Below are 227,533 nucleotides of genomic sequence, written 5' to 3' on the forward strand. Positions count from 1 at the left end.
GGAAGGTCACTGCTACAGCCGCCTGCGTAGCTCCAAGGACTTCAAGGAAGGCGTGGAAGCGTTTCACAGCAAGCGTGCGGCAGTGTTCACCGGCGAGTAAATGCGTACCGGCGAGCAGGCCCGGGAGTATGTTGGTAACAGCGTACGCCTTACGGAGCAGGGCCTGCCGCCCCTTCAATGCAACTGAAAGGGCACATCAAGGTATCACCGCTGACCTGCTGATTACCTGCAACCCGCGTACCGGGGTGCAGAACGTTTCGATTCACCGTTTGTATGAGGCAACCATGACGACGACAACAACAATAACTGCATCACCCACCAGCGACGCTATCGATACACCGCAGATTCCACCGGGCAAGGCCTTGCTCGCGGCATTTGCCTCGACATTCGGCTGGGCGCTGGATCTGTTCGACCTGTTCATTCTGCTCTACGTGGCGCCGATCATCGGTCGCATGTTCTTCCCCTCGGACACCCCGACACTGTCGCTGGCCGCGGTGTATGCCTCATTCGCCGTGGCCTTGCTGGTGCGTCCGCTGGGTTCGGCAATCTTCGGCGCGTATGCAGACAAACACGGCCGCAAGCGTGCGTTGATGGTGTCGATGGTCGGCGTCGGTATTTCCACGGCATTGTTTGGCGTGTTGCCGACCATTCACCAGGTCGGGGTGTTGGCCCCGATACTGTTTTTGGTCTTGCGGGTCATTCAGGGCATTTTCGTTGGCGGTATCGTTGCCTCCACTCACACCATCGGCACCGAATCCATCTCGCCGCGCTATCGCGGCTTGATGTCCGGGTTGATCGGTGGCGCCGGTGCCGGCATGGGCGCGCTGTTGGCGTCAGCCACTTATCGGGTGTTGTCGCAGATCTTTCCCGGGGATGAATTTGACGTCTGGGGCTGGCGCTGCATGTTCTTCTGCGGCCTGCTCAGCACGTTTTTCGGTCTGGTGATGTTCCGTTACCTGGAAGAAACCCCGGTCTGGCAGCAACTGCAACAAGCGCGCAAAACCAAGGGTCCGGCGGTAGTGGTCGTGTCGCCACTCAAGCGTCTGTTCGGTCGCGAGTACCGCGGCGTGATGCTGGTCAATCTGCTGATTACCTTCGGCGGCGGTGCCACGTATTACCTGGCCTGCGGTTATCTGCCGACCTTGCTCAACGTGGTCGCCAAAGTGCCCCATACGCAGACTTCGCAGCTGCTCATGTACGGGTCGGTGGCAACCATTGTCGGCGCACTGGCCTTCGGTTACCTGAGTGACCTGATCGGTCGCAAGAAGACTTTCTTGCTGCTGGGTGTGATCAACCTGGTGAGCCTGCCGATGATGTTCCTGGGTGTCGCCGAGCCGGGTTCGCTGACCCGCACTGCGCTGTATTGCGTGGGCATTGCCTTCATGGGCGGGGCGATCATCGCGCCGATTCTGATCTTCCTCAACGAACGCTTTGCCACCGAACTGCGAGCCAGCGGCACCGGGTTGTCCTGGAATATCGGTTTCGCTCTCGGCGGAACCATGCCGACCTTTGTGTCCCTGGTCAGCAGTAGCCCGGCGCAGATCCCCATGGTGCTGGCGATGTTCGCCGTCGGTCTGTCGGTGATCTACCTGATCGGCAGCGTGGTGATTCCAGAAACCCAAGGCAACTTCAAATAAAGGCGGGAAGGTGCTCCAGGAATTCGCAGATCAGCTGCAAGGTCTGCTCGGGAGCTTCGGTTTGGGGAAAGTGCCGACAGTCATCCAGCAACACACAGCGGCACGGTCCAGGTACCTGTCGCTGGATGACGACCAGTTGCTCGGGCGTGGCGTAGTGGTCTTCGCGACCCTGAATGACCAGCAGCGGCTTTTCGATATTCGCCAACTGCGCTTCGAGATCGTCCAGGGAAAAGTCCGGGTGCAACCAACTGTCGCTCCAGCCGTGAAAAGCGCCGTCGACATTGGTCCCATGGTGGCGTGCCAGGCGCTCGCGCAATTCGCCCTGATGCCACACCTCGGTGGTATGGCGAATGCCATCGAGGCTCTCGGTCTCGACAATCACGTGAGGCGCCAGTGCAATGCTGCCCAACACGCGTGGATCGTTGGCGGCGGCATAGGCAAGGACGATGGACGCGCCGTCACTGTGACCGAGCAAGACCACTTGCGGCAGTTGCAAGGCATCGAGCAATTGCCGCAGTTCACGAGGGCCGTCGCTGCTCAGGTAATCCAGCGGACGCGGCAGGGGTACCGGGCTCGATTGCCCATAACCCTGACGGCTGTAAGTGACCACACCGCAGCCGCTGGCCTGGGCCAGGCGCAGGGGGAAGTCTTTCCATTGGTCGGCGCTGCCGAGGCCTTCGTGCAACAGCACCAGTGTCGGTCGCGACGGGTCAGCCGCAGGCAGTTGGCGATATTCCAGGCGCAGCGGCCCAAGTTGCAAAAATTGTTGTGGCGACATGTTGAATCAACGATTGAACAGGATTGCTCGAAGGTTACCGTAAACGTAACCCTGCATGCAGCACCACGCTTTGCTTGAGGTATAAAAACATGCGTCATCTCGATGTTCAGGTGATCGACCAGGCACTGCAATGGGCTCGCGCCGGGCAGGCCCAGTGGCTGTGCACAGTGCTCTCCACCTATGGCTCGGCGCCGCGTGCGCCGGGTGCGATGCTGGTGACCAATGGCACGGGCGAACACGTCGGCTCGCTGTCGGGTGGCTGCGTCGAGGAGGAGTTTCTCGAAAGTCTGGCGCGCGGTGAATTACGCGAACCGGCACAGATCGTCAGTTATGGCGACAGCGTCGAGCAACGCCACCGTCTACGATTGCCCTGTGGCGGCGTGCTGATCGTACTGGTCGAGCACCGCGCTGCCAGTCTCGAATGGATCGAGCATCTGGAGGTTCTGCAAGCGGCGTTACTCGGCCAGCGCCGTCTGCTGCGTTACATCGAGCTGAGCAGCGGTGCCTTGCGCCTGGACCCGGACACCGGACATGGCAGCGAGCGGGTGCAAGTCGTCGACGAAAGGGTGCGCATCAGCGTTGGCCCGGCGTTGCGCCTGATTCTGGCAGGGCTCTCTCCGGTCGCTGAAGTCTGCGCCAGTTTCGCCCGCGCCATCGGCTGCGAAGTCATCGCCTGCGACCCCCGGGAAGAGATGCTGCATGTCCAGCTCGAAGGCGTGGAGATGCAGCGCGTGCTGCCCTCGATGTTCATTGCCGCCGGAGGTTGCCACGCGGCGACCGCGGTGGTGGCGCTGACTCACGATCCGCGAATCGATGATCTGGCGCTGATGGAAGCGGTGCACACCCCGGCGTTTTACATCGGCGCCATGGGTTCTCAGGCGACCTCGGCCAAGCGCGCCGAGCGGCTCAAACGCATCGGTGGACTGACGGATGAACAGATTGCCCGTTTGCACATGCCCATCGGCCTCGATCTGGGCAGCAAGGCCCCGGCGGAAATCGCTCTGGCGGTGGTGGCCGATATCCTGCGCGTTTATCACGGCAAAGAACGCCATGCCTTGTAAAGCGGTTTTTCCGACGAACGTGGGGGCTGCGAAAGTCGAGGTAGACGCTCGGTCATTCGCGCGCGATAGTGGCCAGCGAAGTGTTGCTGAACCATAGCGCGATCGCCGGGGTTGAGAAATAGATAGACGCCCCGATGATATGCATTGTGGTCGGTAACAATATCGCTTTTAGCGAGCGGAGGAATCTGATGTCGATTGCCCAACGGGTTTTCCACGGCAAGTTTGGCCGGGTCGCCTTGCTGAATATGGATCGTTCGCTGGTCACCCACACCCATTCTGAATGCCATGTGCTGGTCAAAGTGTCCGGCGAAGACACTTACTTCAACGTCAACGGTCGGCGGGTTCCGCTCAGCGATCGCACGGCGGTGCTGGTCAACGCCTGGCAGCCGCATTTCTACGATCCGCAGCCGGGTGCCGGTGCCACCCTTATCCTCGCTCTCTACATAGAGCCCGCCTGGCTGGCCACTGCCCAGCAGTCGCTGGCGCTGAGTGGTCGGCCGGACTTTTTTGCCCAGTCATGCATCGAGCTGTCGAGTCGTAATCGCACCTTGGCTGACATCCTGGTCGCCGAAGCGCATGGCTGCGGGCTCGTGCCGAAAGAGCGCATGGAATTCATGCTGTTTGATTTCCTGATCGAACTGATCGAGGACTTTTCCAGCTGGCGGCATTTGTCACTACTGGGTGCGCCGAACTCAGGCGAGTTCCGGGACGCGCGCGTGCGCCGTGGCACCGCCTGGTTGCTTGAGCACCTCGATGATCCGAACCCGATCGACAACGCCGCACGGGCGTGTGGTCTGTCCCGGGCGCACTTCTTTGCGCTGTTCAAGAAAGATACCGGCATGACGCCGACCCTGTTGCTTAACGACGCGCGCATGCGCCGGGCTTTTGCCTGGCTGGAGCGTGAGCGCAGTGGAACGTTGGGCCTGTTGTCGGAGAACCTCGGGTTCTCCGAGCAAGGTCATTTCACGCGGTTTTTCCAGCAACACATCGGCGCCTCTCCCAGCCAGTACCGAAGGGTAGTGGATAGCTATGCGGGGGTTTGAATATCGCCTCAGCTGAATCCTGGCCTGCTCAGGTTCTTTCCTGAAATTCAGACTCCAAGGCAAACTTGCAGACGGCCGCGCAAAACTCCATCGCTCAAGGCAAGGCTTTCCCCGTGCCTTTCTCCCACACTCGGCTCTAATGCTAGCGGCTGGGTGTGGTTGGCAGAAGCGTTGGCTATGTCTATAGCCGCTTAACCTTCCCCAGTCACAATACTGAAAATGGCTGGATTCGAGAAAATAAAGACTTTTTACGTATAAATGGTTCCTTAAAATAATATTGGACCAGTATTAGTCGACGACTTAGATTCACCTTACAAGAAAAGCAAGAACGTGAGTTGAAAATAATATGGCTAATGATGCGATTCTGGAAACTGTTGGTTTGACCAAAGAGTTCAAAGGATTTACCGCTGTTGAAAATGTCAACTTGCGTGTAAAGCGTGGCTCAATCCATGCCCTGATCGGTCCAAACGGTGCCGGCAAGACGACATGTTTTAACTTGCTCACCAAGTTTCTCGATCCTACCCAAGGGAGTATTCGCTTCAACGGCCAGGACATCACTTGTGAGCACCCAGCTGCAGTAGCGCGGAGAGGGATGATTCGCTCTTTCCAGATATCGGCAGTATTTCCTCGGCTTACCGTGCGAGAAAACATCTATATTCCGCTACAGCGAAGCCTGGGGACTTCCTTCCATTTCTGGAAGTCGCGCGCTGCGCTTGCCGCTCTTGACGATAGAGCGATGGAGTTGCTCGCCCAAGTGGGGTTGGAGTCATTCGCCGATCTAGTAGCAATGGAACTTTCCTATGGCCGCAAGCGAGCGCTGGAGATAGCCACCACTTTAGCGCTGGACCCTGAGTTGATGTTGCTCGATGAACCCACCCAAGGCATGGGGCATGAAGATGTCGATTGGGTCATGGAGCTGATCAAGAATGTCGCCGCCAACCGCACTGTCCTGATGGTCGAGCACAACATGAAGGTTGTGGAGGGGATTTGCGACACTATCACGGTACTTGCCCGCGGCAGTGTGCTCGCCGAGGGTAGTTATTCTGAAGTTTCAGTCAATCCACTCGTGGTCGAAGCCTATATGGGGAGTGCCGACAGTGAGCTGCGCTCTCCAGGGGGGCATTGATATGACCAATGCTACCGAATACATGCGAGTTGCCAACTTGCAAGCCTTCTACGGTGAGTCTCACGTTCTCCACGGCATTGACTTCACTGTGAAACAGGGTGAATGCGTTACCTTGTTAGGTCGCAATGGCGCAGGCCGCACCACCACCTTGCGAGCCATTATGGGGCTTACGGGGAAGCGCCAAGGTTCGATCATAATAGACGGTACTGAGACCATTGATCTATCGCCCCACAAGATTGCGCGTCTGGGTGTGGGTTATTGCCCAGAGGAAAGAGGCATCTATGCCAGTCTTTCGTGTGAGGAAAATCTGCTGTTGCTGCCGCGTTTAGGAAACAATGGAATGTGCCTGGAGGAAATCTATGAGATGTTCCCCAACCTCTACGAGCGTCGTCACAGCCAAGGTACCCGCATGTCGGGTGGTGAACAGCAAATGCTGGCCCTGGCCCGAGTCCTGCGCACTGGTGCGCGCCTTCTACTGCTTGACGAGATATCCGAGGGACTTGCACCGGTCATCGTCCAGCGGCTCGCCGAAATCATCCGCCAGCTCAAGAGCAAGGGCTTCACAATTCTTCTGGTCGAACAGAATTCACGTTTTGCCGCCCCCCTCGCGGATCGCATGTACATCGTCGAGCACGGCAAGATTATCGCTGAGATTCACCAGCACGAAGTTGGGCAAAAAAGCGATCTGCTTCAAGAATATTTAGGGATCTAATATCGGCTAAAGCACTTGTCTGGTTTAGACGGTTCCAACGGCGAGCCAAGGGATTTAAAGCCTGCAACCCCTACAACGCACCTTCTGGGTACAAGGCTGAAGCGTGTGGCTCTATAAGTATTCCAGGCTCTTCGGCGAATATCCTACTAATAACAAATCGTCAGGATAAACAATATGGCAACACTCTTCGATGTTCCATTGTCGGCCTTGACAGGCCAACTTATGCTAGGGCTGGTTAACGGCTCGTTTTACGCGATCCTCAGCCTGGGCTTGGCAGTTATATTTGGCATGCTTCGCATCATCAATTTCGCGCACGGTGCGTTTTTCATGATGGGAGCGTTTTTTTCATGGATGTGTCTCAATTATTTTGGCGTCAACTATTGGTGGTCATTGTTGCTTGTACCACTCACGGTGGGGATTGTCGGCGTTGTGATCGAACGCGCTCTGCTGCAGTGGTTGTATAAGCTCGATCATCTATACGGTTTATTGCTGACATTTGGGATGGCGCTCATCATCGAGGGCGTTTTCCGTAATGAATTTGGTGTTTCAGGTCAACCCTACGCAGTCCCTGAGGCACTGAAAGGGGCAATGAATCTGGGTTTCATGTTTCTACCCGTCTACCGAGTCTGGGTGATTGTTGCCTCGCTTGCCGTATGCGCCCTGACGTGGTTCATGATCGAAAGGACACGCTTGGGGTCATACTTGCGTGCTGCCACGGAAAACCCGGCACTGACCCAGGCCTTCGGCATTAATGTACCTGTCATGGTGATGCTGACTTATGGTTTCGGCGTCGCGCTGGCCAGTTTTGCCGGGGTGCTGGCTGCGCCAGTATTACAAGTCAGTCCCATGATGGGCTCGCAGTTGATTATTGTGGTATTTGCGGTAGTGGTGATTGGCGGGATGGGCTCAATTTTTGGCGCCATTATTACCGGTCTTTCACTCGGCGTGATTGAGGGTTTGGCCAAACTGTTCTATCCGGAAGTTTCCGCAACCATTGTTTTTATTATCATGGCGATCGTCCTGTTATTTCGGCCGGCCGGTCTATTTGGGAGGGCTGAGTAACATGTCATCGAGAACGCGACTATTAGGCTGTATCCTTCTGCTCATCTGCGGCGCTATTGTCCCCTTCGCCATATACCCGATACTGGCCATGAAGGTGCTTTGTTTTGCGCTGTTTGCCTGTGCATTCAATCTTTTGCTTGGCTATACCGGCTTGCTTTCGTTCGGTCATGCCGTCTTTTTCGGCGCAGCCGCTTATGTGAGCGCCTACAGCATCAAGGTGTGGGGCTTCCCGCCCGAGCTGGGGATCCTCGCAGCGGTTGTGGCTGCCGCCGTGCTGGGGTTGGGATTCGGCCTGTTGGCGATACGGTGCTCAGGCATCTACTTTGCGATGATCACATTGGCGTTGGCGCAGATGATGTATTTCGTCTTCCTGCAATCTCCGTTCACCGGAGGGGAGGACGGTTTACAAGGTGTGCAGCGCGGGCTGTTATTTGGGTTTATCGACCTCAGCAACGACGTAAATCTGTACTACCTGGTGTTTGCCATCTTTGTTTTTGGCTTCTGGTTGATTCATCGCGTTATCCAGTCTCCTTTTGGCCAGATTCTCAAAGCCATTCGAGAAAACGAGTCGAGGGTGATTTCCCTGGGCTATCAGGCAGCCCGATACAAATTGTTGGCCTTCGTTCTTTCGGCTGCTCTGGCGGGGCTCGCTGGCGGTACAAAAGCCGTGGTGTTTCAGTTCGCGACCTTGAGCGACGCCCATTGGCAGACCTCGGGCGAAGTAGTGCTGATGACCCTGCTCGGAGGCCTGGGCACCGTCTTCGGCCCACTGATAGGGGCCGCCATCGTTGTGACTCTGCAGAACGCATTGGCCGATAAGGTGGGCGCGCTCTTGCCAGTCATCATGGGCGTCATTTTCATCGTTTGCGTGCTGCTCTTTCGCCGCGGTATTGCCGGGGAGTTTGCGGCTTTCTACCAAAGCAGGCTGGCGGCAAGGCGCGCTGATGCAAACCGCCGAAAGTCTCTTGGGGCCTCTCGCAAAGGGGGCGGTGCAAGGGGAGCGGATGGTTCGGCGAGGGAGGCGAACCCGTGATGCGGATGTCGAGCATTCAACTTCGAAAAATATAAAAAAACCCGTACTAAACACCCGAATGAACGAGTAGGAGAAAATAATAATGATCAAACAACTGAATACTCATCTGCGCAAGATCTGCTTCGGGCTGTTGGTAGCCGCTCCGGCCGTGCAAGCCCAGGTTTCAGATGGTGTAGTGCGTATCGGCGTATTGAATGATTTGTCAGGTACCTATGCCGGGCTTTCCGGTCCGGGCTCGGTGTGGGCGGCAAAGCAGGCGGTGGCCGACTTCGAGCCTGAAAAACATGGCCTGAAGGTCGAGGTCGTGGCGGCTGATCACCAGAACAAGCCAGATGTAGGGGCCAGTGTGGCCCGTCGTTGGTTCGATGTGGATAAGGTGGATGTGATCGTCGACGTGCCGACTTCGTCGGTCATCCTGGCCGTCAATGAAGTGGTGAGGGAAAAAAACAAGGTGCTCCTGGTATCCGGTGGCGGCAGTTCCGATCTGACCGGTAAGGCGTGCAGCCCGAACACCATTCATTGGACCTACGACACATGGGCGCTTGCCAACGGTACCGGTAAAGCGGTGGTGGGGAGTGGCGGCAAAAGCTGGTTTTTCATGACCGCGGATTACGCTTTTGGTCACGCATTGGAACGTGATACGGCGTCGGTCGTTGAAAAAAGTGGCGGAACAGTGATGGGCAAGGTTCGCCATCCGTTCCCGGGCACCGATTTTTCGTCTTACTTGTTGCAGGCCCAGGCTTCCGGGGCGCAGATAATCGGGTTGGCAAATGCCGGTGGGGACACCATTGTCGCCGTCAAGCAAGCGTCTGAATTTGGCATCACCGCCGGTGGCCAGAAGCTAGCCGGTTTGTTGGTGTTCATTAGCGACGTGCAAGCGTTGGGCCTGGAGGCGGCACAAGGGTTGATGCTGACTGCTGCCTGGTACTGGGACATGAATGACGCGAGCCGTGAATTCGGCAGAGCATTCGCTGCTGCCAACGGCGGGAAATTTCCGACAATGGCGCAGGCTGGTGTTTACTCCGCCGTCACGAACTATCTGCGAACAGTTGCCGTCAACAATGACGATGGTAATGGCGCAGAAGTCGTCGCCCGGATGAAGGCGGTCAAAACCGAGGATAAGCTCTTCGGCGAGGGAAGTATTCGTGCCGATGGTCGCAAGATCCACCCACTCTATCTCTTCGAAGTGAAAAAGCCCTCCGAGTCCAAGTACCCTGGCGACTATTATAAGTTGCTGTCCACAATACCTGCCGATGAAGCATTTCGGCCGATGTCCGCAGGCGGTTGCTCGCTTGTTACTTTGAAATAAGCACTGGGGTTTCAAACCGGTCGAGCATTGGCTTGGCCGGTTTAGAACAAAGGGAGAGCTATAGTGCTATTCGCGGTAGCGATATTGGGTGGCTGGATATAAGAGTTAAAACATTTTCCTTGCAAGTTATGGCGCCACAGAGGGCGCCTTGTCAATTATTAAAGTCGCTCGTGCTCGAAGGCCGTCATCACTTCTTTTGCGGTATCAATAAACGACTGCAATAGCGGCGAAGTGTTACTGCTGCGCCATCCAAGCATCACTTTTACCAAGGGCATCTGCCCTTGAATAGGCCGGTATGTAAGGTGCTCAAGGTGAATGCGCTGAACAGAACTCGGTACCAGGGCCAGGCCTACGCCTGAGCTGACGAGGCCCAGGCAGGCATAAATCTGGCCGACCTCCAGTGCCGCGTTGGGTGTGAAACCTGCTTCCGCGCAAAGGCGATAAATCATGGTATGAAAATCGGGAGCCAGTTTGGGCGCGTACAGGACAAAGCGCTCGGTGGCGCACTGACTCAGCGCCACGCTGTCCTGGGACGCCAGCGGGTGGTGCTCCGGGATCGCAAGTACGAAGGGTTCTGTCAGCAGCGTCTCGGTGCTGATTCCGTCGAATTGCGATGTGGGGCGCATGAAGGCGATATCGACATCGCCTCGCAGGAGCGCATCGGCCTGGTCCACCACAGGGAACCAGCGCAGGACCACTTCCACATCCGGGAAGCGTTCGCAAAAGGCGCGGTAAATCGGCGGCAGCAGGGTATAGGACATATGTTCGAAGAAGCCCACGGACAGCCGGCCAATCTCTCCGCGTTCGGCGCGTTGAGCCTCCAGTGCCGCGACATCCGTGGCCCGTAGAATCTGCTTGGCATGAATATAAAATACCTGGCCGGCATCTGTAAGTTGCACATGACGCTTGGTCCGTTGAAATAGCGTTACGCCGAGCTCCTCTTCTAATTGACGAATCTGTTGACTCAGAGGCGGTTGGGCAATGTGCAGTCGTAACGCGGCCTGAGTGAAACTCAGCTCCTCCGCAACTGCAATAAAATAGCGCATGTGCCGCAGGTTCATATTAATACCTTTTTAATATTATTCTTGATCAAATTATATATTGGAAGTCTCGGAAGTCAACTCGTAACATGTCTTCCGTGGCCTCAAGACAGTGGCTCAATACATTGATTCGGCTCTTATCGGAAGACATTTTCTGCCATTTGAAAACGGCGCAACTATAGGAGAGATAAGTTGGATAACAAGATTCTCAAGCGCGCAATCGATAGAGTGTTGACACGCATTGACGCGACCCTCGATCAGCCCGGCCAAGGGTTTCCCCATTACGCCGACCAAACCACTGGTGAATGGACTCGTAGTCCGGCAGGCGACTGGACGGGGGGTTTTTGGGTGGGCATGCTTTGGCTTGCCGCCTGGCATACAAAAGAGCCGCGTTACCATGATCAAGCGCGGATCTGGGCCGAGCGCCTTGGGCCACGCGCTTCGTCCCAATCGGCGTTCAAGGGCTTTCTCTTCTGGTATGGCACCGAGCTGGGCGCTGAGCTTCTGAACGACGAAACGGCGCGCAATTTGTCGTTGGCAGGCACTCGCGGATTGCTCGACATGTACAACCCCCAAGCGCAATTGATTCCCTTGGGCAAAGAGGCCGAGGAGGCCTCGGATGTCGGCAGCAACGAGGCAAACATCGATGCGCTGCCAGGGCCGGTTCCTTTATTGATCAAGCATGCGGCAGCGCTTGACTCCCTCGAGATTGCTCGCAATCACCTTCGCCAACATATCGCACTCTGCGTGCGCGATGACGGATCTGTCTGTCAGTCCGCCAGTTTCGATCCGCAAACCGGGGCATTGCTGCGCCGTTACACCCACAAGGGCATTCACGGCGAAAGCACGTGGACTCGTGCGCAGGCTTGGGCGATGGTTTCTCTCGCTCAGGCGCTCAATCGCGGAGAAATGGAATTCCGAGACGTCGCCATTCAGGTTGCTGACTGGTGGTTGGAACATCAGCCCAAGGACCATGTGGCGTACTGGGACTTCGATGATCCGGCAATTCCCGATACCAGTCGCGACACCTCGGGTGCTGCCATCGCCGCCGCCGCATTGTTAAAGCTTGCTGTCTGCCTGCCGGAAAGACGTGAGCGTTATCGGCAGTCCGCAGAGGCGATCGTCGAGGCATTGGTGCTGCGCTATCAGACCCCGGTCGATGCCAGCGACTCCCGTCCCGTCGGCATCCTCACCCATGGTTGTTTCAATCGAAAGCTCGGTGTCGCGATGGAAAACGAGCTGATCTGGGGTGACTACTTTCTTTTCGAAGCACTGTTGGTGCTCGACGGTCGCCTGGCTTCCGAGCGGGTATGAGCACACAAATCAGTCACAAGGAGTCAACCATGCGTGAGTTCAATAGCCCTCATCGCGGAGAGGTTTCGTCCCTCATCGGCACGCAGACCAGCTACACCCGCACAGTCAGTGAATACGATATCTACGCGTTTGCCGGGATCAGCGGTGACAACCATCCCAATCATGTCGACGAGGAGTATTGCAAGCGCGTCGGCTTGGGCGCTCGGGTGGCCCAGGGGGCAATGTTGGTGGGTTACATCGCTGGCGCCGTCACCAAGTACCTGGGGCTGATCGACCGCCCGGCCGTTTCCTACGGATACGACCGGGTACGTTTCACCCAGTCCGTATTCATTGGTGACACCTTGACCGTGAGCTACCGCATCGCCCGTGCCGATGATGAGAAGAAGCGGCTTTGGGCAGAGGCGGTACTGACCAACCAGCACGGCGACACCGTGTGCGTCGGCACCCACATCATTCACTTCCAAGAGTAACGCCCTCGGCACTCATAAAAACAAGAGGAGAGTGTAATGACCAAAATATGCTCGGCTGCCGAGGCCGTGGCCGATATTCAGTCTGGCCAGACGGTTGGCTGTGTCGGTGTTATCGGATGGCTCACGCCGGATACCTTGCTGCAGGCGCTGGCGCAGCGTTTCGAGGAGAGTGCCTCGCCCCGGGATCTGACTTTTTTCTTTCCGGTCAGCGTTGGCGACGCGATGGACATCCGCGGGATGGATCATGTCGCGATAGAAGGCTTGATGAAGCGCGTCATCTCGGGCAACTACATCAATACGCTGGATCCGAAGACCGGAAAACGTCCGCAAATGATGCGCTTGATCCGCGAGAACAAGGTCGAAGCCTATTGCTGGCCCATCGGCGCGACCATGCATTGGCTCCGGGAAGTGGCGCGCCGCGGTCCGGGTTACCTCACGCGCATCGGCCTGGGTAGTTACATCGACCCGCGCCAGCAAGGGGGTAAATATACGGCGTGCGCTGAGGAAGATCTGGTCAAGCTGGTGGAGTTCGAAGGCCAGGAATATCTGTTTTATCCTGCTCGACCAGTGGACGTAGCCTTGCTGCGCGCAAGCAGTGCCGATGAGTACGGCAACCTCAGCTTCGAAGACGAGCCGATCACTTCCAGCGCCTTGGCCATGGCGCTCGCGGTAAAGGCCTGTGGCGGCACAGTGATCGCGCAGGTCCGCAAGATCGTCCCCCGCCAGGCGCGGCCGGTGCACGCTGTGCGTGTTCCCGGCGAACTGGTGGATCGTGTTGTCGTTGCCCCTCAAGCCATGATGACCACCGAGGTCGTGTATGACGACAGCTACCTGGGGGGGCAGCTCTTTCCTGGTGACTGCTCGGCAGTACTGCCGGCCGGTGCCGACAAGATTATCGCCCGGCGGGCGGCTTGCGAGATTCGTCCGGGCGTGCCGAGCATCTTTGGCTTCGGCGCATCTTCCGATATCCCGGGCGTGATGATGGAAGATGGCGCCTTCGATGGCGACGGACTCCTGCGTCACCGCTTTACGACGGAGCACGGTCCGTTCGGTGGCATCGTCATGAGCGGCTGGCAGTTCTCCGCCAATAAGTATCCGGAGGCGCTGCTCGATGGCCCGGCCCAGTTCGACTTCATCAATGGCGGCAACTGCAAGGTCGCAGCGCTGGCGTTCGCCCAGTTCGATGAAAACGGCAACGTCAACGTCAGCCGATTCGGCGCTGCGAACCCGGGGCCTGGCGGGTTCATCGATATCGCCTACAACGCTGAAACCTTGATTTTCACCGGCACCTTCACGACCGGTGGGCTGGAGGTGGCGTACGAGGGTGGCGAGTTGCGCATCGTGCGTGAAGGATCGGTACGCAAGTTCGCCCGCCACGTGCAGGAAATTACCTATCCGGTGCGCCTCAACGTCGCCACCCGTGGCCAGCGCGCCATGCTCATCACCGAGCGGGCGGTGTTTGCCATCGAGCCCGATGGGCTGGTGCTGACGGAAATCGCTCCCGGGATCGACCTGCAAAGCCAGGTACTCGATCTGATGGACTATGCCCCGATGCGCATAGCCGACCCCTTGCCCCTGATGAATGCGGCCGTGTTCAAGTCCTGAGCACGCCATCGTCGCGCCAATAAACGAGGAGATTCCACGCTATGGCTGTTATCAACTATTTGACCACCATCCAATTCGAACAGGGCGCAATCGAGCTATTGCCGTCCGAGCTTGATCGCCTGGGCATACGGCGGCCCTTGATCGTCACCGACCAGGGCGTGCGCGCTGCCGGGCTGCTTGATCGCGTACTCGGGACCCTGGCCTCGCCTCCCGCCGCGATCTTCGACCAGACGCCAGCCAATCCCACCGAGGAGGCGGTCGTCGCCGCTACTGCGATGTTCAAGGACAATGACTGCGATGGCATCGTTGCCCTGGGTGGCGGATCGCCGATCGATCTGGGCAAAGCGACGGCGCTTCTGGCCACCCATCCTGCGCCGCTGCAGCAGTATTCCGTGGTGGATGGCGGTGTCGGGCGAATCACCGATAAAGTCGCGCCACTGGTGGCGATTCCCACGACGGCAGGGACCGGCAGCGAAGTAGGGCGGGCCGGCGTTATCGTGATGAAGTCCGGGCGCAAGCTTGGCCTGTTGAGCCCTTATCTGATGCCTAAAGTGGCCATTTGCGACCCGGATCTGACGTTGGGCCTGCCGCCGATGTTGACAGCGGCTACCGGCATGGATGCGATCGCCCACTGCATCGAGACCTTCCTGGCGCCTGCCATCAACCCGCCGGCCGAGGCCATTGCCCTGGATGGTTTGCGTCGGGGCATGGCCAATATCGAGCGCGCGACGATCGATGGCAGTGACCGGGAGGCGCGCTGGAACATGATGATGGCGGCGACTGAAGGCGCGATGGCGTTTCAGAAAGGACTGGGAGCGGTGCATGCCCTGTCCCATCCCCTGGGGGCCGTGCCCGGCATTTCCTTGCACCATGGCACCCTCAATGCGGTGCTGCTGCCGGCAGTCATGCGTTTCAACCGGCCAGCCGTCGGTGCCAAGTACGAGGCGTTGGCCCAAGCCATGGGACTGAGTGCAGGCGTCGCCCCGGATGAAGCCATTGCCCGGTTGACCGCCCGCCTGGGTCTGCCCGTGAGCCTTGGCGCGATGGGCCTGAACCGGGCTGCGCTGCCAGAGATTGCCCAGGCCGCCCTCAAAGACCACTGCCACGCCACCAACCCCCGTCCTGCCACCGCAGAGGACTACCTGCGGATGCTCGAGGAGTCTTACTGATGAATGAGCAACATGTAATGATTCGCGATGCCGTCAGGCGGTTCGCCGAGCAGGAGATTGCACCGGTCTCCGAACGCCTTTGGGAGGAGCAGGAGTTTGCCTATCAGGTCTGGAAGCAGGCCGGAGAGTTGGGCTTCCTCGGCCTTCCCTACCCGGAGGAGCACGGTGGCGGTGGCGGGGACTGGCTTGGCTTTACCATTGTGCTGGAGGAAATCGCCCGGGTAGACGCGGCTGTGGCATCGTCCATGATGGCCAATTCCACGCCCGCCAGCCTGATCAACAACTATGGCACTCCTGCGCAGAAGGAGCGTTACTTGCGCCCCATCATCGACGGGACGCAGGTCGGCTGCATTGGGCTGACCGAGCCGAATGCAGGCTCGGACGCCGCCAATATCCAGACCCGTGCCGTTCTGCGAGACGGTCAGTGGATCATCAATGGTTCCAAGACCTTCATTACCAATTCGGGTACCGACATCACCGGTCCGATCGTGATCGCAGCCGTTACCGGCACGCGGGACGACGGGCGCAAGGAAATCTCCAACTTTATCCTGCCGTCCGATACCGCCGGTTTCAGTCTGGGGCGCAAGCTGCAGAAGATCGGTTGGCGCGGATCGACCACTTATGAGCTGTTCTTCGAAGATTGCGTGCTGCCGGCCGACCATCTACTCGGCGAACAAGGCGCGGGGCTCAAGCAGACCCTGGGCAACATAAGCACCGGGCGCATCCTGATCGGTGCGCTGGGGCTGGGTATTCTGCAAGGCTCCATGGAACGCTCGGTCGCCTACTTGAAGGATCGCAGCGCCTTCGGCAAGCGGCTCGAACATTTTCAGGCGCTGCAGTTCAAGGTCGCCGACATGGCCACCCATGCCCACGCCGCCCGCCTGATGCTCTACGACGCGGCCTCGCGCAAGGACGCCGGTTTGTCATGTGATGTCGAGGCGTCCATGGCCAAGCTCTTCGCTACCGAGAGGGCGATGGAGGCGGCTCACCAGGCGATCCAGATCCATGGCGGCAACGGCATCATGACTGAATACCCGGTCGCACGCGCTTTCGGCGACGCCAAGGTATTGGAGATCGTCGAAGGCACTTCCGAAATCCAACGCATGATCATTTCCAGGCAAGTGCTGAGCTAAACGCGTCCTGCAGCCTGTGCCGGTTCCGTTGGGGAGCCGGTCGTTCAGCTTTCTTCGGGGAAAATCAGCATGCCAGGCTCCAATCCTTATGACCTCGGCCTTGAGCAAAGTCCGGTCAACTACCGGCCTCTCACGCCGCTGGGCTTCATAGCCCGCACCGCCCAGGTATATCCGCAGCGGCTGGCGGTTATCCATGGTGCGCGTCGATACAACTGGTCCGAGACCTACGACCGGGTCTGCCGCCTGTCATCTGCGCTCAAGGCCGCGGGCATTGGCCGTGGCGATACGGTGGTATTGATCGCCGCCAACACCCCGGAGATGATCGAGGCGCATTTCGGCGTACCGATGTGTGGCGCGGTCTTGTGCACGGTCAACACCCGGCTCGATCCTGCGGCAATCGCCTACATCCTGATGCATTGCGAAGCCCGGCTCGTGATCAGCGACACCGAATACGCGAGCGCCGTCGGCCAGGCGCTGGCACTTTTGGAGCACCGGCCAAGGGTGATCGACATCGATGACAGCGAGGGGCCGGGCGGCGAGCGTCTGGGTGAGCTCGACTACGAGGCGTTCATCGGCGCGGCTTCTACAGACGAGCATTGGCAGGAACCTGTGGACGAGTGGCAGCCGATTGCCCTGAACTACACCTCGGGCACCACAGGGCGTCCCAAGGGGGTGGTTTATCACCATCGGGGGGCTTATCTGGCGGCGCTTTCAAATATGCTCGACTGGCAAATGCCGCGGCACTCCATCTTCTTGTGGACCCTGCCCATGTTCCATTGCAATGGCTGGGGCTTCGTCTGGACCATGGCGGTCAACGCCGGCACTCACGTGTGTCTTCGCCGCTGTGAACCGCAACGCGTGCTGTCGATGATTCGACAACACGGTGTTACCCATTACTGCGGCGCGCCAGTGGTGCACGCCATGCTGGCCCATGCGCCAAAGGAGTGGAAAGTCGGGATCAGCCACCGTGTTCATGGCCTGATCGGTGGCGCCCCGCCCCAACTGCCGGTGATTGCGGCGTTGCATCGAATGGGCATCGATCTTTTGCAGATATACGGTCTGACGGAGGTCTACGGTCCCGCTGTGGTATGTGCCGAGCACCAGGAATGGAGCGAGCTTTCCACCGACTTGCTGACCGAACGCAAAGGTCGACAAGGCGTGCGTTATACGGCTCAGGAAGATATGGCGGTCCTGGACCCCGAGGACTTCACGCCGGTGCCGCGCGATGGCCGCAGCATTGGCGAAGTGATGTTCCGCGGCAACATGACGATGATGGGCTACCTGAAGGATCCGCAGGCCACCGCCGAGGCCTTTTTGGGTGGCTGGTTTCATTCCGGCGATCTTGCCGTTGTGCATGAGGACGGCTACATCCAGATCAGAGACAGGGCTAAGGACATCATCATTTCAGGTGGTGAGAACATCAGTTCGGTCGAGGTCGAGGAAGTGCTTTACCGCCATCCGGCTGTCCGTACCGCGGCGGTGGTTGCCATGCCCCATGCCAAGTGGGGCGAGACCCCCTGTGCCTTTGTCGAGACGAGCCCTGACGCGAGCATCGGCGAAGCGGAACTCATCGCCCATTGCCGTTCCTGCCTGGCCCATTACAAGGTGCCGACGCGGGTCATCGTGGGGGACTTGAGCAAGACGGCAACTGGCAAGGTGCGCAAAGTCGAACTGCGTGAACATGCCTTGCGGCTGGCTACCAGAGATGCGGCCATCCCGATCGATTGAAGGACGTTCGAGACTGAAATTCCGGTTTCCGTAGGCCTGTTCGGGCTTGCGCGATGTTGTGCAAAAAAATTCAACTGGATGCCTCATCCAGGTCGAGTGACGTTGCAGACGCGGACAGTGTCGGCGGCGATCACGACGGCCCGGTGGTTTCGGTATCCCTGCCTTTTGAGCGAGGAGACACCCATGAAAATTCTCGGCCATAACTACACTGGCGGTACACGTCGCGGTGAAAGCGGCGTCTATCTGCACAGCTACGATGCGACCTCTGGCGAGCGGTTACCCTATGACTTCGTCCAAGCGAGCCCCGCCGAAGTCGATGCGGCTGCCCTGGCCGCCGCTTCGGCTTATCCCACCTTTCGTGCACTGCCGGCTGTCAAGCGTGCGGCGTTTCTCGACGCTATTGCCGACGAACTGGATGCACTGGGTGATGACTTCGTTTCCCTGGTAACCCGCGAAACCGCGCTGCCTGCCGGCCGTATCCAGGGTGAGCGTGGCCGTACCAGCGGCCAGATGCGGCTGTTTGCAAACGTGTTGCGCCGTGGCGATTTCTACGGTGCCCGTATCGACCTGGCGCAACCCGATCGCAAGCCGCTGCCGCGTGTCGATCTGCGTCAGTGCAAGATGGGCGTCGGCCCGGTGGCTGTATTCGGTGCCAGCAACTTCCCGCTGGCATTCTCCACGGCAGGTGGTGATACCGCCGCCGCCCTGGCTGCCGGTTGTCCGGTGGTGTTCAAGGCGCACAGTGGCCATATGGCGACCGCCGAGTGCGTGGCCGATGCCATCATCCGTGCCGCGGAACAGACCGGCATGCCCAAAGGCGTGTTCAACATGATCTACGGCGCAGGCGTTGGCGAGGCACTGGTTAAACACCCGGCGATCCAGGCCGTTGGTTTCACCGGCTCGCTCAAAGGCGGTCGCGCGCTGTGCGACATGGCCGCGGCGAGGCCGCAGCCGATTCCGGTGTTCGCCGAGATGTCCAGCATTAACCCGGTTCTGGTGCTACCCGAAGCGCTCAAGCAGCGTGGTGCCAGCGTGGCCAACGAGCTGGCCGCTTCGGTGGTCATGGGCTGTGGCCAGTTCTGCACCAACCCCGGTCTGGTGATCGGCATTCGCTCGCCAGAGTTCTCCAGCTTTATTGAAAAACTTGCCGGCTTGATGGGCGATCAGCCAGCGCAAACCATGCTCAATGCCGGCACCCTGCACAGCTACGAGAAGGGGCTGGCGGCACTTCATTCGCACAAGGCCATCAAGCATCTGGGGGGCCAGGCGCAGGACGGTGAGCAAGCCAGGCCGCAGTTGTTCCAGGCTGATGTCAGCCTGTTGCTGGATGACGACGAGTTGCTCCAGGAAGAGGTTTTCGGACCGACTACCGTACTGGTCGAAGTGGCTGACAAGGCCGAGTTGATCAAGGCGCTGCATGGCCTGCACGGTCAGCTCACCGCGACCCTGATTGCCGAGCCAGTCGACTTGGCTGCATTCGCCGAACTGGTGCCGGTGCTGGAGCAGAAGGCCGGCCGGTTACTGCTCAACGGCTACCCGACCGGCGTCGAGGTGTGCGACGCCATGGTGCACGGCGGGCCTTATCCCGCCACCTCGGATGCGCGCGGCACCTCCGTCGGTACGCTGGCCATCGACCGCTTCCTGCGCCCGGTGTGCTACCAGAACTACCCGGACGCGCTACTGCCGCAGGCGTTGAGGAATGCCAACCCGCTGGGCATCCAGCGTCTGCTGAACGGTTGCAGTACCACCCAGGCGATTTAAGGCCTCATCCGCAGATGCTGATGCCTGTCGGTTCGCCGGGTATCTCGACGTAGTGCCGTTTGGGATCGCCGATTTACCACCTAACAAGAAGAGAGAGCTATGCACGTACTTCGTCCCACCCAAGCTTTTCTGCTGTCCGGCCTTACTGGGGCTTTCGGCGTTTGTTCATCCGCTTCGGCTGAGTTCCTTGCGGACAGCAAGGCCAGTCTGGACATGCGCAATTTCTATATGAACCGAGACTTCCGCCAGCCAGCGGCCCCACAAAACAAGGGCGAGGAGTGGGCGCAAGGCTTCCTGTTGCGCTACGAATCCGGCTACACCGAAGGACCGGTGGGCGTGGGGGTCGATGCGCTTGGTCTGCTCGGCATCAAGCTGGATTCGAGCCCGGATCGCGCGGGCGCCACCGGTCTGCTACCGCGCGGCGCCGAGTCGAGGAGGGCACCCGATGACAACAGCGAGCTTGGCCTGACTGCCAAGCTCCGGGTCTCCAAGTCCACCCTCAAGGTGGGGACCCTGATTCCCAAGCTGCCGGTATTGCAGCCCAACGATACACGGCTGCTGCCGCAGACCTTCCAGGGTGGCTGGCTGAACTCGACGGACCTCGCGGGTCTGACCTTCGACGCCGGTCGCCTCACCCAGGTGAGCCAGCGCGACTCGACCAACCGCGAAGACATGACAGTCATGAAAGGCCCCAGGCGCAACATCGTAACCGGGGCGAGGGCCACCACCGACCAGTTCGACTTTCTCGGTGGCAATTTCATGTGGAGCAAGACGCTCAGTACTGGCTACCACTACGCGCAGTTGGACGACCTGTACAAGCAGCATTATCTGACGGTGATGCATGTGTTGCCTATTGCCGAGGGGCAGGCGCTGAAATCCGATCTGCGTTGGGCCCGTTCGGCCGATGACGGCAGCAGCAATGTCGACAACCAAATGCTCGGCGCCATGTTCACCTATTCAATGGGTGCGCACGCCTTCGGTCTCAGCTACCAGAAAATGAGCGGCGATACCGGTTTCGCCAACGTTCAGGGCACCGATCCGTACCTGGTCAACCTGCTGCAAATCAACGACTTCGGCAATCAGGACGAGCGCTCCCTGCAAGCCCGTTACGACTTCAACTTCGCCGGCCTCGGCATTCCTGGCCTGACCTTTATGACCCGCTATGTAAAAGGCGACCAGGTCGACCTGGGAGTCGCTTCGGGAACCGGCAAGGAGTGGGAACGTAATACCGACATCGGCTATGTGATCCAGAGTGGCGCGCTGAAAAATGTCGGCATCAAATGGCGCAACGCGACTTATCGCTCGAGCTTTGCCAGTGAAATTGACGAGAATCGCCTGATCGTCAGCTACAGCCTCCCGCTCTGGTAAGGCTGTTGCGTCGATGTCCATGCCGGGCGCCGTTCTGGCAAAAGGGTAGATTCACGAGTCAGGAACTCCCGAGCAGATCTTCGACCGTCCGAAAAAAAGCTGAACGGCAGACTTTTTACGCTCGGTGCTCTGAAGATCAGGCTCTTGCAATGAGAGCGGCGAATCCGCGGTTATCGGCTGATGCCGTAACCGCGGTCGTGGCGTGCCGGATGTGTTTGATGCCTAAAAGCAAAACGTGGAGCGCAGCACCAGTATTTGCGAGTTGTTGCCGCCGGCGCTTTTGATCGCCGAGTCGATGTCGTAGAACAAATAATCGAGGTCAACGGAAACGTTAGCGGTCGGGGTCCAATTGGCGTTGGCCTGATACAGGGTGCCCAAGCGTTTTCCGCGCCTGTTGGTTGTTCCGGGGGCTGTGGTCATGCCTGGCAAATAGACGCCGTCCTCGTTGCTTTCTCGCCAGCCAGCAAAGATGCCCGGTTCGAAACGGAACTTGTTGAAGTGAGGCGGCTTTTCCGACGAGCGTGGGGGCTGCGAAAGTCGAGGTAGACGCTCGGTCATTCGCGCGCGATAGTGGCCAACCAAGTGCTGCTGAACCCTTTCGCGACCGCCGGGGTCCGGAAACACATGGACGCCGCGATAATCCTTCATGGTGGCCGATAACAATATCGCTTCAAGCGAGCGGAGTAATCTGATGTCGATTGCCCAACGGGTTTTCCACGGCAGGTTTGGCCGGGTCGCCTTGCTGGACATGGATCGTTCGCTGGTTACCCACACCCATTCCGAATGCCATGTGCTGGTCAAAGTGTCCGGCGAGGACACTTATTTCAACGTCAACGGTCGGCGGGTGCCGCTCAGTGATCGCACGGCGGTGCTGGTCAACGCCTGGGAGCCGCATTTCTACGATCCGCAGCCGGGTGCCGGTGCCACTGTCATCCTGGCGCTCTACATCGAGCCCGCCTGGCTGGCCACTGCCCAGCAGTCGCTGGCGCTCAGCGGTCGGCCGGACTTTTTTGCCCAGTCATGCATCGAGCTGTCGAGCCGTAATCGCACCTTGGCCGACATCCTGGTCGCCGAAGCGCATGGCTGCGGGATCGTGCCGAAAGAGCGCATGGAATTCATGCTGTTCGACTTCCTGATCGAACTGATCGAGGACTTTTCCAGCTGGCGGCATTTGTCGCTCCTGGGTGCGCCGAACTCAGGCGAGTTCCGGGACGCGCGCGTGCGCCGTGGCACCGCCTGGTTGCTTGAGCACCTCGATGATCCGAACCCGATCGACAACGCCGCGCGGGCTTGTGGTCTGTCGCGGGCGCACTTCTTTGCGCTGTTCAGGAAAGATACCGGCATGACGCCGACCCTGTTGCTTAACGACGCGCGCATGCGCCGGGCTTTTGCCTGGCTGGAGCGCGAGCGCAGTGGGACGTTGGGCCTGTTGTCGGAGAACCTCGGGTTCTCCGAGCAAGGCCATTTCACACGGTTTTTCCGTCAACACATCGGAGCTTCTCCCAGCCAATATCGGCGTGTAGTGGATTGTTATGCGGCGGTTTGAACCGAGAGGAGGGCGGGGGGGGGGGGTATTGGGCGACCCTCCCGCCTAGGAAGTTAGTCTTTTCATCTTGAAACTGGCGGCTTGTATAGGCTACGAAAGTTGTAGGGTCTACTAATCGTCCAGAAAGTCATAAATCTCTTTCATGCGTTCTTCACGCATCAACTCCAGCTCTTCCTTAGTGTCGGCCACCCACTGCAGAATGAAGTCCCAGCAATCGCAGTCGTGAGCGTCTGCTTCTGCTTCAAATGCTTCTTGCAGAAATTTCAGGCGATATTCTTCTGGCGAAAGCCCGCAGTTTTCAGCGAGGCTGTAGTTCAGCTCGCTGAGTTTAAGTTGGACCCATAAGTTGGCGGCCAGGAATTTCTTCAGGGCGAGTTCGGCTCTAAGCTCTTTTGCAATCATGAATGCTCTCTTGTGTCATAAAATAAGTAACCGTTTGGTTGAGGTTGGAGCAGCGCTAAATCGGGCTATGTCAATTTCCCGCCATCATCCATCCTCTAACGCCATGACTTTCACTCAGCTCTTTCACGATTCGGGCCGCGTCCTGCTTCTGTTTATACGGGCCGATGACGACAAAGTTGTTTTCTTTACGCGCTACCGGTAACTCCAGCTGCTGAATGGCTTTTGTGGCGCGATGACGGTTGGGTGTGTTCAACGCTATTTCGATCACCCACACGCCGGATGAAGGCGTGGCTGAAGCGGGTTTTGCAGTGTGGGAAATGAAGCCGCCGCACGTCAAACATGGGCGCTCCAGCGTGATTAGCGAGCCTGGCACGGTGCGAAAGACGTGCCATTGCGGATCAATGGTTTTTTTGCGGGCGAATACGGCCAGGAGCAGGCCGGTAACAGTGATCAGAGCGCTGAGAATAATCGTCCATTGGTGTGCCCGTGCGGGCAATGAAGGCGGCGTAAGTGCTGGTGTTTCGTCTGGCTTTTCGACCAAAAACTGTACGGCGTCAGCCTCCGTTGGGTCGGGTATGTGAGATCCGTTTTTCGCAAGGGGGGCGAGCCCGTCGGAATGTTTTGTACTGAGCTCTGTCGCAACTTTATTAGCGGTGTCATCGAGTAGTTGTTCGAACTTTGTCACTTTTTGCTGGAGGTATGAATTGCCGACGTTATTTTGACAAATTGGTCCTGTGGACGTGTAGGTCCATAGTAGTGCTGATAGTTGCCCCAAAACGCCAGTTACTAGGAAGCCCAAGCTAAGCTTTTGCACGGCGGCCATCTCCAAATCAAGTGAATAGTTATTTGTCCCATTTGTTTCTGATAAAACAGGGTTCTATTGTTGATCCTGGGGTGGTCAAAATTCTTGAGCGCGTCAGTGTGCCCAAGAGCCAAAACTAGTTGGCTGCTTTTTGTTGTTTGAAAGAACATCGGGCATGCACTTTATAGACTGTAGGTTGACGAAAAAGGCTCAGGTGATCGAAAAAAAACCGTATCAGATGGATTTTAGGGTGATGCATTAAAACACTTGTATTCAAGGTGAATATCGAGGCCAAAGCACCTTACTGCCGGAAAGCCTCGACGATTCACCGATATCAATCTGGTGAAGTCAATGTCTTTGTCGACGTCAAATTTAATGAATTGCCGAGCAGCGTTCGTGCCGGATGTTCTTGACGCCTAAAAGCGAAACGTAGAGCGCAGCACCAGTATTTGCGAGTTGTTGCCGCCGGCGCTTTCGATCGCCGAACCGATGTCGTAGAACAAATAGTCGAGATCAACGGAAACGTTAGCGGTCGGCGTCCAATTGGCGTTGGCCTGATACAGGGTGCCCAAGCGTTTTCCACTGCTGGTGGTTGTTCCGGGGGCTGTGGTCATGCCTGGCAAATAGACGCCGTCATCGTTGCTTTCTCGCCAGGCAGCAAATATGCCCGGTTCGAAACGGAACTTGTTGAAGGGAGAGAACCTGAGTGTCGGGCCTACCAGAATGATGTTCGACAACGTTGTCAGGCTGGCCTGACCGTAGAAGGCGTTCTTGGGAAACAATGGATCGAAAGTTCCGGCCCGATGATCGCCATCCTTATCACCGCTCGCGGCATCGACACGCAAACCCAGACGCGCTTTCCAGGGACCCGCAAAGGTATATCCGCTGTCGCTGGAAACCGCCCAGGCGTCGATGTCGGCGCTGGCCATATGGCCCACCTGCTTCATCAGATCCCAGCTCCAGTCGAATTTATTCCATGTGCCGAACAACCGCGTGCCGAAGGTGTAGCGATTGTCCTCTCCGGTAAAACCGTCGAGCTTGCGCTGCTCTGTTTCCAGGCCAAAGGCGTACAGATCGGCTTTCAACACGCTGGACAGGGGCAGGGTGCCATAGAGCCCGTAGAACTTTTGCTGATGATTACTTGGGTCGTTGAACGAGCCGTTGTCTCTGCTAACCACGGGTCTGGTGGCGAACGCATCCAGCTTGTAACCATCCTTTGCAATCCAGCTCAGGCGCACACCATCAAACACCTGCCGTATATTGGGGATTTCGCGATAGGTCACCAGTACCTGATTACCGTAAGCCATCTCCTGCCGACCGACCCGCGTTGTCAATGTGCCGCTCTGGTAATGAAGATTGCCGTCGATAAAGGCCTGTTGTATTTCATTACGGCTTTGATCGGAAGGGCTGGGCAAGTCCTTACCCCATGTCCGAGTATTTTGTAATTGGATAAAGGTGCGCAGGCTGTCGTCGAATAAGTGCAGGTCGACATGTACTTGCGCACGTTGCATTAAATAAGAGTCGTCCTTTACTCCGCGCAGGCCGAACACCGGTTGGTCCGCCGCATCGGCGCGATAACGCAGTTCCGCTCCGGTCTGCAGCCAGGCAGAGTCTGACAGGCGCTGAAAACGCAATGCATCGAACGGGTCCGTGCGTTTTGCCGGGTTATCGAGAAAGCGATAATCCTCCACCCAGCGCGCCGGTCCCGGACGCAAAGGGCGGGATACCTCAAGGGGCGAGGGAGGCGTGGACTGAATCTCTTGGGCCTGAGCGGTCGACAGGACCGTTTGGCCGAGGGCCATAATGATCGGCAGGTGGAACGAGTAACGCTTCAGTGTTGTGCTGGACATCAGATGACTCCTGTTTTTATTGTTCGTAGGGCAGGTAGACACGCGCGGGGATGCCTCAACATGAAGTTGAATTCGCGTCGATGTTGTTCCGGTTTAAACGTTTCGCTGCTTTGGAAAGAAGCGCTCTGCGTTTGCGTTGAATAAAGAGTGGGTTCATTTCAAGGGACGTAAATCCTTATTCATCCCTTGGTGAGCTTTCATTGAAGTTGTCGAGTAGTACCGTTCGTGTTTTAAAGCGTGCTGCTGCCGTATCGTCGACCGAGAAACAGGACGAGTAACCCGGCGATCAACATCGGCACGGCCATGGCATAGAAAACTGACGAGGGTGACCAGCCCATACCCAAGGCTGCGCCGACCACGATGGGGCCAGTAATCCCGCCGATCCGCCCGATGCCCAATGCCCAACCGACTCCGGTCGAACGTATCGGTGCCGGGTAGAAAACCGCCGCCAGGGCGATGAGGCTTTTTTGCCCGCCGCTGATGCAGCAGCCTGCGAGGAAGTTGGCGGTCAAGAGCATCCACAGCGGGCTTTTGAACGCCAGGCCGGTCAATGCAACGCACACGAATCCGACGAGATAAAGAATGCCCAATGTTTTGTAGGCGCCCAACCGGTCCATGGAGGGTCCGGTAATGAACGCAGCCGCGATACCGCCCACGGTGGTCAGGGTGGTAGCCATCACCACGGTGCTCATTGGGTAGTTGAGCCCCGTCATGATTGATGGCAACCAGCTTTGCAAGGCGTAGAACTCACCCAGGTTAATCGCGAACACCAGCCATAACAATACGGTGCCCAATACCCGATCAGGGGTGAACAGGCTGGCGAGTGCTCCGCGTTGCCCTTGCCCTTGCTCGAGGGCGTCGACGATGAATGTCGGCTTCTCCTGTCGTGCAACGGCTCGGTCTATTTTTCGGAAAATTTTCAGGATTCGCTCGGCTGCCACCTTGCGATGGATCATGAACACCATGGATTCCGGCAGGAAACGAATCAATACGGGTACCAGCATCAAGGGCGCCAGGGCTCCGATCCAGAACATCGAGCGCCAGCCGTAGTGGGGGATGAACCAGTTCGCCGCCAGGCCCGCCGCGATAAATCCGAGGGAGAAACCGCAGTAAATAGCCAGAACAAAGGTTGCACGAAAGCGTTTGGGGCTGTATTCGCCGGTCATGGCGATCGCACTTGGGGCTGCGGCGCCCAGACCGACCCCGGTGATAAAGCGCAGGATCATCAGCTCGGTCACGTTGTCGGCCCATACCGATGCCAAGGTGCAAAGGCTGAAGACAATTGTGCTGACTATGATTGCTTTCTTATGTCCAAAGCGTTCGGACAGTGGGGTAAGCACCAGATAGCCAATCATCAAACCAGCGAGCGACGAAGAAAATATCGGTCCCAGCATCTGCCTGGGCAGGTTCCATTCACTGGCTATATAAGGCGCCATGTAACTAATGGCCTGGGTATCGAACCCATCGAGGAACATGACTAGACCGCACAGAATGATGACCACGTACTGAAACGGACTTACGGGTCGTTCATCCACGAACTGCGGAAGCTGCAAGGGCTTTAATTCGGGCAACATGGTTTTTCCTCATGGCCATTTTGGCCTTTTTTGTTTTTATTGCGTGCACGCAGGTGGAGAAATAACCGCCTATGAAGGCGGCAGGATCTCTCCAGAGGGCACGAAGGCGTCGCAGAAGAACGCGTCGGGCGACAACTGGCCTTCGGCAGTCAGGTCATTGAGCGCCGCGGTTGTCATGACCGGATTACCGCAGGCATACACTTGATAGGCGCCCAGGTCGGGGTAATCCTCGAGAACCGCGCGGTGCACCCAACCGGTACGGCCGGACCAGCCGGGCTCGGGCTCGGAAAGCACCGGGGTGAAGCTGAACCCCGGCAGGCGCTTGGACCATTGTGCCGGCAGGTCGCCGAGATACAGGTCGTCGCTGCTGCGTGCTCCCCAGAACAGGTGCATGGGTCTTGAGCCACCGCGTTTGATCTGGTCTTCGATGATGGATTTGAGCGGCGCCATGCCCGTACCGGTGCCCAGCAGGATGACCGGATGGTCGACCTCTTCGTTCAGTGAAAATTCGCCATAGGGCAGCTCGACGTTGAGCGTGTCTCCTTTTTCCAATCCTGCCAGCACGCCCTCGGAAAAGCGCCCTCCGGGAACATGGCGAATATGCAGTTGCACGCCATCGCTCTCATGGGGCGCATTGGCCATGGAGTAGTTACGGCTGTCGCCATCCTCCATCAACACTTTCAGGTATTGACCGGCCTGGAATTTGGCGCGCACACCCGAAGGGAAGCGTAGGTGCAGAACCACGACATCGGCGTTGGGGCGGGTGAGGCGATGGACCTTGGTGGTAATGACCTTGCGCACCGGCGCCGCGCGTTGAACGATGCGTTTGGGGGCGATTTCCACCGACGAGCACGGACGCGCCTGACACAGCAGCACCCCCGTGGCAGGCCCGCGTGCGAGCCCTTGTCCGCGCACTTGCAATTCCCCGGCGACCAAGCCGCCTTCGCAGGTTGAGCACACGCCTTTGCGGCAGGAGTAGGGGATCGAAAACCCCGCCCGCTCGGCCGCATCCAGTACTGTCTCGTCGGGCTCGCAGGGAAAGACGATGTCCGATCCAGAGACTGTTACGTCGTACGTCATGCCAGAACCTCCTGGTTGGAATGAACTGCGCCACCTACCAGGCGCAACGCGCGGATCACCGCTTCGGGATCAGCGAGGTTTTTACCGGCGATATCGAATGCCGAGCCGTGGCCCACGCTGGAAAAGATCAGGCCGGCACCGATGGACAGCGCAGAAGCGGTACGCCCGGCCAGCAGTTTGATCGGGATGTGACCCTGGTCGTGATACATGGCAATAAAGGCGTCATAGCCATTTTGGCCGAGCATCAGATCGGCGCCGACCGGCCCATGGGCATCGATACCCGCCTGCCGCAGGCGCTCGACGGCCGGGGCAGTAATCTGCTGATCGTCCTGACCGAACAGGCCGTTTTCACCCGCATGGGGATTGATGCCGAAGACGCCAATGCGCGGAGCATTGATGCCCAGCGCGTGGAGTGCAGAAACTGCTGCATGACCTGCGGCCACCACCAGCTCGGGTGTCAGCCTGGCCAGTGAATCGGCCAGGCGCTCGTGCAAGGTGACATGGACGATCCGCATCCCCGCACCGATCAGCATCAGAAACACACGGTCGGACTCGACGCCTACCAGTTTGGCCAGCAGGTTTGGGTAACCGGAAAAATCGATGCCGGCGGCATTGATCGCCGTCTCGGAATGCGGGCACGCAACAATGCCGCGTGCCCGGCCCAGGCTCAGACCCACCACTGCGGCAGACAAATAATCCACCGTAGCAGCACCTGCCGAGGCATTCACTTGCCCAGGCACGAAAGCCTCGGATGCCAGGCTATGTACGGGCAGCAGGTGGATCACTCCCGCTTCTGCCGGTGCGGTGCCATCAGTCTCTTTGACTCGCAGGCCAATGTCCTGCGCATAGGCTTCGACGACAAACCGATCGCCGACAATGACCGGATTCAACTCGGGTTCGTTCTGCAGAGCCGCGACGGCTTTGACAGCGACTTCCGGGCCGATGCCGTTGGGGTCGCCGATGCTCAAGAGGATTCGCGATGCCGGCAGTTTCATAGCGGAAGCGCCAGCAACGTGTCGATGCGTGAGCTGTCGCACACCACGGTTCGTTCAGCCAACATGGCTGTTTCGCCGTCGACCCGGTAGCAGTCGATATAGCGGCCGGAGACGAAGTTCTCGGTCGTGCCGTCGCGCATGATGCGCAGCACCAGGAATGCAGTTTCGCTGCGCACCAGGTTGCCGTTGCATTCCAGGATCACTGGCTGATTGAGCATATGGCGGTAGCTGTGCCGCTCGTAGATATTGGCGTCGCGCAAGGCGGATACCCGGTCAATCAACATTCCGCGGTTGTCGGCCCAAATCATGCCGGCAGGCAATCCTTGTCGGTAGTTATCGGCAGTGGTAACGGTATACAGGCACTTCTCCATGAAAAACTCCGGCCATGCTTCAAGCGGGCCTTCATCGATGCAGCGTGCATATAGGGCTTGTGTCTGGCTGATCAGTGCAAAAATATTATGTGTCACGAATGATTCCCTCTTCATAGATCCATGGCTGCGCGATAGGCCTTCCAGAAACCGCGGATAGACGCTTCGGTAATCCGGCTATCACTCGATTCGGCGTCAATCCCGCCCATTTCCAGCACCGCGCTGTGATTGGACGCGCCAGCGATGCCACGCTGGACAAAGCCGCCTACGCAACCATCTTCCATGGAGATATAGCCAGCGGGACCGACAAGGTTGGCCTGCTTCAGACGCGTCAGTCGCTGTTCGGGCGTGTCGTCTTCAAAGCCCAGGTAGGTCCAGTTGAGCTGAGTCGTTTCCACGCCCCGTGGCAGCACTTGGCGGACTGCAACCGAATTCTGGATCTGTTGCAGTACGAAGCAGGGGAAGATCGACAGGATTTGCAGCGTGACGTCATCACCGACTTCACTGAAGCCTTCGAGCAACGAGGGGTCCTGCAGCTGATAGGCGCTGTCGGAGCGGATGCTTTGTTCTGCATAGGAGGCATCGCGCTCGACCTGACGTTCGGCTTCACGGTCGATGGCCGAGTAGCTGACGTGATGTCCGCCGCTCTCATCAACGATGATCGCACCGCGCTGGGACAGGCGGTTGATCTCGAAGGTGGTGAAGAACAGATGCAGGATACTGGCGTGGTACGAGTCTTTGACGTTCTCGATGTACAGCTTCCAGTTGTTGGGCAACATCTGGGTGAAACGGCCCAGAACCACTGGCTTGCGTCCGTCGAGAACGCGTTCAATACGGCTGAGTATTTCCTCGCCCAGGTACTCTTCGATATCGGGCACGTCATCGCTGAAGCTGCCGAACACCAGGCCGTGAACAGTCGCTATGCGCAGCTTGCGCGGGCCGTGTTGTTCCATGCAGAACGAAGGCGCCATGCCGCCATTGCCCTTGATGCCATCCTTGAAAGCGATACCGGTCAGATCGCCTTGCAGGTTGTAACTCCAGGCGTGATACACGCAGGTGAAGTCTTTGGCTTTACCACTGTCCTCCAGGGCAAGGAGGGCGCCACGATGCGCGCAGCGATTCTCGAAGGCGTAGAGTTCGCCGTCGCTGTCGCGGGTCACGACAATCGAGGTCTCGCCAATGAAACTGGTCTTAAAGTCGCCGGGCTCGGGAATCTCAGCCTCGAGGCACAGATAATTCCAGTGAGGCCCCTGGAACAACCGCGTCTGTTCATCCTTGTACACAGCAGCGCTCTGAAAAGCCCAGTAGGGCACACGGGTCAATCCATCGGGCCACAGCGGATTTTCAGGTACTCGATCAGTAATGATGTTCATTTTTTCTCCCGGATCAGGTCCTCATGGCTGCAGAAAAATGTTCTTTCCGACAAGCACATGGTTGACATGAGGTTTTATTTTTGTTCGAATAGCGAACATTGTTTCATTTCTCGAACAATTAGAGCGTTGGACAATTATGGTTGTCAAGAAAAATACGTCCGCTGATGGCGTAGCTGTGCGCGCGCCAGAAGGTATGTCGGGTCTGGCAAAGGGCCTGGCAATCATCGAAGTGTTTGGTTTGGAGCACTCGCAATTGACGGTATCGGACGCGGCGGCACTGACCGACACCACCCGTGCCGCTGCCCGCCGATGCCTGCTTACCCTGGTGGATCTGGGCTATCTGACCCATGACGGCAAGCACTTCAGACCTACGCCTCGGTTCTTGCGACTCGGTGCGGCGTATCTTGATGCAGCGCCGCTACCGCAACTGGCCCAGCCATATTTGGCGTCGGCCCGTGAAGCGCTCGGGGAATCGATTTCCTTGGCAGTATTCGAAGATGGCTGGTCGGTATTCGTTGCCCGTGCCGAGACGGCAAAAGTCGTGACTACCGGCGTACGTCTTGGCGCACGTCTACCGGCCTATGGCTCGGCAACGGGGCAGGTCTTGTTGGCGGGGTTGAGCGACGAAGAAGTCCGCCGCTACCTGACTAATCCTCCGTCACCGACCACGGCTCACATGATCGTCGACCCGAAAGTGATCATGGACAGGATCGAGCAGGCACGGATCGAAGGGTTTGCTTTTACCGATGAAGAGCTCGAGCTGGGGATGCGTTCAATGGCGGTGCCGGTGAGAAATGCCCAAGGTAAAGTGGTCGCCGCCATGAGTGTCAGCACATTTACCGCACGTTTGACCCTTCAGGAATTACGTGATCAATGCCTGCCGGTGCTCCAGCAGAACGCCGCCTTGCTTGGGTGTATGCTTTGAGTGCGCCAGTTACCCTGTAGTCAGAGTGCGAGAAGAGAGCATGGGACACTCGCCGTGCGCTTGTGTGAGCGCAGGATGAGGCTAGGACGAGTATGCACTTGGCCTCGTTTGTGGTTGCCATAGACCAAAATTGGTTGTTCGACTATGCAGTCCTGACAACTGCTACACGGGGTATGACCGTTCTTGGCCGGTTTCTGCAGATCACGACGAGCCGGAGTCGACCTGAAACAAGCGCTTGGCGAGAGCTACAAAACTAAAAGGAATTCAGCGCTATAAGAATTCGACTTATGACGACGGCAGGGTTCCTGCGGTTGCGTAGTCTGGAAAAAACATCATCGACTCGGTCGGTGGGTGCTCGTAGGTTGAGGACAGCACGGCACTGAGTCGATCGCCCAACAGGTTCCAGGCGTGTTTCTTTTCCTCGGCATAGTCGTGATGCAGGTAGTGGCGTCTCACCCGCGAGCCGGCCAGCACATGGTTTTGGCAGCGATCGATGACGTCCAGGCTGACACCCAAGGCCTGCATCATGGTCGCGCCGGTGCGGCGCAGGTCATGCGGCGTCCAGTCACCGTTCTGACCGTCGGCAAGCACCAGGGTATCGTCATGACGCCGTCGTGAGAGGGCCTTACGGTTTTTGAACCGGGCTTGGCGGTCACCGACCTGTTTGCTCACCACTTTCACGTTCACATGCCCATCGTCCTGCTTGTTGGGAAAGCACCACTGGGAATGTCCCGTCAGGGTCTTGAGTTCTTGAAAGAAATGCAGGGCGAAGGGCGAGAGGAAAACATGATGGTCCTGTTTCTTGCCCCGAGTGCCTTTGACGTTTTCGCTGGGGAGGAACCAGGTCTGCTGGTCCAGGTCGACATTTTTCCATTCGGCCTGCAGCAATTCGCCAATCCGGCACAGCGTGCCCGCGCTGATCCAGAGCGCGAGTTGGGTTTCCTTCTTTAACGGTCGAATGCCGTCGTATTTTTGCCCGGCGGGGAGGGCGTTGTAATCGGCAGTCATTTGCTGGAAGCGGTTGTGCAATTCCAACAGCTCAGCCGGTGAAAGGAGGCGGCTTCGTTCGGCCTCGTAGTCGGCAGGGATCAGAGGGGAGATGTCGACCAGTTCCGTCGGATCACCCTCGATCAATAAGGCCCGCCAGGGCTGACGCTTTCTGGCCCAGCTGAACATCTGAGTGAGGTCGGCGAAGAAACTGATGGCTTGCCGGTGAGCGCCGCGGTTAACCACGGAGCGGATCAGTGCCCGAACATCGTGTTCGGAGACGCTGCTCACCGCTGTCTTACCAAGTGCCGGGAATAGGTCCTTGTTAAAACGGCGTTGTAGTTCGGCATTGCCGTCTTTTCGCGCCACGCCATCCAACAGCCAGGCCTTGGCCAGATCTTGGACGGTCAGTGTTTGCACCTTTGACGTCTTTACTTGTTCGGCCTCTACGTTAGCAGCGGCGTATGCCTGTGCCTTGGCGGTTTTCTTTTGCTCGTTGGGATTGATCTGCTCATCAATAAGCGCTCGAGCCTGGCTGCGGGCCTTGCGGATGTCCGTCAGGGATTTGCGCGGCCAGGAGCCGCAGGAGTACTCTTTGTTCTGGTCACCCCACCGATACCGATAGAAAAAGCTGACCGTCACGCCGTCCTTGCGGACTGAGACTCGACCGGCCAGATTGCCATCCTCCCTGAGGATTCGGCCGGCATCTTCAGCGGTCAGCGATTCGAGTTCTTTGATGGTGATTTTAGCCATAAAATAGGTTCCCCCTACTTTTCCCCCCACAAAAACGTCGGCTCTTGATGGACATTACTGGACTCTCGTAGAGCAGAACACCGCTGGAGCTCAAGTAAATACTAGATTCGAATAATCCAGGGTGAAATTCTGGAGTCTTTCAATAAGTATGAAAAAGGAGATGGGGTGCTAGGGGTCGAGTGTTCGAATCACTCCGTCCCGACCATTATTCCTGAGTAAAATCAGACAGTTAAGCCATCATTTAGATCGGCTTAACTGTCTGCGACTCCCCCACACCCCGTGTGGCAGTTTGCCACCTCCCTGGCTTCCTTAAGCGCTCGCTTCAAATACCGTTCCTCAACCTTCGTCCAAGGGGCCGTGGTCTGCGTCTGCTTCAGTCGCCTGTGGGCATTGTGGGGTTCCATTTCCGCTCCAGCGCCTGCGCTTAAACCGACTGATCTTGATGATTTCTTTTTTCATTGAATGCCCCATGTCGCGCACGGCGGTCGGCAGTGGGTTGAGGGGGGAGCTAACCGTTCGTCAGTGCTTACGCACGATCAGCCAATTGGCAAGTCGATGAAGTAGCCCAAAAAAAGAAAGGTTCCTTATGCGACCGCTAATCCTCGATTTGCCGAATGGGCGTGAGCTCGCAAATGAACTTGATCTTGCTATTGAGCAGATGATGGCCATCTCGGTCGAGCTAATCGGTGGCGCAGAGTGGCTCGCGGCCTCCACCAGGCAGCAGGAAGCCTTCCAAAAATGGCGAGAGTATCTTCAGCTCATGGCTTATGGGCGAGTGCATGTCGACTCATTAAAGGTTGCCTGAATTTACGGCTCCTTGTAGCTGAGCCAGAGCAAGTTGAGCGGCATTGCTATTTGAAGTACTCCGTAGTCTTCTTTGAGGCTTTCATCTGCGCCTCGATCTTGCGATGCACATAGCGAGCGATTGTTTTGCCTGCGAACGCTATTCGTAGGTGTATACAGAGAGTAGGGCAGGATGTTTTTCGTGGATGTTTGTCTTTCTCGCCCTGGTGAGACCATGACTCAGGCAGGTACTCCACCCTTTAAGGGCGTTCGCATCAGCATCCGATAGTGCGTGACGCTCGAGGAAATAAGTTATGACATTCAACGACGAGTTCAGACTTGCTACGTACAAGCTGCTGCTTGAGTTGGATGCTTCAACTACAAGCATGATGCTGCTGGTCTCATCACGAGACACGGCGGGAGTCGATTGGGATCTGGCCGTTCAGAGGCATCGCGATGTTTGTGAGGCCTGGAACTCATTCCTCCATCAGCCAGTCCCCAAGGCGAACATTTGAACGCAAGTCATAGCCTAAAATGAACGACAGACGCCGTGAGGATCAGGTGTTGAGTTCAGCTACATTTGAGCAATCAGCCAAACAGGTGAAGCTCATGACTTGCTTGATTTGCAACGGGCCTGCAACGGCAATTGATGCTGATGAAGATTATCTGGAGAGGGCCTGTCCGAAGTGCGGGCATTATCGAATCACCGGTGCGGCGCTTGTGCTGATAAAAGCCCACGGCTGGCACTTTGACGTGGAGCTGGCCAGGAAGTGGATCGCGGACAATCAGGCATCTGGCATGATTCCAATCATCGATTCGCACCAGGCACCTCGCTTGATCGACGTTTAGATTCACTTCATGTTGCTTTTTCGACAGTCCGGCGAAAGACGGGAAGGGCAACTGCCTGTTCACGCCCAGTCGTCCTGCCCGCTTTGTCGTAACCCCAGAGGTTGCTGCCGTCGAACCGCTCAGGGCCGAGGTAACCGAGATGCAGTGGTTCGACGGTACAGCGGTAATTGCGCTGTTCTTATTGGCCGGGCTTGGCTGGCGGCTGCCCCTGCATGTAGTTTTGATGCCACATCATGTGATCCATCATCATCTGTTGCATCCCGGTGTACCTTTCCATCATGTACTGGCGTTGACTCTTTTGCTCCGGGGTCAGGTTTGAGTAGTCGTGCCAGCCCATCGTGTGGCCAGCACCCATCATGTGGTCGCCACCCATCATGTGTTTTTTGCCCATCATTCCCGGCCCCCACATGCCATTCATCATGCTCATCCCATGTTGCATCGTTTCCCAATGCTCCTGAAGGAGCTTTTGCCGTTGCTGGGGATCCTGGGTTTGCTGGATTTTCTCCATCTGTGCCTGCATCTTCTTGAAGGTGTCTTGCGCCTGAGCCATCTGTTTATCGAACTCGGCAACATTTGGCGTTTGTTGCTGCGTCTGGGTCGGTTGAGATGGCTCGGCTGCGAGGGCCCATGCGGGGGTTAGGGATGTGACGAAGAAAAGCACGGCCAGTTTGCTATTTTTCATGTTTAGCTGCCTTGGGTGGGGGTGAGCTGAACCCAATTCTGAGTTAACCGATTGCGGAATTTGCGTTAGCCCGCATTCGCCAACATGACGGATTTCAGCATGACGATCGCCTGTGACCCTTCGCTAGTTAACAGGGCTGTCAAAAACAACCTTGATATTTATCAGATACCGAAGGGGTTCTATGGCGAACGCATCTTCCCGCCGGCCAACGCTGCAGCAGTGGTCGCGCCACCGCCCGTTCATGGCAGCCAACCGATCAATGGCTGCGCCGGGATTCCAGCGCAGTGAACAACAGCATGCCAGCCAGCATGGCTAACATGAATACGATGGCTTGCCAGTGCCCGGTCAGCAGTATGACTACAGCAGGACCTGGACAGATCCCGGCGATTCCCCAACCAATGCCGAATAACAGGCTGCCGCCAATCAGGCGTGGGTCCAGTTCACGCTTGACCGGTAGCTGCATTGGCCGTCCCAGCAGCGAGCTGGATTGTCGGCGTGCCCAGGTCAGGGGGGCAACGGCGACGCCAATCGCGCCAACCATGACCAGCGCCAGGGAAGGATCCCAGGCACCGGTCAGATCCAGGAAAGCCAATACTTTTCCCGGGTTGGCCATGCCTGCCAACAGAAGGCCGAAGCCGAACAGCAAGCCGGCAATGAATGCGCTCAGTTTGATCATGTTCAGCCCCCCAGCAGATGACGCAAGACATACACCGTGGCGAAACCACTGAACATGAAGCACGCAGTGGCAACCATCGATCGCCGCGACAGGCGCGATATGCCGCACACTCCATGGCCACTGGTGCAACCGGAACCGTACCGTGTGCCGATGCCCACCAATGCACCGGCAACAATCAGTCCGAACCAGCCGCTGTGAAACTCAATTCGCGGCAGCGTGGCGAACAAGCCCCATAGCAGCGGCGCGATGAGCAGGCCCAGGAGAAACAGTGCTTTCTCACTCACCCCCTCGCATCTACGCTGTAAAAGACTGCCGATCAGACCGCTGATGCCTGCAATACGCCCGTTGGCGACCACGAACAGACTGGCCGCCAAGCCGATCAAAGCGCCGCCCGCGAGGGATGACCAGGGGGTGAAGTTGAGCCAGTCGATAGTCATGAAGTTTCTCCGGCGCAAAACGTAGGCAGAAGCGAAGGGTGCTAAGTGTTAATGTTTGGAACGGTCACGCATTTTCGTACTGATCAATAAACGAACTCAACTCGGTCGGTCGGAACAGGGCTGATCAGCGCAATCTAGTTGACGACTTATCGCGTTACCCAAGGCTTTATGCAAGGAGGCATGATAATGACATCCATAAATTTCCATTTCATCGACGCGCGCGGCGCGCTTATCGATCACCGTGATTGGCTTCACACCCGCCTGTTAGCAACCTACGCAAAGGCAAGTGCGTTGATGCCGTTGCGCCCACTTGATGTGATCGTGAAAGCTGGCACTCATGTCATTCCAGAAAAGGGGCATCTGGGATATGCGCCGGAACCAGGCCTTATCTTTTTGACCGTAGATCCTGCAAGTGACATTTTCAGAGCCAACCAGGAAGCGTCGTTCGAACGAATGTTTGCACATGAGCTTCACCATGCCGCCCGATGGGATGGGCCAGGTTATGGATCGTCTTTAGGTGAAGCGCTTGTTTCGGAGGGACTGGCGGGCGCCTTTGCACAGGAAGTCTGTGGTGGTTTACCTGAACCATGGGAGCGCCTCGATGTGTCTGACATTCGACGCCATGTCGCAATGGCGGCAAGCGACTGGAGTCGCAAGGATTATGGCCACGACGCGTGGTTCTTCGGTGCATCTGACCTCCCAAGATGGTTGGGCTATTCCCTTGGATTTCAACTCGTCAAACGATTCCTGCTGGAGCATGAGGGCAGTACATCTTCCAGTCTCGTGGAGATGGAGGCCGAAGCGTTTCGTGGGGTGCTCGCGGTTATCTAAAACGTTCGGGCTCAGGTCATCAATCGATCTTCGAACTGTGGACACGCCTCGTATTGTGCATCTAACCAGGCGTTCAAGCCGACGCCCTGGCTCTGCGCACCTGGCTTCATGGCATTACGCACAGACGTTGAATCGTCATGCAGGGCGATCGGGATATTTCGTCTGATTATCGGGTAGACCATCGTGCGCCTCTTGGCCATTGCGAGCGCTGGTGTGCTGATGTCCACAGCAATTGGCATGTTCATTACTCTCACCGTGTTTATGTCCGCCATGCCCACGATGCATGAAAAAATGCATCAGTGGACAGGCCAGTAACAGTAGGAATGGCAGATAGGGAAGGACGTGAGCCCTGTGCTCGGCAAACAGGAAATAGCCGGCGATGGCCAGGAAGCCTAAAAAGTACCAGTGGGTGCCCCTTGCGCGGTGCTGGGGCAAGTTATGTTGATTCATGATGGCACTCCTTGCAGGGAACGGGAGAGAGGGTCATGACGCAAGGCCACTTCCAATTTTGCTGAAGCGCTATCGTAGGTGTGAGCATAGCGAGCCAGAGCATCGGTTTACGTGTCCAATGCGTCGGAAATTCAGGGTGGTGAGTCGCATAAAGTATCAAGGCAGATTCTTCCTTTTCAGTTGCCGATTGACCCCGGCCATGTCCTTGTCGAATTGGCGGACACCTCGGAAAAGTTGCACCCCGACCACGACCGGGCACAGCAGGAAAATCGCTGCTATGACAAACGATTTTCCGGTCAACCCCAGCAGGTAAAGCACGGTGGCGATGCCCACAACACTCACCAGGAGGCAGATAATCAGAACTTCGCGATTCATTATGTAACCTCCTGACTCAAGCCAATACGGGCACGTTTCAGCAGCGCGGAGTTGGCGATTACCGACAAGGAACTGAGCGCCATAGCGGCGGCAGCGATGATGGGATTAAGCAGGCCAAAGGCCGCAATTGGAATGCCGATACTGTTGTAGATGAATGCCCAGAACAGGTTCTGTTTAATCTTGACCATGGTTGCGCGCGACAGCTTGATCGCGGTGACCACGTCGCGTACATCGTTCTTGAGCAGGATGATGCCGCCAGTTTCCTTGGCGACATCGGAACCCGAGCCGATGGCGATGCCGATGTCAGCGGTGGCCAGGGCAGGTGCATCGTTGACACCGTCGCCAACCATGGCCACGACCTGCCCTTCGCTTTGCAATTGACGGATCATTGCGGCCTTGTCGTCGGGCAAGACCTCGGCAATCACTCGCTCGATGCCGACCTGCCGCGCGACCGCTTCGGCAGTCCGGTGGTTGTCGCCGCTCAGTAGCACGACCTTGATGGCGCTGGCCTGCAATGCCGCAACGGCTTCAGCCGCTTCAGGTTTTATGGTATCGGCCACAGCAATTACCCCGAGCAAGCGGTCGTCGACCCCGACCAGCATCGCGGTCTTGCCATCGGCTTCCAGGCCGATGAGGTGCTCCTCGGCAGCCTCGGTCGAAATGCCTTGGCGGGCGAACAAACGTCGGTTGCCCAGCCAGATTTTGCGACTGTCGATACTGCCTTCGATGCCGTGACCGGCGATCCCACTGATGCCGGTCGCCTTCGGCAGGCTGATGCCGCGATGCCGTGCGGCGCGCACTATCGCTGCGCCGAGCGGATGTTCTGAACCGGACTCCACGGCAGCGGCGAGCATCAAGACCTCGTTTTCCATCGCGGTCCCAAGCGAGATCACATCGGTTACGTTGGGTTCTCCTCGGGTAATGGTGCCGGTTTTGTCGAACACTACCGTACTCAGTTTTTCAGCCCGCTCTAATACTTCACCGCCACGGATAAGGATGCCGTTATCGGCGCCCTTGCCAACACCGACCATTAACGCGGCGGGCGTCGCCACGCCCAATGCGCAGGGGCAGGAAATGATCAGGACCGCGATAAAGGCCAATAACCCCTGTGGGAAATTCCCCACAAGAGACCAGCCGACAAGGGCCAACAACGCGACCGCCACCACTGCCGGCACAAAGTAGCCGGTAACCTGGTCAGCCAACCGCTGGATCTGTGCCGTACTGGTCTGCGCCTCCTCGACCATCTTGATAATCTGCGCCAGTGCGGTGTCGGCACCGATCCTGCTCGCCTTGAAAGTGAGCACGCCACTGCCATTGAGCGTACCTCCGATTACCGGGCTGCCCGGGTGTTTGTCGACCGGCATCGACTCGCCGGTCAGCATGGACTCATCGACCGTTGACTGACCCTCACTGACATCGCCATCGGTGGGGATCTTCTCGCCAGGCTTGACCACCAAAAACTCGCCGACCATGACGTTTTCAGCGGGCAAGTCGACCTCCTGTCCATCACGAATCACGTGCGCAATCGCAGGCTTGAGATCAAGTAGGCGTCGTACTGCGGCTGAGGATTTTGTCTTGATGATCTCCTCCATGTACCTGCCCAGCAGCACGAAGGCGATGATGACCGCCGACACCTCGAAATAGACGTCACGTTCGGACACCTTGACCGGCAGGACGTCCGGGAAGAACAACACCGCGACGCTATAGAAATAGGCGACGGACGTGCCGAGGGCGATCAGAAAATCCATGTTGATGTTTAGGGTGCGAATGGCGTTCCACGCCCCCTTATAGAAACCCCAGCCACCGATGAACTGCACCGGTGTTACCAGCAGGAATAGCCATATACCCCATGTGAACCAGGGGAGTGCCGGGATCGGCGCCCAAGTCAGCAGTGTGGCACCAGCGGCGAGTGCAATGAAGGCGCCTGCACGCAGCAGTGCCAAGGCCAGTACCCCGGTCAGGGCGATAGTCACGCGGGTTTTCATCGCCTTCAGTTCATTTTCCGGCGACTCGAAGGTGCGCAGGCAGGTATCGCTGCAAAAGTAATAGCTGCGCCCGCCACGTTCTCGTGACAACGCGGTGGTCTTGTCCACCATCATCCCGCAGATCGGATCTTTTGCCATTTTTCCTGATGCCAGCGCCTGTTGGTGCTGCATGTGTGATTGGTTCATCACGGCCTCCTGATTCGAAGCGCCTATCAAGGCCTGCCATGGAGCTTGGCGGACAACCACGCAAACAAGGTGCCGACCATCGCTCCCCATACACTCAAGACCAGCAGCGGCCCGACGAAAGTCGCCACACCGTAGTCTTGCGGAGCTTGCAGGCGACCGAAGTCGAGTCCATGGAACAAGGCGTTGAGAAAGGCGATTCCCTGCACCGGCCATAGCGCATAGAGCAGCGCACAGATGCTGTAGGAAATGGCCATGGTCAGGGCCAAGGAAATGCCGGTTTTCCAGGGGGCGTTCATGGCTGTTTTCCTGAGTTCGGAGGGGCGCCAGTAGGGGAGGGACTGCGGCGGGCTGACCAAGGCAGGAATGCCTGTGTCCGTTCACGGTAAGTGCGGTAGGCATCGCCGAATCGTGCAAGCATCTCCTGTTCTTCCCGCTTCGCCAGCTTGATGTAGACCAGTAGGAGAATTGGGAACATTACCAAGGTGATCAACGTGGGCCATTGCAACAAAAAGCCAAACATGATCAGCACGAAACCGACGTACTGCGGGTGACGGATCCGCGCATAGGGCCCGTCGACCGCTAGCTGCCCAGTACCTTGGGCCTCGTAGAGCACACGCCAAGCGGCTGCCAATAACCAGAAGCCGCCAGCGATCAGCAGGTTGCTGAAAATGTGGAATGGCCCCCAATGCGGATTGACCTTCCAGCCCATCAGTGTTTCGAGCAGATGCCCAGCGTCGTGCGAGAGGAAGTCGATGCCAGGGAAGTTACGAGCGAGCCAGGACATCAACAGGTAGATAGTCAGCGGGAAACCGTACATTTCGGTAAACAGTGCCACCAGGAACGCCGAGAACATGCCAAAGGAGCGCCAATCGCGGCGCGTCTTGGGCCGGGTGAAGCTGAAGGCGAACAAGATAAACACTAATGAGTTGATAATGACCAGCGACCAGAGACCGTAGGCCGATTCAGTATGGCTCATGGTTGGTACTCCTCACTTGCCTGGTGTGTTTACCGTTCGTGCCTTTGCTGATGATCACCTTGGTCGTGGGGCATAAACAGTTGCACAAGTGGGCAGGCTGCTAGTTACAAGCAGGGTAAGGCGCTCTGTACCTGAGTTGTTAGCTCAATTGGCTGCAAGGAACTGTAAAGCGCCCATGGCCCAGAACATTCCGCGGCTCTACCGCACATTTACTTTTTCATTGGCATTTCCATCATGGACGACTGTTGGTCCATCATCTGCATCATCATGTCCATCATCCCTTTGCCTGCGCCGTCCTTCGCACCAGACATGCCCATGCAACCCATTGCACTGTGTTCCTTGCTCATCATGGACATGCTGTCCTTCATCGCTTTCATGCCTTCTTGCAAGGCGGCCTGGCGCTCAGCTGGCGTTTCAGCCGCTGCCGCTTTGTCATGTGCAGCCTGCATTTTTTGCATTTGCTCGGTCATGGCATTGTTCACGGCCGTCGATGCCGGAGCAGTGCTCACGGTTGAGTCGGCCGGGTGATGGGCATCCTCGGCAGAGACCATGAATGCACTGCTAGCCAGGACGGCAGCCAGAACCCATTTAGAATGCACTTGCATGATGAACTCCTGAGATTGTGAGGGATAAGCAGAATGGCCTGGTCGCGAAAAAGCGCTGCAGCAGGGCAGAGCAACCTGTGCTCTGCCACTCTGAGACAGGGGGGGGCTAATCGTTGAAACGGACGAATGTCAGCCGTACCGGGCTTTTTGGTGGCGCGGGACGTTTTAGTACAAGGGTGGCCAGAGAGGATTTTTGCTCAGGATCAAGCACCAATATCAGGACTGCCGCTGTTAGCAGTAACAGGGCGGCCAAGTGGACAGGATCCGCTGCTGGCGTCTGCAATGAAGGTTTTATCGCCGTGGCAGTGTCTTCACAGTTTTGAAGGCAACCATTGGCGTGGAGCGCATGACCATCCACCACATACTGCTCGATAGTGTGTGGGGCGGCCAAATTGTGAATCGGCTGTACCAGACACCCCTGGATTGCCATCACGGCCACAGCCAGCACCCATACCGCGAGGGTAAGGTGCAATAGGCTGCGGCGGTGACGATGGAACCAGTACATGAAGTACAACCTCGACTTATTACGTCGTGTTGATTTTCAGTCTAGCTGGCAAAGCAATGGAGAGTTTGATCAAAATCAAACTCAGGTCACTTGTGAAGGCTCCCCAACAACGCCAACACGGGGATGGGCGCAATGCCCAGATGTATGACCCGACGCTTGATTTACTCACCTCAAACTCTTCAAATAAGCAATAAGATCCTGACGACTCTGCCTGTCGGCCTGCCCCGCAAACATCATCACATTGCCCGGCACCAGGCTGGCAGGACTGGTCAGCCACTTGTCCAGATTGGCGTCGTCCCACTTCAGGCTGGCGCCTTGCAGGGCGGCGGAATAGGTAAAGGCTGGGGCCTGGGCGCTGGTGCGATCGAATACGCCGTGCAGGCTCGGCCCCATCAGGTTCTTGCCCGCTTCGGGGCTGTGGCAGAAGCCGCACTGAGTCTTGAACAGGGCTTGGCCCTGAGCGACGTCGCCTTGGGCCAGTGTCAGAGGGGCGGCCAGCACCAGCGCGGCGGCCACCAGAAATTGTGTGTAGGTCATTGTGTTCCCTGTCGATAAAAAGCCCCGCCAGGACAGTCCTGGCGGAGCCGCAAGCGCAATCAGAATGGGTTGGCGAGGTCGATGCCCGACTTGCCCGGCGCCAGGATGTTGTTCGGGTCCAGTGCACGCTTGATGGCATGTTCAAGCTTGCGTTTGACCGGGCCGTAGCTCTGCGCGACTCGATCCTGGAAGGCGGTATTGACGCGGTAGACGGCGTAGCCTTCCTTCTCGAACACATCCAGCAACTCGGCGAAGCAGGCGTTCGCGCGCTGTGTCTCTTCAGGGTTGGTGCGGTCATATAAAACGTCGATGACGTGGTGCATGTCGCGCCAGCCGACGATGAACTCGCCGACGTAGTCCAGGCCGTGTTTGTTGAGGGTCTTCTTGGCCAGGGCCTGTTGTTTGTCGCACTCGCTGCCCCGGGCCTGGCTCACCGGTGCGAACCACATCGAGCCGCCGCCGCCACGCCAGTTGTACAGGCCGAATTCCTGCAGGTTAGGCACGCCGGACATCAATTGGGCGCGGTACTTGAACGGCTGGGTATCACCCGCTTCTTCCTGGGTGACGATCCGGCCTTTGCCCAGTTGCTTGAGGGCGCCGGTGACGATGTTCCAGTTGACGTCGACCTGCTCCTTGGTGCCATACAGCGCGGCGTAGACGTTCCAGGCGCCGAGGTTCTTGTCTTTCTGGATTTGCTTGAGGATCGCGTCGGGGGTCGCGCCCGGCTCGCTGGTGTAGTCGGAACGGCGGGTGTTGCAGGTGGAGGCTTCCCAGAGTACGCCAGCGATCACTACCGAATTGGGAATGACCTGGGCGATGCGCAACGGGCGGATGAATTCGACGATCTCGGCGATGTCCGATTCGTTCTCGAACTTGATCTCGAACGGTTTGAATACCGGAGGTTTTGGCATCAGCCAGAAGCCCATCTTCGTGCAGATGCCGTAGTTGGCCTGGGTGAACATGCCGTCCAGGGTCGGGCCATAGCCCCACTTGAATACCTGCCAGGCGTTGTCGCCTTTTACGCCGCCCATGCCGGTGCGGTACACATCGCCGTTGGCCAGCACAACCTCCATGCCGCACTGCATCAGGAAGTGTTCGCCGTAGGGTGTGTAACCCACGCCGCGATCCATGGTGTTGCCCAAGGGGCCGGCGATGGCCGACGGCGCGGAGAACGACAGCATCAAAGGCAGGTTGTGTTCCTGGATGTAGTCGTAGAGCTGCTGATAGGTCACGCCCGGCTCGACCAGGGCGGTACACAGTTCAGGGTCGACGTGGAGGATTTTGTTCATCTTCTTCAGGTCGAGAATGATCTGTCCGCGCTGGCCTGGTGCTGCCGAGCCGTAACCGAAGTTGCGACCGGTGGAGATGGTCCACACCGGGATCTTGTGTTCGTTGCAGATCTTCACCACGCCCTGCACCTGTTCGACGGTGGTGGCGGTGACGGCGGCAGATGGCGTGTGCTCGGCATTGTCCACGGCCATCATGATCTTGGCGTAGGGGATCAGTTGATCGTCTTTGACCAGGACGTTGTCATCGCCCAGCAGTTTGCGGAACTTGGCGATGGCTTGCTCGAAGTTTGCGCTGTCGACGCCGCGCGGGAGCAGGGTCTTGTTGTTTTGCTCAGTCATTTGATTAGCTCCTTCAAGCCTCGATCGAAAACGAAACGAAATTGCCGGTAAGCGGCACGGGTCGGCGGGCAATCAGTGGTGCCTGCCGGTCGCTGGTGGTGCCAAGGGCTGCAAGGGTGTAGCCCAGCGTGGCGGCCCATTGGTCTGAGCTGTCTCTGTTGCGGGCGGTGGCAGACGCTTGCAACGGCGCTTGCAGGCTGTGCATACGCTGTTCGGTCAGGCTGAAGCCGCTGCCACAGGCGTTCAGGCTCAGGCCCAGTTGGGGGGCGCAGCCGCTGGCGGCTTCGGCGCTGAGCAGACGGTGCTGTGAAGCGTGGGGCGTGGCGCGGTGCTGGCCGAGCCACTGCACGCGCGCGCCAGCGCTGCGTGCCAAGTCGACGATCAATGCGGCGCTGGCATCGTCGACCAGGCCGATGATGCGTTGCGGCTGGCCGCTGCGCAGGCGTTTTTCAAAACCCAGGATGAAGTCCAGGCTGAGGTCGGTACGCTGTACCTTGACCTGCTTGCCCCCCCGGCTGGCGTTGACGCCCTGGAGGAAGACCGACTCGGCCACCTCATTGTTGACCAGGACCAGGGTCGGCAAGACAGGCTGGGCTTGAGCGCCCAGAACACTACCGGCCATGCTCAGGCAGGAGCTGGTCACGGCTATGCCGGCCAGGCTGCTCAATGCCAAGCCCTTCAGTACCGTGCGACGTTCGACGTTCATGGCAGGCTCCTCAAGGCTTGGCCGCCGGGGCAGGCGTTTTGGAAATGTACTCGGCGACCTGTTGCAGCGAGTTATCGTCGATGAACGAGGCAGGGAAGGCCGGCATGGCACGAAATCCATTGCGCACAATTGCAGTGATGTACTGCGCTGGCAGCTGGCGGCCGGTGATTTGCGGGCCGACCTGTTTTTCGTGGCAGTGGCCGCACACCTTGGCATAGACGTTTTCCCCGCCTTTCCAGACGCCGTCGCCATCGGCGGCGGCGTTCCCAGCCAGCACGATCAAGGGCAGGGCAAGGCAGGCAGACAGGGTCCGTTTCACAGCTGAGCTGTTGAGGAGTGAAGACATTTCGTACTCCATTTTCTTATTGGCAGGTGGGTTCATGGGAGGCGTCATGCAGCTCAGAACGGATACGCCCTTGGCGCATGTTGCAAGGTGATCCAGTGGTCAGTGGTGAACTCGTCGATCGCCCAATCGCCGTTGAAGCGACCGAGCCCGGAGTTCTTCTCACCGCCGAACGGCGCGTTGGGTTCGTCATTGACCGGGATGTCGTTGACGTGGGTCATACCGGCGTGGATGCGTCGGGCGAACTGCACGCCGCGCTCCAGGCTGGAGGTGAATACGGCGCTGGAGAGTCCGTATTCGCTGCTGTTGGCCAGTTCCAGGGCATGCTCGGCGTCACGGGCAGACTGAATGCCGACCAGAGGGCCAAAGATTTCTTCATGGGCGATGTCCATGTCGGCGGTGACGTTGCCGAACACGTGCGGTGGCAGGACGTTGCCGTGGGCTTCACCGCCAACCAGCAGCGTGGCGCCTTCGGCTTGGGCCGTGGCGATCTTCTCTTGCAGGCCCGCCAGTTGCTTGCTGTTGATCACCGGGCCTATCACCGTTTCAGCTTTGTTCGGGTCGCCGTAGGGCAGCGCCTTGACTCGCTCGACGAATCGCCGGGTGAAGGTTTCCAGCAGCGGCTGTTCGACGATGATGCGGTTGATCGCCATGCAGATTTGCCCCTGGTGGAGGAATTTGCCCACCACGGCGGCACTGACGGCCTGTTCGACGTCGGCATCGGCCAGGACCACGAACGGACTGTTTCCACCCAGTTCCAGGGCAACGTGCTTCAGATGCTCACCGCCGCTGGCGATGCGGCCGATGTTGCGGCCGACCTGGGTCGATCCGGTGAAGGAGATGAACGCCGGGACCGGGTGCTCGACGAAGGCATCGCCGATTTCCGCGCCGGAACCGACGACGACACTGAGCACGCCAGATGGCAAGCCGGCTTCCTCGAAGATGCGCGCCAGCAACAGGCCGCCGGTGACGGGGGTGTCACTGGCCGGCTTGACCACTACGGCGTTGCCCAGCGCCAGGGCCGGTGCGAGGGAGCGTGCGGTCAGGTGCAAGGGGAAATTCCACGGGCTGATCACACCGATCACGCCCAGGGGGGTGCGGTAGACGCGGCTTTCCTTGCCAGGGATGTTGGAGGCAAGAATGCGCCCATGCACGCGGCTGGGCAGGCTGGCTGACTCCAGGGTGATAGCGCGCGCGGCGCCCCATTCGATCTGCGCCTTGATGCGCGTACTGCCGGACTCGCGGATGATCCAATCGATGATTTCTTCACGACGCTCGTCGAAGATTTTCACCGCGTTGAGCAGCACCTGGCCCCGTTCGGCCGGCCCTTTGGTGGCCCAATCGAGCTGGGTGACGCGCGCCTTGCGGTAGGCGGCATCGAGGTCTTCGCGATTGGCCTGGGTGATCTGCAGCAAGCGTGTCTGAGTGAAAGGGTCGAACACGTCCAACGTTCGACCGGCGCTGCCGGCGCGCCATTGTCCGGCGAGTGGCTGCAATTCAAGGTTCTGGTAGGCAGGGCGAACGAAAGGGGTAGTGGTCATGACGAGGTCACCTCTTTTTTTATTTATGTGCAGAGGTGCCTGTTAACATTTATCGTGCCATGTCTGTTTAATAGGTATATTTCCTTAATAAACAATAAGTTAAGTTGTACTGTGGTCACGCTGAATCCTGCCTGTGGCGCGGACTGGAAGGCAGTTGTGCGCAAATTTATGCAGAGAAAATCGCACGCTGTTGAAAGCTCGACGCCAGGTGAGCGTCATCAGAAACTGTGCGGTTATCGAGCAGGCGGACGACAAGGAGCAGTGGAGTCGATCGCAAGCGGATTGACCCCGCTGGAGGGCCGGGCATACTCACAGGTTACCTACCTGCCTCTTGTTGACTGCCCATGACTCGTACTACGCACACCAAGACTGGTCGCTCTGCCGGTGAGGATTTTCTCAAGCAGATGCTTGGCCGGCAGAAGCGCCTGATCGTCGACCGCGCCAGCCAGTTTGGCAGCAGCGGCTTTCCCACTGCTGAGCAGTTGGCGGAAACGGTGGCCTTCGCTCCTCAAGATGGCAGCGTGTGGTTGTGTGGCCAGCGCATGATGCTGCTGCAAGGTTCTGCGTTCGGGGCCATCCGCCGCGAGCTGATCGAGGCGCTGGGGTTCGACAAGGCACGTGGCCTGCTTACGCGGATCGGCTGGCAAGCCGGCGCGCGTGACGCTGCCCAGGTCAGCGAGCAATGGCCGGAGGGTGATGACACCAGCCTGTACAGCGCCGGACCACGGCTGCACATGCTCGAAGGCATGGTCAATGTCGAGGTGGTGCGTTTCGAAATCGACTCTGGCATTGGACACTTCTATTCCGAGTTCCTTTGGCACAACTCACTCGAAGACGACGAGCACATTGCAGCCTATGGCCTGGGCGGCGAACCGGCCTGCTGGATGGAGATCGGTTATGCCAGCGGGTACGCCTCGTCGTTGCTCGGCCGGCTGGTCGTCTTTCGCGAGCAGGAGTGCCGCTCGATGGGTCACCCGGCCTGCCGTATCGTTGGCAAACCGGCCGATCAGTGGGACGACATCGATGCCGACCTGGCCTATCTGGACCCGAGCGACTTCCTCAGTCGCAGCACCTACGCCTCGGGGACCGAGACCACCATTGCCGAGCTGGAGGAGCCGGCCGATGGCAAACCGCTGGTGGGCATTTCGGCGGCGTTCGTGGTTGCCACTCAATTGCTGCAAAGGGTCGCACCGACTCAGGCGACGGTGTTGTTGACCGGGGAATCAGGGGTCGGCAAAGAGTTGTTCGCCCGCTCGCTGTACCAATCCAGTTCGAGGCAGCACAAGCCGCTGGTGGCGCTCAACTGCGCGACCTTGCCGGAAAACCTGGTGGAGGCCGAACTGTTCGGGGTCGAGCGTGGTGCCTTTACCGGTGCTGAGCGTTCGCGTCCCGGTCGTTTCGAACGGGCCCATGGCGGGACGCTGTTCCTCGACGAAATAGCGACGTTGAGCTTCAGTGCGCAGAGCAAGATTTTGCGTGCCTTGCAGGAAGGTGAAATCGAGCGCGTCGGTGGCACGGCGCCGATCCGGGTGGATGTACGGGTCATCGCCGCGACTAACCTGGATCTGCGTCGCGAGGTTGAGGCGGGACGTTTTCGTGAAGACTTGTTTTACCGACTGAATGTGTTCCCTATTCATCTGCCACCGTTGCGCGAGCGCCGCGAAGATATCCCGCTGCTGATGAGCTACTTCCTGCGTCATTTCAGCCAGCGTCACGGACGTCGGCTGGCGGGCTTCAGCACCAGACTGGTCAACGCACTGCTGACTTATCGGTTTCCCGGCAATATTCGTGAACTGCAGAACCTGATCGAGCGTGGCGTGATATCCGCCGGTGATGGCGAGGTCATTGATATCGTGCATCTGGCCGAGATTGGCGCGCCGTTGATGGCAATGGCCATCGGCCTGACGCCAGAGGGGCGCTTGTCGGCTGGCGAGCGCCGTGATGAGGGGGCCGGCAAGGCAGGGTCACCCATCGAAGAGGGCGGTACCACAGACGCACTTCGCGAGCCGGTATTGGAAGGCCTGCAGGCCTTCGTTTCCGGGAGCCAACGGGTGCTCAATACACCCCTGGCAGAAATCGAATTGCACCTGGTGCGCCTGGCCATGGAACGCTCCGGTGGCAACATCACGGCGGCGGCGCAGATGCTTGGCATGAGTCGCGCCCAGGTCAGCTATCGCCTCAAGGGAAGCTAGCGCCGGGTTGAACCCAATGCCCCGAGGCTCGATGCTCACGGGGCATTTTTGTTGGCGACAGGGCTCAGAGCGGGACAGTGAACTTCAGCCAATAGGCCTGGCCATCGGTACGGTTGCGAACACCGGATTCATCTTGCCATTTGGCGCTGAGGAACCAGCCGTCCCGGCTGGCGTATTGCACCGCCGGGCCGATGGAGAAGGAGCTGCCACGGTTGCCATCGGCGGCATCGACCTGGGCTGCGGCGGCGCAGTTGGAAGCGCTGCACTGGTCATCGCTCACCTGCTTGTAAGCGTGGCCACCGACGCCGAGGACCCAGCCATTGCCCAAACCCCAGCCAAGGGTATAGTCGGCGTGCAGTTCGCGGCCGGACTGATAGTGGGTGTCCTGATTTTCGAAGTTGTAATCGTACATCAGGCGTACATCGGCGTTGAAACCCTTGGGGTCCATGTAGGTCATGGCATACACCGCTTGTGCGGTGTAATAGTTGGTGCCGAGGTTAATCAGGTCGTTCTTGTCATATTCGCTGGCGGTGGGCAGAACGAAGTCGATACCCACTGCGGTGTGGAACTTGTCACTGTGGTGGAACCCGACCACCGGGCCGAGGTGAGCGTCGCCGATGCCGCGCTTGTGGTCGTGCGGGCCGTTCTTGATGTTCAGCCGCATGTCATTGAGCGGTAGCAAAGCGTGGAAACCCAGGCTGCCACCCAAGACCTGCTGTTCGGTGACCCAGATGAACCGAGGCACAATGGTGGTGACGCGCAGGTCGATGTCGGCCACCTTGTCGCCCGCGTTGTCACGAAGGGTATCGGCCAGGTAGTCGCCGACGAAAACCTGACCGTAGGTGCCAGGCGGCGGCAGGATACCCATGCCGTAGATTTCAATGCCCAATGGCCAGGACGACACACCGCCTTCGGTAGCCTGGGCCAGTGAGGCGCTGCCGGCCAACAACAGGGCTGCGCTGAGCGAAAGGGGCGTGCAGCGGGGGAGTCTGTGATGCATGGGAGGACAACCTTATTGTTATGAGTGGTGGACCGCAGTTGTTGCCTGCGCAAGGTTGTCCTACTCAACTATTGTGCCAGCTTGGATTTTATTATTATTCCTTTTAAATCAATAAGATGGATTATCCCTGCTAATGGTTGCAGCGACCTGTGACGCTTCTTGTTAAGAAAATTCGACTGAGTGCGCAAAGTTCGTGACGGTTCACGCGCCGCTTTGCTCGACGCCGTGGCGGAAGGCATTCGGTGTCTGGCCAGCGAGACGGCGAAAGAAGCGTGAAAAATAGGTCGGGTCACTGAAGCCCAGGCTGTCGGACAACTGGTTGATGCTCATGTTGGTGTAAGTCAGATTACGCTTGGCTTCCAGCAGCAGGCGCTGGTGAATGATCTGCAGCGCGGTTTGCCCGGCCAGTTCGCGGCACAGGGTGTTCAGGTGCACGCTGGAGAGACCGATGCGCTGGGCGAACACCTCCACCGACAGATGCTCGCGGTAGTGCTGCTCTACCAACTTGATGAAGCGGCTGAGCAAGTGCTGGTCGCGTTCGCCACGATTGCTTGGCGGCGTGCTGAGTTGACTGTGGCGGCTGGTCCAGACCATCAGCACACTGACCAATGAGTGCATCAGCACGTCGCGCGCCGGTGCGCTGCTTTCGTATTCCTCCAGCAGGGCGGCAAACAGAGTGTTGATATAGCGACGATCGCGCCCAACCGGGTAGCACCCGCAAGACGCCAGGACGGTCAACGGCGCGCCCAATTGCGACTCCAGTTTGGCCACCAGTGGCGCGCCGAGGGTGAGCACATAACCCTCGATTTTTTCCGAGAACTGAAAACCATGCACGGTCAGCGGCGGAATGACCTGGATGGCCGCTTCCAACACGTCACTACGCTTGCCCTCGATCTCGACCACTGCCTGGCCGCGTTGCACATAGAGCAACTGGAACAGGTCGGCATGACGGTGCGGCTTGATCTCCCAATGGTGCAGGCTGCTGCGTTTGGGTATGGATTCACAGTGCAGCAAGTCCGGGGTGGACCACGCCTTGTTTTCACCATACAGCTTGAACACCGGGATGTTATTGACACTTTTTTTCATCGTGTTCGGCACCCTTGAGGACGGAAACGTACAGTGTGTGTGGTCGTTCGATAATCGAACCAAATTTGTAAAAGTGCAATTTTACCCTGAAAAATCACCTTTTATTGCAAGTTTCATCAGTAAAAATGCAGGAGGTAAATAAAACAAAATAATCCGGCCGCCATCTGCAAACGGTTGGAAATCGCATATCAGAGATTAAAATAATGAAAACTCAGGTTGCTATTATCGGCGCTGGTCCTTCCGGACTCCTGCTCGGCCAATTACTGCATAACGCCGGCATCGACAACGTCATCGTCGAACGCCAGACACCGGACTACGTCCTCAGCCGAATTCGTGCCGGGGTGCTGGAGCAAGGCACCGTCGACCTGCTGCGCGAAGCAGGTGTATCCGAACGCATGGATGCCGAAGGCCTGGTCCACGAGGGCGTCGAGTTGCTGGTGGCCGGCAAGCGTATTCATGTCGATCTCAAGACACTGACCGGTGGCAAGACTGTCATGGTCTATGGGCAGACCGAAGTCACGCGCGATCTGATGGAGGCCCGCAGCGCCCTGGGTGCCCCGATCATCTATTCGGTCGAAAACGTGCAGCCCCACGACATGAAGGGCGACAGCCCCTACGTCACCTACGAGAAAGATGGCCAAACCCACCGAATCGACTGCGATTACATCGCCGGGTGCGACGGCTTCCACGGGGTCGCCCGCAAGAGCATTCCTGACGAAGTGCTTACCCACTACGAGCGCGTATATCCTTTCGGCTGGCTGGGACTGCTATCCGACACGCCACCGGTCAACCACGAGTTGATCTACGCCCACCACGACCGGGGTTTCGTGTTGTGCAGTCAACGCTCGCTGACCCGCAGCCGTTACTACCTGCAAGTGCCGCTAACCGACAAGGTCGAAGAATGGTCCGATGAGCGTTTCTGGGGTGAACTCAAGGCACGTCTGCCACACGAGGTGGCGGACAAGCTGGTGACCGGCCCTTCGCTGGAGAAGAGCATCGCGCCGCTGCGCAGCTACGTGGTCGAGCCGATGCAGTACGGCAAGTTGTTCCTGCTCGGCGACGCTGCCCACATCGTGCCGCCAACCGGTGCCAAGGGCTTGAACCTGGCCGCCTCGGACGTGTGCTACCTGTATCGCATCCTGGTCAAGGTGTATCGGGAGGGGCGTACCGACCTGCTGGAAAAATACTCCGAAGTGGCACTGCGCCGTGTCTGGAAGGGCGAGCGTTTCAGCTGGTTCATGACCAACCTGTTGCACGACTTCGGCGAGCACAAGGACGCGTGGGACCAGAAGATGCAGCAGGCCGACCGCGAGTATTTCTTCAACTCCCACGCAGGGTTGGTCAACATTGCCGAAAACTACGTGGGGCTGCCCTACGAAGCTATCGAGTAGAACGCCTGCAATACCTGCGCTGCGCAGCTAGTCGTCACGCGCAGACGATAACGGCCTGTGGGCTGACTGCGGATACTGAACCTCTACAACAACAATAAAAATGTGTAGAGGTGTCCATGAATCCTATGCACGCGGCTGTGCCGCGGTCCGCTTACTCTGCTGCAAAAAACCTGAAGGCCATGGGGCTGATCGGCGTGATGATGCCGTTGGCTGCGCAAGCTGACTTTGTCGAAGACAGCCAGATGAACCTGGGATTGCGCAACTTTTATGTCGACCGCGACTTCAAGGGCGACAACCCGAGAACCTCGCGCGATGGCAGTTGGAGCCAGGGCTTTGACCTGCGCTTTACCTCCGGTTACACCCAGGGGCCGCTGGCGTTCGGTCTCGATGCGGCCGCGCAATACGCCTATCGCCTTGACGGTGGCGGCGGTCGTGGCCCGGACAGTGTCTTGCCCTATAGCCAAAGCAGCCGGGAGCAGGCCAAGGATTACGGCCGGGCGGCACTGACCGGCAAAGTTCGCTTTTCGAAGACCGAGCTGAAAGTCGGTGAACATCGGCCGACGTTGCCGGTGGCCTTCCAGGACGACTCACGGCAGTTGGTGACGACCTTCCATGGCGTACTGGTCAAGTCCAACGAGATAGACAACCTGACCCTGACTGGCGGGCGATTCACCGAGATCAGCAGCCGTGAATCCTCCAACAGGGAAAAGATGTACCTGTTCACCAAACCTGGCGGGCCGCGCTACACCAGCGACGGACTGGACTTTGCCGGTGCCACCTACGCCTTCGGTCCCAACCTTTCGGCCAGCTACTTTTACGGGCAGTTGGAGGACATTTACCGGCAGCATTACCTGGGCCTGACGCTCAACTCGGACCTGGGTGGCGGCTATCGCCTGAAGACCGATTTGCGCTACTTCAACAACAAGGAAGCGGGTCAGGCCCTGTACGGCGAAATCGACAACCACTCCTATGGCGCCATGATTACCTTGAGGAAGGGTGGGCACGGTGTTGGCGTGGGTTATCAACGCATGTTGGGTGACAGCACGTTCCCGACCCTGAATGGCTTCGCGCCGCAACCTTATCTGGTGAACTGGTCGGCCGTGGCCTTCATCAAACCCAACGAGAGTTCCTGGCAGGCGCGATACGACTATGATTTCGCGGCCATGGGCGTGCCCGGCTTGACCTTGACCACCCGTTACCTGCGCGGCACGGGCATCGATCGCGGTGGTGACCTCAGCGACAGCGCTGAAAGCGAGCGGGATCTGTTTCTGGCGTATGTGATCCAGGGTGGGCCCTTGAAGAATGTGGGCATGGAATGGCGGAACATCAACGCCCAGTTCAAGCATGGCAATGACTATGATGAAAACCGAGTGATGACCACCTATACCTGGAAATTCTGGTAGGTCATGGTGACGGTCGCTCTGCCTGGAGCGACCTGGCCGCCATGACTACGTATGGACGCAGTCGACGTAAAACCTCAAGCCGGCCTGGCCAGTGTTTGCGATGGCAACTCACCAAAGGCCTGCTTGTAGGCCGCGGTGAAGTGGCTGGGTTGCGCAAAACCCCAGTGAAACGCCAGCGCCGATAACTGCAGGTCTCCAGGTTGGTGCCTCAGCAGTATTTTGCGTATCGCCTGTAGCCGGCAACTCTGGATATAGCGTTGCGGGCTGGTGCCCAGGCCATTGCGAAACGCCTGTTCCAGGCTGCGTCGGCTGGTACCGCTGATGGCTACCAGCTGCGTGATGTCCAGCGGCTGGTCGAGATGGGCATGAATAAAATCGACCACCCGTTTCACGGTGCCCGGCAACAGGCGACGTTGTGGCTCCGTATGCAAGCTGGGGATCAGTTGCAGCAGGTTCTCGCAAAACAGGTGCTGCACATGAGACTGGCTGGTTGGGTTGGCCAGCAACCCCGAGGTGTTGCCGGTTTCGCTGTCCACCAGGCGCAGCAAGCTGCCAAGGCTCTGCAGGGCACGATGGTTGCTATCGAACAACAGTGTCCGGGTCGGGAGCCGCAGCTCGTGGGTCTGATGGTGGCGCTCCAGGTGATCGAGCAGTAATGCAGCATCCAGGGCAATGACGATCGCCTTGGCCCCCTCATGCCAGATGACATCCACCTCATGCCCAGGGCTGAATACCAGAAGCTCTCCGCCATTGGCTTGCAGGCCGTCGGGACGACTGCTGATGGTACCTTGCAAGGGTAAAATCCCGTGCCAGCTGTTCAAGGGGCTAGAGCTCACGCGGACTTCACCGCCCCATTGCGCCCCGAACAACTTCATCTGCGGCAAGGACTGCAAGGTGAAAGCAATGTCCAGGGTTCCTCGTCTTCCGAGGCTGATCCGACGTTCTTCAAGATGGTTGTTGAGCAGCGCCTCGGCATCTTCGATATTGCGCGAGCGCAGTATCGGCTCCGCTGCAAACGGAATATTCCTGGCAGGGCAGGCCTCGCTCCTTGAAGGAGGCGGGCCGCTGATAGAGGGCGTATTCATCAGCGTAACCTTTATTCTTGTTTGTCCGGGTTGCCCCGTCTGGTTAATGAGTGCTGTATCAACGGTGCCGTTGTTGCGGTACATGGACAACAGGCTCGACAGCGGGTGTCCCGTGCCCCCGCCAATGCAGGGATGATGAACGACGGCTGACCGGTTCCCCAGCTGTCGGGGCAAATAACGACGCGGCTGGATAAGCGCTTGCGCAACCGCGTTAGCGGCCCGCGTCGGGCCCTCTGCATACTGCTGGCTCAGCCAATAATAACAACTGAGGAACCGCGCGTATGAGCTGGATGACCCATCTGATGCTTGTCCTGATGGTTGCCGTTTGCAGCCCCGCAGCCATGGCCGCAGACGAGCGCCCGAACTTCCTGATAATTGTCGCCGATGACCTGGGTTACAGCGACCTGGGCAGTTTCGGCGGTGAAATCAGCACCCCGAGCCTCGACTCGCTTGCCCGGGACGGTGTGCGCCTGGGCAACTTCCATACGGCCCCCACCTGTTCGCCGACTCGGGCGATGATGCTCTCCGGTGCCGACAGCCACGTGGCTGGCCTGGGCAACATGGGCGAGCTGCTTCAGCCGTTCCAGCAAGGCAGGCCTGGTTACGAAGGTTACTTGAACGAACGCATGGTCACGGTCGGACAAGTGCTTCAGGACGCGGGCTACAACACTTATACCACCGGTAAGTGGCACCTGGGTCGCACCGAAGAAACCAGCCCGAAGGCACGTGGTTTTGACCGCTCCTTCATACTGGTACAAGGCGGCGCCAGTCATTTCGATGACCAGCACGCCATCATCGCGAAAGACCCGAAAGCGATTTATCGCGAAGACGGCAAACAGGTGGAAGTGCCCAAGGGGTTCTATTCCAGTGAGTTCTACACCAATCGGCTGATTGACTACATCGAAGCCGACAAAGCCAGCAACAAGCCGTTCATGGCCGTCTTGTCGTATACCGCCCCGCATTGGCCGCTGCATGCTCCGGATGACTGGCTGGATAAATACAAGGGCCGATACGACGCAGGCTATGAACCGATCCGCCAGGCACGCCTGGAGCGCCAGAAACAGCTGGGCATCGTCGCGGCGGATACGACGCCCAACACACCCATGGCCAAGGGTCTTCCAAACTGGAGCCAGTTGAGCGATGAGCAGCGAAAGCGTGAGGCGCGCAACATGGAGATCTATGCGGCGATGGTGTCCAACATGGACTATCACATCGGTCGACTGCTCCAGTACCTGGAGAAAACCGGCAAGCTGGATAACACCTTCATTGTGTTTATCTCCGACAACGGTGCCGACGGCAACAGCCCGCTTGACCTGCCAGGCAACAAGGAGTGGTTCGCCAGCGAGTTCGATAACAGCCTGAAGAATCTCGGTCACAAAGGCTCGTATGCCGACTATGGTGCTCAGTGGGCCCAGGTCAGTTCCACTCCGTACCCACTGTTCAAGGGCTTCACCAACGAGGGCGGAATTCGTGCGCCGGCGATCATCAGCGCGAAAATGCTGAAAAAGGCCCACCTGCAAGGCACCGTCAATAAAGACATGGTCCATGTGATGGACCTGATGCCGACCTTGCTGGACCTCGCCGGCGTACCGGCACTGGGCAAAACATTCCACGGCCGTCCGGTGCAAACCATCAGTGGCAAGAGCATGCGCCCGTTGCTGGAAGGGCAAGCGATGGCCGAACGTCAGATTGGCTGGGAATTGTTCGGCCGCAAGGCGCTGCGCAAGGGCGATTGGAAAATCACCCTGGTCAACCCACCCTACGGCACCGCCAACTGGCAGCTGTACAACCTCAAGGCCGACCCTACCGAAAGCCGCGACCTGTCCCAGGCCGAGCCGGCAAAAATGAAGGAAATGTTGGTCGCGTGGGACCAGTACGCGAAGGAAAACAACGTGCTCGATGGCAAGTTCGACCTCAAGTATGGGTTCGAGACGTGCCTCTATGAATATTGTTTCAAGTAAGCGGGTGCCCTGAAACCCGCTATGTGAGCGGCGACAACGTGAAACTGAACAATGGCAATACCGGCAAGTAGTGGGAGCGCAATGGCGAAATCAAATAGGAGAAAATCAAAAGCCAGAGCGAGGCGGCCTGACAGTCGACCTGATTGCAGGTCTGTCCGGGATCTGATCGTTCCCACGCTCGGCGTGGGAATGCCGCCGGGGACGATCCGCGTTCCGCTGACGACGCATGACATGAGCCATGCGCAACGGTGACGCGGAGCGTCACAGGATGCGTTCCCACGCAAAGCGTGGGAACGATCATCTCACCGCAGAAGAAAAAGCTCGACACTGGGTCGGGCTTTCCAATCACGTGGCCAAATCCCTTTGGCTGACTGCAGTGTGCTTGCCAAGTGTTACGAAGGCGTGACGGGAGTGTGCCCATCACGTGAAGCCCGGCATTCTCTCAATGGAGCGTCTTTCGACTCTCTCCAATCCTGATCCGGTCAAGCGCCCGGTTTAAGGCGTCCAGGGCATCGAGAAGGGCTTTGGCCTCAGCTTCCCGGCCATCTCCCCATAGTCGTTCAGCCATTTTGTTCAGGGCCTGGATAGATCGTTCAATGTCCGCAGCGGTTGCTGGAGGGGTGTTTGTCTGCTGCTTCTTTGACATGCTCAACATTTCTGAAGTGATGGAGTAACAGTGCGCAATCAACCTGACAAATACAAGTGAGCAATGGTTGGCGATCATCGAACGCGCCGTTACAAGCGCCGCTGCAGTTACAGTACCCTATGCGCAGTTCAGCCAATGCAGGAAATGTAGATGAGCGATGAGATTGATATTCCAGAACCCGAGCACGACCATCTGCTCGATCATGAATTCCACGATGAAGAAGCATGGGTTGAACAAGACGCTCAAGGCATTCTTGACGATGAAGAAGATGAAGACGAAGAGGATGATGACCTTGATTATCTAGATCAGATAGATCAAGAAGACGACTGATCATGGCAGGTAAATACGAGAAAAAAGAAAGCCCGCACTGAGCGGGCAACTGGAATGAACCTGACAGATTCAGGCACCTGATTCAGGGTCACTCGCGGGTAAGCCGCGAGCCTCCTGGTCATTTTCGTCCTGAGCGCTTGTGCCTGCTTGCGGATGCTCGCTCGACACCGAGTTATTGGCCGCCACATCTGTCATATCGTCATCGACAGGCGCTTCATCGTTCGGCGGCAGCGGCACCTGCGGCTGATCTTTGCGGGGATCGTGGCCGGTTTCGTTGTCCGTTGTTCGCGTTACGTCCTGCTGTGACATGTTGCCAACTGCATTTTCGTCAATGTCCATGCTGGCTCTCCGTTCTGAGGCGCGGGATGTCCGTGCTTTTACATGAGAGACAGCGGCGCATCGTGAGTGCCGGGCTTTGGACGAACGGCGCGTCAGGCCTGGTCGAAACCGGGTTCCGGATCGATTGGCGGGATGCACTGCAAGGTGGTGAGATCCAGCAGTGTGAAATAACCGTCCAGCCAGCCCGCGGTGTCTACGTGGTACACATTGCCCAGCACCGCAGGCTGCCTGAGTGGCGTATGGCCAACCACCAGGGCGCGAAGTCCATGGACGCCGCGGGTATCGCCCGCCTGAATCCGGGTTCGTGACCACATGCAGCGCAGCAGTACGGCTCGCAGTTGCTTGTCACTTTCAGGCGATTGCAGTTCGGCGCGAAGTTGGTCCCATGAGGACACTGGGCAATCGGCGTGAATAATCCCGACCAATCCGCCAGGCGTCTCTATCTCGATAGCAATCGGTAGTTCGGCGAACTGCAGCGCGAACGCTTGCTGCTCAGGTGGCGATAAACCGGTGAACCATGAGCCGCCATTGCAGATCCAGCTAAAGACGTCACACGTATCGAAGTGAACCACGAAGTCGTCATGGTTGCCGCGCACGGGGTGAAACCATGGCTTGGCCAGCCAGTCCAGTGCGTCCCGGCATTCAGGTCCACGATCAATCAGGTCTCCGACGCTGAACAGGCGGTCGACAACAGGATCGAAACCAGCCGCTTCCAGCGCGGCTTGCAATCGGCTGAAGTGCCCGTGAATGTCACCTGCCGCGAAATCCCGACCCGCAGTGTTTGCAGCAAAGCGCTGGATGCGCGGCACCTCGATGGTTGTGGTCATGGGGTACTCCGGTACGGCAGGACGTGTTGCTTTGTTGCTGGTCGATCACCGCTTAAGCATGCGCCAGGGTTGTGGGCCGTGTCACAACCGTTTGTTTAAAATTTGGCATGGCTTCGCCGCGAAGCGTATACATTCCAGGGGTACTTCCTTTCTGAGAGAACGGATATGTTCAGATATCGCTCGTTTGTTGCCGCTATTGCCTGTGTTGCATTGGTTTGTGCCTCGACGCTGGCATTGGCCGATCCTGGGAATGGCAAGGGGCAAGGAAACGCAAAGGGCAATTCGCAAGACAGCCAGGAGCATGGCAACCAGGGCAACCAGGGCAACAAGGGAAAGCATTCAGGCGGCGGTGATTGGGATAATGGCCCAAGCATCAATCGGGGAAGCGTTCTTGGCATTGTGGACGGGTATCGGGACTACTGGGCCCCTGGACCTGCGTTACCACCCGGCATTCAAAAGAACCTCGCCCGCGGTAAACCGCTTCCGCCGGGGATTGCCAAGAAGCTCGATGGCCGGCTGATCGGCAGGCTGCCGCATTATGACGGGTATGAATGGCAGCAGGCGGGCACCGACTTGATACTGGTGGCGATCGCTACCGGTCTGATCTATGAAGTGCTTAACGGCGCTTTCGATTGATTCTTGCTGGCGCCTCCGTCCGTCGCGGGACTTGAACTGTCAGGGGGTTTACGCGTCATAAAATACGCGTAATCAACCCTCACGGAAGCAATCATGCTTTTAAAAAACAAGAGTCTCGTTGCTGTAATGTCATGCGCCCTGATGCTTGCAGCCGCCCCGTTACTCCCTGCTGACCTGTCCATCATGAACGCCGCCTATGCGAAAGAAGGTGGTGGTGGTGGTGGTGGTGGTGGTGGTGGTGGTGGTGGTGGTGGCCACGGCGGCGGAAATGGTGGCGGAAACGGCGGTGGCCATGGCGGTGGTAATGGCGGCGGTAACGGTGCCGGCCACAGTGGTTCGGGTCATTCCGGCAGTAACGGCCACGGCAAGGGGTTGAGCAGTGATCATGCGGGCAAGGCCGTTCGCGACCACGGCATCAGTGGCAATCATTACGGCAGTGATCGTAATAGTGACAAGGGTCACGGCACCACGACTTCAGGCATCGCACACTCCAAAGATACGCGCGGCTTGGACAAGGCCAGGGCCATTTCGGAATCGACGCCGGGCGATCACAACTCGAAGGGACTGAGTAAAGCCGGCGCGCCAAAAAAATCCCACTGAGCAGAAACTGCCAGGCAAGCGACTTTCTAGCGGCCAGGCTTCTACATAAAAATCCCGGAGACGTCTGTTTCCGGGATTTTTTTTGTACTGCAGGTCGGTAAGCGTTTTACCCAGCGCTCTCGAGGATCAGCAATAACAATAATCAGCTAGTCTTCAACATGGTGTTGCAGGCGCTTTCCGTGTGGAGAGGAGACTGCTTTCCATCGCAGGAGCACAGCGTATGTCCAGAATTTTCTTTTTGATGTTCGCCGGCATGGTCATGTGCGTCAGCCAGGCTATGGCGGACCCCCTGAAGATCGGCGTCATCGGTTCCGGTAACGTTGGCGGTACGCTGGGTACGCTCTGGGTAAAGGCCGGGCACTCGGTCATGTTTTCCTCGCGCCACCCCGAGGAGCTGACGGATCTGGTCAATAGCGCTGGCCCAAACGCTCAGGCGGGCTCGGTGAGCGATGCCGCCACATGGGGCGATGTGATCGTGTTGAGTGTTCCCTATGGCGCGATGCCAGAGCTGTCCGAAAAGGTCCAGGGCAAGCTGGACGGCAAGGTAGTGTTGAGCACCAGCAACCCGTTCGGCGGCCGTGACGCAGAGGTCGGGCGCAAGGCGCTGGAGATGGGTGTCGCCTCGGCGGACCAGCAATATCTGCCCGGAATACACCTGGTGCGTGCGTTCAACGCCATAGGCTATGCATCGATGAAAGACCAGTCGGGCAAAGACAAGGCGATTGCAGTATTCGCCGACGACGCCCAGGCCCGGGACATGGGTGCCCGGTTGGTGCGCGACGCCGGTTTTTTACCGGTTATTTTCCCGCTGGCGCGAGCCAATGAAGGGTTGCCGGGCGGCCCGCTCAGCGGCCTTTGGAACGAAGCCGAACTCAAGCGCAAAGTCGGTCTTTAGGAGAAATCCACCATGGCTTCCGCAAATCTGTTGGCCATTGCCTGGAGTGTGTTGTCTTGCACGGCAGCGTTCGGTCAAGGGGCGGCCGACACCGATCACCCACCGGCAATATTGCCATTGGAATCCGAGACGACGCCAAGGCTCATTGCCTATCCGCCGCTCGCCGAGCCGCTCGCCCGCGGGGTCGTCATCATCCAGTATCGAACAGAGCACGCCAGGATCATGCCAGTATTCGGTAAGGCGGCCGCCGATGTATCCCCACGACTGGGCCACCTTCACGTGACTGTCGACGACTGGAAAGGTACATGGGCGCACACCAGTGAAGATCCGATCATCCTGGTCGGACTGACCCCCGGCGCCCACAAGGTTCTGCTTGAAGTAGCCGACCCGACGCACAGGATCCTCACCCATACGACAGTGAGTTTCACTGTTCCGCCGAAGGGGCCATCCGTCGCCCCTCACACTGGCGCAGGTCCCGCGGTAAAACCGTAACTGTTGAGTGGTTAGTCGCGTACGTTCTGGTACAGCATCAACCGTGAGGTTTCGTGCATGGCGCGGGTCAACCGTGACAGTCGCTTGAACTCCTCGGGGTTTTGCTCGGCCACGTTGTCCAGCGGCGTCGGTGAGGCCAGGTCATGCAGGGTTGGCGAGCTGCCGTCGTGTTCCATCTGCACCATGTAGTGTTGCGTCACGCCGGCAATCAGCGGGAAGGTGCCTTCACGCAACACCAATGGCACCACACGTTCGCCTTCGGGCGCGGGCTGCTGGATATCGCGGCCCATGCCGCTGTTGCGAAACTCCAGGCCGGCCATGCCTGCCACGGTTGGCAGCAGGTCCACCAGGCCGACAGCTTCCTCGACCTTGCGTGTTCCGATCAGGCCTGGCGCGTGGATGATCATCGGCACCGCGTTGCTCTCCAGGCCCAGTTGCTCGTAGGCCGGGGCCAGGAAGGGGATCTGGGCGATACGGGTGTTGTGATCGCCAAACAGCACGAAAATGGTGTTTTCGTACCAGCCGCCGGCCTTGGCGATTTCCATCAGGCGTCCGATGTTGAAGTCCAGCAGGCGTACGGCGTTGTATTGCTCGACGCTGCGCGAGCCGGCGGCCTGGACTTGCTCCAGGGTAGGGTGCTTGACCTCGAAGCCGTCATTGCTCTTTGGAATGGTGAATGGGCGGTGGTTGCCCGCCGTTTGCACATAGGCGAAGAACGGTTTGTCCTTGGGCAACGCTTGCAGGATCTGGTCGGTTTCCTTGAACAGGTCCAGGTCCGAAATGCCCCACACATCCACCACCGGGGATTTCCAGTCGCGCTCGTCGAACAGGCGAACGCCGTCGATGCTTTGCCGGATCAGGGCATTCATGTTGGCCCAGCCGGAGTTGCCGCCAATGGTGTAGATCTTGTCGTAGCCGGTGAAGGCATTGACCAGCGTGTTTTGCCGGGTGATAAGTGGATTACGCGTCGCGGTTTCCTGTCGAGTGACGTCAGGTACCCCGGTAATGCTGGCCCAGACAGTTTTGGCCGTTCCCGTGACCGGCACATAGAAGTGCTTGAAGAACCAGCTCTGCGTGGCCAGGCGATCGATGTTGGGCGTTGGATTGATCGGGTTGCCATAGGCTCCGACGGCACTGGTGCCCAGCGACTCGAGCATGACGAACATCACGTTAGGTGGTCGCGAGCCATTGATTTTGTAAGGTTGTGGCGTCTGGTGGCGGACGAAGTCGAGGGCCTGCGGATCAGGTTTGTCGACGCCCAGATAGTGAGCCATGACCGCGTAATGTTCGCGCACCTGTGCCTCGTCATAGCGTGACTGGCCGACCTTGACGGTGTCGTAGAAAAAAATCACCGGGTTCAGGCCCAGTGCGGCGACCTGGTTGTTGCCCGAGAAGAACGCATCGCTCCAGCGCAGCGGCACGGGGTTCTCGATGTTCAGGTGTTCGACACGGCCCAGGATACCCAGCAGCACCAGCACCACCATCACTGCACCGCCCCATGTCGCGCAGAGCGGGTGAATGGTTTTGCGTGGACGGTCCAGCGTGACGCGCTCCAGACGCACCAGGGCCAGTGTCGCGATTGCGACGGTTGCCAACCAACCCAGTGAGATCCAGATGACCGGGTAGGTTTGCCAGACCATGTCACGGGATATTTGCGCATCCTCGATGAAGCGCAGCACTGTGGCGTTGATCCTCACGCCGAGGTAGGCGTAGTGGCCAAAATCGATGATGTAGATCAGCAGCGCGACGCTGAGGGCGGCTACCAGGTACAGGCGGGCGATGCCGCGCAGGAGGCGGCTGCCGACAAGGTTCCAGCGCGGGATCCAGGCCAGCAATACCAGCGGCAGCATGATCAGGATGGCCAGGCGCAAGTCGAAACGAAAGCCGATGCCCAGAGTTGTCAGCACATGTTCGTCGCCCAGGGCTTTGGCGTCGAAACCGGAAAAGCCGAAAAAGAACACCACCCGCAGTAGTGCGAACAGCACGAAGGCGATCGCTGTTGCACCCAGCCAGTAATGCAGACGTCTCGATTTCAGCCAGCCCATGCCCGTTTCCTTATTGAGATTTCATTGAAGTTCAAGCGCCGCGCAGGGTGATGAGCCGGCGATACGGCCGACGCGCCGCCAGCATCAGCAGTGCCACGCAGCAATACAGGCCCAGCAACGGATCGACCAGGTAATCCCAATAGTTGTGGGAGGGTTTGATCCCGACGAGGAAGGCCAGGGTCGCACAGGTCAACATCACCACGGCCAGGTAATGGCGCAGGTAGAACAGGCCGAGCGTCATCAGTGCGACGAACAACAACAGGGGGCGCGGGCTGTAGCCCCGCCGGTAAGGGTCCAGGTCACTCAGGCCCAGGGTTGCGGGGTACAGCACCAGGGCCAGCGCGGCGAAGAGGATCAATACGCTGGTTTGACCCTGCCGCTCAGGCGGCAGCAGACCTAGCCTGCGCAAACATCCCCAGGCCATGAACACCATTGAGGTGATCGCAAGGTCGTCGATATGGCTGCGCAGGTAAGCGGCCAGCGACAACCCGCCCAGCGGTATGAAGCTGGCGGCCAGCAAGGCAAGCAGCAGCGCGATGCGCCAGGTCCTGCCCAGGCCAAAAGACGGCAGTAACAGGAAGAGGATCATCGCGAAACTGGCATGGGCCTGCCACAGATTAATCATTGGAGACGCTCGGCCAGCCAGGCATCGTTGAAGGTGACGTGCTTGATGAAGGTGTTGTTCCAGGAATAGACCAGGTGATACATCCCGTCGGGACTGCGGAGGAAGTAGGGGTATTCATATTCAAACTCACATTCCTGGCGTTTACACACACGTTTGTCGAGGTTGGCGAGGAATTGCGCCTCCAGCGTCTGGCGCAGCTTGCCACTGGAGCCACGGAATTGTTTGCCGATGATTTCCTTGTAGACCAGAGGGGTATACGGATCGCCCTCTGGATCCGGTGATTTGTCCAGGTCGTGCAACAGGCGCCAATCGTCCATTTTCGCATCGGTGCCATACAGGCTCAGCTTGAAGCGTCCATCCTGCAGGTCATTGAGCGCTACCAGCAACCCGCGGTCCGGCGTCGCAACAGCTGCCAACGAGGAGTTGGGGTTCGAAGGAACCAGCGGATAAGGTTCGCTCCAGCTTTGTCCGGCGTCTTCCGTGCGGCTCGCCAGGACCCGGTGGTGGGTGTCACCGGCATAACGCAACAAGGCGATGCCGCGTTGGCCATCCAGCGGAACGATCGCCGGTTGCAATGAATTATTGCCATGGCTGATGCGGAATTTATCGATCACATCACCGTCTGCGCTCAAGTACAGGTACTCGGCAAACTTGCCGAGGAACTCATGGTAGACCGGCAGGCCGATGGAACCGTCGGCATGGAACACCGGTGCCGACCGGACCAGGGTGCTGATGTTCAGGAACGGTGAAGTGATCAATTGGCGTGGTGCCGACCAATGCCCGCCAAAATCGTCTGAAACCATCACATTGACCGCGCTACCGGCCCATCCGCCCATGGACACGGAAACGTAGAACAGCCACAGGCGGTTGTCCGGCGCGAGGGCAATGACCGGGTTACCCAGTTTGCGGATGTACTTTCGCGTGCTTTGCTGGGTCGAGTCCCGGGTCGCCATGACCTGTTCCTCCCCCCACTCGCCGGTACTCAGGTTGAAACGGGCGGAGCGCACCTGAACATCGGCTGCGCCTTCGCGGGTGCCGGCGAACCAGACCGCCATCAGGCTACCGTCAGGCAAGGCAGTGACCGCCGCCGAATGCACGAAGTCCACCAGCCCGGAGGAGGCGAAACGGCTGGTATAGATGGGTTTAGCGTCCTTATCCGCCACCGCCGAGGCCGGATTGATCAGGGCAAAGGGCGAGTGCTCGGGGGACGGGTGGGTGATCCATGCAGCCGCGAACAGGCAAACAAGGGCAATGTAGATGCCGAATGCAGGAATGCCGGAAAATTTGATGCGCATGATTGGGCCTTTGGCATTTCAAGACCCATTAAAACACTCAACCCCTTACTTTAGTACATAATTGGATTGTAAGAATTTTTGTTTTGCGGGATGTTGATTGAAAATTTGGCTGAGCGCTCCAAGGGCGACTTTTTCAGGGCGTGGAGCGGGTGGGTTCATGACCGTTTCCAGCCGACCCGTTTTCTGCTCGTCGGCACGTTGAAAACAGGCTCAAGATCGGTTCGTTCGAGCCGATGGGGTGGGAGCTGACGGCTTCAAGCAGTTCATTAGCCCGCAATGAAGAAGCCTGAGGCCGCCAGCGTGCCCATCCGGTTTATGATCTGTGGGCGGTGGCGGCACTTGCGCCGATCACCGAGCAGGATGTGGTGGTGATTGGCAACCAGCATTTCCCAGGCTAAACCACGCCGAGCCGGGGCTCGCGCCACGGGCGTGCCGGCCAGTTTTTTTGCCAGCGGAATCATTGAGTTACTGAATGGTCAAAGTCAGGGTTTCAACACCGTGCGGATTTTCCAGCGGCTGAAACCCTCTCACCCCCCACCTTCAGGATGCTCAAATGAATCGCGCAGTAATGATGACCCTGGCCATTTCCAGCCTGCTCTTGCTGGGAGGCTGCGGACCTCACTGGGAAGACGGAGAAAGGTACGGTCGATATCACGATCATGATCATCGCCGTGGCTATGACCGGGGTGATGACCGAGGGTATGACCATCGATACGATCGTCGTGACGATGATCGCGACAACCGTCGTTATCGCGATCGTGACGACCGGGACGACTGATACATCCGGGGCTTTTGAAAAAGGGGTAGAGGTTGGTCAACTGCCAGACTTGCTACCCCTTTGATTCTCCCCGTCGTCCTCCGATGCTGCGTCTTTTTTTATGGAGTGCGCGTCGGCACCGGCGTTTGAACCCGCTGCTTCCTCGCCCTTTTTATCTGCCTTTTCTTCGTTGGATTCCGGCTGGTTGAGCCCGGGAAGTGCCGAAGGTGGAATCGTTGCATCCTCGGTGGTTTTCTCGGCGGCCTGCACGTAAAGCGGCGAAGCCGACAACAAGCCCGTGAGCATGAGAGTGACAATGGTGATGTTCATCGTTTGAGTCTTCCGTGCAAGGGTATGTACGGCATTTGAAGCACGGCTCACAGGAAGGTGCGCAGTGGCAGACGGGCGGCAGATCCGAAGTGTTGCAACGGGCGCCCGGGAACCATCACTTTTTCGGCGATTTGTTGCTTGTGGGGATGTGCAGGTAAGACATCACGCTTTCGGTCAGTTCGGTGGCCAGCTTCACGGCTTCCTTGTTGCGAGCCATCACGCCTGCCACCAGTCCTTCGATCAGGGCAAGCACGGCAATGTTGGAACTGGTCAACACCGGATGGTCAGCCGGGGCAAACAGCACGTGTTCGGCAATGGCGGTGAGCGGGGAGGCGGGTGAGTCGGTGATCGCCAATACCGAGGCGCCGCGCGCGTTGGCAAAACGTGCAAGTTGCAGCGTATCGAGGGAGTAGCGCGGCAGGGAGATCGCGAGCAGTACGTCCTCATCAGTGATGGCAGCCAACCGGTAAGCGGCGTTTTCGTTGCCGCCCTCCATGCTGATGGCGGTTGCGTCCGCGCAGAAGGGCATCAGGGTAGAGGCGGCGAGACCGGCGAAGTAGACGCTGTTGCCAAACCCGAGGATGTAGATTTTCCGCGCCTCGATCAGGCGAGTGACAAAGGCCTCGAAGGTCTCGGCATGGTTGTTGGTCGCCGCCGTGGCGAGATTGCTGCTGGCGCTGTGGATTTGCTCATGCAGGCCAAATGCACCACCCGGTCGATGCGCCAGTTCGTTGCGCAACTTATCGACCGGCGACACCATCTGCTGCAACGTCGCGACCAGCTCGGCTTTCATGCCGGTGTAACCACCCAGGTTCAGCGCCTTGGCCAGTCGATTGACCGCTGCTGGCGAGGTGGATGTCTCTTGAGCCATTTCTTCGATGGTCAGCGTCGCGGCCCTGAGCGGGTGACGCAGGACAAAGTCCGCCACTTTGCGCAGTGACGGCGGCAGGTCGGAAACGATTTCCGCCAGTTTGCGCATCACTGGCGCGGCATAGACCGTGGTGTCTTTCGAAGGGGTTGGCATATCCGGCTCAACATGTCCTGAGGGTTGGAGGTGGGGTGGGGCGAATGACCCGTAGGAGCATGCTCGCTCCTACAGAGGTCTTGCTCGCGAGTGTATCCGAAGCCGACCCTCGCTGTGCGCAGATGACTTATTTCAAGCTACTCGCGCCTGAAGTTGCTGCAGTACTCAGGCTTCACTACGACCATGCAACAAAGTCAGCGAAAACTCCTACAAAATATAAAGAAAGATCTCTCGAGTCATCCACATACAAAAATTAATCGAAGCCTGGCACGGTGGCTTGGTTTATCGAATCCGCAATCACCCTGAGAAAAAATTAACTTACTAAGTTAGTGAAGTTATCGGTGTGTTGGAGCGGCGTTGAAATAGTAAAAAAACCAACATTCGCTCTGGAAGACAAATGACAGAATACTTACTCGTTTTGTTTATCGGGGTCATTTCAGGCGTCGTCAGTGGTGTAATCGGTACGGGGGCATCGATCATGCTTCTGCCTGCGCTCGCCCTTTGTTTCGGCCCCAAGCAGGCGGTGCCGATCATGGCGGTGGCAGCAATCATCGGCAATATTTCAAGAGTTATTCTTTGGCGAAAGGATATTCACTGGAAGGCGTTTTTAGCCTATTCGGTGACAGGGGTACCCGCAGCGGCTCTTGGTGCACACACACTCTGGAGCCTGAAAGCAACCTGGATTGATATAGCCCTCGGGACGTTCTTTCTGCTCATGATTCCCTATCGCCACTGGGCAAAATCAAGAAATTTCACTCTTTCGCTTTGGCAGCTCTTAATCACAGGGGCTTTTGTCGGCTACCTCAGGGGTATTGTTCTTTCTACCGGGCCGCTGACCATTCCAATTTTTTCTGCATACGGGTTATTGAAAGGCCCATTGCTCTCAACCGAAGCAGCCGCCTCGTTTGTTATTTACTTGAGCAAGACAATCACTTTCAAAGCGATTGGAGGCCTTCCCCTGACCGTCGTATTGAAAGGCCTGCTGATCGGAATCTCGCTCGCTGCAGGCATGTCGATTGGCAAATTCATCACGCTGAAAATCTCCATGACGACATTTCAAAGGCTCCTGGATGTTTTAATGCTGCTTTCGGGGTTTTCTTTGATAGCAGGAGGATTGAACTGAGGGAGATGAGCTCGTTGTTTCAGGCGGTTCCGTGAAGAACTTTTTGGGTGGGCAACATCCCGGCCGGAGCGTTCCGAAGCCGACCCTCGGTGTGCAGCGACGGGCCAAGAGTCGGTGTGCGCGGAAGGCTTATTTCAAGCTGCCAGCCAGGAACTGCTGGAGGCGTTCGGACTGCGGGTTGACCAGCACCTCGCGCGGGTCGCCACGTTCCTCGACCTGGCCCTTGTGCAGGAATACCAAGTGGTTCGACACCTCGCGGGCAAAGCCCATTTCGTGGGTCACGACCACCATGGTCCGGCCTTCCAGCGCCAGGTCCTGCATGACCTTCAACACTTCGCCGACCAGTTCGGGGTCGAGTGCCGACGTGGGCTCGTCGAACAGCATTACTTCAGGTTCCATGGCCAGTGCCCGGGCAATCGCCACCCGCTGTTGCTCACCTCCGGACATATGCGCCGGCCAGGCGTCCATGCGGTGTGCCACGCCGACCTTGTTCAGGTAGTGCTCGGCCTTTTCCCGCGCCTGTTTCTTGTCGATGCCCAGTACATGTACCGGTGCTTCCATGACGTTTTCGAGGGCACTCATGTGCGACCAGAGATTGAAGTGCTGAAACACCATCGATAACCGCGAACGCATGCGTTGCAGCTGCCTGGGTTCGGCAGCCTTGAGCCCGCCGAGTTTGTTGCTCACCAGCTTGAGCTGTTCGCCATTGAGCGCGATGTTGCCGGCGTTGGGTTGTTCCAGCAGGTTGATGCAACGCAGGAAGGTGCTTTTGCCCGAGCCGCTGGAGCCGATGATGCTGATGACGTCACCGGCTTTCGCCTCCAGGGACACGCCCTTGAGTACTTCATGGGTGCCGTAGCTTTTTTGCAGGTCCTTTATTTCCAGCTTGTACATGGTTCTGACTCTCTGTTATCAGTCGCTGAGCAAGCGGCCTTGGCGAATGGGGGTACTGCCGGCAATTTTCGCCAGCCACAGGCCGGGCTGGGCAAAGCGCAGGCGTTCGCGGGCGTAAAGAATGCCGTCGGTACTGGCACGCACCACGCTGTGCTGGTCGGTGAGCGGATCAATCACTTCGAACAGCGGATCGCCGACCTTGACCCGGGCCCCCAGCGGTTGCAGATAACTCACCACCCCCGGGTGTGGCGCGTAGGCGTACTGCGCACCGGCGAACGGTGTCGCTTCACACCTGCTTGGTGGCGACGCAGGCCAGTCACCGCTGATCAGGCCTTGATCGGCGAGATAGCCGAGAATGGCTTGCGCGCTGTCGACGCACGTCTCGCGTTCGGTGTCAGCCATGCCGCGCAATTCAATAGTGGTGGCTACACATGCCAGCGCAATATTGGCTTCAGGGAAGCGCTTGGCCAGTTGCAGCCAGGGGAGTGCGCAGGCTTCATCGAAAGCGCTGCCGCCCGCAGCCTCGGCCAACAGGGCAACGCCGGCGTCCAGGCGGGCGGCCAACGAGCGCAGGCGTGGCCAGTTTTGCGGCATGGTATACAACAGCATGATCGACTCGAAGTCGCAGTGCAGGTCCAGCACCACATCGGCGTCGCAGGCATGCTGCAGCAACAGGCGACGCAAACCGTCGAGCTCCGAGGTCGCTGCCGGCAAGTTGGCGAGGGCATCGCCCATGGCGCGGCGGATCAGGGCGACGTTGGCATCGGCATCGTCGCCCAATTGACCTTCCAGTCGCTGCGCGACGTCCTTGCCGAGTTCCGGGAAGTCGCGATTGAAATTCTTCCCGCTGGAGAACTCGAAGCGACCTTGGTGCGTGGCCTGGAACATCTGGGCGATACCGATCGGATTGGCCATTGGCACCAATTCGATCACCCCGTTCAGGCGACCTTGCTCTTCCAGCGCCTGCAGGCGGCGCTTGAGTTCGACGGCGACGCGCATTCCCGGCAATTCATCGGCGTGCAGGGAAGCCTGGATGTAGGCCTTGCGCGCGCCGCTGCCAAAACGGAACAGCGAGAGCTTTCGTTCTGTGCCCGAGGCACTCCACGGCAACAGGTATTGAATGTGTTGCATGAGACTCCTTAGTGCTTGCGCGGTGCCAGGTAGGCCAGCCAGCGGCGCTCGGCCAACTTGAACAGACGAACCAGGATGAAGGTCAGGGCCAGATAGATCAGGCCCGCGGTAATGAACGCCTCGAACGGCAGATAGAACCGTGAACTGACCGTTCGCGCGGCTCCCGTGATATCGACCAGCGTGACGATCGACGCCAGGCTGGTGGTTTGCAGCATCATCAGCACTTCGTTGCTGTACTGCGGCAACGCCCGGCGCAGGGCCGACGGCAGGAGAATCCGCCGGTACAGGGTCAAGCGCGACATGCCCATGGCTTTGGCGGCTTCGATCTCGCCGTAGGCGGTGGCCTTCAGGCTGCCGGCCAACAGTTCGGCGCTGTAGGCACTGGTATTGATCGCAAAGGCCAGGCAAGCGCAGAAAGTTGCACTGGACAGGTACGGCCAGAGCGCGCTTTGGCGTACCGCTTCGAACTGCGCCAACCCGTAATAGATCAGGAACAATTGCACCAGCATCGGCGTGCCGCGAATCACGTAGGTGTAGAGCCAGGCCGGGAAGTTGAGCAGCGGCGAACGGGATACGCGCAGCAACGCGATGGGAATCGCCAGCACCAGGCCAATGGCCAGGGAAATCAGCAGGACTTTGAGGGTCACCAGCGCGCCATTGAAATACAGCGGCAGGTTTTCCCAGATCAGGTTGTAGTCGAGAATCATGCCTGTGCTCCCCGTTACAGTTCGGCGGCTTTGACGCCGACCGAGTAGTGTTTTTCCAGATAGCGCAGCACCAGCAACGACACGCTGGTCAGCATCAGGTAGAGCGCGGCAGCGGTGAGGAAAAACGTGAACGGCTCATGGGTGGCGTCCGCCGCGTTCTTGGCCTTGAACATCATGTCCTGCAAGCCGATCACCGAGATCAGCGCAGTGGATTTGGTCAGCACCAGCCAGTTGTTGGTGAAGCCGGGAATGGCGAAGCGAATCATCTGCGGCACCAGGATCCGCCAGAACACCTGCAGGCCGCTCATGCCATAGGCCGCGCCGGCCTCGCCCTGGCCCTTGGGGATCGCCATGAAGGCGCCACGAAAGGTTTCCGAGAGGTAGGCACCAAAGATGAAGCCCATGGTGCAGACGCCCGCGATAAACGGATTGATGTCGATGTAGCGGGTGTAGCCCAGCGCGAGGGCAAGGCGGTTCACCAGATCCTGGCCGCCATAGAAGATCAGCAGGATCAACACCAGGTCGGGAATCCCGCGGATCAGGGTGGTATAGCCTTCGCCCAGTACCGCCAGCCATTTGAACGGCGACAACCGGAAGGCGGCGCCGATCAGGCCCAGGGCAATGGCCAGGGTCATGGAGGTCAGGGCAAGGTTGATGGTCAGCCAGGCGCCATCGAGAATGCTCGATCCGTAGCCGTGGAGCATGTTGAAGTTCCTCAAGCGAGCGCCGCAAGGCGCACGAGACAAGCCACAAGTGGCGCCTGCACAGGCCTGCGCCAGGGTCTGGGGTAAAGGCTTATTCGCCGTAGATATCGAACGCGAAGTACTTGGCCATCACTTGCTGGTACTTGCCATTGCTGCGGATGGCGTCAATCGCCGCACTCAGGCGCGCAACGTTCGCGCTGTCGCCTTTACGCACTGCAATCCCGGCGCCTTTGCCGAAGTATTTGGGGTCGTTGATGTCGGGTCCGACCAGGGCAAAACCATTACCCAATGGCGTCTTGATGAAGCTCTCGTTGGTGTTGACGACGTCGGCGAGGGTGGCGTCCAGGCGACCCGCTGCCAGGTCGAGGAAGGCTTCATTCTGTGAGGAGTAGCGAACAATCGAGGCGCCGGCTTTCTGAAGCTGCTCGGTGGCGAAACGGTCATAGGTCGAGGAACGTTGGACGCCGACTTTCTTGCCCTTGAGGTCGACCAGCGGGTCGTTGATTACGTTGCCGGCCTTCATCGCGAACTTGCCCGGCGTGTGGTAGTACTTTTTGCTGAAGTCGACGGATTTCATGCGGTCCTCAGTGATCGACATCGACGACAACACGGCATCGATCTTGCGCACTTTCAGTGAGGGGATCATGCCGTCGAATTCCTGGATGACCCATTCGCACCTGACCTTCATTTCTTCGCACAGCGCGTTGCCGATGTCGTAATCGAAACCACTGACATTGCCCTCCGGCGTCTTGAAGGAGAAGGGCGGGTAGGCGGCTTCGATACCGATGCGCAGGCTGTCTTCGTCGGCATGTGCCAGCAAGCTTGCGGCGCACAGTGCCAGAGTACCTAGAAGTTCTGTCTTGTTCATATTGTTGACTCCCTGGATGAGGTGTTTGGGTGTTGCGCGCAGCGATCGTCCGATCTGTCGAAGGGGACCGCTCCGTGGATTTTCGAGGCTATAAATGGCACATAAAATTTCATAAATCAAACAAATGAAAAAAAACATATCAGTGTCGGGCGAAAAATACCGGAGCGTCACTGTCACTATTGGCAGGTCAGGCCCGGGCAAGTCCCACGTGCAACCACGCAGGCGGGCCTGATTGTCGATAGCCGGTTTTTTCTAGATCCGGGGGAGGGGACAGGGGTGGTAAGCGGACACGAATGCGACCGCTGACTCGCGGGGAAACTGCGCCCCGCGTTGTCAATTTCAGCGAAAAAACCTGCTGTTCACTTGTACTTGATCACGATCCCTTTGAGTTTGCGGCCATTGACGGTCTGTACGTCGCGAGCCCATAGCGGCCCGTTGAGATAGGCACCTACCGGCTGGATATGGTCATAGACCACCACCACGGCATCGCCACCGAGCTTGGCGGCTTCTTCGCGCAGTTTCTGCTCGACCTCGGTAATGGGCGGGGCCGGGTCAACACTGGCGTCGATCAATATTTCGCCCAGCCGAACGTGCGGGCGCAGGGGCTCGGAGCGCAATACGACGACTTCACTGGGCAGTGTCGGTGCGGGATGTTCCACGCCAACGTAGGCGGTGGTCTGGGCATCGACTGTCGCGCAACCGCTGAGTGCCAGCAGGGCGGCGGCGAGCCCTCCTGCCAGCAGCGACAGTTTTAGACGGGTGGACCATGACGGGTCATGGGTGTGCATGGTGGTTTCCTCCGAAGGGCCGCTGTCACACGGGTGGCTTGTTGACGGTAGCAGACGGCCCGGGAGTTGCCAGAGTGCCCGACCGTTCCCGGCCGGAGCTGCTCGAAGACTTGAACAGCGGCGCTGTGCGCGATCCTGTTACTGGTCCTTTTCGCAGTTGATCATCCACGACACGCCAAAGCGATCGACCAACATGCCAAAACGCGCGGCCCAGAAGGTGGCCTCGAGCGGCATTTGCACCTTGCCACCTTCGGACAGGGCTGAAAACACCTGTTCAGCCTCCTGGATGCTGTCGACATTCAGCGAAATCGAACAACCGCTCATCTCATCGGTGGGGCGATCGGGAGTGGTGTCCGAGCCCATGATCGCCTGGTCCCCCACGGCCAGCCGGGTGTGGATGATCAGGTTGTGCAGATCCTTGGGGACGTGCTCGGCGGCAGGTGTTTCGCCGAAGGTCAGCATGGCTTCGAGCTGGCCCTTGAGACTTTCGGCATAGAAGGTGAATGCGGCTTTGCAGTCGCCGTTGAAGATCAGGTAGGGATTGATTTTCATGATTGCGCTCCCGGTCAGTGGAAGGTACACATCGAATTGGACGCTGGGTGCAAGCGCGAATTCCGATGGCATCGACTGGGCAAGCAAAGCGCTAAAACGCGGAGGCAGCCTGGGTATTTTTAGATATTTTCTCGATAGGGCGCGCCAGGCTTATAGCCTCGCTCGTGCGCCTCGGCGCGAGCACGCGCTCGATGGCACCGCCGACCAGGTTCTCCAGCAGTTCATCGTGCTCGCTTTCGTCCAGCGAATGGCCGGTCAGCCAGCTGGGTGCGCTGTTAAGCAGGGCGGCGATGGCATGGCCGGCCGCCAGGAGACCTGATTCACTGAACCTCGAACGAGCGCCGAGCAGGACCATCAACTGGCGCTCGTATTGCTCGCGCAATTTTTGCACCCGAGCCTGCTGCTCTTCGTTCAGGCAACTGCTGTCGCGCTCCACCAGGCGATAATGCCAGGGCAAGTCGCGATGTAAATTCAGGTGCGCGCGAATCAGGCTGTTGAGTCGGTCGCGCTTGGCCGGCGCCTGTTGCTTGATGCGCCCCAGCGTGGCCAGCAGCTCTTCGTAGAACTCTTCGATCAAATCCAGCAACAGGTGCTGTTTGCTCGGGTAATGGTGATACAGCGAGCCCGGGGAAAGCCCCAGGCACGTCGCGAGCTCGCGCATGCCCACCTGACCGAAACCCTTGCTGGCGAACAGCTCCAGCACCTTGTCCCGGTATTCGGCGAAACGCGAGCAACGCTCAGGCATAGGCATGGAAGCCGCGCCCCGTCTTGCGTCCCAGGTAACCGGCGGCGACCATTTCCTTGAGCAATGGCGCCGGGCGGTATTTGCTGTCGTTGAAGCCCTCGTAGAAGGCTTGCATGATCGCCAGCAGCGTATCCAGGCCGATCAGGTCCGCCAGGGCCAGCGGGCCGATAGGCTGGTTGCAACCCAGGCGCATGCCGGCGTCGATGTCCTCGGCGCTGGCCAGGCCTTCCTGCAGTACCAGGATCGCTTCGTTGATCATCGGCACCAGGATCCGGTTGACCACGAACCCCGGGCGGTTGCCGGCGGTGATTGCGGTTTTGCCCAGGCGGGTCGCCATGTCCAGCGCCAGGGTGTGGGTTGCATCGCTGGTTTGCAGGCCGCGAATGACTTCGATCAGGCCCATCACCGGCACCGGGTTGAAGAAGTGCAAGCCGATGAAGCGTTCAGGCTGGCTGACACTGCCCGCCAGCTGGGTGATCGACAGCGACGAAGTGTTGGAGGCGATCACGCACTCGGCGCTGACCTGCGCGGCAATCTGTTGCAGCACCCGCAGTTTCAGGTCGAGGTTCTCGGTGGCGGCTTCGATCACCAGTTGCGCATCGTGCAGGCTGCTGTAGTCGGTGCTGGTGCGGATCTTGTCGAGGGCGGCGTTTTTTTGCTCGACGCTCAGGGTTTCCTTGGCGACTTGCCGGTCAAGGTTCTTGCCGACGGTGGCGAGGGCTTTTTGCAAGGCAACCTCGCTGATGTCCAGCAGGGTCACGTTGAAACCGGCCAGGGCGCAGACCTGAGCGATACCATTGCCCATGGTGCCGGCGCCGATCACCCCAATGTTTTGCAGATTCATGTTGCCGTCCTTTCGATAAACCTTGCGATACCTTGGCCGTCGTGATGGCCGAAAGCGTACTATTGCCGCGAGTCTAGAGCCGGCGCAGTGGTTGGCCTATGCCGAAACTGTTCAACGGCACTGATGTTTTTTGCCATTTCGGGTGATGGGGAGCGAAGCGTTCGCATGCGGGAAAAGGACTCGGTAGCCGCCTACTTCGTGCAGGCGATGATCCACGGGCTGGGGGACGATCCACAGCGAGTGCGGGCTGTGCTGGAACAGGCCGGTATCGATCCGGCGCTGATGCAGGACCCCACCTCGCGGGTGTCGGCCAATGCCTTTGCGGCGTTGTGGCTGATTCAGATCCGCGAGCTGAATGACGAGTTCTTCGGGCTCGATTCCCATGGCATGCCGCCGGGCGCATTCGCCCTGATTTGTCGCGCCTTGATCCAGGAGCCGGACCTGCACAAGGCCATGCGCCAGTGCCTGGCCAACTTCGCCCTGTTCCTCCGGGATTTTCGCGGCACGCTGACCGTGCGCGGCAAGCGGGCGGTCATCAGTCTGGACAGCCAGGCGGCCAACGAAGACGTCAGCCGATTCGGCGAAGAGACGTTCCTGGTGTTGATGATCAGCCTGCTCTGCTGGCTGGGTGGGAGGCGCATCCCGATCGACCGCGCGGACTTTCGCCATGCGCGCCTGTCACTCAGCGATGACCGTTTGCTCTGGGGGCCGAACCTGACCTTTGGTGCCGAGCGCACCGAAATCGAGTTCGCCAGTCATTACCTGCGCCTGCCGGTGGTCCAGGACCTGGCGTCGCTCAAAGTGTTCTTGCGCACCGCGCCACAATGGCTGGTGATCCGCTTTCGCAACCAGCACGGCCTGGCGTCGCAGGTACACCAGCGCTTGCGCAACAGCCATTACAGCCAATGGCCGACCCTGCAGGCCTTTGCCCTCGAACAACACCTGAGCCCCAGCACCTTTCGCCGAAAACTCGAACGCGAAGGCTGTTCCTATCAGGAGATCAAGGACGAAGTGCGACGCGCGGTGGCGTTCGAACAGTTGCGCGGGAGCCAGGCCAGTATCGGCGATATCGCCGAACAACTGGGTTTCCAGGAGCCGAGTGCATTTCATCGGGCCTTCAAGAAGTGGACGGGAGAGAGCCCGGGGCGGTATCGGGCGCGGTTTCAGGAGGGACGGCTCGAAACCTCGGCGGAGTCTGACAGGTGAGCCCGATGTTTGACCGTGTCACCTCGCTCCTCGACCAGGCACGCCGTGCCTTGCTCCTTGTCTGGGGTACATCCCGGGGGCTGTTTCTGGGGCTGGTGCTGGCAACGCTGGTCGCCGGTGTACTTCCGGCGCTGGCGGCATGGCTGGGCCAGCGCATTGTCGACGCCGTGGTCTTCGCCATGCAATTGCACGCGCAGCAGGGCAGTGCGCCGTTGTGGCCGGTGCTGCGCTACGTGCTGTTGGAAGCGGGTGTGCTGGCCTTGCTGTCCGCCACCCAGCGGGCGCTGTCGGTACAGCAGTCGCTGTTGCGGGTGCAGCTGGGGCAGAAGGTCAACACGATGATTCTGGAAAAGGCCCAGACGTTATCGCTGGTGCAATTCGAGAATTCGGAGTTCTACGACAAGCTGGTGCGGGTTCGGCGCGAAGCCTCGACCCGGCCGTTGGCGTTGGTGATGAAGTCGCTGGGGCTGATCCAGAACCTGATCGTGCTGATCAGCTTCGGTGTGTTGCTGGTGCATTTTTCACCTTGGGCCCTGGTGTTGCTGGTGGTCGGTGCGTTGCCGGTATTTTTTGCCGAGGCGCACTTTTCCGGCGATGCCTTTCGCCTGTTTACCCGCCGCGCACCGGAGAGCCGGCAGCAGAACTACATCGAGACGTTGCTTTCCCATGAGGGCTACATCAAGGAGGTCAAGCTGTTCGGTTTCGCGCCGCTGCTGTTGCAGCGTTACCGCGACACCTTTGCCAGGCTTTACGCCGAGGACCGGCGGCTGACCCTGCGTCGCGATGGCTGGGGATTTGCTCTCGGCCTGCTGGGCACCGCGGCGTTCTACCTGGCCTATGCCTGGGTGGTGGTCGACGCGGTCCACGGCAGTATCAGCCTCGGCCAGATGACCATGTACCTGGTGTTGTTCAAGCAAGGACAGGCGGCGGTGAGCAGCAGCCTGAGCGCCATCAGTGGTTTGTACGAGGATGGCCTCTACCTGTCGAGCCTCTACGAATACCTGGCCGAACCCGTGGTTGCCGACACCGGTCATCTGACCGTGGGCGCGGTGCCTGGCGACGGCCTGCGCTTCGAGAACGTCGGCTTTCGTTACCCGGGGGCCAGTCGCGCCGCGCTGACAGGCATCGACCTGCATCTGGTGCCGGGGCACAGTGTGGCGCTGGTGGGGGAGAACGGTTCGGGCAAGACCACGCTGATCAAACTGTTGACCCGGCTGTATCGGCCCGATCAAGGACGCATCCTGCTGGATGGCAGCGATCTGCAAGCCTGGGAGGAAGACGCGCTACGCCGGCGGATTGGGGTGATCTTCCAGGACTACATCCGCTACCAGTTTTCCGTCGGCGAGAACATCGGCGTGGGCGACACGTTGGCGTTCAAGGATGAGCAGCGCTGGCAGCAAGCCGCCGCCGAAGGCATGGCTGCGCCGTTCATCGAGCGCCTCGATCGCGGCTATGCCACGCAACTGGGGCGCTGGTTTGCCGGAGGGCTGGAGCTGTCTGGTGGGCAATGGCAGAAAATCGCCCTGTCGCGCGCCTACATGCGCCGCGATGCCGATATCCTGATCCTCGACGAGCCGACCTCGGCACTCGATCCGGCGGCGGAAGCGGCGGTGTTCGAGCATTTCAGCCAGCACACCCAAGGTCGCATGACCCTGCTGATTTCCCACCGTTTTTCCAGCGTGCGCAACGCCGATCACATCATCGTGCTGGATCAGGGCAGCATCCTTGAACGTGGCGATCATGCCACGCTGGTCACGGCCGGGGGGCGTTATGCGCAGCTGTTCGACCTGCAGGCCCGGGGTTATCGATAACACTCAGGAATCCTGGGCACCCCGTGACACCATGCCCCGTGAACCCTTAGCCCCGGCTATCTGCGGTTTTGCCCGCATCAGGCCTTCGAGCGCCTGGCGATACTGGCTGCCGCCCAGGCTCATGCTGTTGTTGTGCGTGCCGCCGGGTATCAGCAACAAGCGCTTGGGTTCATTGGCCGCATTGAACAACTGCTGACTGAACCGCGACGGCATGAACTGATCGGCCAGGCCATGGACCACCAGCAACGGCATGTCGATGTCGACGATCTTGTCGATGGAGTCGAACTTCTGCGACAGCAACCAGCGCACCGGCAACCAGTTCACCGGCAGGTTGTTGCCCGCGACTTCAGTGACGGCATCGCCCAGGGAGGTGAAGGTGGACTCGATCACCAGGCCGCGCACCGGGACCGGGCGTTTTGCCTTTTTCGCCTGGGCGGTCAGGTCTGCCGCCAGGTCGATGGCCACCGCGCCACCCAGGGAGTGGCCGTAGATCAAGCGCTTGCTGGCATCCGGTTGCATCGCGGTGAAACGATCCCAGGCGGCCCGGGCATCTTCGTAAACGCTGGCTTCCGACGGCAGGTCGCCCTGGCTCTGTCCGAATCCGCGATAATCGATCGCCAGCACCGAGTAGCCCATGGCTCGCAACTGCTCGATGCGAAAGGCCTGGCCGGTCAGGTTCCAGCGTACGCCGTGCAGGTAGAGAATCGATGGCGCGTCACGGCGCGCGGCCGGCCACCACCAGGCATGCAGGTTTTGCCCGGCCTTGAACTCGACGGGCTTGATGTCGAATTCCTGCACGTCCCCAGGCAAACCGCGATACCAGCGGGCCGTGCCCGGTTCAATGCGAAACAGCAACTCGCGCTCTTTGTACTTGAGTGCGCCGCAACCCACGGGCAGGCCGACGACCAGCGCGGCCATGCACAGCAGCGGCAGCCAGCGCAGGCGCAGGCGAGTGAGGAGGGCAGTGGCCATCGGGTGGTTCACCGGTATGGACATGAAGTGCGCGTTTTAACAGATGCGCGCGCGGGGTGGGGAAAAATGCGACTTGTGGGAGCGGGGTTGCTCCAGGCGGCGCTGCGACGAAGGCGATGGCACAGTCGACATTGATGCTGTCTGACACACCGCCATCGCCAGCAAGCCGGCTCCTACAGGTCCACGCGCAGCACGATTTTGCCGATGTGGTCGCCGGCTTCCATCCGCGTATGGGCTTGTGCCGCCTCGGTGAGCGCGTAAACCTGGTCGATCATCGGCAGGCAACGCCCGGCCGCAAGTACCGGCCAAACATATTCGCGCAGCTGTTCGGCGATCGAGGCTTTTTCTTCCCGGGTGCGCGAACGCAACAGCGAACCGGTGACCACGGCGCGCTTGGCCATGATCGCCAGCAAATCGACATCCTTGCCGAAGGCACCGCCGAGGAAGCCCAGCATCACCAGTCGACCTTCCATGCCCAATGCCGCGATATTCTGGTTCAGGTACGAGCCGCCCATGATGTCGAGGATGACATTGACACCTTTGCCGGCGGTTTTTTCCGCAATGACCTGGACGAAGTCCTGATCGCGATAGTTGATCGCTTCGGCGCCCAATTGGCGGATTACCGCACACTTTTCCTCACTGCCCGCCGTGGCGAATGCCTTGATGCCGAACTCGCGGCACAACATCAGCGCGGTGGTGCCGATGCCGCTGGTGCCGCCGTGGATCAACGCGCGCTGGCCTTTGCTGGCGCCGCCCATGTCGAACAGATTGGCCCACACCGTAAAGAAGGTCTCCGGGACCGCCGCCGCGTGCACCCAGTCCATGCCTTCGGGTATCGGCAGGGCCTGGCTGGCCGGGACCACGCAGTACTGCGCATAGCCGCCGCCATTGGTCAGCGCACAGACCTTGTCGCCGACGATAAAATCACTGACTTGCGCGCCAACGGCGACCACTTCACCGGCCACTTCCAGTCCCGGGATCGGGTTCATGCCGGGTTTCATCGGGTACTTGCCGGCGCGCTGGATCACGTCGGGGCGATTGACCCCGGCGGCGTGCACGCGGATCAGCACTTCACCGACGCCCGCCGTGGGCAAGGGTACCTGGCGCGGTTGCAGGACTTCAGGAGCGCCGGGTTGGGTGATTTCAATCAAGGTCATGTCTTTAGGCAAATTCATTGCATATACCTACCTGTGTGGAAAATCAAAAGATCGCAGCCTGCGGCAGCTCCTACATGGGAATGCAGACACCTGTAGGAGCTGCCGCAGGCTGCGATCTTTTGACCTTCATGGGCAACTGGCCTGAACAACAGGGTCAGGTCGATTCATCAAACGCACCGCCAACTCCAGCAACAACGCCACCACAATGGCTCCGGCCGCAATCTCGAACATCAGCCCATGATGGCCGCCGCTGGCATTGAACAGGGCCGAATACGCGAAACCGGAAATGGCCTGGAAGGTGGCGAAGGACACAGTGGCGCGACTCCAGACCACCTGTTGCTGATGATGCCCTGGGACCAGTTCGTGAACCCGTGCCAGTGCCAGCGGCACGATGCCTGGGGGGAATGATCCGAGGATCAGCGCCAGCACGGCCAATGAGGCGAAGGCGCTGGATACCGACAGCGCAGCCACGGCAATCGCCTGCACCAGCAACACCATGCGGATACTGCGCTTGGCGCCCAACTGATCCGCAAGAAAACCATAGCTCACCGGCCCGACAATCGCGCCGAGGCCGTACATCACCCAGATCAGTGCGCCGACATGTTGCCCGGCGCCGAGGCCGCGAGCCACGTAATCCACCAGGAACACCATGGCCGGCACCAGCCCCGCCGCCATGAGTGCGTATTGGGCAAACAGCAGGTAGACACCCGGGTGGGTGCGGGTCGGCGCGGCATGGTGCGTCTCTGTCGTCATTGCCTGGTGTGCGACCGCCGGCCAGCCAAACCAGCTGATGGCGGTCAGGATCAGTGCCAGCAAACCGAGGCCGAGCCAGGTTTGCTGCAGGCCCAGGCTCAGCAACGGCGGAACGATCGTTCCCGAACCGGCAATGCCCAGCCCTATGCCGAGAAAGATCGCGCCACTGGCCAGGCCTCTGCGCGAGGCGGGCACATGCGGCAACACCGTCGACGCCACCAGCACCATGATCGCGCCGCCGGCGACACCCGAGAGTAAACGCCAGCCGAAAAACCAGCTCACCGACAAGGGGAACGCACAGGCGAAGAACGACAGTGTGACCGCCAGCATCATCAGCCGCAGTGCGCTTTTGTTGGACGTGCGACGTGCCAGCGGCTGGCCGATCAGTGCACCGATCAGGTAGCCCACCAGGTTGGCGGCACCGAGGTACACCACGTCGCTGGCGGAAAACCAATGGGCCTGGATCAGCGAGGGAATCAACGGCGTATAGGCAAAACGTGCCAGGCCAATGCTGACCAGGCTGGCGCACAGGCCGGCAAGGATCGGTAGCCAGAATGCATTGCGTGGGGTGTTCGAGGGAGTGAGCATAAACGCTCTCCTGCAGATTTTTACTGGTGATCAGCTTAACCAACTTCTGTGATGCACTAATGCAGCGATTTCGCGTTATGGTGATGCATAAATGCATCTTATGGAGGACCCAATGAATTGGGATGACGCACGGGTGTTTCTCGCGGTCTGCCGCGAATCAACACTGCGCGGTGCCGCGCGGGTATTGGGTGTCGATCAGGCCACGGTGGGGCGGCGCATCACTGCGCTGGAAAAATCATTGAACGCCACGTTGTTCCTGCGCACCAGCGATGGGTATGCGCTGACAGCCGTGGGCGAAGCGGCGATGCGCGCGGTTGAGAAAATGGAGCATTCGGCTCTGGAACTGCAGCGGCGCATCCAGGGCCTCGACGACCGGCTGACGGGCATTGTGAGGGTGACCACCACCGACTCCCTGGCCATCGACTTCCTGATTCCGGCCGTCGCCCGCCTGCATCAACGTCACCCCGACGTGCGGGTGCAACTGGACGCCTCGACACAAATCCTCAGCCTGGCCAAACGCGAAGCCGATATCGCCGTGCGCAATACCCGGCCGGACAACCCGGACCTCATAGCCCGGCGAATCGCCCGTTGGCCGGTGGGCCTGTTCGCCTCGCAAGCCTACGTGGATGCCCACGGTATTCCCTCGCCAGGATCGGCATTCGAAGGGCATGACCTGGTGGTTTACCAGCCGTATTTGCAAGGTGGAAAGGACATGACACTGGTCAACGAACCCGTAGTGCGCGGGCGGATTGCCGCGAGCCTGAGTTCCAGCCTGCTGGTGCGGCGTTCGATTGCCGCAGGCATCGGGATCGGGGAGATTCCCGTGTATGTGGGGGAGAAAGATGGGCTGGTCCGACTGTGGCCGGAGCGCACGCGGCCGTTGCCGTATGACGTGTGGCTGGTGACCCACGCGGACCTTCGGCATACCGCGAGGGTCCGTGCGGTGATTGATGAGATTGTCGAAGGTTTTTCCGGGAACCTGTAGGAGCATGCTCGCTCCTACAGGGGCTGGTGTAGGCCTGTTATGGCATTTCTGGCAGTTCTTGCGGGCGCAAGTCGAACACCAGCACCTCGGCATCCACCCCATTGCTCAAGGTCAGCAACTGTTCCTCGCGAACCCGCACACCGTCGCCTGCCTGCATCGGCACGCCGTTGAGTTCGACGCGACCGCGAGCCACATGCACGTAGGCGTAGCGATTGGCGGCCAGTTCCAGAGTCGCAGTTTCCTTGCCATCGATCAGGCCGGCATACACTCGCGCATCCTGGCGCACTTTCAGCGAGCGCTGGGCGCCATCGGGGGAGATAATCAATTGCAGGCGACCGCGTTTCTTCTGCGTGCTGAAGTGTTCTTGCTGATAGCGCGGTTTGGCTCCGCTGACGTCAGGGACGATCCAGATTTGCAGGAAGTGCACGGGCCGCGAGTCCGAGTGGTTGTACTCGCTGTGCGCCACGCCGCTGCCGGCACTCATCAACTGTACGTCGCCGGGACGGATCACCGAGCCAGTGCCCAAGGTATCCTTATGTTCCAGCGCACCCTCGAGCACGTAGGAGAAAATCTCCATGTCGCGGTGCGGATGCTGGCCGAAACCCTTGCCGGCTGCCACGCGGTCATCGTTGATCACCAGCAGGTCGGAAAAACCCTGTTCTTTCGGGTTGCGATAGCTGGCGAAGGAAAAGGTATGGAACGACTTCAGCCAACCGTGATTAGCCAGGCCACGATCCGATGCTTTGCGAAGGGTCAGCATGATGAAATCTCCTGTGGGGACGTCAATTCGTCCGAGTGAGGAGAAGGTTAATGTTTATCGATTGATGCAATAAGTAGCTGAAAATTGAAATACTGTCTCTTTCAGATTGACAATAATGCGCCTGAGGGCGCGGTACCCTGTGGGAGCGGGCTTGCTCGCGAATGCGGTGTTACATTCAACAATTTTGGTGACTGACAAACCGCATTCGTCGGAACGCTGCCCGGAGCAAGCCCGCTTCGACAAGTGCTTGTGCGCAGTACATATCCTTTTTTCCAGTGATGTTGAACCCATGAAAACCGTAGCAATGGTGCTGTTTCCCGACTTTCTCCTGCTCGACATGGCCGGGCCCATGGAGGTGTTTTCCATTGCCAATCGTTATCTGAAACCCGATGACCACTATGTACTGACGACCCTTGGCACCGAGCCCGGCGCCTTGAGGGCGTCCAATGGCGTGAAGGTGCAGGCAGACTTGCCTGTCGATCAGGCCTGTGATGGCTTCGATTTGCTGCTGGTGCCCGGTGGGCCTGGTGCCTACAACCAAAAATATCCGCCCTTGCTCGAGTGGCTCAAGCACAACGTCAGTCGATCGAAAACCTATGGTTCGATCTGTACCGGGGCGTTTGTGCTGGGACACGCCTGTTTGCTCGACGGCTATCGCGTGACCACCCACTGGCATTACACCGACCGGTTGATCAAGGCATTCCCCAAGGCGACGGTCGAGACCGACCAGATTTATGTCCAGGACCGCAACCTCATCACTTCCGGCGGCGTCACCGCCGGCATTGACCTGGCGCTGGCGGTGGTCGCCCAAGACCATGGCAAGAAGGTCGCCCAGGATGTGGCCAAGGTGTTGTTGGTGGTCATGAAGCGCCAGGGTGGCCAGGCGCAGTTCAGCCCGTTGATGGCGGCAGTGGCTCCGCACGAAACGGCGATTACCCGGGTGCAGAACCATGTGCTCGAACATCTGGACGAAACTTTCAGCATTGAGCGCATGGCCGGCCTCGCGAATATGAGCCCGCGGCATTTCGCCAGGGTCTTCGCCCGGGAAGTGAGCATGACACCCATGGAGTTTCTGCAAAGCGCACGTATCGACTGCGCCAGGAGCCTGCTGGAATCCGGTGACTTGCCGCTCAAGACGGTAGCGTTCAAAAGTGGATTCGGCAGCGTGCGGCACATGCGTTTCCTGTTCGGTGAAAAGCTTGGCCTGACCCCGACCCAGTATCGCGAGCAATTCAGCTAGCGCCCTTGTCCGTCGTGCGCACCCTAATGGCCGTGACGCTCCCCCCGTGGCTGTTGTACCGTCACCTGGGCCTGCCAAGATACCGCTGAGCTCATTGCAATGAAGGTACGCAGCGCCTGGATGGTTGCGCGTGCCGAGCAGTTTTCCAGCGGGTGACAGTGGATGAACAGCCTTACAAACGTAACCAGCGACACGGTGTTGCACTTCGGTCCCTACGCGTTCCACCTCCAGCAGCGACTGGTCCTGGAGGGTGATCAGCCGTTGCGCCTGGGCGGGCGCGCGTTGGATATCTTGCAGGTGCTGGTCGAGCGTGCAGGCTCGGTGGTCAGCAAAGACGAACTGATTGCCCGGGTCTGGCCAAGGTCGGTGGTCGAGGAAATCAACTTGCGCGTGCACATTGCGGCGCTGCGTCGGGTTTTTCGTGACGGACAGGGCGGGCGTGACGGACAGGACGGGCATTGCTACATCGCCACGATTCCTGAGCGTGGCTACAGCTTTGTCGCGCCGGTGCGACAGGCGCTGGAGGTGACTCCATTGCCCTGCGACGCCTTTGCGAGCCCGGCGCACAATTTGCCAGCACGGCTTACGCCCATTACTGGTCGCGACGCAGTTGTCGGCAGTCTGGTGCGCCAGTTGCCGGTGCGCCGTTGCATGACACTGGTCGGGCCCTGTGGCATCGGCAAGACCACCGTTGCGCTGCGTGTCGCTGAATTGCTGTTGCAGCACTATCGCGATGGCGTGTGGCGGGTGGATCTGGCGCTGATCGATGACCCGGCGCAACTGGTCGAGCATCTGACGCGCACCTTGCCGCTGGGCATCGGCGCGGACGTGGACGCACTGGGGCGCTGGCATGCATTGCTGGTCCTGGACAATTGCGAACACCTGCTGGAAGGCTGCCGGACGCTGGTCGAGACGTTGCTGACGTCGGCACCTCGGCTGTCGATCCTGGTCACCAGTCGTGAACCGCTGCGGGTCACCGACGAAGTGCTCCTGCCTTTACCGCCGCTGTTGGTACCCCCTGCGTCGGCATTGTGCAGTCTCGATGAGGTCATGAGCTATTCGGCGGTGCAGCTGTTCGTCAGCCGCGCCCGAGCTCGCCAGCAAGGATTTGCCCTGCGCGAGCAGGACCTCAAGGCTGTGCGCGAAATCTGTCGGCGACTCGATGGTTTGCCCTTGGCCATCGAGCTTGCCGCCGCGCAGATCGATGCGCTGGCGCTGGTGGGACTGCAGGCGCAACTGGATAACTGCTTTCAGATGCTGACCCAGGGGCGACGCACGGCAGTCCCGCGGCACCAGACCCTGAAAGCGGCCCTGGACTGGAGCTATGAGCGGCTGGCACCGATGGAGCAAACCGTGTTGCAGCGTCTGGCGGTGTTCAAGTCGGCGTTTACTGACGACGCAGCGCTGGAGGTGATCAGTTGCGCAATGCTGCCGCCGTCGAGTCTGGCCAGCATCATGGAGAGCCTGGCGCTCAAATCGTTGGTGTCGCTGGAGCAAGTCCGCGGTGTGACCCGTTATCGCTTGCTCAATACGACCCGCTGCTATGCCCTGGAAAAACTCGAACAGAGCGGGGCCTTGCGCACCTACGAAATGCGCTACGCCGGCTACGTCAGTCACAGCCGCCGACCATCAGCCAGGCACGTGGCCCTGCAACTCTGCGAGTAACCGTTGTACAGCGACCAGGTCGGGGGTGGCATGGCCTTCGGTAAACCGCTGGTAGACCGGCGACAGCAAGTCCCGGGCTTGTCGGTAGCGGCCCTGGCGTTGCCAAAGCCGCGCCAGCGAGGTGGCGCTACGCAGCTCCCAGGCCAGGGCACCCTGGGCTTTTGCTATGTTGAGCGCCTTGATCAACAGGGTCTCGGCGGTACAGTTTTTTACCGGGCAATCGGCCGCCAGCAGCGCATTGGCCCTGGCCCGCAGAATCTCCGCGGTGCTCCAGCCTGCCGCGCCGGTTTCGGCGCGTTGCAGCAAATCGTCATCGACCAGGCCGCTGTCGAGGGTGACCATGATTTCCTTGATCAAACCCGCACCCGGACGAGATGACGCCTGGGCGTCTGCACCGTCGATGACCTGCGCATAGTGTCGAGCCCAGGTATAGAACAGCAGGACCGAGTGCTTCTGCGCTTGTTCCAGCAGCAGGCGCAAGAGTTCGCGAGCGGTTTGGTTGTCGCCGTTGTAATGGGCGATCAGGCAGCCCGACAGGGCCAGGGTGTAGCAGATCGATGTGCCATGGTTGATCTGCAGCGCAACGTCCAGCGCCTGGCGGGCCGTACGCCAGGCTTGTTCGGGGTGGCCTTGAATCCAGAGGATGCGGGCCAGGATGGTCAGGGCGGCGACGCTCTGGTCGTATTGCACGCCAAACCCATGGGTGAAGCGATTGAGATGACCGCTGTGGGCCATGCGCTGGATCACCTCTTCGGCGTTTATCCGCGCCCGTTGCTGGTCGCCGGCAAAGTGCAGGGTCAGCACACGCAGGCGATGGGTGCTCAAGGACAGCGCGGCGTCATTGTGCAGCCCCAGTCGGTCGAATTGCTCGCTCTGTTCCAGGGCCATTTGATAGTGGCCGCAACTGAGATTGACGGCCAGGTGCCCGGAAATGGCGCGCAACTGACCGGCCACATCGTTGCAGTGAATGGCCAGGGCCCGTGCACTGACGAAGGCTTCGACGGTTTGCGCAGTGCCGCCCTGGGCGTGGTAACAGGTGCTGCCCAAAGCCAGTTTCAGCAGCATTTTCAAGCGCGGACAGGGCTCGGGCGCTGCATCGAGCAGTGTCAGGGCCTTGCGCACATAACCGCCGTACTCGTTCAGTAGCGACAGTTCCTGCCACAGTGGCGTGGATGTCGCGGTCAGGCGGATCGCCAACGCATGCGGGCCTGGCGCAGACAGCCCCCAGTCGAGCGCCGCGCGCAGGTCTTCGAGGCTGCGGGCATACCGCTCGATCCACTGCCCGGTGGGAATATGCTCCCAGTCGTTTTGCGCCTGCTGCATCAGTACCAGGCATCTCTGGGCGTGGCGGTCGCGGGTGGCGGGCAATTCAGCGCTTTGTTCGAGTTTTTCCAGGGCATAATTGCGGGTGGTGTCGAGCAGGCGGTAGAAAACCGCTTCGTCACCGACGTCCACGTTCAACAGCGACTTGGCCACCAATTGCGTGATCGAGCCAAACACTTCGCTCGGTTCAATGTGTTCACCCACGATCACCGCCGCCGCCGATTCAAGGGTAAAGCCACCGCGGAAGATGCCCAGTCGACGCAGGCAGGTTTGTTCGCAGGCGTTGAGCAGGTTGAAGCTCCAGTCCAGCGTCGTGCGCAGGGTCTGGTGCCGGCCCAGGGTCGTCGGGTTGCTGTGGGTCAGTCGGCCAAAGCTTTGCTGCAACTGCGTCAGCAAACCCTGCAGGCCAAGGTTCGCGACCTGCGCGGCCGCCAGTTCCAGGGCCAGCGGAATGCCGTCCAGGCGCCGGCAGATATCGATCACCAGCGGCAATTGGGCGTCGGTCAGCTCAAAGCTGTCGTGGTTGGCCATGGCCCGCTCGACAAATAGCTGCAGTGCGGAAAAACCCAGCGCCTGGGTATGGTCCAGCACGGCAATGGGCGGAGGGCAGTCCAGTGATTCCAGGCGCTGCACGTATTCACCTTCGGCTCGCAGGCTCTCGCGGCTGGTGGCCAGGATATGCACCTGCGGCGCGCCACGCAGCAGGCTTTCACACAGCAATGCCACGCTGTCGATCAAGTGTTCGCAGTTGTCGATGACCAGCAACATATGCCGTTCGCGCAGGAACGTGGCGAGGCTGTTCATCGGTTCGCTGTCGTGCAGGGACAGTTCCAGCACTGTCGCCAGGTGACCACAGACCATCGCCGGATCGTTGATCGGTGCCAGGTCCAGCAGGCGGATGCCGTCTCGGTAATGGCCGATCAGTTGCTCGGCAACGCGCAGCGCGACGGTGGTCTTGCCGATACCGCCGGGGCCGACGAGGGTGATGAAACGCTGGCGTGGCAGCTGCGCCACCAGGTTGTCGACCAGCACCTGACGACCGATCAGACGGGTGCTGCGCAAGGGCAGGTTATGGCCACTCAATTTCCCGGCGTCGCTGTGTAGGCCTTGCCCGCTGTGCTCCAGCGAGCACGGTGCAACAAAGCTGTAGCCACGCTGGGCCACGGTGACAATGTAGCGCTGGCCGGCCTGACCGTCGCCAAGGGCTTTGCGCAAGGCTGCCATGTGCACCCGCAGGTTGATCTCTTCCACCACGCTGTCGGGCCAGACTTGCGCCATCAGGTCCTGCTTGCTGACAACTTTCCCGGCGTGCTCCAGCAGGATCAACAGGATGTCCATGGCACGTCGGCCCAGGCGCAGGGGCCGTTCGGATTCCATCGCCAGACGTCGTCCGGGGTAGATCCTGTAGGGGCCGAAATGCACAGCCTGTTCGGGGGCGAGGGTCAACGGTTTACTCCTGTATGCATGCGTCTGGGACGCGCTTTTCGAGCATATTCCTCAGGTTTTTGCCGCCTTGCAATGCGCTGCGCGGATGACTGTTGCTCAAACGCATTGAATGTCGTGTATCAGGTAATGGCGGGCGGTCCCGTGAACATTGGTCGAGGCAGCGTTAAATCCGGGTCGCCGGGGCTTTTGGCGTGCCTGGGAAAATTAACAACGTTTAACTCGTCGTGCGTCCGGTCTACGCCAAGACTGCGAACCCTAAATGGATTCTACATGTCTGGAGGACGCCGGAGATGAGTAACGTGGTGGTGGTCTATCACAGCGGTTACGGGCACACCCGGGTCATGGCCGAAGCCGTGGCCCAGGGTGTGCAACGGCACGTGGGTAGCACCTGCCGACTCATTGCCGTCGAAGACGTGGACGAACACTGGGCGTGTTTGCACCACGCCGACGCGATCATTTTCGGTGCCCCGACCTACATGGGCAGCGCTTCGGCAGCCTTCAAGGCCTTCATGGAGGCTACGGCGGCGTTTTACCTGGCGCAACCCTGGCGCGACAAGCTGGCTGCCGGCTTCACCAATTCCGGCTGCCTGTGCGGCGACAAACTCAACACCCTGCTGCAGATGGCGGTTTTCGCGGCCCAGCATTCGATGATCTGGGTTGGCCTCGACCTGCTGCCCGCACGCTCCGCCACGGGCGAGTTCGACGGCCAGATGAACCGGCTGGGCAGTTCATTGGGCGCCATGGCCCAGTCGAATGTCGAACAGTCCCCCGACCTCGCACCGCCCGCCGAGGACCGCAGCACCGCGGCACACCTGGGCGAGCGCGTGGCGCGGCTGGCCGAGCGAATGCGCCGCACATCCGATTGATTGACCTCAACCCCACGTAAGGAACACGCCCCATGAGTACGTTCACCACCCGCGACGGCACCGAGATCTATTTCAAGGATTGGGGGAGCGGTCAGCCGATCGTCTTCAGCCACGGTTGGCCGCTCAATGCCGACAGCTGGGAATCGCAGATGTTGTTCCTGGCCACCCAGGGCTACCGCGTCATTGCCCACGACCGCCGTGGACATGGCCGTTCCAGCCAGCCATGGTTCGGCAACGACATGGACACCTACGCCGATGACCTGGCGCAATTGATCGAACACCTGGACTTGCACAACGTCGTGCTGTTCGGTTTCTCCACCGGTGGCGGTGAAGTGGCGCGCTACATCGGTCGTCACGGCACCGAGCGGGTGGCCAAGGCCGGGCTGATTTCCTCGGTGCCACCGCTGATGCTCAAGACCGATGCCAATCCCGGCGGCCTGCCGATCGAAGTGTTCGACGGCATTCGCCAGGCTTCGCTGGTGAATCGCTCGCAGCTGTACAAGGACCTTGCCAGCGGCCCGTTCTTCGGCTTTAACCAGCCAGGCGCCACCCCGTCCCAGGGCATGATCGACTGGTTCTGGATGCAGGGCATGGCCGCCGGCCACAAGAACGCCTACGACTGCATCAAGGCATTCTCAGAAACCGATTTCACCGAAGACCTGAAGAAATTCGACGTGCCGACGCTGGTGGTGCACGGCGACGCCGATCAGGTGGTGCCGATCGAGGCCGCGGGTATCGCGTCGGCAGGATTGGTGAAAAATTCGCGGCTGTTGGTCTACCCTGGCGCGCCCCATGGCCTGACAGACACCCACAAGGATCAGCTCAACGCCGATCTGCTGGCATTCCTCAAGGGTTGATGTATGCCGGCGATGGCGTCCGTGAAGTCGCCATCGCCGGCTGCAGCAGGTTTGTTTGTGCGGGTGAGGCGGGAAGGGCGCGTACTGTGCGGCAACGCCAGGCAAACGGATTGATGCCTTCACTGCGGGTGAACATGTGGCAGAAATGCGCCTGGTCGCAGAAGCCGCATTCGAGGCTGATTTGCGTCAGGCTCAGGTCAGTGTGCTGGATCAGCAGCTTGGCCCGGGCGATGCGTTGTTGGCGGATCCATTCCTGGGGTGAGCAACCGGTGCTGCACTTGAACGCCCGGGAAAAATGACTGCGCGACAGCGAACAGGCCTGGGCCAGTTCGGTCACTTGCAGGGTTTCTCCGAGGCGCTCGAGGATCAGCCGTTTGACCAACCGCTCGCGCTGCGGACTGAGGCCGCTGGTGCTTTTGCCTTGTGTTTGTGCGACTGCCGCGCGGGCGGCGCTTTGCTGCAACTGAGCCATGGCGAATGTCCGTGTCGGTAGGCTTCATTCTTGAACTCCAGGGCTCTGGGTTGCGAGTTAAACGTTGTTAATTCCTCGTCCATGACGGGCACTCTTGCGTAAAGTCAGACACAATCGCTGCCTCGCGCCTGGCTCAACACAAAAAGGAACCGTGCCTATGAACCGTAACGATCTGCGCCGTGTCGACATGAACCTTCTGGTGATTTTCGAAGCCTTGATGTTCGAGAAGAACCTGACCCGCGTCGCGGAAAAACTGTTCATGGGCCAGCCTGCCGTGAGCGCGGCCCTGGGACGGTTGCGCGATCTGTTCGATGACCCTTTGCTGTTGCGCAACGGTAGAAGCATGGAGCCGACGGCGCGGGCATTGGCGATTCTCAAGGAGTTGCAACCGGCGATGGATACCATTTCCGGCGCGGTAAGTCGCGCCAAGGAATTCGATCCTGCGACCAGTTGCGATGTGTTTCGCATTGGCCTGTCGGACGATGCCGAGTTCGGGTTGTTCCCGCCACTGCTGAGCAAGCTGCAGGAAGAAGCACCGGGCATTGTCGTGGTGGTACGCCGGGCCAATTACCTGCTGATGCCGGCCTTGCTGGCGTCGGGGGAAATTTCCGTGGGCGTCAGCTACACCACCGAGTTGCCGGCCAATGCCAAGCGCAAGAAACTGCGCGATATTCCCTGCAAAGTGCTGCGCGGTGACAAGCGACCGGGAACGCTGACCCTGGATGAGTATTGTGCGCGTCCCCATGCGATGGTCTCGTTTTCCGGGGACCTGAGCGGCAATATCGATCTGGATCTGGCGAAGGTTGGTCGTACCCGTCGAGTGGTGCTGGGGGTTCCGCAGTTCAGTGGTTTGCGCGCGTTGCTCGCCGGGACCGAGATGATTGCCACGGTGCCCGATTATGCAGCTTGTGCGTTGGTGGAGGGGTGTGGCTTGCGCGCTGAAGATCCGCCGTTCGAGATTGCGGCGGCGCAGTTGTCGATGGCGTGGAGTGGGGTGCATGACAATGATCCGGCGGAGCGTTGGTTGCGGTCGCGCATCAGTCAGTTCATGTCTGAGCCTTTGGCTGTTCTGGCTTGACCTTGGCGGCCTGGTAGTCGACCAGGTTGCTGGTTGTTTGAGTACATATCCGTTGCTGCGGTAACGGCGGCTTATGGTTTCGCCCTTACGGCGAGTCCCTTTTGTCAAACGCCACAAAAGGAACCAAAAAGTCTTGCCCCAGCGTCCGGCCCCTCGCTGGGGCTCGGCGTTCCTTCGCTCCGGTGTCCATCCGGGGACACTGCCCTCCGGTTGGCTTCGCTGGTACCTACATGCAGCGTGTTCGACTGCGTCGAACGGCGCTGCGCGCCACTCCCCGGATGAACACCGGAACGAGGCCTCCCGATATAGGGGCGGGCAGATCAAGATCAAGATCAAGAGCTGAAGGCGAGCTAACGCTCGGCCTGATGAGTGGTGAAGAGCGGGGTGGTGTACGCCGCTTTGCTTTTGCTTTTCTGTAGGAGCTGGCTTGTCAGCGAAGGCGGCCTTACAGCCGACCTGTTTCCTGCAGATGTACACGTACCCACTGTGGGAGCGAGCCTGCTCGCGAAGGCGGCCTGCCAGCCGGAATATATCTGGCAGTTGTACCCACCCCCTGTGGGAGCTGGCTTGCCTGCGAAGGCGACCTTACAGCCGACCTGTTTCCTGCAGATGTACACGTACCCACTGTGGGAGATTCTATGGTTGAGGGGAAGCCCTCAACTGGTTTTCGGTTGGTATTCACTCTGCCCCTTCAGCAGGGCGAATACGATACGAGCGAGCTTGCGAGCCAGCATCACCAGGGCTTGAGTGGTGCTGAAACCCCGATTTCTTTGTTCTTGGTAAAACCCTTTCCAGGCTTCGGTTCGACTCGCCGACATAGCCGCATTGTGCAGAAGGCGGCGGGCTTCTGGATCGCCTCGCTTGGTCAAACTCCGGCGACCATCTTTTTGCCCTGATTTTGACACCCGCAAGTCCATTCCAAGAAAGGCGATAAAGGCATCTGCGTTTCGGAAGTCTCCGCGCTGGAACGCCGTGAGCAAGCGCGCGCCAGTCAAAAATCCAACCCCTTCAACTTTCAAGCAACGCTTCAACTGCCCCAGCAAACCGGCTTCTTTCAGCTGATCGTTGATCGTCTTTTCGATCAGCGTCTCAAGCTGCTGCATGGACTTTATTTGCTCGGAAAAAGCAGCCTTCAGCAAGGGCTCATTCGACCAGCTTTGCACTAGGCCGACCCTGGCCTGGACCAAGGCCGCCCGGCGGCGAAAAAGACTCAGGAGTTGGCGATACAGCGGTGTCGGCGGCGTCCATGGGTGAAGTTCTTCATGCTCGTTCTTCAGATAGCGAGCAAGCAGTTTGGCATCCAGTGCATCGGTTTTGGCACGGACCTTCACACCTTCTCGGTAATGTTTGAGCTCATAGCCGCCCACCATGTAAATCACGCAGCCGGCCTCAAAGGCCAGGTCAGCGAACTCCAGGTGGTAGATGTTGGTGGCTTCAACAGCAATAGCCACACTCCCCGGCAAGTCCTTTAACCACTTGTTGATGCTGGTTTTGTTGTTGGGAATCTCTTCAAGCAGGTCCAGTTCGGCGTGATAAATCACCAATTCTTTCTTGGCGACATCCACGCCCACGATCGGCTTTGAAACAGAAACCGGCATTGCCATAGGTTTTCCTCCGGGATAAGGTTTTAAGCACTTGAAGGGCTCACCCAGAGGCGCAGGCTTGTTCCTATCGTCGGTCTAGGCCAGATGCATTCTTTATCGGCGCTTGGGTGAAAGGAGGAGGGGCGAACTCTCCCACAGTCTGTACTGCGTCAACAGTCAGAATCGAGCCTTGTCCCTCCTCCTCCCTTCAAGTCCTACCATACAAGCAAGCCTGCTCGCGAAGGCGGCCTGCCAGCCGGAATATATCTGGCAGTTGTACCCACCCCCTGTGGGAGCTGGCTTGCCAGCGAAGGCGACCTTACAGCCGACCTGTTTCCTGCAGATGTACACGTACCCACTGTGGGAGCGAGCCTGCTCGCGAAGGCGGCCTGCCAGCCGGAATATATCTAGCAGTTGTACCCACCCCCTGTGGGAGCTGGCTTGCCTGCGAAGGCGACCTTACAGCCGACCTGTTTCCTGCAGATGTACACGTACCCTCTGTGGGAGCGAGCCTGCTCGCGAATGCGGTTCGTCATTCAACAGCTATTTTCACTGACACGCTGCGCCATCGCGAGCAAGCGCGCGCCCACAACGACCCCTGTTGTCCCGTGGCTGCGCGTCCCCCTCGCAAAGACAGCACGTACATTCAATTTTTTTCTTCTCCGCAACGGCACTATCCAACTCAATAGCGGTGATCAGCTCCCGTGGTTGTCTGTTCGCCCCCCCTATCGTTTCGCCGGAGCCCTGCGTCATGCCTGATTCCAACGTGCCCGACTCGCCTTTCGAGGAGGTCGTGACCCTGGTTATCAAACACCGGGTCAAAGCCGGTTTTGAAGTGCCCTACGAGGCTTGGCTGCGCAATATTGTCAGTGTCGCCGGACAGCAGGAAGGGCACTTGGGTGTGGATGTGATGCGCGGCAAGAACGCCGGCCTCGACATGTACACCTGCGTCTTGCGTTTTTGTTCCCCCAGCGCGATGCAGCGCTGGCTCGATTCGCCGCAACGCCAGGCGCTGGTCAAAGAAGCCACGCCGATGCTGGCCGACGGCGACCAGACCGAGGTCAATCCGGTCAACGAATTCTGGTTCGCCCCGCAGGCCGAGACGGGCTCGCCGCCGCCGCGCTGGAAGCAGGCCGTGGTCACGCTGTTGGTGATTCTGCCGCATACCTTGCTGGTGCCGTTGCTCTGGGGGCCGTTGTTGCAACTCAACGCTTTTCTCTCCCAATACGTGGTCGCGACATTCCTGATCACCCTGACCATCGTGCTGTCGGTGGTGTACCTGTTCATGCCGATGGCGACGCGCTTGTTCGCGCCCTGGCTGTCCTCATCCACTTCGCCCAAGGAAACGCGATGAACGCCGATCTGATTCTGTTCAATGGCCAATTTCATACCGTCGACCGAGAGAACCCACACGCCAGTGCGGTAGCCATCCGTGATGGCCGCTTTGTCGCCGTGGGGAGCGATGCCGAGGCCATGGCATTGCGTGGCTCGGGCACGCAAGTGATCGACCTCAAGGGCCGTTGCGTGATTCCCGGGCTCAACGACTCGCACTTGCACCTGATCCGTGGCGGCTTGAACTACAACCTCGAACTGCGCTGGGAAGGTGTGCCGTCGCTGGCCGATGCGCTGCGCATGCTCAAGGAGCAGGCCGACCGGACGCCAACGCCGCAATGGGTGCGGGTGGTCGGGGGCTGGAATGAATTCCAGTTCGCCGAAAAGCGCATGCCGACGCTCGAAGAGCTTAACCAGGCCGCGCCCGATACCCCGGTGTTCGTCCTGCATTTGTACGACCGCGCCTTGCTCAACCGTGCGGCGCTGCGGGTTGCCGGCTACACCCGCGATACGCCGAACCCGCCGGGTGGCGAGATTGTGCGCGACGCCAATGGCAACCCCACCGGCATGCTGGTGGCGCGCCCCAACGCGATGATTTTGTACTCGACGCTGGCCAAGGGGCCGAAGTTGCCACTGGAGTATCAGGTCAACTCGACGCGCCAGTTCATGCGCGAACTCAATCGCCTGGGACTGACCAGCGCCATCGATGCCGGCGGTGGTTTCCAGAATTATCCGGACGACTATCAGGTGATCGAGCAGTTGGCCAAGGACCAGCAGTTGACCATTCGCATCGCCTACAACCTGTTTACCCAGAAACCGAAGGAAGAGCTGGCGGATTTCCAGAACTGGACCGGCAGCGTCAAGTTGCATCAGGGCGACGACTACCTGCGGCACAACGGCGCCGGGGAAATGCTGGTATTTTCGGCGGCGGATTTCGAGGACTTCCTCGAACCGCGCCCAGACCTGCCGCAAAGCATGGAAGACGAACTCGAGCCGGTGGTGCGCCATCTGGTCGAGCAGCGCTGGCCGTTCCGTTTGCACGCCACCTACGACGAATCCATCAGCCGCATGCTCGACGTGTTCGAGAAGGTCAACCGTGACATTCCGTTCAACGGTTTGCCGTGGTTTTTCGACCACGCCGAAACCATCACCCCCCGCAACATCGAGCGGGTGAGGGCGTTGGGTGGCGGCATCGCGATCCAGGATCGCATGGCGTTCCAGGGCGAATATTTCGTCGAGCGCTACGGTGCCAAGGCGGCCGAAGCCACGCCACCGATCCAGCGCATGTTGGCCGAAGGTGTGCCGGTCGGTGCCGGTACCGACGCGACGCGGGTGTCGAGCTACAACCCCTGGACCTCGTTGTACTGGATGGTCAGCGGTCGCACCGTCGGTGGCCTGGCGTTGCACGCCGAGGGCTTGTCGCGACAGACCGCGCTGGAACTGTTCACCCATGGCAGCGCCTGGTTTTCCTCCGAGCAGGGCAAGAAAGGCCAGATCAAGGTTGGGCAACTGGCGGACGTGGCCGCATTGAGCGCGGACTTTTTCAGCGTCGAGGAAGAAGCGATCAAATGGATCGAGTCGGTACTGACCGTGGTCGGCGGCAAGGTGGTGTATGCCGCCGGGGATTTCGAGAAGCTGGGACCTGCCAGCGTGCCGGTGCTTCCGGACTGGTCGCCGGTGGTCAAAGTACCGGGACACTGGCGGCCGAACTCGCCGTTGCAGGCGCAGGTTCACCAGTGCAGCGGTCCTTGTGCGGTGCACTCGCACAGCCATGAACGGGCGCGTCTGTCGAATGCACCCGTGAGTGATTTTGCCGGTTTCTGGGGCGCCTTCGGCTGCTCGTGCTTTGCTTTTTGACGAATACCCATAAGCGCCGACCCCCTGGTCGCGCGCTGCAAGCGACAACCATCCACCAAGGAGTTTATTCATGAGCAACGTTCCGTACTCTCGCTTGAACAAAGACGACGCTGTTGTGCTGCTGGTCGATCACCAGACCGGCCTGATCTCGCTGGTGCAGGATTTCTCGCCTAACGAGTTCAAGAACAATGTGCTGGCCCTGGGCGACATCGCCAAGTTCTTCAAGCTGCCGACCATCCTCACCACCAGTTTCGATAAAGGGCCTAACGGTCCGATCGTGCCGGAGCTCAAGGCGCAGTTCCCGGATGCACCGTTCATTGCCCGTCCGGGCCAGATCAACGCCTGGGACAACGAAGACTTCGTCAAGGCCGTGAAGGCCACCGGTCGCAAGCAACTGATCATCGCCGGCGTGGTAACGGACGTGTGCGTGGCGTTCCCGACCCTGTCGGCCATTGCCGAAGGTTTTGAAGTGTTCGTGGTGACGGACGCTTCCGGCACCTTCAACACCACCGTGCAGCAGGCTGCCTGGGCCCGTATGTCGGCCGCCGGTGCTCATCTGCTGAACTGGTTCTCCGTGGCCTGCGAGCTGCAAGGCGACTGGCGCAACGACATGGAAGGCCTGGCCAACCTGCTGTCCGAACGTCTGCCGAACTACCGCAACCTGATCAACAGCTACACCACGTTCACCGCCAAGTAAGAACGTCGGCCAAAACGCTAAACCTTGTGGGAGCAAGCCTGCTCGCGAAAACGGTTTGACAGACACTGCAACAGTGTCTGGCCTGTCGTCTTCGCGAGCAGGCTCGCTCCCACATTGTTATGCGGTAGGGTGATAAAAAGGGGAGAAGTCGCTATAAAGTGCCTGACTGTCAACCAAAGGCATGACAATGAACCCGTTCGAAGATATGCGAATTTTTTGCCAAGTGATGGACTCCGGCAGCTTCACCGCCGCGGCCGATCAACTGGGGTTGTCCAAGCAGTTTGTCAGCCGCCGCTTGATGCAACTCGAGGAGCGACTGGGCGTGCGCCTGCTCAATCGCTCGACCCGGCGGCTGGATGTCACGCCGCTGGGACAGAGTTACTACGAGTCGGCCTTGCGCTTGCTCGGTGAAGTGGAGCAGGTGGAGCAAGGTATCGCCGGGCAGACCACCGAACCGCGCGGCACCCTGCGAGTGAGTGCGCCGCTGTCGTTTGCGCTGGCGCACCTGGGGTGTCTGCTGCCGCAATTTTTGCAGCGCTATCGGGATGTCACCGTGGAGGTGGACTTGAGCGATCGCCCGGTGGATCTGCTCGGCGAAGGCTATGACCTGGCATTGCGCATCGGAGTCTTGGAAGACTCGACGCTGATCGCGCGGCGCATCGCCTCTGTCCAGCGTGTCTATTGCGCAAGCCCGACTTACCTGGCGGAGCGCGGCACGCCGCTCAAACCCGATGATTTGCACCATCATGACTGCCTGCCTTATGGCCACGGGCGTCAGGTGCAATGGCGCTTCGAAGGGCAGGGCAAGCCGCTGCTGGTCAATGTCACCGGGCGCATGCGGGTCAACAATGGCGAGGTGCTCAGGGACGCGGCGATTGCCGGGATGGGGATTACCTATTTGCCGACGTTTATTGTCGGTTCGGCTCTGAAGGACGGGCGACTGATGGCGGTGCTGGAGGAGTTTCAACCGCTGCCGCTGACGTTGTCGGCGGTGTATCCGCAGCATCGTCAGACGTCGCGACCGGTGCAGGCGTTGATCGAGTTTTTGCGTGACCGCCTGGACCCCTTGTAGGAGCGAGCATGCTCGCGATGGACGTCAACGATGACGCGGGCTGTCTGAATGCACCCGTTGTCTGGACGTTTATCGCGAGCATGCTCGCTCCTACAGGGGGTGAAGCAGGTCAGTTGACGCGTTTGTCGTCACCCGGTTCGCCACCGACGTGGACGCCACGATCGTCACCTGGCTCGCCGGCGGCATGCAGGCCGCGATCATCGCCGACTTCGCCGGCACGGTGCACGCCATGGTCGTCGCCTACCTCGCCGGAGCGGTGAACGCCTTTGTCGTCATGCCCGGCCTGATGAACGCCATGGTCGTCACCCGGTTCGGCATGGGTGCCGCTGCGGCCGGAGTTCGAGGCTGTGCTGCCGGAATGTCCCGAAGCATGGTCACTGCCGCCATGACCGCTGCCGGCGCTATTGCCGCCGTGGCCACCGCCATTACCACCGCCGCTGCCACCACTGCCTCCACCGTGACCGCCACCACCGCCACCACCACCGCCACCACCACTGCCTCCACCGTGACCGCCGCCGCCGCCGCCGCCACCACCACTGCCGCCGCCGTGACCGCCACCGCCACTGCCGCCGCCGTGTCCGCCACCGCCACCGCCACTGCCGCCGCCGTGTCCGCCACCTCCACCTCCACCGCCACCGTGGCCACCGCCGCCGCCACCACTACCGCCTTCTTTAGCTTGAGCACTCGAAACCCCCGACAAGTTGTCCGGAATCAGTACGGTAGACGCTGACAGAACTGCGCCAATAGCCACAGCCAACAAAAGCTTGTTCATGTGCATATCGATCTCCGTCTTCTTTTTTCATTTGCAACGTTGATAAACCATGCCGTGTGCTGCTTCGTTCGGTCGGGAAAATCCAGTAGGTACGTCGGTTAACACCTCAACTTGAAATTTTATTCGGTGCAACGTTGATAAATCCTGCAACAAACCGCCAGGCCCCGTCCCAGAGGGCTCAGTGAATACTGGAAGCCAGCTCGAATATCGGGATGTACATCAAAATCACGATGACCCCGATCAACAGGCCGATGAAGGTCATGAGCAAGGGTTCGAACAGGCGCACGAACCATTCGATCCAGCGGCTGATTTCTTCGTCGTAGAAGTCGGCGCTGCGCTCCATCATCTGTCCGAGGTTGCCGGACTGCTCGCCGGCGCGCAGCAGGCGTAGGGACACCGGGGTCACCAGGTGATTGAGTTCCAGCGCCGTCGACAACGACTGCCCCTCGCGCACCCGTTCGCAGGCCTGGTCCAGGCGCAATCGGGAGGCCGGGGTGAGCAGGTTGCGGACCATGCCCATGGCGGTGACGAGTGGAATGCCGCCTTGCAGCAGGATCCCCAGGGAACGGTAGAAGCGCGCCAATTCGTACATGAAGATGCGCTGGTGCACCGCCGGGAGTTTTTCGATCAGGCGGTCCAGGCCTCGACGAAAGGCCGGTTGGCGCTGGAGGAAGGCGAGGGCGATGACGATCGTCGCCAGTGAGCCAAAGAATTCGCCCTGGTGGGCGTGCAGGAACATCCCGCTGCTCATCAGGATCTGCGACAGCCACGGCAGGTTCGACCCCAGTCCTTCGAACACCAGGCTGAAGCGCGGCACGACATAACCCATCAAGAACAGCACCACGCCACCGCCCACCACCAGCAACAGCATGGGGTAGATCGACGCGCTGACGATCTTCTGGCGAACCTCGTCCATGCGCTGGCGATAGCTGACATATCGACCCAGCGCATCGCCCACGGCACCGGTTTTCTCACTGGACTGGACCAACGCCACATACAGCGGCGGGAACACCGCCGACAGTTGGGCCAATGCCTGGGAAAACGATTTGCCTTCATAAAGCAGGCGCACCAGTTCGCTCAAGGTCTTGCGGGCTTGCGGCGCATTCTCTTTTTCCGCCAGGCTTTCCAGCGCATCGATCAACGGCAGGCCGGCATTGAGCAGTGTGGTCAGTTCCTGGCTGAACAACACCAGGTTGAAGGTTTCACGCTGCTTGACGCGCAATGCCCGCCAGTGTCGTTCGGCGTGCAGGCTGACCACCCGCAGGCCTTGGTCTTCGGCGATGCGCCGGGCTTCACTGTCGCCCGGCGCTTCGACCGTCATCGAAACCACACCGGCCTTGCCTACCGCCTTGAGGTGAAAACGCATGGTCGCCATTCCCCATCATTGCCAACTGGTGACTTCGGCGTTTTCGCCTTCACCGCCGGGTTGACCGTCCTTGCCCATGGACAGCAGGTCGTACTCGCCGTTTTCACCAGGGTAGCGGTAGGTGTAGTTACGGCCCCACGGGTCCTGCGGGAGTTTTTTCTGCAAGTACGGGCCGGTCCAGCGGGCTTCATCACTGGGGGCGGTGACCAGTGCCTGCAAACCCTGCTCGGTCGACGGGTAATGGCCGACCTCCAGGCGGTACAGGTCCAGGGCCTTGCCCAGGCCTTCTATTTGCGCCTTGGCCACCTTCACTTCGGAGCGGCCCAGTTGCGCGAAATACTTCGGCGCGACGATGCCGGCCAACAGCCCCAGCACCACCAGCACCACCAACAGTTCTAGCAATGTGAACCCGCGCTGCGTGCGCAGGGCGAAAGCATGTCGCTGTTTCATGATGACCTCACACATTCGGCAGAAGGGTCGCGATAGAGGCTTATGCAATTGCCATGCACATGGCGGGCAAAGGCTTGGGCATCCTTCTGTACTCCCCGTGCCACGGGCCCTGGCGCTTTCGGCACAGTGCTTGCGTATGGCTGCTACACGACTGGCCATTGGGGCATTACCCCCATTTTTCGGGGCCGGTCAGGGGAGGTAGAACAATGAAAACTCTCACCACAGGATTGCTTGGCATGATGCTGCTGGCCGGCGTTGCGCAGGCCGATGTCTTCGTTTCCAGGGACGCCAAGGGCGACTACGTCTTGTCCAACGTCCATCGCCCCGGCCGCCAATATGAACGGGTGGTCCGTGAGGTCGAGGCGGCGGTGGTCAGCCTCGACCGGCAGCCGCAAATGATCGCCGCGCGACCCTATGCCGAGCTGGTCTCCAAGGCCGCCATGGACAACCAGTTGCCGGCGGCGCTGCTGCACGCGGTGATCCAGGCCGAATCCCACTACGACGCGGGTGCCGTATCGCCCAAAGGCGCAGGCGGGTTGATGCAACTGATGCCTGACACCGCCCGGGAGTTGGGCGTGAAAAACGTCTACGACCCCAAGGCCAACATCCAGGGCGGGGCCAAATATCTCAAGCGCTTGATGAACCTGTTCGACAACGACATCGCCCTCGCCGTGGCCGCCTATAACGCAGGGCCTCAGGCGGTCATCAGCCGTGGCGGGGTGATCCCGCCATTCGCCGAAACCCAGCGTTATGTGCCCAACGTCTTGAACCAATACCGGCGTCTGCAGGGACTGGCCGCCGATGCGCCGTTGTGATCGCAGACAGGGGATGGTTTCCCCAACATTGGGGGATGGTGGCCCCGGCAAAAAAGTGGGGAATTAATGGGGAATATCCCCCGATGAATTAAATGGCTGCTCTAACTGACTGATAGTTATAAAGAATTTTTATGGCATACAGATTGCTCCAAGGATTTTGTCGAGAATTATTCCTGTGAGCACCCACAGTGAGGCCCGTGATCATGACCGGCATTTTTCACGCTCCATCCGTCCTTCCATGGCTGTTGATGGCCGCATCGATGTTCGGCATCGAGCTGGCCGAAGCGGCAGCACGTTGTGAACGCAACCTGGTGGCCAACGTCGTGGCGCTGGACCAGCCGCTGATGTTCAACCGCCTTGGTGCGCAGAACGTCAACGGCATGATGTTCGCCCTGCGCCGCGATGTGGTCGATGACCATGACATCTCACTGGCACAGGGCGGTGCGGCGGTGCCGGGCAAGGTGTCGCTGCGTCCCGACAAGCGTCCGCGTCCGCTGGTGCTGCGGGTGGCCGCCGGTGACTGCCTGACCATCAACCTGCAGAACCTGCTGGCCTATCAGGCCAACCCCGGTTCCCACGACGGTGGCGAGGAGGTGGAGGGCGAGGAAGAAGGCATCCCGGTCGGCAATAACGAAAACTTCAAGGTCGACGAACAGGTCGCCGACCGCCATGTCGGTTTCCAGGTCAACGGCATGCAAGCAGTCAACAGCATCGATGACATCGCTTCATTTACCGGACGCAATGCCAGCAGCTTGATCGCGCCGGGTGCCAGCCGCTCCTACACCTTGTATGCCGAACGCGAAGGGGTGTTCGCCGCCAGCAGCCGTGGCGCAACCTTCGGTGGTGAAGGTGCGGCAGGCAACGTGGCCAACGGTCTGTTCGGCCAGGTCGTGGTGGTGCCCAAGGGTGGGCGCACTTACCGCAACACCGTGACCGAAGAAGAAATGCGCCTGGCGACCACCGGCCGCACCCCGGCCGGTCAGCCGATCGTCGATTACCAGGCGCGTTACCCGCAGCGCGAGCCGTGGATCCGTGAAGGCAAGGCCGGCACACCGATCATCAATATGGTCGACGGCAATGAAATCATTTCCAGCGAAAGTGACGCGATCGTCATGGGCAGCAATGCCGATGGCAGCTTCCCGCCTTCGACCTATCCACTGGAAGCCTTGGGCAAACGCAACCCGGCGCTTCCCAATCGACTGGAACCATTCCGCGATTTCGCCTCGCAGTTCCAGGATGAAACCGCCGCGACCCAGGCCTTCCCGGCTTACTGGGCTGACCCAGTGATGGCCCATGTGCTGGAGCCGACCCGCGATTCGTTCATGATCAACTACGGCTCTGGCGGCATGGGTGCAGAAGTCGTGGCCAACCGTCTCGGCGTAGGCCCGATGCACGATTGCCTGTCCTGCGCTTACGAAGAGTTCTTCCTTAGTTCCCACACCGTCGGCGACGTGGCGATGCTGGTGGACGTACCGGCTAACGCCGGCCTGGAAGGCATTACCCCCGGCCAGACACCGAACGCCGATCAGGTGGGCGTCAAGGCGACCATGGCGCTGTATCCATCAGAGCCGTCCAACGTCAGCCACAGCTATATCGGTGACTTCGTCAAGTTCCGCAACACCCACAACGGCCATGAACAGCACATCTTCCACCTGCACGGGCATCAGTGGCTGTTCAACCCCAACGATGACAATTCCGACTATGTGGACGCCCAGGGCATTGGCGCGGGTGCAGGCTACACCTATGAAATTGCCAACGGCGGTTCGGGCAACCGCAACCGTGTAGCGGGCGATGCGATCTATCACTGCCACTTTTACCCGCACTTCGCCCAGGGCATGTGGGCCATGTGGCGGGTGCACGACGTGTTTGAAGAAGGCACCAAGCTTGAAGTCTCGCAACAAGGCTCCGACGGTTTCCACAGCGAGCCTTATGCCCTGCGCAGCGGTAAACCCGCTGCTGGCGCACGAGCCCTGCCCGATGGCGAAATCGTTGCCGGCACGCCGATTCCGGCGGTGGTGCCGCTGCCCGGCAAAGCCATGGCACCGATGCCCGGCAAAGTTGCGGTCGTACCGAAAATCGGCCAGACCCTGGTGGCCGCCAACGACGATGACGACGATGAAGAAGACGACGATGACGGCGAGCACCATGGCGGCAGCGGTGGCGCACAGGCCATCGGTTCCCTGGCGCTGGTGGATCGCAGCGAAGCCAACCGCAACGCCGATGGCACGCTGAAAAACCCTGGCTATCCATTCTGGATCGGCGGCATGGAAAGCTCGGTCGGCCAACGCCCACCGACTCCGCCGCTGGACATGCTCGACGCCGCCACGGCGCAGGCCCTGAAAGCGACGGGCAAAGCCTTGTGGGCCAACCTTGATCCGGCGCAGTCCGGTGGTTGGGACGGAGGCCTGGGCCGCCATGCGCTGGACGGCGTGTCTGCCGGTGGCGAGGCCGAGACCATTACCACGTCACTGGATTTCTCCAAGACGGTGACCCGCGCCAAGCCGATTTACCTGCCGGAAGAGGGCACCGAAGTCGAGCAGGCGGCCATGGCATTCCACGCCAAGAAGGACCACCCAAGCTTCGCCCTGCTGCCGGGCAATCAAATCGTGGCACGGGCCTTCCGCACCAACGGTGCCTTGCCGATGGCCGGTGCGCCGTTCTACGAGCCGTGCATGGACGACCGCCAGAAACGCCTGAGCAGCAGCGCCGGCACCGGTGAATTCAACAGCGGCGAGCGGCTCGACGGCATGTCTTTCATCGGCTCCTCGAGCTTCACCGCCGACCGTCCGCGCATCTACAAAGCGGCCAACATCCAGTTCGATGCGGTGTACAACAAGGTTGGCTACCACTTCCCGCAAGCGCGCATCCTGGCGCTCTGGGAAGACGCCTGGCCGGTGATCACCAAGCAGCGTCCGCCAGAACCTTTGGTGATGCGCATGAACACCTTCGACTGCGTGCAGTACCAGCAAACCAACCTGGTGCCGGCCACCTATGAGATGGACGACTATCAGGTGCGCACGCCGACCGACGTGATCGGCCAGCACATTCACCTGCCGAAGTGGGACCTGGTGGCTGCCGATGGCTCGTCCAACGGCTGGAACTACGAAGACGGCGTACTCTCCCCAGGCGCGGTGCAAGAGCGCATCCAGGCCATCCGCGAGTTCAACCAGTGCCAGGGCAGCGACCCGCGTGATGGCACGCCGGCTTGCCCGAAAGCCAAGAACCACCCGTACTTCGGTCAATTTGGCCGGGCCGATTGGGTCGGTGCGCGTACGGCGATGCAGCGCTGGTTCGCCGACCCTGTGGTCAACGCCAAAGGCGTCGACCGTGGCCTGGGCACCATCTTTACCCACGACCACCTCGGCCCATCGACGCACCAACAGATTGGCCTGTACGCCACCGTGCTGGCCGAACCTGCCGGTTCCACCTGGTTCCACGCCGAAACCGGCGAGCCGTTGTACAGCGGCGGGCGCCAGGACGGCGGGCCGACTTCGTGGCAAGCGGTGATTTCTACCGGTGACATCGATGGCGACGGCAAGAACGACAGTTTCCGTGAGTTCTTCCTCGAATACAGCGACTTCCAGCACGCCTACGAAGCCGGCGTGTACGTGGGCGCCGGACCTGACGGTAAACCCGATGCGCAAAGCTTCCCGGCCACCGCCGACAGCTTCCGCTACGCGATCAACCCACCAGTGCGCAACAACGCCAGTACCCTGTTGGACGGTATTATCGAAGTGCAGGGCGGGATACTTCCGGGTTGCCCGAGCCGGCCATGCCCGCAAGCCATCTCGGTCGATGACCCTGGCATGTTCGTCGTCAACTACCGTAACGAACCGCTGGCCCTGCGGGTATACGACCCGAACAAGGTCGGCCCGGACGGCAAGCGCGGCATGCAGGCCGACGGCCTGGGCGGCGACCTGGCGTACGCCATGCAAAGCCGTACCGACCGTGCGATCCCGGCGATGAACCTGGCGCCGAACCTGATCACCTCGGCCACCGGCCCCACCGGCGGCACCACGCTGTTCCCGCCGCACATCAACAAGGGCGGCGCCGAACCTGGCGATCCGTTCACCCCGATGCTGCGTACCTACACCGGCGATAATGTGCGGCTGCGGTTGCATGCAGGCGGACACGAAGAGGAGCATAACGTCACCCTGCACGGTGTGAAGTGGCTGCAAAGTGGTTCCGGTTTCGGCAACAGCTCCAACTCCGGCTGGCGCGCGTCGCAGATGATCGGCATCTCCGAGCAGATGGGCTTCGTTGCGCCGGTCTCGATGCTGTCCAGTTCGGCTGCGACCACCGGGGATTACCTGTACTCGATGGACGCTTCGATTGAAGGCTACTGGAGCGGGATCTGGGGTGTGATGCGCAACTACACCACCCAGCGCAACGATCTGTTTGCCTTGCCGACCAATCCGAAGCCGACGGGGATGCGCAACACCGTGGCCTTCGACGGCGTTTGCCCAAGGTATGGCGCCAACCCCAATGGCATCGGCACCCGGCCTACTCCGCAACGCAATTATGAAGTGGTCGCGGCGCTGGCCAACGACATTCTGACCAATCCGCTCGGCCTGACCATTGGTGATCCGGCGGGGCTTGGACAGCATGTGGGCGGGCCGCTGAATCCAGCCGGTGGCACCCTGGTGTTCAACTCGCGGACTGTGAGCATTCCCCAGGTCACCGTCACCGACCCTGAAGACGGTGAAACCATCACCATTGGTGGGCAAAGCGGGCCGCTGCATGACCCGACCGCAATCCTGTATGTGCGCAAGGCCGACCTCGACCCAACCACCGGCAAGCTCAAGCCCGGTGTGCCTGTCGAACCGCTGGTGCTGCGCGCAGCGGCTGGTGATTGCATCAACATCACCCTGGAAAACCGGCTGCCCAGCGTCATGCCGGACCTGACCCAGACAGCGGTGATGCAAGGCATGGTCAAACGCGATCGTAACAGCGGCAGCGGTTCGACCACCTTCAGCAACAACCTGATGCGGCCGTCGAGCCACGTGGGGCTGCACGCGCAACTGCTGGCGTACGACATCACCAAATCCGACGGCACCAACGTCGGAGCCAACCCGACCCAGACCGTGCCACCGCGTGTCGGCAGCAGCGGGGCCTACCCGACCCGTACCTACCAATACTACGCCGGCCACCTGGAGCGTGAAGGCAAACCGATCACTCAACTGGGCCGCAATGTCGACAACATCAATGCCACGGCGATCGAGTTCGGCGGCTTGAACATCACCCCGGCGGACGTGATCAAGCAGTCGCAAAAGGGCCTGGCCGGGGCGATGAGCATCCTGCCGGTGGGCGCCACCTGGGTGGAAGACACGCGCAAGGTCAATGCCACCGTCACCGCACCTGGGCAAACCAGCTACCGCGACTTTGCGATGGTCTGGCAGAAAGCCTTGAACATTCGCTGGGCCAATGGTCGGCCGGTGGAAGGGATTGCGGCGGAAGGGTTCGGCGTGCCGAACGATCCGCAGGACAACTCCAGCATGGCCATCAACTACAAGACCGAACCGATGTGGTACCGCTTCGGCCTGGCCCCGGATGCACCGTTCGGCCGTGCCGACGGCGCGGGCTACGGCGACATGGTGAATGCACACATGGCCTACAGCAACTCGCTGGTGGGCGGTGACCCACAAACGCCAGTGCTGTACGCCAGACCGGGACAACCGTTCCGCACGCACATCCTGATGCCTACCGGGGGCAGTCGCGGCACCATCTTCCAGCTTGACGGTCACGTCTGGTCGACCAACCCGTTCCAGCCAGAGAAGAGCGATACCGGTGGTTATCCGATGGGTACGCCAGGGGTGGGTTCGGTGCGGTTCGGCTACAACCCGATGTCGATGTACATCGGCGCCCGCGAGAGCGTCCTGCCGGCAGCGCACTTCAGCTTCATGCTGCCGAGCGCCGGGGGTGTCAACGCGATACCGGGTGACTACCTGTTCCGCGACTACGGCGCCTACGGCAATACCTCCGGGTTGTGGGGGCTGTTGCGGGTGACCAACGATCCGGAGCCGGCGCCGTAGGGCGGGAAACAACGCAATACCTGTGGGAGCGAGCCTGCTCGCGAAGGCGGAGTGTCAGACACATCAATGCTGGATGTGCTGGCCTCTTCCCGAGCAGGCTCGCTCCCACAGGGGGACGCGGTGAAGCAGGCATAGATCTGAAGGGGAGATGTGACATGAACAGGACCATCAAAATCGCCAGTGTTGCCCTGGTCGTAGGGGTTGCGCTGATCTGGCTCGGGGTGTGGCGCACGTCGCCACCGACCCTGCTTGGCGACATCGCGCTTCCCGACACCTGGACCGGCCAGACGCTTGAACGTGACGGCGTGTCGGTGGCCCTCGAAGTGCGGCCGCTGGCTGCAGACGGCGTGTTGCGCGAGGGTGAATTTGCCGATGTGCGTTTCAACGTCACCGACAAGGCGTCGGGCCAACCGCTGGCGGGCGTTGCCCCCGGCGCCTGGATCGACCCAGAGACCGTCGCCGCTGACCAGGCCCAGGGCCGCGAGCAGAGCTGCAAGGCGCGGGTCGGGGTGTTCCTTAAATCAAGTATCGGCGCACGGCCGCTGCTCGACCTCAACAGCTACTTCCTGATGGTGATGAACCGCGATGCCAGCGTCTCGGTGGTCGACCCCTCGGTCTCGGTGGGCGGCATCACCAGCACTATGACCCGCATCGATATCAAGCAACCGCCGATGGATTGGGTCACCCCCAGGGACAACAAACGGGTGTTCGTGTCGATGCCCACGGCGGGTGAAGTCGCGGTGATCGACAGTGAGCAATTCAAGCTGCTCGACTCGGTGGCCGCGGGCAGCAATCCGGTGCGCGTGGCCTTGCAACCGGACGAGCGCCTGCTGTGGGTCGGCAACAATGCCCCGTCGGCCGAGCTTTCCGGGGTCACGGTGATCGACACCGCCAGCCTCAAGACCCTCAGGCACTTGGCAACTGGCAGCGGCCACCACGAAATCGCCTTCAGCAAGGACAGCCGCTTCGCCTTTGTCACCAACCGCGACGACGGCACCCTGAGCATCATCGATGTCGCCACCTTGACCATCGCCAAGCAGCTCAAGACCGGCTCGCACCCGCTGTCGGTGGTGTACTCGCCACTGTCCGGCGCGGCCTATGTGGCCGATGGCAAGGACGGCACGGTGACCGTGGTCGACGCCGCGAACCAGTCGGTGCGGCGGGTGATCAAGATCAAGCAGGGCCTCGGCCCGATGGGTTTCAGCGCCGACGGCCGTTTCGGCATCGTGCTCAATACCCTGGAGAACCAGGCCGCGGTGATCGACGCCGCCACCGATTCGCTGATCCATGAACTGGACGTGTCCGCCGAACCCTATCAAGTGGTGTTTACCAAGGCCTATGCCTACGTGCGCGGACTGGCCTCGCCCAAGGTCACGATGATCAACCTGGCGTCCCTCGGTGAAGGCCGCAAGCCGATCAGCCAGGGCTTCGAAGCCGGGCCGCAACCGCCGCGCCTGGCCGGCGACTTGCCGCTGGCGTCGAGCCTGGCGGTGTCGCGGGACGACAACGCGGTGTTTGTGGTCAACCCGGTGGACAACACCACCTACTTCTACGCCGAAGGCATGAACGCGCCGATGTCCGGCTACCCCAATCGCGGGCAAGTGGCGCGGGCGGCGCTGGTCATCGACCGCAGCCTGCGCGAAGTCGAACCGGGGCTGTACAGCGCGCGGATCAAGCTGCCGGCGGCGGGGCGCTTCGACGTGGCGTTCCTGCTCAACCAGCCCAACATCATCCACTGCTTCAGCGCCGTGGTTGAGCCGAACGCAAGCCTGGGCCCCGTCGCCGGCATCCCGAAAGTCGAGTTCATGCTCGACAAAACCACGGCCGCCCTGGGTAGCCCTTATGTCGTGCGCTTTCGCATCGTCCAGGGCAAACAGAAGGTCCAGCGCAGCGGGGTCAAGGACGTGCAGGTGCGCTACTTCCTGGCGCCCAGTTCCCGGCCGCAGTACGTCGCGGCACTGGACGTCGGCAATGGCATCTATGAAGCCCCGGTCACCCTTGACCAGCAAGGCGCCTGGTACCTGCACGTGCGTGCGGCGTCCCTGGGCGCGAATTTCGACGACCAGACGTTTGCCAGCGTTCGGGTGACCCCCGGCATTGCTCATTGAAGAGGACATCGACATGAACCGACTCGCACATCACGGACTGCTGACGCTCTGCCTGTTGACAGCCAGTATCGGCCAGGCCCTGGCCCATTCGGCCGATGAACATGCTGGCCACAACATGGCCGCCAAAAGCACCAGTTCCGAGACCGCCCAGGTCAAGTTCGCCGACGTCGCGCTGGTGGACCAGAACGGCAAGACCGTGCGCCTGGAAAAAGACCTGGTAGCCGACAAGATCGTGGTCATGAGCTTTATCTACACCAGTTGCACCACGGTCTGCCCGGTGGTGTCCTCGATCATGGGCAAGGTGCAGAAACAGCTGGGGGCACGGGTCGGCACCGAGGTGCAGCTGGTGTCGATCAGCATCGATCCGCAGCGCGATGACGCCAAGCGCCTCAACGATTACGCCCGCTCCTTCCAGAACGGTCCGGGCTGGAGCTGGCTGACCGGCTCCACTCAGTCGGTCAACGAAACACTCAAGGGCCTGGGCAGTTTCAGTGGCGACTTCAAGAATCATGCGCCGCTGATCCTCGTCGGGGATGGCAATAGCCGCCACTGGACCCGCTACTACGGCTTCACCGACCCGAGCATCTTGACCCGCCAAGTGGAGAAGCTCAGCGGTGAACGCAACGCCCACGCCAAACACACCGCCATCGCCATGGAGCATCAGCCATGAGACTTCTCGACTGGATCGCCCTGAGCCTCTGCGCCTGCCTCGCCAACTCCTTGGCCTTGGCCCATGAAGGGCATGAGCAAACCGCAACCGACTCCGCCACGGTGGCGGCTGCCGCGCAGCCGGCTAGTGGCACTCGCGATGCCAAGACCTGGTTCACCGACACGCCGTTGCAGGACCAGAACGGCAACACCCTGCGTTTCTACAGCGACGCGCTGCACAACCGCGTGGTGCTGCTCAATGTGATTTTCACCAGTTGCACCGATGCCTGCCCCTTGATCACCCAGAAGCTCAAGCAAGTGCGCGAAGTGCTGGGCGACAAGGCAGACGGCATCACCTTTATCTCCCTTACCAGTGATCCGCTGCGGGACACCCCGGCGGTACTCAAGGCTTACACCTTGAAGCAGGGCGTCGATGAGCCCCACTGGCTTTTTCTTACCGGCGACAAAGCGCAAATGGACCTGGTCCTTGGGCGAATTGGCCAGGTCATACCGTCCCCCGAGCAGCACTCCACCCAGTTGATCGTCGGTGACGTGGCGAACAAGCGCTGGAGCAAGATCCGCCCCGATGCCCCGGCCGCCGCCATTGCCCAGCGCTTGCAGCTGCTGGCAATGCCCGTGGCCGGCCGCTGAGTCCGGGCCATGAAAAACGCCCTGATCCTCAGCCTGCTTCTTCTCGGTGGCATCAGCCTGAACACCCAGGCGTTGACGCTGACGCCCAGTGAAAGCGCCGGCAAACGGCTGTACCGCGAGGGAGTATCGGCCAGTGGTGAGCCGATCATGGCCCGGATCGGGGCAGCGGGCATGCTGCTGCCGGCCACCAGCCTGCCGTGCGCCAACTGCCACGGCAGCGATGGCCTCGGCCGCCCGGAAGGCGGGGTACGCCCGCCAGACCTGAGCTGGTCGCGGCTGACCAGTACCTATGGTCAACAGCAGATCAACGGGCGTGCCTACCCGGCCTACACCGAGGGTACTTTGGCCCGTGCAATCCAGGAGGGACGTGACCCGGGCAACAACCGGCTCGATGCAGCGATGCCGCGGTTCGTGCTGTCGATGAACGATCAACGCAACCTGACGGCCTACCTCAAGCGCCTGGCCGATGAGCGCGATCCGGGCCTGAGCCCCGACAGCCTGCACCTGGGCACCTTGCTGCCGAGCAGCGGGTCGCTGGGAGAGGAGGGCCTCACCGTGGCGGCGGTGCTCAGGGGCAGCGTGGCGCGGATCAACGAAGCGGGGGGGATTCATGGTCGGCAGTTGCGCCTGACCATCATGGATCCCGGTCCCGACCGTGCCAGCGCCGAGCAGGCGCTGGACCAGTTGATCGAGCAGGAACAGGTTTTCGCGCTGGTCGCACCGCTGGTGCCGGCGCTGGGTGCCGAACTGGCGCCGCGTCTGGAACAGGCCGGCGTGCCCCTGATCGGGGCGCTGTCATTGCAAGGTACGGCCCAGGCCAGCCGGCAGATTTTCGAACCGTTGCCGGGGCTGCGCGAACAGATGATCGCGCTGGCCAACTATGCCGCCACCAGTCTGCGCGTGCTGCAAGGCCCGACGTTGATTGCCTATCCGAACGAGCCGGGCCAGCGCCTGGCGGCCGAGAAACTTGCGCAGTACCTGCAGGACAACGACTGGCAGAAAGTGCGCCTGCAACCCTACGAGTCGGCGCAGGACGAGTTGCCACTGGGCTCGCGCTCGGTGTTCTACATGGGCAGCAGTGGTGGTTTCAGTCGCCTGGCCGAGCGGCTGCAGACCGCGGGGCAGGTGCCGTACCTGTTCGCCGCCTCGAATCAGGTGGCAGGGGATCTGCTGCAGGTGCCCAGTGATTTTTCCCGACGGGTGTTCCTGGCGTATCCGTTCGTGCCAAGCGACTGGACGATGACCGGGCGCATCGCCCTGATGCAGCTGCGCGAGCGCCAGAGGCTCGGTGGCGAACACGCGGTGCTGCAGGTCGGTGCCTACAGTTCAATGCTGTTGCTCAGCGAGGGCATGAAACAGGCGGGACGCGATGCCAGCCGGGAAAAACTGATCAATGCCCTGGAAGGCCTGCATGACTTCGATACCGGCCTGACCCCGCTGATCAGTTTCGGGCCGGGTCGACGCCTGGGCCTGAACGGCGCCCATGTGGTCACCGTGGACCTGCCAGACCAGCGCTTCTATTTGGTCGCCCCCTACAAACCCATTGCCGCCATGCCCTGATCCGGAGGCTGAACATGAAACTCATGACTGTGCTGGTGCTATTGACCCTATGGGTGCCCGCCGCGTTTTCCAGTAATGGCCCGGCGGTAGCAAGGGTCAATGGCGAGGAAATTTCCCAGCTGCGCCTGGAGCGCTATTTCACCGAATACCTGGAGGATCAGGGCCGGGCAGTCGCCAGCATCCGCAGTCCCAGCGCCTACAAACAGCTGCGCAAGGCGGCGCTGGACGCCCTGATCGACAAGGAGCTGCTCTGGCAGGAAGCGGTCAAGCGCGGGGTGGTGGTCAGCGATGCCACGGTGCAAGACCAGGTGGCCCGGACCCGCCAGGCCATGGGGGGCGCACAGGTGTTCGCCCGGCGCCTCGAAGACGCCGGTTTCGATGAGGCCGCCTACATCGAATACACCCGCCGTGACCTGGCGGCGCAGCAGATGTTTGCCGAACTCACCAAGGCGGATGCGCCGGACGAAAAACAGGTGAGGGCGTTTTATCAGGAACACCTCGCCGAGATGAATCGGCCCGAGGAAATCCAGGTCAGGCATATCCTGATCAAAGTCCCTCAGGGTGCGGATGCTTCCACAGTCGAAGCCGCGAGACTACGCTTGCAGGCAATGCGCACCTCGATTGAGCAGGGCGCCGATTTTGCCAGTGTGGCCCGTAGCGATTCCGAAGACGCTTCGGCCAGCGCCGGCGGCGATCTGGGTTACTTTGCCCGTGGGCGCATGCTGCCGGAGTTCGAAGCGGCGGCTTTCGCCCTCAAGCCCGGGGCCATCAGCGAGCCGGTGCGCACGGCGGTTGGCTGGCATTTGATCTTGTTGCAGAACCGATTGGAGGCTGCCGATGTCTCAGAAGAGCAGGGACTTGAAATGGTTCGGGTTTACCTCGCCCGACAGAAACAGGTCCAGGCTCGTCTGCAGGCGCTGGCTCAGCTGCGCGCAAGCAATCGGATCGAACGCATTGACGATGAATGAGCTTTCCCCAACTGTGGGGGAAAGCGTCGATGCGCATCCGATCGCTTTCCCCCGCTTTTGGGGGGTGGGGCATGTGGACGTTAAGGCATTGCTTTTAAATTCAAGGACATGAATACATAAAATTACCGGCACTCAGCCTGGCATGAAGTGTGCGTTAGACCTATCAAGGCGCGCACTCCGCCAGGTTCGGAACCCGGACCTGCGGTTTCAAGGAGTCCACCTTGTTAAACAAAGTACTGGTTGTTGATGACGAACAGCTGCTGGCGGAAAACCTCCAGGGTTACCTGCAGGCGCAAGCGCTGGAAGTCCGGATTGCTCACGACGGTGCGCAAGGAATCGTGGAAGCTGACGATTTCGCACCCGATGTGATGGTGTTCGATTACCGCTTGCCCGATATGGAAGGCTTTGAGGTGCTCGATGCCGTCCGCCAGAACAGGAAGTGTCATTTTGTGCTGATCACGGGGCACCCCACCGCAGAGGTTTGCGAAAGGGCCCGGCAACTGGGAGTCAGCCATATCCTGTTCAAACCGTTTCCGTTGGCGGAACTGGCACGTGCAGTACTTGACCTTCTGGGGCGCCAGCGCGAACCCAAAGCGGGAGTGAGCAGTAGCGAAGGCTTTGTCGAACGACGCCAGAGCAGGACCGAGAGTTTCCCGCTGCAGTTGTACGACGGTAGTTGGGTGCTTGCAGATCGCCGACGAAGTAACACGGCCTCCACAGCGCCAGACGACGAACAATTGCTCACCGGGGAGTAATGGCGCGACAAGAGGTTACGGCATCCGCCGCAATTGCTCGCCGCGCCGACAGGGCTCTAAGCCCCGGGTGTTGGAGAGCAAGCCATGGACCGTCTTTCCCTTGTCGTCGATGTGCCAACGCGCGATTGTGTACCGACTCGATTCACCAGTGAGCAATTGGCCCAGGCTCGCTCCCGGGCTGGCAGTTCCGGCGAACGCATGCTCGAAGCCCTCGGGGCGCTCTGCGAACTGGCTCCCATGCCCTTTATCCAGTGCCTGGGCGCGACCCTGCACTACCCGGTGCTCGACACCGACAGCCTGTTTCAAGCCACCCCGGTGTTCGACCGGGTCACCCTGGCCCAATGCCTCAAGCGCGAATTCATCCTGCTGCGTCACGACGATGCGGTCATCGGCGTGTTTGCCGACCCCTTCGACAGCGCTCGCCTGGCCTGGATCGACGACTGCCTGCACGGCGCGCCGCTGTACCTGGTGCATGCCGACGACCTGAAAGCCTACCTGGCACGCCACGAAGAGAGCTTCCACGCTGTGGAATCGCTCAACGCCCAGGCTGATGGCAACACCGAGACCGACACCCTGCAGAGCCTGTCCCTGACCAGTATCAGCGAAGACTCGAGCGTGGTGGTCAAGCTGGTCAACTCGACCCTCTACGACGCGCTGAAGATGCACGCCAGCGATATCCACCTGGGCACCACCGGCAGCGGCCTGGTGATCAAGTACCGCATCGATGGCGTGCTCAACAACATCAGCAAGATCCAGGGCAGCGAGTTCGCCGAACAGGTGATTTCCCGGGTCAAGGTCATGGCCGAACTGGACATCGGCGAAAAACGCGTGCCCCAGGACGGTCGCTTCAAGATCGGCATCAGCGGCCGGCAGATCGACTTCCGGGTGTCGATCATGCCGAGCATTTTCGGCGAGGACGCTGTGCTGCGGGTGCTCGACAAGCAGGACCTGGCCGACAAGGTCTGCGGCGTGCAGCTGCAGGCCCTGGGCTTTGAAGAGGAAACCCTGCGTCAACTGCGCCGCCTGGCTGCCGAACCCTACGGCATGGTGCTGGTCACCGGCCCCACCGGCAGCGGCAAGACCACCACGCTGTACGCGATGATCACCGAGATCAACCACGGCGTGGACAAGATCATCACCATCGAAGACCCGGTGGAGTACCAGCTGCCCGGTGTGCTGCAGATCCCGGTCAACGAAAAGAAAGGCCTGACCTTCGCCCGCGGCCTGCGCTCGATCCTGCGCCACGACCCGGACAAGATCATGGTCGGCGAGATCCGCGACCCCGACACTGCCCAGATCGCCGTGCAATCGGCACTCACCGGGCACCTGGTGTTCACCACCATCCACGCCAACAACGTGTTCGACGTGATCGGCCGCTTCACCCAGATGGAAATCGACCCCTACAGCCTGGTCTCCGCGCTCAATGCGGTGCTGGCCCAGCGTCTGATCCGCCTGGTTTGCAGCGCGTGCAGCACGCCCTACGCACCGACCGAAGAAGAACTGCAAAGCTCGGGCCTCGACCCGCAACAGGTCGCGCACTACCACTTCGTCCATGGCAAGGGTTGCGGTCATTGCCGTGGCACCGGCTACCGCGGACGCAGTGCGATTGCCGAGCTGCTGCACCTGGACGACGAGCTGCGGCAAATGATCGTCGAGCGCCAACCCATTTCGAAAATCAAGGCCCACGCCTGCAAACGCGGTTTGCGCCTGCTGCGCGAATCGGCGCTGGAACTGGTGCAACAAGGCCGTACCACTCTCGAGGAGATCAATCGTGTCACTTTTATCTCGTGAGCGTTATGTCGCCGTGCTCGGCGCCAGTGGTGTCGGCCTCGGTCAACGTCAGGGTGGCGACACCCTGTGGCTGGGCAGCGTCGGCTTCATCGATGAAGGGTTCATGGCCTGGACGGTCGCCCTGGAAACCCTCGACCGCCTGCTGGGCGAACATGCCCGCGCCGGTGCCGAGTTGACTGTGGTGGTCTCCGGCCACTTCAGCCGGTTTTGCCTGGTGCCCTGGAGCGAGCAGATCAGCAGCCCCGACGAACTGCGCGGGTTTGCCCAGCTGTGCTTCGAAGACCTCTACGGGGCAGCCAACCAACCCTGGAGCCTGGTGCTGTCGGCCGAACCCGCCGGCTACGACCGGATCGCCAGCGCGCTGCCGCAAGACCTGATCGAACGCCTGCGTGCCCTGGTCAGTGGCCGTGGCTTGCGCCTGCGTTCGGTGCAACCGTACCTGATGGCGGCGTTCAACCACTTCGACAAAAGCTTCGACGCCGGCGACTTCCTGTTCGTGGTCGCCGAACCGGTGCGCAGTGTGATGTTGCTGGCGCGCGAAGGTCGCTGGACGGCAGTGCGCTCGGTGGGCAGCAGCGACAGCGATGCCGCACTGAGCGCGCTGGTCGGTCGCGAATGCCAATTGCAGGCGTCCATCAGTGATCGGCCGCTGAACGTCTACCTGCATGCGCCTGCACGCATCGACTCGCACCCTGAAGTGCCAGGCGTACAGCTGCGCACCCTCGAAGAAGGCCGGACCAGCGTACGCGACAGCCTGTACGTCATGTCCCGGACGGTGGCCTGACATGCGCCCCCTGATGCTCGACTTTCAGCCGCGCCGCCGCTCCAGTCCCCTGGGCTGGAGCCTGCTGGTCGGTGGCGTGGTGCTGGCGCTGACCTGCATCGTCATCCAACAACAGGTAAGTGGTGAGGCCGAACAACAGCAAGGTCACCTGCAAACCACGCAACGGGTACTTACTGGCGACACCGGCAGCAAGGTCAGCCTGACCCCGGCCGAAACCCGCGAGCAGGCGCAGAACCTGGCCGAGATGCGCAAGGTCTCGCAGCAGTTGCGCCGCCCTTGGGAGCGCCTGTTCGCCACCCTGGAAGCCATGCCGCGCGACAACATTGCCTTGCTGACCCTGACCCCGGATGCCCGCAAGGGCCAGGTGCGGATCAGCGCCGAGGCACGCGACCTGGACGCCATGCTCGACTTCCACCGCCGCCTCGAAGCCTGCGACGAGCTTTCCGACGTGTCGTTGCTCAGCCACGAAATCGTCGCCAACGTGCCGGAGCACCCGGTGCAATTCAACTTGTCGGCTACCTGGGAGATTGGCGATGCAAATCCCTAGATTGATCGTCCACGAATACCTGCAAAGCCTCGGCGTGCCGGGCCTGGCAGGGCTGGCCCTGCTGGTGCTGGCGCTGGCCTACGGCCTGTTCGGCTTGTTGCCGGACTGGCAGGCGCTGCAGCACCTGAGCCAGCAGACCCAGGACGCCCGCGAATACCTGGCCAAGGTCGAGGAGGGCTCGATCGCCGCTCCGGTCGTGCCACAACGCCAGCTCGATGACTTCCGCAGCAAATTGCCAACCCAGCCCCAGGCCACTGTCGCCATCGACAAGATCTACGCGCTGGCCGCCCAGGAACGCATCACCCTGTCCAGGGGCGAATACTCGCTGGGCATCGACCCCAAGACCCACCTGGCGCGCTATCAGATCCTCCTGCCGGTGCGGGGCAGCTACCCGCAACTGCGGCGCTTCATGCATGCCTTGCTCGGCCAGTTGCCGGCGGTGGTGGTGGAGGACCTGGAGCTTTCGCGCAAGAAGATCGCCGACACCGACCTGAACGGGCGGATCCGCATGACCCTTTACCTGTCGAGGTCATGATGAACAACAAACGTGCGGTGGGTTGGGTGGCGTTCCTCGGCGTGGCCGCGGCGCTGACCTGGGTGCCCGAATACTTTAAACAGGCTGACGACAGTGACGTCGAAGTGGCCGCTGTGGCCACGCCAGTCAAAGGCAAGCAACGCGGCGCCTTGCCAGCCGCGCAGGCCTCTGCTGCGCCCGTGGCGATCAAGGACCTGAGCCCGGCGGGCGACCTGTTCGCCGCGCGCAGCTGGAAGGCCGCACCCACCCTGGCCAGCGTCACCGAACAACCGGTCAACGTTGCACCGGTGGTGCAGGTCCCCACTGCACCGCCCATGCCGTTCCAGTTCATCGGCCGGATGGACGATCGCACCGACCTGCAAGTGTTTTTGCAAAACGGCGAAAAGATCTACGTCGTGCGTAAAGGGGATGTGATTGACGAAACATGGAAGATCGAGGGCATTTCCGATCTGGAACTGAGCCTGGTCTATTTGCCTCTGCATTTGTCCCAGACCTTGTCTGTGGGGAGCGCGCAATGAACAAGTCCCGTTTGCTGATGAGCCTCTGCCTCTGTGCAGGGCTGGCTGCCTGCAGCTCGGCGCAGGTGGCCAAGGAAGAAGCCTCTGAGCTGATCGAACAGGGCCAGTACGAAGCCGGCCTGGCCCGGATCGAGGAGGGCCTGCGGGAAAACCCTCGCGACACCGAACTGCACATTGCCCTCAACAGCGCTCGTGCCCGTGCGATCACGGCGCTGCTGACCCAGGCCGACATGGATCGGACCCAGCGTGATTTCGCGTCCGCTCGCATGGGGTACGGCCGGGTGTTGACCATCGAACCGAACAACCGCCGCGCCCAGGACGCCTTGCGCCAGCTCGAACACATGCGCAGCCTCGATGAAAAACTCGAACTGGCCCGTGGCGACCTGCGCCGTGGCGACATCTACGGCGCCGAGCGTCAGGTCAGGCAGATTCTCGAACTGGACCCCAACAACGAAGGCGCCCTGGAACTGCAAGGCAATATCCGCCTGGTGCAGAGCCGCAACGTGGTGGCCTATCCGCAACTGCGCACCAAGCTGGACAAGCCGGTAACCCTGGAATTTCGCGACGCCAATCTCAAGACCATCTTCGAAGTGCTGTCCCAGGTCGCCGGCCTGAATTTCATCTTCGACAAGGACCTGCGCCCGGACATGAAAGCCACCATCTTCGTGCGCGACGTGCGCATCGAAGACGCCGTGGCACTGCTGCTGCAACAGAACCAGTTGCACCAGAAAGTGGTGAACGAAAACACCCTGCTGATCTACCCGGACTCGCCGCAGAAGCTCAAGGATTACCAGGAGCTGGTGATGCGCACTTTCTACCTGACCAGCATCGATGCCAATACCGCGCTGAACATGGTCAAGACCATGCTCAAGACCCGCGACGTGTTCGTCGACGAACGCCTCAACACCCTGACCATGCGCGACACCGGCGATGCCGTGCGCATGGCCGAGAAGCTCCTGCAATCACAGGATCAGTCCAACCCCGAAGTGGTGCTGGAAGTGGAAGTGATGGAAGTCGCCACCCAACGGATTCTCGACCTTGGCCTGCAATGGCCGAACACCTTTGGGGTGATCAACAGCGACGGTTCGGCGGTCAGCGTTCTCGACCAGCTCAAAGGCATCAACTCCAGCCGGATCACTATCCAGCCCTCGCCACAGGCCAAGATCAATGCCCAGGACAAGGACATCAATACCCTCGCCAGCCCGGTGATCCGCGTCAGCAACCGCGAACAGGCACGCATCCACATCGGCCAGCGTGTGCCGATCATCAGCGCCACTTCGGTGCCGTCGACCCAGGGACCGGTGATCACCGAAAGCGTGACTTACCTGGACGTCGGTCTGAAACTGGAAGTGCAGCCCACCGTGCACTTGAACAACGAAGTGGCGATCAAGGTGGCCCTGGAAGTCAGCAACGCCACGCCACTGGAACCGACCCGCCAGGGCACGATTCCGGTCCAGGTCGATACCCGCAACGCGCAGACCACCCTGCGCCTGCATGACGGCGAAACGCAGATTCTCGCCGGCCTGATGCGCAACGACCATGGCAGCACCGGCAACAAGATTCCCGGTCTTGGCGATATTCCTGGCCTCGGCCGCCTGTTCGGCAGCAACAAGGACGACGTGAGCAAATCCGAGCTGGTGTTGTCGATCACCCCGCGGATCGTGCGCAACCTGCCGTACCAGAGTCCGTCGGACATGGAATTCACCACGGGCACCGAAACCAGCATGCACATCCAGGCGCCGGATCGCTCGAAGGTCGAGGTTGAAGAGGTCAAGGCAAATGGCATGGGCGCACCGATCGCTACCACCGTTACTGTTGGGAAGCCTTGATCATGAACGCCTCGCAACGCGGTTTTACCTTGATTGAAGTCGTGGTGACGCTGTCGTTGATCGGCCTGCTGGCCGGCATGGCCGCGCCGCTGACCGAGACCGTGGTGCGCCGGGGCAAAGAGCAGGAACTGCGTACCGCGCTGTACCAGATCCGCGATGCCATCGACGCCTACAAGCGTGCTTTCGACGCCGGGTACATCGAGAAATCGCTCAACAGCAGCGGCTACCCGCCGAACCTGCAGGTGCTGGTGGAAGGGGTGCGCGATGTGCGCAGCGCCAAGGGTGCCAAGTTCTATTTCCTGCGCCGCGTACCCCATGACCCGCTGGCACCGGTCAAGCGCGACGACGAAGGTGGCTGGGGCCTGCGCTCCTACGACAGTACGGCTCAAAACCCGCGGGAAGGCCAGGACGTCTTCGACGTCTACTCCAAGGCCCGGGGCAAGGGTCTCAACGGCATCGCCTACCGGGAGTGGTGAGCATATGCGTCGGGAAAGGGGTTTTACCCTATTGGAACTGATGGTGGTCATGGCAATCATCGCCACCCTGATGACCATCGCCTTGCCGCGCTATTTCAACAGCCTGGAGGCCTCCAAGGAGACCACCCTGCGCCAGAGCCTGTCGGCGATGCGCGAAGCACTGGATCACTACTACGGTGACACCGGACGCTATCCCGACTCCATCGAGCAACTGGTTGAACAGCGCTACCTGCGCAATCCGCCGATGGACCCGATTGTCGAACGCAAGGACGCCTGGGTCTTGGTTGCACCGCCTGACGGCGTGGCCGGCGGTGTCGCCGATATCAAGAGTGGTGCCACAGGGAGGGCGCGTGATGGCAGCCTTTATTCCGAGTGGTAAGCCTGCGGCACAAGGCGGCTTCACCTACCTGGGTGTGCTGTTCCTGATCATGGTGATGGGCATGGGCCTGGCCAGTGCCGGCGAGTTGTGGTCCACCGCTTCGCGGCGCGACCGCGAACGCCAATTGCTCTGGGTCGGCACCCAGTACGCCCAGGCACTGCGCAGCTATTACCGCAGTTCGCCAGGCCTGGCCCAGTACCCCAAGGAACTCGCCGACCTGTTGCAGGACGAGCGTTTCCCCAGCGCCAAACACCATATACGCCAGCTGTACCCGGACCCGATCGGCGGCGGTGAATGGTTCCTGATGCGCGGCTTCGACGGACGCATCACCGGCATCAGCAGCTCGTCCACCGACAAGCCGCTCAAGCAGGCGGACTTCCCCAGCCAGTGGTCGGACTTCAACGGCATGGCCAGCTACAAGGACTGGCAATTCGTGGCCGAAAAAGCCTTCCTCGATGGCACCTCGGGCCCTGCCAAAGGCCAGTCCGCAGTGCCGGAGGGATTGCAGCCATGAAGCGCTTCTGCCTGGCGATGATCCTGCTGTTGAGCACCTGCGTGACCTGGGCCGCTGAAGAGGACGAGATGCTCGGCTTCATCGTCGACGACACGATCTCGCACATCGGCCACGAATTTTACTACTCGTTCAGTGAACGCCTGCGCGCCACCAGCCCGATGGATTTCAACCTGGTGGTACGCGAACGACCTTCGGCTCGCTGGGGCAGCCTGGTGACCGTGGAATTTCAACAACGCCTGGTTTACCGGCGCTTCCTGCCGCCGAACACCGTGGAGCTCAAGGACGAGGCCTATGCCGCCGCCGACTGGGTACGCGGGCAGATTGTCCAGCGCAAGCTGGAAACCTTGTTGCAGGACACCACGGACCTTGAGAGGGACGAACTATGAAAGCGAAAACGTTTTTGCAGCGCGCCGGTGGATGCATGCTCGGCCTGGGTGCTTGCGCCATGGTCCAGGGCACGGAACTGGTGTACACGCCCGTCAACCCTTCGTTTGGCGGCAACCCGTTGAACGGTACCTGGCTGCTCAACAACGCCCAGGCGCAAAACGACTACGACGATCCCGACTTGAAGGATCGTACCTCGGCGGCCGGGACCTCAGCCCTGGAGCGCTTCAGCGCCCAGTTGCAATCGCGCTTGCTGGGTCAACTGCTGGACAACATCTCCACCGGCAACACGGGGAGCCTGTCCACGGACGCTTTCATCGTCGACGTGGTCGACGACTCCGGTGCGCTGACGATCAACGTGACCGACCGGGCCACGGGCGAAGTTTCGGAAATCCAGGTGAATGGACTGGCCCCTTGAGGGGAATCGGGACAATGGGGAGTTAAGGACATGAAAAAAATAATAGCGCTAGGGCTGATGTTGGCGGCATTACAAGGGTGCAGTCTGCGCGAGCCGATGCCGGCCGAGCAGGACTCCAAAACCCCGACCCTGACCCCAAGGGCCTCGACCTACTATGACTTGATCAACATGCCACGACCCAAGGGCCGGTTGATGGCGGTGGTCTACGGCTTCCGCGACCAGACCGGGCAATACAAGCCGACCCCGGCCAGCTCGTTTTCCACCAGCGTCACCCAGGGCGCGGCGAGCATGCTGATGGACGCCTTGCAGGCCAGCGGCTGGTTCGTGGTGCTCGAGCGTGAAGGGCTGCAGAACCTGTTGACCGAGCGCAAGATCATCCGCGCCTCGCAGAAGAAACCCAATACCCCGGTGAACATCCAGGGTGAGCTGCCACCGCTGCAAGCGGCGAACATGATGCTCGAAGGCGGGATCATCGCCTACGACACCAACGTACGCAGCGGCGGCGAAGGCGCGCGCTACCTGGGCATCGACATTGCCCGGGAGTATCGCGTCGACCAGGTCACGGTGAACCTGCGGGCGGTGGACGTGCGCAGCGGGCAGGTGCTGTCCAACGTCATGACCAGCAAGACCATCTACTCCGTGGCCCGTAGTGCTGGCGTGTTCAAGTTCATCGAGTTCAAGAAATTGCTTGAGGCCGAGGTGGGCTACACCACCAACGAACCGGCGCAGTTGTGTGTGTTGTCGGCGATCGAGGCGGCGGTGGGGCATATGCTGGCGCAGGGGATCGAGCGACGTTTGTGGCAGGTGGCGGGGGACAACTCCAAGCCTGCGCAGAATGAGACCCTGGATCGGTACCTGACGCAGAACAGGGTGGTGCCGGAGGGAGAGGGGGAGGATGAGTGAGCCCCGGCGGCCGACAGCCGACCAGGCTCCTGCAGATGTACCCAATCCAAACTGTAGGAGCCCGGCTTGCTGGCGAAGGCGGCCTGACAGCCGACCCATCTCTCACGGCTGTACTCGATCAACTGTGGTAGCTGGCCTGACAGCGATGGCGGCCTTACAGCCGACCCAGCTCCTGCAGATGTACCCGATCCAAACTGTGGGAGCTGGCTTGCCAGCGAAGGCGACCTGACAAACGACCTGGATTTTGTTGACGGAGTACATATCCATTCCTGCGGTAACGGCCACCTAGGGTTTCGTCCTTACGGCGAGTCACTTGGAAGAGCCTGTAGGAGCGAGCATGCTCCGGGCGGCGTTCCGACGATGGTCGTCAACGATGACGAGGGCTATCTGAATGCCCGTGTTGTTCTGGCGTTTTTCGCGAGCATGCTCGCTCCTACAGGGCCCGCCGCGATGGGCCATCCTTGGCCCAGCGCGGCTAAACCGGCATCCATGCCGATTTAGCCACTGCGCAGAACCGGAAAAAGGGGACAACCGGAAAAAGAGCGGAAAAAGAGGGAAAAAGGGGACCGGGAAAAAGGGGACAGATTTATATTCGAGCAATGTAAACAAATCATGAAAATAAATCTGTCCCCTTTTTTCTTCTTTTTCAAACGCCGGAGTGCCGGCCCAGCAAAAAGTAAGCAAAAGGCTTGGCCCCACCACTCGGTGCCTCGCTAGGGCTCGGCATGCCGTAACGAAGGCAATGCGCCGTGGGTCGCCGCGATGGGCCATCCCTGGCCCAGTGCGGCTAAACCGGCGTCCTACCGGTTTCCCCACTGCGCAATACCTGCGTTCGGCCATCGTGGTTAACGGGGCACCCAAATCCAAAGCAAAAGCGAGGCGGCCTGACAGCCGACCTGACTTTTGCAGATACCCCTCAATTCCTTGTGGGAGCCAGCCTGCTGGCGATGGACGTCAACGATGACGCGCCCTGTCTGGATGATCGCGTTGTCAGGTCGTTTTTCGCGAGCAGGCTCGCTCCTACAGTGGGATCGCGGACACACCTGTAATCAGGTCGGCTGTCAGGCCGCCCCGCTTCGGCTTTTGCTCTGCTTTGGCTTTTGATTTTCTTGCCACATCGAGAGGCCGAAAGGAGGTTCTGCGCAGTGGGTAAACCGGCATGGATGCCGGTTTAGCCGCGCTGGGCCAAGGATGGCCCATCGCGGCGACCCACGGAGCAGGACCGGAGCGAGGGCATGCCGAGCCTTAGCGAGGCACCGAACGTCAGGGGCAAGAGCCCTTGGTTACTTAGGGCCGGGCGGCGTTCCGTTTTTCCAAGTGACTCGCCGTAAGGGCGAAACCCTAAGTGGCCGTTACCGCGGGAATGGATATGTACTCAGTCAATAGATAATAGGTCGGCTGTCAGGCCGCCATCGCCGGCAGGCCAGCTCCCACAGTAGATCGGGTATAGCCGCGAGCGATTGGTCGGCTTGAGGCCGCCATCGTCGGCAAGCCTGGCTCCTACAAGATTGTGACGTCCAAAAAAAGAAGGTGTGAACGCCTGTCTGTAGCCACAAAAAAACCGCGACCCTCCCTCAAGAGCCGCGGTTTTTCACCCCATGCAGTTACTTCTGCAACACAGTCGCACTGTTAGCCGAACCAAACTGCTGCACGTTCGCCATCTGGGTCATGCCACTCTGGTCGACATTGGCAATGTTGCCAGTCCCGCCCTGGGTCACATAGGCGACGTTCATGGTGTCGGTCTGCTTGATGGTGATCATGTTGTCTTCGCCATACAGCTGCGTGGTGAACGCCTGGTTGCCGCTGCCTTCCTGGTTGACGTCGGTGGTGTTGTGGGTGCCGGTGCTGCTGCCCTGGGCCAGGTTGTTGGTGCCGCGCTGGTCGGCGATGAGGATGTTGTCGGTGCCGTTCTGGTCGAAGTACAGCTCGTTGTAGGAATCGGCTTGGGTGACCGTGGTTTTGTTGCCGTAGCCGGTCTGGTTGGTGGTCATGATGTGGCCGGTGTTTTTCTGGGTGAAGTTGGCGACGTTGCCGTTGCCGTTCTGGTTGACGGTGGCGCGTTGGTTGTTGCCGAACTGGCCGCCCATTTGCGTGGCCGGGCCTTTCCAGTTGCTGGCGTAGACCTTGTTGTCGTTACCCGTGGATGTGGCGTTGAGCACATGGTCGGTGCCGGTCTGGTAGGTGAAGTGGATGTTGCCGATGCCCTGTTGATTGAGGGTCACGGTCGAGCCCATGGACTCGAACTGGTCGGCATAGATTGCGTTGAGATCACCGACCTGAATCACCTGGGCAACGTTGTGGTCGCCGAAGCTCTGGTCGACGATGGCTTCGTTGGTCTGGCCGTTCTGGTCGATGGTGGTTTTGCTGGCGACCTGGGTGTCCTGCCAGACTTCGCTGCCGTTGCCGTCGCCATACTGGTTGATGGTCAGGTTACCGCCTTCGCCATTGCGCTGATCACCATAGGCATAGTTGGTGCCACCGGACTGGTTGATATCGATCTGGCCGTTCATGTGGTTGATCTGTTCGGCGGTGGCGTAGTTGGCGGTGCCGTACTGGATGATCACCGCGTTGTTGGCCGTGCCCACCTGGATCTGTTCGATGTTGGCTTCGTTGCTGTCGCCGTACTGGTAGGTTTTGCCGGTGGTGTTTTCCTGGCTGTCCTGGTAGATGAACGAGAAGTTACCGGTGCCTTCCTGTTGTTGCAGGACCTGGCCACCGCCGACCCCGATCGACTGGCTGGCGTGGCTGATGTTGGTGTCACCGCTCTGGTTCTGGATGATGCTGCTGTTGTTTTCGAACAGTTGCTCGGCGTAGCCGGCGTTGTAGTTGCCGCTCTGGTTCTGCTCGATGGTGCTGGTGGCGTTGTCCTGTACGGAAGCCGCGTCGTTGCCGGTGCCGGACTGGTTCTGGGTGGCGGAGCTCATCGGTGCCGCCGTCTGCGTTACATTGGCGATGTTGGTGTCACCGAACTGGTTCTGGGTCGACACGCTGTCATTGGCCAATGCTTGAGCACTGACTATGACCAGGATGGCGGCGGTGAGGGGCGTCAATTTGAACATGATGAAACCTCCAAGTGGTGCAGTGCTTTAGCGATATTGAGTGACCGATACGCTCATTCCATTTCCTGCTTGGGTCACAGCGCTTTGCTGCCCCGTGCCGGCCTGGACAATGCTGGCGTCGTTGTTATTGCCGTTCTGGGATATCTGCGCGCGGTTGTGGCTGCCGGTTTGGGTGATGGACGCGGCGTTGCCGGAACCTTGCTGGTTGATCAAGGCCATCAGGTCGCTGCCTTGTTGCAGGATGTAGGCTTCCTGATTGCTGCCCGACTGCACGATCTGGCCGAGCAGCGACTGGCCGTTCTGTTGCAACAGCGCGACGTTGGCCTGGCCGTTCTGGTCGATCAGGGCTTGCTGGCCCACCGGTGGTGGCAGCTCGCCGAGGTCGACACCGGGTGCAATGTCGTCGTTTTCCATCAAGTCGTCGGCGCGCACGCCCGCGCTGCTGCAGAGCAGAAGCAGGCAGAGCAGGGCGGCGGTCGACGTTTTCATTGCATGCTCCTTTTGCTGGAGGCCTGCCCCATCAACTCAGCGAGTCGATGGGGCACGGACTCAGTTCGAGATCACCTGCACCGTGCGCACGGTGCCTTGGGACGAGGTAATGGTGGCGGTCGGGTTGGCCGACGGAATCACCGTGGTGCTGTTGCTCACTGTCAGCCTCCAGCGTCCGGTCAGCGGCACCGTGGTGCTACCGAGCGTCACCAGCCCGGTTGGCGTGGTCACCTGGACGGTGATGGTATTGCCGGTGGTCACCGATGACGTCCCTGTGAAGTCCCAGTTGAAGCGGTTGTTGGAACGGGCTGTCACCGTGGCCGCTGTCACCGCGAAGGTTTCCGCAGCAGGCCGTGGCGAGACTTGCACCGTGACCGTGGCCGGCGTCGCCGACACAGCACCGAAGCTGTCCCGGGCGAAGTAGTTGAAGGTCGTGGTGAAGGCCGTGGTGACGGTGGCCGGTGGGTTGTAGGTCAGGACCGTACCGTTACTGGTGACGCTGCCGCGACCGGTCGGAGGTTGAGTGAAGCTGGCGACTGCAAGCGGAACGTTGCCTTCTGGATCGGTGTCGTTGGCCAGCACGTTGATCGGTATCGACACACCCAGGGTCGCGGCAGCGTCAGCGACGGCCGTTGGCGGCTGGTTAGGCGCCACGGTGATGGTCACGGTCGCCGCAGCGGTCGAGGCCAGGCCTTTGATGTCTTGCGCCTTGTAGGTGAAGGTTGTGGTCAGCGGCACGGTCACCACGGCTGGCGGCGTATAGACGACGGCGGTGGTTCCACTCATCGTCACGGTGCCCTGGCCGGTGGCCGGTTGGGTCAGCTCGGTGATGCTCAGCGGTGTGTTGCCGTCCGGGTCGCTGTCGTTAGTCAGCAGGCTGAGGGTGATCGGGATCCCGAAGCTGGTGCTGCCGCTGTCAGCGACAGCAATCGGCGCCTTGTTCTCGCCGGTGTCTGGTGCAGTGCCAACGACGACCACTGGCTCGGTGTCACTGCCGCCGGAGGCGGATTTGATTGTGACGGTGGCCGGTGGCTGCGGCAGGTCGGCAACCGTCAAGGTTTGCAGGGTGCCGGACTTGGTCAACCGTCCGTAGCCTTGGGCAACCATGTCCGGTATCACCACTTCGTCAGACGAAGTGGCCGCGATCAGCAGGCTGTGATTGTCCCAGCTGTAGCGCGCGGTCTGGACTTTCACCACGTCGCTGACTTTGCTCGATACTGCCGTAGGCCGGGTGGCACCAGTCGGGTCGGTAGCGGTGAGCACTACGACGGGAGGCACGGCGGTACCCGTCAGGCGGTGACCGAAGAACAGACCGGTGTTGTCGCCGAGCATGCTGGTTAGGCACGGTGTCTGCGGTGGTCCCGGAACCAGGGCCACGGTTTCGCGGAAGCACAGGCTCGAGCCGTTGACCGACTTGCCGAAGACTTCTACCCGGGTACTGCTAGTGCCTGGACCCGATGAGGTGCGGCGATACGTGGCGCGGCTGACCTCCACAGGGGTTTGCGCCCGGTTGTCGAGGACTTTGCCCGACAGGTTGAACAGGCTGGTCTCAATGGTCCCCGCCGGGCCCTGGATACGCAGGAAGTTGGTGTTGTTGGGGCTGCCGGTGACTGCTTCGGTGAGATTCGGGTCGCCGACGTAGGTCTCGATGGCGCCGGTGTCCGGATTCACTTCGGTGTAGGGACCGTTGACGCTGCGCAGGAACGGCCCGATGTCACCATTGACTGCGCCAGAGAAATTACCGGGTGCGCCGATGCCGATATCTCTGGTGATGTTGATCGCACGACGGCCCGGAGCGGTCACGTTGACGACTTCCACGCCGTACGGGTGGGTGATGGTGTAGGTCCCGGCGATGGGGATGTTCACCCGGATACGAATCCGCGCGAAGCTTGCCTGGTCGCCGTCGACAGGGTTTTCCGAAGCGAATGCCGCTTCGATCCCGGCCACGTAGGCATCCACGCCGTAGCCTGCGGCGTTGTCGGGGATGGCCGTCTCGGCGAGGAACCAGAACGCTTCCGGTGGCCAGTTATCCGGAAATACCATCGGCAGGGTGTCGTCAAAGATTCCCGGTTCTGGCAGCAGGATGCACATGTAGGAGGGTGCGCCAGGCGTGCTCGGTACCCGCGAACTCACGGCGCGGGACTGGCACAGTTCCATCGACAGCAGATTGTTGTCCTGATACCACAAGGGGAATTTCCCCGTGGCAAAGGTGTAGGGGCCGGGGTCGACGGCAGCGAGTTGCGCGAACGCACTGCCGGACAGCGAAAGAGTCAGCCCGAGCGCGTTGAGCGCGAAGCGTGGCCACTTGTTCATGATGCCTCCTGATGCGGATCTGGGCATGAGAGCGTTCATTGCACGATGACCACTTCTTCGGTGTCAGTGCCGCCATTGGATGACGTCACCGTAACCTTGGCCGGTGGAATCGGCGTGATGCCGGTCGACAGGATTTTCTCGGCGCCATCGCCGCTCAGGGCGCCGATGGCGGCACCGGTTCCGGAAGTGGCGGTGAGTACGGGGGGCGAGGTTTCATCGCTGGTCGAGGCCACGATGGTGAGTTGCCCGCTGTTGAGGCTGTACTGGGCCTGCGAAATCACCACCAGGTCGGTTAACGGCATGGACAGGGTGGTCGGCGTGCTGCTGGGGATGGCCAGGTGGTTGTCGGCGGTCACCTGCAAGCTGCTCGGCAAGGTCGGGTTTGTGGAGGATTGCGCGTACCAGTGGCCGGTGGTGTCGGCCTCGGTCAGGTTCAACACCGGGCTATTGCTGTCCAGGGTCACGGTGGCCGGTGGCGGCGGGGCCATCACGAATACATCCTGCTGTGCAACCGGTGCGCTTTCCCCGGCTTTGCGCGAATAAGTGCTGCGCTCGGAGATCATCGGAGTGGGCCGGACCACCGTCGACAACTTGCCGGAAATGGCCATCACCGTCGTGCGCAAGTCCAGTCCGTTAGGCCCTTCGATGCGGATGTAGTTGGTGTTGAACGGGCTGCCGGTGAAGGCTTCCGACAGGTTCGGATCACCCACGAACTGCTCGGCTTGACCGGTGACCGGGTTGGTTTCGGTGTAGGGACCGTTGACGCTGCGCAGGAACGGTCCGATGTCGCCCTTGAGTGCGCCGTCGTAGGTTTTCGGCGAGCCGATGCCGATGTCGCGGGTCATGTTGATTGCGCGACGCCCGGGGGTGTCGACGTTGAATACATCAACCCCGTAGGGGTGGGTGATAACATAGGTGCCGGCTGTGGGCACGTCGACCCGGATACGAATACGGGCGAAACTGACCTGGTCACCCTCTTTGGGTTCTTCGGCGGCGAAGGCTGCTTCGACGGCGCTGACATACCCCAGGTCGATGCCCCGGGCCGCGTCGACGATGGCGCCGTCGCCGGTGAACCAGAACGCTTCATCGGGAAAGTTGGTCGGGAAAACCACCGGCTGCGTGTCGTCGAAAACGCCGGGAGCCGGCAGCAGGTTGCACATGTAGGTCGGTGCGCCGGGAGCGCTTGGAACCCTGGAACTGACAGCTTTTGATAGACACAAATCGAGTGTCCGGCCATGGCTGTCCTGATACCAGGAGGCGAAGCCACCATTGTCTGGCAGGTAGGGGCCAGGATCTACAGCAAACAGCGCGGCCTGGGCAGCGCCTTGGGCCAGAGCACTCACGATCAGGGCGATCGCGGTTTTGGACAGTAAAGGGTGCATGAGTATTCCCTCTATCAGAGTACCTGCCCCTTGGGATATGGGTCAGTTGTGAGCTCTTCGGCAACTCCCATGCCAACCCCCGAAAATGTCGGCCAGGGCCCCGGTACACAGGCATTTGCGCTGCGCTCGTCGATCGAGCGGTGAATGATCGGGCGGGCCTCTTTCCCCAGTATTGGGGGTAGATCGGGGCAGAGGGGGAGTGGGGGGATGGGGAAGGAATGGCCCCGATGACGGGCAAACGGCTAGCGGTGCGCTATAAACCTATAGGGGGTTCGCGGGAACACTATCCATGACCACGCTTGCAAAGACACTGGCGTCCGACCAGGGCGAAATTCGCTTGAACTCGCGCAAACAGCCGTTCAATCTGCTGCGCTGGTTTTCGCTCATCAGCATGGCGGTGATCGGCACGGTGGCGGTGGCGTTGGGTTCGGTGTCGACCAAGTTCGTGATTACCGAAAGCGTGCAGCGCGATGCCCTGTTGACGTCGCAATTCATCCAGGCGATTGCCTCGGCCGAGGTGCGCCATGTGTCGATCCCCAATGTGCGGACCATGGGCGAGCTGCTCGACCCGCGCAAGGACCGCGACTTTCCCGACGTCGACCCGATGGCCCGCGCCAACGCCCGGGGCGAATTCCTCGACCACATCGAACATTTGCCGGATGTGATCCTGGCCAACATCTATGCCCCCGACCGCATGATCATCTGGTCGACCAACCCGGCCCTGATGGGCACTACGATTCACGCCGACGAAGATCTCGACCAGGCCTTTGCATTGAAGACGCCCGTGTCGGCCAGCTATCACGATGTCGACCAGGCTCGCATGGAACAAAAGTTCGTCACGCCGCCGGAATACATCTTCATTGAAAACTACATTCCGCTGTTCGATGCCGATGGCAAGAACGTCACGGCGATGGTCGAGATCTACAAGGAGCCCAAGGATCTGATCAGCCGGATGGAACGTGGCCTCGTGCTGATATGGATGGCCACGGCCCTGGGCGGCGGCTTGATTTACCTGGGGTTGTACTGGATCGTGCGGCGGGCGGCGATCCTGCTGGCCACGCAACAGAAGCAACTGATCGTCAACGAAACCTTCGTCGCCCTGGGCGAGATGTCGTCGGCCGTTGCCCACAGCTTGCGTAACCCCCTGGCAACCATTCGCTCAAGCGCCGAACTGGCACTGGAGTTCGACAGTGGCCCGGCGCACAAGAACATCAACGACATCATCGGCCAAGTCGATCGCATGTCGAAGTGGGTACGGGAGTTGCTGCAATCGCTACGTCCGCTCAATGACGACGTCGAGCCGGTCAACCTGGTGGCGGCGCTGCACGACAGCCTGATGGCTTTCGAGCAGCAGATCATCAAGGGGCGGGTCAATGTGCTGTTCGAACCCATAGGCACGCCCATGGTGCTGAGCCAGCAGGTGCAGCTGACGCAAATCCTCAACAGTTTGTTGGCCAATGCGCTGGAGGCCATGGACGAAGGCGGTACCTTGGCCATCACCCTGGCGCCCCTCGATGCCCAGCGTGTTCGCGTGGTGGTCAGCGATACGGGCAAAGGCATGACCGAGGAGCAACGCCTCATGGCGTTCCGGCCGTTTTTCACAACCAAGCGCGGCGGGCTCGGTGTCGGGCTGGTGTTGGTCAAGCGCATCATGGAGCGCTTTGGCGGGGCGGTGGCCCTTGAAAGTCGTGAGGGCGAGGGCACCCACGTCAGCCTGACTTTCAAACGGGTTCCCTGAAATTGGGTGGGAACTTTCCCCGGTAGCGGGTGCCATTCCCCAGTCGTTTATTTCGGTCATGGCACATTGATGTTGATAAGCCATTGTTTTGCTGAGTGTTAATACCTTTGTATAAAGCAGTTACAAATTTGGCCGACTCCTTGCAAAACCCCCATCACCCCCTTCATATATACGAGGCGGCTGGTGATGGACACAAAAGCGCGGCACCCCTTGAAATGGTTTGGTCTGTTGACGCCATTGAGCGTCGCCTTGGCGATGACACTCAGCACAGGGACCTTGCGTGCCAGCCCCATAGACGATGAGCGACAGCCGGAGCCGACTGATCCCTCTGCCTATTACGATGAACCGGAAGACCGGGCAGGGGCGGTGAACGCCATCCTGACCATGCCCGATGCCAACGAGGATGCCTTCGATCTGCCCGACGGGGTCAAGGGTTCACGCGATACCGAACGGGTGGAAAACGTCCTGCCGCCTGCCATGCAGACCAGTTTCAACTACCCCACCAACGGTAAGCCGAGCCCGCTGTTCAACGCCCAGCCGTTCACCCAGCAACTGTTGTTGTTCGAAGAATTCGGCCCGGAAAAACTCGACCCCACCACACCGGCGGCACCCTTGCCGTTTCCAGCGGCGGCCATCGGCCCGTTACCGGCGCAAGACCCCAGCAGCGCGGCCCGCAGCGCACCACCGGGACCGGCGCTCGATGCCTTCCTGCGCCAACCAGGGCTGACCCCGTTCCCCAGCCAGTACGCCAACGTGGTGGATCGCAACCCGTGGCAGGCGCAGATCGAATACTTCCTCAATCGCCGTATTGGCTCATCCGCTGAAGGTCGTCCGCCAGGAAAGGGCTGGTCACATCAGCGCTGGAATGAGTTCTATCCGCAAAACGCCTACAAGACCGTGCAGACCGGCGCGCGGATCAACGGTGGCTTGCGTGACGCCCGGCAGATGCACGGCTACGCCGTGGGCGAGTTCGGCCCCGGTGGCCTGTACCACAACGTCGCCGGCGTACCGGCCACGGACGGTACGGCCAAGGGTGTCGATACACGCTTTCACCCCAACATGCCGGTGCAGAACCACAACTCGGTCTGGACCTTCGACGGCACGCTGCCGCCCAAACTGCTGATGGTGCGCTATGGCCAACCGTTGCTGATGCGCCACTACAACGGCTTGCCGATCGATCCGTCGGCCAACATGGGCTTTGGCTTGCACACCATCAGCACCCACGAACACAACGGCCACGCGCCAGCGGAAAGCGACGGTTATGCCAACGCGTTTTTCTTCCCCGGGCAGTACTACGACTATCGCTGGCCGATCCAGTTGGCCGGTTACGACAGCATCAACACCGACGCCCATGACCCGCGCGCGGCGTTCCCTTGCTCGCCGGGCGAAACCCTGTGGACCAATGACATGAGCCCGGGCCGCAAGACCTGCGAGAACGGCACGATCAAGATCCGTGGCGACTGGCGCGAAACCATGAGCACCCACTGGTTCCACGACCACATGCTCGATTTCACCGCGCAGAACGTCTACAAGGGCAACGCGGCGATGATGAACTACTACAGCGCCCTGGACCGTGGCAACGAGTCGGTGAACGACGGCGTCAACCTGCGTTTCCCCAGCGGCAGCGCCTTGCCTTGGGGCAACCGTGACTATGACGTGAACCTGGTGTTCGCCGACAAGGCCTGGGACGCCAATGGCCAGCTGTGGTTCAACCCCTTCAACACCGATGGCTTCCTCGGTGACCAGGTGCTGGTCAACTGGCAGTGGAAACCGACCCTGGATGTACGCGCCCGCAGCTATCGCTTCCGTATGCTCAACGGCTCGGTGTCGCGCTACTTCAAACTGGCGTTGGTGCGTGAAATCAAAGGCACCGGCGGCGAGTTCCAGGGGCCCAAGGGTTCGGGTGTGTCCTATGCCCGCGTGCCGTTCCACATGATTGCCAACGACGGCAACATCATGGAGCACAGCGTGCCATTCGACGGCAGCATGGACCTCGACGCCGACGGCGACAAACAGAACCACAACGCCATCCTGCCAACCCAGGGCATTGCCGAGCGCTTCGACATCATCGTCAACTTCGCGAAGAACGGCATCAAGCCCGGGGACAAGCTGTTCTTCGTCAACTTGCTGGTGCATGACGATGGCAAGGGTCCGAAAGAACCGGTGTCGCTGGCGGACGCGCTCTCCGAAAACTACAAGGCGGTGATCAAGCAAACCAGCAAAGGGCCGATGTGGGACAAGGGTGACCCGGCGGTGGGCAAGGTGTTGCAACTCAACGTCAAGCCGTACACCGGCCAGGACCTGGCCATGGACCCGGCCGCCTACGAACCGGCCAAACCGGGCAAGGCTGAAGGCCTGGTGATGATCCCGCTGAAGATTCATCGCGACAACGCCACCGACAAGGCGTTGCTGGCCAAGGCCCGCCATCGCACCTTCACCTTCGGCCGCTCCGACGGCACCGATGAAGCGCCCTGGACGGTCAAGACCGATGGCGGCTTCGGTTTCCACATGGACCCTCGGCGCCTGAACGCCTCGGCGCAGTTGGCCAGCGGTCCGACCGATGCCGGGGTCGCGGGCTATGGCACCCTGGAAGTGTGGAACATCAAGGCCGGCGGCACGGGCTGGAGCCACCCGGTGCATGTGCACTTCGAGGAGGGGATCATCCTCAGCCGCGGCGGCAAGGCGCCACCGGAATGGGAAAAATGGGCACGCAAGGACGTGTATCGCATCGGCTCGGAAAAGGATGGGCTGGACAGCGTCGAGATGGCGATCAACTTCCGTGAATTCGCCGGGACCTACATGGAGCACTGTCACAACACCCAGCACGAGGACAACTCCATGCTGCTGCGTTGGGACCTTGAGAAGCCGGGGCAATTGCAGTTGATGCCAACGCCGCTGCCAAGCTGGGACGGTGTGCGCTACGTGAACTCCGCCGCGCTGCCAACCTTCCGCACTGGCGACGGCTTCGGTCCAAAAGTGACGGTCAAACCATGAACCGCGAGGGTGTCGACATGAAGTTGCCTACCGCACGTGCGCAAGCCCTGGGCATGCACCTGGTGCTGATATTGGTCACCGGCCTGCTGGCCAGCCGGCTGCTGGTCGCCAATCCGGTACCGTCGACACCCGCTCCGGTTTCCCCTGCCTCTGCTGCTGTTGCCGAACCAGCCACCCCATGGGGTGGGGACTATTTCCCCAACACCTTGTTGACCGACCAGGACGGTCGGCAGGTGCATTTTTTCGATGACCTGATCAAGGGCAAGGTGGTGGTGATCAATTTCATCTTCACCTCGTGCAGCGACTCTTGCCCGCTGGAAACCGCGCGCCTGCGCCAGGTGCAGAAGCTGCTCGGCGACCGGGTCGGCAAGGACATCTTCTTCTACTCCATCAGCATCGACCCCTTGAGCGATACACCCGCCGTGCTCAAGGCCTACGCGCAACGTTTTCAGGTGGGGCCAGGCTGGCAGTTTCTTACCGGGGAGTTCGCCGACGTCACCGAGTTGCGGCAAAAGCTCGGGTTGTTCATCGAAGGTGTCGACAACGGCCGCACCAAGGACCACAACCTGAGCCTGATTGTCGGCAACCAGCAAACCGGTCGCTGGATGAAAGCCTCACCCTTCGAGAACCCCTGGATCCTGGCCGACCAATTGGCCAACACCTTGCATAACTGGAAACAGCCGAGCGTTGGTGAAAGCTACGCCAATGCCCCCGAAATCCGCCCGCCGAGTAACGGCGAAGAATTGTTCCGCACCCGTTGCGCCTCGTGCCACAGCCTCGGTCCGATGGACGGGCAGGGCATCGGCATGCGCAGCATCGGTCCGGATCTGGTTGGCGTGACCCGCCAGCGCGATCCCGCCTGGCTGAACCGCTGGATTCGCGAGCCCGACCGCATGCTGGCCGAGAAAGACCCGATTGCGACGGCGTTGTTCGAGCGCTTCGACAAGATCCCGATGCCCAACCTGCGCCTGGATGAGCGCTCGGTACAGTCGATCATCGAGTTCCTGCAGGCAGAAACCGACCGCCAGCAGCCGTTGCTCACACCGCTGACTGTCGGCGCCGAGGAACCGCAACATCAACAAGCAATCGCGGTACCCGACAAGGCGCGGGTGCAGTAGTGGCGAAATAGTTTTATTGGGCAGCCAGTGACGGTCAATGCCACCTACACTGATCGGGAATGCGGCTGGAAAACGCTTGATTCAAGCAACCGGGACCTCCCATGCAGATACTGGAATCACCACAAGTACCTGCGCCGGTTACGTCGGCGACAGAGGGCAAGGATTGGCGATCGCCATTCAACCTGGTGCGCTGGTTTTCCCTGGCGAGTTTTTTCATCATTGCCGGCGTGGCCTTGGGGCTGGGCTACATTTCCACGCGCTTTGTGGTCGAGGAGAGCATCGAGCGTGACTCCATGCTGACCGCACAATTCGTGCAAGCCATTGGCGCGGCCGAAATTCGCCACGCCTCGATTTCGCCGAACCGAACCATGGGCGAAATGCTTGACCCACGCGCTGACGCGGCCTATCCCGACGTCGATCCGGGCGCTCGCGCGGCTGCCCGTATCGAGTTCCTCGATCATGTCGAACACCTGCCAGACATCCTCCTGGCCACGGTTTACGCCCTGGACCGCACCGTGGTCTGGTCGACCAACCCCGAGCTGATCGGGGTGCGCATCGACAACGACGAGGAACTCGACGAGTCCTTTGAAATGAAGGCAGCGGTGTCCACCAGCTACCATGAGATCGACGAGGAGCGCCCCGAGCAACGGCTGCTGCATGAACCGCAATACCTGTTCGTCGAGAACTACATTCCGATGTTCAACGCCGATAAAAGCAAAGTGGTCGCCATGGTCGAGATCTACAAGGAGCCGGTGGACCTGGTGGAGCGTATCCAGCGCGGGTTCAGGGCGATCTGGCTGACCACCCTGCTCGGCGGAGCGGTCATCTACCTGGGATTGTTCTGGATCGTGCGGCGTGCGGCCCTGCTGTTGCACAGCCAGCAGAAACAACTGGTGGCCAACGAAACCTTCGTCGCCCTGGGGGAAATGTCCTCGGCGGTTGCCCATAGCCTGCGCAATCCGCTGGCGAACATTCGTTCCAGCGCCGAGCTGGCCCAGGAAATCGCCAGCCAGACCGCGCAGAAGAACATCGGCGACATCATCAGCCAGGTCGATCGCATGTCGCGCTGGGTCCGTGAGTTACTGGTGTCCTTGCGCCCGGTTAACGACGACCATGAAACCGTCGACCTGGTGCTCGCCATTGACGACACCTTGAGCGCCTACGCCCCGCAGATCCAGCGCTCGAACGTCGAGGTGCGCTTCACGCCGATGACGGTTCCACCGGTCGTCAGCCAGCAGGTGTTGCTCACGCAGATTCTCAATAGTCTGTTCGCCAACGCCCTGGAAGCCATGCCCAAGGGCGGCGTATTGAGTATCGACGTTGAAACACCGGCACCCGGTGAGGTGCGCATGATGCTCAACGACACCGGCAAGGGCATGACCAAACAGCAACAGCAAATGGTCTTCAAGCCGTTCTTCACCACCAAACAGGGCGGGTTGGGCGTGGGCCTGGCGCTGGTCAAAAGAATAATGGAGCGATTCGAAGGCTCGGTCGAGTTGACCAGCCAAGAGCAGGAAGGAACCCGCGTGTGTCTCAATTTCAAAGTGGCAACGGGAGGGGAATATGGAGCACAGCATACTGCTGGTCGAGGATGATGAGCTGCTCGCCGAGAATATCCAGACCTACCTGGAGCGTAAGAACTTCGAAGTGACCGTCTGCCACTCGGCCGAAGACGCACTGTCGCAGTTGAGTACCTTCGTTCCGGATGTCGTGCTGACCGACAACTCGTTGCCGGGCATGAATGGTCACGACCTGATCCAGAAGCTGCGCATCAGCGCGCCGGATCTGAAAGTGATCATGATGACCGGCTACGGTAACGTCGAAGACGCCGTGGTGGCGATGAAAGAGGGCGCGTTCCACTACGTCACCAAACCGGTGGCCTTGCCGGAGCTCAAGCTGCTGCTGGACAAGGCCCTGGCCACCGACCGGATGGAGCGCACCCTGTCGTTCTATCAGGAGCGTGAAGCGCAGAAATCCGGGGTGCAGGCATTGATTGGCGAATCGGCGCCGATGGTCTACCTCAAGGGCACCATCGCCCAGTTGCTCGACGCTGAGCGGCGCATGGCCAACAGCGACCTGCCGCCGGTGCTGGTGGAAGGCGAGACCGGCACCGGCAAGGAACTGGTCGCGCGGGCGCTGCATTTCGACGGGCCGCGCAGCAAAGGGCCGTTCATCGAATTCAACTGCGCCTCGATTCCTTCCAACCTGGTGGAGTCGGAGCTATTCGGGCACGAGAAGGGCGCCTTCACCGATGCCAAGGACCGTCGCCTGGGGCTGGTGGAAGCGGCCGATGGCGGCACACTGTTTCTCGATGAAATTGGCGAAATGGACCTGATACTGCAGGCCAAATTGCTGAAACTGCTGGAGGACCGGACCATCCGCCGGGTGGGTTCGGTGAAGGAGCGCAAGGTCGACCTACGGGTGATCAGCGCGACCAATTGCAACCTTGAGCAAATGGTCCAGCAGGGCAAGTTCCGCCGCGACCTGTTCTTCCGCCTGCGCATTATTTCGATCAAGGTGCCGCGCCTGTATTCCCGTGGCGAGGACATCCTGCTGCTGGCCCGGCACTTCCTGGCATCCCATGGCAAACGCTACGGCAAGCCGCACCTGCGTTTCAGCGACCAGGCCGAAGAGTTGCTGCTCAACTACACCTGGCCGGGTAATGTGCGTGAACTGCGCAACATGCTTGAGCAGACGGTTCTGCTGGCGCAACACGACACCATTGCTGCGCACCAGTTGAACGTGTGCCTGAGCCTGGTGGATGAGCCGGCGATGTTCACCCACGAGTTGCCGCCGATCGAACCGCGTGCGTCCCATAACGGCACTGAGTCGATGAACCTGCCGGAAGTAGAGCGCGACATGGTGCGCAAGATGCTCGACAAAACCGACTGGAACGTCACCAAGTCCGCACGACTTTTAGGCCTGAGCCGCGACATGCTGCGTTACCGGATCGAGAAACTCGGCCTGGCGCGCCCGGACAAACGGTCGTGGTAGAGGAGCAGTCGCAGGGCAGGCACGGCCTTGCTACAAGGCCGGGTTCTGACTGCTCCTGCAAGCCAGCATGCACGTCGGATCGAGGACCTCCTGATTCACATAGACGCCGTGCTCGGCGTCATAGGTGCGAATGAACACGCGAACGGTGGTATCGGCCACCGTTGGCAATCGGGAATCGGAAAACACGTGCTGGCTGGAAACCGGGGTGAATGTCTGGGGCGAAGTCGGGATGTAGGATCCCGGCGGTACCGTGCTCAGGGTCGGAGGCACCGGATGGGCAAAGGGCTGGTCCGCTCCGTAGTAATTGAATTCACTGCTGGATTCTTCGGTTTGCATCGCACTGTCGTCCGCCTGTGCATAGCTGGCAGCCAGGCACAGGGCAAGCAATAACGTGGGTACGGTTGTGTTCATGGCAGCACCTGCGGTGTCGGTTTTCGCGCATTTCCCCAAGGGTACTAACTATAGCGTTCCCGTGGGCGAACGTCGGCGCTGCGCGAGTTACAAAAACGCTACACAGCGGCGATGGGGGCGTTTGCAGGCGTGATCTAGACTCGGCCACTCGATTCAACAACGAATGCCGGAGCCTGCAATGGAAATGCCGACAAAACACCAAGCCATCGCCAGCAACCGCGATGCCTGGAATGATTCCGCCCGTCACCACAAGGACAGCCCTGAATGGCAGGCGCACTGGCGCGCTGTGGAACACGCGGATTTTTCCTGCCTGGATGAAACCCTGACCGGGGTGCTGAACCAGGTCGGCATCGCAGGCAAGGACGTGGTGCAATTGGGCTGTAACAATGGCCGCGAAAGCCTGTCGCTGTTCGCCCTGGGGGCTCGACACGTGGTGGGGGTCGACCAGTCCGCGGCGTTTCTCGAACAGGCGCGGGAACTGGGTTCTCGCTCGCCCCATTTGCCTGAATTCATCGAGGCCGACATTCATCGCCTGCCACCACCGTTGCACGGGCGCTTCGACGTCGCCCTGGTCACCATCGGCGTGTTGAACTGGATGCCGGACATCGGCGAGTTCTTTCGCCATGCGTCACAAACACTCAAGCCGGGTGGCGCGCTGGTGATCTACGAAACCCACCCGTTCCTGGAAATGTTCGACCCCGAGGCAGCCGATCCCTACGCCCTGGCCAGCTCGTACTTTCGCAGCGAGCCTTTTGTCCAGAACCAACCGATCGTCTACGAAGGCAAGGTCGAGCAGCAGGCCGCCCCGTCCTACTGGTTCGTCCACACCTTGGGCGCGATCTTCAGCGGCGCCATCGAAGCGGGGCTGCAGATCAGCCATTTCAGGGAGTATGCGCATTCCAATCGCGAAGAACACTATGATCGCTACCAGGGGCAGGAGGCGCAGTTGCCGATGTGTTTTACCTGGGTGGCAGTAAAGCGTTGAACCGGGGTTGGCGCGGTGTATGCGAAAGCACTAAAGGGGACCACTTCAGCGCCTGGTAGCAACACATCCAGCTCGTATTTGGTATTGACGAGCACTTAGGGGTCGATATCTGACACATCTTGATGGCTCCTGACGCCGACAATCAGGTGAATTCCTGACACCTCTGAAGCGGCACGGAGATCGACGATGGCTATCAGTGTTTTTGACTTGTTCAAGATTGGAGTCGGCCCCTCCAGTTCCCATACCGTCGGCCCAATGCGTGCGGGGGCTCTGTTTGTCGAGGCCCTGCGCGAACGGAAAATGCTGACACAAGTGAAGCGTATCGAAGTGCGGTTGTATGGTTCGCTATCGGCCACGGGTATCGGCCATGGCACCGATAAAGCGGTGATCATGGGGTTGATGGGGGAATGGCCGGATAAGGTCGACCCGCTGCTGATCGAGCCACGCTTGCTGGAACTGCGCGAGACGCAATACCTGCTATTGGCCGGCGAGCTCCGTGTGCCTTTTATCTGGCAGAGGGACATGCGATTGCTGGAAGAAAACCTGGAATACCATCCCAACGCCATGACGTTGAGCGCATTTGCCGATGACCAACCCCTGTTGTGCGAAACCTACTACTCCATCGGCGGTGGCTTTGTCGTTGATCAACGGCAAGCCGCTACTGGCGAGCTTGACCAGGACAAGAGCGAGCTGCCCTATGATTTCAGCACGGCTGCGCAATTGTTGAACCAGTGTAATGTCCATGGGCTACGGATATCCCAACTGATGCTGGCGAACGAACGGGTGTGGCGCAGCGAAGAAGACATCCGCGAGGGACTGGGCCAGATCTGGCAGGCCATGCGTACTTGCGTGGATGCCGGACTCACGCATGAAGGCGTCTTGCCCGGTGGGTTGAATGTGAAGCGCCGCGCGGCGCGTCTGCACCGCAGCCTGCTGGAAATCGGCAAGCCGAATGTCATCGGTTCGACGTTGAACGCCATGGAGTGGGTGAATCTGTTCGCCTTGGCAGTCAATGAAGAAAACGCGGCCGGCGGGCGCATGGTGACCGCCCCCACGAACGGCGCGGCAGGGATTATTCCGGCGGTATTGCAGTACTACATGAAGTTCTGCCCCGAGGCCAGGGACAGCGATGTCGTGGACTACTTACTCGCCGCTGCCGCGGTGGGCATACTGTGCAAACGCAATGCCTCGATTTCCGGGGCTGAAGTGGGTTGCCAGGGCGAAGTCGGTTCGGCTTGCGCGATGGCCGCTGCCGGCCTGGCAGAAATTCTCGGCGCCAGTCCCGAGCAGGTGGAAAACGCTGCGGAAATTGGTCTGGAACACAACCTTGGGCTGACCTGTGACCCTGTCGGTGGCCTGGTGCAGGTACCCTGCATCGAGCGCAACGCCATCGCAGCGGTGAAAGCGATCAATGCCGCACAGATGGCGTTGCGCGGTGACGGTACGCATTTCATTTCGCTGGACCGGGTCATCCGCACCATGCGCGATACCGGTGCCGACATGCATGACAAATACAAAGAGACCTCCCGTGGCGGATTGGCGGTCAGCGCCATCGAGTGTTGAGTGACCTTGATCGACGGGAGAGCAGGACATGCTGCAATTGACTGAATCCGAACGGCCACGACCGCCGATGCTGCGTATTGGCTTCTGGTTGACGGAAGCCTTTGATATGTACACCTTGGCCAATGCACTGGAGCCACTGCGCCTGGCCAACCAGTTGGCAGGGTACGATGTTTGCCAGTGGCAAATGCTGAGCCTGGACAGACAGCAACTGAACGCCAGTAACGGCATCGCAACCGCCGCCGCTCGACTGGGTCAGTGGCAACCGTTCGATGTGTTGATCCTCTGTGGTGGCGATAACCTGCGTCTTGATCCAGACATGCGCCAGCAGTTGAGCCACTGGGCGGCGCAACCGATCAGCCTCGGGGCATTGGGCGAGGCAGGCTGGCTGCTGGCGCAAATTGGTGCCCTGGAGGGTGTCCGTTGCAGCTTGCCAAAGCCCGCTGCATCACTGGAGTTTGCCGCTTTCAGCAAGTTGACACCGGTGGCTGCGCCGTTCTGCGTCGACCGCCAACGCCTGACGTGTGTCGGCCCGCAGGCTGTTCAAGGGTTGATGCACGAGCTTCTCGCAAGGTACCACGGTCGTGGCTTGATACTACGGATGGCAAAGCATGCAGCACGCCAGGCCCGGCCCCTACTGCCCGTGCAGGATGCCCCGGAAAAACTTCAGGCAACCCTGGCTTTGATGAGCGAGCACTTGAGCCGAACGCTGGGTATCGATGAACTGGCCGAGACCATGGGCATTTCCCGTCGCCATCTGGAGCGGCTGTTCAAGCGTAGCCTGGGTTGTTCGCCATCCCGACACTACTTGGACTTGCGGCTTCAACAGGCGCGGCAGTTGTTGCATGCCGGCGAGCGGTCGCTGTCGGATGTCGCCAGGGCGTGCGGTTTCGTCTCGCTGCAACATTTCTTTCGCTGCTATCGCCAGTACTTCGGTGCGCATCCTCGCGACCATATGGGGGTGAAGGCGCCGAGTCAGCGGGCATCAATGTTGAATGCGCCGGCCTCATCGCGAGCAGTTCCAGTCGTCCTGCCGTCGTTCCCTCACTGACCGCGCTACCCATTTGCCAATGCCCCCGCCAAGCGGCTTTTACCGCGCTTGCCGGGGGCTTTTTTGTGCGCAAAACCCCGAGGGGACGCTTTCGCAAACAGCGGATATGACCAATTACAGGTCGGATTCGCGCAAAAAACCTCACCTTGCATCTGTTCGAATGATCTTCAGCGGCCCGCCAGATTGGCGCCTCCTGTAGCTCAATCAATGACAAGGATAAATGACATGCAAATGCCGAAAACCATCCAGATCAAGAACGGCGAAAAGGTAAGTCCGACGTTCTCGGCCCAAGAATATGCCAACCGCCAAGCCAAATTGCGGGCTTACCTGGCGCAGAACAATATCGACGCGGCCGTCTTCACGTCCTATCACAACATCAACTACTACAGCGATTTCCTGTACTGCTCCTTCGGGCGTCAGTACGCGCTGGTCGTGACCCAGGACAGCGCGGTGACCATCAGCGCCAACATCGACGGCGGTCAGCCATGGCGCCGTACCGTCGGCACTGAAAATATCGTCTACACGGACTGGCAGCGCGATAACTACTTCGTCGCGATCCAGCAGGCCTTGCCCAAGGCCGGGCGCATCGGTATCGAGTTCGACCATCTGAACTTGCTCAATCGCGACAAGCTCGCCAGCCGCTATCCGCAGGCTGAACTGGTGGATATCGCCGCACCGTGCATGCGCATGCGCATGATCAAGTCCGCTGAAGAACACGCGATCATTCGTCATGGTGCACGGATCGCGGACATCGGTGGTGCCGCCGTCGTCGAGGCATTGCGTGACCAGGTTCCGGAATACGAAGTGGCCCTGCACGCTACCCAGGCCATGGTGCGAGAAATTGCCCGCACCTTCCCGGATTCCGAGTTGATGGACACCTGGACCTGGTTCCAGTCCGGCATCAACACCGACGGCGCGCATAACCCGGTGACGTCGCGCAAGGTCAACAAGGGCGACATTCTCAGCCTCAATTGCTTCCCGATGATCGCCGGTTACTACACCGCGCTGGAACGTACATTGTTTCTGGACCATTGCTCCGACGAGCATCTGCGCTTGTGGGAAGTTAACGTCAAAGTGCACGAGGCCGGTCTGAAGCTGATCAAGCCGGGCATGCGCTGCTGCGATATCGCGCTGCAATTGAACGAGATCTTCCTGGAGCACGACCTGCTGCAATACCGCACCTTCGGTTACGGCCACTCCTTCGGCACGCTGAGCCACTATTACGGCCGCGAAGCCGGACTGGAACTGCGCGAAGACATCGACACCGTGCTGGAGCCGGGGATGGTGGTCTCCATTGAGCCGATGATCATGTTGCCCGAGGGCCTTCCAGGTGCCGGCGGGTATCGTGAACACGACATCCTGATCGTCAACGAGCAGGGCGGGGAAAACATCACCAAGTTCCCGTATGGCCCGGAACACAACATCATCAAGAAGTAAGGCCCTGCGCCGCACAGTGAAGCTGTGCGGCGTTTTGCTTTGACGATTGGCGAAAAATCTTCCCGGTGGCTGAGATAAACCGGAAAAAAATGGCGCATGCGTGCCCAAGAACGCGCAGCATCTACCGAGCCTTAACCCTGCCAAGTAAAACAATAGAGGGTTTTGTCATGTCCTACGTCCCGACCTTTCATTTCGATAACCGCACCTCTACCACCGGAGGTGCACAATGAGCACCCAAACCTCAAGCCTGACGCCAACCATGGCAGAAAAACTTGAACAAACGGCCGAACGCAAGGCCCTGCGGCGCGCAGCCAGTGCCAGCTTCATGGGCAACTTCGTCGAGTGGTTCGACTATGCGGCCTACGGCTACCTGGCAACCGTCATCGCCCTGACGTTTTTTCCGCAAACCGACAAGGCGACCGCGCTACTGGCGACTTTTGCAGTGTTCGCGCTGTCGTTCATCGTCCGCCCGCTGGGGGGACTGGTCTGGGGGCATTTCGGTGACAGATACGGGCGGCGCAGTGCGCTGTCCTGGTCGATTCTGATCATGTCTGTCTCGACCTTTTGCATCGGCATCCTGCCGACCTACAACCATATCGGCTTGTGGGCGCCGGCCTTGTTGCTGCTGATTCGCTTGTTCCAGGGCTTTTCAGCTTCAGGTGAGTACGCCGGGGCTTCGGCCTTTCTCGCCGAGTATGCGCCCGAGGGCAAGCGCGGTTTGTACACCAGCATTGTCCCGGCGAGCACGGCGGCGGGTTTGCTGTTTGGTGCGGTGTTTGTCGCCGGCCTGCATGCGTGGATGAGTGTCGAGGACCTGCACAGCTGGGGCTGGCGTCTACCCTTTCTGCTGGCGGCGCCATTCGGGCTGGTGGGGCGCTATATCCGCATGAGTTTGCAAGACACGCCCAAGTTCCTGGAGATGGAAAAACGCCTTGAAGCGAAGGAGTGCGCGACCCATGCTCCGGTTCGCGAATTGCTGACCGTGCACCGACGCAGCGTTATGATCGGGATCGGCGCTACCTGCCTGAATGCCGTGGCGTTTTACCTGTTGCTCAGCTACATGCCAACCTACCTGTCCACCGAAATGGGCATGAGCGAAAGTGATTCGTTCCTGGCGTCGACGGTGTCACTGGCGACCTATATCGGGTTGATTTTCCTGATGGGCAAGCTGTCGGACCGATTCGGCCGCAAGACCATGCTGGTGACCGCTTCGGTATTGTTCCTGGCGCTGACATTTCCGCTGTTCGGGATGTTGGAGAATCAGCCCCTGATTGTAATTCTGATGATCCAGATTGCGTTTGGCGCGATCCTGGCGATGAACGACGGCACCTTGCCGTGCTTTCTCGCCGAGATATTCCCCACTCGCGTACGCTTCAGCGGCTTTGCCTTCAGCTTCAACATCGCCAACGCGGTGTTCGGCGGCACCGCGCCGTTTATCGCGACCTGGCTGATCCAACTGACCGGCAACAAAATGGCCCCTGCCTGGTATCTTCTGGCGGCTGCGGCGGTGGCGTTGATTGCCATGCTGGCGAGTCGGGAGACGGCGCATAAGGCTTTGCAGGACTGATGTCTTGAGTGTTCTTGAGTAAGCCATCGCGAGCAGGCTCGCTCCCACAGTTGACCGAGTTGTCCAGGAGGACGCGGTTCAATGTGGGAGCGAGCCTGCTCGCGAAGGGGCCAGTCCAGCCAACATCAATATTGAATCAGTGCACCGCAGCCACCTGCTTGCGCTCACCAATAGGCGATACACCGAAGAATCGGCTGTAGCATTTGGAGAAATGCGCCGGCGAAACGAAGCCGCAGGCGAGGGCGATGTCACGTACCTGCGATTCGCTGCGCAGCAACAGCTGTCGCGCCCGTGCAAGGCGCAACTCCAGGTAGTACTGACTCGGCGTGCGTTGCAGGTGCTTGTGAAACAAACGTTCCAGCTGGCGCACCGACACCTCGTTCAACCGTGCGAGCTCCTCAAGGCCCACCGGCTCCTCAAGATTGGCTTCCATGATCGCCACTATCTGGCTGAGCTTGGGCTGCGAGGTGCCCAGCTTCTGCCGCAGGGGCACACGCTGTTGTTCCTGCGCCCCCCTGATCCGATCACACAAAAGCAACTCGGCGGTGTGGGCAGCGATGTCCCGACCACCGGGTTCGCGGGCGATCAACTGCAGGGTCATGTCCATGGAAGCCACGCCACCGGAGCAGGTATAGCGATCACGGTCCAGCTCGAACAGCTGGTTGGAAATGATGATCCCCGGGAAGCGTTCCTTCAGTGCTTCGATGTCTTCCCAGTGAATCGTGCAACGATAGCCCTTGAGCAGATCGGCGCGGGCCAACAAGTGGCTGCCGGTGCAAATCCCACCCAGTGGCACCTGATCATGCGCCAGCTTGCGTAGCCAATTGAGCAGTGGTCGGCTGCTGTGATTGGAGACGATCGGGTTTGATCCGACAACGAAAAGCATGTCCAGCTTTGGTGCATCGGTGATGCTGTGGTCGGGCAGGATGCGCATGCCGTTGCTGGCCGCCACCGGGTCCAGGCTGGCGGCGATGATGACTGTACGAAACATCGGTTTGCGCGCGGCCAGGTTGGCCATGCGCAGGGTTTCCACGGCGGCGGCGAAGCCGATGGTTGTGAAGTTGGGGATGACCAGGAAACCCACGGTCTTCACTGGCTGTTGTTCATTCGCCGAGCGTCCTGCGGCGGGTTTCGCCACCTGGAGTTTCGCCATTATTACCGCTCCTCAACTGCATCAGTGACGTGCTCCGCGGCAAGCTGCCGTTACGGGAAACGTCATCTCGTTCTTGTGATTGTAAGCCCTGTCTACAGGCTTCAGGATTTTACACCGAGTGTCCGGTCAACAGGCCGTGACGAAAGAAATATGCACGCAAGATGCCATGAGTCTGGATTGTCTGAAGGGGGCGCGGAAAACGTGGGGAAATAAGGCATGGGTGATCAACAAAAAAAACCGGCCCGCTCCGTGGTGGCGAGCGGCCGGAAAGAGGTGAACGAGGATGAGTGTTGCTATCGGGGATTGCGCTTAAGCATTTTCGGTTTGCGCAATGTCGAGGACCTGCACGGTCTTCTTCCTGGCGTTAAAGATTGCACCCATACAGACGATGGACAGGGTCAGCGCACCCGTCGCAATAACCTCCATGCGGTGCTGCGGCAAGATCAGCATGACCACCAGGATACTCAAGATGCAGGCGATGACCAGGTAGCTGAGCCAGGGGAAAAACCACATCTTGAAGGCGATCGGTTGTCCCGAAGCATTCATCTTTTTACGCAGTACCAGTTGCGAAACGGCAATCACCAGATAGACCAACAGCGCAACAGCCCCGGAGCTGGCCAGGAGGAAGGAGAACACCTCATCGGGTGCAAAGTAATTGAGTGCCGTGGTCAGGAAACCTACCGCCGTACTGGCCAGCACCGCCACAAAGGGCACTCCAGAAGCAGAAGTCTTCTGCAGTACTCGCGGGCCATCACCGCGTTTGCTCAGGGAGTAGACCATGCGTGACGCGGTATAGATGGCTGAGTTGAGGCAGCTGGCTACAGCAATCAGCACGACGATATCGACGATCATTTTCGCGTGTGGAATGTTCATCAACTCGAGCGCCCTCTGGTACGAACCGACTTCCATGAGCATGGGGTCGTTCCAGGGGACAATGGAGATGATGAGGAACACCGAGACGATATAGAAAATACCCATTCGCCAGACGACGGAGTTGGTCGCGCGGGTGATCTGTTTTGAGGGGTTTTGCGATTCGGCAGCGGCAATGGTGACAATTTCCGTGCCCATGAAGCTGAACACCGTGGTGAGCATCGCACCGACGACAGCGGTCATGCCATTGGGCATGAAACCGCCAAACTCATGGCTTAATTGAACGACACCACTGACCGTCGTATCCGGTAATCCGCCCACCAGGGCAAGCGCGCCAAGCGCGATAAACCCCAGCACCGCGATGACTTTGAGCATGGCGAACCAGAACTCGAACTCTCCGTACCGGGCGACACTGAACAGGTTGGTCAACGTCAGCAGGCCGGTGACTGCAATCGCGAACTCCCAGGTCTGAATGGAGGGAAACCAGGCATGCAGGATGGCGGCAGCGGCGATGGCTTCAATCGGAATGACCAGCACCCAGAACCACCAGTACAGCCAGCCGATGGTGAAGCCGGCACTGCGTCCCATCGCCCGCTCGGCGTAGGTCGAAAACGATCCTGTATCGGGCGACGCTACGGCCATCTCGCCGAGCATGCGCATCACGAGCACGACCAAAGTGCCGGAAAAAATATACGCCAGGATGGCGGCGGGCCCCGCCGAGGCGATGGCGTGTCCTGAACCGATGAACAGGCCGGCGCCTATGGCACCGGCAATGGACAGCATGGTGACGTGACGCTGCTTGAGGCCTGGGGCCAAGGTTGAGCTGCTGGACATGAGACTTACCCTTTTTATTGTACTTGGGGAGGGGGAAGCATTAACCGTGGATACTTGGTTCGGCACGTCCGTATGTTCGTCAGGTGTCCAAATCAAAAGCTTCGCGCACAGCGGTGCTGATGCCCGAGACGCAGACTTCGAGAATCAGCTCGCCTTTCTCGCGACTGGAGCCTTTGGGAGATGACAGTGTTCCGCAGGCGGGTGTGCGCTCCGGGATGACGGGGAAGACGTCGTAAGGCGGGAAGGTGGCGGGAGGGTGGTCAACCGCGCGGTTCAAATCGACCTTGTCGGGGTGAAGGGCCAGCATCAGCGACGTTTCGAAAACACCGCCATGTTCGATATCCCAGCCGAGGAATCCATCGGGGTAGAGCTTTTCGATGACGGCCGGATCGTTGACGAAGTCCCAGTAGGACAGTACGACTACCTTGAAGTCACTGATGCCACCGTAGCGCAGTTCTCGCAGGGCAAGGTCTATGCCCTCGACAATGAACATCGAGTTTTCGAAGTGACCGTTCATCATCACCAGTTTGCGGGCACCATGGCGTGCAAGTTCGCGGATGATGTCCTGCACGGTACTGGTCAGCGTGGCGCCATCGAGGCTGGTGGTTCCAGGAAAATGGTTGCCGCCGCCTGATTTCTGCTGGGACTTGTAGCCGTAGGCCAGGGCAGGCAGCACCAGGCCGTTGACCTGTTGCGCGACTGCCTTGCAGATCGCGGTAGGCAGCAGTACATCGACCTCCATGCACATGTGATGTCCATGCTGCTCCAGTGCTCCCACTGGCAGAAAGATAGGGCAGCCAGTGGCGACCTTCTCTGCGTACTCCGGCCAGGTGAGTTCTCCAATTACGACACTGTTGTTCATCTACAGACCCTTGGAAAGTGGTTGATGGCTTGCTGGTTGTTAGCCGCGGGATGGGGTGTTTACCTGCCGTTAAAGCGGCCCTTTGGCTTGCAGGAATCGAAGGCGGTGCATGCAGCAATTCGATCAGAGGGTGGGGGCACCGAATTGTCTAAATCCGACCCGTAAATGACAAAACACCCTATGGTTTGTCATTTATGTCCGATTATCGGATAGGGGTGTGCCGCTTTTGATGGGGATGGAGGTCGGGTCTGACAAAGTCCAGGTCGGGCGCGCACAAAAACGGGTGATGGCGAACTGCTGCAATGCATCCAGCCAGCGAATGACGCGTGTGGTTGGCAGCGACAGCAGGCAGGGGACAATTTCATCACCCAGGGCGAGACAATAATGAAAATTCGCATCGACCATTCACGCCGTACCTTCCTCAAGACCACCGGCATCCTGGCTGGCACCGCAGCGCTGTCCGGCTTGCTGCCCTTGAGAAGCATTGCCGCAGCGGAAAAGGAACTGGTCATCCTTGCATGGGCCGGACACGCCGAGCCGGACATCGTCGCCGATTTCGAGCGCATGTACGGGGTCAAGGTCCGGGCCAAGTACTACACCGGTGGGGACAACATGCTGGGGCTGATCTCGCAATCCCCGCCCGGCACATTCGATCTGATTTTGTCCGACGCCGAATACGTCCAGCAACTCAATGCCGCCGAATACATCGAGCCACTCGACCCCGCTGACTACCCCTTCGATGACTTCTACCCGGAGTTCCAGCATTTCCCTGGCCATTGGCAGGGGGACAAGCTCTACTCGGTGCTGATCCGCTTCGGCTTCCTCGGCATCGCCTACAACACCCAACAGGTTCCCGAAGCCAAGGTGCAGAGCTATGACGTGTTCTGGGACCAGAGCCTCAAGGGCAAGGTCGGCCACTTCGACTGGCACCTGCCTAACCTCGGGCAGATCAGTTTGATGGGCGGTAATGCGCGCCCGTACGATATCGATGTCGCGCACTGGCAAAGCGTCCAGCAGAAGATGATGAGTCTGCGCCCGCAGGTCGGTGGCTTCTTCGATTATGGCGGGACTTTTTCTTCGCTCAAGAACGGGCAGATCCATGCCATGTGTGGCATAGGTGACTGGATCACCGGCGTTTTACAACGCGCCGGCGCACCGGTGAAAACCGTGCTGCCAAAGGAGGGCGGGTTGCAATGGACGGAGTCTTACTGCATCGCCAGGAAAGCACACAGCCCGGATCTGGCGAAGAAGTTCATCCAGTACATCACCTCACCGGAAGGCCAGGTCAAGTCGGCGAAGATGGCCGCCTACCCAGCGCTCATCCCGAGCAAAAAAGGCTGGGAGCTGCTCAACCGCACCGATCCCGACGAAGCCAGGCGCCAAGGCATGGTGCTCGGTCAGCGCAATGTCATGGACGACATCCGCGATGGTCGCATCAAGTACCGCGAACTCCCGGTCCAGCAAAGCCTGGATGAGTGGAACGACTTTTGGTCGCAATACAAGGGTGCTTGACGAGCCGCGCGGAGGTGGTCCCCATGATTTCAGACAAGTTGAAGACTTCGCCGTCGGAGCTCTCCGATAACGCGCGCGCCGAAACGCGCCGCGCCACCAGCAAGAGGGGGTGGCGCTTACCGTGGTTTGGCCTTTGTGTCTCGATGCCGATCCTGATCTGGCAATTGATTTTCTTCGTATTGCCGCTGGTGTTTCTGGTGGCCATCAGCTTTTGGCTGGTACGCAATTTCCGGATGGTGCCGACGTTCGAGTGGCAGAACTGGAGTTACATGCTCAGCCGTGGCTTCTTCTGGGATGCGTACGTCCACACCCTTGCAATGGCGGCGGGTGCCACGGTTCTGGTCAGCCTGGTGGCTTTTCCCTGCGCTTATACAATCGCCTTCAAGTTCCGCGAGTCGGCAAAGCAGTTGCTGGTGTTGCTGCTGGTCACACCGTTCTTCACCAGCTACCTGGTGCGCACCTATTCATGGCAGGTGTTTCTCAGCGACAACGGTATCTTCAACGCCGCGCTTGGCCTGGTCGGCCTGGAGCCCTTTGCCATGCTGAACACGGCGTTCGGCACCTATGTCGGCTATTTCACGCTATGTCTGCCATTGGTGATCTTGCTGCAATTGTTCAGCCTGATGTACGTCGACCGCTCGTTGATCGAGGCCGCGCACAACCTCGGCTGCGGACGATGGCGAACGGTGTTGCTGGTGGTAGTGCCGTCGGCGCGGATCGGTATCGTCGTCGCGGCGCTGTTCTGTTTCATACTGACGTTCGGCGATTTTGTAAGCCCGCTTTATCTGGGCGGTGGTCAGCCGCCAACCCTGAGTACGCTGATCACTGACACCACCAAGTCCGGCCAGCAATGGCCACGGGCGGCGGTGATCGCAACGATGATGATCGCGACGTTGCTCCTCTCGGCTTTTGCCGCGGTTCGCTTCGCTTACCGGAGGCGTGCATGAACGAGCATCGGATGATCAATTTCTTGCTGCGCAGTTTTGTCGTACTGGTGTTCATCTTCATCTTCATGCCCATTGCCGGCAGTTTCGTGTTCTCGTTCAACAACGACCGCTTCCCTTCCTTGCCACTGGGCAGCTTCAGCCTGCACTGGTACGAGACGATCGCCTCCGACCCGGCTGTGTGGCAGGCCTTCAGGAACAGCCTCGCGGTGGGTGTGGTCGTGTCGCTGGTATCGACCGTACTCGGCTTCACTGCGGCTTACACGGACTTTCGTTACGGGTTCTTCGGCAAGTCAATCTACATGGCGCTCGCGCTACTGCCGCCTACCATTCCGGTGGTGATCATGGGGCTGGCGATGTTGGCTTTCCTGTCGCGAATCGGGCTTTCCGGCGAGATTTACGCCGTGATGATCAGCCACATCGTGATGTGTGCCCCCTTCGCAATGGCGGTCATCCGGATGCGTCTGGCGCAGATGGACCCCAACATCGAGGCTGCGGCCTGGAACCTGGGGGCCAATCAGTGGAAGGCCATGCGCTATGTAATCTTGCCGTTCACGGCGCCGAGCATTTTCGCCGCGCTGTTCGTGACCATGGCCGTTTCCTTCGATGAGTTCGCTGTCGCCTGGTTCGTATCGGGACTCAACGAGACGGTACCGGTGCGCATCCTCAACACCTTGCAAGGGCAGGTGAGCCCGACCATCAACGCGATCGGCACGATCGTGTTCATCACGACCATGACCCTGGTGATTCTCGCGCAATTGCTGTTGATGCGTCGGCGCAAGCCCGCGAGTGCCTGATACCACCCTTGAAAAATCATCTGGACACGAAGGATTCAGACATGACTCAACCGCTGGTGGTATTCGACAACGTGGTCAAGCATTTCGGCAGCTACCAGGCTGTCGAGCGCATGAACCTGGAAATCCATAAAGGTGAGTTCGTTGCGATCATGGGATCGAGCGGCTGTGGCAAGACCACGACTCTGCGCATGCTCGCGGGGTTGGATAAGCCCAGTGAAGGGGAAATTCGCCTTAACGGTGAGCGCATAAACGATCTCTACTCCTGGGACCGGGAGACGCCACTGGTCTGGCAAAACCTCGCACTCTTCCCGTTTCTGAACGTGCTGGAGAATGTCGAATTCGGCCTGCGCATGAGAGGAATGGCCAAGGCAGAGCGACGCAAGAAGTCGCTTGAATGGCTTGAGCGACTGGGATTGCAAGAGTTTGCCACGCGCGACATCAGCCTGCTCTCCGGTGGCCAGCGTCAACGGGTGGCGCTGGCGCGCTCGCTGGTCACCGAACCGCCAATCCTGCTGCTCGACGAGCCGCTGAGCGCACTCGACGCTCATCTGAGTGTGCGCATGCAAGGCGTGCTGACTGGACTGCAGAAGGACCTGGGTATCACCTTTGTCTACGTCACTCACAGCCAATCCGAAGCCTTCGCAATGGCCGATCGTGTGATGATCATGAGTCGAGGTCGGGTCGAACAGATAGGCACGCCGCAGGAGGTTTTCCTTGAGCCTCACAATCGCTTTGTTGCCGAATTCGTTGGCGGTAAAAACATCCTTGATGCCACTGTCGTTGGCTTCGACGATAGCGGGCTGGTTTGCCTGGATACCGAGCACGGTGGATTCCTGGCGCGGCTACCGGAGGGTAAAACGGTTGTTCCCGCTGAGCGCGTTACGGTCTGCGTAAGCGCCGAGCATATCGACTTGACCGCGCAGCCTACGCGACGTAACCGGTTGAACTGCACCGTCGTCGGTGAAGAGTTCATCGGATCGATGGTCAACATCTATCTCGAAGCCTGCGGCGGGATTGAGTTGCAGGTGCAGAAACGGCATGCCGATTACAACTTGCTTGGCGTGCGCTCCGGGCAAAAAATCTTCGCCGAGTGGGAGGGGGCGCATGCGCTGATTCTGCGCGGGGACTGACTCGTAGGCTTGCAACCAGGCACTCGGGCTAAAACAGCCGGGTGATTTCATTCAAGATCCGATCCTGGGTTTGAGTGCTTGGCCTTTTGCGATAAGCCACTGCAAAAAATGCAACGCCTTCATAGTCGCAGCGAATCGAAAAAGTCATGCCTTCACGCAACCCATAGACTGATCTTTCTCCTGCTTCAACAAAATATCTCGCTTTTGTCAGGGCCGCTCTGGCGCGCTGCAGACAACCAGTTTGGCTAAGTGAGTGTTGTAGCCAACTCGTCGTGATGCGCACAGACGACGTTTCGCTGTCATCGATAGGGGGCCGAGTTATTTCATTGGCGGCTTTCTCATCGCTGGTGCAAGCAGTCAGCCCCATTGAGATAACACCCAGAAGAAAAACAGATCGAGCTCTCGAATGCTTGAGTGGATTTCGCATCGTGGGGCGTACCTGTGACGATTTGCAATGAATGAAGGGCAATCACTAACGTAATAGCGGGTTTATGATCTTTTGCTACCCGGGTTCAGTAATTGCGACGAGAAGCGTCGTTCGGTTTCATTCGAAACGGCCGCGCAGGGCCGCAATCGGCAACGGACAAAAACCATTGCGGGCCGCTATCCTTGGCCCACGCTCATTGAACGGGTTCTGCCATGCTTGAAGTCCAGGATGTCTTCAAAAGCTACGCCACCCCACAAGGCCCGTTGCCGGTGCTGCAAGGTGTCAACCTGACCCTCAAGCCCGGCAGCAGCCTGGCGTTGATGGGTGAGTCGGGCAGCGGCAAAAGCACCTTGTTGCATTTGATCGCCGGGCTGGACAAGGTCGATCGCGGCAGCATCCGCAGCGGTGAACATCGCCTGGAGCAGATGAGCGAGGGGCAACTGGCGAGCTGGCGGCGCACTGAGATTGGCCTGGTGTTCCAGCAGTTCAACCTGATCGGCAGTTTGCGGGTGGAGGATAACCTGGCGTTTCAAGCACGCCTGGCCGGGCGCCATGATCCACGCTGGCAGGCGCATCTGGTGCAGCGGTTGGGCTTGAATGATTTGCTGCGGCGTTATCCTGAACAGCTCTCCGGCGGCCAGCAACAACGGGTCGCATTGGGCCGCGCACTGGCGTCGCAACCGAAACTGCTGTTGGCCGACGAACCTACCGGCAGTCTCGATGAAGCCACCAGCGACGAAGTGCTGAAGTTATTGCTGGAGCTGCTCGATGACAGCCCGACGACCCTGCTGATGGTCACGCACAGCCCCAGCGTGGCAGCCCGCATGGCTGAAAAGGTGGTGCTGCATGGCGGTCGTCTGGCGCCTGTGGACGAACGCTGAGATGCGCATTTTTCGTGAAACCCTGCGCGCACTGCTCAGCCATTGGCGGCAGCACCCGGTGCAGTTTTTCAGTGTGCTGACCGGGTTGTGGCTGGCCACCAGCTTGCTCACCGGTGTGCAAGCACTGAACAGTCAGGCGCGGGACAGCTATGCCAGGGCCAGTCAGCTGATCGGCGGCGAACCTCAGGCCAGCCTGAGTGCATCCGGTGGCGGGACCTTTTCCCAGCAGCTGTTTGTTGACCTGCGCCGTGCCGGTTGGCCGGTGTCGCCGGTGTTGCAAGGACGGCTGACGCTCAAGGGCCACGAGGATCAGCGCCTGCAACTGATGGGCATCGAGCCCGTGTCGCTGCCGGCCGGCTCCGAGGTGGCGGGGCAGGCACTGGCCATCGAACAGGTCGTGGAGTTTTTCACCCCGCCAGGCAGTACCTGGATCGCGCCGCAGACCCTGCAGGCGTTGGGATTGGCGCCGGGCGAGCGGCCGCAGGCGTTGAACGGCCAGGCATTGCCGCCCCTGCGCGCCGAGGCTGACATGGCGCCGGGTATGCTGCTGGTGGACATCGGTTTTGCCCAGCAGATACTCGGTTTGCCCGATCAGCTATCGCGCTTGCTGCTGCCCAAGGATTTCACCGCGACACTGCCCGATTCGTTCAAGGGCCAACTTCAGCTTAAGACCAGCGACGAAGAAAATAATCTGGCGCGCCTGACCGAGAGCTTTCACCTGAACCTGGACGCCTTGGGGTTTCTATCGTTCGTGGTCGGCCTGTTCATCGTGCATGCCGCGATCGGGCTGGCGTTGGAACAGCGTCGAGGTTTGCTGCGGACCCTGCGCGCGTGCGGCGTCAGCGCGCGGATGCTGATCGCCTGCCTGGCCGTCGAGCTGGGTGCTCTGGCCTTGATCGGCGGCGTGGCGGGTGTCGTCAGCGGTTACCTGCTGGCCAGCGTGTTGCTGCCGGATGTCGCCGCCAGCCTGCGCGGGTTGTACGGTGCCGAAGTGGCGGGGCAGTTGAGCCTGAGCCCGCTGTGGTGGCTCAGCGGTATCGGCCTGGGCCTGCTCGGCGCCGCGCTCGCGGGAGCCAACAGTTTGTGGCGTGCAGCGCGTTTACCGTTGCTGGCCCTGGCCGACCCCCAGGCCTGGCATCAGGCCCATGCGCGCTGGCTGCGCCGCCAGGGCTGGGTCGCGGCGATTGCCTTGGGCATCGCGTTGCTGGCGTTGTTGCGCGGTGACAGCCTGGCCAGCGGATTCTTGCTGATGGCCACGCTGTTGCTGGGCGCCTCGTTAGCGTTGCCGGTGGTACTCAATGCCGTGCTCAATGGGCTGACGCACCACAGTTCGACGGTACTCGGTCAGTGGTTTGTCGCCGATTGTCGCCAGCAACTGCCGGCCTTGAGCCTGGCGCTGATGGCTTTGTTGCTGGCCCTGGCAGCCAACATCGGTGCCGGCAGCATGACCGCCGGTTTCCGCCACACCTTCAGCGACTGGCTGGAACAGCGGCTGACCGCCGAGCTGTACCTCAATCCACAAAACCCGACCCAGGCCCGGGAGATGTACGGCTGGCTCCAGCAACAACCGCAACTGACGGCGGTGTTGCCCAACTGGCAGGTGTCGATTCAATTGCAGGGCTGGCCGGGGGATGTGTTTGGCGTGATCGATCATCCGACCTATCGCCAGCATTGGCCGTTGCTTGAGGCCGTGGGCGACAAGCCTTGGGACAGCCTGGCGGCGGACGACGCGATAATGCTCAGCGAGCAACTGGCGCGGCGCTTGAAGGTCAGGCTCGGCGATCAGGTGACGATTGCCACGCCCAACGGTTCCTGGTCACCACGTATCGTCGGGATCTACGCCGACTACGGCAATCCCAAGGGGCACCTGCTGGTCAACGTCAACCACTTGCTGCGCGGCTGGCCACAACTGGCGCCGAACCGCTTCAACCTGCGCATCGAGCCGGCATTGATCACGCCGTTCGTGACCGCGCTGCAAGCGCGTTTTGCCCTGGAGGACAGTCGCATCGTCGACCAGGCCCGGCTCAAGGACTGGTCGACGCAGGTGTTCGAGCGCACCTTCGCCGCCACCGCCGCGCTCAATAGCCTGACCCTTTGCGTGGCGGGCGTGGCGTTGTTCATCAGCCTGTTGACGCAAAGCCAGAGCCGTCTCGGGCAGTTGGCGCCGTTGTGGGCGCTGGGCGTGACGCGCCGCCAACTGATGCTGCTCAACCTCGGGCAAACCTGGCTGCTGGCGGTGCTGACGTTGGTATTGGCGTTGCCGCTGGGCATTGCGTTGGCCTGGTGCCTGGACACCGTTATCAACGTCCAGGCGTTTGGCTGGCGTCTGCCGCTGCGGGTATTTCCCTTGCAATTGCTGCAGCTGATGGGGCTGGCGTTGTTGGCGACCTTGCTGGCGTCGGCGTGGCCGCTGTATTCGCTGTATCGCACACAACCGGCGGACCTGCTGAGGACCTTTGCCCATGAGGATTAAGCGTTGGGCGTGGCTGGTCGTTGCGTTGCTCGCTGGTTGCGATCAGCCGGCGCCGGTCGAGAAGGGTTTTGCCGGCCTCGGCAATCAAGCGACCGCCTTTACGCCGGTGGTGCCCGGTAGGGTGTTCAGCTTCCCGGCGGATCACGGCCCTCATGACGGCTTTCGCATCGAATGGTGGTACGTCACCGCCAACCTCAAGGATGAGCAGGGACGCGAATTCGGCGTGCAGTGGACGCTGTTTCGCAGTGCCTTGAAAGCGACACCCGAGGCGACTGGCTGGGCGAGTCAGACGATCTGGCTGGGCCACGCGGCGGTGACCTCGGCCTCGGTGCATCACGCCGCCGAGCGTTATGCCCGCGGCGGCGTAGGGCACGCCGGCGTTAGCCTTGCGCCCTTCAATGCGTGGATCGACGACTGGCGTTTCAGCAGTCAGGCAACGGGGACCGACCCCTTGGCCGATCTGCAACTCAGTGCCCGTGACAAGGCGTTCAGCTATCAACTGCGACTGACCTCGAATGGACCGCTGGTGCTGCAAGGGGACAAGGGATTCAGTCAGAAATCCGAACAGGGCCAGGCGTCCTATTACTACAGCCAGCCGTTTTTCCAGGCCAGCGGCCTGCTTGAGATCGACGGCGAGCGTTTCCAGGTCCGTGGCCCCGCGTGGCTCGACCGGGAATGGAGCAGCCAGCCCCTGACCGCCAACCAGAGTGGCTGGGACTGGTTTTCCCTGCACCTGGACAGCGGCGACCAGGTGATGCTCTATCGCATGCGGCAAAAAGACGGCGAACCTTACCTGACCGGAACCTGGATCGACGCCCAGGGCCAGGCGCAAATGCTCAGCGCCGACGACATCCTTCTCACTCCACAGGACACCGCCAAGGTGGCCGGGCGCACGATGCCGGTGCGCTGGTCGATCCGGATCCCCGGCAAACACCTTGATATCGTCATCATCGCCCTGAATCCCAAAGCCTGGATGGATCTGCGCATTCCCTATTGGGAGGGGCCGGTGCGGTTGAGCGGCAGCCATGGTGGGCAGGGGTATCTGGAAATGACCGGTTATTAGCGTCAAAAGATCGCAGCCTGCGCCAGCTCCCATGGGGAATCGCATTGCGTGCAACCAATCGGAACTCCGCCGGCGTCCACCTCTCTACCGTACGAACACCCCCGCAGGAGTCCGACATGCGCGAAGACCTCACACCGCCCGACCTTGACGCGTGGCAGCGCCTGTTTGAAGACGAGGCTTATTGGCAGCAGTCTCCTGACTCCTATTACATGGACTTGCAGCGCCTGGCTGACGATTTGCTGGGGCAGGGCGCCATAGATCTCGAACAATGGCAGGCGCTCAAGGCCCGGGCGGAGCAATCCCACAAGGACTCACCGGCGATCAACGTAACCCGGGAGCTGGATGATCCTGACGCATGACCGCCAGCGGCAAATCGACCGTACAAGAAACTGCGAACACTCCCGTATCAGCGTCTATGCTCATCCCACACACGGCGTTTGATCTTGTTTCGGCGCCGTTTGTCGTCATTCATCACAGGGAATGTTCTGCCTATGAAACTTCATGCACTGACCAAAGCTGTCACCCTTGCTACCTTGTTGTCCGCTGCCAGCCTCAGCGCCGTTGCCGCAGATATCCCGTTGTCTGCCGTCGTGGAGGCTGATCAAATCAGCACCAAAGTCGTGTCGGTCGATGCCGCCAAACATCAAGTGGTGCTTGAAGGGCCGGAAGGTCGTCAGGTCCACGTGCAACTGACCGAAAAGGCAAAAAACCTCGGCCAGCTGAAACCCGGCGATCAGGTCGATATCAAGGTCACCCGCTCCGTCGCGGCCTACCTCGACACCGATGTCGACAAGGGTTTGCCGGGCAGCTCGGAGCGTGCCGGCGAAGCCCGCAATGCACCTGGTAGCGTGCCTGGCGGCGAAGCTTATCGTCAGGTTCAAGTCCAGCTGCAAATCACCGACATCGACCTGAAGAAAAACCAGGTGTCCTTTAAAAACCCGGCGGGGAAGACCAAAACCATCACTGTCGAAAAACCGGAAGTTCAAGCCAAGTTGAAGGACCTGAAAGTCGGGCAAAGCGTTTATGTGACTTACACCGACATCCTGCAGGTGACCAGCAAGTCCGGAAGTTGAGTGATTTTTCACTGATTGTTCCTATGCAACTTTTTGTATGGGAACAATCAATTTTGGCCGAACTGGTGGGTTTAAATTGTTGGTTTTTAATGGAATTTGAATCGACATCCAATCGAATATGTATCGGCAAATTTCATGTTTAAATCGCGGACATATCCATAAACATCTATTAAAATACACCCCGTTCGCCCAGTGTCAGGGTTCTTTACCAGTGCATGGATTGCCGAGGCCATAGCGCTGGGCGAACACTTTTTCAAAGTACGACTGCACTTTCAATCGAATGAGGGGCGCGGGCTTAAACTTGTAACTAAGTGTTATATGTTGTGCTTGCAGTTCCGAGATGGAGTGACGACGACATGAAAATCCTGATGGTTCTAACGTCCCACGATCAGTTGGGTAACACCGGCAAGAAAACCGGCTTCTGGCTGGAAGAATTCGCTGCGCCCTATTACGTTTTCAAGGACGCCGGCGCGCAACTGACCCTGGCCTCGCCCAAGGGCGGCCAGCCCCCGCTGGACCCCAAAAGCGACGAGCCGGATGCGCAAACCGATGCCACCCGACGCTTTCGCCAGGACCCGGCGGCTCAATCCGCATTGGCCTCGACCGTCATGCTGGGCACGGTGAAGGCCGGGGACTACGACGCAATTTTCTATCCAGGCGGCCATGGACCGCTCTGGGACCTGGCGGAAGACCGTGATTCGATCGCCCTCATCGAAGCGTTCTACAACGCCGGCAAGCCGGTCGCGGCCGTCTGTCATGCGCCCGGTGTATTGCGCCATGCCAAGGACGCCGACGGCCAGCCTCTGGTCAAGGGCAAGAAAGTGACAGGGTTTACCAATAGCGAAGAAGAAGCCGTGCAACTGACCAAGGTCGTGCCGTTCCTGGTGGAGGACGAACTGAAGGCCAAGGGCGGGATTTTTTCGAAGGGGCCTGATTGGGCGAGCTACGTGCTGACCGATGGCCTGCTGCTGACGGGGCAAAATCCAGCGTCTTCACAGGCCGCGGCCGAGGCTTTGCTATCAAAATTGAAATGAACATCCTGTAGGAGCCCGGCTTGCCGGCGAAGGCGCCCGATAGGCCAACGCCATGCTTAAGGACGCCTTCGCCGGCAAGCCGGCTCCTACAAGGGTCGTCAGGTTAGTTTAGTGACCCAGGGCGGCTAGGCACTGCTCGATCGAGCGCTGTTGCGTTTGTGCATACAACTGCAGTTCATCAATCGTCGAACGCCCCAGGGCTTTTTCGAACGCCTGCTGGTTGGAGTGCACGCCGTAGTGGGTTTGCGCCGCATCGCCCAGGTTTGACTGAAAGATCCCGGCCGCGCTTACCGGCAGGAAATCCTCGTAGACCAGCGGTTCAACGCGCAGATACCCGCCGCTGACCAGATCTTCGAGCGTCATGGTTTTCAGTTCAGCCGCAGCCAGGCCTTTTTCCGTCACAAAGTAGCGAAAGAACGCCAGTTCCTGTTGGCGCATGCCCTCATAGGTGTCGGGAAACTCGCTGAAGTGTTGCGCCATCAAATCGTTGTAGCGGGCGGCATTGGCTTCGTTGGGGAAGTCCTTGAGTTCGTCCCGGGCGGCATTGAGCAAACGGTCGTACAGCGCCCGGCCCTTGGGCGTCAGTGCGGCACCGCGTTGTTCGATTTCACCGAACCGGGCGCTGTGGCTGCCGCGAGTGTCGGATTGATCGGTGAAGGCAACGGGCTCGTCAAGCGCCTTGAAACTGGTCTGGCGCAGCAGGATTGGGAACTGGCGGCGGGGCGGGCCTTCGATCACCGCTTTGGGGGTGATGCCGTGCACTGGCATCTGCGCCTGCACAATGTCGATGTCCAGGGTGCGTGGCGTCAGGTGATTGATGTGCGGTCCCTTGAACGCCACCACATCGGCAATCAGGCGATGCTGGGCGCTGAGTTTCTGATACTGCTCGGCGGTGACGGTGGCGCTGTGGTGCCAGCGGAAAGTTTCCAGGGCCTGGTCGACGAACTCATCGGCCTCTTTTTCGCTGAGGCCGCCTTGGGATTCGGCGCGTTCGATCAGCGTAAGGGCGGCGGCGGTGAAGATCGAACGCTGATCCAGCACCGACTGGGCAAAGGCCCGCAGCTCCAGGTCTTCGATCAATTCCAGGCGTAGCAGCGAGGTGAACACCCGGAACGGGCTGACCTGCAAAGACGCTTCATGCACCGCGCGAAACGCCGTGGAATGCACTGGCACCCCGGCCGGAGTCAGGTCGTAATAACCCACCGGCTGCATGCCCATGACCGCGAACAGGCGGGCGAGGGTGGCCAGTTCTGCGGCGGTGCCAACGCGGATTGCACCATGACGCTCCAGGTCCAGGCGCTCGATTTCGCCGGTGCTGTTCAACTGCTGGGCCACTTGCGGGTCGTTGTCCAGCACGTGACGGTTGGTCTGTTCCACCAGTTCCATCAGCGCGCCATACAGCGGCACTTCTTCGCGGTACATGTCGGACATCGCTTTGGAGAAGCGTTGGCGGATCAGGTCGGGGCTGATGAAGCTTGGCTGGCTCATGAACAAAATTCCTGGCGCGTTGACGAGAAGGATGGGCGAAAAGATCGCAGCCTTCGTCGACGCCGGCAAACGAAGTTTCTGACGGACTTCATTCTGCAAAGGACTGCCAGTTCAGTGCAGTCGTTGATCCTGAGGGCTTTCCGAGCGCAGCGATGCCAAAAACTCCCGATACAGGCGTGCCGAACCGGCGGGTGCTTCGAGCATCGGCATGTGCCCGATGCCTTCCCATATTTCCACCCGCAGGTCCGCCAGGCCCTTGCTCCAGATCGCCACGCTGCTGACATCGATCAAGCGATCCTTGCGCCCCCAGAGCAACAGTGCCGGCGCCTTGATCGCTGGCAGCCTGGGTTCCATTGGCGGGCTGGCGCGAAAGTCGCGGAAAATTTCTTCCAGTTCGTCACGCGACTGTTGGTAGCGATGGGCGACGGCATCCAGCACCACGCGCGGCACCCAAGGTGGTTCGGCCATGGTCATGCCATAGAAGTATTTGAATTCTTCCCGTGAGTGGATCAGGAACGGGTTGTGGCCCCTGGCCAAATGCCGCTCCAGGTCACTGGGTTCTGGCGCGGTCACCCCGGCAGGGTCGAACAGGGCGAGCGAGGCAATGCGCTCCGGATAGTTGGCCGCCAGCCAGGCTGCGATGTAGCCGCCCATCGAGTTGCCGATGACATGGACCTTATCGACCCCGCAGACATCGAGCAGCTGGATCATGCGTTTGGCTTGCAAGGGAATGTCATAGCCGCCACCCGCCTTGAAGCCGGTTTCGCCATGGCCGGCGATGTCGGGGATGATCACCCGGTAGTTGCCGACAAAGTGCCGGGCAAAACGCAGCCACAGGTTCTTGTCGGCACTGAAGCCGTGGAGCATCAACACGTTGCTGGACGCCTCATACGGCCCGCCTTGCCAGGTCGAGACGGTCATTTCGGCGATGGGCACGACGATCTTGTGCAATTTGTACAACTTGGCTTCGACGGCCACGCTCAAGTCGTACAGCCAGTACCCGATGGCCGGGTAGCTCAACCAGCTCCAGGCGGCAAATACCGCGATAGCGACAACCAGTAAAAGCATCAGCGTCTTCCTTCTATCTGATCAGGACACGATGTGGTCCGCCGGTTTCAGGGTTCGGGTCAAGCGATGAAAGCTGAAACTGAACCCGGGAAACATGGCAATCACATGACCGCTCTTGCTTTGATACCAACTGTGGCAGCCTCCTGACTTCCACACGGTGCGTTTCATCTCTCTATGGATCATTTCAGTGTAGGTACGTTCTGCCTCGGGGCGTACTTCGATGCTGCGCAAACCGCGTGCTTTTATCGTGCGGATGCAATCGAGGATGTAGTTCATTTGCGATTCGATGATGAACAGTGCTGATGTGTGGCCGATTCCAGTGTTCGGCCCGGTGACGATAAACAGGTTGGGGAAGGCCGGCAGGCTGGTGCCGAGATAGGCGCGCGGATATTGTGCCCAGACGTCCTTGAGGCAGATGCCGTTTTTTCCCGTGACGGGGTAGGAAATCACCCCGTCGGTAGCGTCGTAACCGGTGGACCAGACGATCAGGTCAAGGTCGATGTGCTGGCCGTCCTGCATGAGGATGCCGGTTTCATCGATGGCCTTGATGCCCTGTTCGCGGCTGTGCAATGTCACGTTGGTGCGACACAGCGCGGGGTAGAGCGTGCTCGACAGAATTACCCGCTTGCAGCCGATCGTATAGTCGGGCGTCAGTTTACGCCGCAGTTCGGCGTCCGGCACTTGGCGTTTGAGAAAGCGCAGTGCCTGATGCTGCACCATGCCGATTGCCGGCTTCGAGTATTTGAAGGCAATCACCCGGGTTTCGAATTGCCAGTAGATCATCCAGCGCAGCAGCTTGTAGGCCGGTTTGAGGCCGAGCAACCAGCGCTGGAAGCGGCCAAAGGTGCGGTCGGCCCTTGGCAGTACCCAATGCGGCGTGCGCTGGAACACATGCAGGTGCTCGACATCCGGGGCTATCGCCGGAATCACTTGGGCTGCGCTGGCGCCACTGCCGACGATGGCTACACGCTTTTGCCGGTAGTCGTAGGAATGATCCCAATTGTTGGTATGAAAAGATTTGCCGCTAAAGCGTTCCTGACCTTCGAAGTGTGGGATCACCGGTTGGCTCAAGGGACCGGTGGCATTGATCAGGAACTGTGCATAAAAAGCGCCCTTGGTGGTGTGAACCGCCCAGCGTTTATGTTCTTCGTCCCATTCGACACGCTCGACATTGGCCTGCAGCTCCACCTTGTCCCGCAGGCCGAAGTGCTCCACCACGTAGCGGGTGTAGCAGTGCAGTTCAGCCTGTTCGGCGAACATCTGCGTCCAACGGTAGGGCGCGAACGACAGCGAATAGAGTGGCGAGGGCACGTCGACTGCGGCGCCCGGGTAGGTATTCTGGCACCAGGTGCCGCCGAAGAAATTCCGTCGTTCCAGCAGGCGAAAATCGTCGATGCCGGCCTTGAGCAAATTGATCGCCGCGCACTGGCCGCCAAAACCGCTGCCGATGATCAGCACTTCGAAGGTGTGCATGGGCCTCCTGTTCAACGTTGTGATTCAGTCCTTCACTTCATGTATAGCCGTTTCTGCAGATTCAACGATTTGCAGGCGACGGGAGTTCGTCCCGCCAGCCGGTGATGGCTATTTGCCGTTGCCCTGTTAGACTTCGGGCACACCCTGCAATCGCGGTGTGAACAGGTTCGTTCTGTGGTGCAGAGGTCCCAATGGGAAAGACGGGAGGAAAAGGACTTTCACTGGCCAAGAGGCTCTACACATCGCGCATCCTTGGCCTGGTGTTAGGTTTGATCTGCGTGAGTGTGGCGATGTATCCCCTGGACCCGGCACCCTGGGTATGGGGGGTGATGCTGTTCAACGGCTTGCTTTGGCCTCACCTGGCCTATCTGTGGGCGCGACGCGCCAAGGCCGCTTATCACGCTGAACACCGCAACTTGTTGATCGATGCCTTTATGGGCGGTTTCTGGGTCGCCGCCATGCAGTTTAATCCGCTGCCCAGTGCCACCACCTTGTCAATGATGGCCATGAACAACGTCGCCATCGGCGGTTTGCGTTTTCTCCTGGTGGGCAGTGTGGCGCAGCTACTCGGCGTGTGCGTCGGCTGGTTGATCTTCACCCCGGCCTTCATTCCAGAAACCAGTCAGCTGCAGCTTTACGCCTGCTTGCCCTTGATGTGTTTTTATCCCATCGCACTGGGCTGGATCTGCTATCGCCAGGCCTATACCCTCGGCAGGAAAAAGCGTGAACTGCTGGCCCTGAGCCGCACCGACAGCCTGACCGGCCTGCTCAATCACGGCGCCTGGAAGGATCAGTTGGAGATTGAATTCCAGCGCTGCCAACGCCAGCAGCAGGGCGGGGCCATTGCCCTGATCGACATCGACCACTTCAAAAGCATCAATGACACCTACGGCCACGTTGCCGGTGACATCGTGCTGCGGCAACTGAGCAAGATGCTCAAGCAGAACCTGCGGGTGAGCGATGTGGCCGGGCGTTATGGCGGCGACGAGTTCTGCGTGATTCTTCCCGACCTGCCCTTGGGCAGTGCAGCTGCGGCCATGGACGCCTTGCGCGACCGCTTCGCGACCCTGGGCTACGAGCAAAACCCGTCACTGAAAGTCAGCTTGAGCATCGGCCTGGCAGCCTTCGACGTATGCCACGCTGACGCGACCCTGTGGCTCAACGACGCTGACCAGGCGCTCTATGAGGCCAAGACCACGGGGCGTAATCGTGTTATCTGTAGCAGTAATGACCGGCCTCACCACGAGTTGCTTGACTCGGTCTGACCTTCTGCGCCGCCCCCTGTAGGAGCTGGCTTGCCAGCGATGACGAAAAGGCTTACTTGCAGGCTTTGACGGGGCGTGGATCCACGTTGGTAGAGGCGCCGATGGAGGTAGTCTCAGGTTGACGGACAGGCTCAGGGCGTGAAGGGGCGGGTGGATCAAGAGCAAGAGCAAGAGCAAGAGCAAGAGCAAGAGCCGGCCAGAGCCAACCCTTCAGCCCTTACTCTTTAACATGCATGAACTCCTCCGCCCAACGGATGTATTCCTCTGGCTGGGTGTAGGTATGCGTCAGTTCGGTAGCGCTGAGATCTGCCGCCTGGGTAAATATCTGGCGCTGTTCGCGCAGGCTGTCGTACGTCGCCTTGATGGCGGCGAAGTAGGCGCCGTGGCCGTCGATGACGACTCGCACGCCCAGTTCGGCGAGGCGTTTGTCGTCACGCAACAACGGATTGCCGTAGGTCACCAGCATCAGGGGCACGCTCAGGTGTTCGGCGATCTGCTCCAGGTGGTCGAAATCCTTTACCCCCACCATGCAGATGCCGTCCGCGCCGGCGGCTTGGTATTGCTTGGTGCGGCTGATGATTTCCTGGACCGGCAGGATGCCTGCATGGGTGCGGGCGATGATTGCCATTTCCGAGTCGCACCGGGCTTCCAGTGCCGCGCGAATCTTGCCGACTCCTTCGGCGACCGTGATCAGGTCCGTGGATTTTCGACCAAATTGTGCTGGCAGCAAGGTGTCTTCGATGGTCAGCGCGGCCACGCCGGCACGTTCCAGCTCAACGATGGTGCGCATGACATTGAGCGCGTTGCCGTAACCGTGGTCGGCGTCGGCAATCACCGGCAATTGGGCGACGCGGCCGATACGGGTGGCCTGTTCGGCGAATTCGCTGAGGGTGATCAACGCAAAGTCCGGGGCGCCCAGGACCTGCAAAGACGCGACCGACCCGCCAAGGATCCCCACCTCGAAACCGAGGTCAGCAGCGATGCGTGCCGACATCGGGTCGAAGACCGACGCGGTGTGATAGCAAGTGTTGGAGGCGAACAGTTGGCGAAAATTGCGGCGCAAATCTTGATGAGAAAGCCTGGACATATGAGTTCCACCAATGGAAATGGAAAGGCTTGAGCAAAAGTGTCAACACCGAAGAAGTGGAAGGCTATCACGTGGGCCGGTCTGAAATGATGACGAATTTGCAGGTTTTCCGGCCAAGACGATCTGTCTTACGGCACAATTGTGCAATGACTGACGGCCAGGCACTGATTTTCCTATTTATCCCATAGAGTGATTTTTTTCGTGCAGGCAACCCGTTTGACCTTGATCTGCCACGCTCGAACCCAGGCACAGAAACTGGCGCGCTTTCCTTTGGACGAACCCCTGGAGATGGATTGGCAATCGGCGCGTGGCTCTCGGGGCGCTCGATTCTCGCAGGCATCGCGCCTGCTGTGTGCTCCAGAGTTACGTACACGACAGACCGCCGAGCTGTTCGGTACGCCCGTGGAAATCGTCGACGCCCTGCGCGATTGCGACTTTGGTCATTGGCGCGGCATGCGAATCAGCGACCTGCAAAAAAACCAGGACGAACGACTTCAGGCCTGGCTTGCCGACCCACGTTCGGCACCCCACGGTGGCGAGTCGGTGGCGCAAGTCGGCAAACGCGTCGCCACCTGGTTGAAAACCCTGGAAGCGCAGCCCGGCCATGTACTTGCCGTGACCCATCCATTCGTCATGCGTGCCGCATTGATGCACGTGCTGCAGGGTTCAGCCTTCAACCTGATCGATGTCGAGCCGCTGTCGACGATAGACCTGCAGTTCCATGGTTGCTGGCGGCTCCGGCTGTCGTGCAACGATAACGAGAGAATGCCTTGATGAAAAAACTGCTGGTCATCGGCATCGGCGCCGGCAACCCTGACTACATCACCCTGCAGGCCGTGAAGGCGCTGAATCGGGTGGATGTTTTTTTTATCATGGACAAGGGCCAGAGCAAGGATAAGCTGATCGACCTGCGCCGCGAGCTGTGCGAGCGCCATATCACCGATCCGCACTACCGTTTTGTCGAAGCCTCGAGCCCGGAGCGCGAGCGTGGCGACGTCGACTACAGAACCAGCGTCGATGCGCTGAACCTGGCCAAGCAGCGAACCTTCGAGCGGCTGATCAATGAAGAACTGGCCGATGACCAGTGCGGCGGTTTTCTGGTGTGGGGCGACCCGGCGTTGTACGACAGCACCATTCGCATCCTGCAGGCGATCCTGGTTTCAGGCACCTGTGCCTTCGAGTTCGAGGTAATTCCCGGCATCACCAGCGTCCAGGCGCTGGCCGCGCAGCACAAGGTGGCGCTTAATCAAATAGGCCGCTCGGTTGAAATTACCACCGGCCGGCGCTTGGCCGCGGGGCAGGTGAGTGATGCCGACAGTCTGGTGGTGATGCTCGACGCCCAGGATGCTTATCAGCATGTTGAGGATCGGCAGACAGAGATTTACTGGGGCGCCTACCTCGGGACGCCGGATGAAATCCTCATCAGCGGCAAGCTCGAGGAGGTAGCGCAGCAGATCGAGCGGGTGCGCAAGGCGGCCCGGCAGGCCAATGGCTGGATCATGGACACCTATCTATTGCGCAAGCCCTGAAGCACCCCTCAGGAGATGCGCTTGTCCGTTTGCCCAAACCGTTCCCGGTACACTGACGGCGGCAGGCCGACCACATTGCGAAATGCCACGCGAAAGCTTTCCACTGAACGATAACCACACAGCTGGGCGATTTGCTCGGTGTGCTGGTCGGTGCTTTCCAGCAATTCCCGGGCACGCCCCAGGCGCTCATGTTGCAACCAGGTCTTGGGCGACTGACCGCTGGCTTCGGTGAAACGGCGCAGGAACGTGCGCTCGCTCATGGCGGCTTCGCTGGCCAGGTCGCGAACCTCCAGCGGTTCGTGCAAACGCTCGCGTGCCCACTGCATGACGCGCGAAAGATCGCTGCGCGGCGTAGGACTGACCGGTGTCGGAATGAACTGTGCCTGGCCCCCGGTGCGTTGCGGTGACATCACCAGGCGCCGCGCCACCGAGTTGGCGACCTGGGTACCGAAGTCCCGCGCCACCAGATGCAGGCAGGCGTCGATACCGGCTGCGCTGCCGGCCGAGGTGATCAATTGACCCGAGTCGACATAGAGCACGCCTGGGTCCACCAGGATATTCGGGAAGCGTTCGGAAAGCTCCGCGGTGTAGCGCCAGTGAGTGGTGGCTCCGCGACCGTCGAGCAAGCCGGTAGCGGCCAGTACGAACACCCCCGAGCAGATCGACAGTAACCGCGCGCCCCGCGCATGGGCCTGGCGCAGGGCCATCAGCAATGCCTCAGGCACGGCTGCATGACGATCGCGCCAGCCGGGAATGATCACGGTCCGGGCTTGTTCCAGCAGCTCCAGGCCGCCATCGGCCAGTACTCGGATGCCGCCCATGGCGCGCATCGGGCCTTGATCGACGGCCGCGATCTGATGGCTGTACCAAGGGAAATCGAACTCTGGCCGCGCCAGCCCGAAGATCTCCACGGCGATGCCGAATTCGAAGGTACATAGGCCGTCGTAGGCCAGGATCGCGACCAACCCTGGGGAAGCATGCATTTGGCGGAAAATTCCCGGTGAGTGTCTTGTGCGCCACTTTAGCCCCTGGCGCCGCGTAGATAAAGTCTGTTCACACCCACTGACCTTCCGGAGCCCTGCCCATGACCAGCCTCGTGCGCGAAATACCAGCCGCCCCTTCAGCCATTGCCTTGATGCATTTCAGCAACCGCCTGACATTCGAAACCGACTGTTCCGACGTCTACGCCAGCCAACAGGCCGGTGAAGTCGATTTTGTCCTGGTGGATGTGCGGGGGCCGCTGGCGTTCGACCGGGGGCATGTACCTGGCGCGATCAACATTCCCGGGCGACTGCTCACCGCCGATGGTTTGCGTGACTACCCGAAAACCAGCCTGTTCGTGGTCTATTGCGCCGGCCCCCACTGCAACGGTGCGAACAAGGCAGCGGTGAAACTGGCGGCGCTGGGTTACCCGGTCAAGGAAATGATCGGCGGCGTGACCGGGTGGCTGGACGAAGGGTTCGCGTTGAGTGCGGCGAGTGCCGCTGTCGGCTGTGCGTGCTGACCCCCTGTAGGAGCGAGCATGCTCGCGATGCACCTGAGAACGCCGCGGGGTGTCAGGTACCCCGCGTCATCGTTGACGACCATCGCGAGCATGCTCGCTCCTACGTGTCGGTGGCGACCACGGATCGACGTCTCGGCAAACCTCGTCCTTTGTAGGAGCGAGGTGGTTTTCTATCGGACGTTGCACCGCTTTAGCGCATGCTGGATTCGCTTGCGCGTCGCTGACCACTTTCCGTAAATATTTGTCGCCTCCAAATAATTTACCCTGTGAAGGCCGCTCTAGACTGCCGGCCACTTCGGTTTCCCGGCCACAAGCTACCGACCGAAAGCTATCAATAAAAGTCTCCGCACACAGGAGTTATAAATGAAAAAGCTAGTGATGTTCGGTGCCCTGGCACTGTCGATGTTGTCCCTGACCGTCGTGGCCGCGGATACCAAGCCCATCCGCATCGGTATCGAGGCCGGTTACCCGCCGTTCTCGATGAAAACCCCTGACGGCAAACTCACCGGTTTCGACGTGGACATCGGCGACGCACTGTGCGAGCAGATGAACGTCAAGTGCACTTGGGTCGAGCAAGAGTTCGACGGCCTGATTCCTGCGCTGAAGGTCAAGAAAATCGACGCCATCCTCTCGTCCATGACCATCACCGACGATCGCAAGAAAAACGTCGACTTCACCATCAAGTACTACCACACCCCGGCGCGTTTCGTGATGAAGGAAGGTTCCGACGTCAAAGATCCGTTGACCGAGCTCAAGGGCAAGAAAGTCGGTGTCCTGCGTGCCAGTACCCATGACCGTTTTGCCACCGAAGTGCTGCAACCGGCAGGGATTATCCTGGTGCGCTACGGTTCCCAGCAGGAAGCGAACCTGGACATGGTGTCCGGTCGCGTCGACGCACTGCTGGCCGATTCGGTCAACCTCGACGACGGTTTCCTGAAGACCGACGCCGGTAAAGGTTTCGCTTTCGTGGGGCCTGAGTACAACGACCCGAAATACTTCGGCGGTGGCGCCGGGATTGCCGTGCGCAAGGGCGATACCGCCTTGGCCGAGCAGTTCAACAAAGCCATTACCGAGATCCGCGCCAACGGCAAGTACAAGCAAGTTCAGGACAAGTACTTCAAGTTTGACGTTTACGGCGAGTAATCGAGCCGTTCAAAAAAATGGCCCCGTTGACGCGGTGGCCATTTTTTTATGCTCATGATTTATCCTCCCTATCACATTGCTCACTGTAGGAGCTGCCGCAGGCTGCGATCTTTTGATCTTGCTTTTAAAAAATCAAAATCAAAAGATCGCAGCCCGCGGCAGCTCCTACAGAAAATCGGAGTCTTCCCATGCAACGCATCGACCATTCACTGCCCTGGAGCCACCTGGGGACCGAGCGCACCCTCAGCGTGTTTCGATATGGCGCAGGCACCCGCAAAGTCTATATCCAGGCCAGCCTGCACGCTGATGAACTGCCAGGCATGCGCACGGCCTGGGAGCTCAAGCAGCGCCTGGCGGAACTGGAAAGCCAGGGTCAACTGCAAGGCCTGATCGAACTGGTGCCGGTGGCCAACCCCATCGGTCTCGATCAGCACCTGCAAGGCAGCCACATGGGTCGCTTCGAACTGGGCAGCGGCAAGAACTTCAACCGCTCGTTCGTCGAACTCAGCGCACCGGTAGCGCAGCGGGTGGGTGATCGTCTGGGCAGCGATGCCGAGGCTAACATCGCCTTGATTCGCCAGGCCATGGGCCAGGTACTCGACGACCTGCCGGCCCCGGCGTCGCAACTCGAAGCAATGCACCGCCTGTTGCTGCGCCACGCCTGCGACGCCGACATCACCCTCGATCTGCATTGCGACTTCGACGCGGCAATCCACCTCTACGCCTTGCCGCAACACTGGCCGCAGTGGCAATCGCTGGCGGCGCGCCTGAAAGCCGGGGTGGCGTTGCTGTGCGAAGATTCCGGCGGCAGTTCCTTCGACGAATCCTGCTCTTCGCCCTGGTTACGCCTGGCCAGGGCTTTCCCCGAAGCCGCCATCCCACCGGCCAACCTGGCAACCACGCTGGAGCTTGGCAGCATGGGCGATACCCGGGTCGATCAGGCCCGGGCCAATTGCGAGGCGATCCTGGGCTTTCTCGCCGAGCAGGGTTTCATCAAGGGCACCTGGCCCGTGGCACCGAGCGAGTGCTGTGAGGGCATGCCGTTTGAAGGCACTCAATACCTGTTCGCACCGCATCACGGCGTGGTCAGCTTCCTGCGCGATGCCGGTGAATGGGTGGAGCAGGGCGATGCACTGTTTGAAGTGGTCGACCCGCTGAACGACAAGCTCACTACCGTGCGCGCGGGCACCAGTGGCGTGTTGTTCGCGATCGATCGTGGTCGCTATACGCAACCGGGCACCTGGCAGGCGAAAGTGGCGGGGCGCAAGCCGATTCGCGTTGGGAAGTTGATTAACGATTGAGGGGAGATTCATTGCACGCCTCGTGATCGGTGGATGCACGGGTGAGAGGGGATGAGCCCGGTTCTGGTGCAGTCGATTCGGCAATCGTGCCACTGTTGGGAGTCGCTCCAACGAAGGTGCTAGGCTCTGTCCTGAATCCTGCGCACGGTGAAGGAAGGTTTATGCTGAAGTTTCTCGCTCTGTTCACGCTGCTGGCATCCGCCACTGTCCACGCTCAACCCCCCCTGCAAACCGATCTGCCGCTCAAGTACATGGAACAGGTCAACCGCGATTCCAGCGGGCAGCCGCTGGTGATTTTTCTCCACGGCTATGGCAGTAACGAGCAGGATCTGTTCGGCATCAAGGATGACTTACCCAGCGAATACAACTACCTGTCGGTGCGGGCGCCGATGGTGATGCAAGAGGGAAGTTACCAGTGGTTTCGCAAGAAAGGCGAAGGTGCCTACAACGGCGAGACAGATGACCTGAAGTCCAGCGGCCAGTTGCTGCTGGAGTTCATCACACTGGCGACGAACAAATATCACACACAACCGCATAAGGTGTTCCTGGTGGGGTTCAGCCAGGGCGCGATCATGTCCTACGAAGTCGCCCTGCGGCGTCCCGAAGCGGTGGGCGGGATTGCCGCGTTGAGCGGGCGGATCCTGCCGGTGCTGCGGTCCGAGCTCAAACCGGATGAAAAGCGCGAGTCGCTGGCGATTTTCATCGGCCATGGCACGGCGGACCAGCGCCTTCCCTTGAGCGATGGCACCGAAGCCAACAGCCTGTTGCAAAGCGTATCACTGGAGCCCGAGTTCCACGCTTACCAGGGTGTCGGACACAGCATCAGTGCCGAAGAACTGCAGGACTTGAGCGCCTGGCTGCAGCGCCTCAACCCCTGAGGCTTATTTGCCGCTGACGATCTGCTTTATCAGGGTTTCGTGGGCCGCCATGTCGCCGGGGCGGGAGATGACCTGAATCACGGTCATGCGGTTGCCCGATGCCGCCATCAACGTGGTGTTGAGGGTCGTGCCGCCGCCCTGGGTGGCGGTGCTGTCGACCTGGCGCACGCCCAGTCCTGTTGCCTTCAGGGTCAGGCTTTTTTCGCTGAGTTTGTTGTAGTCCGGCAGGGCTTGGTGTTGCGCCGAGTCGAAATCGGCCGCGGTGCCGTCGAGAAACTCGCCGTCGTTGTCCTTGACCTTGACCCCCTCGGGCAGGCTGTTTTGCGCAGCGATCACCACGGTCTTGGTGGTTTCATTGGCGTACATGGTGCCGCTTGCGCCCGTGGGGCTGGCTGGCAACGGGTTGGCGATGAAACCCTTGGGCAGGGTGAAGGTGAACTTGCCGTCGAGCATCGAGACCTTCTGCCCCTGCACCGTCTCTTTGGCGGGGGCCTTGGCCGCCTGCACAGTCAAAGCCCCCAGGCTGGCAGCTGCTGCCAGCAACAGGACAACGGCTTTTTTACTCAACAGTGACATTCGAAAACTCCAGGGATGGTCGCGCGGTGGGGGCGCGATCATCCCATGGAGGTCGTGACGCATTCCAGTGCGGGCTAACGGACGGTCACTCACTCCAAAGAGCAGGCGCCCGCCGTGATCACTCATTTTCATCACCTTCGAATGTCGTGAACGTCTTACCGGGCCTGGTTCTGCGGGAACAGGTTACGGCGAGTTTCTTCGTCGAATTCGGCCTTTAACACCAGCTTCTCTTTCAGGCCCAGGGCTCGCTGGGCCGCCGGGCGGGCGCTGATTTCGTCAAACAGGCGCTTGACGTTGGGGTAGGCAGCCAAGCCGTTTTCGCCAAGGATGTACGGCGCATAGTTGGCCCAGCCCCAGAGTGCCATGTCGGCGATGCTGTAGCTGTCGCCAGCCAGGTACTGATGGTCGGCCAGACGCTGGTCGAGTGCGCGATAGTGGCGTTCGACTTCCTTGAGATAGCGATTTTTCGCGTAGGGCAGGTCCTCTGGGGCGTGATGCAGGAAGTGCACGGCCTGGCCGGAGAACGGCGACAGGCCGGTGGCAATGAACATCAACCACGACAGCAACTCGGCGTTGCCGGCAGCGCTGCTGGGCAGGAAACGCTCATGCTTTTGCGCCAGGTGCAGCAGGATGGCCTGGGAGTCGAAAACCGTCGCTTCGCCATCGACCAGGGCCGGAACCTTGGCGTTCGGGTTGATCGCGAGGAAGGCTGGCAAGTGTTGCTCGCCCTTGAAGGTGTCGACGCCGATCAACTCATAGGGCGTTTGCAGTTCTTCGAGCAGCAGGGCGACTTTCATCGGGTTAGGCGAAGGATGGAAAAAGAATTTCATGGTGTAGGCCTCAGTCGGGATTGGTTTGGAACTGAGGCTGATGGTGGAGCAAACCTGTTCGATTGACGTACGAGGATGTTGCGCTACTCGTTCGAAATGGTTGAACGTGTTGCCTGGGGAGCGGGTTTCGCCAGCAACCGCCTGGTGACGCCGAGCATGGCTACCGAGACGGCCACGCCAACACCAAAACCCATCATGCCCATGCTGGGCAAGGTCAGCGTCACGACCAGGCAAAAAGCGGAAAATGAATACATACCGGTGGCCGTTGCCCGCAGTAACGCGGCGGTAAACGCCGGGCCTCGGGTTTGCTGGGAGAACACCGCCATCACACTGCCCAGCACCGGGAACACGGCGAGCAGGCCGCTCCAGCGGTCGCCAACGGTACTCGCGAGCCAGGTGACAGCCAGGGTCAGCAAGGCGCCGGCAATCATGCGCAGCAGCAATTTATCGGACTTTGGCGCCGGTCCTGAAACGATTGGCTGCACGGCCGGGAATAAGTGCGGCGCGGCCAGCAGTGCAGTGGCGGCGGCAATCACCGAGAGGGGGAGTGACGGTGGGAGCAACGACAGGACCACGGCAACCAAGGCCCATACCAGGAGCGAGATCGTCAATGCCAGCGGCCATTTTGCGCGTTGCGCGACCTGCGCATAGGTCACGCAGAAGGCAATCATCGCGAACATCGCCGACAGTGCGGCCATGGCCGACTGGGCGGCGAATGCCTGGCCTTGCTCGATGGCAAGGAACAACAGGATAGGCCCGACCACCACCGGCAACCCCGACAACCAACCCGCCACGCTTGGCCCCCAGCGTTTGCCCGCCAGGGAGATCAGTAGCAGAAAGCCAGGAATGACCAGTAATTTGAGCATCAACACGCGCACGTCTCCGACCTGTGTATGGGCGGCAACGTTAGCATCTAGCGGGGGGGATTTGCTCTAGTGTTGAACACATTTTGTATACAAAATGGAGTGCCCGCTGGCTCCTACAAGGAGGACGAGCCGTTCAGCCAATAAAGAAACCCGGTACGACGTGAGTCACACCGGGTGTTTTGCCAGGCGGCGGCGGATCTTCGTGGGTCCCCGCGCCGTCTGTTAAACGCTGTCGTCTTAAGCCCGTTCGAGCGCCAAGGCCACGCCCTGACCACCACCGATGCACAGGGTGGCGAGGCCTTTCTTGGCGTCTCGCTTGATCATTTCATGCAGCAGGGTCACCAGGACGCGGCAACCCGAGGCACCGATCGGGTGGCCGAGGGCGATAGCGCCGCCGTTGACGTTGACCTTGTTCAAGTCCCATTCCAGGTCCTTGGCCACGGCCAGCGATTGTGCGGCGAAGGCTTCGTTGGCTTCGATCAGCTCAAGCTGGTCGATAGACCAGCCAGCCTTGTCCAGGCAGCGGCGAGTGGCCGACACCGGGCCGATGCCCATGATTGCCGGGTCCACGCCAGCGTTGGCGTAAGCAGCAATTTTTGCCAGTACCGGCAAGCCCAGGGCCTTGGCTTTTTCGGCACTCATCAGGATCACGGCCGCGGCGCCGTCGTTGAGCGACGAAGCGTTGCCAGCGGTCACCGAACCGTCCTTCTTGAAGGCAGGCTTGAGCTTGCCCAGGGACTCGGCGGTGGTGCCGGCCCGTGGCTGCTCGTCGGTGGCGAAGGACAGCGGATCGCCCTTGCGCTGTGGGATCAGGATCGGGGTGATTTCATCGACGAAACGCCCGGCTTCGATGGCGGCCACGGCTTTCTGCTGGGAAGCGGCAGCGAAGGCATCCTGCTGCTCGCGGCTGATGTCGTACTTCTGCACCAGATTCTCAGCGGTGATGCCCATGTGGTAATCGTTGAACGCATCCCACAGGCCATCGCTGATCATGGTGTCGACGATTTGTGCGTTACCCATGCGCAGGCCGGTGCGGGCACCGGGCATGACGTAGTTGGCCAGGCTCATGTTTTCCTGGCCGCCAGCGATGATCACGTCGGCGTCGCCGCAGCGGATCGCCTGGGCGCCCAGGTGCAGGGCCTTGAGGCCCGAGCCACAGACCTTGTTCAGGGTCATGGCCGGCACGGCAAACGGCAGGCCTGCCTTGATGGACGCCTGGCGCGCGGGGTTTTGCCCGGCACCGGCGGTCAACACTTGACCCATGATCACTTCATCGACTTCGGCCGGGTCCAGACCAGTTTGTGCCAGCAATTGACGGATCACCGCCGCGCCCAGGTCAACGGCGGAAACATTGGCCAGGGAACCCTGGAAACTGCCGATCGCGGTGCGTGTGGCGGCAACAATGACGACTTCTTGCATGGAATGGTTCCTCACTGGTCAGCGAACTGCATTTCCGGAACGTGGTCCGGGATGATCAGTTTACCAGCGGTTTTGGCGACGATTTCTTCAACGCTGACGCCAGGTGCGCGTTCCTTGAGGACAAATGCGCCATTCTCGATTTCCAGGTAAGCCAGGTCGGTCAGCACGCGCTTGATGCAACCGGCGCCGGTCAGCGGCAGGCTGCATTGGGACAGCAGCTTGGACTCACCGTCCTTGGACGCGTGGGTCATGATGACGATGATGTTGTCTGCGCCAGCCACCAGGTCCATGGCACCGCCCATGCCCTTGACCAGCTTGCCGGGGATCATCCACGAGGCGATGTTGCCTTGCACGTCGACCTCAAAGGCGCCCAGCACGGTCAGGTCAACGTGGCCACCGCGGATCATCGCGAAGGACTCGGCCGAGGAAAAGATCGAGGCGCCGATACGGGCGGTCACGGTTTGCTTGCCGGCGTTGATCATGTCGGCATCGATGGTTTCTTCAGTTGGAAAAGGACCCATGCCCAGCAGGCCGTTTTCCGACTGCAGCATGACTTCCATGCCTTCGGGGATGTAGTTGGCGACCAGGGTCGGAATGCCGATGCCCAGGTTCACGTAGAAGCCGTCCTGCATTTCGCGGGCGACGCGTTGAGCCATTTGTTCGCGGGAAAGTGCCATTGTTGTTATTCCTTCATTCGGTCCGGGGGCAGGGGATCACTTACGTACGGTGCGCTGTTCGATGCGCTTCTCGAACGTGCCGCAGATGATCCGGTCGACGTAGATGCCAGGGGTGTGGATCTGCGACGGCTCCAGCTCGCCGGGTTCGACGATCTCTTCGACTTCAACCACGGTGATCTTGCCGGCGGTGGCAGCCAGCGGGTTGAAGTTCTGTGCGGTGTGGCGATAGATCACGTTACCGAAATGGTCGGCTTTCCAGCCTTTGACGATGGCGAAGTCACCGGTGATGGATTCTTCCATCAGGTACTTGCGGCCATGGAATTCGCGCACTTCCTTGCCGTCGGCGACTGGAGTGCCGACGCCGGTGGCGGTGAAGAAGGCCGGGATGCCGGCACCGCCTGCGCGCATTTTTTCAGCGAGGGTGCCTTGCGGGGTCAGGATGACTTCGATTTCGCCCTTGAGCAGTTGCTCCTCGAACAGCTTGTTTTCGCCGACGTAGGAGGCCACCACTTTGCTGATCTGGCGGTCGGTCAGCAGCACGCCGAGGCCGAAACCGTCGACGCCGCAGTTGTTGGAAACGACGGTGAGGTCGCGAGTGCCTTTGCGCTTGATCTCGTTGATCAGGTTCTCCGGGATCCCGCACAGGCCGAAGCCGCCGGCGATCACGGTCATACCGTCTTCAAGACCGGCCAGGGCTTCCTCGTAGGAACTCACGCGCTTGTCGAAACCTGCCATATGCACCTCTTTTATTCTTTGTGGGCGGCTGGCTAGCCGAATGGGATTGAGTGTCGCGCGACAAGATTCATTTGTTAAGTTGATTTTTAATGTTGATTAATGGATAAAACTCAACAATCTAACGCGTTGGAGACAGTGACCATGACAGTCAAGCAGATCCGCGCCTTCCTGGCTGTGGCCCAAAGCCTCAGTTTTGCCGTGGCCTGCGAGCGCCTGCACCTGTCGCAATCGGCCTTGAGCCTGACCATCAAGGCATTGGAGGAGGGCCTGGGCGGGCGATTGTTCACCCGCAACACACGCAATGTGGCGTTGACCGCAGAAGGCGAAACCCTGGTGCCGCTGGCGCGCCGCCTGATCGCCGATTGGGACAATGCCGAGGATGAGTTGCGCCAGCGCTTCACCTTGCAGCGTGGTCGAGTGACCCTGGCGGCCATGCCCTCGTTTGCCGGCAACCTGCTGCCGCCGATCCTCAAGACATTCCGCGTCCGCTATCCGAAAGTCAACGTCACGGTCAACGACGTGATCAACGAGCAGGTGCTGGAAATGGTTCGCGACCGCCAGGTGGAGCTCGGTGTGGCGTTCGAGCCGACCATGAGCTCATCGCTGCAATTCACGCCACTTTACATGGATCGCTTCGTGGCAGTGGTGCCTCAAGACTCACCGCTGGTCGAGCTCGAGGAAATCGACTGGCAGACCTTGCTCGAGGAACCGTTCATTACCTTGCAGCGCCCGTCGACGGTGCGGGTGATGCTGGAAGAGCATTTGCAGGCCCGGGGCATGAAGCTGCCGGTGGAGTTTGAAAGCCATCAACTGGCGACGGTCGGGCGGATGGTTGCCAGTGGGTTGGGCGTGAGCGTGGTTCCGGCCTTGTGTGTGGGTCAGATGCGTGAACTCGGAGCGCATTGCATTACCTTGCGTGACCCGGTGTTGGAGCGGGCCATTGGCGTGCTGACCTTGCAGGGAGGGGAGTTGTCGGCGGCGGCGCAGGCATTGTTTGATGTGCTCAAGGCGCAGGATTTCGCAGTGTTATGAAGTGATCTCCGATCTCTGTGGGAGCGAGCCTGCTCGCTCCCACAGGGGATGGGGTGGTGTCAGGGGTTAAGGCGCTGTGCCAGCAAAGGCAGTAGTTGCTCGCAGGACATTTCTATTTTCAGGTCCAGCATGTCATCCGCCCGTGTCTTGCCCAGGTTGATCGCCAGCAGCGGCTTGCCCTGATCCACCACCGCCCGGCACAGGCGAAACGCCGAGTACGCCATCAGCGACGAGCCAACCACCAGCAACCCGGCGGCCTTTTCCACCGTGGCCAGCGCTTTCGCCGCCGTGTGCTGTGCAACGTTCTCACCGAAAAAAACCACGTCCGGTTTCAACCGTTCGCCACTGCAATGCGGGCAGAGCGGAATCTGGAAGCGTGCCTCGAAGGCCGGGTCGAGCAAGGTGTCGCCGTCCGGCGCCTGCACTGCGTCCACGCCTTCGAGGTAGGGGTTCTGGGATTCCATCAGCTGCTGGATCGAATCGCGCTCGCTGCGTCTTGCGCAGTCCAGGCACAGTACCCGGTGCAGGCTGCCGTGAAGTTCGATCACATCATGGCTGCCGGCCTGGTCGTGCAGGGTATCGACGTTCTGCGTGATCAAGCCGCCAATCCGTCCCGTGCTTTGCAAGCGGGCCAGGGTGTCGTGGGCCACGTTCGGTTGCGCCTGGCGCACCCGCGGCCAGCCAAGCATCGCCCGCGCCCAATAGCGCCGCCGGGATTCGGGTGCCGAGAGAAACTCCTGATACATCATGGGCTGGCAGCCACGGCGCACGCCCTGATTGTCACGGTAGTCCGGAATGCCCGACGGGGTACTGATACCGGCACCGGTCAGGACCGCGAACGGCTCGTCGGCGATGAGCTGTTGGAGCTGGTCGAGTTGTTCGTGGATAAGGCTATCGAGCATCTCAATACCCCGCAAACCTGTAGGAGCGAGCACGCTCGCGATGGACGTCAACGATAACACTGGCGGCCTGACGCCCCGCGGTGTTTCGTCTTCAATCGTCGGAACGCCGCCCGGAACATGCTCGCTCCTACAGGGGGGGGTGTGTTACTTACGTGCCTCCAGAATCAGGTTGAACGGTGTCTCCGTGGCCCGTCGGAATGTGCTGAATCCCGCCTCACTGAACACCTTGCGCAACCGTGCTTCACCTGCTTGTGCGCCAAGGCCCAGGCCGACTTCCTGGGACAGCGAATTGGGCGTGCAGATGAAGGTGGAGGCGGCATAGAACAGCCGGCCGACCGGGGTGATGTTGTCGTCCAGCGAGTCGTTGGCGAACGGCTCCACGAGCAATACCGTGCCATCCGGCTTCAATGACTCGTACGCGTGCTTGGCCGCACCCACCGGGTCGCCCATGTCGTGCAGGCAGTCGAAGTAGCAGACCAGGTCATAGTCGTTGCCGGGATAGCTCTTGGCCGTACCCTGAAAGAACCGTGCTCGGCCGGACACGCCACCTTCTTCGGCGCGCTGGGTGGCGACGGTGACGGACGGCGCGTGGTAATCGAAACCAACGAACCGCGAGTTCGGGTACGCCTGGGCCATGATCACCGTCGACGCGCCGTGACCGCAGCCAATGTCGGCGACCTTGGCGCCTTCCTCCAGTTTGGCCACCACGCCGTCCAGGGCCGGTAACCACTCGGCGATCAGGTGCGCCTTGTAGCCGGGCCGGAAGAAACGTTCGGTGCCGCTGAACATGCACGGGTGGTGATCGCCCCACGCCAGGGCGCCATCGCCACGCATGGCCTTGACCAGTTTGTCCTTGTCATGAAAAAACGATGCAACTACGCCGATGCCACCCGCCACATAGACCGGCGAGTCTTCGACGGCCAGTGCCAGGGCTTGTTCTTCGGGCAGGCGGAATTGACCGTCGCTGTGTTCCATATAGCCAGAAGCTGCGTGGGCGCTGAGCCATTCGCGCACCAGGCGAGGGTTGCAGCCGGTCTTCTCGGCGAGAGCTTCGGGCTTGACTGGCTGGCTGTCTGCCATGGCCCGGTACAGGCCGAGCTCTTCACCAAGGATGACGTTAGCCAGCATCGCCGCGCCGCCCATGTCGCCTACCAGTTTGCCCATGAAATCGTTGAGTTTGGCCTCGTCCATCACGTGTGCTCCTTTTGCAGGATCAGAGTCCAGTGGCGGTGTTTATCGAGGCGTTCGCCCCTGGGCGGTGGTCGTGGAATGGACAGGACGATCAACTCGTCCTGTGTGGATTAAGTTTAGTTCTCAGGGGCTGTGGCGCCGTCCCAAGCGACGAAAGCCAATGTCCCTGATTGACGCAGCCCCCTGTGGGAGCGAGCAGGCTCGCTCCCACAGGGAGGGTGTTTGGCAGTCCCTATGCATGTATCCCAATGTATCCAGACTGTTTCTCGATACAGTCCCCGCCAATTCAAGGCCACCCCCGAACACAGACCAGATACAAACCTGCGCTGAACTGTGAGGACCATTCGCTCCTGACTCCGATGGGGATCATCATGACAACGCTTGTGCCTCAACCCACTCTCAACGCCGCGCCGGTCGATCGCCTGCGGGTCGATCGCTACACCAATGGCATCATTGGTCCGAGCCAGCCGATGCTCGGCCCGCTGGCCGATGGCGGCACCCTGGTCACCGGAACACCGCCAGGTTGCTGGGGGCCGATGATCACGCCCGCTTTCGAGGGGGGCCATGAAGTGACGCAACCGGTGGCCATCGCCGGGGCGCAAATCGGCGATGCCGTGGCGATCAAGATCAACAGCATGCGCGTCACGTCGCTGGCCACTTCCTCCGGGGTCATGAGCTTTGTCGAGGGGCGCTACAACGGCGATCCGTTCGTCTCCAAGTTCTGCTCCAAATGTGGCACCGAGCATCCGGCCAGCCATGTCGAAGGCATTGGCGAGGACGCGATTCGCTGCAACCACTGTGACGCCGAGGTCAGCGCATTTCGCTTCAGCCACGGCTATGTGATCGTCTTTGACGCGCAGAATCAGGTCAGCCTGACGGTCAACCAGGACATCGCCAACCGACTGGCCGGCAATGCCTCTGAGATGTCGGCGCTGCCGGAATTCGCCGCGCAGCATTCAATCCTGTCCCTGGCCCGCGCCGATATCCCCGGGGTTGCCGCGCCTATGCGGCCGTTCCTTGGAAACATCGGCACCTTGCCGTCCCGAGACATTCCCGACTCGCACAACTGTGCCGACTTCGGCCAGTACCTGATCAATGCGCCGCACCGTTTCGGCATGACCCGCGAAGAGTTGCACGCGGCCAAGACCGACGGCCACATGGACACCAATTCGGTCCGTGAGGGCTGTGTGTTGATCTGCCCGGTGAAAGTGCCGGGGGCCGGCGTTTACATGGGCGACATGCATGCGCAACAGGGCAACGGCGAGATCGCAGGCCACGCAACCGACTGTTCCGGGGAAACCGAGGTGGTGGTGCAAGTGGTGAAAAACCTGACGCTGGAAGGGCCGATCCTTCTGCAAAACCTTGATGATCTGCCACCGATGGCGCGCCCGATGGATGCCGGGCAGCGCGCGAAAGTCCGGGAGCTGGGAGAGCGTTGGGGCCAGCACGAGATCGAACAGAGTGGCCCGATCACCTTCATCGGCAGCGGCGAGAACCTCAATCTGGCGGTGGAAAACGGCTTGACCCGCGCCGCCACCGTCACCGGCCTGCCTTATGACGAAGTGCTCAATCGCGCCACCATCACCGGCTCCATCGACATCAGTCGCCTGCCAGGCACTGTGCGCGTGACCTTCCTGTGCCCGATGGATGTGCTCGATCGCATGGGCATCGGTTATCTGGTGCGCGAGAAATACGACCTGGCGTAATGCCCGGATGCGGGTTTGTACCAGAGTGTGTACAGACCCGCTGGCGATACAAGCCTTGCTGTTTTCCGTCGACGCGCTACACAGGCCCGATACATCCCTTCGATTAACTGTGATGACATTCTGACAACCCTTGGGATCGACATCATGCAAACCCCTGTCACATCAGCACAGGCCAGCGTCGGGCTCGGCCTGCGTCGCGGTTTGATCAAAGACCTGCTGGCCGCCCCGGCCGGCCATTTCGACTTTCTTGAAGTCGCGCCGGAAAACTGGATCGGCATCGGCGGCGCCCATGGCCTGGCGTTTCGAACCCTGGCCGAGCGCTACCCGTTATCCTGCCACGGCTTGTCCCTGTCCCTGGGCGGGCCATCGCCGCTGGATGTCGAATTCCTGAAAGAGGTGCGGGTCTTCCTCGATCACCACGACGTGCCGCTGTACAGCGAGCACTTGAGCTACTGCAGCGACGACGGTCACCTGTATGACCTGTTGCCGTTGCCCTTTACCGAAGAGGCGGTGCATCACGTCGCCGCGCGCATCCGTCAGGCCCAGGACATTCTCGGCCGCCGCCTGGCGGTGGAAAACGTCTCCTACTATGCCGCACCGCAGCAGGACATGGACGAGGTGACGTTCACCAACGCCGTGCTGCGTGAAGCCGATTGCGACCTGTTGCTGGACGTCAACAATGTGTACGTCAACTCGATCAACCATGGTTTCGACCCGCGTACGTTCCTGGCCGGGATCGATGCGAATCGTGTCGTGGCCATGCACATCGCCGGGCATTTCGATGAGTCCGACACCTTGAAAATCGACACCCATGGCGCTTCGGTGAAACCGGCGGTGTGGTCGTTGCTGGCCCAGGCCTATTCCCGATTTGGCGCGCAACCGACTTTGCTCGAGCGCGATTTCAACTTTCCGGCGTTTTGCGAACTGGTCGCCGAGTTGCAGACCATTCGCCGGTTGCAAACCGAGGGGGTCAACCGTGGTTAAGCGCACCCTGCAAGAGCAGCAAAACAGTCTGGGGCGCTACGTGCGCGACCCCGAGCGTTACGCGCCACCGCCGGAAATGGACCCGGCGCGGGCCCAGGTATATCGCGACCTGGTGTTCGCCAACTTGTCGTCATTGATCGGCGGCACCTTTCCGGTATTGGTGAAGATTCTCGGCGACACGCAATGGCGGGCGCTGGTGCGGATTTTCCTGCGCGACTACCGAGCCCACACGCCGAAATTCGGCGAAATCGCCCAGGAGTTTGTCGAGTTTCTGGCCTCTGAGCCTGCGGCGCTGGCTGCTGGCCCCTGGCCGCCGTTCATGGTCGAACTGGCGCACTACGAATGGGTGGAAATGGTCCTGCAACAATCCGAAGCCGAGCCGTTGCCCGGCGGCGATGTCGATGGGCTGCTGGATTGTCCGTTGCAGGTTTCGCCATTGGCCTGGCCCTTGGCGTATGCCTGGCCAGTGCAGTTGGTCGGGCCGCATCATCAGCCTGATGCGCCACCGGATCAGCCGACATTGCTGCTGGTGCGTCGGGACCCGGATTTCAGCGTGAAGTTTTCTGAATTGAGCCCGTTGGCGTTTCGGTTGTTGCAGCGTATCGAGGAATTTCCCGGGCAGACCGGACGTGCGCAGTTGCAGGGATTGGCGGCGGAGGCGGGGATGACGGAATCGACGGTGTTTATGGACAGTGGGCTGGGGTTGTTGCGGCAGATGCACGGGGAGGGCGTCGTAGGCGTCGTTGCTTGATGATCGTTCCCACGCTCTGCGTGGGAATGCATCCCGTGACGCTCCGCGTCACCATTGCGCAGGACGCCAGCCTTGTGTTGTTAGCGGAACGCGGAGCGTCCCTGGCGGCATTCCCACGCAGAGCGTCACTAGCGTCCGGTAAAAACCGAAGGGGGAGCTTGCTCCCCCTTGCTGTTGGCGGCCGTCAGTCATAATCGGATTTTTCAGACTCGATTTTGGCTCATGTTTACCAGCACCCGTTTAGCCCACCTGCTCAGTGCGATCCCGCGCCAGTTCTTTCGGCAATCCACCGAAAGGCACCAGGCTGATCGCTACGTCAAACGCTGCACGTCCTGGCAATTGCTGGTGACACTGGTTAGCGGTCATGTAACCCAAGCCTTAAGCCTGCGGTCCTTGGCGACTTTCTCCGAAACTCTAAGCCCGCATAGCTACCATCTTAAAGCGGGTCCGGTCGCCCGCTCGACCCTGTCGGATGCCTTGAACAAGCGTGACTACCGGCCATTCCAGGACCTTTGCGAGTTGCTGTTGCGCGGCATCAGCCGCCAGCAGCGCAAAGAAGTCGGTGCCATGGTTAGCCTGCTTGATTCCACGTCGATCACTTTGCGCGGACCTCACTTCGATGGCTGGACAGCCGCCACGAAAACCCGCATTACGCAGGGCTTGAAAGTACATGTCGGGCTAGATTTGGCGAAGTTGGCCCCGGTGTACGTCAACATCACTCCTGCCAACGTCAACGACCTGAGCGATGCACTGGAAATGCCGATTCAGGCCGGCATGACGTATGTCTTTGACAAGGGCTATTGCGATTACAACTGGTGGCACCAGTTGCAGACCAAAGGCGCTTTTTTCGTCACCCGCCTGAAGAAAAACGCCAATATCAAAGTGCTGCACAAGCACTCGACCGTAGCCGAGCAAAGCCCGGTCATGACCGATGAAGTCATTCTATTCGGCAAAAAGCATCTGGGCGGTAAGCGTCTGAATGACTACCGAGAAACGCCGGTAAGACGCGTGGTGGTTGAGCGCGAGGGACATGCCACGCCGTTAATCCTGGTGACCAACGACTTCGCAAGAACAGCTGAAGAAATCGCGGGCTTGTACAAAGATCGCTGGAAGATCGAGCTGTTTTTCAAGTGGATCAAGCAACATCTGAAACTCAAACGCTTCTATGCCTTCTCTGAAAACGCCGTGCGCCTGCAGATTTACAGTGCCTTGATCAGCTACTTGTTACTGCACCTTTTCCATCGTCGCTCAGGATTTACCGGTTCGTTGTTCGAGCTGACGGTTCGCATATCTCACGTCCTGCACGAACGGCCCGCTACTCCAGAACTGAGGGATCGACGAAGGCAGGAGCGAGAAAAGCTGAAGGCTGCCCAAGGCAGCCTTCAGCTATGAAACATGTTTACCGGACACTAGTGACGCAGAGCGTGGGAACGATCAGCAGGTGTCACCCACGCAACTTGAGTTCGGCACACAAGCCACCACCCTCGCGATTGCTCAAGGTCAACGATCCCCCGATCGCCAACGCCAGCTGTTGCGCGATGGCCAACCCCAACCCGGTACCGCCAGTGCTGCGGTTGCGCGAATTTTCTACGCGGTAGAACGGCTGCATGACCTGGGCCAGTTCCGCTTCGGCGATGCCCGGGCCGCGGTCCATGACCTTCACCGACACGCTGCCATCGGCTTTCTTCTCAACCAGCAGTTCCGCAGCGCCGGCGAATTTGAGCGCGTTGTCCGTCAGGTTCACCAGCACTCGCCGCAGGGCGTGGGGGCGGGTGTCGATGACGCTGGCGCTTTTGCCGCTCAGTTGCACCTGCTTGCCCATGTCCTGGTAATCGAACACCAGGCTGTCGAGGAACGAGTCCAGGTCGGTGCGTCGACTTTCTTCGGTGGCGCCGTGGACGCTGCGGGCGTACGCCACGCCTTCTCGCACCAGATGTTCCATCTCGCCCAGGTCGTTCCACAGCTTGTCTTTCTCAACTGAGTCGTCCATGAACTCGGCGCGCAGTTTCATCCGGGTGATCGGTGTCTGCAGGTCGTGGGAAATCGCCGCCAACAGTTGCATGCGTTCCTTGAGGTAGGCGGCGATGCGTGCCTGCATGGCATTGAAGGCCTTGGCGGCGTGGGCCACTTCGGTCGGGCCTTTTTCGTCCAGCAGCACCGGGTGGGTGTTGGGGTCGAGGGTGTCCACGGCTTCTGCGAGGCGGGTGAGGGGGCGGATGGCGATCCTCACGGCCAGCCAGGTGCAGGCAATCATCAGCGCCAATTGCCCGAGCAGCACCATGGGCAGCCAGGGCGACAGCGGCACCATCGAGGGCCGCACATCGATGGTCAATGGGCTGCCGTCGGACAGCTTGAGGTGCACCTGGAAGTGCTTCGCAGGCCCGGGAATATCGCTGAAGGTCATCGGGTAGTCCTTGCCGATGGAATTCTTGATCGAGGTCATGGCAATCGGTGCCTCGGGCATGTCCGTGTCCATGGCGGTGCCGGGTGAACCTTCATTGAGCAGATAGCGGTAATTGCGCCGATCCAGTTGCTGCAGCCAACTCGCACGCTCTGGCGCCGGCAGGCGGTCGAGGATGGCGATGGAGGTCGAGACGTCGGTTTCCAGGTTGCCGAGCATGGTGTTTTTCGAGCTTTCATAGCGCTCGTAGTACTGCGCACCGAAGGACAGCGCCTGGGCGAGGATCAGGCCGATCAGGAAGATCAGCGACAGTCGCGAAGCCAGGGTGCGGGGCCAGCGCAGCGACAGGTTCATGCTGGCGCCCCGACGATTTCCACCGGCAGGGAAAACACGTAGCCCTCGCTGCGTACGGTCTTGATGTAGGCCGGCTCGCGGGCGTCGTCCAACAGGCGCTGGCGCAGGCGACTGACCAGCAGGTCGATGGAACGATCGAACAGGTCGGCGTCGCGGCCCTGGGTCAGGTTGAGCAATTGGTCGCGATTGAGCACCCGTTGCGGATGATCGAGGAACACCCGCAGCAACCGATATTCGGCACCGCTGAGGGCGACCATGGTGCCGTCGCCATCGAGCAGGTGCCGGGCGGACGTGTCCAGGCGCCAGCGACCGAAGGCCAGCAAGCGGCTGGATTCGGTCACCACCAGGTTCGGTGGCAACATGCGCGTGCGGCGCAATACGGCGTTGATCCGCGCCAGCAGTTCACGGGCGGCGAAGGGCTTGACCAGGTAGTCGTCGGCGCCCATTTCCAGGCCGATGATGCGGTCGGTTTCGTCGTTGCGCGCGGTGAGCATCAACACCGGCGTGGCCTTGTGTTTGCCGGCGCGCAACTCGCGGCAGAGCATCAGGCCGTCGTCGCCCGGCATCATGATGTCCAGCACGATCAGGTCCACCGGCGTGGATTCAAGGAAGCTGCGCATCTGCCTTCCATCGGCCACGACCGTGGTGCGCAGGCCGTTTTTCTTCAGGTAGTTGCCCACCAGCTCGCGTATCTCGCGGTCATCGTCAACGATGAGAATGTGATCGACGTGCTCCATGGGGACTTGCCTCTGTCAGTGGGGGATATCGCACAGTCTATCGAGCCTTGGCCCGCTCGCCCGCCGTCCTTTGTATTGCAGTGTATCTGTCCTGTCAGCGGATACATACCGAGGCAAAAACGGCCATTTCCAGGGGTTTTGTATCCCTCTGTATCGCGCAGCGGTCCAGATACTTACCGATTTACACGCGCCGGTTCCCGACACATACGGGATACCTCGCAGGCTTCTAATAGGTTCCATCGAGGCAAACCCAAGCGCCTCTACCCACAAACGATGAACCTTGAGGAAACCGCCATGAACACCAAAGCCATCTACGCCGCTTGCCTGTTTGCCGCCCTGAACATATGCACCTTGTCGGCCCGCGCCGAAGCTGATGTTACCCCGATGAGCTACAGCTATGGCTCGCACCTGGACATCAAGAAAGTGCTGTCGCTGAAACAGGACTCTGCGCCTTCCTGCGGTGTGGTGAATGCCCAGTTGACCTACCTGGATTCCCAGAGCAAGACCCAGGTCCTGGACTACCGCAAATTGGCTGACAACTGCAATTCGGACAACTGAGTCCGGCGAACACCCATTGCCCTTTGAAGACAGGAACACAGCCATGAACACCATCAGCCGATTCTTGACCGCCATTGCCTTTTCCGTCGCCGGTGCCGCGGCCCATGCCAGCGCCGCAGTAGAGCAAAACGCTTGCGGCAGCAGCACCTGCTTTCAACTGACGCCGGTGGCGCAGAAGGGCGCTGACGCCTTCCTCGCCGAGGACGGCTACAACCGCACGCCTCAGGGGCAAGTGGTGGCAGAAAACGGCGCCAGTCACACGTCTCAGGGCAAGTGGCTGGAAGAACACAACGCGTGAATCCAGAACACCACCGATCCATGTGGGAGTGAGCCTGCTAGCGAAGGCTGAGGGTCAGTCGGCAGCGATTTTGAATGTGCTGACCTCTTCGCGAGCAGGCTCGCTCCCACAGGGGACGGGTGTGAATTGCCCCCCTCTATTTGCAAGGTGATCTCCATGTTACTCATCGCTTTCATGGGCGGCATATTGACCGTCCTCAGCCCGTGCATCCTGCCGGTCGTTCCCTTCCTGTTCGCCGGGGCCGACCGCACGCGTTCCTCGATCCTGCTGACCCTGGGTGGCATGGCCCTGACGTTTGCCCTGATCTCCAGTCTGGCGGTGGTCAGCAGTGAATGGGTGATCCAGGCCAGCAACACCGGCCGTCATGTGGCACTGATCGTGATGGTGGTGTTCGCCCTGTCGCTGATTTCCGCACGGGTCGGCGACTGGTTGGCGCGTCCATTCGTGGCGCTGGGCAATCGCATCGACCCCAACAGCCGCACAATGTCCGGCCCGCTGAGTTCGATCATGATTGGTGTCGCTACCGGCCTGCTCTGGGCACCCTGCGCCGGGCCGATCCTCGGGGTGATTCTCACCAGCGCGATGCTGCAGGGCGCGAACGCCGGGACCAGTCTGTTGCTGGTGGCCTACGGCCTGGGTAGCGCGTTGTCGTTGGGCACCTTGATCTTCGCCGGTCGTGGCCTGGTCAATCGCTTGAAACCGTCGATCCCGGTCACTGGCTGGTTGCGTCGCGGTGCCGGTGTGGCGGTGTTGGCCGGCGCAGCGGTGATTGCCACCGGAGCAAATGATGTGCTGCTGGCCAACACCTCGTCGCAAGGTATCAGCAGCGTCGAAAAAGGCTTGTTGGAAACCGTGCCGAAAGTCGTCGATTACTTCGTCAGCAAGGTCAAGGCCGAGTCCATGGACAACGCCCAAGGCGCGATGCCGTCGCTGGCCGGTGCGGTGGAGTGGGTCAACTCGCCAGCGCTGACCAACGAATCGCTCAAGGGCAAAGTGGTGCTGGTGGACTTCTGGACCTTCGACTGCATCAACTGCAAGCACACCCTGCCGTACGTCAAGGACTGGGCGAAGAAGTATGAAAAAGACGGCCTGGTGGTGATCGGTGTGCACACCCCGGAGTACGGGTTCGAACGCATCATCGACAACGTCCGGGACAAGGTGAAGGAATACGGCATCACCTACCCGGTAGCGATCGACAACAACTATGCGATCTGGCGCAACTTCGACAACCAGTACTGGCCTGCCCACTACCTGATCGATGCGAAGGGCCAGGTGCGGTACACGCACTTTGGTGAAGGTAGTTATGACACTCAGGAGAAGATGATCCAGCAATTGCTTGAAGAGGCGAAGACCGCTGTTCCAGCGGCTTGAAGTCAAAAGATCGCAGCCTGCGGCAGCTCCTACAGAGTATGCGTTCACTGTAGGAGCTGCCGCAGGCTGCGATCTTTTTGCGATATCAATGGCTCACCTCACCGTGAGCCATTGATCGATTGCCCTGACTACGCCGCCACGCCGCCGGCGGCGCGCCATACTCACGGCGAAACGCGCGACTGAATGCCGTGTCGGTCTGGTATCCCACCTCTTCGGCGATGCGCATCAACGAGCTGTTACTGCTGCGTAACAGGTTGGCCGCCAGCAACATCCGCCATTGCGTCAGGTATTGCATCGGCGTGACCCCCACCAGTTGCGCAAAGCGTTCTGCCAGGACCGATCTAGAGGTGCCGGCGGTGCGCGCCAGCTCATCCAGCGTCCAGGCGTGGCAGGGTTTCTTGTGCAAGGCGTTGAGGGCCGCGCCGACGATCCGGTCGCTTACACCGGCCAGCCACCCGGTCCGCCCCTCGCCATGTTCGTGCATGTACAGGCGCAGTACTTCGATGAAGAGCACCTCGGCCAGTTTCGCCAGCACGCCTTCGCCGCCGGGCCTTGGCGATCGCGCTTCGGCCAGGGCATAACGGACCGAAGATTCCAGCCAGATGCCGGCGTTCGAACCGCGCACATTGACCCTGACCACCGGCGGCAGACCTGCCAGCAACATGCCGGCCAAACGCGTGTCGCAGGCCAGGTAGCCGCACACCAGGCGTGTCACTGCACCACCACCGCCATAACTCAACTGCCGCGGGCGCCGCGCCAGCACCTCGTCGAGCCGCGCACCGCTGGCGGGCGTCAAACCCGGTCTGGAACTCATGCGATGGGCATGGCCCTGGGGGAATATCACCACGTCGCCGGGGTTGAGCAGCAGCGGAGGATCATCGCCCAGTTCGACGTAGCACTCGCCTTCGGTGATCAAGTGGAAGATCACCACCCGTTCGGCGCCGGGTTCCAGGAACGGTGCCGCCGTGTCGGCGCTCGGCGACTGATAGCACCAGGGGGCGGTGAACCTGGCGTTGATGAAAATCGCGCCGACCAGGCGGACGACGCGCAGGGTCTGTGACAGGGCGTCCATGGGCGTTTTCCCGTGCGGGAGTTTCTGATTGTGAGCGCGTCACGGCCCAAGGTGCATTCTCCGGACGATCGGGCAGGGTTGGCCGACGATCGGACAGGACGCCGATCAGCGACGGAGAGATAGTTTGCACACAGGGCCGCCGGTCCTGTCATCAATAAGAAAAAGTGAGGTTGCCATGCCCAAGTTCGTCATTGAACGCGAGATTCCAGGCGCCGGAGCACTGTCAGAAAGGGATCTGAAAGCTGTCTCGCAAAAATCCTGCAAGGTGTTGCGCGATTTGCCAGACCTGCAATGGCTGCAGAGTTATGTCACAGGCGACAAACTGTATTGCGTGTACATCGCGCCAAACGAGGAACTCATCAGGGAGCATGCCCGGCAGGGCGGTTTCCCGGCTAATCGCATTTCCCAGGTCATGAACATCATCGACCCCACCACGGCTGAGTGAGCGTGTGCCCGATCCTGTTCCAAACCAGAGATTGCCTCCATGAGTACACCCATTGATCTTACTGCCTTGAAAACCCGCCAAATGGCCGCGTGGGCCAGTGGCGACTATGCCGTGATCGGCACTACCTTGCAGATCGTCGGTGAGCAACTGGCCGAGGCCTGCGACCTGTTGTGTGATGAACAGGTGCTGGACGTTGCCGCCGGCAATGGCAATGCGACCCTTGCCGCCGCGCGTCGCGGTTGCCGGGTGGTGTCCACCGACTATGTGGCTGCATTGCTCGAGCGTGGCGAAGACCGTGCCCGTGCGGAACGCCTGAACGTGACCTTCCAGGTGGCTGACGCCGAAGCGTTGCCTTTCGCCGATGCCAGTTTTGACGCCGTGCTTTCAACCTTCGGTGTGATGTTCGCGCCCGATCAGGACAAGGCCGCTTCGGAGCTGGCGCGAGTGTGTCGCCCGGGTGGCCGGATCGGCCTGGCCAACTGGACGCCGGAAGGTTTCGTCGGCCAGATGTTCAAGACCCTCGGCCGGCACATGCCACCACCGCCCGGTGCGCAACCGCCCTCGCAGTGGGGCACTGAAGCCTGGCTGCACAAGCACTTTGACGAGCGCGACTTCCTGGTGCAGGTGACGCGCCGGACCTTCAACTTCCGCTATCGCTCGGCCGAGCATTTCATCGATACCTTCCGCAGCTGGTACGGTCCGATCCACAAGGCCTTCGCGGCGCTGCCCCCTGATGGCGCCAAGGCCCTGGAAGACGACCTGACCGAACTGCTCAACCGCCTGAACCGGGCGGGCGACAGGTCGATGGTGGTGCCCAGTGAATACCTGGAGGTGGTCATCACCAGGCGTTGAAGCTGCAGGAGCCGGCTTGCCCGGCTCCTACGGGGCGATACACCGGGCGGTCATTCATCCAGCCGCTCGGTGTACACCACCCACACACTGCAGGGCATTTTGTATAGCAGATGCTCCACCGTGCTGCCGATCAGGCGCCCCATGCCGCGATGGCCGAGACGGCCCATGACGATTACGTCGACATTGAACGCATCGGCAAAGCGGGTCAAAACCTTGGCCGGGTTGCCCATGATCATGTGCCGTTGCGCTTCGGCGATGCCATTGCGTTGGGCCAGTTCGTTGAAGGCTTCCAGCTGCGCGTCATACAGCGTCTTGTGCTTGGTCGAGGAAAAAAACGCCGAGCCGTTGTCAAAGCCGAACTCGTCCGAACTGATGGACGAGAGGTCGTAGGCGTAGACCACATCAAGTTCGGCGTTGCACGCAGTCGCCAGTTTCGTGGCCTCGTGCAGGATGCGGTCGTTGAAAGTCTTGTAGTGATCATCACGATGGAAGGGGTCGATGGCTGCGACCACTTTGCGCGGTAGCGCGTTGATCGCGTGGCTGACGAAGTGTAACGGCACCGGACACTCACGCAGCAAATGCACATCCAGCGGGGTGAAGATCAGCCGCGATAGCAACGACGGGTGCTCCAGCGCCTTGATCAGCACGTCCATCGGCTGTTCCTTGAGGTGAATCAGGATTTCCTCCAGCGGGTTTTGCACCCACGTTACTTCCGTTGTGACGGTTACGCCGATTTTGCGCAAGGGCCGGGCCTGGTCTTCCAGCCACTGACGGTGGCGATCGACGTAACCCAGGCGCATCTGTTCCAGCGCCTTCTCATTGACCATGCCAGCCGTGGCGAGGCCTTCCAGATAGTCGAAGGCCACGATGTGCAACGCCGCGCCCTCCGCCTTGGCCAGCGCGGTCGCCCGGTCGAAAGCAGGGCTGTGTTCCATCAGCGGCGAAGTCACCAGCATGAAGCGAGATTGACCCGACATGACAAACCTCCCGTTGGATAGAGACGACGGTTGTTTGGCTTGGCTTCAATCCTTGAGTATTGACCATGATGGGTGGGGGTGTAGTGGATCAAGTTAACAGACCTCTTGATCTTCTTGCGTCCTTACGCCCTGAGTTTGTCCGTCAACGCCTGTGGGAGATTGTTGTCTGAGTACATATCCGTTGCTGCGGTAACGGCCACTTATGGTTTCGCCCTTACGGCGACTCCCTTTTTCAAACGCCGGAGTGCCGGCCCAGCAAAAAGGAAGCAAAAGGCTTTGCCCCACCACTCGGTGCCTCGCTTGGGCTCGGCATGCCCTCTCTCCGGCATTGCTCCGTGGGTCGCCGCGATGGGCCCTCCCTGGCCCAGCGCGGCTAAACCGGCGTCCTGCCGGTTTCCCCACTGCGCAATGCCTGCGTTCGGCCATCGTGGTTAATGGGGCGCCCGCGATCAACAGCAAAGCGAGGCGGCCTTAAAGCCGACCTGGTTTTTCCGGATACCCCTGGATCCCCTGTAGGAGCGAGCATGCTCCGGGCGGCGTTCCGACGATGGTCGTTAACGATAACGCGGGGCACCTGTCAGCCCGCGGTGCTCTCAGGTTCATCGCGAGCGTGCTCGCTCCTACAGGAGGTATGCGTATGGCTTCCAATCAGGTCGGCTTTAAGGCCGCCTCGCTTTTGATTGTGATCTGGCTTTTGATGTTCTTGCCCCCTCGAGAGGCCGAGTGGAGGTTCTGCGCAGTGGGTAAACCGGCATGGATGCCGGTTTAGCCGCGCTGGGCCAAGGATGGCCCATCGCGGCGAGCCCACGGAGCAGGACCGGAGCGAGGGCATGCCGAGCCTTAGCGAGGCACCGAACGCCAGGGGCAAGAGCCCTTGGTTACTTGGGGCTGTTCCAAGTGACTCGCTGTAAAAGCGAAACCATAAGTGGCCGTTACCGCAGGAACGGATATGTACACCTGAAAGACAATCACCGTCTGCCAGAACGCCTTCGCCGGCAAGCCTGGCTCCTACAGTAAAAGCGAAAACCTAAGTGGCCGTTACCGCAGCAACGGATATGTACACCTGAAAGACAATCACCGTCTGCCAGGACGCCTTCGCCAGCAAGCCTGGCTCCTACGGTAAAAAGCGAAATCCAGCCGTTACCGCAGCAATGGATATGTACTCAGACAACAAATAACAGGTCGGCCGTCAGGCCGCCTTCGCGAGCAGGCTCGCTCCCACAGAAAATCAGGTACAGCCGCGAGAGTATCTAGACAACCACCGCCCCCCGCGCCTCCAGCAACTCACGCAACACCGAGCGATGACAATGCGCTTCGTCCTCGCAATAACACCCCACGGCCAAGGAAGTGTGATGCGAAAGAGCCGCCAGCAGATCGAGCAACTGGCTGGGGGCAGGGTGGTTCATTTCGGCCTTGAACTTGCGCCTGAACGCATTCCAGGCCTTGTCGTCCTCAGCGGCCTGGGCCTGTTGTACCAGCTCCGGGCTGGGCGACAGCAGTGGCTGCCACACATCATAGAAATCCCGGCTGGCAAACTCGGCTTTCGGTACGCCACGGGGTGGACGGCGCACCGTACCCAGGCGCAAGCCTTCGTCGGGTTTTCGCGCAGAGCCGAGGCGCACGATATGAATAGGCATGGCGCTACTTGAGCCGCGATTCGTCGAACCACTCAAGCGCCGTGCGCCAGAAGCAGATCCCCAGGAAGTACGCCGACATCAACAGCCAAAGCCCCATGACCATGGGATTGATCACCGGGTGGTTGATCACCAGCGACAGGCTGCACAGCAGCCAGATCGCCGTCACGGCAATGTTGATCGGCATAAAGCGGCGCACGCGGAACGGGTGCAGGAATTTCATCCGGGTGAGCGTCAACAGGGCCAGGCCGATCACGGTGAGGAAGGTGATCCAGGGTGACGGCGCGATGATGTAGAGGCACAGGGCGACCACGTTCCAGGCGGCGGGGAAGCCCTGGAAGTAGTTGTCCTTGCTTTTCATGTTGACGTTGCAGAAACAGAACAGCGACGACACCAGGATCAGCGACACGGTCAGCAGCAGTGTGTAGTCCGGCAACGGGATGTAGCGATAGATGAACAGTGCCGGAATGAATACGTAGGTCAGGTAGTCGATCACCAGGTCGAGAATCGAGCCGTCGAAACTCGGCAGCACCGACTGTACGTTGACCCTGCGCGCCAGTGCGCCGTCCAGGCCATCGACGATCAGGGCCACACCCAGCCACAGCAGGCAACTGGTGGGCTGGTTATCGAGCAGGGCGAGGGTGGCGAGGAAGGCGGTGACCACGCCGGTGGCGGTAAAACCATGGGCGCCCCAGGCTTTGAGCCTGGCGATGTGTAGGGTCGATATCACGGGGGCGTTCTCCAGAAAGTGAAGCAAGCCAGTCAACGCCCTCATCTGGCGGGCGGCGGCAAACCGGGTTGGGTTGCAAGTATCGACCGGGTATCCGGGAATAAGGTTCACCACCCATGAATCTTAGCTGCGCCGTAGAAAAATACGGCGGATAAATCGGTAATGTGTCAGCCAGACGGTGGTAGCACATTTACGCGCGAGGGCTATCGTTGTCTGACTGGATCACTCCCATCGATGAGGACGTCGTCATGAACACCAGCGATCTGCTCGAACAATTACTGCGGGCCGGCCAGGGCTCGATGGCGCAACGGGGCGGCGGTGGGGCGTCGGCACAGGGTGGCCTGGGTGACTTGGGTGGATTGCTCGGCGGCCTGTTGGGCGGTGGTGGCACCAGCCGTTCGGGCGCTGGCGGCATGGGTGGCCTGGGCGGCTTGCTCGGTGGCTTGCTGGGCGCAGGATCGCCAATGGGCGGTGCGCCGCAATCGCGCTCCGCCGGTGGTACCAATTATGCTGCGCTGGCTTCGCTGGGGATGATGGCATTCCAGGCCTTTCAGGCCTGGCAACGCAGCCAGGCCTCGCAGCAACAGCAGGCGCCGCAGCAGGCGATGCGTACGGTGGACATGCTGGCGGGCCCGGAAGTCGAGGAACACAGCCACGCGATCCTGCGGGCGATGATCGCGGCGGCCAAAGCCGATGGCCGCTTCGACGACGCCGAGACACAAATGATCAATGCCGAAATCGCCCGGCACACCGATGATCCGCAGTTGCAGCAGTGGCTTGACGAGGAAGCCGCCAAACCGCTTGACCCTGCCGAGGTGGCACAATCGGCAACCGACCCCGGCATCGCCGCCGAGATGTACCTGGCCAGCGTGATGCTGGTGGATGATCAACAGGATGCCGAGCGCAGTTACCTGGATGAACTGGCGGCGGCGCTGGGCATCGAGCCGGACTTGCAGGTGCATCTGGAACAGCAGGCCCACGGCACAGCCTGAAGGCCTCTGTAGGAGCTGCCGCAGGCTGCGATCTTTTGACTTTTGCGCCTGAAGAATCGCTGAAGATCAAAAGATCGCAGCCTGCGGCAGCTCCTACAGAGAGCGAGGTCGGTCGATCAGGAAATCGGCGGTTCGGGCACCAGGAAGGTCACGCCAAAGCGCTCCGCCACCTCAAATATCCGCGGAAGATCCTCGGGTACCTTGAACCGGTCCATCGCCGTAAAAAAAAGCCCGCCTCGCGGATCGGAGACCACGCCGATCATCTTTGCCGTGGGGCTGACGTTCTTGTAGGCATGAATCGACCCGGCAGGAATATGCACATAGCCCCCGGCCGAGACATTGGTGGAGGTGCCTTCGACGGTCACTTCGACCTGACCGTCGACCACGTAGAACGCTTCGTCCCATGGGTGAAAGTGCGGGGGCGGGCCGCCACCTTGAATGCCTTCCTGGATATGCATTTCAAACGGTTTGCTGAGATCACCGCCAGCGAGGACAGTAATTTTTTCGCCAACGACATTGACCGATGCCGGTGGGGACTGGAGGACGTGAACCGTGCGCATGATGGCTCTCCGCAGATGAGGCAGCATCCGCCGATTGTAGGCGCTTTGAACGCTGGCCGGCAGCCGCGGTACGGGGCCGTCCGTCCGGGCAATTTCGACGGCGATGGAATTTTTTTCGCCAAGGCTCGCTCTGCTGAGAGAGGGACGTGCTGATTCAGCGCCCTGCAGCGAACCGCGGGTGAGCCATGAACAAAAATCTCGATGACTACAACCGCATGCGCGATTTTTCGGCGACGTCGGAACCCGTCGCCGTCAAACCCAAGGGCAGAAAAAAAACCAAGGATCATGCCTTGCAGTTTTGCATCCAGAAGCACGATGCTTCGCGCCTGCATTACGACTTTCGCCTGGAGCTCGACGGTGCGCTCAAGAGTTGGGCGGTGCCCAAGGGACCGTCGCTGGACCCCAAGGTCAAGCGTTTGGCGGTACATGTCGAAGATCATCCGCTGGATTACGCCACCTTTGAAGGCAGCATCCCCGAAGGTCACTACGGCGCGGGGGATGTCATCGTCTGGGACCGTGGCGTGTGGATTCCCCAGGACGATCCGGCGAAGGCCTATGCCAAGGGCCGGCTCAAGTTCGAACTGCAAGGCGAGAAGCTCGGCGGCCTGTGGAACCTGGTGCGCACGCACATGCCGGGCAAGCAGGAGCAGTGGTTCCTGATCAAGCACCAGGACGGTGCCGCCCGGCCGGAAAGTGATTACGACGTGGTGGTCGCCGAACCCGACAGCGTGCTCAGCGAACGGACTCTCGTCGCCAAGACACCCAAGACACCCAAAGCATCCAAGGCCACCAAAGCCAAGTCCATCAAGCAGCCCGCGTCGCCTGCACGCAAAGAACAATCCGCGCCACTCACAGGCGCGCGCAAGGCCGAACTGCCTGACCAGATCAAGCCGGAGCTGGCGACGCTGGTGGAAAAGGCCCCGGGCGGACAGTGGAGTTATGAAGTCAAGCATAAATAGGCACCACCTCAAGTGTTGCGTTTCAGGTGTCTTATTTTGCTAGGCCGATGTTAGTGGTGTTGCGATTGAAAAAAATCCTTTGTTGCGTTTCGGTTCAATGCCCTTCACCAAAACTCACCGGAGTGAATTTCAACATGTTGCGTTTGGAATGAGGCGACAGGGCGGACAGGCTTCACTGGTTGCGACTGCAATCCTCATTGTCCTTGTCACCGCGCTGATTTGAGCAAATTTGCACTCTGCTTGACTAGCAATTGCTCTTCCAGATTAGCGCAGATTTGGTGAATTCGGACCCGTAGCCGTGGCCTGAAGTGCCATCAATTCAGTAGACGTCCAGCGCGGCGAACCAAGTGAACCTTCTCACACCTATTCGAGGTCTCAAGACAACAGCAGGTCGATGTTATCTGCACTTTGGGGAGGGCATCATGGAAAAGCAACTCGAAAAATACAACAGTATGCGTAACTTCGAAGAGAGCCCCGAACCTGCCGGCGTCGCCAAATCTGCGAAAGGCAAACGCAAGGAAAAAGCACACGCCTTGCAGTTTTGCATCCAGAAGCACGATGCTTCGCGCCTGCATTACGACTTCCGCTTGGAGTTAGATGGTGCGCTCAAGAGCTGGGCGGTACCCAAAGGTCCGTCGCTGGACCCCAAGAATAAGCGCCTGGCGGTGCATGTCGAAGACCATCCGCTGGATTACGCCACCTTCGAGGGAAGCATCCCCGAAGGGCACTACGGTGCGGGCGATGTCATCGTCTGGGATCGTGGCATGTGGATTCCCCAGGGCGACCCGGTCGAGGCCTATGCCAATGGCCGGCTCAAGTTTGAACTGCAAGGCGAGAAGCTCGTCGGCCTGTGGAGCCTGGTTCGCACGCACATGCCGGGCAAGCAGGAGCAATGGTTTCTAATCAAGCATCAGGACGGTGCCGCTCGACCTGAAAACGATTACGACGTGGTTGCCGCCGAGCCCGACAGCGTGATTAGCGAACGGACCATCGTCGCCAAAACAGCCAAGGCACCTAGGGCAGCCAAAGCCAAGGTCATCAAGCAGCCCACGGCGCCAGCACGCAAAGAACAGTCCGCACCACTCACCGGCGCGCGCAAGGCCGAGTTACCAGACAAGATCAAACCGGAACTGGCGACCTTGGTGGAAAAGGCCCCGGGCGGTCAATGGAGCTATGAGTGCAAGCTCGATGGGTTTCGGATGCTCGCTAGGATAGAAAATGGAAAGGTTCGACTCTTTACACGAAACGGCCATGACTGGACCCACAAGTTGCCCGGCCAGGCCAAGGCGCTGGTGTCCCTAGGCCTGGAATCGGCTTGGCTTGACGGTGAAATCGTGGTAGCCGACGAACACGGCGTACCGGATTTCCAGGCCTTGCAAAACGCCTTCGAGGCCGGCCGCAGTGGCAATATTCTCTACTATCTGTTCGATTTGCCCTACCTCAATGGCGTGGACCTGCGCGAGGTGCCCGTCGAGGAACGCCGGGCTGCGCTTTCGACGGTGCTCAGGACCAGCAATGACCCGCTGCTGCGCTTCTCCGAGGCCTTCAGTGAAGACCCGGAGGCCTTGCTCAACAGCGCCTGCCAAATGCAGATGGAAGGCCTGATCGGCAAACGCCTGGGATCGCCCTACGTCTCCCGGCGCAGCAGTGACTGGATCAAGCTCAAATGTAAGCATCGACAAGAGTTCGTCATCGTCGGCTTCACCGACCCTAAAGGGTCACGCAATGCCTTCGGTGCGTTGCTTTTGGGGCTGCATAACCGAGACAGCGGTGAGTTGCGCTACGCCGGCAAGGTCGGCACCGGGTTTACCGCGGCGACCCTCAACAGCATTCATCAACGACTCAAACCCCTGCAGACGAAGAAACCCGCGGTGGTCAACCCGCCCTGCGGTGCCGAGTTCAAGGCTGTGCATTGGCTCAAACCGCGCCTGCTGGCGGAAGTGGCCTTTGCCGAAATGACCAAGGACGGTTCGGTGCGCCATGCGGTGTTCCATGGCCTGCGGGATGACAAACCTGCCAAAGACATCACCGAGGAGCGTGCGACTGCCGTGAAAACCGTCCCTGCGAAAAAAACCGCTGCGGCCAAACCTTCCGCCGCGAAGAAGAAAGCCGAACCTGCGCCGTCGCAAATCGGCCTGGACCAAGGCAAGGTGCGTATCACCCACCCGGACCGTGTGATCGATGCCAGCAGTGGTACCACCAAAGTGCAGTTGGCGCAGTACTACGCCAGCGTCGCCGAGTGGATCCTGCCGCAGCTTAAGGACCGGCCCGTGGCGCTGGTGCGTGCGCCGGACGGCATCGCAGGGGAACTGTTTTTCCAGAAAAACGCCGAGCGCCTGGCGATCCCCGGTATCGCCACCCTGGACCAGCAACTTACGGGCCAGCCGATGATGCTCATCAACAACGCCGAGGCGCTGATCGGTGCGGTGCAGATGAGTACCGTCGAGCTGCACACCTGGAACGCCACCACGGACAACCTCGACAAACCTGACCGCTTCATCCTCGACCTCGACCCCGACCCGGCGCTGCCGTGGAAGCGTATGGTCGAGGCCACCCAGTTGACCCTGACGGTGCTCGATGAGCTGGGACTCAAGGCGTTCCTCAAGACCAGCGGCGGCAAGGGTATTCACTTGGTGGTGCCACTGACCCGCAAGCTCGGTTGGGAGGAGGTCAAGGACTTCAGCCACGCCATTGTCAGCCACATGGCCAAGATGCTGCCGGAGCGTTTTTCCGCGGTGTCGGGGCCGAAGAACCGGGTGGGGCGGATCTTCATCGATTACCTGCGCAACGGCTTGGGCGCGACCACCATCTGCGCCTACGCCGCGCGTACCCGCGAAGGACTGCCAGTGTCGGTGCCGATCTACCGTGAGGAGATTTCCGAGCTCAAGGGCGGTAACCAGTGGGACATCCACAATGTTCACGAACGCCTGGTGGAAGTAGGCGACGGACCTTGGGCAGACATGAAGAAGACCCGGCAGACAATCACGGCCGAGATGCGGCGGCGGGTGGGGATGAAAAAGGCCTGATCCAGACTGACGCGCCGATGGCGCCAGCAGTCTGGCCAAATGTCTGGTGAGTGCTCAGCCAATATCCAGTCTTGCGTTTACTAAAGTTGACTTAGGTAGGATCAACCCACTTTGTTGATTGAGCACATTGTTTACTGCGTGATCGACCTTGAACCACTCGAATCTTTCGCTAGGTTCTCCCTACCGTAATACTCGGTGCAGTCGAATGCTACTGAGTGATGGACACTACTTCTAAGCCTTGCTGCATCGGGCCTTGAGCGCTTCTCAAAGAAATCCATATGGACAGCGGTTTCATGTGGACATCCAAGTCATTCTTGTCCATATCGACCCAAGGCGGCCTGCTGCATGGTGAGGTTTGTGGATTGAAGGCGCAAGCTTGTACGCTTTCGGTCGATTTCGCCCTTTCATGAGAGGCAGAAAACGACCCAGGCTGTGTGAAAACGCACTGAACACTTCGAAAGCTGAGAGCTACGGGTGTTGCCTGCGAAACCAGCAGACGGAATCGGTGCGTTTTCACACAGCCTGAGTCGTTTTCAGTCGGTCGCGACAGGCGGATAACGGCCAAAAATCGTACACTCATCCTCTATGGGATGGCGGCTTTAGCTTGGTGTTTTAGTGATAATCGATGGCCGCGTCATGCAAACATTTATGATTTGTAGATTTGTCGCATTGCCAAATAGACGTCGTGATATTCAGTTGTCGCCTGGAGTCGCACGACAAAACGCAGGTACTCGTGAAATCTAATTAACGGTTGGACAGGCCGCTGTTAAGTGCTAGCGTGATAGGTGCGGTTTTCCTGGATCGTGCGGTCGGCTCGCTAAGGTGGTCACCATCAGGTAGCTCCCCCCCCTCTTTTCGCATGCTCTTCGACGATAGTCAGCGGGCAGCCGACACCCTGACGCATTGGAGAACTGCCATGCGTGTTCCAATTTATCCAGCCGACCTAGCCAACAACCTGGGTTTCAAACCCATAGCAAAAAAAATTAAACGTAATTGGCCTAGTAGCTCACCTTTGAAGCTCTCTGCGGCGCGTGAGATTTTATCTCGCGGACTCGGCTATCGTAATTTCAATGATGTTGTGAAGAGCTCAAAAAGCTGTCCGCTGAATACCATTGCGCCTACCTTGGCGGAGGTGAGGCACGGCATAAATACTTCCATTTTAGAGTACCTTCGAACGGAGTGCTCTATCCGCCTCGACCCGAGCGCTTTAGACTCGCTAGTGATGTTGTTGCCCTTGCAAGACTTTCAAGTTTTTAGAGGATCAAGTCACACGCAGCGAACGCGGCAACTAGAGACGCCATCGCTGAGGACTCTGCCCCCCTTCTCGGAACCGGAGCTTGATGTCCGTCCACTTGAGAAAGAGAACGGACAAGAGGTTGGTTCGTCAGGACCACATATCCATTGCACCCAGCGCTCGAAATCTACACGCGTGATGAGCCCAGAAGAGTTGGTGTCCTTGAAGCGAGTTATACAACAAAAAGATAGTTTTCGTGATGGGGCCTTGTTTGCGCTCCTACTGTCCGGAATGCGTTCGATCGAAATCGTTGAGGCCAAGGTCGCCCGCCTCAACTCTCCGTACACTTCAATCTCTTGGCTAGCTCAAAAAACCCGCACACAGGGGGAAAAAGTCAAATCAATTGCTCCCGCAGGGGCCTTAGCTCAATACATCCGAGGGGCTGGGCTCTCCGTGGGTGACTATCTGTTCCCTTCAAAAAATGCCCCCAAAGCACATATGACTGATAAAGAATTGCGTAAAATATTTCATTCTTGGCTGGTCGCTGCTCAGATAGAGGGTACCCGAACGTCTATCCATAGCGTTCGGTTATCCGTTGCTGTACATGCTGCTATGGCAGGAACTCCTGCCAGGATCCATACCGGGCACTATTCACCTGATATTGCGCGCTATTACATTCGTCCGTCCGATGAGGGGGCAGATTCGTAAGATGACGAATCATGCGCCAAGCGCCCAACGGCGCTTGGCACCTCCTGAAGTGATAAACAACCCCCAGTGACAGTCAGCTTTGGGTCGATTTGCGCCCCATCGCTATAGACCGAATCCGCCACAAAAGGCCACTTAGGTATTTGCCCTTAATAGAGACTCATCGCTGGCTACGTAGTGATACTCATGTGGGCACAGTCGTCCGCCCGGACCAAATAAAAGCTTAGCTGTGAAACATTCTAGGTACGTGAGAGCCTCCATCTGAACGTGGCGTTCATAAAAGGCACGTTGGCTGCATAGGATCCTGGCTCGGTTCTTCAGGCACAACTTCACCAGTTCCGCCAGCATGTAGCCGCGAATGTTGTACCGCGCGTCGACTGCGTTAATTACTGTCGCGTAACAAAAATGGAAGGTCAGCCTGTATTTACGGGGGCTTTGGGACGGCTGTCGATCGCTCACATTTCGCCCTCTTGGGATTTTTTCTACAGCCCTATGTATATAGCTGCCAAACCTGAGAAACGAGGATAATTGAGTGCATGTCACCCCGCAAAATAAAGAAAATGTTGGAAAAATCACCAAAAATTAAGATTTTTTTTGGTGACTCAACAAAATCTCTAGGATAAATGCTGCCTAAAAGGAAAAGTGCAGGCTGCGTACGCTTGGTCGAGAGCTCAGCCCTCTGGGAGAGGCAGCTATGGATCGGTTTCTGCCTCTTATGACGCGCAGAAAACGACCAGAAGCCGTCATTCACTGTCCATGTAAAGCCTTGCATGGCCTAGCCGATGATCCTCGGAATACAGTTCATTTATGTCGCCGTGGTCTGGGGATTCAGCAGAAGCGGCGAGAATATGAAAGTTTTTCTCTGTGCTGTCTAGAATTCCTGACGTAAAGTGCTTTTTAGCCAGTTAATGCCTAGGAAAATAGACGCTATGCGACTTTATATTCAATCGGATCAAATGCTCGCCGCCACAGTAGGGGCACACCTTCAAAAGCTGCGGTTGAAGAAGAACATCAGCGTTGAGACGGTAGCGGAGAACGCGGCGATCAGCCGGCAGACTCTGCACCTGATGCTCAATCAAGGCAAAGGCACCTTGATCAATCTGATCGCCGTTTTGCGCGCCCTCGGCGAGTTGGAGCGCCTGAGTTCGTTGTTGGAGGAGGTGCGGCCCAGTCCGCTACAAATCATGCGCATGGAAGGCAAAAAGCGACGACGCGCCTCCGGCTCTCGTGTTACCTCCGACGAAGCCAAAGCGGAGGTTGTTAATTCCCGCAAGCACAAAGATCTTGATTGGTGATGACAAAGCCGGTCGTCCATCTCCGACTTTGTAGATTGTGGGTAAGCTGCCCATCGCAGGGGACGGAAAACGACCCAAAGCTGACGATGGCGACCGGTTGTATCCACAACCCAAAGGTGACGCTGACGACAGCCAAAAATCAGCCCCAAACAGGTAATCCGGCAAGCCGTTTTTGGCCGAAATGAAAAAACCAGTTTGGGCGGGCCTGGGGACTCACAACGAGCGGCGCTGTTCTATCAGCGAGTGGCGAGTGTTGAGGGCGTCTGCTAAGGCGCAAGTCGACCCGAAACAGTCGTTCAAGAATTCTAGTGATTAGTTCTTGTCGATGGGGTGACTAGGTTGAACCAGCGTTGCTACTGCCATCACCAAATCATCCATTGACCACGGCTTTTGTAAATGGATTGTTGAGTCGGGCAACGTTAAGGGGACGAGTTCATAGCTGGATGTAAGAACGGCGGCGGTCAGTGGCCATTTCTTTTTCACTAACTTAATGAAGTCCGCACCGCTCAACTGACCAGGCTGGCCTTGATCAACGATCACCAACGGACAACCGTCGGGTATTCCCATCAAGTAGATCAAAGCATCGCCGGCAGATTGGAAATCCAAAGGGCTGAGGCCGATCTCGTCCAGAATTTCTACCATCGACATCCTCAGCGTGGGGTCGTCCTCAACAACGATGACCCATCCATTCAGCGGTAAGGGTTTTTCCCGCTTTGCCTTCATGCTTGATCCTTATTCAGATATCACCAAAGGCAGTGATAGCGTCTCTCCCAGTTTAGGCGTTTTTTTCCAGAGCTATCCCTGTTTGCCAATTTGGATAGAAACAGAAACAGCCCGATGTCGGCACCATATCTGGGAGCTCAGCACCGTATGTAAGGAAAGTCTCCCCCGCTTTTGGGGAATTCTCGCAGGCAAGAAGCCTGGGCTTGACTGTGCCGGCTGGCTGGCTTGGTTATTGCTCAGATGCTCGCACCCTACAAATCGTTGATCGACTGGAGCCTTGTGGAAACATCCTATTCTTCTAGGAGTAACGTTTGGAATCGGGATACTCGCGATTGGGTTTGCAGTAATCGTGACCCTACTGCTACAGGAGTTGAGATAATGCGCGGCAAGACATGGAGATGAACCACATTCTACGTCTGCTAGTAACAATCTCCGCGTGGTGCGTTGCCGTCGCGCTCGCGAGCTTGTTGGTGTTCGAATAAACCTCCAGCGACTCAGGGGGATGTCTTCACGATGGGGTTACCGGGCTGCAGCAGGGTGGCCACCGAAATCACCAGGTCATCCAGGGACCAAGGCTTGTGCAGATAAATCGTATGGACCGGTAAGTCGCTTGGATCGATCAAATAACCGGATGTGAGAATGGAGGCGATCCAAGGCAGACGACTTTGGATCATCTCAATAAACTCCATCCCTTGGATCTGCCCTGGTAGCGCCTGATCCACGATCACAAGCGGGCAGTGGAAAGTGTTCTGCAAAAAGTACGTCAGCGCGTCGTCTGCAGCCTCAAAAGCCAGAGACTGGGCGCCAATCTCGGACAGGATGTCCGTCATCAGTGATCGAAGGGTCGGATCATCCTCAATAACGATCACCGTACCTTCGATCGGCAGCATTCCTTCCCAGTTCACGTTCACAGGCCTTGCCCTTCAAGGTCGGATTTTTTGCCTCATCGAAAAGACAGCATAGGACGATTTTCTCAGCGTAGTCGCTGCACTCGTACTCTATGCGCTGTTCTCCGCAGACCAAACGCGTGCGTTTAATACACAAGCGCTCCAAGAAGTGCTGAGTGAAGCAAAGGAATGGAGTAGGGGCGACCCATTTGTTCAACCAAGTGTGCTTATGGCGTAAGACATGAGGGGGCCCCTAAATGGGTGTTCGGTTTCAATAGAACTCGCCCCCATCACGGAACGTCTGGAAAAGTAGGGTGAATTGCTTCTGAAGGCGCGAACTGCCTTGGTAATTCAATTTTGAAGAGGTGCCTGCCATTCGCTGTGTGCCACAATTACGCCTGACGGCAGGAAGAATTATCTCGATCCTTCCCGCACGGTTTTGATGGTCAGAACAGTGGCAGGTTATAGCTGATGATCATTCTGTTTTCATCGATATCACGCAAGTAGTTCGAGCGCAGCGTTGCATAGCGCCAAAGTACCGCGACATTTTTCAATGTCCCGCTTTGAATCGCATAGCCAATATCGGTGTCACGCTCCCATTCCCTGCCTTCACCCGCCACGGTCGCCGGGTTGGCATGATCGGCCTTTGTGTAGCGCGTGGAGAAGGTTAGGCCTGGCACACCGAAGACGGCGAAATCGTAGGTGTAGCGCAGTTGCCAGGAGCGTTCGTCGCGCTCCATGAAGTCGTTTGCCATCATGTAGTTAGTCAAGTACGCATCGGTACCAACGATGTAAGGCATTGCAGTTGATCCGCTCAACCCCTGATAACCGAGCCCGACGCCATGGCCACCCAAGCTGTAGGCGACCAGTGCGTTAAGGGTACGGTTGTCGACCTTGCCGGCACCGGCATTACCGACATCACTGCTGAGGTAATACCGCACATCTGTCTTTAGAGTACCGCTACCCAATGGTAGGGAATGCACCAAGCCCAGATACTGCTGACGATAGATGTTTTCCAGCTCACCGTACTGATAACTCAAGGTCAGATTCTTGCTTAGAGCGTAGTCAGCGCCGGCCATTTTGAAGTCGTCGGCGTCGGGAGTGGCTTTGAAGCGCTTGTTCTTGCTGACCAGGGTCAGAGGCTGGTTATGAGAGTAGTCACGCAGCGTGGTGCGGTTGATGTCGCCCAGGGTCAGTGTGAAGTTGTCCAGTTCCTTGGCGGTGAGGATGCCGCCCTGGAAGGTCTGGGGCAGGATACGTCCGGTGCTGGAAGATATGACCGGATACTTGAGAATCTGCGTACCGACCTTCAGCTCGGTTTTCGACACCTTGATCTTGGCTGCCGCGCCGAACTTGCTGTACTCGTCAGGGGCCCGACCATCTTCGCCGACCGGCAACAAACCGGTGCCACTGCGATCGGGGGCCGAGTCTAGCTTGATCCCCAGCATGCCAATGGCATCGAGCCCGAAGCCGAGGGTGCCTGCGGTGTAGCCGGACTTGTAGTCGAGGACGAAACCCTGTGCCCATTCTTCACGTTTGGAGATACCCGGGTCTTCGCGAAAGTCTCGGTTCAAGTAGAAATTACTGGTCTGCAGTGTGGCGTGGCTGTCTTCGAGGAAACTTGCTGCGTGGCCGGCACTGCTGAACAGTCCCATTGGTAGCAAAGTCGAGCAGATGAGCACTTTGTTGTTGTGTTGCATGGTGGCTCCCGTTGAATCGCAGGCATGGCTGCGCCAACCGCCTTTTCGGCGGAATCGTTGTTGTTATTTGAAGGAGAACTCAGTTCACACGGTGACTCATACGTGACGAGTCAGCCGAGCATCCTGTCGAGCGACCTGCCGCAAGGCCATGCGGCAGGGGCAACGTGTAGCGACAACGGCACCGGTGTCATGCAAGCACGCCGATCTGCCATGGGCAGAATTCGTCTTCGCCCAGGCCGTTGAGTTCACTCTTGGTTTTGTCTCCCGAGGCGTGAGTCAGCAGGCGCTCGAAGATTTCCTGGCCCATTTGCTGGATGGTCTTGTCGCCGTCGATGATCTGGCCGCAGTTGATGTCCATGTCATCGCTCATGCGATTGAACATGGGCGAATTGCTCGCCAGTTTGAAGGTCGGTGCAGGAACCGAACCGAAGCACGAACCACGCCCGGTGGTAAACGCGATCATGTTGGCGCCACCGGCGATCTGGCCGGTCGCGGACACCGGGTCATAGCCGGGGGTGTCCATGAACACTAGGCCATGGGTCGTCACCGGGTAGGCGTATTCATACACATCCATCAGTGGTGCGTTGCCGCCTTTCTTGGCACCGCCCAAGGATTTTTCCAGCACGTTGGCCAGGCCACCGGCGTTGTTGCCGGGGCTGACGCGACCATTGATCTGGGTGTCGCGGCCCTTGTTGTATTCCAGCCACCAGTCGATGCGGTCAATCAGTTTGCGACCGACTTCGGGGGTGGCGGCTCGGGCGGTCAAGGTGTGTTCGACGCCGAAAATTTCCGAGGTCTCGGAGAGAATCGCGGTCCCGCCGTGGCGCACCAGAATGTCAACCGCAGCGCCTAGCGCCGGGTTGGCCGAGAGGCCGGAGAAGCCGTCAGAGCCACCGCATTGCATGCCGATGATCAGGTGTTCGGCCGACACGGTTTCGCGTTGCACGGCGTTGGCTTGGGGCAGCATCGCTTGAATCATCTTGATGCCTTGGTCTACCGCGGTTTTAACGCCGCCGACGTCCTGGATCACCAGCGACTTGAGCATGTCTCCCAGTACAAGTTGCTCCTGCTCGATGAAACCATAGATATTGTTGCGCTCGCAGCCCAGGGCAATCAGCAGGCCGCCGGCGGTGTTGGCGTGCTTGATGTGGCCGCCGATGGTACGGCGCAGCAGGTTCATCGGTTCGCCGGTCATTTCCATGCCGCAACCGATTTCATGCACGAAGGGCACGACGCCGTCGATGTTCGGGAAGGCGGCCAGGCGCTCTTCGTCAAAGTGATTGGCAATTTTGCGTGCCACGGTGGCGCCGCAATTGCCGACGACAAAAATGCCGAGGTAGTTGCGCGTGGCCACCCGGCCATCTTCGCGAATGATGCCCTGGAACGTCGCGCGCTTATCGGCTGGCAACAGGTCGGTGGGCACGTAATCCAGGCCGTAGCGATAATCGCGAGCGGTTTCGCCGAACTCAATGTTGTGGCTGTGCATCCAGGTACCTGGTGGCAAGTCTTCGCTGGCATAGCCAATCACTGTGTTGTACTTGAGCACCGGTTGGCCTTTTTCGATCATGCGTGCAGCAATCTTGTGCCCCAGCGGGACGTCCTGCAGCGTAGTCAATGATTCGTTAGTAATGGCAGTGCCTGTGGGGATTTCCACGCGTGCGACCACTACGTTGTCGGCAGGGTCCAGGCGGATCACGGGGCTGATTTCACGGGAGGTCATAATTAAGTCCTGCTTTTCTTATAAGGTCGATGCTGCTGACTTTGCCTGGCATGACCGAAGCGTCTAATTGCCGCGAGACAGTCCTCGCGTAAAGCACACATTCGACTGCGTACGCGGCAATAGATTGGCAGTGCTTCGGTGGAAGACTCGATCACGCTACTGCGGCGGGCCCTTGTTTTTGCAGCACTGCCTTGGTTTTTTCCTTGCCGATGCCTTCCCACAAACCCTGCAAGTACATGATGCCCAGTGCACGATCGTACAAGCCGTATCCTGGTACGCCTGTCTCTCCCCAAATCATGCGGCCATGGTCTGGACGGGCGTAGCCGGTGAAGTTGGCGTCATGCAGGGCCTTCAGGATTTCCGCCATATCCAGCGAACCACATTGCGTCGGGTGGGCGCTTTCATAAAAGTCACCGTTGTCGAACACCTTGACGTTACGCAGGTGAACGTAATGCACACGCTGGCGAGCGGCGAATTCGTTGATGAACGACGGCACATCGTTGTTGAGGTCCGAGCCGATGGTGCCGCTGCATAACGTCAGGCCGTTCGCAGGCGAGTCAATGATGCTCAGTACGCGGCGATGATCCTCGATGTTTTTGATAATTCGAGGAAGGCCAAACACCGAACGAGGCGGATCGTCTGCGTGTAGGGCCAGTTTCAGGCCAAGCTGCTCGGCAACCGGCACCAACTTGCCCAGGAACCACTCAAGGTTTTTCCACATCTGTTCGGTGCTGACATCCTTGTATTCTTCAAGCAGTGCCTGGAGCTTCTCTGCAGGGTATTTTGTACCGATGCCGGGTAGGGGAATCACACCTTTAGATACGTCCAGTCGATCAACCAACGAGGCCTCGAAAGACAATGTATTGGAGCCATCGGGCAGTTGGTACTCCATCTGTGTACGAGTCCAGTCGAATACAGGCATGAAGTTGTAGCAGACGATCTTGATACCGCTGGCGGCAAGATTCTTCAGCGTTTCAATGTACTGCGGAATAAGCGCTTCACGATTGGGCTTTCCCAGTTTGATGTCTTCGTGCACGCGGAAGCTGTCGACGACGTCCATTTTCAAACCATAAGCCGCCGCTGCGTCTCGCAGACTGGTGATACGGTCCACCGGCCAGACTTCTCCAAGCGGGGTGTCGTAAAGTGATGAAACAATGCCGTACAACCCGGGAATCTGATTGATGTACTGCAAATTGATTGGATCTTTCGGACCGTGCCAACGAAAAATCATCTTCATTTTTGGTGCCTCGCATATCTTTAATTGGAGTCAGTTGGAAACCGAATTCAAGTTTTCGGATGAAGCTTGAAGCGTTGGATCTTGCCGACGATCAGCCAGTAACTGGCGACCGCTACCAATCCGTGAGCGCCGACGTAGAGCAGTGCGCCATCGAAGGAACCTGTGGTTTGAAGGATGTAGCCGATGACCACCGGGGTTACGATTCCAGCGGTGTTGCCGAAGGCATTAAATACGCCACCGGTAGTCCCGATAAGCTCTTTGGGCGCGGTGTCGGCGACCACTGTCCAGCCCATCGAGCCGAAACCCTTACCGAAGAACGCCAGGCTCATCAGCACAACGACCACGGCAGCGCTTTCGGCATAGTTACAGAGAATGATGCTGGCGCTGAGCAACAGGCCAATGGTGATCGGGGTTTTACGAGCAATGCTCAAAGAGCCCGTTTTCTTCAGGATCAGGTCGGAGATAAAACCGCTGGACACGCCGCCCACCAAGCCACACAACGCTGGAATTGCTGCGATAAACCCGGCCTGAAGGATGTCAAATCCACGTTCCTTGACCAGATAAATCGGAAACCAGGTCATGAAGAACCAGGTGATCGAAGTGATGCAGTATTGGGCCAGAAAAATCCCGACCAGCATGCGACTGCGAAACAACTGTCCGATCTCGCCGAGCTTCATGCCCTTGCCGGTATTTGCCGCTTTGGATTTCAAACTCTCCAGATCAACAAGGCCGTCGCCAGCGCGGATGTATTCCAGTTCCTCGCTGTTCATCTTCGGATGGTCAATGGGCAGGTAGTAGAATTTCCACCAGATGGCACCAATCACCAGGCCGATGGCGCCCATGATGATGAATACGTACTCCCAGCCGTAGGTGTAGCAGAGCCATCCCATGACTGGGGTGAAGACAGCCAGCGACAGGTATTGCGCGCTGTTGAAGATGGCGCCGGCAATACCGCGTTCGGAGGAGGGGAACCATGCGGCAATGATGCGGCCCGAGGCTGGTCCGACCGGAGACTCAGCAGCACCGAGCAAAAAGCGCAGGGCCAGTAGCAGTGGTACCACCATGCCAATGAAATGCACCATACCCATCATCACCGTGAAGCAAGACCAGATCACCACGGCCAGCATCATTGAAAGCTTCGAGCCGATACGGTCGGTCAGCCACCCGGAGGGGATCAGGAAGATTACGTACGCCCAGCTGAATGCCGAGAACAGGTATCCCATTTCCACAGAACTGATACCGAGCTCCTTGCTCATGTCGGTCCCTGCGACCGACAGTGCAGCACGATCCCCCGTACTCAGGGCGAGAACGATGGTGATCAACGCCAGAATCAGAAAGCGATAGCTGCTCTATTTCGTGGTCGCCGCCGCGTCCTGGTGGCCCTTCGATTGGGCCGAGACCGCGGCAACTGGCGTGTTTCCTTCCAGCGCGTAGCGCTCGTTGTTGTTCATGTGTGCCTCGTCTAATTATTTTTGTAGAGTGCCCAGGCATTGGCGACCCTTGGGAGCCAATACCTGTAACGGGATCAAGCGGCCTGGGTGTCTGCCTCCGTGTAGTCCACAACGACCCATTCGAAGTACTTTTTCAGTTCAGTGACCAGGGCAACGTGCGCCGGGTGAGGCAGGTAACGGTTGACCGCTTCGGCATCGTCGAACGTCGTCTCCAGCACGTAGTCCCAGCAGATCGGTCGGTCCAGTTCATTGGCCGACACCTTCCAGCTGCGGGCAAACTCAATGTCCTTGGCGAGGTCGCTCATCCACTGCACGAGATGGTTTTCCAGCTGTGGGTTTTTCTCCACCGCAGGCAGGCGCCGGAACATCACGATGTGTTTCATCATGGCTGGGCTCCTTGCTGGGCGAGTGCCCATGCCGGAGCATCCTGCAACGCCACCGGGCGCAGGTAGCGCTGCAGCGCGGCGTAGCCCACCGAAGTGCTTTGTGGTTGAGTCGACGCAGGCCAGGGGCCGCCATGTTGCTGTGCGTGCGTGACGGCAACGCCTGTTGGCACGCCCGAGAACAACACTCGACCGGCGATCTGGCGAGCGGCGCGAAGCAGCGCACGGGTGTCGTCGGTGGCGTCTTCGAAGCCCCAAAGCGTCGCCGTCAAGCTGCCTCCAATGGCGTGCAACACAGCGGTCGCCTGTTCGATGGACTCGACTGTCAGTACCACGGCGGCGGGGCCGAACATTTCTTCGCGAAGATTGGCGTCTTCAATAAAGGCCTTGGCGTCGACCTTGAACAGACGCGGAGCCGGGCCTTCGCTATCGGCCAGTGGCTCGAATACTTGGCTCGCTGCATCGGATGCCAGCAGATGGGCGACTCCTGCATCAAATCCGTTTCGCATACCGGGAGTCAGCATGCGATGGGTCTTGATCGGTTGCAGTGCCGCGCTCAATTGCGCGACAAAACGGTCACTGGCCGGATGGTCGAGTAAAACGATCACCCCCGGGCTGGTGCAGAATTGTCCGGTGCCTTGGGTGATCGAAGCAGCAAGGGTGTTCGCCAGGGCCTCGCTGTCACGCTCTAGAATACCGGGCAGGGCGATCAATGGATTAATGGAGCCCAACTCACCGAAAAACGGAACAGGGCGACGGCGTTCGTTAGCGGCTTTCCAAAGCGCGGTCCCGCCTTGATAGGAACCGGTAAATGCAACGGCGGCAATCTGCGGATGCGCTACCAGGTGCAGGCCCGCTGCGCGGGAGGCGCCATCGACCAGGCCAAGCAGCCCGCCAGGCAAGTTCATGCCGTCAAGTACGCCCTGAGCCACCTCATGTACTGCGCGCGACAGCCGTGGGTGCCCGGAATGAGTCTTGACTACCACAGGGCAACCGGCCGCCAATGCCGAAGCGGTGTCGCCGCCCAGGACCGAAAAAGCGAACGGGAAGTTGCTGGCTGAAAACATCGCCACCGGCCCCAGCGGTTCGTGGGTGCGTGTCAGGCGTGGGCGACCTACGGGCGGCGCGCCAGCCGCGGCCTGATCGTCGATTGTCTGGTATGGCACACCGGCCTCTACCTCGTCGGCGAAACCACGCAGTTGAAAGGCCGTTCGCGCCACTTCACCGTTGAGTCGCCCGGCACCCAGGCCGGTTTCTTCGTCGGCCAGTGCCACAAGAGCGGCTTGGTACTGTTCAAGACCGCTGGCCAGTCCACGTAGCAAGCCGCTGCGAACGGAGGGCGCGGAGGCCGCCCAGAACCCGGCGACGGCACCGGCAGCCTCGACAGCTGCATCGATCAATTGAAACTCGGTGGTGCTCATTGTTCACCTCCTGTGGCCGGTTCCAGGTGGTAACCACGACCCGCGTAATCGAAGTCGACGATTTCGTTGATGGCCACTTCCTTGTCGGCAGGTGAGGCGTAGTAAGCGCGGATCTCTTTGATCAGACCAGTATGCTCGTCAAAGATGTACCACTCGTCACCACGCAGCGCAGTACCCAGTTTACCCTTCCAGTGCGTCCACTCGATCACCGCTTCAGGGCTGTCATGGCTGACGAGAATCTTCTCGATGGTCCATTGCGAGCCGAGGTTCTCGACGCACCACACCCATTTGGACGCGATGGTCTCGGCAGTGCGCCAAGGAATTTCTGGCAATCCGGCTGGGAAGTAGTGCACGGCATCCGGAGTGAAGCACGACACCAATTCGGCGTGATCGCCCGCGTTGCAAGTAGCAAAGTAGCGACGGATCAGTGCGGCGTATTCGGCTTGTTTGCTCATTGTTCATCCCCCTTGTTGATGATGCTCGGGATGGCAGGACGACCTGAGGCTACCCATGCGTGGTAGTCAGAGATGGCGGTTGGACCTGGTGGATAGACGCCCCAGAGTGCTTCGCCGGCGGCGATGCGCATCGCCAGATAGCCTTCCAGGTCGTCCTGCACGGTGCAGTAATCGGCCAGCTCTTCTGCCAGATGCGCAGGAATCACCGTCAAACCGTCGCCGTCGCCGACGATGATGTCGCCTGGATACACCGCCACACCGGCACAGCCGATCGGTACCTGCAAGTCAGCCACGTGGTGATAGGAGATGCGCGTGGTTGCAGTGACTTCGCGGGCAAAGGCAGGCAGCGGCAAAGCGGCAATTTCACTGCCGTCGCGCAGGGCGCCGTCGGTAACGATAGCCCGGGCGCCACGGGCCAGCAGACGGGTCACCAGGATATTGCCCGCCGACGCCGCACGCGGGTCGTTCTGGCTGTCGATGACCAGCACGTCGCCCGGCTGGATCTGTTCCACACCCTGCCATTGCAGATTGTTGTGGTTGGGTTTGGTGGTCATGGTGCCGTAGGTGTCGATGTCCTCGCGGGCCGGTATGAAGCGCATGGTGAAAGCGCGGCCAGCGAACGGCTTGATGTCTTTGTTCATGGCGCGAAGGCCGACCAGGGCTGGCTGACGAAAATCCAATTTGAACAGTTGGGTGGTCAGCGAACCGCTGCTGCAACGGGCTAGGCGTGCCAGCACTTCATCGCTGACATGAACCTGGCGCTCGTCGGTTTCTTCCAGTGTGTCGGCGTATTGGTGGATCTGCGTCATTGTTGTTCTCCTGTGCTCTTACGCATGGCGTGTAGGTGCACCAAGTCATTGGTTATTCCCGTAATTTGGGACTAATAATGTTTGTGATGACCTGATATCGTCAGATCCTAGAGGTTTGTTGACGTGTGCAATACCCGTCGTATGATCCAGTTCATTCGTTGTTCCATATGGTGGGAATAAGTCATGAAAGCAGGAGAGGGCACGGGTGCACTGGAGAAGGCGCTGGATGTGTTGGAGGCCGTTGGTTCCGCGCCTCGGGGCGTCAGTCAGGCCGAATTGGCAGGGCAGCTGGAGTTACCCAAAACCACGCTGTATCGAATCATCGCCAGCCTGGTGGAGCGCGGCATGATTCGCCGCGATCCGGTGCACAAGGTTTACCGGTTGGGGTTCCGTTATCTGGAACTGGTGCGCAATGCCTATCTGATGCCGGACCTGGTAGCGGCCGCGAGTTTCGAGTTGCGGGCCTTGCGCGATCTGACCGGCGAGACGTCCTATCTGGCGGTGCTCGATGGCAATCAAGTCAGATCTCTCGAGCGTTGCGACGGCGCGCACACCATGCGTTCGGCGGCGGCGCTTGGCCAGAGCAAGCCGGTGTATTGCACGGGTCAGGGCAAGGCAATTCTTGCGGCGATGGATGAAGCCGCTCGTGAGGCAATCATCAAGGGGCTGGTGCTGACACCGCTGACCGAACTGACCATCACCGATCGTCGACGCCTGCATACCGAGTTGCAGATCACCCGGGCCAGGGGCTATGCCATCGACGATGAGGAGATTGTGATGGGCGTGCGTTGCGTGGCTGCGGCGATCCGGGATAACGCGGGAAATGTGCGCGGCGCCTTGAGTGTGGCAGGGCCGGCTTATCGCTTGACCCTTGAGCGTCTGGAGCTGCTGGGCCCTGAGATAAGCGAAGCGGCAAGACGCGTGGGGGCTCAGTTGAGCGAGCCGCGCATTCAAATCGGCGACACCGACGTCAAACTGGTCGATAGTCCGTGGGCGTTCAATGGCGCTTTCCCGCGTTGGTCGAGCAAGCTTCGTTGCCTGTTTTGGGCGGATACCCTGGCGCCGGCCATTCGCATGCTGGATGGCGATGGCGAGCGTATTTTCGCCCGCCTCGAATCCCCGGTCGTGGCGATGGAGCTGCATAGCCAGGGATTGCTGGTCGCCCATACCCAGGGTTGGTCGCTGATTGACTTTGAAGGTTGCGAACATCCCTTGCCCGACTGGCCCGGCAAGAGCCTCTTGGGGCTTTGTAGTCGACCTGACGGCAGTGTCTGGGCGTGCCTGGCGAGCCACACCGGCTGCAAGGTGGGAGAGTTGAACCGGCATGGTGATCTGCGCTTGTCCTGGGAGTTTCAGGAAAACATCACGTCAATGTGCTGGGATGAGCGTGGGCAGGCGTTTTACGCAATCGGGCCGGAAACCGGGTCGGTCTACGTCGTGCAGGCAGGCAGTGTGAATGTTCGGCGCTTGGCCACGTTGCCCAAAGGGTCGGGGCGGCTGAGCGGACTGGCCCTTGATCGAGAGGGGGGTGTTTGGACCACATTGCGCGACGGTTGGAGCCTGGTTCGATTTGCCGAAGACGGCAGCATTGATCGAATGATTGGTTTGCCGATTCCAGGGCCGACGGACCTGGCTTTCGGTGGTGAAGACCGTGACACCTTGTACATCACCAGCGCACGTCACGACATTCCGATGGAAATGCTGAACAACGCTCCAGGATCAGGGCATTTGTTCAGTATCTACGTGGAGCACGGGGGAGCCTTGGCCAATATCACGGAGTGGACAGTTTGATGGTCCTGTATTGCTTTAGTTTATCCAACGTGAAGGTGCTGATAACCATTTGAGGTATCATCTAACATTCTGATAGTAGAATGAGATACCGTATAGAGAATATGATGGAGCTGATGTTGGCCTGTCATTTCCTATAAAAACAAAAACGGTAATCAGAATGTCATTTCTCAAAGGCTATTCAATCGGCGCCAAGCTCTTTGTGCTGCCCGCATTATTTGTTATCGCTTTATTGGTTGTTTCGGGCCTTGCCTATCATGGGCTGGCCAGGCAACAGGCGGTGATCGAGGAAATCGACCAGTTGCGTTTCCAGCAGTATCGCCAGGTACTGGAAACCGCGTCTGCGTCGCAGGCGGCAATGGTCGGGGCCTATGCCATAGGCGCACGCATCCTTGAATCCAATGGTCAGGCTTCTGCCGAGGAGCTTGAGTCCTATCTGGAAGATATGCAGGCCAGTGTCGATGACATGCGAGTCGGGCTGGACAAGGTGGCTCGCGAGACGCGTCTGGGTGAGGAGGAGAAAGAACTCTACCGCGCCGTGCAAGAACAGGCCGCCGTGGTCGGCGAAGGCCTTGCCGATTTCAAGCGCGCGGCCTTGAGTGACCAAATACAGGCGGCCTCGCTGCTGGGCAGGGTGCGCGCCGACAACAATGGTCTGCAAGGTCAATTCAATCGTTTGCTGGGACTGCAGGCGCAGCTGACCTCTGGCGCCTTTGCCGAGGCCGGCACTATGCAACGCCAGGTGTCACGGATGTTGGTTGCGGTATTAATCGCCGCCAGCGTACTCGCCGTCATTGTCAGTCTTTTGTTGCGCGCCCAGATCCTCCGGCCCATCCGGGAAATCGAACAGGCGTCGATCGAGTTGCGCGATGGCGACCTGACCCGACGCGTACGGGTCATGGGGCGAGATGAGGTGGCCCACACGGCCCAGGCATTCAACGAACTCATTGATAGCTTTCAGCAGGCGATGCGCCAGGTTGCCGGAGTCGCAGCGTCGGTCGGCGCGTCGGCGGAGGAGCTGGTGGGTACTTCGGCGCGCGTGGCGCAAAGCTCCACGGCGCAGGCCGGTGCGGTGGGCGCGGTGTCTATGACCATCGAGCAGATGAGCGACGGCATTGCGGCAATCTCCAGTCATGCTGAAAGTCTGCGCAGCTGCGCCGAAGCCAGTTTGCGTGGTGCGCAAGATGGGCACTTGGCCTTGTCGCGACTACTCGAGAAAATCGACAGCGTGCGCCATGCCTTCTCCGCCATCCGCGGCTCGGTGGGCGATTTTGTCGAAAGCACGACAGCGATCACCGCCAGCATCGGTCAGGTCAAGGACCTTTCCGCGCAAACCAGCATGCTGGCGCTCAACGCAGCGATCGAGGCCGCGAGGGCTGGTGAGAGCGGGCGCGGTTTCAGCGTGGTGGCCGACGAAGTGCGTAACCTGGCACAACGCTCGGCGCTGGCAGCCAACTCGATCAACCAGTTGACGTTGAAGCTGGAGAACCAGTCCGGGATCGTCGACCAGGCATTGAGTGCGGGCACCGTGGCACTTGAGGACAGCGGCCGGTTGCTGAGTGAGTTGGAAAGTACCCTGCAACAGGCGACGGAACTGGTCGGTGACTCCACGCGTGGGGTGGACCGGATTGCCGATGCGGTGAGCGTGCAGAGCGAGGGCGGGCGGGGCATCGTGGCCAACGTCGAGCACATCGCGCGCATGGCCGGTGAGGGTGATGCGATCACCCATCAGGTATCCGGAGCCGTGGTGTCCTTGCGCGAACTGTCCGATGAGCTGAACGTAGCGGTGGGGCGTTTTCGCTACGAGGCCTGATTGGCTTGATACTTCGCAGTCCTGAATATCAGCAGCAGCGGTATGACGCCAATGGATAACCACATCAGCAGCTTGAAGTCATCCAGGTAAGCCACCCAGCTGGCTTGAACAGTGATCAAGCCATCCAGGGCTGCACGCCCGCTGGCGGTCAGTGGATTGAGCTGGTTGTTGACAGGCCAGGCATCGAACAGGCGGTTGAATGGCGTCACGTAGGCGCCGATTTCGGCATGGTTGATCTGGGTGTTTTGCGCCAGCAGCACCGTGACGATCGAGATGCCAACGCTCGAACCGACATTGCGTGACAGGTTGTACAGGCCCGTGGCTTCGCCCCGCAAATGCGGGGGCAGGGTGGTAAAGGCGATGGTGGTCAGCGGGACGAACAACAGGCCCAGGCTCGCGCCCTGGATAAAGCCGACGTAGACGATGGTGTCGATGGACACGGCCGGTGTCCAACCGGTCATCATGTACATCGACCAGGCGGACAACGCCAGGCCGCAAAACAGTATCCAGCGAATATCGACTTTTCCGATGATCTTCCCGGCAAGAAACATGCTCAGCATCGTCCCCAGGCCGCGCGGCCCCATGACCATGCCGGCGGTGAGAACCGGGTAGCCCATCAGGGTTTGCAGGTAGGGTGTCATCAATGCCAGCGAGGCCAGGTAGGTGATGCCGATGATGAAGATAAACACCACCGCCACCGAGTAATTACGATCCTTGAACAGCTTCAGGCTGATAAAGGGCTTGTCGTGGGTGAAGGTGTGGACGATGAAAATGTACGAAGCGATGGCTGCCACCAGCGCTTCCAGGATGATTTCCCCCGAGTCGAACCAGCCCAGTTGTTCGCCGCGGTCGAGGAACAGTTGAATCGACATGATGGCCACGCTGAGCGAGCCAAAGCCCAGCCAGTCCAGGCGTGCGGTTCGGTCGGCCGGGGTTTCCCGGATGAAGCGGGTCATGCCGATGAAGGCCAGCAACCCGATAGGCAAGTTGATGAAGAACACCCAGCGCCAGCTGAGGTGTTCCGTCAGCCAGCCGCCGAGCATCGGACCCAATACGGGACCGACCATGACCGATACCCCGAACAGGGCCACTGCCGACCCTCGTTCTTTCTGCGGGTAAATATCCAGCAGGATGCCTTGCGATAACGGCACCAATGCCGCCCCGGCCACCCCTTGCAGCAGACGGAACAGGATGATTTCTTCCAGTGAACGGGCAATGCCACAGAGCACCGACGCCAATACAAAACCCAGGATCGACCACAGCAACACGCGCTTGCGACCGAAGCGCCGGGCCAGGAAAGCCGAGGGCGGGGTCATGATGGCGGTGGCGACGATGTACGAGGTCAGCACCCAGTTAATCTGATCGGCGCTGGCCGATACGCTGCCCTGCATATAGGGTAGGGCGACGTTGGCGATGGTGGTGTCCAGCGCCTGCATGACCACCGCCAGCACCACACACAAGGTGATCAGTACCCGCAACGGCGATGGCGGAAGTGGTCCGGATACTTCACTCATGATGGCGTGCGAACAGGTTTGCCAGCGGCTTCGGCAGGCCACGGGCCGTGCCGGTGTCGATATCGACCACGGCGCTCATGCCATGGCGCAGCGCAGGTTTGCCTGCCGCATCGTCGATATGGATCCGTACTGGAATGCGCTGCACAACCTTCACCCAGTTGCCCGTGGTGTTCTGGGCCGGCAACAGGGAGAAGCTCGAACTGGACGCCGGGCTGATGCTTTCCACGGTGCCATGCCAGGTGACACCGGGATAAGTGTCTACTTCAATGGTTACGCCCTGGCCGATGTGAGCGTTGGTCAGCTCGGTCTCTTTCGGTGACGCAGCCACCCACAGCTGCTCGCTGGACACCAGGCTGAAGCCCGATTGTGGTGGTTGGAGGTACGCGCCCACTTGCAGCGAGTCAACGTTGGTGACGACGCCGTCGAACGGGGCGATGACCACGGAGTTTCGCAGGTTGCGTTCGGCTTCATTCAGTGCCGCCAGCGCTTGCAAGTAGGAGGGATGCAGCTCCAGAGCTCTGTCCAGACGCCCACCCAGTTGAGCCAGCGCCGCGGCAGCCTGGGCCTTGGCGACCGACACCTGCTGACGGGTGTTGTCGAGGTCCTGGTGGGCGTCGTCGTAGAGAGTCCTGGATACGGCGGCAACGCTGACCAGCTTTTCCAGCCGTTGCAGATTGGTCTGGTAAAAGGGCAATTTGGCTTCAGCCTGGGCGATCTCGGCCAGCGATTGGTTGTAGCTGGCCTTGAGGTAAAGGATCTGGTTGCGCGCGTTTTCCAGCTGCGCCTTGGCACTGGCCACGGCGATTTCAAAGGGCTCGGGCTTGAGACGGAACAACACCTGGCCTTTGCTCACGCTTTGGTTGTCACTGACTTCAATGGCCGCGACGATTCCGGCGACATCGGTGGAAACCCCTACACGCTCGGCCTGGATATAAGCATTGTCGGTGCTTACGATCTGGCCACCCAACACATACCAGGCAGCACAGGCCACGACACTGATCGGTGCCAGCAAGAACAGGCCGATGCGCCAGCGTTGGCGTGCCGTGTCAGCCGGAACTTCAGCATGGCCAACAAGGGCCGACGCCTCGGGCGCCTGCATCTGGGGTTTTTCCGCTGGCTCGAGCGGTCGGGCTTCAGCGTGCACGGCAGGGCGCTGCAATGTGGGTTCAGCCATGCTTCACCTCGCTTGCTGCACAACCTGTGGGCTCATCCACGGGCTGACCGCAGGCTGTCAGCAAGTGTTCACGCATACGTTCGAGGTACTGCAGCAATTGGTCGTGCTCCTGAATGGAGAAATCCGCCATGGTTTCCAGTCGGGTTTGCTCGCCGATGGTGCGCATGAATTGCAACAGCGGATGGGCAGCCGGGGTGAGAAACAGCAAGGAGTAACGGCGGTCGGTGGGGTGGTTTCGGCGTTCGATCAACCCGCGCTCCTGCATCTTGTCCAGCAAGCGCACCAGGGTGACCGACTCGATTTCCAACAGGTCTGCCAAGCCTTTCTGGTGGATGCCCTCATGAATCGACAGCTTGGCCAGGACTTGCCATTGCGAGCGCGTGAGACCGGCTGCGCGAGCCCATTGTTCAAAGCGCTTACGCATCAAGCGGGCAACGTCATGGAGGACAAAGCCGAGGGTGGATTGGGTCATCGTCAGCGCACCTTGGAGTCAATGAGCAAGCTAATGGTAATCAGGCTTATGGATTGCTCGCTAGCTATTTTTCATTAAAACATGATCAGATAAAGAAAAAATGTCCATTTGGAGGTCGCTTATCAAGCTGAAATGTGCTCTTTAAGCCGAAATGTTTCGGCTTTATGCCTGAATTTTGCCTTTTTATGCTGGGTTAAAAAATATCGACAGAAAATAAAAAACTGTCGAATTATGTTTGCTCTATCCACCACTAAGCACTACCGTTAGCGCTGACTGCGTTCAACGCAATTGCCCAAGACCAATAACAAAGAGGCAGCCCGATGAAGACCCCAGGCTGGTGGGCCATGGCGCTTTGCGAGGCCGTGAATGATCAAACGCCATTGGCCGTGGCCTTTGCCGGCGAGGAGTTGGTGCTGTTCCGAAACGCGGCCGGCCAAGCCTTTGCCTTGGAAGACCGTTGCCCACATCGGCGGGTGCCGCTGGCTCTGGGGCGAGTCGTCGAGTCCGGCCTGCAATGCGGTTATCACGGCTGGACCTTTGATGGCGCCAGTGGTGGCTGCACGCAGATCCCCAATCTGCATGCCGATGAGCGCGTACCTGCACGTTATGCCGCGCGTGCCTTTGCGGTGCGCGAGGAAAATGGTTTTGTCCATGTGTGGTTGGGTGAGGGGGCACCGCAAGGGGCATTGCCCAGCAGCGATTACCAACCCAGCGGACGCGAATTTACCGGTTCCACTATCGTCAACATGAGTCACGACCAGTACCTGGATGCGATGCTCGACGGTCCGGAATGCTTGCTCGGGTTTCCCCATGTGCGCCTTACCGATTTTTTCCTTGGCGATCTGCGCAGCGAGCAGGGGCGTGTGGTTCTGGAACGAGGTGCGGTATGGAGC

210 protein-coding genes and 4 pseudogenes (1 of these 214 cut by a window edge) are annotated in these 227,533 nt (G+C 59.7%); 112 read left to right on the forward strand and 102 right to left on the reverse strand.

Going from position 1 to position 227,533, the window contains the following annotated elements; genetic code table 11:
• Positions 1–100: pseudogene (locus tag PSUM_RS32410) on the forward strand (enoyl-CoA hydratase/isomerase family protein); the annotation flags it as partial.
• Positions 101–284: 184 nt separating this feature from the next.
• Positions 285–1,637 (forward strand): MFS transporter, encoded by a 1,353-nt coding sequence (locus tag PSUM_RS00005; protein ID WP_083348732.1) that lies wholly within the window; start codon positions 285–287, stop codon positions 1,635–1,637.
• On the opposite strand, the gene PSUM_RS00010 is transcribed toward PSUM_RS00005, so the two are convergent.
• On the reverse strand, positions 1,630–2,415 hold the full coding sequence (locus PSUM_RS00010; protein WP_083348733.1) for an alpha/beta fold hydrolase: 786 nt from the start codon (positions 2,413–2,415) through the stop codon (positions 1,630–1,632). The genes PSUM_RS00005 and PSUM_RS00010 overlap by 8 nt on opposite strands.
• A gap of 89 nt (positions 2,416–2,504) precedes the next feature.
• Here PSUM_RS00010 and PSUM_RS00015 point away from each other — a divergent pair, with 89 nt between their 5' ends.
• The 7 genes and pseudogenes from PSUM_RS00015 to PSUM_RS00045 all read left to right on the forward strand — a co-directional run bounded on the left by PSUM_RS00015 (position 2,505) and on the right by PSUM_RS00045 (position 9,761).
• Complete coding sequence (locus tag PSUM_RS00015) at positions 2,505–3,476, forward strand: XdhC family protein (RefSeq protein ID WP_083348734.1); 972 nt, start codon at positions 2,505–2,507, stop codon at positions 3,474–3,476.
• Between the two features lie 188 nt (positions 3,477–3,664).
• Complete coding sequence (locus tag PSUM_RS00020; RefSeq protein ID WP_083348735.1) at positions 3,665–4,519, forward strand: helix-turn-helix transcriptional regulator; 855 nt, start codon at positions 3,665–3,667, stop codon at positions 4,517–4,519.
• A 346-nt stretch (positions 4,520–4,865) separates the two neighbouring features.
• Positions 4,866–5,645, forward strand: a complete 780-nt coding sequence (locus PSUM_RS00025) for an ABC transporter ATP-binding protein (protein ID WP_083348736.1) — start codon at positions 4,866–4,868, stop codon at positions 5,643–5,645.
• Position 5,646: 1 nt separating this feature from the next.
• Entirely contained in the window at positions 5,647–6,357 is a 711-nt protein-coding gene (locus PSUM_RS00030; protein WP_083348737.1) for an ABC transporter ATP-binding protein, read from the forward strand.
• Between the two features lie 174 nt (positions 6,358–6,531).
• Positions 6,532–7,419: a branched-chain amino acid ABC transporter permease gene (locus tag PSUM_RS00035; protein ID WP_083348738.1), complete on the forward strand. Its 888-nt coding sequence runs from the start codon at positions 6,532–6,534 to the stop codon at positions 7,417–7,419.
• A gap of 1 nt (position 7,420) precedes the next feature.
• Positions 7,421–8,317 (forward strand): annotated as a pseudogene (locus PSUM_RS00040) (branched-chain amino acid ABC transporter permease); the annotation flags it as partial.
• A 217-nt stretch (positions 8,318–8,534) separates the two neighbouring features.
• On the forward strand, positions 8,535–9,761 hold the full coding sequence (locus PSUM_RS00045) for an ABC transporter substrate-binding protein (protein ID WP_083348740.1): 1,227 nt from the start codon (positions 8,535–8,537) through the stop codon (positions 9,759–9,761).
• A gap of 158 nt (positions 9,762–9,919) precedes the next feature.
• On the opposite strand, the gene PSUM_RS00050 is transcribed toward PSUM_RS00045, so the two are convergent.
• Positions 9,920–10,822: a LysR substrate-binding domain-containing protein gene (locus PSUM_RS00050; protein WP_069556822.1), complete on the reverse strand. Its 903-nt coding sequence runs from the start codon at positions 10,820–10,822 to the stop codon at positions 9,920–9,922.
• 171 nt (positions 10,823–10,993) lie between these two features.
• On the opposite strand from PSUM_RS00050, the gene PSUM_RS00055 reads away from it, so the two are divergent.
• The 8 genes from PSUM_RS00055 (at position 10,994) to PSUM_RS00090 (ending at position 21,349) form a co-directional block, all read left to right on the forward strand.
• Positions 10,994–12,115 (forward strand): glycoside hydrolase family protein, encoded by a 1,122-nt coding sequence (locus tag PSUM_RS00055; protein WP_083348741.1) that lies wholly within the window; start codon positions 10,994–10,996, stop codon positions 12,113–12,115.
• A gap of 29 nt (positions 12,116–12,144) precedes the next feature.
• Positions 12,145–12,585, forward strand: coding sequence for a MaoC family dehydratase (locus tag PSUM_RS00060; RefSeq protein ID WP_083348742.1), 441 nt, complete (start codon positions 12,145–12,147; stop codon positions 12,583–12,585).
• A gap of 36 nt (positions 12,586–12,621) precedes the next feature.
• Positions 12,622–14,190, forward strand: a complete 1,569-nt coding sequence (locus PSUM_RS00065) for an acyl CoA:acetate/3-ketoacid CoA transferase (RefSeq protein WP_083348743.1) — start codon at positions 12,622–12,624, stop codon at positions 14,188–14,190.
• A 41-nt stretch (positions 14,191–14,231) separates the two neighbouring features.
• Positions 14,232–15,359 carry an iron-containing alcohol dehydrogenase gene (locus PSUM_RS00070; protein WP_083348744.1) on the forward strand — a complete coding sequence of 376 codons (1,128 nt, stop codon included), beginning with the start codon at positions 14,232–14,234 and terminating at the stop codon, positions 15,357–15,359.
• On the forward strand, positions 15,359–16,492 hold the full coding sequence (locus PSUM_RS00075; protein ID WP_069556827.1) for an acyl-CoA dehydrogenase family protein: 1,134 nt from the start codon (positions 15,359–15,361) through the stop codon (positions 16,490–16,492). Before PSUM_RS00070 ends, PSUM_RS00075 begins: the two co-directional genes overlap by 1 nt.
• 69 nt (positions 16,493–16,561) lie before the next feature.
• A complete protein-coding gene (locus PSUM_RS00080; protein WP_083348745.1) occupies positions 16,562–18,220 on the forward strand; it encodes an acyl-CoA synthetase in 1,659 nt (552 codons plus the stop codon).
• A gap of 183 nt (positions 18,221–18,403) precedes the next feature.
• Positions 18,404–19,981 carry an aldehyde dehydrogenase (NADP(+)) gene (locus tag PSUM_RS00085; RefSeq protein WP_083348746.1) on the forward strand — a complete coding sequence of 526 codons (1,578 nt, stop codon included), beginning with the start codon at positions 18,404–18,406 and terminating at the stop codon, positions 19,979–19,981.
• Between the two features lie 99 nt (positions 19,982–20,080).
• Positions 20,081–21,349: an OprD family porin gene (locus tag PSUM_RS00090; RefSeq protein WP_083348747.1), complete on the forward strand. Its 1,269-nt coding sequence runs from the start codon at positions 20,081–20,083 to the stop codon at positions 21,347–21,349.
• A gap of 222 nt (positions 21,350–21,571) precedes the next feature.
• On the opposite strand, the gene PSUM_RS00095 is transcribed toward PSUM_RS00090, so the two are convergent.
• Positions 21,572–21,997 (reverse strand): hypothetical protein, encoded by a 426-nt coding sequence (locus PSUM_RS00095; protein WP_083348748.1) that lies wholly within the window; start codon positions 21,995–21,997, stop codon positions 21,572–21,574.
• A gap of 43 nt (positions 21,998–22,040) precedes the next feature.
• Between PSUM_RS00095 and PSUM_RS00100 the strand changes: the two genes are divergently transcribed.
• Positions 22,041–22,895: a helix-turn-helix transcriptional regulator gene (locus PSUM_RS00100; protein WP_083348749.1), complete on the forward strand. Its 855-nt coding sequence runs from the start codon at positions 22,041–22,043 to the stop codon at positions 22,893–22,895.
• A gap of 111 nt (positions 22,896–23,006) precedes the next feature.
• On the opposite strand, the gene PSUM_RS00105 is transcribed toward PSUM_RS00100, so the two are convergent.
• The 8 genes from PSUM_RS00105 to PSUM_RS00140 form a co-directional block, all read right to left on the reverse strand.
• On the reverse strand, positions 23,007–23,297 hold the full coding sequence (locus PSUM_RS00105) for a DUF6388 family protein (RefSeq protein WP_083348750.1): 291 nt from the start codon (positions 23,295–23,297) through the stop codon (positions 23,007–23,009).
• Positions 23,298–23,367: 70 nt separating this feature from the next.
• Entirely contained in the window at positions 23,368–24,120 is a 753-nt protein-coding gene (locus PSUM_RS00110) for an SPOR domain-containing protein (RefSeq protein WP_225441900.1), read from the reverse strand.
• Between the two features lie 395 nt (positions 24,121–24,515).
• Entirely contained in the window at positions 24,516–25,949 is a 1,434-nt protein-coding gene (locus PSUM_RS00115; protein WP_083348751.1) for an alginate export family protein, read from the reverse strand.
• A 230-nt stretch (positions 25,950–26,179) separates the two neighbouring features.
• The gene (locus PSUM_RS00120; protein ID WP_083348752.1) at positions 26,180–27,523 is read right to left on the reverse strand and encodes an MFS transporter; all 1,344 of its coding nucleotides are present in this window, start codon (positions 27,521–27,523) and stop codon (positions 26,180–26,182) included.
• 69 nt (positions 27,524–27,592) lie between these two features.
• A complete protein-coding gene (locus tag PSUM_RS00125) occupies positions 27,593–28,603 on the reverse strand; it encodes a 2Fe-2S iron-sulfur cluster-binding protein (protein ID WP_083348753.1) in 1,011 nt (336 codons plus the stop codon).
• Complete coding sequence (locus PSUM_RS00130) at positions 28,600–29,598, reverse strand: PdxA family dehydrogenase (RefSeq protein WP_083348754.1); 999 nt, start codon at positions 29,596–29,598, stop codon at positions 28,600–28,602. Before PSUM_RS00130 ends, PSUM_RS00125 begins: the two co-directional genes overlap by 4 nt.
• On the reverse strand, positions 29,595–30,065 hold the full coding sequence (locus tag PSUM_RS00135) for an aromatic-ring-hydroxylating dioxygenase subunit beta (protein WP_083350140.1): 471 nt from the start codon (positions 30,063–30,065) through the stop codon (positions 29,595–29,597). The genes PSUM_RS00130 and PSUM_RS00135 overlap by 4 nt, the downstream gene beginning before the upstream one ends.
• A 14-nt stretch (positions 30,066–30,079) precedes the next feature.
• Positions 30,080–31,339, reverse strand: a complete 1,260-nt coding sequence (locus PSUM_RS00140) for an aromatic ring-hydroxylating dioxygenase subunit alpha (RefSeq protein ID WP_083348755.1) — start codon at positions 31,337–31,339, stop codon at positions 30,080–30,082.
• 193 nt (positions 31,340–31,532) lie between these two features.
• On the opposite strand from PSUM_RS00140, the gene PSUM_RS00145 reads away from it, so the two are divergent.
• Positions 31,533–32,264, forward strand: coding sequence for an IclR family transcriptional regulator domain-containing protein (locus PSUM_RS00145; RefSeq protein WP_169840426.1), 732 nt, complete (start codon positions 31,533–31,535; stop codon positions 32,262–32,264).
• A gap of 285 nt (positions 32,265–32,549) precedes the next feature.
• On the opposite strand, the gene PSUM_RS00150 is transcribed toward PSUM_RS00145, so the two are convergent.
• Entirely contained in the window at positions 32,550–34,004 is a 1,455-nt protein-coding gene (locus PSUM_RS00150; protein WP_083348757.1) for a tyrosine-type recombinase/integrase, read from the reverse strand.
• Between the two features lie 586 nt (positions 34,005–34,590).
• Here PSUM_RS00150 and PSUM_RS00155 point away from each other — a divergent pair.
• The 3 genes from PSUM_RS00155 to PSUM_RS00165 all read left to right on the forward strand — a co-directional run bounded on the left by PSUM_RS00155 (position 34,591) and on the right by PSUM_RS00165 (position 35,636).
• Complete coding sequence (locus PSUM_RS00155) at positions 34,591–34,809, forward strand: hypothetical protein (RefSeq protein WP_083348758.1); 219 nt, start codon at positions 34,591–34,593, stop codon at positions 34,807–34,809.
• Positions 34,810–35,101: 292 nt separating this feature from the next.
• Positions 35,102–35,302 carry a hypothetical protein gene (locus tag PSUM_RS00160; RefSeq protein WP_083348759.1) on the forward strand — a complete coding sequence of 67 codons (201 nt, stop codon included), beginning with the start codon at positions 35,102–35,104 and terminating at the stop codon, positions 35,300–35,302.
• A 19-nt stretch (positions 35,303–35,321) separates the two neighbouring features.
• Positions 35,322–35,636, forward strand: a complete 315-nt coding sequence (locus PSUM_RS00165) for a hypothetical protein (protein ID WP_083348760.1) — start codon at positions 35,322–35,324, stop codon at positions 35,634–35,636.
• Positions 35,637–35,814: 178 nt separating this feature from the next.
• Here the strand turns inward: PSUM_RS00165 and PSUM_RS00170 are convergent, their stop codons facing one another.
• A complete protein-coding gene (locus PSUM_RS00170; RefSeq protein WP_020798996.1) occupies positions 35,815–36,318 on the reverse strand; it encodes a hypothetical protein in 504 nt (167 codons plus the stop codon).
• Positions 36,319–36,417: 99 nt separating this feature from the next.
• Between PSUM_RS00170 and PSUM_RS30780 the strand changes: the two genes are divergently transcribed.
• A complete protein-coding gene (locus PSUM_RS30780; protein ID WP_020798995.1) occupies positions 36,418–36,606 on the forward strand; it encodes a hypothetical protein in 189 nt (62 codons plus the stop codon).
• Here the strand turns inward: PSUM_RS30780 and PSUM_RS00175 are convergent.
• Positions 36,575–36,994, reverse strand: a complete 420-nt coding sequence (locus PSUM_RS00175; RefSeq protein ID WP_020798994.1) for a DUF6691 family protein — start codon at positions 36,992–36,994, stop codon at positions 36,575–36,577. The genes PSUM_RS30780 and PSUM_RS00175 overlap by 32 nt on opposite strands.
• Before the next feature lie 2 nt (positions 36,995–36,996).
• On the reverse strand, positions 36,997–37,431 hold the full coding sequence (locus PSUM_RS00180) for a YeeE/YedE family protein (RefSeq protein ID WP_020798993.1): 435 nt from the start codon (positions 37,429–37,431) through the stop codon (positions 36,997–36,999).
• 186 nt (positions 37,432–37,617) lie between these two features.
• Here PSUM_RS00180 and PSUM_RS00185 point away from each other — a divergent pair, with 186 nt between their 5' ends.
• A complete protein-coding gene (locus tag PSUM_RS00185) occupies positions 37,618–38,262 on the forward strand; it encodes a DUF2268 domain-containing putative Zn-dependent protease (protein ID WP_083348761.1) in 645 nt (214 codons plus the stop codon).
• Between the two features lie 135 nt (positions 38,263–38,397).
• Here PSUM_RS00185 and PSUM_RS00190 read toward each other — a convergent pair whose 3' ends face one another.
• The 13 genes and pseudogenes from PSUM_RS00190 to pchA form a co-directional block, all read right to left on the reverse strand.
• On the reverse strand, positions 38,398–38,712 hold the full coding sequence (locus PSUM_RS00190) for a DUF2933 domain-containing protein (RefSeq protein ID WP_080725277.1): 315 nt from the start codon (positions 38,710–38,712) through the stop codon (positions 38,398–38,400).
• A 156-nt stretch (positions 38,713–38,868) separates the two neighbouring features.
• Entirely contained in the window at positions 38,869–39,087 is a 219-nt protein-coding gene (locus PSUM_RS00195) for a hypothetical protein (RefSeq protein ID WP_033039556.1), read from the reverse strand.
• A complete protein-coding gene (locus PSUM_RS00200; protein WP_083348762.1) occupies positions 39,087–41,258 on the reverse strand; it encodes a heavy metal translocating P-type ATPase in 2,172 nt (723 codons plus the stop codon). Before PSUM_RS00200 ends, PSUM_RS00195 begins: the two co-directional genes overlap by 1 nt.
• Positions 41,259–41,284: 26 nt before the next feature.
• Positions 41,285–41,554: a DUF5676 family membrane protein gene (locus PSUM_RS00205; protein WP_020800242.1), complete on the reverse strand. Its 270-nt coding sequence runs from the start codon at positions 41,552–41,554 to the stop codon at positions 41,285–41,287.
• On the reverse strand, positions 41,551–42,234 hold the full coding sequence (locus PSUM_RS00210) for a methyltransferase family protein (protein ID WP_083348763.1): 684 nt from the start codon (positions 42,232–42,234) through the stop codon (positions 41,551–41,553). Before PSUM_RS00210 ends, PSUM_RS00205 begins: the two co-directional genes overlap by 4 nt.
• Positions 42,235–42,263: 29 nt before the next feature.
• A pseudogene (locus PSUM_RS32530) lies at positions 42,264–42,332 on the reverse strand (DUF2933 domain-containing protein); the annotation flags it as partial.
• Positions 42,333–42,443: 111 nt separating this feature from the next.
• The gene (locus tag PSUM_RS00215; RefSeq protein WP_020800240.1) at positions 42,444–42,839 is read right to left on the reverse strand and encodes a hypothetical protein; all 396 of its coding nucleotides are present in this window, start codon (positions 42,837–42,839) and stop codon (positions 42,444–42,446) included.
• Between the two features lie 106 nt (positions 42,840–42,945).
• Positions 42,946–43,344, reverse strand: a complete 399-nt coding sequence (locus tag PSUM_RS00220) for a hypothetical protein (protein ID WP_083348764.1) — start codon at positions 43,342–43,344, stop codon at positions 42,946–42,948.
• 165 nt (positions 43,345–43,509) lie between these two features.
• Positions 43,510–43,881: a c-type cytochrome gene (locus PSUM_RS00225; RefSeq protein ID WP_020800238.1), complete on the reverse strand. Its 372-nt coding sequence runs from the start codon at positions 43,879–43,881 to the stop codon at positions 43,510–43,512.
• A 59-nt stretch (positions 43,882–43,940) separates the two neighbouring features.
• Positions 43,941–45,509, reverse strand: a complete 1,569-nt coding sequence (locus PSUM_RS00230) for an FAD-binding oxidoreductase (protein ID WP_083348765.1) — start codon at positions 45,507–45,509, stop codon at positions 43,941–43,943.
• Between the two features lie 13 nt (positions 45,510–45,522).
• Positions 45,523–46,215, reverse strand: a complete 693-nt coding sequence (locus PSUM_RS00235; protein WP_020800236.1) for a hypothetical protein — start codon at positions 46,213–46,215, stop codon at positions 45,523–45,525.
• 10 nt (positions 46,216–46,225) lie between these two features.
• Entirely contained in the window at positions 46,226–46,561 is a 336-nt protein-coding gene (locus tag PSUM_RS00240; protein ID WP_020800235.1) for a c-type cytochrome, read from the reverse strand.
• A 53-nt stretch (positions 46,562–46,614) separates the two neighbouring features.
• The gene (gene pchA / locus PSUM_RS00245; RefSeq protein ID WP_083348766.1) at positions 46,615–48,099 is read right to left on the reverse strand and encodes a 4-hydroxybenzaldehyde dehydrogenase; all 1,485 of its coding nucleotides are present in this window, start codon (positions 48,097–48,099) and stop codon (positions 46,615–46,617) included.
• 404 nt (positions 48,100–48,503) lie between these two features.
• On the opposite strand from pchA, the gene PSUM_RS00250 reads away from it, so the two are divergent.
• Complete coding sequence (locus tag PSUM_RS00250; RefSeq protein ID WP_428839161.1) at positions 48,504–50,291, forward strand: sigma 54-interacting transcriptional regulator; 1,788 nt, start codon at positions 48,504–48,506, stop codon at positions 50,289–50,291.
• Positions 50,292–50,355: 64 nt separating this feature from the next.
• Here the strand turns inward: PSUM_RS00250 and PSUM_RS00255 are convergent, their stop codons facing one another.
• Positions 50,356–51,291 (reverse strand): SphA family protein, encoded by a 936-nt coding sequence (locus tag PSUM_RS00255; RefSeq protein ID WP_033044443.1) that lies wholly within the window; start codon positions 51,289–51,291, stop codon positions 50,356–50,358.
• A gap of 201 nt (positions 51,292–51,492) precedes the next feature.
• The gene (locus tag PSUM_RS00260; RefSeq protein ID WP_020800230.1) at positions 51,493–52,377 is read right to left on the reverse strand and encodes a helix-turn-helix domain-containing protein; all 885 of its coding nucleotides are present in this window, start codon (positions 52,375–52,377) and stop codon (positions 51,493–51,495) included.
• 203 nt (positions 52,378–52,580) lie between these two features.
• On the opposite strand from PSUM_RS00260, the gene pobA reads away from it, so the two are divergent.
• Positions 52,581–53,768 (forward strand): 4-hydroxybenzoate 3-monooxygenase, encoded by a 1,188-nt coding sequence (gene pobA / locus PSUM_RS00265; RefSeq protein WP_020800229.1) that lies wholly within the window; start codon positions 52,581–52,583, stop codon positions 53,766–53,768.
• A 125-nt stretch (positions 53,769–53,893) separates the two neighbouring features.
• Positions 53,894–55,171: an OprD family porin gene (locus tag PSUM_RS00270; RefSeq protein WP_093935707.1), complete on the forward strand. Its 1,278-nt coding sequence runs from the start codon at positions 53,894–53,896 to the stop codon at positions 55,169–55,171.
• Between the two features lie 74 nt (positions 55,172–55,245).
• On the opposite strand, the gene PSUM_RS00275 is transcribed toward PSUM_RS00270, so the two are convergent.
• Positions 55,246–56,256: a helix-turn-helix transcriptional regulator gene (locus PSUM_RS00275; protein WP_231989907.1), complete on the reverse strand. Its 1,011-nt coding sequence runs from the start codon at positions 56,254–56,256 to the stop codon at positions 55,246–55,248.
• Between the two features lie 281 nt (positions 56,257–56,537).
• Between PSUM_RS00275 and PSUM_RS00280 the strand changes: the two genes are divergently transcribed.
• Positions 56,538–58,217, forward strand: coding sequence for an arylsulfatase (locus PSUM_RS00280; RefSeq protein ID WP_083348769.1), 1,680 nt, complete (start codon positions 56,538–56,540; stop codon positions 58,215–58,217).
• Positions 58,218–58,659: 442 nt separating this feature from the next.
• Here the strand turns inward: PSUM_RS00280 and PSUM_RS00285 are convergent, their stop codons facing one another.
• The gene (locus tag PSUM_RS00285; protein ID WP_033044641.1) at positions 58,660–58,863 is read right to left on the reverse strand and encodes a hypothetical protein; all 204 of its coding nucleotides are present in this window, start codon (positions 58,861–58,863) and stop codon (positions 58,660–58,662) included.
• 150 nt (positions 58,864–59,013) lie between these two features.
• Between PSUM_RS00285 and PSUM_RS00290 the strand changes: the two genes are divergently transcribed.
• On the forward strand, positions 59,014–59,193 hold the full coding sequence (locus PSUM_RS00290; protein ID WP_020800225.1) for a hypothetical protein: 180 nt from the start codon (positions 59,014–59,016) through the stop codon (positions 59,191–59,193).
• A gap of 69 nt (positions 59,194–59,262) precedes the next feature.
• Here PSUM_RS00290 and PSUM_RS00295 read toward each other — a convergent pair whose 3' ends face one another.
• Together PSUM_RS00295 and PSUM_RS00300 are read right to left on the reverse strand one after the other, a co-directional pair.
• On the reverse strand, positions 59,263–59,532 hold the full coding sequence (locus tag PSUM_RS00295) for a hypothetical protein (RefSeq protein WP_033044639.1): 270 nt from the start codon (positions 59,530–59,532) through the stop codon (positions 59,263–59,265).
• A 92-nt stretch (positions 59,533–59,624) separates the two neighbouring features.
• Positions 59,625–60,359 (reverse strand): metallophosphoesterase, encoded by a 735-nt coding sequence (locus PSUM_RS00300; RefSeq protein WP_033044640.1) that lies wholly within the window; start codon positions 60,357–60,359, stop codon positions 59,625–59,627.
• Positions 60,360–60,524: 165 nt separating this feature from the next.
• Here PSUM_RS00300 and PSUM_RS00305 point away from each other — a divergent pair, with 165 nt between their 5' ends.
• From PSUM_RS00305 to PSUM_RS00320, 4 genes are all read left to right on the forward strand, one after another.
• The gene (locus PSUM_RS00305) at positions 60,525–60,995 is read left to right on the forward strand and encodes an anti-virulence regulator CigR family protein (protein WP_020800222.1); all 471 of its coding nucleotides are present in this window, start codon (positions 60,525–60,527) and stop codon (positions 60,993–60,995) included.
• A gap of 93 nt (positions 60,996–61,088) precedes the next feature.
• Positions 61,089–61,595 (forward strand): hypothetical protein, encoded by a 507-nt coding sequence (locus tag PSUM_RS31965; RefSeq protein ID WP_249030807.1) that lies wholly within the window; start codon positions 61,089–61,091, stop codon positions 61,593–61,595.
• 220 nt (positions 61,596–61,815) lie between these two features.
• Positions 61,816–62,490, forward strand: coding sequence for an NADPH-dependent F420 reductase (locus tag PSUM_RS00315; RefSeq protein WP_020800219.1), 675 nt, complete (start codon positions 61,816–61,818; stop codon positions 62,488–62,490).
• A gap of 12 nt (positions 62,491–62,502) precedes the next feature.
• Positions 62,503–62,982 (forward strand): DUF6130 family protein, encoded by a 480-nt coding sequence (locus tag PSUM_RS00320; RefSeq protein ID WP_033039422.1) that lies wholly within the window; start codon positions 62,503–62,505, stop codon positions 62,980–62,982.
• An 11-nt stretch (positions 62,983–62,993) separates the two neighbouring features.
• Here PSUM_RS00320 and PSUM_RS00325 read toward each other — a convergent pair whose 3' ends face one another.
• The 4 genes from PSUM_RS00325 to PSUM_RS31690 all read right to left on the reverse strand — a co-directional run bounded on the left by PSUM_RS00325 (position 62,994) and on the right by PSUM_RS31690 (position 67,408).
• Positions 62,994–65,027, reverse strand: coding sequence for an LTA synthase family protein (locus PSUM_RS00325; protein ID WP_033039420.1), 2,034 nt, complete (start codon positions 65,025–65,027; stop codon positions 62,994–62,996).
• A 31-nt stretch (positions 65,028–65,058) separates the two neighbouring features.
• The gene (locus PSUM_RS00330; RefSeq protein WP_020800217.1) at positions 65,059–65,652 is read right to left on the reverse strand and encodes a hypothetical protein; all 594 of its coding nucleotides are present in this window, start codon (positions 65,650–65,652) and stop codon (positions 65,059–65,061) included.
• Entirely contained in the window at positions 65,649–66,947 is a 1,299-nt protein-coding gene (locus PSUM_RS00335; RefSeq protein WP_083348771.1) for a sialidase family protein, read from the reverse strand. Before PSUM_RS00335 ends, PSUM_RS00330 begins: the two co-directional genes overlap by 4 nt.
• 266 nt (positions 66,948–67,213) lie before the next feature.
• Positions 67,214–67,408, reverse strand: a complete 195-nt coding sequence (locus tag PSUM_RS31690; protein ID WP_083348772.1) for a hypothetical protein — start codon at positions 67,406–67,408, stop codon at positions 67,214–67,216.
• Between the two features lie 92 nt (positions 67,409–67,500).
• Here PSUM_RS31690 and PSUM_RS00345 point away from each other — a divergent pair, with 92 nt between their 5' ends.
• Entirely contained in the window at positions 67,501–67,725 is a 225-nt protein-coding gene (locus PSUM_RS00345; protein WP_083348773.1) for a hypothetical protein, read from the forward strand.
• A 36-nt stretch (positions 67,726–67,761) separates the two neighbouring features.
• Here the strand turns inward: PSUM_RS00345 and PSUM_RS00350 are convergent, their stop codons facing one another.
• The gene (locus PSUM_RS00350; protein ID WP_020800214.1) at positions 67,762–68,034 is read right to left on the reverse strand and encodes a hypothetical protein; all 273 of its coding nucleotides are present in this window, start codon (positions 68,032–68,034) and stop codon (positions 67,762–67,764) included.
• A gap of 115 nt (positions 68,035–68,149) precedes the next feature.
• Complete coding sequence (locus PSUM_RS00355; RefSeq protein ID WP_020800213.1) at positions 68,150–69,058, reverse strand: MurR/RpiR family transcriptional regulator; 909 nt, start codon at positions 69,056–69,058, stop codon at positions 68,150–68,152.
• Between the two features lie 397 nt (positions 69,059–69,455).
• On the opposite strand from PSUM_RS00355, the gene PSUM_RS00360 reads away from it, so the two are divergent.
• Positions 69,456–70,181, forward strand: a complete 726-nt coding sequence (locus PSUM_RS00360) for a sulfite exporter TauE/SafE family protein (protein ID WP_083348774.1) — start codon at positions 69,456–69,458, stop codon at positions 70,179–70,181.
• A gap of 129 nt (positions 70,182–70,310) precedes the next feature.
• Here PSUM_RS00360 and PSUM_RS00365 read toward each other — a convergent pair whose 3' ends face one another.
• The 9 genes from PSUM_RS00365 to PSUM_RS00405 all read right to left on the reverse strand — a co-directional run bounded on the left by PSUM_RS00365 (position 70,311) and on the right by PSUM_RS00405 (position 77,414).
• Positions 70,311–71,075, reverse strand: coding sequence for an ABC transporter ATP-binding protein (locus tag PSUM_RS00365; RefSeq protein WP_083348775.1), 765 nt, complete (start codon positions 71,073–71,075; stop codon positions 70,311–70,313).
• Between the two features lie 18 nt (positions 71,076–71,093).
• Positions 71,094–72,206: a succinylglutamate desuccinylase/aspartoacylase family protein gene (locus PSUM_RS00370; RefSeq protein WP_020800211.1), complete on the reverse strand. Its 1,113-nt coding sequence runs from the start codon at positions 72,204–72,206 to the stop codon at positions 71,094–71,096.
• Between the two features lie 8 nt (positions 72,207–72,214).
• The gene (locus tag PSUM_RS00375; RefSeq protein ID WP_033045212.1) at positions 72,215–72,913 is read right to left on the reverse strand and encodes an ABC transporter permease; all 699 of its coding nucleotides are present in this window, start codon (positions 72,911–72,913) and stop codon (positions 72,215–72,217) included.
• 14 nt (positions 72,914–72,927) lie between these two features.
• Complete coding sequence (locus PSUM_RS00380) at positions 72,928–73,617, reverse strand: ABC transporter permease (RefSeq protein WP_020800209.1); 690 nt, start codon at positions 73,615–73,617, stop codon at positions 72,928–72,930.
• Positions 73,618–73,708: 91 nt separating this feature from the next.
• The gene (locus PSUM_RS00385; RefSeq protein WP_033045213.1) at positions 73,709–74,485 is read right to left on the reverse strand and encodes an ABC transporter substrate-binding protein; all 777 of its coding nucleotides are present in this window, start codon (positions 74,483–74,485) and stop codon (positions 73,709–73,711) included.
• A 359-nt stretch (positions 74,486–74,844) separates the two neighbouring features.
• Complete coding sequence (locus tag PSUM_RS00390; protein WP_033045215.1) at positions 74,845–75,273, reverse strand: hypothetical protein; 429 nt, start codon at positions 75,271–75,273, stop codon at positions 74,845–74,847.
• A 138-nt stretch (positions 75,274–75,411) separates the two neighbouring features.
• The gene (locus PSUM_RS00395) at positions 75,412–75,825 is read right to left on the reverse strand and encodes a VOC family protein (protein ID WP_033045217.1); all 414 of its coding nucleotides are present in this window, start codon (positions 75,823–75,825) and stop codon (positions 75,412–75,414) included.
• Positions 75,826–75,916: 91 nt separating this feature from the next.
• Positions 75,917–76,576 carry a TetR/AcrR family transcriptional regulator gene (locus PSUM_RS00400; protein WP_033045218.1) on the reverse strand — a complete coding sequence of 220 codons (660 nt, stop codon included), beginning with the start codon at positions 76,574–76,576 and terminating at the stop codon, positions 75,917–75,919.
• On the reverse strand, positions 76,563–77,414 hold the full coding sequence (locus tag PSUM_RS00405; RefSeq protein ID WP_083348776.1) for a 3-hydroxybutyryl-CoA dehydrogenase: 852 nt from the start codon (positions 77,412–77,414) through the stop codon (positions 76,563–76,565). The genes PSUM_RS00400 and PSUM_RS00405 overlap by 14 nt, the downstream gene beginning before the upstream one ends.
• Before the next feature lie 165 nt (positions 77,415–77,579).
• Here PSUM_RS00405 and PSUM_RS00410 point away from each other — a divergent pair, with 165 nt between their 5' ends.
• Positions 77,580–78,620 carry an AraC family transcriptional regulator gene (locus PSUM_RS00410; protein ID WP_020800203.1) on the forward strand — a complete coding sequence of 347 codons (1,041 nt, stop codon included), beginning with the start codon at positions 77,580–77,582 and terminating at the stop codon, positions 78,618–78,620.
• A gap of 5 nt (positions 78,621–78,625) precedes the next feature.
• On the forward strand, positions 78,626–80,431 hold the full coding sequence (locus PSUM_RS00415; RefSeq protein WP_020800202.1) for an ABC transporter ATP-binding protein: 1,806 nt from the start codon (positions 78,626–78,628) through the stop codon (positions 80,429–80,431).
• Between the two features lie 3 nt (positions 80,432–80,434).
• On the opposite strand, the gene PSUM_RS00420 is transcribed toward PSUM_RS00415, so the two are convergent.
• From PSUM_RS00420 to PSUM_RS00430, 3 genes are all read right to left on the reverse strand, one after another.
• Complete coding sequence (locus tag PSUM_RS00420) at positions 80,435–81,403, reverse strand: alpha/beta hydrolase (protein WP_083348777.1); 969 nt, start codon at positions 81,401–81,403, stop codon at positions 80,435–80,437.
• A 173-nt stretch (positions 81,404–81,576) separates the two neighbouring features.
• A complete protein-coding gene (locus PSUM_RS00425; protein WP_033045222.1) occupies positions 81,577–82,578 on the reverse strand; it encodes an NAD(P)H-quinone oxidoreductase in 1,002 nt (333 codons plus the stop codon).
• Between the two features lie 108 nt (positions 82,579–82,686).
• Positions 82,687–83,901, reverse strand: coding sequence for a YbfB/YjiJ family MFS transporter (locus PSUM_RS00430; protein WP_033045224.1), 1,215 nt, complete (start codon positions 83,899–83,901; stop codon positions 82,687–82,689).
• Positions 83,902–84,013: 112 nt separating this feature from the next.
• On the opposite strand from PSUM_RS00430, the gene PSUM_RS00435 reads away from it, so the two are divergent.
• Positions 84,014–84,886: a LysR family transcriptional regulator gene (locus PSUM_RS00435; protein WP_083348778.1), complete on the forward strand. Its 873-nt coding sequence runs from the start codon at positions 84,014–84,016 to the stop codon at positions 84,884–84,886.
• 37 nt (positions 84,887–84,923) lie between these two features.
• Here PSUM_RS00435 and PSUM_RS00440 read toward each other — a convergent pair whose 3' ends face one another.
• Complete coding sequence (locus PSUM_RS00440; protein ID WP_083348779.1) at positions 84,924–85,646, reverse strand: pirin family protein; 723 nt, start codon at positions 85,644–85,646, stop codon at positions 84,924–84,926.
• A gap of 289 nt (positions 85,647–85,935) precedes the next feature.
• Between PSUM_RS00440 and PSUM_RS00445 the strand changes: the two genes are divergently transcribed.
• Both PSUM_RS00445 and PSUM_RS00450 read left to right on the forward strand, forming a co-directional pair.
• Positions 85,936–86,886: a GlxA family transcriptional regulator gene (locus tag PSUM_RS00445; RefSeq protein WP_033045225.1), complete on the forward strand. Its 951-nt coding sequence runs from the start codon at positions 85,936–85,938 to the stop codon at positions 86,884–86,886.
• 162 nt (positions 86,887–87,048) lie between these two features.
• Positions 87,049–88,551 carry an ATP-binding protein gene (locus PSUM_RS00450; RefSeq protein ID WP_083348780.1) on the forward strand — a complete coding sequence of 501 codons (1,503 nt, stop codon included), beginning with the start codon at positions 87,049–87,051 and terminating at the stop codon, positions 88,549–88,551.
• On the opposite strand, the gene PSUM_RS00455 is transcribed toward PSUM_RS00450, so the two are convergent.
• Complete coding sequence (locus tag PSUM_RS00455) at positions 88,516–91,320, reverse strand: ATP-binding protein (protein ID WP_083348781.1); 2,805 nt, start codon at positions 91,318–91,320, stop codon at positions 88,516–88,518. The two genes, PSUM_RS00450 and PSUM_RS00455, sit on opposite strands and share 36 nt — an antisense overlap.
• A gap of 290 nt (positions 91,321–91,610) precedes the next feature.
• On the opposite strand from PSUM_RS00455, the gene PSUM_RS00460 reads away from it, so the two are divergent.
• Positions 91,611–92,186: a flavodoxin family protein gene (locus tag PSUM_RS00460; protein WP_033045231.1), complete on the forward strand. Its 576-nt coding sequence runs from the start codon at positions 91,611–91,613 to the stop codon at positions 92,184–92,186.
• Between the two features lie 32 nt (positions 92,187–92,218).
• Positions 92,219–93,043, forward strand: coding sequence for an alpha/beta fold hydrolase (locus PSUM_RS00465; protein WP_020800190.1), 825 nt, complete (start codon positions 92,219–92,221; stop codon positions 93,041–93,043).
• Here the strand turns inward: PSUM_RS00465 and PSUM_RS00470 are convergent.
• Positions 93,033–93,515: a helix-turn-helix domain-containing protein gene (locus PSUM_RS00470; RefSeq protein WP_083348782.1), complete on the reverse strand. Its 483-nt coding sequence runs from the start codon at positions 93,513–93,515 to the stop codon at positions 93,033–93,035. The genes PSUM_RS00465 and PSUM_RS00470 overlap by 11 nt on opposite strands.
• A 157-nt stretch (positions 93,516–93,672) precedes the next feature.
• Here PSUM_RS00470 and PSUM_RS00475 point away from each other — a divergent pair, with 157 nt between their 5' ends.
• Positions 93,673–94,593: a LysR family transcriptional regulator gene (locus tag PSUM_RS00475; RefSeq protein WP_020800188.1), complete on the forward strand. Its 921-nt coding sequence runs from the start codon at positions 93,673–93,675 to the stop codon at positions 94,591–94,593.
• A 656-nt stretch (positions 94,594–95,249) separates the two neighbouring features.
• On the opposite strand, the gene PSUM_RS00485 is transcribed toward PSUM_RS00475, so the two are convergent.
• On the reverse strand, positions 95,250–96,197 hold the full coding sequence (locus PSUM_RS00485) for an IS110 family RNA-guided transposase (protein WP_168757435.1): 948 nt from the start codon (positions 96,195–96,197) through the stop codon (positions 95,250–95,252).
• A gap of 730 nt (positions 96,198–96,927) precedes the next feature.
• Here PSUM_RS00485 and PSUM_RS00495 point away from each other — a divergent pair.
• From PSUM_RS00495 to PSUM_RS00510, 4 genes are all read left to right on the forward strand, one after another.
• Positions 96,928–97,530 carry an antibiotic biosynthesis monooxygenase gene (locus PSUM_RS00495; RefSeq protein ID WP_020796365.1) on the forward strand — a complete coding sequence of 201 codons (603 nt, stop codon included), beginning with the start codon at positions 96,928–96,930 and terminating at the stop codon, positions 97,528–97,530.
• A complete protein-coding gene (locus PSUM_RS00500; protein ID WP_020796366.1) occupies positions 97,527–99,365 on the forward strand; it encodes an amidohydrolase in 1,839 nt (612 codons plus the stop codon). The genes PSUM_RS00495 and PSUM_RS00500 overlap by 4 nt, the downstream gene beginning before the upstream one ends.
• Before the next feature lie 70 nt (positions 99,366–99,435).
• Complete coding sequence (ycaC, locus tag PSUM_RS00505) at positions 99,436–100,062, forward strand: isochorismate family cysteine hydrolase YcaC (protein WP_020796367.1); 627 nt, start codon at positions 99,436–99,438, stop codon at positions 100,060–100,062.
• 187 nt (positions 100,063–100,249) lie between these two features.
• Positions 100,250–101,134, forward strand: a complete 885-nt coding sequence (locus tag PSUM_RS00510; RefSeq protein WP_020796368.1) for a LysR family transcriptional regulator — start codon at positions 100,250–100,252, stop codon at positions 101,132–101,134.
• Between the two features lie 109 nt (positions 101,135–101,243).
• Here the strand turns inward: PSUM_RS00510 and PSUM_RS31970 are convergent, their stop codons facing one another.
• The 3 genes from PSUM_RS31970 to gspG form a co-directional block, all read right to left on the reverse strand.
• Positions 101,244–101,912, reverse strand: coding sequence for a hypothetical protein (locus PSUM_RS31970; RefSeq protein WP_083348784.1), 669 nt, complete (start codon positions 101,910–101,912; stop codon positions 101,244–101,246).
• A 172-nt stretch (positions 101,913–102,084) separates the two neighbouring features.
• Entirely contained in the window at positions 102,085–103,272 is a 1,188-nt protein-coding gene (locus PSUM_RS00520; RefSeq protein WP_083350142.1) for a type II secretion system F family protein, read from the reverse strand.
• Positions 103,273–103,287: 15 nt separating this feature from the next.
• The gene (gspG, locus tag PSUM_RS00525) at positions 103,288–103,722 is read right to left on the reverse strand and encodes a type II secretion system major pseudopilin GspG (protein ID WP_020796371.1); all 435 of its coding nucleotides are present in this window, start codon (positions 103,720–103,722) and stop codon (positions 103,288–103,290) included.
• Between the two features lie 206 nt (positions 103,723–103,928).
• On the opposite strand from gspG, the gene PSUM_RS00530 reads away from it, so the two are divergent.
• The 20 genes from PSUM_RS00530 (at position 103,929) to PSUM_RS00625 (ending at position 126,337) form a co-directional block, all read left to right on the forward strand.
• Complete coding sequence (locus PSUM_RS00530; RefSeq protein WP_033044659.1) at positions 103,929–104,537, forward strand: lytic transglycosylase domain-containing protein; 609 nt, start codon at positions 103,929–103,931, stop codon at positions 104,535–104,537.
• Between the two features lie 203 nt (positions 104,538–104,740).
• Complete coding sequence (gene mnxG, locus PSUM_RS00535; protein WP_083348785.1) at positions 104,741–110,569, forward strand: manganese-oxidizing multicopper oxidase MnxG; 5,829 nt, start codon at positions 104,741–104,743, stop codon at positions 110,567–110,569.
• A gap of 155 nt (positions 110,570–110,724) precedes the next feature.
• Positions 110,725–112,677, forward strand: a complete 1,953-nt coding sequence (locus PSUM_RS00540; protein WP_083348786.1) for a YncE family protein — start codon at positions 110,725–110,727, stop codon at positions 112,675–112,677.
• Between the two features lie 13 nt (positions 112,678–112,690).
• The gene (locus PSUM_RS00545; protein ID WP_083348787.1) at positions 112,691–113,347 is read left to right on the forward strand and encodes an SCO family protein; all 657 of its coding nucleotides are present in this window, start codon (positions 112,691–112,693) and stop codon (positions 113,345–113,347) included.
• A complete protein-coding gene (locus PSUM_RS00550; protein ID WP_083348788.1) occupies positions 113,344–113,976 on the forward strand; it encodes an SCO family protein in 633 nt (210 codons plus the stop codon). Before PSUM_RS00545 ends, PSUM_RS00550 begins: the two co-directional genes overlap by 4 nt.
• 9 nt (positions 113,977–113,985) lie before the next feature.
• Positions 113,986–115,536 carry a cytochrome c/ABC transporter substrate-binding protein gene (locus PSUM_RS00555; RefSeq protein WP_083348789.1) on the forward strand — a complete coding sequence of 517 codons (1,551 nt, stop codon included), beginning with the start codon at positions 113,986–113,988 and terminating at the stop codon, positions 115,534–115,536.
• Positions 115,537–115,550: 14 nt separating this feature from the next.
• Positions 115,551–116,504, forward strand: coding sequence for a peptidylprolyl isomerase (locus tag PSUM_RS00560; RefSeq protein WP_083348790.1), 954 nt, complete (start codon positions 115,551–115,553; stop codon positions 116,502–116,504).
• A 221-nt stretch (positions 116,505–116,725) separates the two neighbouring features.
• Complete coding sequence (locus PSUM_RS00565) at positions 116,726–117,259, forward strand: response regulator (RefSeq protein WP_083348791.1); 534 nt, start codon at positions 116,726–116,728, stop codon at positions 117,257–117,259.
• An 84-nt stretch (positions 117,260–117,343) separates the two neighbouring features.
• On the forward strand, positions 117,344–119,050 hold the full coding sequence (locus PSUM_RS00570; protein WP_083348792.1) for a GspE/PulE family protein: 1,707 nt from the start codon (positions 117,344–117,346) through the stop codon (positions 119,048–119,050).
• On the forward strand, positions 119,031–119,834 hold the full coding sequence (locus PSUM_RS00575; protein ID WP_020796383.1) for a hypothetical protein: 804 nt from the start codon (positions 119,031–119,033) through the stop codon (positions 119,832–119,834). Before PSUM_RS00570 ends, PSUM_RS00575 begins: the two co-directional genes overlap by 20 nt.
• Position 119,835: 1 nt before the next feature.
• A complete protein-coding gene (locus PSUM_RS00580) occupies positions 119,836–120,381 on the forward strand; it encodes a pilus assembly protein (RefSeq protein WP_033042925.1) in 546 nt (181 codons plus the stop codon).
• Entirely contained in the window at positions 120,368–120,916 is a 549-nt protein-coding gene (locus tag PSUM_RS00585; RefSeq protein ID WP_020796385.1) for a GspMb/PilO family protein, read from the forward strand. The genes PSUM_RS00580 and PSUM_RS00585 overlap by 14 nt, the downstream gene beginning before the upstream one ends.
• Positions 120,916–121,434, forward strand: coding sequence for a hypothetical protein (locus PSUM_RS00590; RefSeq protein ID WP_020796386.1), 519 nt, complete (start codon positions 120,916–120,918; stop codon positions 121,432–121,434). The genes PSUM_RS00585 and PSUM_RS00590 overlap by 1 nt, the downstream gene beginning before the upstream one ends.
• Entirely contained in the window at positions 121,431–123,263 is a 1,833-nt protein-coding gene (locus PSUM_RS00595) for a secretin N-terminal domain-containing protein (protein ID WP_020796387.1), read from the forward strand. Before PSUM_RS00590 ends, PSUM_RS00595 begins: the two co-directional genes overlap by 4 nt.
• Positions 123,264–123,265: 2 nt before the next feature.
• The gene (locus PSUM_RS00600) at positions 123,266–123,739 is read left to right on the forward strand and encodes a type II secretion system protein (protein ID WP_020796388.1); all 474 of its coding nucleotides are present in this window, start codon (positions 123,266–123,268) and stop codon (positions 123,737–123,739) included.
• A gap of 4 nt (positions 123,740–123,743) precedes the next feature.
• Positions 123,744–124,118, forward strand: coding sequence for a type II secretion system protein (locus PSUM_RS00605; RefSeq protein WP_033042927.1), 375 nt, complete (start codon positions 123,744–123,746; stop codon positions 124,116–124,118).
• Positions 124,093–124,632 (forward strand): type II secretion system protein, encoded by a 540-nt coding sequence (locus PSUM_RS00610; RefSeq protein WP_020796390.1) that lies wholly within the window; start codon positions 124,093–124,095, stop codon positions 124,630–124,632. The genes PSUM_RS00605 and PSUM_RS00610 overlap by 26 nt, the downstream gene beginning before the upstream one ends.
• Positions 124,629–125,018 (forward strand): curli production assembly/transport protein CsgE, encoded by a 390-nt coding sequence (csgE, locus tag PSUM_RS00615; RefSeq protein ID WP_083348793.1) that lies wholly within the window; start codon positions 124,629–124,631, stop codon positions 125,016–125,018. Before PSUM_RS00610 ends, csgE begins: the two co-directional genes overlap by 4 nt.
• Positions 125,015–125,434 carry a curli assembly protein CsgF gene (locus PSUM_RS00620; RefSeq protein ID WP_083348794.1) on the forward strand — a complete coding sequence of 140 codons (420 nt, stop codon included), beginning with the start codon at positions 125,015–125,017 and terminating at the stop codon, positions 125,432–125,434. The genes csgE and PSUM_RS00620 overlap by 4 nt, the downstream gene beginning before the upstream one ends.
• 30 nt (positions 125,435–125,464) lie before the next feature.
• Positions 125,465–126,337: a CsgG/HfaB family protein gene (locus PSUM_RS00625; RefSeq protein ID WP_083348795.1), complete on the forward strand. Its 873-nt coding sequence runs from the start codon at positions 125,465–125,467 to the stop codon at positions 126,335–126,337.
• Positions 126,338–127,941: 1,604 nt separating this feature from the next.
• Here PSUM_RS00625 and PSUM_RS00635 read toward each other — a convergent pair.
• From PSUM_RS00635 to PSUM_RS00650, 4 genes are read right to left on the reverse strand one after another with little or no spacing between them, the layout of a single operon-like run.
• On the reverse strand, positions 127,942–129,396 hold the full coding sequence (locus PSUM_RS00635) for a curlin (RefSeq protein WP_083348796.1): 1,455 nt from the start codon (positions 129,394–129,396) through the stop codon (positions 127,942–127,944).
• Between the two features lie 27 nt (positions 129,397–129,423).
• A complete protein-coding gene (locus PSUM_RS00640) occupies positions 129,424–129,885 on the reverse strand; it encodes a hypothetical protein (protein ID WP_020796234.1) in 462 nt (153 codons plus the stop codon).
• A 60-nt stretch (positions 129,886–129,945) separates the two neighbouring features.
• Positions 129,946–132,198 (reverse strand): Ig-like domain-containing protein, encoded by a 2,253-nt coding sequence (locus PSUM_RS00645; protein WP_083348797.1) that lies wholly within the window; start codon positions 132,196–132,198, stop codon positions 129,946–129,948.
• Between the two features lie 35 nt (positions 132,199–132,233).
• On the reverse strand, positions 132,234–133,580 hold the full coding sequence (locus PSUM_RS00650; protein ID WP_020796236.1) for a hypothetical protein: 1,347 nt from the start codon (positions 133,578–133,580) through the stop codon (positions 132,234–132,236).
• 289 nt (positions 133,581–133,869) lie between these two features.
• On the opposite strand from PSUM_RS00650, the gene PSUM_RS00655 reads away from it, so the two are divergent.
• From PSUM_RS00655 to PSUM_RS00675, 5 genes are all read left to right on the forward strand, one after another.
• Positions 133,870–135,318, forward strand: coding sequence for a sensor histidine kinase (locus PSUM_RS00655; RefSeq protein WP_083348798.1), 1,449 nt, complete (start codon positions 133,870–133,872; stop codon positions 135,316–135,318).
• Between the two features lie 186 nt (positions 135,319–135,504).
• Positions 135,505–138,312: a multicopper oxidase domain-containing protein gene (locus PSUM_RS00660; RefSeq protein ID WP_083348799.1), complete on the forward strand. Its 2,808-nt coding sequence runs from the start codon at positions 135,505–135,507 to the stop codon at positions 138,310–138,312.
• A gap of 17 nt (positions 138,313–138,329) precedes the next feature.
• The gene (locus tag PSUM_RS00665; RefSeq protein ID WP_225441902.1) at positions 138,330–139,430 is read left to right on the forward strand and encodes an SCO family protein; all 1,101 of its coding nucleotides are present in this window, start codon (positions 138,330–138,332) and stop codon (positions 139,428–139,430) included.
• Positions 139,431–139,531: 101 nt separating this feature from the next.
• The gene (locus PSUM_RS00670; RefSeq protein WP_083348801.1) at positions 139,532–141,025 is read left to right on the forward strand and encodes a sensor histidine kinase; all 1,494 of its coding nucleotides are present in this window, start codon (positions 139,532–139,534) and stop codon (positions 141,023–141,025) included.
• Complete coding sequence (locus tag PSUM_RS00675; RefSeq protein WP_083348802.1) at positions 140,994–142,424, forward strand: sigma-54-dependent transcriptional regulator; 1,431 nt, start codon at positions 140,994–140,996, stop codon at positions 142,422–142,424. The genes PSUM_RS00670 and PSUM_RS00675 overlap by 32 nt, the downstream gene beginning before the upstream one ends.
• A gap of 30 nt (positions 142,425–142,454) precedes the next feature.
• Here PSUM_RS00675 and PSUM_RS00680 read toward each other — a convergent pair whose 3' ends face one another.
• A complete protein-coding gene (locus tag PSUM_RS00680) occupies positions 142,455–142,835 on the reverse strand; it encodes a hypothetical protein (protein WP_083348803.1) in 381 nt (126 codons plus the stop codon).
• 178 nt (positions 142,836–143,013) lie between these two features.
• Between PSUM_RS00680 and PSUM_RS00685 the strand changes: the two genes are divergently transcribed.
• The 5 genes from PSUM_RS00685 (at position 143,014) to PSUM_RS00705 (ending at position 149,435) form a co-directional block, all read left to right on the forward strand.
• Positions 143,014–143,820 (forward strand): class I SAM-dependent methyltransferase, encoded by an 807-nt coding sequence (locus PSUM_RS00685; protein WP_083348804.1) that lies wholly within the window; start codon positions 143,014–143,016, stop codon positions 143,818–143,820.
• 186 nt (positions 143,821–144,006) lie between these two features.
• Positions 144,007–145,383, forward strand: coding sequence for an L-serine ammonia-lyase (locus tag PSUM_RS00690; protein ID WP_083348805.1), 1,377 nt, complete (start codon positions 144,007–144,009; stop codon positions 145,381–145,383).
• A 28-nt stretch (positions 145,384–145,411) separates the two neighbouring features.
• Complete coding sequence (locus PSUM_RS00695; RefSeq protein WP_083348806.1) at positions 145,412–146,431, forward strand: GlxA family transcriptional regulator; 1,020 nt, start codon at positions 145,412–145,414, stop codon at positions 146,429–146,431.
• 225 nt (positions 146,432–146,656) lie between these two features.
• A complete protein-coding gene (locus tag PSUM_RS00700; RefSeq protein ID WP_020796246.1) occupies positions 146,657–147,868 on the forward strand; it encodes a M24 family metallopeptidase in 1,212 nt (403 codons plus the stop codon).
• Positions 147,869–148,094: 226 nt separating this feature from the next.
• The gene (locus PSUM_RS00705; protein WP_020796247.1) at positions 148,095–149,435 is read left to right on the forward strand and encodes an MFS transporter; all 1,341 of its coding nucleotides are present in this window, start codon (positions 148,095–148,097) and stop codon (positions 149,433–149,435) included.
• A 136-nt stretch (positions 149,436–149,571) separates the two neighbouring features.
• On the opposite strand, the gene PSUM_RS00710 is transcribed toward PSUM_RS00705, so the two are convergent.
• From PSUM_RS00710 to PSUM_RS30815, 4 genes are all read right to left on the reverse strand, one after another.
• Positions 149,572–150,588, reverse strand: coding sequence for a GlxA family transcriptional regulator (locus PSUM_RS00710; protein WP_020796248.1), 1,017 nt, complete (start codon positions 150,586–150,588; stop codon positions 149,572–149,574).
• A gap of 309 nt (positions 150,589–150,897) precedes the next feature.
• Complete coding sequence (gene gabP, locus PSUM_RS00715; protein WP_020796249.1) at positions 150,898–152,292, reverse strand: GABA permease; 1,395 nt, start codon at positions 152,290–152,292, stop codon at positions 150,898–150,900.
• Positions 152,293–152,371: 79 nt separating this feature from the next.
• Positions 152,372–153,154 (reverse strand): creatininase, encoded by a 783-nt coding sequence (locus PSUM_RS00720; RefSeq protein ID WP_020796250.1) that lies wholly within the window; start codon positions 153,152–153,154, stop codon positions 152,372–152,374.
• 192 nt (positions 153,155–153,346) lie between these two features.
• The gene (locus tag PSUM_RS30815; RefSeq protein ID WP_020796252.1) at positions 153,347–153,559 is read right to left on the reverse strand and encodes a hypothetical protein; all 213 of its coding nucleotides are present in this window, start codon (positions 153,557–153,559) and stop codon (positions 153,347–153,349) included.
• On the opposite strand from PSUM_RS30815, the gene PSUM_RS00725 reads away from it, so the two are divergent.
• Genes PSUM_RS00725 through PSUM_RS00740 form a run of 4 tightly spaced genes read left to right on the forward strand, consistent with a single transcriptional unit; the run spans position 153,539 to position 157,537 of the window.
• The gene (locus PSUM_RS00725) at positions 153,539–154,666 is read left to right on the forward strand and encodes an extracellular solute-binding protein (RefSeq protein ID WP_020796251.1); all 1,128 of its coding nucleotides are present in this window, start codon (positions 153,539–153,541) and stop codon (positions 154,664–154,666) included. The two genes, PSUM_RS30815 and PSUM_RS00725, sit on opposite strands and share 21 nt — an antisense overlap.
• Before the next feature lie 23 nt (positions 154,667–154,689).
• Positions 154,690–155,613, forward strand: a complete 924-nt coding sequence (locus tag PSUM_RS00730; protein ID WP_042955250.1) for an ABC transporter permease — start codon at positions 154,690–154,692, stop codon at positions 155,611–155,613.
• Positions 155,610–156,407 carry an ABC transporter permease gene (locus tag PSUM_RS00735; protein WP_083348807.1) on the forward strand — a complete coding sequence of 266 codons (798 nt, stop codon included), beginning with the start codon at positions 155,610–155,612 and terminating at the stop codon, positions 156,405–156,407. The genes PSUM_RS00730 and PSUM_RS00735 overlap by 4 nt, the downstream gene beginning before the upstream one ends.
• A 41-nt stretch (positions 156,408–156,448) precedes the next feature.
• On the forward strand, positions 156,449–157,537 hold the full coding sequence (locus PSUM_RS00740) for an ABC transporter ATP-binding protein (protein WP_020796255.1): 1,089 nt from the start codon (positions 156,449–156,451) through the stop codon (positions 157,535–157,537).
• A gap of 28 nt (positions 157,538–157,565) precedes the next feature.
• On the opposite strand, the gene PSUM_RS30820 is transcribed toward PSUM_RS00740, so the two are convergent.
• Positions 157,566–157,964: a hypothetical protein gene (locus tag PSUM_RS30820; RefSeq protein WP_141195463.1), complete on the reverse strand. Its 399-nt coding sequence runs from the start codon at positions 157,962–157,964 to the stop codon at positions 157,566–157,568.
• A gap of 212 nt (positions 157,965–158,176) precedes the next feature.
• On the opposite strand from PSUM_RS30820, the gene PSUM_RS00745 reads away from it, so the two are divergent.
• The 6 genes from PSUM_RS00745 (at position 158,177) to PSUM_RS00770 (ending at position 164,488) form a co-directional block, all read left to right on the forward strand.
• Positions 158,177–158,845 (forward strand): ABC transporter ATP-binding protein, encoded by a 669-nt coding sequence (locus tag PSUM_RS00745; protein WP_020796257.1) that lies wholly within the window; start codon positions 158,177–158,179, stop codon positions 158,843–158,845.
• Between the two features lies 1 nt (position 158,846).
• Complete coding sequence (locus PSUM_RS00750) at positions 158,847–161,318, forward strand: ABC transporter permease (protein WP_083350143.1); 2,472 nt, start codon at positions 158,847–158,849, stop codon at positions 161,316–161,318.
• On the forward strand, positions 161,308–162,381 hold the full coding sequence (locus tag PSUM_RS00755) for a lipocalin-like domain-containing protein (protein WP_083348808.1): 1,074 nt from the start codon (positions 161,308–161,310) through the stop codon (positions 162,379–162,381). Before PSUM_RS00750 ends, PSUM_RS00755 begins: the two co-directional genes overlap by 11 nt.
• A 116-nt stretch (positions 162,382–162,497) precedes the next feature.
• A complete protein-coding gene (locus tag PSUM_RS00760; protein WP_020796260.1) occupies positions 162,498–162,740 on the forward strand; it encodes a hypothetical protein in 243 nt (80 codons plus the stop codon).
• Between the two features lie 132 nt (positions 162,741–162,872).
• Positions 162,873–163,454 carry a hypothetical protein gene (locus tag PSUM_RS00765; protein ID WP_083348809.1) on the forward strand — a complete coding sequence of 194 codons (582 nt, stop codon included), beginning with the start codon at positions 162,873–162,875 and terminating at the stop codon, positions 163,452–163,454.
• A 356-nt stretch (positions 163,455–163,810) separates the two neighbouring features.
• Entirely contained in the window at positions 163,811–164,488 is a 678-nt protein-coding gene (locus tag PSUM_RS00770) for a type 1 glutamine amidotransferase domain-containing protein (RefSeq protein ID WP_033044854.1), read from the forward strand.
• A gap of 108 nt (positions 164,489–164,596) precedes the next feature.
• Here PSUM_RS00770 and hglS read toward each other — a convergent pair whose 3' ends face one another.
• The 3 genes from hglS to PSUM_RS00785 form a co-directional block, all read right to left on the reverse strand.
• On the reverse strand, positions 164,597–165,976 hold the full coding sequence (gene hglS, locus PSUM_RS00775) for a 2-oxoadipate dioxygenase/decarboxylase HglS (protein WP_083348810.1): 1,380 nt from the start codon (positions 165,974–165,976) through the stop codon (positions 164,597–164,599).
• Positions 165,977–166,087: 111 nt separating this feature from the next.
• Positions 166,088–167,044: an alpha/beta fold hydrolase gene (locus tag PSUM_RS00780; protein WP_020796264.1), complete on the reverse strand. Its 957-nt coding sequence runs from the start codon at positions 167,042–167,044 to the stop codon at positions 166,088–166,090.
• A 21-nt stretch (positions 167,045–167,065) separates the two neighbouring features.
• Complete coding sequence (locus PSUM_RS00785) at positions 167,066–168,517, reverse strand: flavin-containing monooxygenase (RefSeq protein ID WP_033044856.1); 1,452 nt, start codon at positions 168,515–168,517, stop codon at positions 167,066–167,068.
• Between the two features lie 191 nt (positions 168,518–168,708).
• Between PSUM_RS00785 and PSUM_RS00790 the strand changes: the two genes are divergently transcribed.
• Positions 168,709–169,782 carry a diguanylate cyclase gene (locus PSUM_RS00790; RefSeq protein ID WP_083348811.1) on the forward strand — a complete coding sequence of 358 codons (1,074 nt, stop codon included), beginning with the start codon at positions 168,709–168,711 and terminating at the stop codon, positions 169,780–169,782.
• Between the two features lie 217 nt (positions 169,783–169,999).
• Here the strand turns inward: PSUM_RS00790 and PSUM_RS00795 are convergent, their stop codons facing one another.
• On the reverse strand, positions 170,000–170,869 hold the full coding sequence (locus PSUM_RS00795; RefSeq protein WP_020800000.1) for an isocitrate lyase/PEP mutase family protein: 870 nt from the start codon (positions 170,867–170,869) through the stop codon (positions 170,000–170,002).
• Positions 170,870–171,070: 201 nt separating this feature from the next.
• Between PSUM_RS00795 and PSUM_RS00800 the strand changes: the two genes are divergently transcribed.
• Both PSUM_RS00800 and cobF read left to right on the forward strand, forming a co-directional pair.
• Positions 171,071–171,643, forward strand: a complete 573-nt coding sequence (locus PSUM_RS00800) for a histidine phosphatase family protein (RefSeq protein WP_020800001.1) — start codon at positions 171,071–171,073, stop codon at positions 171,641–171,643.
• Complete coding sequence (gene cobF, locus PSUM_RS00805; RefSeq protein ID WP_020800002.1) at positions 171,643–172,398, forward strand: precorrin-6A synthase (deacetylating); 756 nt, start codon at positions 171,643–171,645, stop codon at positions 172,396–172,398. The genes PSUM_RS00800 and cobF overlap by 1 nt, the downstream gene beginning before the upstream one ends.
• A gap of 8 nt (positions 172,399–172,406) precedes the next feature.
• Here cobF and ftrA read toward each other — a convergent pair whose 3' ends face one another.
• Positions 172,407–173,381: a transcriptional regulator FtrA gene (gene ftrA / locus PSUM_RS00810; protein WP_020800003.1), complete on the reverse strand. Its 975-nt coding sequence runs from the start codon at positions 173,379–173,381 to the stop codon at positions 172,407–172,409.
• Positions 173,382–173,482: 101 nt separating this feature from the next.
• Here ftrA and PSUM_RS00815 point away from each other — a divergent pair, with 101 nt between their 5' ends.
• The 4 genes from PSUM_RS00815 to PSUM_RS00830 all read left to right on the forward strand — a co-directional run bounded on the left by PSUM_RS00815 (position 173,483) and on the right by PSUM_RS00830 (position 177,224).
• On the forward strand, positions 173,483–173,902 hold the full coding sequence (locus tag PSUM_RS00815; RefSeq protein ID WP_033044605.1) for a rhodanese-like domain-containing protein: 420 nt from the start codon (positions 173,483–173,485) through the stop codon (positions 173,900–173,902).
• A 363-nt stretch (positions 173,903–174,265) separates the two neighbouring features.
• Positions 174,266–175,045, forward strand: coding sequence for an ABC transporter substrate-binding protein (locus PSUM_RS00820; protein ID WP_083348812.1), 780 nt, complete (start codon positions 174,266–174,268; stop codon positions 175,043–175,045).
• Positions 175,046–175,233: 188 nt separating this feature from the next.
• Positions 175,234–176,346, forward strand: coding sequence for a succinylglutamate desuccinylase/aspartoacylase family protein (locus tag PSUM_RS00825; protein WP_020800006.1), 1,113 nt, complete (start codon positions 175,234–175,236; stop codon positions 176,344–176,346).
• Positions 176,347–176,507: 161 nt separating this feature from the next.
• Complete coding sequence (locus PSUM_RS00830; protein WP_020800007.1) at positions 176,508–177,224, forward strand: alpha/beta hydrolase; 717 nt, start codon at positions 176,508–176,510, stop codon at positions 177,222–177,224.
• Positions 177,225–177,227: 3 nt separating this feature from the next.
• Here PSUM_RS00830 and PSUM_RS00835 read toward each other — a convergent pair whose 3' ends face one another.
• From PSUM_RS00835 to PSUM_RS00860, 6 genes are all read right to left on the reverse strand, one after another.
• On the reverse strand, positions 177,228–177,800 hold the full coding sequence (locus PSUM_RS00835) for a DcrB/PsbP domain-containing protein (RefSeq protein ID WP_020800008.1): 573 nt from the start codon (positions 177,798–177,800) through the stop codon (positions 177,228–177,230).
• Between the two features lie 155 nt (positions 177,801–177,955).
• Positions 177,956–178,630, reverse strand: coding sequence for a glutathione S-transferase family protein (locus PSUM_RS00840; RefSeq protein WP_020800009.1), 675 nt, complete (start codon positions 178,628–178,630; stop codon positions 177,956–177,958).
• Between the two features lie 83 nt (positions 178,631–178,713).
• Positions 178,714–179,502, reverse strand: a complete 789-nt coding sequence (locus PSUM_RS00845) for a hypothetical protein (RefSeq protein WP_020800010.1) — start codon at positions 179,500–179,502, stop codon at positions 178,714–178,716.
• A gap of 231 nt (positions 179,503–179,733) precedes the next feature.
• A complete protein-coding gene (locus PSUM_RS00850) occupies positions 179,734–180,915 on the reverse strand; it encodes an acetyl-CoA C-acetyltransferase (protein WP_020800011.1) in 1,182 nt (393 codons plus the stop codon).
• Between the two features lie 11 nt (positions 180,916–180,926).
• The gene (locus tag PSUM_RS00855; RefSeq protein ID WP_020800012.1) at positions 180,927–181,592 is read right to left on the reverse strand and encodes a CoA transferase subunit B; all 666 of its coding nucleotides are present in this window, start codon (positions 181,590–181,592) and stop codon (positions 180,927–180,929) included.
• A 36-nt stretch (positions 181,593–181,628) separates the two neighbouring features.
• Entirely contained in the window at positions 181,629–182,327 is a 699-nt protein-coding gene (locus tag PSUM_RS00860; protein WP_020800013.1) for a CoA transferase subunit A, read from the reverse strand.
• 141 nt (positions 182,328–182,468) lie between these two features.
• Between PSUM_RS00860 and PSUM_RS00865 the strand changes: the two genes are divergently transcribed.
• Complete coding sequence (locus PSUM_RS00865; RefSeq protein ID WP_083348813.1) at positions 182,469–183,359, forward strand: LysR family transcriptional regulator; 891 nt, start codon at positions 182,469–182,471, stop codon at positions 183,357–183,359.
• A gap of 59 nt (positions 183,360–183,418) precedes the next feature.
• Here the strand turns inward: PSUM_RS00865 and PSUM_RS00870 are convergent, their stop codons facing one another.
• Both PSUM_RS00870 and PSUM_RS00875 read right to left on the reverse strand, forming a co-directional pair.
• Positions 183,419–184,261, reverse strand: a complete 843-nt coding sequence (locus tag PSUM_RS00870) for an NAD-dependent protein deacetylase (protein WP_083348814.1) — start codon at positions 184,259–184,261, stop codon at positions 183,419–183,421.
• A 144-nt stretch (positions 184,262–184,405) separates the two neighbouring features.
• On the reverse strand, positions 184,406–185,452 hold the full coding sequence (locus PSUM_RS00875; RefSeq protein ID WP_033042194.1) for a class I SAM-dependent methyltransferase: 1,047 nt from the start codon (positions 185,450–185,452) through the stop codon (positions 184,406–184,408).
• A 371-nt stretch (positions 185,453–185,823) separates the two neighbouring features.
• On the opposite strand from PSUM_RS00875, the gene PSUM_RS00880 reads away from it, so the two are divergent.
• The 4 genes from PSUM_RS00880 (at position 185,824) to PSUM_RS00895 (ending at position 190,285) form a co-directional block, all read left to right on the forward strand.
• Complete coding sequence (locus tag PSUM_RS00880) at positions 185,824–187,158, forward strand: acetamidase/formamidase family protein (protein ID WP_083350144.1); 1,335 nt, start codon at positions 185,824–185,826, stop codon at positions 187,156–187,158.
• 144 nt (positions 187,159–187,302) lie between these two features.
• On the forward strand, positions 187,303–188,142 hold the full coding sequence (locus tag PSUM_RS00885; protein WP_083348815.1) for an HvfB family MNIO-type RiPP peptide maturase: 840 nt from the start codon (positions 187,303–187,305) through the stop codon (positions 188,140–188,142).
• The gene (locus PSUM_RS00890) at positions 188,135–188,893 is read left to right on the forward strand and encodes an HvfC family RiPP maturation protein (RefSeq protein ID WP_020800019.1); all 759 of its coding nucleotides are present in this window, start codon (positions 188,135–188,137) and stop codon (positions 188,891–188,893) included. The genes PSUM_RS00885 and PSUM_RS00890 overlap by 8 nt, the downstream gene beginning before the upstream one ends.
• A gap of 222 nt (positions 188,894–189,115) precedes the next feature.
• Positions 189,116–190,285 (forward strand): IS4 family transposase, encoded by a 1,170-nt coding sequence (locus PSUM_RS00895; RefSeq protein ID WP_083348390.1) that lies wholly within the window; start codon positions 189,116–189,118, stop codon positions 190,283–190,285.
• 52 nt (positions 190,286–190,337) lie between these two features.
• Here PSUM_RS00895 and PSUM_RS00900 read toward each other — a convergent pair whose 3' ends face one another.
• Together PSUM_RS00900 and PSUM_RS00905 are read right to left on the reverse strand one after the other, a co-directional pair.
• Entirely contained in the window at positions 190,338–191,648 is a 1,311-nt protein-coding gene (locus PSUM_RS00900) for an ATP-binding protein (protein ID WP_020801346.1), read from the reverse strand.
• Positions 191,645–192,385 (reverse strand): response regulator, encoded by a 741-nt coding sequence (locus PSUM_RS00905; protein ID WP_008063067.1) that lies wholly within the window; start codon positions 192,383–192,385, stop codon positions 191,645–191,647. Before PSUM_RS00905 ends, PSUM_RS00900 begins: the two co-directional genes overlap by 4 nt.
• Positions 192,386–192,679: 294 nt before the next feature.
• On the opposite strand from PSUM_RS00905, the gene PSUM_RS00910 reads away from it, so the two are divergent.
• From PSUM_RS00910 to PSUM_RS00920, 3 genes are all read left to right on the forward strand, one after another.
• Entirely contained in the window at positions 192,680–192,943 is a 264-nt protein-coding gene (locus tag PSUM_RS00910; RefSeq protein WP_033045036.1) for a DUF2790 domain-containing protein, read from the forward strand.
• Positions 192,944–192,986: 43 nt separating this feature from the next.
• Positions 192,987–193,241, forward strand: coding sequence for a hypothetical protein (locus PSUM_RS00915; RefSeq protein ID WP_083348816.1), 255 nt, complete (start codon positions 192,987–192,989; stop codon positions 193,239–193,241).
• 156 nt (positions 193,242–193,397) lie between these two features.
• The gene (locus PSUM_RS00920; RefSeq protein ID WP_083348817.1) at positions 193,398–194,612 is read left to right on the forward strand and encodes a cytochrome c biogenesis protein DipZ; all 1,215 of its coding nucleotides are present in this window, start codon (positions 193,398–193,400) and stop codon (positions 194,610–194,612) included.
• A gap of 85 nt (positions 194,613–194,697) precedes the next feature.
• Here the strand turns inward: PSUM_RS00920 and PSUM_RS00925 are convergent, their stop codons facing one another.
• On the reverse strand, positions 194,698–195,684 hold the full coding sequence (locus PSUM_RS00925) for an AraC family transcriptional regulator (protein WP_020801342.1): 987 nt from the start codon (positions 195,682–195,684) through the stop codon (positions 194,698–194,700).
• A gap of 175 nt (positions 195,685–195,859) precedes the next feature.
• Between PSUM_RS00925 and PSUM_RS00930 the strand changes: the two genes are divergently transcribed.
• Together PSUM_RS00930 and PSUM_RS00935 are read left to right on the forward strand one after the other, a co-directional pair.
• A complete protein-coding gene (locus tag PSUM_RS00930; protein ID WP_020801341.1) occupies positions 195,860–196,129 on the forward strand; it encodes a DUF4242 domain-containing protein in 270 nt (89 codons plus the stop codon).
• A 39-nt stretch (positions 196,130–196,168) separates the two neighbouring features.
• Positions 196,169–196,981: a class I SAM-dependent methyltransferase gene (locus tag PSUM_RS00935; RefSeq protein WP_083348818.1), complete on the forward strand. Its 813-nt coding sequence runs from the start codon at positions 196,169–196,171 to the stop codon at positions 196,979–196,981.
• Positions 196,982–197,031: 50 nt separating this feature from the next.
• Here PSUM_RS00935 and PSUM_RS00940 read toward each other — a convergent pair whose 3' ends face one another.
• From PSUM_RS00940 to pcsA, 3 genes are all read right to left on the reverse strand, one after another.
• Positions 197,032–197,958, reverse strand: coding sequence for a universal stress protein (locus PSUM_RS00940; RefSeq protein WP_083348819.1), 927 nt, complete (start codon positions 197,956–197,958; stop codon positions 197,032–197,034).
• A gap of 1,250 nt (positions 197,959–199,208) precedes the next feature.
• Positions 199,209–199,595, reverse strand: coding sequence for a DUF488 domain-containing protein (locus PSUM_RS00955; protein WP_083348820.1), 387 nt, complete (start codon positions 199,593–199,595; stop codon positions 199,209–199,211).
• 4 nt (positions 199,596–199,599) lie between these two features.
• Positions 199,600–200,322 (reverse strand): phosphatidylcholine synthase, encoded by a 723-nt coding sequence (pcsA, locus tag PSUM_RS00960; RefSeq protein WP_020798292.1) that lies wholly within the window; start codon positions 200,320–200,322, stop codon positions 199,600–199,602.
• A gap of 248 nt (positions 200,323–200,570) precedes the next feature.
• On the opposite strand from pcsA, the gene PSUM_RS00965 reads away from it, so the two are divergent.
• On the forward strand, positions 200,571–201,314 hold the full coding sequence (locus PSUM_RS00965) for a tellurite resistance TerB family protein (protein ID WP_083348821.1): 744 nt from the start codon (positions 200,571–200,573) through the stop codon (positions 201,312–201,314).
• Positions 201,315–201,430: 116 nt separating this feature from the next.
• On the opposite strand, the gene PSUM_RS00970 is transcribed toward PSUM_RS00965, so the two are convergent.
• Entirely contained in the window at positions 201,431–201,874 is a 444-nt protein-coding gene (locus PSUM_RS00970) for a cupin domain-containing protein (protein ID WP_083348822.1), read from the reverse strand.
• Between the two features lie 185 nt (positions 201,875–202,059).
• Between PSUM_RS00970 and PSUM_RS00975 the strand changes: the two are divergent.
• The 4 genes and pseudogenes from PSUM_RS00975 to PSUM_RS00995 form a co-directional block, all read left to right on the forward strand.
• Positions 202,060–202,824 (forward strand): annotated as a pseudogene (locus PSUM_RS00975) (DNA polymerase ligase N-terminal domain-containing protein); the annotation flags it as partial.
• 431 nt (positions 202,825–203,255) lie between these two features.
• A complete protein-coding gene (ligD, locus tag PSUM_RS00980) occupies positions 203,256–205,859 on the forward strand; it encodes a DNA ligase D (RefSeq protein WP_020798288.1) in 2,604 nt (867 codons plus the stop codon).
• A 916-nt stretch (positions 205,860–206,775) separates the two neighbouring features.
• Positions 206,776–207,801, forward strand: coding sequence for a tyrosine-type recombinase/integrase (locus tag PSUM_RS00985; protein WP_020798286.1), 1,026 nt, complete (start codon positions 206,776–206,778; stop codon positions 207,799–207,801).
• A gap of 926 nt (positions 207,802–208,727) precedes the next feature.
• Entirely contained in the window at positions 208,728–209,093 is a 366-nt protein-coding gene (locus PSUM_RS00995; protein ID WP_020798285.1) for a transcriptional regulator, read from the forward strand.
• 312 nt (positions 209,094–209,405) lie between these two features.
• Here PSUM_RS00995 and PSUM_RS01000 read toward each other — a convergent pair whose 3' ends face one another.
• From PSUM_RS01000 to PSUM_RS01045, 10 genes are all read right to left on the reverse strand, one after another.
• Positions 209,406–209,816, reverse strand: coding sequence for a DNA-binding transcriptional response regulator (locus tag PSUM_RS01000; RefSeq protein ID WP_042955446.1), 411 nt, complete (start codon positions 209,814–209,816; stop codon positions 209,406–209,408).
• A 494-nt stretch (positions 209,817–210,310) separates the two neighbouring features.
• Positions 210,311–210,727, reverse strand: a complete 417-nt coding sequence (locus PSUM_RS01005) for a response regulator (protein WP_042955445.1) — start codon at positions 210,725–210,727, stop codon at positions 210,311–210,313.
• Positions 210,728–211,149: 422 nt separating this feature from the next.
• Entirely contained in the window at positions 211,150–212,403 is a 1,254-nt protein-coding gene (locus PSUM_RS01010; RefSeq protein ID WP_020798282.1) for an OprD family porin, read from the reverse strand.
• A gap of 187 nt (positions 212,404–212,590) precedes the next feature.
• On the reverse strand, positions 212,591–214,123 hold the full coding sequence (locus tag PSUM_RS01015; protein WP_020798281.1) for a UxaA family hydrolase: 1,533 nt from the start codon (positions 214,121–214,123) through the stop codon (positions 212,591–212,593).
• Between the two features lie 151 nt (positions 214,124–214,274).
• Positions 214,275–215,360, reverse strand: coding sequence for a mannonate dehydratase (locus PSUM_RS01020; RefSeq protein WP_083348823.1), 1,086 nt, complete (start codon positions 215,358–215,360; stop codon positions 214,275–214,277).
• 47 nt (positions 215,361–215,407) lie between these two features.
• Positions 215,408–216,682 (reverse strand): MFS transporter, encoded by a 1,275-nt coding sequence (locus tag PSUM_RS01025; protein WP_269458350.1) that lies wholly within the window; start codon positions 216,680–216,682, stop codon positions 215,408–215,410.
• A gap of 203 nt (positions 216,683–216,885) precedes the next feature.
• The gene (locus PSUM_RS01030) at positions 216,886–217,197 is read right to left on the reverse strand and encodes a Dabb family protein (RefSeq protein WP_020798278.1); all 312 of its coding nucleotides are present in this window, start codon (positions 217,195–217,197) and stop codon (positions 216,886–216,888) included.
• Positions 217,194–218,615 carry an aldehyde dehydrogenase (NADP(+)) gene (locus PSUM_RS01035; protein ID WP_020798277.1) on the reverse strand — a complete coding sequence of 474 codons (1,422 nt, stop codon included), beginning with the start codon at positions 218,613–218,615 and terminating at the stop codon, positions 217,194–217,196. Before PSUM_RS01035 ends, PSUM_RS01030 begins: the two co-directional genes overlap by 4 nt.
• A complete protein-coding gene (locus tag PSUM_RS01040) occupies positions 218,612–219,070 on the reverse strand; it encodes a nuclear transport factor 2 family protein (RefSeq protein ID WP_083348824.1) in 459 nt (152 codons plus the stop codon). Before PSUM_RS01040 ends, PSUM_RS01035 begins: the two co-directional genes overlap by 4 nt.
• A complete protein-coding gene (locus PSUM_RS01045) occupies positions 219,067–219,879 on the reverse strand; it encodes an RraA family protein (protein ID WP_083348825.1) in 813 nt (270 codons plus the stop codon). Before PSUM_RS01045 ends, PSUM_RS01040 begins: the two co-directional genes overlap by 4 nt.
• Positions 219,880–220,062: 183 nt before the next feature.
• Between PSUM_RS01045 and PSUM_RS01050 the strand changes: the two genes are divergently transcribed.
• Positions 220,063–221,670 carry an IclR family transcriptional regulator domain-containing protein gene (locus tag PSUM_RS01050; protein WP_020798274.1) on the forward strand — a complete coding sequence of 536 codons (1,608 nt, stop codon included), beginning with the start codon at positions 220,063–220,065 and terminating at the stop codon, positions 221,668–221,670.
• A 157-nt stretch (positions 221,671–221,827) separates the two neighbouring features.
• Positions 221,828–223,480 (forward strand): methyl-accepting chemotaxis protein, encoded by a 1,653-nt coding sequence (locus PSUM_RS01055; protein WP_020798273.1) that lies wholly within the window; start codon positions 221,828–221,830, stop codon positions 223,478–223,480.
• Here PSUM_RS01055 and PSUM_RS01060 read toward each other — a convergent pair.
• From PSUM_RS01060 to PSUM_RS01070, 3 genes are read right to left on the reverse strand one after another with little or no spacing between them, the layout of a single operon-like run.
• Positions 223,468–224,994: a DHA2 family efflux MFS transporter permease subunit gene (locus tag PSUM_RS01060; RefSeq protein WP_083348826.1), complete on the reverse strand. Its 1,527-nt coding sequence runs from the start codon at positions 224,992–224,994 to the stop codon at positions 223,468–223,470. The two genes, PSUM_RS01055 and PSUM_RS01060, sit on opposite strands and share 13 nt — an antisense overlap.
• The gene (locus PSUM_RS01065) at positions 224,987–226,168 is read right to left on the reverse strand and encodes an HlyD family secretion protein (protein ID WP_020798271.1); all 1,182 of its coding nucleotides are present in this window, start codon (positions 226,166–226,168) and stop codon (positions 224,987–224,989) included. Before PSUM_RS01065 ends, PSUM_RS01060 begins: the two co-directional genes overlap by 8 nt.
• Positions 226,161–226,640, reverse strand: a complete 480-nt coding sequence (locus PSUM_RS01070; RefSeq protein WP_020798270.1) for a MarR family winged helix-turn-helix transcriptional regulator — start codon at positions 226,638–226,640, stop codon at positions 226,161–226,163. The genes PSUM_RS01065 and PSUM_RS01070 overlap by 8 nt, the downstream gene beginning before the upstream one ends.
• A gap of 320 nt (positions 226,641–226,960) precedes the next feature.
• Between PSUM_RS01070 and PSUM_RS01075 the strand changes: the two genes are divergently transcribed.
• Positions 226,961–227,533 carry the 5' portion of a Rieske 2Fe-2S domain-containing protein gene (locus PSUM_RS01075; RefSeq protein WP_020798269.1) on the forward strand. It continues 369 nt past the right edge of the window, so the window shows 573 of its 942 coding nt (coding positions 1–573); its start codon is at positions 226,961–226,963; its stop codon lies off the right edge, out of view.

The sequence above is a fragment of the Pseudomonas umsongensis genome (assembly GCF_002236105.1).
Lineage (GTDB): Bacteria > Pseudomonadota > Gammaproteobacteria > Pseudomonadales > Pseudomonadaceae > Aquipseudomonas > Aquipseudomonas umsongensis.

Excerpts from the sequence above, each read along its gene's own strand:
- PSUM_RS00115 (WP_083348751.1), bottom strand. The coding sequence starts at position 25,949 with ATGTCCAGCACAACACTGAAGCGTTACTCGTTCCACCTGCCGATCATT.
- PSUM_RS00405 (WP_083348776.1), bottom strand. The coding sequence starts at position 77,414 with ATGAATCTGCAAAACATTGGGGTGATCGGCGCCGGCACCATGGGCAAT.
- PSUM_RS01040 (WP_083348824.1), bottom strand. The coding sequence starts at position 219,070 with ATGAGCAAACAAGCCGAATACGCCGCACTGATCCGTCGCTACTTTGCT.
- pobA (WP_020800229.1), top strand. The coding sequence starts at position 52,581 with ATGAAAACTCAGGTTGCTATTATCGGCGCTGGTCCTTCCGGACTCCTG.
- PSUM_RS00885 (WP_083348815.1), top strand. The coding sequence starts at position 187,303 with ATGCAAACCCCTGTCACATCAGCACAGGCCAGCGTCGGGCTCGGCCTG.
- PSUM_RS00970 (WP_083348822.1), bottom strand. The coding sequence starts at position 201,874 with ATGCGCACGGTTCACGTCCTCCAGTCCCCACCGGCATCGGTCAATGTC.
- PSUM_RS01065 (WP_020798271.1), bottom strand. The coding sequence starts at position 226,168 with ATGGCTGAACCCACATTGCAGCGCCCTGCCGTGCACGCTGAAGCCCGA.
- PSUM_RS00005 (WP_083348732.1), top strand. The coding sequence starts at position 285 with ATGACGACGACAACAACAATAACTGCATCACCCACCAGCGACGCTATC.
- PSUM_RS00145 (WP_169840426.1), top strand. The coding sequence starts at position 31,533 with ATGTCGGGTCTGGCAAAGGGCCTGGCAATCATCGAAGTGTTTGGTTTG.
- PSUM_RS00185 (WP_083348761.1), top strand. The coding sequence starts at position 37,618 with ATGACATCCATAAATTTCCATTTCATCGACGCGCGCGGCGCGCTTATC.
- PSUM_RS01030 (WP_020798278.1), bottom strand. The coding sequence starts at position 217,197 with ATGATGAAACACATCGTGATGTTCCGGCGCCTGCCTGCGGTGGAGAAA.
- PSUM_RS00020 (WP_083348735.1), top strand. The coding sequence starts at position 3,665 with ATGTCGATTGCCCAACGGGTTTTCCACGGCAAGTTTGGCCGGGTCGCC.
- PSUM_RS00645 (WP_083348797.1), bottom strand. The coding sequence starts at position 132,198 with ATGAACAAGTGGCCACGCTTCGCGCTCAACGCGCTCGGGCTGACTCTT.
- PSUM_RS00045 (WP_083348740.1), top strand. The coding sequence starts at position 8,535 with ATGATCAAACAACTGAATACTCATCTGCGCAAGATCTGCTTCGGGCTG.
- PSUM_RS00595 (WP_020796387.1), top strand. The coding sequence starts at position 121,431 with ATGAACAAGTCCCGTTTGCTGATGAGCCTCTGCCTCTGTGCAGGGCTG.
- PSUM_RS30820 (WP_141195463.1), bottom strand. The coding sequence starts at position 157,964 with ATGCGAAATCCACTCAAGCATTCGAGAGCTCGATCTGTTTTTCTTCTG.
- PSUM_RS00700 (WP_020796246.1), top strand. The coding sequence starts at position 146,657 with ATGCAAATGCCGAAAACCATCCAGATCAAGAACGGCGAAAAGGTAAGT.
- PSUM_RS00610 (WP_020796390.1), top strand. The coding sequence starts at position 124,093 with ATGGCAGCCTTTATTCCGAGTGGTAAGCCTGCGGCACAAGGCGGCTTC.
- PSUM_RS01010 (WP_020798282.1), bottom strand. The coding sequence starts at position 212,403 with ATGCAACACAACAACAAAGTGCTCATCTGCTCGACTTTGCTACCAATG.
- PSUM_RS00440 (WP_083348779.1), bottom strand. The coding sequence starts at position 85,646 with ATGCTGACCCTTCGCAAAGCATCGGATCGTGGCCTGGCTAATCACGGT.
- PSUM_RS01035 (WP_020798277.1), bottom strand. The coding sequence starts at position 218,615 with ATGAGCACCACCGAGTTTCAATTGATCGATGCAGCTGTCGAGGCTGCC.
- PSUM_RS00085 (WP_083348746.1), top strand. The coding sequence starts at position 18,404 with ATGAAAATTCTCGGCCATAACTACACTGGCGGTACACGTCGCGGTGAA.
- PSUM_RS00450 (WP_083348780.1), top strand. The coding sequence starts at position 87,049 with ATGAACAGCCTTACAAACGTAACCAGCGACACGGTGTTGCACTTCGGT.
- PSUM_RS00880 (WP_083350144.1), top strand. The coding sequence starts at position 185,824 with ATGACAACGCTTGTGCCTCAACCCACTCTCAACGCCGCGCCGGTCGAT.
- PSUM_RS00030 (WP_083348737.1), top strand. The coding sequence starts at position 5,647 with ATGACCAATGCTACCGAATACATGCGAGTTGCCAACTTGCAAGCCTTC.
- PSUM_RS00200 (WP_083348762.1), bottom strand. The coding sequence starts at position 41,258 with ATGAACCAATCACACATGCAGCACCAACAGGCGCTGGCATCAGGAAAA.
- PSUM_RS00230 (WP_083348765.1), bottom strand. The coding sequence starts at position 45,509 with ATGACTGAGCAAAACAACAAGACCCTGCTCCCGCGCGGCGTCGACAGC.
- PSUM_RS00110 (WP_225441900.1), bottom strand. The coding sequence starts at position 24,120 with ATGGCCGCCGTGCAAAAGCTTAGCTTGGGCTTCCTAGTAACTGGCGTT.
- PSUM_RS00015 (WP_083348734.1), top strand. The coding sequence starts at position 2,505 with ATGCGTCATCTCGATGTTCAGGTGATCGACCAGGCACTGCAATGGGCT.
- PSUM_RS00965 (WP_083348821.1), top strand. The coding sequence starts at position 200,571 with ATGAACACCAGCGATCTGCTCGAACAATTACTGCGGGCCGGCCAGGGC.
- PSUM_RS00125 (WP_083348753.1), bottom strand. The coding sequence starts at position 28,603 with ATGACGTACGACGTAACAGTCTCTGGATCGGACATCGTCTTTCCCTGC.
- PSUM_RS00215 (WP_020800240.1), bottom strand. The coding sequence starts at position 42,839 with ATGCAAGTGCATTCTAAATGGGTTCTGGCTGCCGTCCTGGCTAGCAGT.
- PSUM_RS00895 (WP_083348390.1), top strand. The coding sequence starts at position 189,116 with ATGTTTACCAGCACCCGTTTAGCCCACCTGCTCAGTGCGATCCCGCGC.
- PSUM_RS00680 (WP_083348803.1), bottom strand. The coding sequence starts at position 142,835 with ATGAACACAACCGTACCCACGTTATTGCTTGCCCTGTGCCTGGCTGCC.
- PSUM_RS00315 (WP_020800219.1), top strand. The coding sequence starts at position 61,816 with ATGTCCAGAATTTTCTTTTTGATGTTCGCCGGCATGGTCATGTGCGTC.
- PSUM_RS00580 (WP_033042925.1), top strand. The coding sequence starts at position 119,836 with ATGCGCCCCCTGATGCTCGACTTTCAGCCGCGCCGCCGCTCCAGTCCC.
- PSUM_RS00250 (WP_428839161.1), top strand. The coding sequence starts at position 48,504 with ATGCTTGGCCGGCAGAAGCGCCTGATCGTCGACCGCGCCAGCCAGTTT.
- PSUM_RS31690 (WP_083348772.1), bottom strand. The coding sequence starts at position 67,408 with ATGATTCCGCTGGCAAAAAAACTGGCCGGCACGCCCGTGGCGCGAGCC.
- PSUM_RS00720 (WP_020796250.1), bottom strand. The coding sequence starts at position 153,154 with ATGAACAACAGTGTCGTAATTGGAGAACTCACCTGGCCGGAGTACGCA.
- PSUM_RS31965 (WP_249030807.1), top strand. The coding sequence starts at position 61,089 with ATGCTTTTAAAAAACAAGAGTCTCGTTGCTGTAATGTCATGCGCCCTG.
- PSUM_RS00900 (WP_020801346.1), bottom strand. The coding sequence starts at position 191,648 with ATGAACCTGTCGCTGCGCTGGCCCCGCACCCTGGCTTCGCGACTGTCG.
- PSUM_RS00130 (WP_083348754.1), bottom strand. The coding sequence starts at position 29,598 with ATGAAACTGCCGGCATCGCGAATCCTCTTGAGCATCGGCGACCCCAAC.
- PSUM_RS00655 (WP_083348798.1), top strand. The coding sequence starts at position 133,870 with ATGACCACGCTTGCAAAGACACTGGCGTCCGACCAGGGCGAAATTCGC.
- PSUM_RS00545 (WP_083348787.1), top strand. The coding sequence starts at position 112,691 with ATGAACCGACTCGCACATCACGGACTGCTGACGCTCTGCCTGTTGACA.
- PSUM_RS00165 (WP_083348760.1), top strand. The coding sequence starts at position 35,322 with ATGAACGACAGACGCCGTGAGGATCAGGTGTTGAGTTCAGCTACATTT.
- PSUM_RS00920 (WP_083348817.1), top strand. The coding sequence starts at position 193,398 with ATGTTACTCATCGCTTTCATGGGCGGCATATTGACCGTCCTCAGCCCG.
- PSUM_RS00670 (WP_083348801.1), top strand. The coding sequence starts at position 139,532 with ATGCAGATACTGGAATCACCACAAGTACCTGCGCCGGTTACGTCGGCG.
- PSUM_RS00600 (WP_020796388.1), top strand. The coding sequence starts at position 123,266 with ATGAACGCCTCGCAACGCGGTTTTACCTTGATTGAAGTCGTGGTGACG.
- PSUM_RS00940 (WP_083348819.1), bottom strand. The coding sequence starts at position 197,958 with ATGTCGGGTCAATCTCGCTTCATGCTGGTGACTTCGCCGCTGATGGAA.
- PSUM_RS01050 (WP_020798274.1), top strand. The coding sequence starts at position 220,063 with ATGAAAGCAGGAGAGGGCACGGGTGCACTGGAGAAGGCGCTGGATGTG.
- PSUM_RS00910 (WP_033045036.1), top strand. The coding sequence starts at position 192,680 with ATGAACACCAAAGCCATCTACGCCGCTTGCCTGTTTGCCGCCCTGAAC.
- PSUM_RS00160 (WP_083348759.1), top strand. The coding sequence starts at position 35,102 with ATGACATTCAACGACGAGTTCAGACTTGCTACGTACAAGCTGCTGCTT.
- PSUM_RS00155 (WP_083348758.1), top strand. The coding sequence starts at position 34,591 with ATGCGACCGCTAATCCTCGATTTGCCGAATGGGCGTGAGCTCGCAAAT.
- PSUM_RS30815 (WP_020796252.1), bottom strand. The coding sequence starts at position 153,559 with ATGGTCGATGCGAATTTTCATTATTGTCTCGCCCTGGGTGATGAAATT.
- PSUM_RS00190 (WP_080725277.1), bottom strand. The coding sequence starts at position 38,712 with ATGAATCAACATAACTTGCCCCAGCACCGCGCAAGGGGCACCCACTGG.
- PSUM_RS00550 (WP_083348788.1), top strand. The coding sequence starts at position 113,344 with ATGAGACTTCTCGACTGGATCGCCCTGAGCCTCTGCGCCTGCCTCGCC.
- PSUM_RS00855 (WP_020800012.1), bottom strand. The coding sequence starts at position 181,592 with ATGGCACTTTCCCGCGAACAAATGGCTCAACGCGTCGCCCGCGAAATG.
- PSUM_RS00540 (WP_083348786.1), top strand. The coding sequence starts at position 110,725 with ATGAACAGGACCATCAAAATCGCCAGTGTTGCCCTGGTCGTAGGGGTT.
- PSUM_RS00925 (WP_020801342.1), bottom strand. The coding sequence starts at position 195,684 with ATGGACGCCCTGTCACAGACCCTGCGCGTCGTCCGCCTGGTCGGCGCG.
- PSUM_RS00745 (WP_020796257.1), top strand. The coding sequence starts at position 158,177 with ATGCTTGAAGTCCAGGATGTCTTCAAAAGCTACGCCACCCCACAAGGC.
- PSUM_RS00640 (WP_020796234.1), bottom strand. The coding sequence starts at position 129,885 with ATGAAAACGTCGACCGCCGCCCTGCTCTGCCTGCTTCTGCTCTGCAGC.
- gabP (WP_020796249.1), bottom strand. The coding sequence starts at position 152,292 with ATGTCCAGCAGCTCAACCTTGGCCCCAGGCCTCAAGCAGCGTCACGTC.
- PSUM_RS00875 (WP_033042194.1), bottom strand. The coding sequence starts at position 185,452 with ATGGACGAGGCCAAACTCAACGATTTCATGGGCAAACTGGTAGGCGAC.
- PSUM_RS00270 (WP_093935707.1), top strand. The coding sequence starts at position 53,894 with ATGCACGCGGCTGTGCCGCGGTCCGCTTACTCTGCTGCAAAAAACCTG.
- PSUM_RS00935 (WP_083348818.1), top strand. The coding sequence starts at position 196,169 with ATGAGTACACCCATTGATCTTACTGCCTTGAAAACCCGCCAAATGGCC.
- PSUM_RS00560 (WP_083348790.1), top strand. The coding sequence starts at position 115,551 with ATGAAACTCATGACTGTGCTGGTGCTATTGACCCTATGGGTGCCCGCC.
- PSUM_RS00275 (WP_231989907.1), bottom strand. The coding sequence starts at position 56,256 with ATGAATACGCCCTCTATCAGCGGCCCGCCTCCTTCAAGGAGCGAGGCC.
- PSUM_RS00705 (WP_020796247.1), top strand. The coding sequence starts at position 148,095 with ATGAGCACCCAAACCTCAAGCCTGACGCCAACCATGGCAGAAAAACTT.
- PSUM_RS00260 (WP_020800230.1), bottom strand. The coding sequence starts at position 52,377 with ATGAAAAAAAGTGTCAATAACATCCCGGTGTTCAAGCTGTATGGTGAA.
- ftrA (WP_020800003.1), bottom strand. The coding sequence starts at position 173,381 with ATGCATGCTTCCCCAGGGTTGGTCGCGATCCTGGCCTACGACGGCCTA.
- ycaC (WP_020796367.1), top strand. The coding sequence starts at position 99,436 with ATGAGCAACGTTCCGTACTCTCGCTTGAACAAAGACGACGCTGTTGTG.
- PSUM_RS00760 (WP_020796260.1), top strand. The coding sequence starts at position 162,498 with ATGCGCGAAGACCTCACACCGCCCGACCTTGACGCGTGGCAGCGCCTG.
- pchA (WP_083348766.1), bottom strand. The coding sequence starts at position 48,099 with ATGACCACTACCCCTTTCGTTCGCCCTGCCTACCAGAACCTTGAATTG.
- PSUM_RS00235 (WP_020800236.1), bottom strand. The coding sequence starts at position 46,215 with ATGAACGTCGAACGTCGCACGGTACTGAAGGGCTTGGCATTGAGCAGC.
- PSUM_RS00380 (WP_020800209.1), bottom strand. The coding sequence starts at position 73,617 with ATGCTCCACGGCTACGGATCGAGCATTCTCGATGGCGCCTGGCTGACC.
- PSUM_RS00070 (WP_083348744.1), top strand. The coding sequence starts at position 14,232 with ATGGCTGTTATCAACTATTTGACCACCATCCAATTCGAACAGGGCGCA.
- PSUM_RS00790 (WP_083348811.1), top strand. The coding sequence starts at position 168,709 with ATGGGAAAGACGGGAGGAAAAGGACTTTCACTGGCCAAGAGGCTCTAC.
- PSUM_RS00590 (WP_020796386.1), top strand. The coding sequence starts at position 120,916 with ATGAACAACAAACGTGCGGTGGGTTGGGTGGCGTTCCTCGGCGTGGCC.
- PSUM_RS00195 (WP_033039556.1), bottom strand. The coding sequence starts at position 39,087 with ATGAATCGCGAAGTTCTGATTATCTGCCTCCTGGTGAGTGTTGTGGGC.
- PSUM_RS00170 (WP_020798996.1), bottom strand. The coding sequence starts at position 36,318 with ATGAAAAATAGCAAACTGGCCGTGCTTTTCTTCGTCACATCCCTAACC.
- PSUM_RS00570 (WP_083348792.1), top strand. The coding sequence starts at position 117,344 with ATGGACCGTCTTTCCCTTGTCGTCGATGTGCCAACGCGCGATTGTGTA.
- PSUM_RS00830 (WP_020800007.1), top strand. The coding sequence starts at position 176,508 with ATGCTGAAGTTTCTCGCTCTGTTCACGCTGCTGGCATCCGCCACTGTC.
- PSUM_RS00460 (WP_033045231.1), top strand. The coding sequence starts at position 91,611 with ATGAGTAACGTGGTGGTGGTCTATCACAGCGGTTACGGGCACACCCGG.
- PSUM_RS00840 (WP_020800009.1), bottom strand. The coding sequence starts at position 178,630 with ATGAAATTCTTTTTCCATCCTTCGCCTAACCCGATGAAAGTCGCCCTG.
- PSUM_RS00660 (WP_083348799.1), top strand. The coding sequence starts at position 135,505 with ATGGACACAAAAGCGCGGCACCCCTTGAAATGGTTTGGTCTGTTGACG.
- PSUM_RS00815 (WP_033044605.1), top strand. The coding sequence starts at position 173,483 with ATGACCAGCCTCGTGCGCGAAATACCAGCCGCCCCTTCAGCCATTGCC.
- PSUM_RS00905 (WP_008063067.1), bottom strand. The coding sequence starts at position 192,385 with ATGGAGCACGTCGATCACATTCTCATCGTTGACGATGACCGCGAGATA.
- PSUM_RS00495 (WP_020796365.1), top strand. The coding sequence starts at position 96,928 with ATGCCTGATTCCAACGTGCCCGACTCGCCTTTCGAGGAGGTCGTGACC.
- PSUM_RS00500 (WP_020796366.1), top strand. The coding sequence starts at position 97,527 with ATGAACGCCGATCTGATTCTGTTCAATGGCCAATTTCATACCGTCGAC.
- PSUM_RS00240 (WP_020800235.1), bottom strand. The coding sequence starts at position 46,561 with ATGTCTTCACTCCTCAACAGCTCAGCTGTGAAACGGACCCTGTCTGCC.
- PSUM_RS00305 (WP_020800222.1), top strand. The coding sequence starts at position 60,525 with ATGTTCAGATATCGCTCGTTTGTTGCCGCTATTGCCTGTGTTGCATTG.
- PSUM_RS00280 (WP_083348769.1), top strand. The coding sequence starts at position 56,538 with ATGAGCTGGATGACCCATCTGATGCTTGTCCTGATGGTTGCCGTTTGC.
- PSUM_RS00345 (WP_083348773.1), top strand. The coding sequence starts at position 67,501 with ATGAATCGCGCAGTAATGATGACCCTGGCCATTTCCAGCCTGCTCTTG.
- PSUM_RS00770 (WP_033044854.1), top strand. The coding sequence starts at position 163,811 with ATGAAAATCCTGATGGTTCTAACGTCCCACGATCAGTTGGGTAACACC.
- PSUM_RS00820 (WP_083348812.1), top strand. The coding sequence starts at position 174,266 with ATGAAAAAGCTAGTGATGTTCGGTGCCCTGGCACTGTCGATGTTGTCC.
- PSUM_RS00180 (WP_020798993.1), bottom strand. The coding sequence starts at position 37,431 with ATGACTATCGACTGGCTCAACTTCACCCCCTGGTCATCCCTCGCGGGC.
- PSUM_RS00755 (WP_083348808.1), top strand. The coding sequence starts at position 161,308 with ATGAGGATTAAGCGTTGGGCGTGGCTGGTCGTTGCGTTGCTCGCTGGT.
- PSUM_RS00445 (WP_033045225.1), top strand. The coding sequence starts at position 85,936 with ATGAAAACCGTAGCAATGGTGCTGTTTCCCGACTTTCTCCTGCTCGAC.
- PSUM_RS00555 (WP_083348789.1), top strand. The coding sequence starts at position 113,986 with ATGAAAAACGCCCTGATCCTCAGCCTGCTTCTTCTCGGTGGCATCAGC.
- PSUM_RS00335 (WP_083348771.1), bottom strand. The coding sequence starts at position 66,947 with ATGCGCATCAAATTTTCCGGCATTCCTGCATTCGGCATCTACATTGCC.
- PSUM_RS00220 (WP_083348764.1), bottom strand. The coding sequence starts at position 43,344 with ATGTACTGGTTCCATCGTCACCGCCGCAGCCTATTGCACCTTACCCTC.
- PSUM_RS00765 (WP_083348809.1), top strand. The coding sequence starts at position 162,873 with ATGAAACTTCATGCACTGACCAAAGCTGTCACCCTTGCTACCTTGTTG.
- PSUM_RS00735 (WP_083348807.1), top strand. The coding sequence starts at position 155,610 with ATGAACGAGCATCGGATGATCAATTTCTTGCTGCGCAGTTTTGTCGTA.
- PSUM_RS01015 (WP_020798281.1), bottom strand. The coding sequence starts at position 214,123 with ATGACCTCCCGTGAAATCAGCCCCGTGATCCGCCTGGACCCTGCCGAC.
- PSUM_RS00075 (WP_069556827.1), top strand. The coding sequence starts at position 15,359 with ATGAATGAGCAACATGTAATGATTCGCGATGCCGTCAGGCGGTTCGCC.
- PSUM_RS00690 (WP_083348805.1), top strand. The coding sequence starts at position 144,007 with ATGGCTATCAGTGTTTTTGACTTGTTCAAGATTGGAGTCGGCCCCTCC.
- PSUM_RS00175 (WP_020798994.1), bottom strand. The coding sequence starts at position 36,994 with ATGATCAAACTGAGCGCATTCATTGCCGGCTTGCTGTTCGGCTTCGGC.
- PSUM_RS00985 (WP_020798286.1), top strand. The coding sequence starts at position 206,776 with ATGCGTGTTCCAATTTATCCAGCCGACCTAGCCAACAACCTGGGTTTC.
- PSUM_RS00470 (WP_083348782.1), bottom strand. The coding sequence starts at position 93,515 with ATGGCTCAGTTGCAGCAAAGCGCCGCCCGCGCGGCAGTCGCACAAACA.
- PSUM_RS00650 (WP_020796236.1), bottom strand. The coding sequence starts at position 133,580 with ATGCACCCTTTACTGTCCAAAACCGCGATCGCCCTGATCGTGAGTGCT.
- PSUM_RS00675 (WP_083348802.1), top strand. The coding sequence starts at position 140,994 with ATGGAGCACAGCATACTGCTGGTCGAGGATGATGAGCTGCTCGCCGAG.
- PSUM_RS00665 (WP_225441902.1), top strand. The coding sequence starts at position 138,330 with ATGAAGTTGCCTACCGCACGTGCGCAAGCCCTGGGCATGCACCTGGTG.
- PSUM_RS00530 (WP_033044659.1), top strand. The coding sequence starts at position 103,929 with ATGAAAACTCTCACCACAGGATTGCTTGGCATGATGCTGCTGGCCGGC.
- PSUM_RS00725 (WP_020796251.1), top strand. The coding sequence starts at position 153,539 with ATGAAAATTCGCATCGACCATTCACGCCGTACCTTCCTCAAGACCACC.
- PSUM_RS00850 (WP_020800011.1), bottom strand. The coding sequence starts at position 180,915 with ATGCAAGAAGTCGTCATTGTTGCCGCCACACGCACCGCGATCGGCAGT.
- PSUM_RS00090 (WP_083348747.1), top strand. The coding sequence starts at position 20,081 with ATGCACGTACTTCGTCCCACCCAAGCTTTTCTGCTGTCCGGCCTTACT.
- PSUM_RS01000 (WP_042955446.1), bottom strand. The coding sequence starts at position 209,816 with ATGAAGGCAAAGCGGGAAAAACCCTTACCGCTGAATGGATGGGTCATC.
- PSUM_RS00295 (WP_033044639.1), bottom strand. The coding sequence starts at position 59,532 with ATGGACATTGACGAAAATGCAGTTGGCAACATGTCACAGCAGGACGTA.
- ligD (WP_020798288.1), top strand. The coding sequence starts at position 203,256 with ATGGAAAAGCAACTCGAAAAATACAACAGTATGCGTAACTTCGAAGAG.
- PSUM_RS00320 (WP_033039422.1), top strand. The coding sequence starts at position 62,503 with ATGGCTTCCGCAAATCTGTTGGCCATTGCCTGGAGTGTGTTGTCTTGC.
- PSUM_RS00385 (WP_033045213.1), bottom strand. The coding sequence starts at position 74,485 with ATGAACAAGACAGAACTTCTAGGTACTCTGGCACTGTGCGCCGCAAGC.
- PSUM_RS00585 (WP_020796385.1), top strand. The coding sequence starts at position 120,368 with ATGCAAATCCCTAGATTGATCGTCCACGAATACCTGCAAAGCCTCGGC.
- csgE (WP_083348793.1), top strand. The coding sequence starts at position 124,629 with ATGAAGCGCTTCTGCCTGGCGATGATCCTGCTGTTGAGCACCTGCGTG.
- PSUM_RS00710 (WP_020796248.1), bottom strand. The coding sequence starts at position 150,588 with ATGGCGAAACTCCAGGTGGCGAAACCCGCCGCAGGACGCTCGGCGAAT.
- PSUM_RS00915 (WP_083348816.1), top strand. The coding sequence starts at position 192,987 with ATGAACACCATCAGCCGATTCTTGACCGCCATTGCCTTTTCCGTCGCC.
- PSUM_RS00860 (WP_020800013.1), bottom strand. The coding sequence starts at position 182,327 with ATGGCAGGTTTCGACAAGCGCGTGAGTTCCTACGAGGAAGCCCTGGCC.
- PSUM_RS00365 (WP_083348775.1), bottom strand. The coding sequence starts at position 71,075 with ATGTACAAGCTGGAAATAAAGGACCTGCAAAAAAGCTACGGCACCCAT.
- PSUM_RS00225 (WP_020800238.1), bottom strand. The coding sequence starts at position 43,881 with ATGACCTACACACAATTTCTGGTGGCCGCCGCGCTGGTGCTGGCCGCC.
- PSUM_RS00475 (WP_020800188.1), top strand. The coding sequence starts at position 93,673 with ATGAACCGTAACGATCTGCGCCGTGTCGACATGAACCTTCTGGTGATT.
- PSUM_RS00150 (WP_083348757.1), bottom strand. The coding sequence starts at position 34,004 with ATGGCTAAAATCACCATCAAAGAACTCGAATCGCTGACCGCTGAAGAT.
- PSUM_RS00370 (WP_020800211.1), bottom strand. The coding sequence starts at position 72,206 with ATGCAACACATTCAATACCTGTTGCCGTGGAGTGCCTCGGGCACAGAA.
- PSUM_RS00025 (WP_083348736.1), top strand. The coding sequence starts at position 4,866 with ATGGCTAATGATGCGATTCTGGAAACTGTTGGTTTGACCAAAGAGTTC.
- PSUM_RS00740 (WP_020796255.1), top strand. The coding sequence starts at position 156,449 with ATGACTCAACCGCTGGTGGTATTCGACAACGTGGTCAAGCATTTCGGC.
- PSUM_RS31970 (WP_083348784.1), bottom strand. The coding sequence starts at position 101,912 with ATGCACATGAACAAGCTTTTGTTGGCTGTGGCTATTGGCGCAGTTCTG.
- PSUM_RS00750 (WP_083350143.1), top strand. The coding sequence starts at position 158,847 with ATGCGCATTTTTCGTGAAACCCTGCGCGCACTGCTCAGCCATTGGCGG.
- PSUM_RS00400 (WP_033045218.1), bottom strand. The coding sequence starts at position 76,576 with ATGCCTATGCCTGAGCGTTGCTCGCGTTTCGCCGAATACCGGGACAAG.
- PSUM_RS00930 (WP_020801341.1), top strand. The coding sequence starts at position 195,860 with ATGCCCAAGTTCGTCATTGAACGCGAGATTCCAGGCGCCGGAGCACTG.
- PSUM_RS00825 (WP_020800006.1), top strand. The coding sequence starts at position 175,234 with ATGCAACGCATCGACCATTCACTGCCCTGGAGCCACCTGGGGACCGAG.
- PSUM_RS00835 (WP_020800008.1), bottom strand. The coding sequence starts at position 177,800 with ATGTCACTGTTGAGTAAAAAAGCCGTTGTCCTGTTGCTGGCAGCAGCT.
- PSUM_RS00410 (WP_020800203.1), top strand. The coding sequence starts at position 77,580 with ATGCGGGAAAAGGACTCGGTAGCCGCCTACTTCGTGCAGGCGATGATC.
- PSUM_RS00330 (WP_020800217.1), bottom strand. The coding sequence starts at position 65,652 with ATGATTAATCTGTGGCAGGCCCATGCCAGTTTCGCGATGATCCTCTTC.
- PSUM_RS00870 (WP_083348814.1), bottom strand. The coding sequence starts at position 184,261 with ATGCTCGATAGCCTTATCCACGAACAACTCGACCAGCTCCAACAGCTC.
- PSUM_RS01060 (WP_083348826.1), bottom strand. The coding sequence starts at position 224,994 with ATGAGTGAAGTATCCGGACCACTTCCGCCATCGCCGTTGCGGGTACTG.
- PSUM_RS00080 (WP_083348745.1), top strand. The coding sequence starts at position 16,562 with ATGCCAGGCTCCAATCCTTATGACCTCGGCCTTGAGCAAAGTCCGGTC.
- PSUM_RS00685 (WP_083348804.1), top strand. The coding sequence starts at position 143,014 with ATGGAAATGCCGACAAAACACCAAGCCATCGCCAGCAACCGCGATGCC.
- PSUM_RS00785 (WP_033044856.1), bottom strand. The coding sequence starts at position 168,517 with ATGCACACCTTCGAAGTGCTGATCATCGGCAGCGGTTTTGGCGGCCAG.
- PSUM_RS00060 (WP_083348742.1), top strand. The coding sequence starts at position 12,145 with ATGCGTGAGTTCAATAGCCCTCATCGCGGAGAGGTTTCGTCCCTCATC.
- PSUM_RS00285 (WP_033044641.1), bottom strand. The coding sequence starts at position 58,863 with ATGTCAAAGAAGCAGCAGACAAACACCCCTCCAGCAACCGCTGCGGAC.
- PSUM_RS30780 (WP_020798995.1), top strand. The coding sequence starts at position 36,418 with ATGACGATCGCCTGTGACCCTTCGCTAGTTAACAGGGCTGTCAAAAAC.
- PSUM_RS00465 (WP_020800190.1), top strand. The coding sequence starts at position 92,219 with ATGAGTACGTTCACCACCCGCGACGGCACCGAGATCTATTTCAAGGAT.
- PSUM_RS00435 (WP_083348778.1), top strand. The coding sequence starts at position 84,014 with ATGAATTGGGATGACGCACGGGTGTTTCTCGCGGTCTGCCGCGAATCA.
- PSUM_RS01020 (WP_083348823.1), bottom strand. The coding sequence starts at position 215,360 with ATGAAGATGATTTTTCGTTGGCACGGTCCGAAAGATCCAATCAATTTG.
- PSUM_RS00290 (WP_020800225.1), top strand. The coding sequence starts at position 59,014 with ATGAGCGATGAGATTGATATTCCAGAACCCGAGCACGACCATCTGCTC.
- PSUM_RS00510 (WP_020796368.1), top strand. The coding sequence starts at position 100,250 with ATGAACCCGTTCGAAGATATGCGAATTTTTTGCCAAGTGATGGACTCC.
- PSUM_RS01045 (WP_083348825.1), bottom strand. The coding sequence starts at position 219,879 with ATGACGCAGATCCACCAATACGCCGACACACTGGAAGAAACCGACGAG.
- PSUM_RS00255 (WP_033044443.1), bottom strand. The coding sequence starts at position 51,291 with ATGCATCACAGACTCCCCCGCTGCACGCCCCTTTCGCTCAGCGCAGCC.
- PSUM_RS00795 (WP_020800000.1), bottom strand. The coding sequence starts at position 170,869 with ATGTCCAGGCTTTCTCATCAAGATTTGCGCCGCAATTTTCGCCAACTG.
- PSUM_RS00780 (WP_020796264.1), bottom strand. The coding sequence starts at position 167,044 with ATGCTTTTACTGGTTGTCGCTATCGCGGTATTTGCCGCCTGGAGCTGG.
- PSUM_RS00390 (WP_033045215.1), bottom strand. The coding sequence starts at position 75,273 with ATGCACACCCATGACCCGTCATGGTCCACCCGTCTAAAACTGTCGCTG.
- PSUM_RS00035 (WP_083348738.1), top strand. The coding sequence starts at position 6,532 with ATGGCAACACTCTTCGATGTTCCATTGTCGGCCTTGACAGGCCAACTT.
- PSUM_RS00210 (WP_083348763.1), bottom strand. The coding sequence starts at position 42,234 with ATGAGCCATACTGAATCGGCCTACGGTCTCTGGTCGCTGGTCATTATC.
- PSUM_RS00865 (WP_083348813.1), top strand. The coding sequence starts at position 182,469 with ATGACAGTCAAGCAGATCCGCGCCTTCCTGGCTGTGGCCCAAAGCCTC.
- cobF (WP_020800002.1), top strand. The coding sequence starts at position 171,643 with ATGAAAAAACTGCTGGTCATCGGCATCGGCGCCGGCAACCCTGACTAC.
- PSUM_RS00375 (WP_033045212.1), bottom strand. The coding sequence starts at position 72,913 with ATGATTCTCGACTACAACCTGATCTGGGAAAACCTGCCGCTGTATTTC.
- PSUM_RS01070 (WP_020798270.1), bottom strand. The coding sequence starts at position 226,640 with ATGACCCAATCCACCCTCGGCTTTGTCCTCCATGACGTTGCCCGCTTG.
- PSUM_RS00095 (WP_083348748.1), bottom strand. The coding sequence starts at position 21,997 with ATGAAGGATTATCGCGGCGTCCATGTGTTTCCGGACCCCGGCGGTCGC.
- PSUM_RS00105 (WP_083348750.1), bottom strand. The coding sequence starts at position 23,297 with ATGATTGCAAAAGAGCTTAGAGCCGAACTCGCCCTGAAGAAATTCCTG.
- PSUM_RS00065 (WP_083348743.1), top strand. The coding sequence starts at position 12,622 with ATGACCAAAATATGCTCGGCTGCCGAGGCCGTGGCCGATATTCAGTCT.
- PSUM_RS00635 (WP_083348796.1), bottom strand. The coding sequence starts at position 129,396 with ATGTTCAAATTGACGCCCCTCACCGCCGCCATCCTGGTCATAGTCAGT.
- PSUM_RS00420 (WP_083348777.1), bottom strand. The coding sequence starts at position 81,403 with ATGGCCACTGCCCTCCTCACTCGCCTGCGCCTGCGCTGGCTGCCGCTG.
- PSUM_RS00140 (WP_083348755.1), bottom strand. The coding sequence starts at position 31,339 with ATGAACATCATTACTGATCGAGTACCTGAAAATCCGCTGTGGCCCGAT.
- PSUM_RS00485 (WP_168757435.1), bottom strand. The coding sequence starts at position 96,197 with ATGGCAATGCCGGTTTCTGTTTCAAAGCCGATCGTGGGCGTGGATGTC.
- PSUM_RS00955 (WP_083348820.1), bottom strand. The coding sequence starts at position 199,595 with ATGCCTATTCATATCGTGCGCCTCGGCTCTGCGCGAAAACCCGACGAA.
- hglS (WP_083348810.1), bottom strand. The coding sequence starts at position 165,976 with ATGAGCCAGCCAAGCTTCATCAGCCCCGACCTGATCCGCCAACGCTTC.
- PSUM_RS01055 (WP_020798273.1), top strand. The coding sequence starts at position 221,828 with ATGTCATTTCTCAAAGGCTATTCAATCGGCGCCAAGCTCTTTGTGCTG.
- PSUM_RS00605 (WP_033042927.1), top strand. The coding sequence starts at position 123,744 with ATGCGTCGGGAAAGGGGTTTTACCCTATTGGAACTGATGGTGGTCATG.
- PSUM_RS00520 (WP_083350142.1), bottom strand. The coding sequence starts at position 103,272 with ATGCGTTTTCACCTCAAGGCGGTAGGCAAGGCCGGTGTGGTTTCGATG.
- PSUM_RS00350 (WP_020800214.1), bottom strand. The coding sequence starts at position 68,034 with ATGAACATCACCATTGTCACTCTCATGCTCACGGGCTTGTTGTCGGCT.
- PSUM_RS00325 (WP_033039420.1), bottom strand. The coding sequence starts at position 65,027 with ATGGGCTGGCTGAAATCGAGACGTCTGCATTACTGGCTGGGTGCAACA.
- PSUM_RS00995 (WP_020798285.1), top strand. The coding sequence starts at position 208,728 with ATGCGACTTTATATTCAATCGGATCAAATGCTCGCCGCCACAGTAGGG.
- PSUM_RS00430 (WP_033045224.1), bottom strand. The coding sequence starts at position 83,901 with ATGCTCACTCCCTCGAACACCCCACGCAATGCATTCTGGCTACCGATC.
- PSUM_RS00730 (WP_042955250.1), top strand. The coding sequence starts at position 154,690 with ATGATTTCAGACAAGTTGAAGACTTCGCCGTCGGAGCTCTCCGATAAC.
- PSUM_RS00625 (WP_083348795.1), top strand. The coding sequence starts at position 125,465 with ATGAAAAAAATAATAGCGCTAGGGCTGATGTTGGCGGCATTACAAGGG.
- PSUM_RS00300 (WP_033044640.1), bottom strand. The coding sequence starts at position 60,359 with ATGACCACAACCATCGAGGTGCCGCGCATCCAGCGCTTTGCTGCAAAC.
- PSUM_RS00360 (WP_083348774.1), top strand. The coding sequence starts at position 69,456 with ATGACAGAATACTTACTCGTTTTGTTTATCGGGGTCATTTCAGGCGTC.
- PSUM_RS00120 (WP_083348752.1), bottom strand. The coding sequence starts at position 27,523 with ATGTTGCCCGAATTAAAGCCCTTGCAGCTTCCGCAGTTCGTGGATGAA.
- PSUM_RS00425 (WP_033045222.1), bottom strand. The coding sequence starts at position 82,578 with ATGAATTTGCCTAAAGACATGACCTTGATTGAAATCACCCAACCCGGC.
- PSUM_RS00100 (WP_083348749.1), top strand. The coding sequence starts at position 22,041 with ATGTCGATTGCCCAACGGGTTTTCCACGGCAGGTTTGGCCGGGTCGCC.
- PSUM_RS00355 (WP_020800213.1), bottom strand. The coding sequence starts at position 69,058 with ATGCCAACCCCTTCGAAAGACACCACGGTCTATGCCGCGCCAGTGATG.
- PSUM_RS00695 (WP_083348806.1), top strand. The coding sequence starts at position 145,412 with ATGCTGCAATTGACTGAATCCGAACGGCCACGACCGCCGATGCTGCGT.
- PSUM_RS00205 (WP_020800242.1), bottom strand. The coding sequence starts at position 41,554 with ATGAACGCCCCCTGGAAAACCGGCATTTCCTTGGCCCTGACCATGGCC.
- mnxG (WP_083348785.1), top strand. The coding sequence starts at position 104,741 with ATGACCGGCATTTTTCACGCTCCATCCGTCCTTCCATGGCTGTTGATG.
- PSUM_RS00620 (WP_083348794.1), top strand. The coding sequence starts at position 125,015 with ATGAAAGCGAAAACGTTTTTGCAGCGCGCCGGTGGATGCATGCTCGGC.
- PSUM_RS00050 (WP_069556822.1), bottom strand. The coding sequence starts at position 10,822 with ATGAACCTGCGGCACATGCGCTATTTTATTGCAGTTGCGGAGGAGCTG.
- PSUM_RS00010 (WP_083348733.1), bottom strand. The coding sequence starts at position 2,415 with ATGTCGCCACAACAATTTTTGCAACTTGGGCCGCTGCGCCTGGAATAT.
- PSUM_RS00415 (WP_020800202.1), top strand. The coding sequence starts at position 78,626 with ATGTTTGACCGTGTCACCTCGCTCCTCGACCAGGCACGCCGTGCCTTG.
- gspG (WP_020796371.1), bottom strand. The coding sequence starts at position 103,722 with ATGAAACAGCGACATGCTTTCGCCCTGCGCACGCAGCGCGGGTTCACA.
- PSUM_RS00395 (WP_033045217.1), bottom strand. The coding sequence starts at position 75,825 with ATGAAAATCAATCCCTACCTGATCTTCAACGGCGACTGCAAAGCCGCA.